This is a genomic window from Dechloromonas sp. A34 (assembly GCF_026261605.1).
In the GTDB taxonomy this organism is placed as follows: Bacteria; Pseudomonadota; Gammaproteobacteria; order Burkholderiales; family Rhodocyclaceae; genus Azonexus.
Map to the genome: position 1 here is coordinate 1 of NZ_CP102486.1, position 223,047 is coordinate 223,047.

Genomic DNA, 223,047 nt, shown 5'->3' on the forward strand with positions numbered 1-223,047 from the left:
ATGGCCGGTTTCTGGGAATCCTGTTTGCTGCGTTTTGAGGAGGAATTGCCCGCGCAGCAGTTCAATACCTGGATCAAACCCTTGCGGCTTGAAGGTGAAAATGCCGCCCTTGAAGAAGGGTTGCGTCTGATTGCACCCAACGGCTTCATCCTGAAATGGGTTCGCGACCGTTATCTCTCACGCATCGAGGACTACAGCCGGGCCTTTTTCGAGGCCCCGGTGACGATCGCGCTGGTCATCGGTAGCGGCCGGTCATCGCCCAGCCGCAGCGAAGCGGGGGCGGACAGTACGGCCAAGGCCACGCCGCCCAAGGAAGTGCCGGCACCAGACAGATCCCGGGCCAAGGGTGGAAATTACGAGAAATCGCGCCTCTTCCATTCCTTTACCTTCGACAACCTGGTGGTCGGCAAGGCCAACGATCTGGCGCGGGCGGCGGCGATTCAAGTGGCCAACAACCCGGGCGGCGCCTACAACCCGTTGTTCATTTACGGTGGCGCCGGTCTCGGCAAGACCCACCTGATTCACGCCATCGGCAACACCATCCTCGCCGAGAACCCGGAAAAGGTCGTCCGCTACGTTCATGCCGAAGACTATTACTCGGACGTGGTGCGCGCCTATCAGCAAAAATCCTTCGACAGCTTCAAGCGCCTCTATCGCTCGCTCGATGTGCTGTTGCTCGACGACGTCCAGTTCTTCAACGGCAAGAACCGCTCGCAGGAAGAATTTTTCTTCCTGTTCAATGCGCTGATCGAGGCCCGCAAACAGATCATCATCACCTGCGATACCTATCCCAAGGATATCAACGGCCTCGATGATCGTCTGGTGACCCGTTTCGACTGGGGTCTGACCGTCCAGATCGAACCGCCCGAACTGGAAATGCGCGTCGCCATCCTGAAGAAGAAGGCCGAAGCCGAGGGCATGCAGCTCGACGACGAAGTCGCCTTCTTCATCGCCAAGCATCTGCGCTCCAATGTCCGCGAGCTGGAAGGCGCCCTGAAGAAGGTGCTGGCCTATTCCTCGTTCCACGGTCGGGTGATCGCCCTCGATCTGGCCAAGGAAGCGCTCAAGGACCTGATCGGTTCGGTGCGCAACGTCGGCATGGACAATATCCAGAAGACCGTCGCCGACTATTACAAGATCAAGGTCGCCGACCTGTTCTCGAAAAAGCGCACCCGTGCCATCGCCCGGCCGCGTCAATTGGCCATGTGGCTATGCCGAGAAGTCACGTCGCACAGTTTTCCGGAAATCGGAGATGCCTTCGGCGGCCGCGATCACACCACGGTCATCCATGCCGTGAAGACGATCGATTCCCTGCGCCTGAAAGAGAACGAACTCAATCACGACCTGCATGTTCTGCTGCAGGTGTTGAAAGGATGAGGCCTGTCGATAACGCTGTGGATACCCTGTCCATGCTTTGTGGATCATCAGGGGGTTTCCACTTTGTGGGAAAATTGTCCAGATTTCATCCACAAGCAATTCAGAGGCTTTCCAAGAGCAAAATTGCTAGTCCAACACCATGAAAATAAAAGAAATTAGCCAGTTATCAACAGAATTGTTCCCGATATAGTCTTTAAAGGAATTTTATTTATGGTTCTTATCAAAAGCCAAAGAGACACGCTTCTGACCCCTTTGCAGTCGGTTTCGGGAATCGTTGAACGTCGTCATACCCTACCCATCCTTTCCAACGTCTTGCTGGAAAAGAAGGGCGACCGCCTGACCCTGCTCGCGACCGACATCGAAATCCAGATCACCACGGCGACCGAAGGTGCCGGCGGTGACGGCGATGGCGCAGTAACGGTCGGTGCCCGCAAGCTGCAGGAAATCCTGCGTTCGCTGCCGGATACTGCCGAAGTCAGCCTGCTGCTCGAAGACAAGCGTCTGCAAGTGCGCGCCGGCAAAAGCCGTTTCAGCCTGCAAACGCTGCCGGCCGACGATTTTCCGCGGATGACCCTGACCGAAGGCGAAACCAAGCAGTTCTCGATTTCGCAAAAGGCCTTCCGCCAGCTGCTGAGCAAGACCCAATACAGCATGGCTGCCCAGGACGTCCGCTATTACCTGAACGGCCTGCTGCTATTGGTCGAAGGCAAGGAACTGCGTGCCGTGGCGACCGACGGCCACCGTTTGGCTTTCGCCAGCGTTGAAATCGATACCGATCTGCCGCGCCAGGAATTGATCCTGCCGCGCAAGACCGTGCTCGAACTGAACCGCCTGCTGCTCGACAACGACGAGCCGCTGAACATCACGCTGGCCTCGAATCAGGTGCGCTTCGCCTTTGGTTCCGTCGTGCTGGTCTCCAAGCTGATCGACGGCAAGTTCCCGGATTACGAGCGCGTCGTGCCGGCAACCCTGAAGAATCACATGTCGGTCAGCCGGCTGACCCTGATTCAGGCCTTGAACCGTGCCGCCATTCTGACCAACGAAAAGTTCCGCGGCATCCGCGTCGTGCTCGGCGAAAATAGCTTGAAACTGATTGCTGCCAACGCCGAGCAGGAAGAGGCGCAGGAAGAAATTGAAGTTCAATACACGGGCGACGCCATCGATGTCGGCTTCAATGTCAGCTACCTGCTCGATGTATTGAATAACGTGCATGTCGAAGAAATCCAGTGGAGCTTCAACGATGCCAATTCGAGCGCACTGATTTCCGTGCCGGGCAACGACCGCTTCAAGTACGTCATCATGCCGATGCGGATCTGAACGCCGGATAGCGAATTCATCAAACCCAAGTTTCACGTGGAACACAAGCAATGAGCGAAGAAAACACGCCGATGGGCAGCCCGCAGGACAATTCGCCAGCCTATGGCGAATCCAGCATCCAGATCCTCGAAGGCCTGGAGGCGGTCCGCAAGCGCCCGGGCATGTACATCGGCGATACGTCCGACGGTACCGGCTTGCACCACCTGGTGTTCGAGGTCGTCGACAACTCCATTGACGAAGCCTTGGCCGGGCACTGTGACGACATCGTCGTTACCATCCACACCGACAATTCGATCAGCGTCACCGACAACGGCCGGGGCATCCCGGTCGGCGTCAAGATGGACGACAAGCACGAGCCCAAGCGTTCGGCCGCTGAAATCGCGCTCACCGAACTGCACGCCGGCGGCAAGTTCAACCAGAACTCCTACAAGGTGTCCGGTGGCCTGCACGGCGTTGGCGTCTCATGCGTCAATGCGCTATCCAAGTGGCTGCGTCTGACCATCCGCCGCGACGGCAAGAAGCACTCGATGGAGTTTTGCCGTGGCCACGCCGTCGATCGCATCGTCGAGCTGCGCGATGGTGTTGAAGTGTCGCCGCTAAAGGTGATCGGCGAAACCGAGAAGCGCGGCACGGAAGTCCACTTCCTGGCCGACGAGGAAATCTTCGAACACATCGAGTTCCACTACGAAATTCTCGCCAAGCGCCTGCGCGAACTGTCGTTCCTGAACAACGGGGTAAAGATTCGGCTGATCGACCAGCGTACTGGCAAGGAAGAAGATTTCGCCTTCGCCGGCGGGGTCAAGAGCTTCGTCGAATACATCAACCGCAGCAAAACCATCCTCCACCCGACCATTTTCTATTCGTCGGGCGAAGCCAAGGTCGGTGATACCGGTGTCACCATCGGTGTCGAAGTCGCGATGCAGTGGAACGACTCCTATCAGGAGCAGGTGCTCTGCTACACCAACAACATCCCGCAATCCGACGGCGGTACCCATCTGACTGGCCTGCGCGCCGCGATGACCCGGGTCATCAACAAATACATCGATGAAAACGAGATCGCCAAGAAAGCCAAGGTCGAAATCGCCGGTGACGACATGCGCGAAGGCCTGGCCTGCGTGCTGTCGGTCAAGATGCCCGACCCGAAGTTCGCCTCGCAGACCAAGATGAAGCTGGTCTCGTCGGAAGCCCGTCCGGCCGTCGAAGAAGTCGTGGCCCAGAAACTGGCCGACTTCCTGCTCGAACGCCCGGTCGATGCCAAGATGATTACCGGCAAGATCGTCGAAGCCTCGCGCGCCCGTGAAGCAGCCCGCCGCGCCCGCGAAATGACGCGGCGCAAGGGCGTGCTCGACGGTGTCGGCCTACCCGGTAAGTTGGCCGACTGTCAGGAAAAGGATCCGGCCCTCTGCGAAGTCTACGTGGTCGAGGGCGACTCCGCCGGAGGCTCCGCCAAGCAGGGCCGCGACCGTAAATTCCAGGCCATCTTGCCGTTGCGCGGCAAGGTGCTCAACGTCGAGAAAGCGCGTTTCGACAAGCTGATTTCCTCCGAGCAGATCGTCACCCTGATCACCGCGCTCGGCACCGGCATCGGCAAGGACGAATTCAAGATCGAGAAGCTGCGCTATCACCGCATCATCATCATGACCGACGCGGACGTCGATGGCGCCCACATTCGTACCCTGCTGCTGACGCTGCTTTACCGCCAGATGCCGGAACTGATCGAGCGCGGCTACGTCTATATCGCCCAGCCACCGCTCTACAAGGTCAAGCACGGCAAGACCGAGCGCTACCTGAAGGACGATCAGGAATACCACCAGTTCCTGCTGCGTATGGCGATGGACGAAGCCAGCCTGACGCCGCGGGCAGGCGCCGAGCCGGTTGCCGGCCCGGCACTGGAAGAACTGGCCCGTTCCTGGCTGCTTACCGAAGCCGTCATCGAGCGCGTCTCGCACCTGGTCGATCCCATCGTGCTCAAGGCGCTGGTCCAGCACAACCTCAAGCTCGACCTGGCCTCGGCCGAGAGCGCGCAGGCCAGTGCCGACCTGCTGGCCAAGCATTTGCCGCTCGGTATCCGCACGCTGCCCAAATTCGACGACATCCAGGAACGCTGGACCCTGCGCGTCGAAAAGATGCACCACGGCAACCTCAAGGTCGGCCTGATCGATGACGATCTACTGCTGTCAGGCGATTTCATGCAACTGCGCCGCACTGCCGAAACACTGGCCGACCTTTTCGGACCGGGTGCCTACATGGCACGCGGCGAGAAGAAGCAGGTCGTCACCAACTTCGGCGATGCCATGAAGTGGCTGCTGGCCGATGTCGAACGTGGCATCAGCAAGCAGCGCTACAAAGGTCTGGGCGAAATGAACCCCGAGCAGTTGTGGGAAACCACGATGGACCCGAAGGTTCGCCGCCTGCTGCGCGTGCAGATCGACGACGCGATTGCCGCCGACGAGATTTTCACCACGCTGATGGGTGAACTGGTCGAGCCGCGAAGAGCGTTCATCGAAACCAATGCGCTGAACGCGCGGATCGACATTTAATCCGGTAATTTTTGTCGGATTAAGCTTCAAAAGGCTCCGCAAGGAGCCTTTTGTCATTTCGGAGTAAGAAGCTCATGCGAGTCGTTATTCAGCGTGTTCAAGAGGCTTCGGTTGCGGTAGATGGCCGGGTTTGCGGCGAAATCGGCCGCGGTCTGCTAGTGTTGGCCGGTTTCGAGGAGGCCGACAGCGAAGCCGATCTCGACTGGATGGCCGGCAAGCTCGTCCGTCTGCGCCTGTTTGCCGATGAGGCGGGGGTGATGAACCGCAGCGTTCAGGAGAGCGGCGGGGAGATTCTGGCGGTTTCGCAGTTCACGCTCTACGCCTCGGTGAAGAAGGGCAATCGTCCCTCGTGGAGCCGGGCGGCACGCGGCGATGTCTCGCAGCCATTATTTGCGCGTTTCGTCGAGCGTCTCTCGGCCGAGTTGGGGCGACCGGTGCCGACCGGGGTCTTCGGGGCCGACATGCAGGTAAGCCTGATCAACGATGGTCCGGTAACCATCAGCATCGATTCGCGGGCGCCGGAGTAGGGGTGTCAGCGTTCGGCGACGGCGGCAAGGAGGCGGGAAATTCCCTCGGCTCCGCCCAGCGCCAAGCCGATGCTTTGCGCCGGATCGGGAACTTCCGGCGCGCCGGGGTTGATCCGGATCAGCTTGCCGCCGCAGCTTTCGGAGAAATGGCGGATGGTTGGGATCTGCGTGCCGGCCCCGATTTCGACACAGACCAGACGGTCGACGCCGGCCAGCCAGTGCTGTAGGCGCTGCTCTTGCCCGGCGGTTCGGCGCTCGATCCAGCCCGCATCACCGAACATCAGGATATTCGGCCGGGCGAGCCCGCCGCAGCGCGGGCAATGCGGCAGTTCGCCGAGCAGCCGGCAGTTTTCGCTATCGACGGCGGGCTGAAAGGACTCGGCGGCCCAGATGTTGTCGCCGCAGGCGGCCGAGCATTGCAGGTGGTGAATGGAGCCGTGGACTTCGCAGACGCGATCGGCGGGAAAGCCGGCTTTCTGGAACTGGCCGTCGACATTACTGGTGACCGCCCAGACCCCGTGTTTCATTCGACTGCCCAGGTCGAGCAGCAGGCTGAAGCCGGCATGCGGGGTAGTCTGCCGATAGCGTTCGAGGCGGTGTCCGTAGAAGCCCCAGGCCAGCCGCGGATCGTGGGCGAAGGCGGCCGGGTTGGCGATCGTTTCGAAGGCGATGCGCGCCTTGCCCAAGGCTGGATAAACCGCCCAGAAGCCACCGGGACCGCGAAAATCGGGAAGGCCGGAGTCGATGCCCATGCCGGCGCCGGCGCTGACCAGCAGTGCATCGGCTTGCGCCAGCCAGGTGGCGGCCCGGGTCAGGCTTTCCGGCAAGGGCATTAGCGGCGGCTGCAGGTCAGTCGTCGTTCTGCTCGTCGTTGAGTTCCTGAATCTTGAACTCGAGATCGGTTAGGGCGCCGTATTCGTCGGCGTAGATGTCCTTGATGCGGAAGATTTCCGGTAGCGCCTGTTTGAAGGCAACCATCAATTCCGGATCGAAATGGCGGCCAATCTGGGTTTCCATCAGCGCCAGCGACTGTTCGGCCGAGTAGGCCGGCTTGTACGGACGCACCGAGAGCAGGGCATCGAAGACGTCGGCGATGGCGACAATGCGCCCGGCCAGTGGAATGTCCTCGCCTTTCAGGCCGCTCGGATAGCCGCTGCCGTCCCATTTTTCGTGGTGGGAGAGGGCGATGACGCGGGCGGTTTCGAGCAGCTCGTTTTCGTGGGCGCCGATGATTTCCGCACCCATGATCGGGTGCTGGTGCATGACTTTCCATTCGTCGGCATTGAGCTTGCCGGGCTTGAGCAGGATGCTGTCGGGGATGCCGATCTTGCCGATATCGTGCATCGGGGCCGTGCTGAACAGAACGTTCGAGGCTTCCTCGCCGAGACCGTGGCTCTGGGCGATCAGGCGGGTGTAGTGACTCATGCGCAGGACGTGGTTGCCGGTTTCGTTGTCCTTGAACTCGGCAGCGCGGCCGAGGCGGCGAATGATCTGCTGGCGGGTCGTGACCAACTCATGGGTGCGCTGATGGACCATGCGTTCCAGTTCGCGCGACTGATCGTAGAGGGCGAGATGGGTGCGCACCCGCGCCTTGACGATGGGCGGGCTGATCGGCTTGGTGATGTAATCGACGGCACCGATTTCCAGTCCGCGCTGCTCGTCCTCGATGCTGGTCATGGCGGTGACGAAGATGATCGGAATCCGCCGGCGGTCGGGATTGGCCTTGATCCGCCGGCAGATTTCCAGGCCGCTGAGGCCGGGCATCATGATGTCGAGCAGCACGAGGTCGGGTGGTTCGTCGGAATAGACGATCTTCAGCGCCTTTTCGCCCGTGGTGGCGGCCCGGATGCGGTAGTCATCGGACAGAGTCTTGCTCAGCAGGTCGATGTTTTCCGGCAGGTCGTCGACCACCAGAATGCTTTGTTTGGAGAGCAGCTTGGACATCGGGTCTCGGATCCTGTCAGGTAATCGGTTCGCTTCGGTGGTCTGGCCGTGCCACAGGAATGCGTATGGCGTGAATCAGTGCGACGTATACGACTCGCCGCGGGTAGTGTCAAGCTACCGTTGGATCAAGGGACGACGCTCAGGGCGGGGGACTGGCCGATGAACTGGAGACGCTGATGCAATGCCGCGGTGACTTCTATCCGGCCGTCCTGGTCGACGCGCAGGACCTGAGCGGTCTCCAGTTTTTGCGCCATCTCCCGCCAATGGCCAGGGCCGGCGACGAAGATCGGCTTGGACAGGGCATCGGAGCGGGTGCCGGCTTTTGGCCCAGCCGGGATCAAGATGGTGACGGCCTGGGTATGGGCGGCCGGGTAGCCAGTGCGGGGATCGAGCAGGTGGGGATAACGTTTGCCCTCGATCTCGAAGAAGCGCTGATAGTCGCCAGAGGTTCCGATCGCTTCGCCGTCGTCAAGTTCGACTGTGGCCATCGGGCCGGGCTGGCGTGGATGCTGGATGCCGACCCGCCACTTGCGGCCTTCCTTGCTGCCTAGCGCCATGACGTTGCCGCCGATGTTGATCAGCGCGTTCTGGATCCCCTGACCGCGCAAGATGGCTGCGGCACGGTCGAGGGCGACGCCTTTCAGGTAGCCGCCGAAGTCGAGGGCGACCTGGCGATTGCGGCTGCTGACGGTGGTGCCGCTGACCGCGATGTCGGCGATCGACGGTTTCCTGGCGAGCCAAGCCTTGATCTCGGCTTCCGGCGGCAACTCGGCCTTGAACTCGTCGGCCTGGAAGCCCCACAACTTGATCAGCTGGCCGATGCCGGGGTCGAACAGGTAATCGCCCTGGCGGCTGAGTTGCTGCGCTTCGCCGACCAGTTCGGCAAGTTCGGGTGCAACCTCGAGCGCCCGCCCTTCGCCGATGGCCCGGTTGAGATCGGTCAGTTCGGAGGATTGCCATGCGTGGTAGGCCCGGTGCAGGCGGTCGAATTCGCGCAGCACGGCGGCGATCGCCTGGCGGCCCTGGTCCGGCGCGGCGCTAACGACGATGACTTCGACCCGGGTCCCGAAGACATAGGCTTGCTGCTCCTGCAGTGGCGTGCGACCACAGGCCGCCAGCCACAGCGTGGCGAGCAGGATCAGGCAATACCGCATGCGTGCTCGATTGCGGTGATGAAGGCGCCGGCGGCGTCGAAGCCGGTCTGCTGGCGGATTTCGACCATGCAGGTCGGGCTGGTGACGTTGATCTCGGTCAGGCAGCTGCCGATGACATCAATGCCGACCAGCATCAGGCCGCGCTTGAGCAGGATCGGAGCGAGTGTGTCGGCGATTTCGCGGTCACGCGGTGAGAGTTCCTGGGCGATGCCGGTACCGCCCACCGCCAGGTTGCCGCGCGTCTCGCCGGCCTTGGGGATGCGCGCCAGGCTGTAAGGGACGACTTTGCCGCCGATGAGCAGGATGCGCTTGTCGCCCTGGCTGATCTCGGGCAGGTAGCGCTGCGCCATGACCGTCCGGTTGCCCTCATGGGTCAGCGTTTCGATGATCACGTTGCGGTTGGGGTCATTGCGGTGGATGCGGAAGATCTGGCTGCCACCCATGCCGTCGAGCGGCTTCAAAATGACGTCGCGCTGCTCCTCAACGAAATGCTGCAACTGGTGCATGTCGCGGGCGACCAGGGTGGGCGGCGTGAATTGGTCGAATTCGGCGATCGCCAGCTTTTCCGAGTGGTCGCGCAGGGCGCGCGGCCGATTGAAAACCTTGACGCCGCTGGCCTCGGCCCGTTCGAGCAGCCAGGTGGCAGTGACGTATTCAAAGTCGAAGGGCGGATCCTTGCGCATGATGACTGCGTCAAACGCCTTGAGCGGCGTCCATTCGCGGCCGGTTTCACGATACCAGTCGTGGTCGTCGGGGCGCAGGTGGAGATGCACGACCTCGCCGTAGACGCCGCCGGGATGGCCGTTTTCGGGACGACGCCAGGCCAGCGTCGCGCAGTCGATGGCGAAGACGTCGTGGCCGTGCTTTTCGGCGGCCCGCATCATCGCCACCGTCGAATCCTTGTAGGCCTTGAGGTGGGGCAGGGGGTCGAGGACAAAAGCCAGGCGCAGCGACTGGCTGCTGCCGCCGAGCAGGTGCTTTTCGAACTGGAGTTGCTGGGCCACCGGCTTATTCAGTCGTTTCGGGCGCCGAGCGCTCGAGTTCGACCGCCGCCGCCAGACAGGCCAGGCGGCCGACCACGCCATAGGCGTAGAAGCGGTTGGGCGGCGAATCTGGGTTGTTGCAGCCGTAGTCGGGCAGATTGCAGCCGGTGTCGAAGGCCAGTGGTTCGAAGTGCATGCCCGGCGCGTTGAGGTTTTCGTCCTTGCCGCGCCCGGTATGGACGCGGTAGAAGCCGCCGACGACGTAGCGGTCGATCATGTAGATCACTGGCTCGGCGACCGCCTCGTTCAGTGTCTCGAAGGAATGAACGCCTTCCTGAATGAGGACTTCCGAAACCTCCAGGCCTTCCTTGCCGACGCTCATTTTGTTGCGCTGCTTGCGGTTCAGGGCGATCACCTCGTCGGCGTCGCGCACCGTCATCACACCCATGCCGTAGGTGCCGGCGTCGGCCTTGACGACGACGTAGGGGGTCTCGTCGATGCCGTATTCCTTGTACTTCTCGCGCACGATGTCGAGCACCGCGGCGACGTTGGCGGCCAGGCATTCCTCGCCCTGGCGCTCGTGGAAATTGACGCTGCGGCAGACCGAGAAGGCGGGGTTGATGCGCCACGGATCGATGCCGATTTCCTTGGCGAATTCGTTGGCCACCTGGTCGTAGGCGGCGAAATGGTTGGACTTGCGGCGCACCGCCCACCCGGCGTGGAGCGGCGGCAGCACGAACTGCTCGTGGAGGTTCTGCAGGATGGCCGGGATGCCGGCCGAGAGGTCGTTGTTGAGCAGGATGGCGCAGGGGTCGAAGCCCTCCAGGCCGAGGCGGTAGTCGGTGCGGACCAGCGGTTCGAGCAGCAGGCTTTGGCCGTTGGGCAGTTCGATCGTGGTCGGCTTGTCGATTTCCGGCAGCATCGTGCCGAGGCGGACGTTGAGCCCGGTCTGCTTGAGGATGGCGGCGATCTGCGCGACGTTCTGCAGGTAGAACTGGTTGCGCGTGTGGTTTTCCGGAATTAGCAGCAGGTTGCGCGCTTCCGGGCAGATCTTTTCGATGGCGACCATCGCCGCCTGCACGCAGAGCGGCAGGAAGGCCGGATTCAGGTTGTTGAAGCCGCCGGGAAAGAGGTTGGTATCGACCGGCGCCAGCTTGAAGCCGGAATTGCGCAGGTCGCACGACGAGTAGAAGGGCGGCGTGTGTTCCAGCCACTGGCCGCGCAGCCATTGTTCGATCTGCGTGCTGTTGGCGAGGAAACTCCGCTCAAGTTCGAGCAGGGGGCCGGTCAGGGCCGTGGTGAGGTGGGGAACCATGTGCTGCCTCTCAATCCAGTGGGCTTTTATTGTGGCTGCAAATCTTACACCGCAGTGCACAAATTTGGCTCGCGGCAGCGCGGTCAACCCTTTGAAAGAAGGTAAAATTCTGCCCTTCGTTTTACCGCTTTCAGCAGATCGGAATCGCCGTGCTTGTCGCCGCCAATATCACCATGCAGTTTGGGGCCAAACCCCTGTTCGAGAACGTCAACGTCAAGTTCGGCGAAGGCTATCGCTATGGCCTGATCGGTGCCAACGGGGCGGGCAAATCCACCTTCATGAAGATCCTCTGCGGCGCGCTCGACCCGTCGGCCGGCAACGTCTCGAAAGACAAGCACGAGCGCATGGCCTACCTGAAACAGGACCAGTTCGCCTACGAAGACATGCGCGTCCTCGACGTCGTGCTCATGGGCCACGAGGAAATGTGGGCCTGCATGAGCGAACGCGACGCCATCTACGCCAATCCGGAAGCGACCGAAGACGACTACATGAAGGCCGCCGACCTCGAACACCAGTTCGCCGAGTACGACGGCTACACTGCCGAATCCCGCGCTGGCGAACTGCTGCTCGGCGTCGGCATCCCGACCGAACAGCACAACGGCCCGATGAGCCAGGTCGCTCCCGGCTGGAAGCTGCGCGTGCTGCTCTGCCAGGCGCTGTTCGCCAACCCGGACATCCTGCTGCTCGACGAGCCGACCAACAACCTCGACATCAACACCATTCGCTGGCTCGAGGACATGCTGAACAATCGCGAGTCGACGATGATCATCATCTCGCACGATCGCCACTTCCTGAACCAGGTCTGTACCCACATGGCCGACTTGGACTACGGCAAGATCACGACCTACGCCGGCAACTACGACGACTTCATGGAGGCCGCCCAGCAGGCTCGCGAGCGCCAGTCGAACGCCAATGCCAAGGCCAAGGAACGGATCGCCGAACTGCAGACCTTCGTCCGTCGTTTCTCGGCCAATGCCTCCAAGGCCAAGCAGGCGACCAGCCGCGTCAAATTGATTGAAAAGCTGAAGCCGGAAGACGTCAAGCCGTCCTCCCGCCAGTACCCGTGGATTCGCTTCGATTACGACGAGAAGGCCAAGCTGCACCGCCAGGCGGTGGAGATCGAGAATCTCTCCTTCACCTACGAAGGCGGCGAGCGCAAGATCTTCAACAACCTGACGCTGACCATCAACGCTGGCGAGAAGATCGCCGTGATCGGCGAGAACGGCGTCGGCAAGACGACCTTCCTGAAGCTGCTGATGGGCGAACTGCAACCGCAATTCGGGACGCTGAAGTGGGCCGAAAAGGCCAATCCCGGCTACTACGCGCAGGACCACAGCGCACAGTTCGCCGGCGAGCAGAGCCTGACCGAGTGGATCGCCGGCTACGCCCGGGCCACGATCGACGAAGGCGGCGACCTGGAAACCCTGATTCGCGGCACGCTCGGCCGCCTGCTGTTCTCCGGCGACGAGGTCAAGAAGCCGGTCAACGTCATTTCCGGCGGCGAACAGGGCCGCATGCTGTTCGGCAAGCTGATGCTCTCCAAGCACAACGTGCTGATCATGGACGAACCGACCAACCACCTGGACATGGAATCGATCGAGGCGCTGAACAGCGGCCTGGAGAAATTCCCCGGCACGCTGGTCTTCGTCTCACATGACCGGGAATTCGTTTCCTCGCTGTCGACCCGCGTTTTGGAAGTCAAAAACGATGGCCGGATCATCGATTACCTCGGCGGCTACGAGGACTACCTGGCCAGCCAGGGCGTCGACTAACTCGTCACACCCTCCCTTTCAAGGGGAGGGTTGGTGGGGATGGGTTACTGAACTTCCCCGCCGGCGGCGAGCGTGCGGATGATCCGCACGCAATCGACGTCGGACTGGTGATAGGCCGACTTGACGTACTCGATATAGGCCCGCTCTTCCGAGTTCGGGTTGGTGGCCAGCGTGGTCTGGTAGGCGAAGCGCAGGAACAGGAAGGTCGGTTCCGGCTCCTCGATGCTGATCGTCAGGCTGCCGCCGGCATGGGTCTCGGACGGCACGATGTCGAAGCGCACCCAGTGGGCTTCGGTCAGCGTCACCCGGTCCTGGATCGCAGCCGGGCCGAAATCCAGTTCGCGCAGCAGCTCATTAGCCTGGCGTTCGAGGATGGTGCAGGATTCCAGCCCTGGCAAAAAGGGAATGGGATTTTCGACGCGGTGCAGCAAGCCTTGCCAGAGCTGGTCGCGGGTCAGGGAGTCGACCAGCGGGTTTTCCGGGTCGTTGATCTGGATGAGATGTTCGAAATTCATGGCCGAATGTTAGCATTCCCACCATGCAACTCGAACGCCTCCTCCAAAAGCACGGATTCGGTACCCGCAAGGGTTGCCGGTCACTCATCCGGAACGAACGCGTCGCGGTCAATGGTCAGATCTGCGACGATCCCTTTGCTGAAATCGATACTACCGGGCTGATTTTCACGGTCGACGGCGTCGACTGGCCCTATGCCGAATTTGCCAGCCTGCTGCTCTACAAGCCGGCCGGTTACGAGTGTTCGCGCAAGCCGGTGCATCATCCCAGCGTTTTGACGCTGCTCCCGGTGCAACTGCGCGAACGCGACGTGCAGCCGATCGGCCGCCTCGACGAAGACACCACCGGCCTGCTGCTGATCACCGACGATGGGCAACTGAATCATGTGCTGTCGTCGGCCAAGCGCAAGGTTCCGAAGGTCTATCTTGCGACCACCAAGCACCCGGTCGACCAGGCGCTGATCGATCAACTGCTGGCCGGCGTGCTGCTCACCGACGAACCCGAGCCGATCGCCGCCGCGGCCGCCGAAAAGGCCGGCGACAATCTGCTGCGGCTGACGCTGACCAGCGGCAAATATCATCAGGTCAAACGCATGGTGGCCGCCGCCGGCAATCGGGTCGAAGCGCTGCACCGCGAAGCGGTTGGCGATCTGAGCCTGTCGGCCGATCTGAAGCCGGGCGAGTGGCGCTGGCTGACGGCCGATGACCTGCAAAAACTGGGCTATTCGGCATGACCCTGACCGAAATGCGCTACATCGTGGCCCTGGCCCGCGAGCGCCATTTCGGCAAGGCGGCGGAAGCCTGCCATGTCAGCCAGCCGACGCTGTCGGTGGCCCTGAAGAAGGTCGAAGGCCAGCTCGGCGCGGCGCTCTTCGAGCGCACCGCTTCCGACGTGCGGATCACGGCGCTCGGCGAACGCATCGTCGTGCAGGCCAAACGGGTGCTCGACGAGGCGGTCCGCCTGGAAGAAATCGCCGGCACCGTTGGCGACCCGATGAGCGGCCCGCTGCGCGTCGGGGTCATCTACACCATCGCGCCTTACCTGCTGCCGCAGTTGATTCCGGCCCTGCACCAGCATGCGCCGGCGATGCCGCTGTTCCTCAAGGAAGACTTCACCGCCAACCTGATCCCGGCGCTCAAGGCCGGCGAACTGGACGTCATCGTTATCGCGCTGCCTTTCGCCGAGCCCGGTCTGGTCGCGCAGGCGGTGTACGAAGAGCCGTTCCGGGTGGTCGTACCGGCCGCCCATCCCTGGGTCAATCGGACGGATATCGAGGCCGATGAACTGGACGGCCAGGACCTGTTGCTGCTCGGTCAGGGCAACTGTTTTCGCGATCAGGTGCTGGAGTCCTGTCCTCAACTCGGCGCGCCCGACGCGCTGGCCCATTCGCTGGAAGGCAGTTCGCTGGAAACCATCCGCTACATGGTGGCGAGCGGCGCCGGCGTGGCGGTGATGCCGAGTACGGCGGCCGACCCGCTGATCGGCAAGGAAGCGCTGGTCAGGGTGCTGCCGTTTGCCGGCGTTCAGCCGAAGCGGACGGTCGGCCTGGTCTGGCGGGTGACCTTTCCGCGGCCGCAGGCGATCGATGCCGTGCGGGCGGCGGTGCTGTCCTGCCAGTTGCCGGGAGCCACGGCGACGCGCTGAGGTTTCACGTGAAACCCCGGCGCGATCGGTGAATCAGGCTTCGGCTTTCTTCTTCGGCGCCGCCTTGGGCTTGGCGACTTTCTTTTCGAACTCGAAGCCGACCTTGCCGTCCTGGGCGACCAGATAGGCCGAGAATTTCCGCCGCGTGCGGTTGGAGACGAACTCCTTGAGCAGGTCGGTCTTGCCGCCGGTGAGCAGCTTTTTCATTTGCTCGCCATCGATCGGCTGCTGCAGGATGACCTTGCCTGAGCGGAAGTCGCAGGTCTTTTCCGGGCCGACTGATTTTTCGCAGACGTAGGCGTTGCCATGCTCGTAGACGTTGGCCTTGCATTTCGGGCAGTTGCCGAGGCTTTGCTGGGCGGAAAAGTCCACCGGTTCGGCTGACTCGGAATCCGCCTTGTCCTGGCCGAAATCGAACTCCGGTTCCATCTTGTCGTTGAGCTTGATGGCGGCAGCGAAGGTGCGGCCCATCTTGTTGCGGAAGCCAGTCAGCGGCCCGATCTGCTTTTCGTTGATCAGGGTGTCGATTTCGGCCGGTTCGAACTGGCGGCCGGCGACGATCTTCCACAGCGAGTAGTCGCAGCCACCGCACTGGAATTTCTTGTAGGTTTCGCGAATCTGGCCGCCGCAGCGCGGGCAGGGCGCCGTCAAAACGCCAAAATCGCCGGGGATCGTGTCGCTGTCGAAGGTCTTGGCGCGCTCGACGATGTGGCGCGTCATCTCGGCGATTTCACGCATGAATTCGTCGCGAGTGAATTCACCTTTTTCGATGCGCCCGAGTTTCCATTCCCAGTCGCCGGTCAGTTCCGGCTGGGTCAGTTCGGTGATGCCGAGGCCGTTGAGCAGCGTCATCAGTGAGAAGGCCTTGGCGGTGGGCACCAGGTCGCGGCCTTCGCGCAGCATGTACTGCTCGCCGATCAGGTTTTCGATGATCTGAGCCCGGGTCGCCGGGGTGCCGAGGCCGCGGCCGGCCATCGCCGCCTTCAGTTCCTCGTCGTCGACCATCTTGCCGGCGCCTTCCATGGCGGAGAGCAGGGTGGCTTCCGAGTAGCGCGGCGGCGGCTTGGTTTCGTTGGCCTTGACGATGACGTCCTCGGCCTTGACCTTCTCGTCTTTAGCGACGGCGACCAGGTTGCCTTCGGTGCCTTCCTGGCCTTCCTTGCCATGCACGGCCAGCCAGCCCGGATTGACCAGCACCTTGCCCTCGGTTTTGAAGGGATGGCCTTCGACGCGGGTGATGCGGGTGGTCACCAGATATTCGGCGGCCGGGAAGAAGACGGAGAGGAAACGGCGGACGACGAAGTCGTAGAGCTTCTGTTCTAGCTCGTTGAGGTTCTTCGGGGCCTGCGGCGTCGGGATGATCGCGAAGTGATCGCTGATCTTTGCATTGTTGAAGATGCGCTTGTTTGGCAGCACCCAGTTGCGCGCCAGGATCTGATGGGCGAAGGGTGAGTAGCGGGCGAGCAGGACTTCGTCGTGGCCCTTGCCGGCGCCTTCGCCGGTCAGGATGGTCAGGGTTTCCTTGACCGTCGGCAGATAGTCTTCCGGCAGGCAGCGCGAGTCGGTTCGCGGGTAGGTCAGGACCTTGTGTTTTTCGTACAGCGACTGGGCCAGCGACAGCGTGGTCTTGGCTGAAAAGCCGAAACGGCTGTTGGCTTCGCGTTGCAGGCTGGTCAGGTCGAAGAGCAGCGGCGAGAGGCGGGTTTCGGGCTTGGCCTCTTCGCTGACGATGCCCGGCTTGCCGTGCGTGGCAGCGCGGATGGCGTCAGCCTTGGCTTGTTCCCAGAGGCGGTCGGCGCGGGCATGCTCGTCGTCTTCCTTGCCCTTGTAGCCTTCATCGAACCACTTGCCGGTGTAATTGCCGGCCTTGGCGGCGAAATCGGCTTCGACCTCCCAGTAGGAGCGCGGCTTGAATTCGCGGATTTTCTTTTCACGTTCGACGACGATGGCCAACGTTGGCGTCTGGACGCGGCCGACGGTGGTCAGGTGGAAACCACCTGTTTTCGAGTTGAAGGCGGTCATCGCCCGCGTGCCGTTGATGCCGACCAGCCAGTCGGATTCGGAGCGGCAGACGGCGGCATCGCCCAGACCCTGCATTTCCTGGCCATTGCGCAGGCGGGTGAAGCCGTCGCGGATCGCACCCTGGGTCATCGACTGCAGCCACAGGCGCTGTACCGGCTTGCCGGACTTGGTGTGCTGGGCAATGTAATTGAAGATCAGTTCACCCTCGCGCCCCGCGTCACAGGCATTGATCAGGCCGCTGACATCCTTGCGCTTGATCAGCTTGGCGAGCACCTTGAGACGGGATTCGGTCTTTTCGATTGGCGACAGCGCGAAGTGCGGCGGGATCACCGGGAGGTGAGCGAAAGACCATTTGCCGCGCTTGACTTCGAATTCTTCCGGACAGGACAACTCCAGCAGATGGCCGACGGCTGACGAGAGAACGTGCGTTTCGCTTTCGAAGTAGTCGTCGTGCTTGGTAAAGCCTCCCAGCGCCTTGGCGATGTCGGCGGCGACGGAAGGTTTTTCAGCGATTATCAGCTTTTTTGTCATGGGTTCTGCCTGTTAGGTGCCGGGGCATGATAAGTGCCCGGCGAGCGGCTTGGCAAGCCATCTCTATATATGGGAGTGATTCAGGCGAGGCGCTGGTAGCGGTTGCCCGGCAGCGTGGCTATTTGGCCGGCGAGTTCGAGCGTCAGCAGTTCGCCGAGCAGGTGATCGGCGGCAAATCCGGTCCGCTCGGCGAGGTCGTCGAGGCCACATGGGCCGTGGCCGAGCGCGCCGAGCAGGGCGCTTTCCTGGCTGGTTGGCGGCGGCGCGGTGGCGGCCACCGTTTCGTCATAATTGCCGAGTTCTTCCAGAATGTCCTGAGCGGTCTCGACCAGTTTTGCCCCTTGCTTGATCAGCTTGTGACAACCGCGGGCGACCACCGAATGAATCGAGCCGGGAATCGCGAAAACTTCGCGGCCCTGTTCGGCGGCAAGCCGGGCGGTGATCAGCGAGCCGCTTTCGGGGGCCGCTTCGACGACCAGTACGCCCCGCGACAGGCCCGAAATGATGCGGTTGCGGCGCGGAAAGTTGGAGGCAATGGCTGGCGTGCCGAGCGGAAATTCGGAAACGATGGCACCATGTTCGGCAATCGCCAGGGCGAGCTCCCGGTTGCGGGCCGGGTAAAGCCGGTCGGCGCCGGTACCGATGATTGCGATCGTTTCGCCGCTGGCGGCTAGCGCACCGCGGTGGGCTGCGGCGTCGATGCCGAGGGCAAGGCCGCTGATGATGCCGAACCCCTTGGCGGCAATGGCACGGGCAAAGCTTTCGGCGGTTTGCACGCCTTGCGGCGTCGCGTTGCGACTGCCGACCACGGCCAGTCCGCGCTTTTGCAACAGCGCCGGATTGCCGCGCACATAAAGCACGCAAGGCGGATCGGGGATTTCGAGAAGAGCTGCGGGATAAGCCGCGTCGGCCAGGGTGATGACGGATTGCCCGGGCTGGCTGGCCCAGGCCAGGCTACGGTCGATTGTTTCAGAGGGGTCGAAATCGAAGAGGGGATCGGCCCGATCGCCGATGACACCGCGTACCGCTAGCCGTCCGGCCGCGAAAATGGCTTCGGGTAAACCGAAAGCGGCGAGAAGCTTTCGTTGCGTCTCGCCGCCGATACCGGGGATCAGGGTCAGCCGCAACCAGGCGGCCAACCCGTCGGTGTCGTTCACGGATTTCGTGCCGAATCGCCGACAATGACCGACTTGGAGGATTCGACGACCAGCGCGTAGGCAATGCCGTCAAAAACCCGGAATACGAAGGCCAAGGCGTAACGCTCTTCCGGGATCGGCGTCGAGGTGCGGCGGCCATCGAAATCCACATTGACCGAGGCCCGATTGCGGAACAGGGCCAACACATGGCCGATTTCCAGGCCATTGTTCTTGCCACGATTGAGGGCAACGACCGAGTTGGCACCGCCTTCGTTTACGCCGCCATAGATCGAGACGACCCTGGCGCTGACTTCCTGTTCCGGGCGATGCGGGACGTAGGAAATGATTTCAGGTGCCGGGGCGGGCAGCAGGCGATCTCCGCGCCCGATTTCCTGCTTGGCCTGGACGATCCTGATGCTGGCCGGTTCGCCGGGTTTGACCAGCCGGGCCGAGCCGAGGAAAAACGCTTCATGGGCGATAACGGCACCCGTCTCGGGATCCTTCAGCGGCTTGCCGGGACGGAAGACGTTCCATTTTTCGATGCTGGCATCGGGAATGCCGGTGACGAAGGCTTCGTCACCATTGCCGACCACCATACGGTCTTCCTGGGTGGCGACGATGCGCGGCTGGCCGTCATGGGCGCCGGGTTCGATGACCAGCGGCTTCGATATGAAGGGATCGATGACGTTCGGCGGAATGCTCGGGATGACCTGCTGGACCGCTTCGCTGTATACCTGCGGTTGCAGCTTGCCACTGCCACCTCTGCCGACTCCCTTGCCGAGGCGCAGGCGCGGACTGCCGTCGGAGGTGTCGAGGAGGACGACATCGCCGGGATAGATGAGATGCGGGTTCTTGATCTGGTCGCGGTTCATGCGCCAGATTTCCGGCCAGCGCCACGGCTGCTTGAGGAATTTTCCGGATATGCCCCACAGTGTGTCACCGCGCACGACGATGTGCCGGTCAGGCGGATTGTCCACAAGCTTGAGGGGCTCGGCGGCGAATGCGCAGGTGGCCGTCACGGCCAGGATGAGCGCGGATATAATGCGAACCATAGTCGTAACCTCACGTGCCGGTGGAACGCGGTGCGTTTGTGATTGTCTCAGCGACAGCCAACAAATCCGCTTCCATATCTCGAGAATTGCTTTAGATTCTGCACGTAATAACCTAAGCGAGCAAGCTTTTATTCCGGTCCACCCATGGCACTGCTACCCATTTTGCGTTTCCCCGATACCCGCCTGAAAAAAGTGGCGGCCCCCGTTGTCAATGTCGATGACAGCATCCGAAAACTGGTCGCCGACATGGCGGAAACGATGTATGAAGCGCCGGGCATTGGCTTGGCTGCAACCCAGGTCGATGTGCACAAGCGCGTGGTGGTGATCGACACCTCGGAAGATAAGAACGATTTGCGCGTGTTCATCAACCCGACTCTGGAAAGCTGCGATGGATCGCAGATCGGTGAGGAAGGCTGCCTGTCGGTGCCCGGCATCTATGACAGGGTCGAAAGAGCCGAGCGCGTCACCGTGCGTTACCTCGATCTGGCAGGTAAGAAGCAATCGCTGACTACCGATGGGCTGCTTGCCGTGTGCATTCAGCACGAAATCGACCATCTGAACGGCACAGTATTCGTCGATCACCTGTCACAACTGAAACAGACCCGAATCCGCTCGAAGCTGGCCAAGCAGGCCCGGGTAACCGCATGAAGGTGATTTTTGCAGGGACACCGGAGTTCGCCGCGCAGGCGCTCAAGGCGATTGTCGAGGCCGGTCACGAAGTGCCGCTTGTACTGACCCAGCCGGATCGGCCGAGCGGTCGGGGCATGGCCCTGCAGCCTTCGGCAGTCAAGAAACTGGCCCTGGAAAAAGGGATCGAGGTCTTCCAGCCGCTGAGTCTGAAGGACGTCGCAGCACAGCAGAAGATTGCGGCGTTGGGCGCCGAGGTCATGGTGGTCGCCGCCTATGGTCTGATCCTGCCGCAGGCCGTACTCGACCTGCCGCGCTTTGGCTGTCTCAATATTCACGCTTCGTTGTTGCCGCGCTGGCGCGGGGCGGCACCGATCCAGCGGGCTTTGCTTGCCGGCGACGCGGAAACTGGCGTGTGTATCATGCAGATGGAGGCTGGACTCGATACCGGGCCGGTGTTGTTGCGTGGCGCTTTCCCGATCGTGGAGGAGGACACTACGGCCAGCCTGCATGACCGTCTGGCCGAACTCGGGGCGCAGCTGATCGTTGAGGCGCTGGGCAAGTTGCCGCTGAAGGCCAGCGTTCAGCCAGATGCCGGCGTGACTTATGCCCACAAGATCGAGAAGGCCGAAGCCGTCATCGACTGGCGCCGCAGCGCAGTGGAACTCGATCGGCACATCCGCGCCTTCAACCCCTTCCCCGGGGCGCAGGCGCTGTTGGGCGGGCAAACCGTCAAATTGTGGCAGGCGATGCCGGTGGCGGGAGCGGTGAGGTCGGGCAGATTCTGGCGGTCGACCGTAAAAGCCTGCTCGTCGCTTGCGGCGAGGGCGCCCTGGCGATCAGCGAATTGCAGAAGGCCGGCGGCAAGCGCCTGCCGGTGCAGCAATTCCTGGCCGGTAATCCGTTGAAAGTGGGCGATCGATTCGATCCGCCGGCTTGAAATAGGGGCGGCCCGGCATCATCTTGGTACTCGAGCGATAGCCACGAGGAGGTCATGATGTTCAACTGGGTCAAGACAGCCATGCTGATGGCGGCCATCATGGCGCTGTTCGGCATCGTCGGCGGCATGATCGGCGGCCAGTCCGGCATGTTGCTGGCGCTGGTCTTTGGCGGTGCGATGAACCTGTTCTCGTACTGGTTCTCCGACGGCATGGTGTTGAAGATGTACAACGCCCAGCCGGTCGATGAATTCAGCGCTCCGCAGTTCTACGCCATGATCCGCGATCTGGCGCAGCGCGCCGATCTGCCGATGCCCAAGGTGTACATCATCAACGAGGCCCAGCCGAATGCCTTTGCTACCGGGCGCAACCCCGAGCATGCGGCGGTGGCGGCGACCACCGGCATCATCCAGCTGCTCTCGGCGCGCGAACTGCGAGGCGTGATGGCCCATGAATTGGCTCATGTCAGGAACCGCGACATCCTGATTTCGACCGTCTCGGCGACGATGGCCGGGGCGATTTCGGCACTCGCCAATTTCGCGATGTTCTTCGGCGGTCGCGACGAGAATGGACGTTCGGTCAATCCGCTGGTCGGCATCCTGGTGGCGATTTTGGCCCCTCTGGCGGCCAGCCTGATCCAGATGGCGATCTCCCGGGCCCGCGAGTTCGAGGCCGACGCCGGCGGTGCGGCGATCAGCGGCGAACCGCAGGCGCTGGCCGATGCCCTGGGCAAGATCCAGATGTATGCCGAAGGGCGCATTCCGATGGCGCCGGCCGAGGCGCACCCGGAAACGGCCCAGATGATGATCCTCAATCCCTTGTCCGGCGGCGGCATTCGGGGCCTGTTCTCGACCCATCCGCCGACCGAGGAGCGCATTGCCCGCTTGCGGGCGATGGGACGTTAGGCGCCCTGCAGCAAACCGAGGTGGCCGCGCGCCACCTCTTGTTTTTCCAGCCTGGCCGGGGCGAAGGCGGCGACGATTTCGGCGAATAAGGTATGGGCCCGCCGGCTGTTGTCACCGCTGAAATTGCAGACATAGACGTCGAGCGTGACGCTGCCGATTTCCGGCCAGGTGTGCACGGCGAGGTGCGATTCGGCCAGTACCACCGTGCCGGTGACACCGGCTGGCTCGCCGGTCGCGTCGCGGAAGGCATGAAACAGCCGGCCGACCACGGTCAGGCCATGGCGGGTGCAGGCGTCTACACAAAAGGCTTCCAGCCTGATGGCATCGAGCAGGAAGCTCGGCTGGCAACGGCAGTCGTGCAGATCGGCAATCAGGTGCAGGCCATTCATGGGTGGATTTTAGGGCGTTTCACGTGAAACGCGGGTCTGGTAAATCGTCTCGAGCAGTCGCCCCAGACGGTAACCAGCCTCGACAAGGCGCCGGTTGGCGATCGCTCTGCTCTGTTGATGGAATTCTTCGCTGATCATGGGCAGCAGGCTGCCCTCGGTTTTCGGGTAGGCGCGGGCGAGCAGGCGATGGCTTTCGTCGCGCCACAGCACCACATCGCCTTGCTGCGGAGCCGGGAAATCTGCCATTAGGCGCTGCGCATTTTTCTCCAGCCGCTTGCCGCGCAGCCAGGGCGGGCCGGGCAGGTCGTCCCAGTACGTATGCAGGCTGGAGAAGGGCAGGCGTTTGTTGAACGGGTTCTCGATTTCGAAATCGTTGCCGCCTTCGTCCCCGTGGCGGCCGACATGCAAGGGTTGGTGGATGTCGGCGACGAGGTGCAACAGCCAGGGCAGGGCGGAGGTGAGCTGGTCATTCTGGCGCGCCGTAACCAGCAAGCGGCTCAATTCCTCGATCCGGCCGTCAAGTTCGCCGGCCTGCACTTTGCCGTTGCGGTCAAGGTCCATGTAATGCCAGCGCTTGTGGCGGGCAGTGTCGGCCAGTCCGGGCAGCGAGGGTGTCGGCGGTTCGCGACCGGGGTCGTAGAAGCGCGGGTCATGACGGATGTCGTCCGGCCAGGTCGCGGCTTCGGCAAAGATATCGGCGGCTTCGGCGGAATGCCCTTTCTTGACCCAGCGCTCGTGATCAGGATGACGCCCCAGAACTTCGGCAAAGAATTTCTGGCCGGCCGGTGACAGTTGCTGCCAGGCAATGACCGCCACCAGGCGGTGGCCGGCGGCATTCCAAGCGTGCGCCAGAATGGGGAAGGAGCAGAAACAGAAGGCAATCAGGAATCGGCGCATTGCGCCATTATGCCGCGTGCGATAATCGCGGCCTATGTCCAGATTACCGCTCGATTCACTGGCTTTTTCCCTGCTCCAGGCGGCGCGCATCGATGCCGCCATTTTTGCCGGGCAAAGCCTGGCCGATGGCCTGCTCGCCCGGGTTGATTCCGCTGCCCGGCCGGCGGTGCAGGATCTCGTCTATGGTAGCTTGCGCGCCTACGGGCGGGGCGATTTCTTCTTGAGCCGGCTACTCACCAAGCCGCTGGCCGACGAGGAAGTTCGGGCCTTGTTGCTGGTTGCGATCTATCGCCTGGAAACCCGGCCCGATGCCGAGCATACGGTGGTCGATCAGGCTGTTGTGGCGGCAGGGGAATTGGCTGAAGGGCGGTTTCGCGGCCTGGTCAACGGTGTGCTGCGCAACTTCTTGCGCCAGCGCGACACCTTGAGTGCGGCGCTGGCCGACGATGCCGTCGCCCGTGCCCAGCATCCGGACTGGTGGCTGGCGCATCTGCAGGCCGCCTACCCGCAGGATTGGCCAGCGATCGTGACGGCCGGCAACGAACCGCCGCCGATGGCCCTGCGGGTCAATCTACGCCGGTGCTCGCGCGACGCGTATCAGGCCCGGCTGGTCGCCGCCGGCATTCCGGCAACGACGGTCGGCGAGGCCGGGCTGGCCCTGGCCAAACCGCTGCCGGTGGAACGGTTGCCCGATTTTGCCGCGGGGCTGGTCTCGGTGCAGGACCCCGGTGCCCAATTGGCCGCCAGCCTGCTCGATCCGGCCGCCGGCAGCCGGGTCCTCGACGCCTGTGCCGCGCCGGGCGGCAAGACGGCGCATCTGCTGGAACGGGCCGACCTCGATTTGCTGGCGCTCGATCTCAAGCCGTCGCGCTGTCGGCGGGTTAGCGAAAACCTCGAACGCCTGGGGCTCACGGCCGAGGTGCGGAGTGCCGACTGCGCCAAATTGAATACCTGGTGGGACGGTCAGCCCTTCGATGCCGTGCTCGCCGACGTTCCGTGCACGGCCAGCGGCGTGGTGCGGCGCAATCCGGACGCTAAATGGCTGCGCCGCGAGACCGACATCGCCAGTTTTGCCGCGGCCCAATCGCGCATTCTCGAAGCCTTGTGGCAGGTCGTTCGGCCCGGCGGTAAACTGCTGTATGTCACCTGCTCGGTGTTCCCGGCTGAGAATGGCGAGCAGATCGATGCTTTTCTGGCGCGCCAGCCACAGGCCCGACGTTGTCATGAGGAACAGCTTCTTCCGACTGCCGAACATGATGGCTTTTTCTACTGTCTTCTCGAAAAGCATGCCTGAACGCCTGCGCCATTGGCTGTTGTTGCTGCTATTCATCCCGGTGCTGGGATGGACAGCCGAAATCGACGTCGCCAATGTCCAGCTTTCGCCCGGCGATGACGGCTACGTGCTGTCAGCCGATTTCCGCTTCGAGCTGAACCCGCGCCTCGAGGAAGCGGTAAGCAAGGGGGTGGTGCTCTATTTTGTGCTTGATTACGAAATGAGCAAGGCACGTTGGTATTGGCTCGATGAGAAACTGGTCAGCCGCAGTCTGACCTACAGCCTTTCTTACCACGCATTGACCCGGCAGTACCGCCTGTCCACGGGGATGGGTGGCCTGCACCAATCATTCCCGACGCTGACCGAGGCCTTGGCAGTTCTTGCGCGCCTGCGCAACTGGGTGGTGATTGAGAAGGGCGACAAGACGGTGCGGACCGGCGAGCTCTACCTGGCAGCCCTGCGCCTGCGCCTCGACATTACCCAGTTGCCGCGCCCCTTCCAGATCAGCGCGCTCGGTAACAAGGATTGGAGCCTGGCCTCCGACTGGAAGACCTGGCAGGCCGCCTTGCCGGCGCTACCATCGCCGACGGCTTCGGCGGAGGTCAAGTGAAGCGTTTTCTCGCCGCAGGCGGGGCGTTTGCAGCAGCGGTCGGGGGCATCCTGTGGTTTCTGCTGCTCATGTCGACGGCCGCCGACACGGTCATCTTTTCCCGTAACTATCCGCTGCTGATTGGTCTTAATGTCGTGCTCGCCCTCAGCATGCTTGGGCTGGTCGGCTGGCAACTGCGCTCGCTGTGGCGCGACTACCAGGCTCAGGTTTTCGGTGCCCGCCTCAAGCTGCGTCTGATGCTGATGTTCGGCTTCATCGCCGTATTGCCCGGGGCGCTTGTATACGGGGTTTCGGTGCAATTCGTGACGCGCTCGATCGAAAGCTGGTTCGACGTCCGGGTCGAGAAGGCGCTGGAGTCCGGACTCCATCTCGGCCGCTCGGCCCTCGATTCCCTGCTCGTCGATCTCGGCGACAAAGCGCGCAGCATGGCGACTGAATTGTCCGACATCCAGGAAGTCTCGCGCCGCTCCGCGCTGCTTCGTTTGCGCGAGGAAAAAGGGGTGCAGTCGGCAGCCCTGTTCTCGGTCGGTGGCCAGCTGTTGTCGAGCGCGACGACCGAGTTGGCCAGCGTCCTGCCTGATCTACCCAGCCAAGCCCAGCTCAAGCAGGCGCGCAACACGCGCGCCGTCAGTACGGTGGAGGCCGGCGAGGGCCAGCTCTACCTGCGCGTCCTGGTCCCGGTCTCGGCGCGTGATGTCTTCGAGGAGCCGCGCATCCTGCAACTGACCAATCCGGTTCCCGAGGGTCTGGCCTACGATGCCGAGGCGGTGCAGGGGGTCTATCGTGATTACCAGGAATTGCAGCTGGCGCGCGAGGGGTTGACCCGGATCTATGCCTTGACCCTGACCCTGACCATGTTGGTCGCCCTGTTCGGCGCCTTTGCGCTGGCCTACCTGATGGCGCGCCGGCTGGCGGCACCGCTCTACATCCTGGCCGAGGGCACCCAGGCCGTGGCGCAGGGCGACTTCTCGCCGCGCCAGGCGATCTACAGCGGCGACGAACTCGGCGTGCTGACCCAGTCCTTCAACCAGATGACCCGCCAGCTCGACGAGGCGCGCCGTGAAACCGAGCGCCACCGGGCCGAGCTAGAGTCGGCGCGCGGCTATCTGGAATCGATCCTGGCCAATCTGTCGGCCGGGTGCTGGTTTTCGACCGGCGCTATGTGCTGCGCACTGTCAATGAAGGCGCGCTGACCATTTTGAATGACGACTTCAACGGCCTGATCGGTGTCGCCGTCGACCGCTGGCCGCGCCAGCATGTGCTCGGCGAGTTCATCCGTCAGCATTTTGTGTCGAATGACGAGTCGGAATGGCAGACCCAGCTCGAACTGGAGCGCCCCAACGGCATGCCGCAGGTCCTGCTCTTGCGCGGCTCGCGACTGCCGGAGGCGAGCGGCGGTGGCGACGTCGTCGTCTTCGACGATGTGACGCGGATCATCGCCGCCCAGCGCAGCGCGGCCTGGGGCGAAGTCGCCCGTCGCCTGGCCCACGAAATCAAGAATCCGCTGACCCCGATCCAGCTCTCCGCCGAGCGCCTGCAGTTCAAGCTCGCCGACAAGCTCGGCAACGGCGATGCCGACATGCTGGCGCGCGGCACCCAGACCATCATCAACCAGGTGCAGTCGATGAAGCGCATGGTCGACGATTTCCGCGACTATGCCCGCCTGCCGGCGCCGGAGGTGGCGCCGCTCGAACTCAACGACCTGATCGGCGAAGTGCTGGGCCTTTACGAGAGTTCGTCGGCGACATTCGAAACCCGGCTGGCCGAGGATCTGCCGCCGGTGCTGGGCGATGCGACCCAGCTCCGGCAGATTATCCACAACCTGCTGCGCAATGCCGAAGATGCCCTGGAAGGCCGGCCCGCCGGTCGGATCCGCATCGTCACCGAAGTCGCCGGACGCAATGCCCGCCTGATGATCGGCGACAATGGCCCGGGCTTTCCCGCCGAGTTGCTGCCCCGCATCTTCGAACCCTATGTCACCACCAAGGCGCGCGGCACCGGCCTTGGCCTGCCCATCGTCAAGAAAATTGTCGAGGAACACCTGGGCACCATCGAAATCAGCAATGCACCGGAGGGTGGTGCGCGGATCGATATCCGTCTACCCCTGGTGAAGGAGGAGGAAGCCAAGCATGGCAATCATTCTGGTCGTTGACGACGAGGTCGGTATCCGCGAGTTGCTCTCGGAAATCCTGATCGATGAAGGCTACGACGTTCGCCTGGCCGAAAATGCCGGGGCGGCGCGTCGTATCCGCCAGGAGCTGCGCCCGGATCTGGTGCTGCTCGACATCTGGATGCCCGACATGGACGGCATCTCGCTCTTGAAGGAATGGCATGCGGCCGGGCATCTCAGCATGCCGGTGGTGATGATGTCGGGCCACGGCACGATCGACACGGCGGTCGAGGCGACTCGCTTTGGCGCCTTCGATTTCCTCGAAAAGCCGATTGCCCTGCAGAAACTGCTATCGACGGTGCAAAAGGCGCTCAAGCACGATACGCCCCCGCCGCGCCCGCCCTTGACGCTGGACGCCTTCGGACGCTCGGTCTTCATCAAGGAGTTCAAGCGGCGTCTCGAGCAGGCCGCTGCCAAGGCGGCGGTGGTACTGCTGCGCGGGGCCACCGGTGGCATGGCGGAAATTTGCGCCCGCACGCTGCTGCCTCCGCGCGCGCCCTGGCTCGACCTGTCCGGGGTAAGCAGTGCGCTGACCCAGGAAATGCTCGAAAAGCTCACTGGCGGCATTCTGTTCGTGCCCGATCTGGCGGCACTCGGCAAGATGCAGCAGATGAACCTGGCGTTTGCCGTCGAGCGTCTGGAGAAACTCCATCTGCAATTGGTGGCGGCGACCGTCGCGCCACTGGGGGCGCTTGGCGAAGCGGGCTGGGATAGCAAGCTGCTGGCCCGCCTCGGCGAGGTTTGGGTGGCGATGCCGTCGCTCGCCGGCCACGCCGACGAACTGCCCGAGATCGCCGGGTTGCTGCTGACCAATTTTGTCGAACGGGGCGAGGTCCAGCCCCGGCGGTTTTCCACCGGCGCACTGAATGCGCTGCGCACCTTGCCCTGGAAAAACCTGCCGGAAGCGAGCTGGACCGATCTCTATGTACTGGTCCGCAATCTGGCGCTGACTGCGCTCGATGAGGAGATCTCCGCCGACGACGTGATGCGCGTGTTGCCGCAGGAAGAGGGGGGCAACCGCGAGCTCGACTCCCTGTTGCCGATGCTCGACCAGCCGCTGCGCGAAGCGCGCGATGCTTTCGAGAAACTCTATTTCGAACATCACCTGCGGTTGGAGGGGGGCAACATGACCAAGCTGGCTGAGCGCTCCGGGTTGGAGCGCACCCACCTCTACCGCAAGCTGAAACAGCTCGACGTCAAGCTAGGCAAGCGCGGCGAAGAATAAGCCGGCAGTCAATCGGGGGTTATATGAAAGTGATCATTCTGGGGGCCGGCCAGGTCGGTGCCAGCGTTGCCGAAGGCCTGGTTTCCGAAGAAAACGACATCACGGTGGTCGACTATGACGCCGTGCGCCTCGCCCAGTTGCAGGATCGCCTGGATCTACGGACGGTGGTCGGCAACGCGGCGACGCCCTCGGTGTTGCGCGAGGCGGGGGCCGACGACGCCGACATGGTGATCGCCGTGACCCAGAGCGATCAGTCGAATCTGGTGGCCTGTAAACTGGCGCACGGCGTCTTCAACGTCCCGAAGCGGATTGCCCGCCTGCGCTCGCGCGACTTTCTCGAAGACGCCAGCTTGTTGTCGACCGACAACTTTGCCGTCGATTTCGCGCTCTGCCCGGAACAGGTGATCACCGAATACATCCGGCGCCTGATCGAATTTCCTGAAGCGCTGCAGGTATTGAATTTTGCGCGCAACCGGGTCAGCCTGGTTGCAGTCCGTGCCTACGAGGGCGGCTTGCTCGTCGGCAAGCAGATCAAGGAGATGCGGGACTTGCTGCCGCCCGAAATGGATGCCCGGATCGCCGCCATTTTCCGTGGCGACCAACCGGTATTTCCCGAGGGCGAAACGGTCGTTCAGGCCGGTGACGAGGTATTCCTGCTGGCTGCTGCCGAGCACATCCGTCCGGTGTTGCGCCAATTGCGCCGGATGATGAATCCGGTCCAGCGGATCATGATCGCGGGGGGCGGCAATATCGGTTTGCGGCTCGCCAAGAGCCTGGAAAAGCGTTACGAGATCAAACTCCTCGAAGGGCGCAAGGATCGCGCTGAACTCCTGGCCGGCGAGCTCGACAATACGCTGGTACTGCTCGGCGATGCTACCGACGAGGAACTGCTAGAGCGGGAAAATATCGCCGAGATGGATCTTTTTCTGGCGATGACCAATGACGACGAGGACAACATCATGTCCGGCAGCCTGGCCAAACGCTTGGGTTGCAAGCGGGTCGTCGCGCTGATCAACCGCCGTGCCTATGCCGAAATGATCGAGGGCGGACCGATCGATATCGGTATCTCGCCGGCTCACGTCTCGATCGGCACCTTGCTGGCCCATGTCCGGCAGGGCGATGTGGCGGAAGTCCATTCCCTGCGCCGGGGGGCGGCCGAAGCGCTGGAGATCGTCGCCCACGGCGATGCCGCGACTTCCAAGGTAATCGGCAAGCGGATCGATCAGATCGACTGGCCGCATGGGGTAACGGTCGCCGCCATCGTCCGCCATTTCGACCGGGCCATCGTGATCGGCCAAACTGACGACTGGACGGCGATCACCCGCCACGGCGAGGTGGTGATCGCGCACCACGACACGGTCATCGAGGCGGACGATCACGTGATCGTCTTCTGTACGCGCAAGAAGGTAGTCCGCAAGGTCGAGAAGCTGTTCCAGGTCGGCTTCCACTTCTTCTAAAGGGCCGCCATGACACGTTTCGCTCCGGTCTACCGTGCCCTGGGCATGATCATCATGCTTTTCGGCCTGACCATGCTGGCTCCGCTGGTCGTCTCCTATGTCACCAATGACGGTGCCCAGTCGGCCTACGACGAGGCCTTCCTGCTGACCATGTTGAGCGGTGCCTTCCTCTGGTATCGCTACCGCAATTGCAAACGCGACCTGAATATCCGGGACGGCTTCCTGATGGTCGTGCTGGTCTGGTCGGTCTTGCCGGCCTTTGCCGCCGTTCCGCTGATGATCCATCTCGGCATCAGCCATACCGATGCCTATTTCGAGACGGTGTCCGGCCTGACCACCACCGGTTCGACCGTGCTCAGCAATATCGACCGCCTGCCGATGTCGATCAACCTCTGGCGCCATCAGCTGGTCTGGGTCGGCGGCATGGGCCTGATCGTGCTGGCCATCGCCATTCTCCCATTGCTCGGGATCGGCGGTCGGCAGATGTTCAAGGCGGAGACACCGGGGCCGATGAAGGACGCGAAGATGACCCCGCGCATCGCCGAGACGGCGAAGGGCCTGTGGTTGGTCTATCTCGGCGTTTCCGTCGCCTGCATTCTCGCTTTCCGCTGGGCCGGCATGAGCTGGTTCGATGCGGTTTGCCATGGCTTCTCAACCATGGGTCTCGGCGGTTTTTCAACCCACGATGCCAGCTTCGGTTTCTTTGATTCGCCGGCCATCGAGGCCGTCGCCATCGGTTTCATGCTGATGGCCGGGATGAATTTCGGCACGCTGTTCCTCGCGGTCAACGGGCGTTCGCTGCGTCCGTATCTGCGGGATCCCGAGGCCGGCTGGTTCCTCGGCGTGACGCTGCTCAGCGTCCTGGTCGTGGCGATGTACATCTGGAAGGATGGGGTTTATCACGACTTCGACACCGCACTCCGCCATTCGGCGTTCAACCTGGTGTCGATCGCCACGACCACCGGCTACGCCAGCGTCGATTTCGCCTTGTGGCCGATCTTCGCGCCCCTCTGGATGTTGTTTCTCTCCAGTTTCGTGACCAGTGCGGGCTCGACTGGCGGCGGCATCAAGATGATGCGGGCGCTCCTGCTCTACAAGCAGGTCTATCGGGAACTGCTGCGTGCCATGCATCCGAGTGCGGTCTATAACGTCCGGATCGGTGGCCAGGTGGCGCCGCAATCCATCCTCTTCGCCGTGCTGGCCTTTGCCTTCATGTACATGGTCTGCATCGTCTCCCTGACATTGGTCATGGCCTTTACCGGGCTGGATATCGTCTCGGCGTTTACGGCGGTGGTGGCCAGCATCAACAATACTGGCCCGGGCCTGGGGGTGGTCGGCCCCGCGACGACTTACGAGGTTCTGGAAGACTTCCAGACCTGGATCTGCATCTTCGCCATGCTGCTCGGCCGTCTCGAAATCTTTACCTTGCTGGTCGTGCTGACCCCCGCCTTCTGGCGGAAGTGACCTGCGGCCCGGAAAGGCGGATAATCCCGCCTTTCCGATTTTCTGGCGGAGTCCCCCGTGAGCCGACCCAAGAACGACAATTTCCTGCGCGCCCTTCTCAAAGAGCCGACCGATTACACCCCGCTCTGGCTGATGCGCCAGGCCGGCCGCTATCTGCCGGAATACTGCGAAACGCGCAAACGCGCCGGCAACTTCCTGAACCTGTGCAAGACGCCGTCGCTGGCCTGCGAAGTCACGCTGCAGCCGCTGGCGCGTTATGACCTCGACGCAGCCATCCTGTTCTCCGACATCCTGACGGTGCCGGATGCGATGGGGCTCGGCCTCTATTTCGCGGAGGGCGAGGGCCCGAAGTTCGAGCGGCCGCTGCGCGAGGAATGGGCGATCAACGACCTGACGGCGCCCGATCCTTACGATCATCTGCGCTACGTGATGGATGCCGTGGTCGAGATCCGCCGCGCCCTGGACAATTCTGTGCCGCTGATCGGCTTCTCCGGCAGCCCGTACACGCTCGCCTGCTACATGGTCGAAGGGCAGGGCTCGAGCGATTTCCGCCATATCAAGGGCATGATGTACAACCGCCCGGATCTGCTGCACCGCATCCTGTCGGTGACCACCGACTCGGTGATTTCCTACCTCAACGCCCAGATCGACAGCGGCGCCCAGGCAGTGATGATTTTCGATACCTGGGGCGGTTCGCTCTCTGCCGCCGCCTACCCGGAATTCTCCCTGCAGTACATGCAGCGCATCGTCGCCGGACTGAAGAAGGAAAAGGACGGCCAGCGCATTCCGAGTATCGTCTTCACCAAGAATGGCGGCCTCTGGCTTGAACAGATTGCCGGCATCGGCTGTGACGCAGTGGGCCTCGACTGGACCATCGACATCGGGGAAGCTCGCCGTCGCGTTGGCGACAAGGTGGCGCTGCAGGGCAACCTCGATCCGAATGTGCTCTTCGCCCAGCCGGAAATCGTCGCTGCCGAAGCGAAGAAGGTGCTCGACAGCTACGGTCCTGGTAACACCGGCCATGTTTTCAATCTCGGCCACGGTATCTCCCAATTCACGCCGCCGGACAGCGTGACGGCCTTGGTCGAGGCGGTGCACTCGCACAGTCGCCAATCGCGTAAGTAGTATCCATAAACCGGGGGCAGAGCTTGACTTATACACAGAGTTTTGCCCTCCGGAAAAAATAAATGGCGAAATTGGCTTGACAGCGGCGATCCTGCATAAGCTGTTGAAATATAAGCAAACTTTGTTTTTCATGATATTTCGGAAAAAAGACAAAATCCTTTAATCACCGCTACTTAGCGTAACTTCCCCAGAAAAATCCACAAAGTTATCCACAGGTTTTGTGGTGGGTGAAATTCTCCGTTTTAATCGCGCCGCTCGCTGAATTTTGGAGAAACGACGGCCCCTGCCGGCAAAACCATGCCCGTCTTACGCGTCGCTCTCGATTTGCCGCTCCACCGTCTGTTCGACTATATCGCCCCGTCGGCCACGCTTGCGGACGCCGGCCTGCGGGTGCGCGTGCCGTTCGGCCGGGGCGAGAAAATCGGCGTCATCGTCGAAGTGGTCGACACCAGCGACTGGCCGCTGGAGCAACTGAAGCCGGCCGGCGAAATCCTCCGCGATCTCTTGCCTTTGCCCGCCGATTTCTTTGCCCTCTGTGAGTTTGCCAGCACTTACTATCAGGCTGCGTTCGGCGAAGTGGTGATGCAGGCCTTGCCGGCCGGTTTGAAACGGATCGCGCCACCGAGTCGCCGCAAGGCGCGCACGGTGGCTCCTGTCGCGGCGGTCGCACCGCCGGCCCTGACCGCGGAACAGTCGGTGGCAGTTGCCGCGGTCGCCAGCGATGGCGGTTTTTCCGCCTACTTGTTGCATGGCGTTACCGGCAGCGGCAAGACCGAGGTCTATCTGCGCTTGATCGAGCGCACGCTGGCTGCCGGAAAGCAGGTATTGCTGCTGGTCCCGGAAATCAACCTGACGCCGCAGCTCGAGGGCCGGGTGCGGGCCCGCTTTCCGGCGGCCGGCATCGTCTCGCTGCACAGCGAGCTGGCCGAGGCGGCCCGCGAGCGCAACTGGCTGGCGGCCAGCGCCGGCGAAGCCGAGATCGTGCTCGGCACCCGGCTGGCCATCTTCACCCCGCTGCCGGCCCTCGGTTTGATCGTCATCGACGAGGAACACGACCCGTCCTTCAAGCAGCAGGATGGCATGCGCTACTCGGCCCGCGATGTCGGCGTCTTCCGGGCTCACCAACTGGGCATCCCGATCCTGCTCGGGTCGGCCACGCCCTCGCTCGAATCGTGGGCCAACGCGCAGAACGGGCGTTATGGCTTGATCAACTTGCGTCAGCGGGCCAATCCGCAGGCGACCCTGCCCAGGGTCAAAATGATCGATACCCGGCGGATCGTCCTCAAGGAAGGCGTCAGTGAGCCGCTGATCGCGGCGATCAAGCAACGCCTGGAGCGCGGCGAGCAGAGTCTGGTTTTTCTTAACCGCCGCGGTTACGCGCCGGTGCTGGCCTGTCCGGCCTGCGGCTGGGTGTCGCGCTGCACGCGCTGCGCCGCCAACATGGTGCTGCACCTGGCCGACCGCCGCTTGCGCTGCCACCACTGCGGTCTCGAACACCGCGTGCCGAAGGCCTGTCCGACTTGCGGCAACCAGGATATCCATCCCTTCGGTCGCGGCACGCAGCGCCTCGAAGGCTGGCTCCAGGAGCAGTTTCCCGAGGCCCGCGTCGTGCGCGTCGACCGCGATTCGGTGAAGAGCCGCAAGCAGTGGGAAGCCATGCTCGAACGGATTCATGGCGGCGACGCCGATATTCTGGTCGGGACGCAGATGCTGGCCAAGGGCCACGATTTCCCGAATCTGACCCTGGTCGGCGCGTTGGGTGCGGATTCCGCGCTGTTCGCTGCCGACTGGCGGGCGCCGGAGCGGCTGTTCGCCCAGCTGATGCAGGTTGCCGGGCGGGCCGGGCGGGCCGAACTGAAAGGCGAGGTGCTGATCCAGACCGAGTATCCGGATCATCCCTTGTACGCGGCGCTGGTCGCCCACGACTATCCCGGCTTTGCCGCCTCCATGCTCAAGGAACGCGAACAGGCCGGCTTCCCGCCTTATGCCTTCCAGGCGATGTTGCGCGCCGAGGCACCGGAGATGGCCGATGCCATCGCCTTCCTGAAGGCCGCCGCCGCCTTGCCGGAGGTGGCGGAGCACGACAACGTGATGATCTACGATCCGGTGCCGATGAAGATGTCGCGCCTGGCCAACCTGGAACGCGGCCAGTTGCTGGCCGAATCCTTCTCGCGCCCGGCCCTGCAGGCCTTTCTGCCGCACTGGCGCGAGGCGGTCGACGGCCTCAAGGCGCCGTCGAAACTGCGCTGGCATCTCGAGGTCGATCCTTTCGAATTCTGACGGGCATGGCCCTTGCAGTGAGGTGAGTCCAAACACCGTACGGAGGTTGTCATGAAAATCCAGGATTCGTCGGTTCAACTGTCGGCCAGCCATGAAGCGAGCCGCAGCCAGACTGTGGAAATCACCCACGAGCAGGGCTTTCGCAAGCTATTCGACAGCCTCGCCGCTCCGCGCAGCGACGAGCAGAGCGAAGCCCGCCAGCGCGTCCAGAAGCTCTTGCAGTCGCTGATCGACGCCATCCTGGCGGCCATGGACGGCAAGAAATGCGAGGCAGACTTTGCCGCCTGCGATGCCGCCCCGCCGCTCGCCGAAGCGCCGCCCGGCCGACCGGAAATTGCCTGGCAACGGACGACGACCGAAAGGCTCAGCGAATCGGAAAAGACCACCGTTTGCGGCAAGGGGCAGGTCAATACCTGTGACGGCCGGCAGATTGACTTCGATTTCTCGATGGCCATGGCGCGTGACTTTACCAGCACGAAAATAACCGACGAGAGCGGTACCGTCGCCTTGCGCGATCCGCTAATCCTCAGTTTCGACGGCAAGGCCTGCGAATTGACGGAAGAGGGCATCGCCTTCGACCTCAATGCCGATGGCAGCGCCGAGCAGATTCCCGGCCTCGGTAGCGGCAGCGCCTTCCTAGTCTTCGACCGCAACGGCAACGGCAAGGCCGACAACGGCAGCGAACTGTTCGGGGTCGCCAGTGGCAACGGCTTTGCCGACCTTGCCCAGCTCGACGGCGATCACAATGGCTGGATCGACGAGGCGGACCCGGCCTTCAAGCAACTCGCCGTATGGTCCGGTAGTGATTTCGCCTCCCTGACCGAGCGCGGGGTCGGGGCGCTGTACACCGGTTCGGTCGATGCCCCGTTCTCACTGAAAACCGGGGCCAACGAACTGCTCGGCCAGATCCGGGCGGCCGGGGTCTATCTGACCGAGGCCGGCGAGGTCGGCCATATGCAGCAGGTCGACCTCGCGGTTTCAGCCTCGCCGGGCGGAGACAAACAGCCAGCCGAGGGCCAGCAGCTGGCCGCCTAGCAGGGTAAAGAAGGCGGCGCGGAAGGCGGCGTCGGTCGCCCAGCCGGCCGCCTGCAGCGCATCAACCAGTCCGCCGATACCCCATTGCAAGCCGAAGGCGCCGGCAAAGACCAGCAGGTTGAGGGCGGTGTTGGCGCGTCCCGAAAGGTTGCTGGGAAAGGCCTGGGAGACCAGCGAATAGGAAATGTTGGACAGCGAGAAGCAGATGCCGAGGACCGGCCACAGCAGGTTGCCGGCAAAGGTCGGTCGGCTGCTGATCAAGGCGAGCAGGGCGATAGCGACGACCATGGCCCCGAGGTAGACGCGTTCTAGCTTGATCCCGCGGTGGACCAGCTTGGTGGCGAAGAAGCCCATGAACAGGAAACCGGCGAGCATGGCGCCGCTCAGCCAGGTCAGGCGGATGGCGATGGCGGCGCCGTCCATGCCTTCGAGGACGGTCATCCAGCGCGAGGCCCACAGGCCCTGGACGGCCATGAAGCCGCCGGTGAACCAGAAACCCATTGGTGCATAGCGCCAGAAATGGCGGCTCGAGAAGACGGTCTTGACGCCGGCCAGTTGCGCCGCGATGCCGGTACCTTTTTCCTCGCTCTCCTTGTCGGGGGCGAGGAAGCCGATCAGCGCGGCGACTGCCAGCGTCGCCACGGCCAGGCCGAGGGCGATTTCGCGCCAGCTGGCGAAGCCGAGCGCCAGTTCCAGCGGCTTGGAGGCGGCCAGCGCGCCGAGTCCGCCGGAAGCCATGATCCAGCCGGTCAAGGACGCCTGGCGTTCGGGCGGAAACCATTGGGCGAAGGCCTTGAACGACGCCATCAGGCAGGCCGAGACGCCAAGGCCGATCAAGGCGCGGCCGAGCGCCAGGCCGCCCAGGCCGTCGGCCAGGCCGAAGCTGGCAGCGCCAGCAGCCGCGATCAGCAGCAGTCCGGCTTCGACCCGGCGCGGCCCGAAGCGGTCGAGCAGCATGCCCAGCGGCAACTGGGCGGCACCGAAGGCGAGGAAATAGGTGCTGGTCAGCAGGCCGAGCGCGTTGTCGCCGAGATCCAGCTCGCGAGCGAGGACCGGGCCGATCACGGCATTGGCGGTGCGATAGAGGTAGGATAGGAAATAGCCGGCCGCAAACGGCAGGAAGAGCCTGATCCACAGGCTGCGGGCATCGGGGTAAGTCACGGGTTCTCCGGTTTCACGTGGAACGGCTGGTCGGGCCGGCGGTTATTGTTGGGCTTGTTGAGCGAGCCATCTGACCCGGTTCTCGATCTTTTGTTTCCACTGGCCGGCGATACCGGGTAACGCAGCCAGTTTTTCGAGATCGGCCAGCGGCGGGCGATGGGCCTGCCAGAGCAGCATCGCTTCGGCCAGCGAGCAGGCAGCGGCTGCTTGTTCCAGCAGCAGCGGGTCGCCGGGGGCGACCTGGCCGGGCGTCAGAACCCGCCAGTACCAGCCGGTCAGCCGCTCCTCGGCGATGAAGGCGGCCATGCCATCGCAGGCGAAACGTTCGTCGATTTTCCAGCACGGGCTGCGTGGCTGGCAGACCTGCAGGCGGGCGCCGCCGAGTTGCCAGATGTCGCCGATCCGGACGTCGCTTTCGTCGAGATCGGGGGTCGAGATGTTTTCGCCCATGCTGCCGGGGACGAGTTGCGGCGCAGCCTCGGGGAAGCGGGCGGCGAGCCGAGCGAAATGGCCGGCGGGGTAGAGATGGACGGCCTTTTCCGGACCGCCATGGACACGGCGGTCGGCCTGCTGGTCGCCGGCCAGACCGTCGACGCCGATGGTCAGCGCCTGGTGGACCGCTTGCTTGTAGATGCCGCTCGGGCGGCCGGATTCAGGGAGCGGCCGGATGCCGCCGATAAACAGGGAGATATGTGCCATGGTCGCGAAATTGTGCCATCAATCCCACAGCCACGCCGCGCCGCGTACTCCCGATGAGTCGCCATGGCTCGGCGGCACGATACGGGTTAGGCAGGTATCCGAAAAAACGTACGGCCAACAGGCGGCCGGCAGGTTGCTATAGAGGCGCTGCAGGTTGGACAGGCCGCCGCCGAGCACGATGACCTGCGGGTCGAGCAGGTTGATGACGCCGGCCAGCGCTTTTCCCAGGCGCGCTTCGTAGCGTTGCAGCGACGCTTCACAGGCTGCATCGCCGCTGGCAGCGTGGGCGGCGATGGCCACGGCATCGAGCGATTGTCCCGTCCGCACCCAATGGTCGACGGCCAGTGCCGGGCCGCTGAGATAGGTTTCGATGCAGCCTTGCCGGCCGCAGTAGCACGGCGGTAGCGGCAAATCGTCGGGCCCGGGCAGAGGCAGGGGGTTGTGCCCCCATTCGCCGGAAATGGCGTTGGCGCCGCTCAGCACCTGCCGGTTGACGACGATGCCGCCGCCAACCCCGGTGCCGAGGATGACGCCGAAGATGACCTCCGCATCGTGCCCGCTGCCGTCGACGGCTTCGGAGAGCGCAAAGCAGTTGGCGTCGTTGGCCAGACGGACCGGGCGCTGCAGAACGGCCTGCAAATCCCGGCGCAGGGGCTTGCCGATCAGGCAGGTCGAGTTTGCATTCTTGATCAGGCCGCTGGCCGGTGACTCGGCTCCCGGGATGGCGATGCCGACCGAGCCGCGCCGACCAAGTTCGTTCTCGACCGTTTCGACCAGCCCGGCCACGGCCATCAGCGTTGCCATGTATTCGCCCTGTGGCGTTGGGATGCGGCGGCGCAGCAAGGCCTGGCCGTCATCGGCCAGCGCGACGACTTCTATCTTCGTTCCCCCAAGATCGATCCCGATACGTAACATATTGAAATAAAACAAATATTAATAATTTCGTTATTAATTAGCTACGCAATTGGCTACAATAATACTTTAGCGTGCAACCGAGACATAGTGTTGACTGTGAGGTGATTGCAAGCGATTTCAATTTTATAGCTGGAGAAAGGCGAGTTGTCCTTGTTTTTCATTGACGGGCTCGATTGAGAACAAAACCTATTGCAGTAAAAAGATTGGTGGCTATAAAAAGATAGTTGCCCCTCTTTCATTAAAGCTTCTGAAGTTCTGCAAGTTCCCGTTTAAGTTCTTCGAGTTTAAGTCGTTGGTTCAAATACTTGTTGTCATAAGCGGTTTTTGCAGATGCTCGTGCTCTGCCGCACACTAGCAGTTCTGGCATTGGAATATTATCGGCTCTGCATTCTGGCGCTGGACGATAGATTGCATCAAAGTCCGGGATCTTTTTGGCCAAGGAATCAATGTCGGCAATCAATGCAGCTCGCCTTTCGAGTCGATCTAATCTAATTTCATTACGAACCCGTTCGTTTTGCCGTCGAATTTCTTCCCCTTTCGCTAAAGCAATAGCAACCTCAGTATCGTGTATGCGCTTATTTACATCTTCAAGGCTAGTTTTCGTTCTCAGAACCTTTTCTACAATGCTCGTAAAACCAAATATTGGCTCCACACAGTATTTGCAGTTGGCCTCTATATTCAATATATTGTTATTGGTGAGTATTATTCTGTCTTGATTTGTAGTCGTGTTAACGTACAGCATCCAGCGATATTTTTCTTCTCCGCCAAAAAAAACAAGTCTGTTTGTTTGAGCGCTAACGATATAGCTTCCAGGAGGGAGCTTGATTGAAAAATTACCGTTTGAATCGGTTACACTGGATGCAATCGGTTTTAAAAGTGTTTCTGCTTTATATTCGTAGGGATTCTCTAAGTAGGTTTTGTAAAACTTAATTAACGAAATCAATTCATCTCTGTATTCATACAGGGATAGCAAATCTGCTGATTTGACTCTCTGCTGAAGTGTTTCCTCCTCCGCTATTGCTGATGAGCGCTGCCGTCGGATTAAATATTCCATTTCGTTAGCTGAGTACGCATTCACCTCAACGGCACCAAGTCTAATGTTCTCGCGACCTCTTGTTGAAACGAAAATCTCGCCTTTAATTGACGCGGGCGATTGGCTATTTTCATAGAGTACTACTGCGAAAACAAAAACTATCAGAGTAATAACGAAGGCAGTGACTTTAAGCTTGGATAGTTGACGAAAATATAAAGATAGCTTGGTATAAAGTCCAATTTCGTCGGAAATGTCCAGAGATATTAAATCGTTCTCGGATGATTTATCTGCGGTGCTGCCATATGGTTTTGACGGAATGCAGGGAGCTACGGCTTTGCTATAGATTACCCCGCAGTGTGGGCACTCTTCGTTAGCCGCGCTGTCTCTCTCTTGCCGTTCATAGCCACATTTGACGCAAACCTTGTCCATATCACGCTTTATCCATCGTCAATAAGTTAGAACTATAGCATGTTGAGCGGAGCTTGATTTTTGGGGGCGTGGATTAGTGGGTGGCAGATTAGTTAGTGTTAAGGGGTGACCAGAAGCGTCGTTAGTAGATCGCTTAGGTGGTCCTCCCTAGCGCATGTAACGGCAAGCCTTAGCGGTGTAAAACATGAATTATTGCTAGTGGGGCGCCGTAGCTTCCAGCCTGGTCTCTATGGTTGGCGAGCTATTAGATGGCTCTTCAAAAAATCCTTGTGGGGCGATTATTTAGTCATGTTAACGATAAAAAGCTGTTGCGCCACCTTTAAGAATTTGACACAAATCTCCACGGTCGATTTTTTGTGGGAATTATCTTAAATTCTCATAAGGTGACGATTTGGTTCGCTTCTGTGTTTAATGTTGGTTTAGCTATTTAACTGGTAGACGCGATCAATTGAATCGCCCCGGTTTCCGTGGAGGCCGGTTGGTTTAAGTCAGGCCACGATGGCGGCCTGATCGGCGAGTTGCCTGTAGTAGTTTGCCTCAGCTTCTGCGGGGGGATATAGCCAATCGGTTCAAGCAGCCTGTGGTGGTTAAACCAAGACACCCATTCCAGAGTTGCCAGCTCCACGGATTCCCTGGTTTTCCAAGGGGCGCGCCGGTGGATCATCTCCGCCTTGTACAAGCCATTAATCGTCTCGGCTAGCGCGTTGTCGTAGCTGTCGCCCTTGCTGCCGACTGATGGCTCAATCCCGGCTTCGGCCAGTCGCTCGCTGTAGCGGATCGAGACGTACTGCGAGCCCCTGTCCGAGTGGTGGATCAAGGCCTCGTCGGGACTCGGCTGACGGGCGTACAGCGCCTGTTCCAGCGCATCGAGCACGAAGTCCGTATGCATGGAACTGCTCACTCGCCAACCCACGATACGGCGGGCAAAAACGTCGATGACAAAAGCCACATATAACCAGCCTTGCCAGGTCGAGACATAGGTGAAGTCCGAGACCCACAACTGATTGGGACGGTCGGCCTTGAACTGTCGATTGACCCGATCCAGCGGGCAAGCCGCTTTGCTGTCGCTGATCGTGGTGCGCACCACCTTGCCGCGCATGACTCCGCGCAAACCTTGACGCCGCATGAGTCGCTCGACCGTACAACGGGCCACCGCGATGCCTTCGCGGTTCAGTTGCCGCCAGACCTTGTCGGCACCATAGACCTGCAGGTTGGCCTGCCAGACGCGCTTGATCTCGGGCACTAACACCTCGTCACGCCGCACTCTCTGACTGCGCTGTTCAGGATTGCGCCGCCGAGCGACATGACGCCGGTAGCCCGACGGGGCAATCTGCAATTGCCTGCAGATCGGCTCGACCCCGAAGGCAGCACGATGCTCGTCGACGAAAGACCTCAAGACTTGAATCGGCGGTCGAGCTCCGCCTGGGCGAAAAACGCGCTGGCAAGCTTGAGGATCTCGTTGGCTTTGCGCAGCTCTTTGACCTCGCGCTCCAGTTCCTTGACACGCTTCTGGTCCGCCGTGGTCGGCCCTTCGCGCTGGCCGGCATCTCGTTCGTGCTGACGCACCCAGGTCAGCAGCGTCTGCGGCGTGCAACCGATCTTGACCGCAATGGATTCAACGGCTGACCACAGCGACGGATGATCGGCACGGCTTTCGGCAACCATGCGCACGGCGCGCTCACGAAATTCGGGGGAGAACTTAACTGACTTCTTCATGGCTCTATCTTCTCAAGAGTTAGAGCCTCCACCAAACCCGGGGCGATTCAATGCTGGTCAGTTGGCATAGGCGAAGCTCTCTATAAGTAGGGGTGCGGTTTAGTCTTCGCCTTGCTTCCACGCGCAAATACGGGCCTCGCCGCAAATGTTTCTGCTGATCCCAATCGGCTTGTCTTTTGTCGTACAAGCAAAATGAGCAGGGCCGTCCTAGCCGACCATCATTAAGAACAATGGTTCTTGAATTTCCGTTGTGGGAGGTATACAAAACTTCAGTCATTAGCGGGTTGTACGTGTCTATCGTATTGACATCAATGCCATAGAAATCAGCTGCAAACTCTACTTTATTAACGTACGCATCTTCCAATAGGGAAGAGTATCCCCCGTTAGGGACTAGATCACCGATTACTTGATGAAAGCGTTCGCACGCAATAGGGTTGGTAATTAGTTGCTGAGCGTTGTAGGCAAACTTTGCATACGGATGCAATGCCCCTTTCCTATCTCTTGCTATTCCAGTTTCTACTATGAGGTTCAGCTTTCTTTTGGTGAGTAAGGGAAACCGGGTTATAAATGAAGGGTTGCGATTGTTTGGGTAATGGTTTGCTCCAGCGTTAAATGCCTCCTTCGAATCTTTATACATTTTAATAATGTCGTTGATGATTTGCAGTGAAACAAAATTATTTTTTCCGTAACGTAGACTTACTTCGATTCTGTCCACTTTTAGATCTCTTCTAATGATTTCATTTGCCATGACGTTACCCACCGTAAACCTAGTAACGACAATGATTTCAATGTTATCTATCTATTAATCCTATAACTTGTTAGATGAGATTTTGAAATCGATTTCAAAACAATATTGGTTGCACTGTCGGCGTGCCAGTCCTAAAAATTTCGGATTTGCTGCCGAAAATCTTAGAGTAATGTGATTCTCTAGGGGGTCCCTAGTAGCACGCCTAAACGAGTGCTAACTTAATTCGTTACGCTTTGAGAGTGTTTGTCGATGATAGGAATGCACGAATGGTTTGTGTATTCCAATAATTCATCTTTCCATCCCTGCCATCCGGGGGAGGGAAGTTGCCTGCTTTCAACCGGGAGTAAAGAGTTGAATGGGCTATGCCACATAGCGCTAATACGTGCGCAGTCCTCAATCGACCGGGACCGGATAGATCAATTAAAGGGCGTTGTGGAGATACATGAGAAGATCGCCTAACCCTGTTAGGTACTTCATCTTTTGAGCGATCCCGAGTTCGACGGATCCGGTTTAACTGTAGCATAGCTATTTCTCCTTGGTTTGGAATCAATAAGCCACGCCCAATGTGGGATCGCGATTTATCCTATTGGTTGATAGGATTTGATTATTATATCCAGTTAAATCTATATGTCAACCGATTGATATTTTTGAATCCAGGTGAGTGAATATTTATTAAGTTGATGATGGTTTCGCATAACGCTAACTAATATCCGACATTTATTACAACGATTATCCTTAATGCCGAATTATGCAATGCCGTGTAACGAGATAACATTGGACCTGTCAGATTTTTCCCCTGTTTCGCAATCTTGCAGAAAAGTTGCCCATGTCTCCAATGCACGGCGGCGTTCATCGAGGTAGTCGTGTTTGTCGTAGATTGATATTAGGTTTCCTAAGTCATGATTGAGGCAGCGCTCGGCTACTATGATGTTTACCCCCATCGCAGCTAAGTGGCTTCGCGCGGTTGAGCGCAGGTCGTGCGGTGAAAATTCCCTTACGCCAAGTTGTATTCGATCAAGGGCGGCGTTAAGTGTGCTTGTGGAAATCGTATCGCGCTTTTTTCCATAACCATTTTTTCGTGCGGGCAACACAAATTTGCTGTTTTCCGCGAAGGTGCGCAATTCATCAAACCAACCAGAGACGGTAGGGGCAAGAGGTATTACAAACGCTTTCTTGTTCTTTGCGTTTTCTGCTGGGATGGTCCAAAGGCCATTGTCGATATCTTGCCACCTTGCTTTTATTAGCTCACTTTTGCGAGTACATGTCGCTAACAATATTTTGATAGCTAGCGCATTTTCCTTGCCGAGTTCCTGTGCCATTGGAAGGATGATTCGAAGCTCTTCTTCGCTTAGATTTACGCGTGGCCGTCTTGGCTTTGCTTCCCCAATAATTGCAGCCACCTTGAGGTCGGCGCATGGGTTTCTTGGCACTGCGTACCGTGCAACGCCAAATGAGAAGATGACTGATAGGGTTTCAAAGGTGCGCCGGGCCACTGAATGGGAACGTTTGGCAACTTGCTCGACAACATAGACGATTTCCCTAGCCGTAATTTCCGCTGCTGGAGTTTTTCCGATTCGGGGAAGGATGTCTTTATCAATATAGCGAGCGACTTCTTTCTTGGTGCTTTCCTTTAGCTTTGGGCCTGCAAGTTCCAGATATTGCAGGGCAAGGTTTTCAACGCTTTGCGCTGTACGCTGCGCTAACTTCTCTTTGCGCTTCTCTGAAGCAACGTCAATTCCGCGATCAACTTTGGCGCGTAGCAATGCGGCTTCGCTTCTCGCTTCACTGATCCCCAAATCTGGGTAGTTCCCAATGGTGCATTCCTTGGCCTTGCCACCATAGCGGTAACGAAGAACCCATGAGTTTGTACCAGCTTCGGAGCGGGTGAAGGTGAGGCCGTCGCCGTCACTTTTTCCGGCTATTGGCTTTTCAGCCCTAATCCAAGCCTTGATCTGTAGATCAGTTAGTTTTCCCATACCCCTCCCGATGTGTGGCTAGATAGCGACTACAGAACTAAGGCTACATATCTAGCTACGTAAATTTACCGGGTTGTTATGGATAGATCAAGATCGATGTGAATAAATAAACCAATAAATACATGCAGTTGCTATATGGTCGTGGGTTGTGTCGGATTGATATGGATTTGGTTTTATCTTTGTACCACCGAGATCAACGCCGATCCGCAAGTTCAGACCCGGACGCCGACGCCCTTGACGTTGCCGTAGGTGGTGGTCAGCGTGCGTAGCACGCTGGCGCCGGCTTCGAGCAACAGCATGAAGAGGTTGCGTTCGGTATAGAGGCAGACCGGGCCATCGATGGCGTATTTTTTCGCGAGCGGTGGCGCCAGCCGGGAAAAACGCTGATCGACGGGCTGGATATGGTCGGCGTAGCCTTCGCCCAGTTCGGAATGCAGGCCGAGGATGGAGACGTACATCTTGCCACCGATCTTGAGCCTGAGCAGCAGGCTGCGGATCACGATGCGGGCTTCCTCGTAGGGCATGTTGCACAACCCGCGACGGACGAAGATGATGTCGTAGGGCTCGTCCGGCAGATCTTCCGGCAGTTCGCTCAGGGTGGCGGCGGCGAAACCGATGTCGTCGGAAAAGCCCGCGGCCAGAACGCGGCCGGTGATATCGCGGTGCAGGGCAGCCGCGTCGGCCGCCGTCACATGCGCGCCGAGACGAGCGAATTTGACGGCGATTTCGCAGTGTCCGGCGGGGATGACCAGCACCGAAACCCGACGGTCAAGACGCTGGCGTTTGACGCATTCTTCAAGGGCCTGCCGCTCATTCTCGTCATTCCCCACCTCGAGCGGATTGGCGGTAGTATCTTTTTTCATAGGGTGTCTCCTGCTGCGCTCCATTCTGCATGAATGCCGTGCACTATGACAACCCGAAACGACGAAGCCAAAGGAGGATTCCATGCTGGTGACATTTACTTCAAGCGAGACCGGCGAGATCCTGATGTTTGCCGAAGCGGCGCGCCCCCTGTTGCAGGCGATGGGCAAGGCGACGACGGCGCGTGGGACCTTTACCCGGGATGAAATGGCGGCCGCGGCGGAGCGCTTGCGCCAGGCCGTCAAAGGCCATGAAACGCCGCCGCCGGACCGCGAAAACGCCGATGGCACCAAGGAACCGGTCGTCGTCCTCGGTCAGCGGGCCTGGCCGCTGATCGACATGCTCGAGCGCACGGCCCGTGGTGGCCCGAAGGCCAATATCGTCTGGAAGGCGGCGGCTGATTTCTGAGGCGCCGGCTTCACCAGTCGCCTAGCACCACAAAAGCAAAGGCTGGCGCTAGAAGAGTTCGATGTCGTCGGTCCTGACCTTCTTGTCGGCCATGAACTTGCCGATAGCCTGATGCACCGGGACGCCCTGCATGACCGCCTCGAACATGGCGACCTCATCCGCGGTGGAGTACTTGGCCTTGATCCGCTGTTGCAGGGCTACCCATTCATTGGGGTTGAACAGACGGCGACCGTCGGCAACCAGATCGCTCAGTTCACCCAGGCTGAGTCCGACGTGCGACAGCCGCTGGACCAGCTTGTCGTAAAACTGGAAGGCGATGATCGCCTGCTGCATCATGCCCGACACGTCGTCGGAAACGCCGCTCAGACGTTGCTTGGCGGCGCCGACTTCGCCTTGGTCGGGCAAGGTTTTGACCGTTTCGGAGATCATCTGCATGAAGCCGGCCATGGTCGTGAATGAATGGGCCAGGACGTCGACCGAAGCATTGCTGTCGGTCATCGCCGTTTCGATCTGTACCGCCGCCAGCTCGAGCATCAGCACCGTTTCGCGGACCTGACTCCAGTTCAGGTCGGGCTGATGGGCCGTGGTGCCGCGGACAATTTCTGGTTCCATTTTTATCTCCTCGGGGGCCGCAAACTATAGCGCAAATCCCGCTGCGGTCAGTCTCGAGGCTGGCGCCGGGCATTGGCCTTGCGGCGCCAGCGTGCGATGTCGGCCGCCGTGGGCTCGACAAATTTTCCGCCGCCGGCGTTGGCCATGTAGATCACCCCGCGCGCCACTTCGAGGTCGCTCAAGGCCGGATTGCCGCCTTTTGCCGGCATTTTGCGGAGGCCACCGAGCGCTGCCGGAACCAGATCGTCGAGGCCTTCCCGAACCAGCTTGCGCCAGACCTTGGCATCGCCGTAGCGGGGCGCATGGTGTTTGCCGCTGGCGTGGCATTCGTGACAGGTCGATGCGTAAACTTCGGCACCGGATTGGTCATCGGCGCTGGCCGGTAGGCAAAACATCAAGAACAGCAAGGGCAGGAGGCGCATGGGAAATTCTGAGGGGGCGAGGGTGTCGGGCATCTTAAATTGCCGCGATAATTTGCGCATGGTTTTAATCCGAACAATGACCCTCGCGGTCCTCCTGGCGGCCAGCGCGGCCAGCGCGGCATGCGCCGGTGCGCCGACAGTGGCGGTGGATGTCGGCCACGGCCTGAAAGATGGCGGCGCCAGCAGTGCCCGTGGGCGTTCCGAGTTTGCCTTCAATCAGGCGCTGGCCGTTCGTCTGGCCGAGGCATTGCAAGGGCGCGGGCTGGGGGTGCGCGCCGTGAATTTTGCCGGCGCCATTTCGAGTCTCGCCGAACGCCCGCAGCAGGCGGCGGGCAGCGATTTTTTCATTTCCATCCATCACGACTCGATCAGCCAGTCCCATCTCCAGTTCTGGGACTGGGATGGCAGCGAAGCGAGCTATACCGAGGTCAAGCGTGGCTTCGGAATTTTCGTTTCGGCCCGGAACCCCGATCTGGCCACCAGCTTGCGCTGCGCCTCGAGCGTCGGCGCCGTGCTACGCCGGGTCGGCTTCGTGCCGACACCGTGGCATGGCCGCAAGCATCTGGCGGCCGATGCCGAAAACGGCGTCTGGTATTACGACAATCTCGTCGTGCTTTACCGGACCACGCTGCCGGCGCTGCTGTTCGAGGCCGGGGTGATCAAGCATCGCGACGAGGAGCTGGAACTGCTTGATCCGGCGCGCCAGGAACGCATGGCCGATGCCCTGGCCACCGGCCTGGCCGCCTGCCTGTTCGTTACAGAAAAATCGGTTCGGGAGTGAGATTGACGTCGAAGCGCGCCTTGACTGCAGCCTGAACCGCCGCCATGGTGCGCCGGACATCGGCGCCGGTGGCGCCGCCATGATTGACCAGGACCAGCGCCTGCTTTTCGTACATGCCGACCGGGCCGAGTTTTTTGCCTTTCCAGCCGGCTTGCTCGATCAGCCAGCCGGCGGCCAGTTTGACCCGGCCATCGGGCTGCGGGTAGCTCGGCAGCCCAGGGTGTTTGGCGACCAGAGTGGCGGCCCTATCGCTATCGAGCAGCGGATTGTGGAAGAAGCTGCCGGCATTGGGGATGCTTGCCGGGTCCGGCAGCTTGCGCTGGCGCACGGCCACGATGGCATTGGCGACATCTTGCGGGCTGGGGGTTGCGATCTGCTGCGCTGCCAGTTCATTGGCCACATCCGCATAGCGGCAGTTGGCTACCCAGGCCTTGGGCAAACGGAAAATGACTGAGGTAATCGCCATGCGCCCGCTCAAATGCCAGCCTTGCTGCTTGAATAGGCTGTCGCGGTAGGCAAAGCGGCATTGGTCGGCATCCAGGGCGATGAATTCCCGTTTTTCGAAATCCCAGGCGTTGAGGCTGTGCAGCCTTTCGCAAACCTCCAGGCCGTAGGCGCCGATATTCTGGATCGGCGCGGCACCGACCATCCCGGGAATCAGGCTGAGATTTTCCAGCCCGGGCCAGCCCTGTTGCAAAGTCCATTGCACGAAGTCGTGCCAGTCCTCGCCGGCGCCAGCTTCGATGTACCAGGCCGTGTTGTCCTCTTTGACCAGGCGTTTGCCGGGGATGGCCATGTGGAGGACCAGGCCGGCGAAGTTGCCGGTCAGGACGAGGTTGCTGCCGCCACCGAGGATAAAGCGCTTGTCGTTGGACAGTTCCGGTTCAGTTAACTGCTCGGGGGCGGTGATTTTTTGGTAGCGGGCGGCCTGGACGGGGAGAGCCAGCGTGTTGAAGGGGGTCAGGTCGACGTTTTGTTCGGTGTTCATGGTCTTGATTTTCGTCGATTTTTGGGTGGTTTGCATGGTTTGAGCTTGTTTTCCGCCCTTGCGGGGCGGCTTACTTTCTTTTGCTTCGCCAAAAGAAAGTAAGCAAAGAAAAGGCGACCCTGGGTCGGTGCCGGCTACGCCGGTTCCCTGCGCTACTCGGTGGGCCGGGCGGCTTGCTAAACTCGCCTGCGGCTCAGACAACGCAAGCCGAAGGCCCCCGGCCCGCCTGCGTTGCTCAGCACCTCTCAAGGGGCCCGGAGAAACGATCCGGTTTGAAGCAGTGATGCGACTGCAAGTATGTTCGTGGGAATGAAGGCTGGAGTCTGGCTCGGTGTTGATTCTCGGGTCCCTGTGTGCAGCGCCGAGCAACGGAGCTGCTGGCGGATAAAGGGCGAGGACTGTCTGAGGCCCACATGGCCGAGTTCCGCAGCCCCCCCCAGTAGCGAGTAGCGCAGGGAAGTCGGCAACGCCGACCGCGCAACCGGGGCCGCCTCTTCTTTGGCTAATTTCTTTTGGCGAAGCAAAAGAAAGTAAGCCCGCCAACAAGGCGGAACCCCAAGCTCAAACAATCACTAAAGCCAATTACAGCAACGGCGCCAGCCAGTACTCCGCATCCTTCACCGACATCCCCTTGCGCTTCGCCCAATCCTCCAGTTGATCCCGTCCAATTTTCGGAATCGCGAAGTAGGAAGCGCCTGGATGCCCGATGTAGAAGCCCGAGACGGCTGCCGCCGGCGTCATGGCGCAGGATTCGGTGAGGTGCATGCCGGCGTTGGCCGGGGCGTCGAGCAGGGCGAACAGTTCGCGCTTGGCGGTGTGGTCCGGGCAGGCCGGGTAGCCGGGGGCGGGGCGGATGCCCTTGTACTGTTCATTGATCAGCGCATCGTTGTCGAGCTTCTCGTCGCTGGCGTAGCCCCAGTAGTCGGTGCGCACGCGCAGGTGCAGCCATTCAGCGGCAGCTTCGGCAAGGCGGTCGGCCAGCGATTTGAGCATGATCGCCGAGTAGTCGTCGTTGGCCGCCTCGAATTCGGCGACCCGGGTTTCGATGCCGAGGCCGGCGGTGACCGCGAAGGCGCCGACGTAATCGCGCTGGCCGACGAAATCGGCGAGGGCCAGGTTGAAGCGTCCGGCGGGTTGCTTGTGCTGCTGGCGCAGGCCGACCCAGCGGGTCAGCTCGGTCGTCCGGCTTTCGTCGCTGTAGATGATGATGTCTTCGTTTTCGCTGCTCGCCGGGTAGAGGCCGAACACAGCACGAGCCCTGAGCCAGTTTTCGCCGACGATCTTGGTCAACATTTCCTTGGCGTCGGCGAACAGTTGGCGGGCGGTTTCGCCGACCGTTTCGTTCTCGAGGATGGCCGGATAGCGGCCGGCCAGATCCCAGCTCTGGAAGAAGGGCGACCAGTCGATGAGCAGCGCCAGGTCGACCAGGTCGAGGTTGATGGCGTGCAGTCCGGGCTGGTTGGGCACGGTCGGCGCGAAGCTGTCGTTCCACGTGAAACGGTTGGCCCGGGCTTCTTCCAGGCTGACCATGGTGGCACCCTTGCGGCCGGCGTGTTCGCTGCGGACAGCGGCGTATTCGCTGACGATTTCCGCCATGTAGCCGTCGCGTTGGTCGGCGGAAAGCAGCTTGGTGGCGACGCCGACGGCGCGCGAGGCATCCGGCACGTAGACGACGGCGCCTTCGGTATTGGGCGCGATCTTGATCGCGGTGTGGGCGCGGCTGGTCGTTGCACCGCCGATCAGCAGCGGCTGCTTCATGCCCTGGCGCTGCATTTCGCCGGCAACGTGGGCCATTTCCTCGAGCGACGGGGTGATCAGGCCGGACAGGCCGATGATGTCCACCTTGTGCTCGTGGGCGGCCTTCAAGATGTTGTCGCAGGAGACCATGACGCCGAGGTCGATGACATCGTAGCCGTTGCAGCCGAGGACGACGCCGACGATGTTCTTGCCGATGTCGTGCACATCGCCCTTGACCGTGGCCATCAGGATCTTGCCCTTGCTGCCCAGGCCGGTGCGGGTCTTCTCGGCTTCGATGTAGGGCAGCAGGTGGGCCACCGCCTGTTTCATGACGCGGGCCGACTTGACGACCTGGGGCAGGAACATCTTGCCGGCGCCGAAGAGGTCGCCGACGTGGTTCATGCCGGCCATCAGCGGGCCTTCGATGACTGCGAGCGGCGGTTTGCCTGCGGCGGCCAGTTGGGCGCGGACTTCTTCGGTGTCGGCGACGACGAAGTCGGTGATGCCCTTGATCAGCGCGTGTTCGAGGCGTTTCTCGACCGATTGCTCACGCCAGGAAAGATCGGGACCGGTATCCTTGGCCTTGCCTTCCTTGACGGTCTGGGCGAAGTCGACCAGCGCTTCGCCGGCATCCGGGTTGCGGTTGAGCACGACATCCTCGACTTTCTGGCGCAACGTCGGTTCCAGGTCGTCGTAGATGCCGAGCATGCCGGCATTGACGATGCCCATGGTCATGCCGGCCTGGATGGCGTGGTAGAGGAAGACGGTGTGGATCGCTTCGCGCACGGCGTCGTTACCGCGGAAGCTGAACGAGACATTGGAAACGCCACCGGAAATGTGGGCATGCGGCAGGTTCTGCTTGATCCAGCGCACCGCTTCGATGAAATCGACGGCGTAGTTGTCGTGTTCCGGGATGCCGGTGGCGATCGCGAAAATGTTGGGGTCGAAAATGATGTCTTCGGCCGGGAAATTGGCTCCGCCTTGCTCCGGCGATGCTGTCAGCAGGTCGTAGGCGCGCTTGCAGATTTCGGTCTTGCGGGCATAGGTATCGGCCTGGCCCTTCTCGTCGAAGGCCATGACGATGACCGCCGCGCCGTAGCGACGGGCGAGCCTGGCCTGCTCGATGAACTTGGCTTCGCCTTCCTTCATCGAGATCGAATTGACGATGCCCTTGCCCTGGATGCACTTGAGGCCGGCTTCGATGACTTCCCATTTCGACGAGTCGATCATGATCGGCACGCGGGAAATATCCGGCTCGGAGGCGATCAGCTTCAGGAAACGGTCCATGGCGGCGATCGAGTCGAGCATCGCCTCGTCCATGTTGATGTCGATGACCTGGGCACCGTTCTCGACCTGCTGACGGGCGACGGCCAGCGCGTCGTCGAAGCGGCCTTCGAGGATCATGCGGGCGAAGGCTTTCGAGCCGGTGACGTTGGTCCGCTCGCCGACATTGACGTACAGCGAATCGGCGCCGACATTGAAGGGCTCCAGGCCGGAGAGACGCAGCTTCTTTTCGACTTCAGGGAAAGCGCGCGGCGTGACGGTGGCAACCCGCTCGGCGATGGCGTTGATGTGTTCCGGCGAGGTGCCGCAGCAGCCGCCGACGATATTGACGATGCCGGACTTGGCCCAGCTCTCGATTTCGTCGGCCAGCATTTCGGCCGTTTCGTCGTAGCCGCCGAAGGCGTTGGGCAGGCCGGCGTTGGGGTGGGCCGAGACGTAGCAGTCGCAGACGCGCGACAGCTCTTCGACATACTGGCGCAGTTCCTTGGCGCCGAGTGCGCAGTTCAGGCCGAAGCTCAAGGGTTTGATGTGGTTAAGCGAATTCCAGAAGGCTTCGGCGGTCTGGCCGGACAATGTGCGGCCAGAAGCGTCGGTGATGGTGCCCGAGATCATCACCGGCCAGCGGCGGCCGGCGCGCTCGAAGAAGGTCTCGATGGCGAACAGCGCGGCCTTGGCGTTGAGAGTGTCGAACACGGTTTCGACCAACAGGATGTCGGCGCCGCCGTCGACCAGGCCCTGGATCGCGGCGAGATAGTCGGTGACCAGTTCGTCGAAAGTGACATTGCGGTAGCCCGGATCGTTCACATCCGGCGAAATCGAGGCGGTGCGGCTGGTCGGGCCGAGCACGCCAGCGACGAAACGCGGCTTGGCCGGGTTGGCGGCGGTGAATTCGTCGCACAGTTCGCGGGCCAGGCGGGCGCCCTCGAAATTCAGTTCATGGACCAGTGCTTCGAGTTTGTAGTCGGCCTGCGAGACGGCGGTCGAGTTGAAGGTGCAGGTTTCGAGGATATCGGCACCAGCCTCGAGGTAGGCCCGGTGGATGCCGCCGATGATGGTGGGCCGGGTCAGGACCAGCAGGTCGTTGTTGCCCTTGAGGTCGTGCGGGTGATCCTTAAGGCGCTCGCCGCGATAGTCCGCTTCCTGCAGGCCGTGGCGCTGGATCATGGTGCCCATCGCGCCGTCGAGGACGAGCAGGCGCTGTTGAAGGAGGGCGGAGAGTTCGGCGGAACGGTCAGGTTGCATCATGATCACCTCGGCAAAGCGGGAATACCGGGGACGCCGCAAAAACAAACGGCGCCACAAACCGGCTTATGGTTTGCGAGCGCCGTTGATCATTGCCGAGCCTGGCCCCATCGCAGGGTCGCAGCGCTCCTCGGCAGAGGCTGTAGTTTACCGGCCATGGTCCCGACTGCCAAGCGCCTTGATTTATCTAGCCTTTCGTCGCTACCCGCTGCGAGGTCTTCTTGACGCCGCCGTGGGTCGTGTCGAAATGGACCATGAAGTAGGTTTCCTCGATCGGGGGAACGCCTTCGACCCGCCATTCCCAGATTTCTTCCTGCAGGTTGTCGAAAACCACTTTGGAGCCGGGGGCGCCGAGCAGGCGGCGGACATCATCCTTGGCCATGCCGTCGCGGACGCGGGCAAAATTGGCCGCATTCAGGACCTGTTCGACCTTGCTGACGACCTGCTGGCGGTCGAAGCTGATCATGTAGCAATGGACGCCGCTCGGCTGTCGGCTGTATTCCCAGGTTGCCGTGCCGTCATCGTTCCAGTGTTGAAACCCGGGCTCGCCCATGCGGGTACGGACTTCGGCGGCAGTCGTCAGGCCGGGTTTTATTTCCCGGAGATTGACGACATCGCAGGCCGGCAACAGGGCGGTGACGATGGCGGCAGCAGTGGTGGCGATCCTGACAGGAAGTTTCATCATGGCTCCGGGATTGATTATGACGAGAGTTTACGTCGAGCTCGGCTTACTTTCATAATATCGCCAGACTCTAATTTACGGACTGTCCCATGCACCACCTCGATCCCGGCGCCGCCCATGCCCTGCTCCAGAAAAACCCGCAGGCGGTGCTGGTCGATTGCCGGACGGAAATCGAACACATGTATGTCGGCCACCCGATCGGAGCCGAACATGTCGCCTGGCAGGAGGGGCCGGATTGGGAGGTCGATCCCGAATTCGTCGACAAGGTGAAACGCCTGGTCAAGCGCGACCTGAGCTGCCCGGTGCTGCTGATCTGCCGCAGCGGCCATCGCTCGTTGTATGCCGGCGAGGCGCTGGAGGCGGCGGGGTTCAGTGCGGTGATCAATGTGCTGGGAGGCTTCGAGGGACCGCTCGACGAGAATTTCCACCGCGGCACCCTCGGCGGCTGGCGCCAACGCGGCCTACCCTGGCAGCAGTCGTGATTTCTGGTGGGCGAGGGCAGCGCAACCGCCCACGGCCATCAGGCCGGCCATGCCGAGGGCCAGACTGAGTGTCGATCCCCACAGCGCCGGCGCGATCAGGGCGGCAGCCAGGCTGTTGAAGCCGGACTGGAAGAAGGTCTGACAGGAGGCGGCCAGACCACGCTGGGCCGGAAAGGGATCGAGGGCCAGAATGGTCAGGCAGGGCATGGCCAGGGACATCCCGCTGGTGTAGATGAATAGCGGCATGACGCTCCACGGCAAGGCGGGCGGCAGGGCGAAGTTGAGGCCGAGGTTGATGGTCGCCGCACTGCCCATCACCAGATAGCCGAGGGCGATGGTGCGGCCCAGTGAAATCCTGCCGGCCAGGCGACCGGAGAGCCAGGCGCCGGTCATCAGGCCGCCCATGGCCGGACCGAACAGCCAGAGAAAGCCGGTTTCCGGGACGCCGAGGTGCTGCATCAGGAAAACCGGGGCCGACAATACATAGATGAAAAAGCCGGCAAAATTCAGCGACAGCGCGGCGCAGGCGAACAGGAAAGCGGGCGAGGTCATCACCTTCCAGTAGCTGCGGCCGAGGTAGGCGGGGCGCAGGGACTGGCGCTTTTCCGGCGGCAGGGTCTCGGGCAGCAGTTTCCAGCAGGCCAGCCAGAGGGCGACGGTGGCCAGCACCAGAAAGACAAACACCGAGCGCCAGCCGAAGAAGGTCTGCAGCCAGCCGCCGATGACCGGTGCGATGGCCGGGGCCAGGGCGAACATCATCGTGATTTGCGACATCAGGCGCTGGGCCGAAGCGCCGTCGAAGAGGTCGCGGACGATGGCGCGGCTGATGACGATGCCGGCGCCGGCGGTGATGCCCTGCATCGCCCGCCAGAACCACAGGTGTTCGATGCGGGTAGCGAAGGCGCAACCGGCCGAAGCCACTCCGAACAGGGCGAGGGCGATCAGAATGACGCGACGGCGCCCGAAACGGTCCGATATTGCGCCGTGCCACAGGGTCATCACGGCAAAGGCGAGCAGGTAGGCGGACAGCGTCTGCTGCACCTCGAGTTGGCTGGCACCGAGCTTTTCGGCGATGTCGTGAAAGGACGGCAGGTAGGCGTCGATCGAAAACGGGCCGAGCGCCGACAGTGCAGCCAGCAGCAGCGCGATGCCGCGCGTGCTGGTCCGAGCTTCCGGCTCAGCCACGGGCGAACCGGCGATACTGGATGGCTTCGCCGACGTGCGCGGCGCGAACGCTGTCGCTGCCGGCTAAGTCGGCGATGGTGCGGGCAACTTTGAGGATGCGGTGCCAGGCTCGGGCCGAGAGATCGAGCTGGCTGGTCGCCTGTTTGAGCAGTTTGCTGCCGGCTTCGTCCGGGGTGCAACAGGCATCGACTTCGGCAGCACTCAGCCGGGCATTGGGTTTTTGCTGACGGGCCCGTTGCCGGCCCTGGGCGATTTCCACCCGGGCGCGGACAGTGGCCGAGGCTTCGCCCTCCGGCTTGCCGGCCAAGGCATCGGCAGGTAAGGCCGGGACTTCGATCAGTAGGTCAATGCGGTCGAGGAAAGGCCCTGACAGCTTGCCGCGATATCGGGCAATCTGATCCGGCGTGCACCGGCATTTGCCGTTCCCGTGACCCATGAAGCCACAACTGCAGGGATTCATCGCGGCAACCAGTTGAAACTCGGCAGGAAATTCAGCCTGGCGGGCGGCGCGGGCGATATGGATCCGCCCGGTCTCAAGCGGTTCGCGCAGGGTTTCGAGCACCTTGCGGTCGAACTCGGTCAGCTCATCGAGAAAAAGCACCCCTTGGTGGGCCAGACTGATCTCGCCTGGTCGCGGCGGGTTGCCGCCGCCGACCAGGGCTACCGCTGAGGCAGTATGGTGTGGCTGGCGATAGGGACGAATTCCGAAACATTCCGGTCGGAACTGGCCGACCAGCGAGAGGACCGCAGCCGAAGACTTGGCGGCGTCACCGTCGAGTGCTGGCATCAGGCCGGGCAGGCGGGCGGCAAGCATCGATTTGCCCGAACCGGGTGGGCCGACCATGAGGAGCGAGTGAGATCCGGCGGCGGCAATCTCCAGTGCCCGTTTGGCTTGAGCTTGCCCGCGTACTTCGGCGAGGTCCGGGAAGCCCAGGGTTTCTGGGCTGGCGACTGCGGTTGCCGGCGCTAGTGTGCTCCGGCCCGCCAGATGGGCGCAGACCTCAAGCAGTGATTTGGCGCCAAGGATTTCGCCGGAACCAGTCAGAGCGGCTTCCCGGGCGCTGGCTTCGGGCAGGATGAACGCCTTGCCGTTGCCCGCCGTTTGCAGCGCCATGGCGAGCGCACCGCGGACCGGCCGCAACTCGCCGGAAAGCGAGAGTTCGCCGGCAAATTCGTAATCGGCCAGGGCCTTGGTGGGGGTCTGGTTGCTGGCGGCGAGAATGCCGAGGGCGATCGGCAGGTCGAAACGACCGGATTCCTTGGGCAGATCGGCTGGGGCCAGGTTGACCGTAATGCGCTTGCTGGGAAATTCGAAACCGGAATTGACAATCGCCGCCCGCACCCGGTCACGCGCTTCCTTGACTTCGGTGTCGGGCAGGCCGACCAGGGTGAAGCTGGGCAGGCCGCTGGCGAGATGGACTTCGACCAGGACCGGCGGCGCGTTCAGGCCATCCAGCCCGCGGCTGTGAGCGATGGCCAGCGCCATGCCGGGTTACTGGCCCGCGCGGGCTTTTTCCAGCGCGTCGACGCGGGCTTCCAGTCCCTTGAGTTTTTCGCGGGTGCGGGCCAGTACTTCGGCTTGCACATCGAATTCCTCGCGGGTGATCAAATCGAGTTTGGAAAATACGCCGCTCATCACTGCCTTGGCATTCTTTTCAATGTCTTTGGCCGGCGAGTTGGCCAGCAGGGCGCTCATCTTGGCACCGAATTCTTCCAGGATTTTGGGATCAAGCATGGGGTTCCTCCGTGATATGACCAGTGTATCACAGGGAGAAATTTCGCCTTTCTGAGCGCTGCTCGCGTCTGGTGCGTAACATTATGTAACCGCACAGCTTTGGTGCGCGAACTTGGTGCATTACCAGCGATGCGAAACAAAAGCCTTTGATTGTTATCAAGAAAACAAGCTGGCACAGCTCATGCTATCGCTGTATTGCACAATTCAATTTTTTGCATTCGCATCATTCAACAGGAGAGAAACCATGAAGAAATCCCTTATCGCCTTGGCCCTCGTCGGCGCTTTCGCCGCTCCCGCCTTTGCCCAGACGGCCGCCCCGGCTGCTGCCGAAGCCAGTCCGCACACGCTGACTGCCAACGTTGGCTTGTTCAGCGAATACCGTTTCCGCGGCATCGCCCAGACGGCTTCCCACCCGGCCATCCAGGGCGGCTTCGATTACAGCCACTCCAGCGGCCTCTATGTCGGTAACTGGAACTCCAACGTCGATTCTTCCGCCGGCTTCCCCGACGGCAACATCGAAATGGACCTCTACGGTGGTTACAAGGCTGCGTTCGGCGACTTCGGCCTGGATGTCGGCGGTATCTTCTATTACTACCCGGGCAGCAGCGTTAACGGTGGCAAGAACAACGGCGACACCGTCACCAACAAGGAACTTTACCTGGGTGCTTCCTGGAAGTTCATTTCCGCCAAGGTTTACTACTCGGTGGACGACTATTTCTCGATGCGCGGCTTTGATAACACCGGTACCGCCACCTCCAAGGGTACGCGTGGCTCGATGTACGGTGACCTGTCAGCCAACTTCGACCTGGGTAGCGGCTGGGGCATCAACGGCCATGTCGGTTACATGGACGTCAAGAATCAGGCCAATGCTGACTACACCGACTGGAAGCTCGGCGTGACCAAGGACATCAACGGCTGGGTGATCGGGGCCGCCTACATCGGTACCGATGCCAAGGGTAGCAAGAACGCCTCTTCCTACCAGCCCTACCTGTTCACCAAGGCCAGCGGCTACCAGTACGACTCTGGCAAGGACACCGTTGTGGTTTCCGTTTCCCGCACTTTCTAATCATCTTTAGACCTTCCCCCGCAGGCGTACCGGCCGGAGCCGGCGGGGGAACGAAAATTTCAATCCTTTGAGGAACTCTCATCATGAAATTCGTTACCGCCATCATCAAGCCGTTCAAGCTTGACGAAGTGCGTGAAGCCTTGTCCGCCATTGGCGTGCAAGGGATCACGGTCACTGAAGTGAAGGGTTTCGGCCGGCAAAAAGGGCATACCGAGCTGTATCGGGGTGCCGAATATGTCGTCGACTTCCTTCCCAAGGTGAAGATCGAAGCTGCCGTCAAATCCGAGCAGATCGACCAGATCATCGAAGCCATCGAAAAATCCGCCAGCACCGGCAAGATCGGCGACGGCAAGATTTTCGTCTTCGACCTCGAACAAGTTGTTCGTATCCGGACCGGTGAAACCGGTACCGATGCCCTGTAAGGAGCGACCCATGAAACGCCTATTTGCCTTGCTCGCTCTGGTCGGCGCCGTCAGTTTCGGCGCCCCGGCCTGGGCTGAAGAAAAAGTTGCCGAGCCGGTAGTGGCCGCGGCAGTTGCCGCCGCTCCTGCTGCGGCTGAAGCGGCCGCTCCGGCTGCCGCTCCTGCACCCGTTGTCAACAAGGGCGACAACGCCTGGGTCATGGTTTGCGCCGCGCTGGTCATCCTGATGTCCATCCCCGGTCTGGCCCTGTTCTACGGCGGCCTCGTCCGCACCAAGAACATGCTCTCGGTGCTGATGCAGGTCTTCGTCACCTTCTCGCTGATTTCGGTGCTCTGGGTTATCTACGGATACTCGGCGGCCTTCACCGAAGGCAACGAGTTCTTCGGGGTTCTCGACAAGCTCTTCCTGAAGGGCGTGACGGTCGAATCGGTTGGTGCCACCTTCTCCAAGGGCGTGGTCATCTCCGAACTGGCCTTCGTAATCTTCCAGGGCGCTTTCGCGGCCATCACCTGCGGCCTGATCGTCGGTGCCTTCGCCGAACGCGCCAAGTTCGCCGCCGTCCTGGTCTTCATGGTGATCTGGTTCACGCTCTCCTACATCCCGATGGCCCACATGGTCTGGTACTGGGCAGGTCCTGATGCCTACATCGATGCCGCCGCTGGCGAAGCTGCCGGCAAGACCGCTGGCTTCCTGTTCCAGAAGGGCGCTCTCGACTTCGCAGGCGGTACCGTGGTGCATATCAATGCCGCGATCGCCGGCCTGGTCGGTGCCTACATGATCGGCAAGCGGACCGGTCTGGGCAACGTCTCGATGGCCCCGCACTCGCTGACCTTCACGATGATCGGTGCTTCCCTGCTGTGGTTCGGCTGGTTCGGCTTCAACGCTGGCTCCGCTCTCGAAGCCTCCGGCGGTGCTGCTTTGGCCATGGTCAACACTTGGGTTGCGACGTCCTGCGCCGCGCTGTCCTGGATGTTTGCGGAATGGATCCTTAAGGGCAAGCCTTCCATGCTGGGTGCTGCTTCCGGTGCGGTTGCCGGTCTGGTGGCGATTACCCCGGCTGCCGGCTTCGTCGGTGTCATGGGCGCCATCATCATCGGCCTGCTGGCTGGCGTGATCTGCCTGTGGGGCGTCAATGGTCTGAAGAAGATGCTCGGTGCCGATGACTCCCTTGACGTCTTCGGCGTCCATGGCGTCGGCGGCATCCTCGGTGCCATGCTGACCGGTGTCTTCGCCGACCCGGCGCTGGGTGGCACGGGTGTCTATGACTACGTCGCCAACGCCGTCGGTGCCTACGACATGACCGCTCAGGTCATCTCCCAGGCTTGGGGCGTGGGCACCGTGATCGTCTGGTCCGGTGTGGTCTCGGTAGTCGCCTTCAAGCTGGTGGATATCGTGATCGGCCTACGGGTGCCGGAAGAGGAAGAGCGCGAAGGCCTCGACCTTACCTCGCACGGCGAAACCGCCTATCACCACTAAGACCTTGGGCGCAGAGGCTGGTCCAGCTACCAGCCTCTGGCTCAACGGTACTTAGCAGAGGACTTAGTCTCTCTCCCTTCGGGCACCTTCGGGTGCCCGTTTTTTATTCGCCGCCGAATTGCGGATGAATGCAGTTTCGTCCCGCCGCCTTGGCCATGTAGAGCGCTGCATCAGCGCGTTTGGTCACCTCGTCCAGGCTTTCGTCGCCCGGCAGGCAGGAGCAGATGCCGGCGCTGATCGTCAGGGTCGTGCTGCCGCGTGGGCTGTCGATCGCTAGCTGGCTGACCGCGCTACGGATGCGTTCGGCGACCAGCGCGGCGCCCGCCGTTTGGGTTCCGGGCAGCAGGATGCGGAATTCGTCGCCGCCGGCCCGGGCAAAGATGTCTTGGTCCCGCAGGTTTTCCTTGACCGCCCTGACCAGTTGACGCAATGCCTCGTCACCGATGGCATGCCCGAAGTTGTCGTTGATTTCCTTGAAATAATCGAGATCGATCACGATCAGCGACAGGCTGCCGCCATTGCGAACGAAACGCTTGAATTCGTGGCTCGCCAGATCGTAGAAGGTTCGCAGATTGTAGATGCCGGTCAGGAAATCGGTTGATGCGGCGACCGCCAACTGCTGCTCCAGGCGTTTGCGCTCGCTGATGTCCAGCATGGTGCCGGAAATGCCATCAACTTCCCCGGCGGCGTTCCGGAAAACCGATTTGTGGAAGATGACGTCGTGATGCGTGCCGTCGGCATAGCACACGTTGGCTTCGTAAGATTGGGTGCCACCGGTCTGCATCAGCTCCTGGTCGGCCTTTTCATAGACCTGGGCCAGTTCGTGCGGGGCAACGTCATAGACCGTGCGGCCGATGATCTGCGCGCGCGCGAGGCCGAGGTAAGCCTCGAAGGCCTTGTTGCAGCCTATGTAGCGGCCTTCGCGGTTCTTGATGAAGATTGGGCTGGGCAGCGTGTCGAGGGTGGTCTGCAGGCGGAAAGACAAAGCCAGCTCGTCGGTTTCCGGATCGCCGCGTGCATTTTCCCGGGATTGCCGTTTGAGGCGCGCGACAATCAAGGCCATGCGTTCGAGATCCTCGAGCGCACAGCAGTCGGCGGCATCGTCGTTCAGCGCCCGGCGCGCCAGATCCGGACAATAGGGATCGAGCAGGACGACATGCGGAAAGGCATCCGGGCACATCGGATGAAAGCGTTGCCGCCAGTCCTGATAGGCAGCATCGCCGTCGACCGCGACGAAAACTGCCAGTGCGGCCTTGGCGGCCTGACATTCGCCGTTCGCCGATGGATTGACCGGTTCCAGGCCAGGGAGTCCGGGCTGCGCGAGTCGCTTACTGCTGCGCAGATCGAGAAACAGAAGGCGGGATGGTCTGGAAGTGGGCAACCGCGAACCTCACCTGGGATGGGGGCGACCGGAGGGGTCCGGACGATGGGCTGGCAGCGATGCTAACAGATTATTCCGCGGGTTGCCGGCCCCCCGGTGATCCTACTTGATCAGCGGGAGAACGCTGCGGAACTCGTCGGTTCCCGCTTTTTCCAGCCACTCGAAAAGTACCATTTCGCTGGTCACGATGCGGGCGCCGCCGGCCCGCATCCGCTCGATTGCTGCCGAGCGATTCTCCGGCGAACGCGACGAAGCGGCGTCGGCCACCAGGAAAACGGTAAAGCCGGCGTCGATCAGCCCGAAGGCGGTTTGTAGGACGCAGACATGGGCTTCCATGCCGGTCAGGACGATCTGCCGACGGCCGGTGGCGCGCAGCATGTCGACCACCCCGGGTTCGCCGGTACAGGAGAAATGCATTTTCTCGAAGAAACGGGCCGTGCTTCCGGCGCTACGGATTTCTGGCAGGCTCGAACCGAGGCCGCGTACGTACTGTTCCGAGGCGAAACTCGGAACGCCGAGCAGACCTGCCGCGGTTAGCAGGCGGACAGTGTTGGCCACCGCCGCTTCTCGCTCGAAGATGGCCGGCGCCAGCTTGGCCTGGACATCGACCACTAGCAACAGCGACTCGTTACGGCGGATCAGCATGGCTTAGCGGAAAACCACGGTCTTGTTGCCATGGACCAGCACCCGGTCTTCCAGGTGGTAGCGCAGGCCGCGGGCGAGCACGGTCTTCTCGATGTCCTTGCCGTAGCGCACCATGTCTTCCGGCGAGTCCGAATGGTCGATGCGGATCACGTCCTGCTCGATGATCGGCCCGGCATCGAGCTCGCTGGTCACATAGTGGCAGGTCGCACCGATCAGCTTGACGCCGCGCGTGTAGGCCTGGTGGTAAGGCTTGGCGCCGGCGAAGCTGGGCAGGAAAGAATGGTGGATATTGATGATCTTGCCGGCCAGCGCGTCGCACAGCGCCGGCGACAGCACCTGCATGTAGCGGGCGAGCACCATCGAATCGCCGCGCACGTCGTCGAAAATGCGCTGGATCTCGGCGTAGGCCCCGGCCTTGTTGTCGGCAGTAACCGGCACATGGTGGAAGGGGATGCCGTGCCACTCGACGAAACCGCGGAAGGTGTCGTGGTTGGAAATGACGCAGGGAATCTCGATGTCGAGTTCCCTGGCCTGCCAGCGCGCCAGCAGGTCGTAGAGGCAGTGCTCCTGCTTGGATACCAGCACCACGACGCGCTTCTTGACCGCGCTGTCGTTGATCTGCCAGGTCATCGACAGCGGCTCGGCGACTTCCGTGCGGAAGCGTTCGCGGAATTCGGCGAGCAGGAAAGGTAGCGAATCGGCCTTGATCTCGATGCGCATGAAATAGCGACTGGTCAGCACGTCCGAATGGAAACTCGATTCGAGAATCCAGCCGCCATTGCCGGCAATGAAACCGGATACCTTGGCAATGATCCCGACCTGATCGGGACAGGAGGCTGAGAGCGTGTAGAAACGGTCGCTATGCATGGGCTTTGACTCAGGCGGCCTTGACGAATGCCTTGTCGATCTCGCTGCGCAGGTCGTCGTAATTGAGCACGACCGGATACTGCGGGAATTCGCGGATGACGTTTTCCGGCGGGTGGAACAGGATGCCGCCATGCGCTTCGCCGAGCATCGCGGTATCGTTGTACGAATCGCCGGCGGCGACGATCTTGAAATTCAGTTCCTTGAAGCGCTTGACCGCCTCGCGCTTCTGGTCCGGCATGCGCAGGTGGTAGGCGACCAGCATGCCCTCGGCGTCGTCCTCCAGCGAATGGCAGAACAGTGTCGGCCAGCCGAGCTGGCGCATCAGCGGGTGGGCGAATTCGTAGAAGGTGTCGGACAGGATGATCACCTGATAATCCTCGCGCAGCTTGTCGAGGAAGGCGCGGGCGCCTGGCATCGGACCCATCTCGCCAATCACCTTCTGGATGTCCGGCAGGCCGAGCTTGTGCTGGCGCAGGATGTCCAGGCGATAAGTCATCAGCTTGTCGTAATCCGGTTCATCGCGCGTCGTGCGCATCAGCTCGGGAATACCCGTGCGCTTGGAGAATTCGATCCAGATTTCGGGGACGAGGACCCCTTCGAGGTCAAGGCAGACGATTTGCACGGTTGGGCTCCAGCGGGCGTGTTCGGAAAAAAGGGATTTTACCTGATGCGGGGTGGGGTTCGGCTGAGCGGAATGGCCAGATGTCTAGCGTTTGTTTTTCTTGGCCTCGATCGCTTGTTGTCGAGCGGCCTTTTTCTGCTGGCGTTGTTCTTCTTTTCGCGCCTGCTTTTCACGCTCCAATCGGTTGTGCTCGTCGATCAGCGCTTTGAACCTGAGCGCCATGCGGATGAACCAGCGTGCCAGATCGATCGGCCGTAGCTTGTCGGGTTGCGGACTGGCATGGATCGCCAGGCTGCCGAAAAAGCGCTCATCGAGAAGATTGCTGACATGGAGGGGAAGCTCCGCGTCCGTGCTCATTTTCAGTTTTCGGCTGGCGAGGCGGGTGCTGCCGTCCGGATTGGTGATGATGAAGTTCTTGCTGCAAATGGGCAGCTGAATGCTGGCCGCGTGTTTCGGGATGTTTTGCTCGTGAAGGTCGTAATGGCATTCGCAGAGGATTTCGCCGGTATCTTTGCGCACGCCCTTGATCCGGTCGATGATCTGCAAATAGAGCTGACCGACGATGGTTTCGATGGCGATGACATCGCCGCGCTTGATGTCCGAGATGCCGACCCGGGACAATGGGTCGGTAACTTCAAAGCCCTCAAGCGAGTGTTTGAAGGTCACCACCTGCAGCCGTATTTTCCTTTGTTCCGCCGTCAACGGGGGGCTGGCCGGGCCGCTGGCCGCAGCATGGGCATGGGTATCATCCACATGGCCGCCGGGGAGCGCGCCATCCATATCAATGGTTTCAACTTCGCCATCGGCAAGTGCCGCCCGGTGGCGGGCCATCGACGCTATGTCGGATTCCTTGAATTTCAGCGCTGCAGCGTCAGTTGCTCGCCGGAGCGCACTTGAATCCGGAGTCTGGTTCGGAGCGTCTGAGGTCATGAAGAGGACGGGGGAAGGTGGCACATCGGCAAGTGTTTCCGGAGTGGCGGTTCGAGGTCAACCGATGGAAAATACAAAGGGAGTGGCCCGGCGGTCAGCGATGCGGGAAATGGCCTGGCCGGTAGCCAGCAATCAGTCTGCGGCCGGCAACGCTTCCAGCGCCTCATGTACTTCCAACCAGCGCATCTCCGCCTCATCGATCTGCTCGCCGAGCAGCCCGGCCTGACGATGCAGTTCCTCGCTCTTCATCCGGTCAACCGTCGTGTAGAACTCCGGATCGGCGAACAAAGCATCCAAAGCCGCCTTTTCCTCATTCCACTTGGCCAGCTTGCGTTCCAACTGCTCGATTTCCTTGACCAGCGGCCGGCGTTGCGCCAACAAAGCCTGCCGGTTGGCCTTGGCATCGGCGCGTTGTTGCAGACGTTCGGTCTTTTCGGCCGCGACTTCCGGTTCGGCCGCTTTCTCGGCATTGCGCTGGCTGGCCAGCCAGGCGGCGTAGTCGTCGAGGTCGCCGTCGAATTCGCTGGCCTTGCCGTCGGCCACCAGCAGCAGTTCGTCGGCGCAGGTGCGTAGCAGGTGGCGGTCGTGCGAGACGAAGACCATGCCGCCTTCGAAATCCTGCATGGCGAAGGTCAGGGCTTCGCGCATTTCGAGGTCGAGGTGGTTGGTTGGCTCGTCGAGCAGCAGCAGGTTGGGCTTGGTACGGATCAGCAGGGCCAGGGCCAGGCGCGATTTCTCGCCGCCGGAGAAGGGTTCGATGGCGCGCGTCGCCATGTCGCCGCGGAAGTCGAAGCCGCCGATATAGTCGCGCAATTCCTGTTCCGGTGTGGTCGGTTCGAGGCGGACCAGATGCTGCAGCGGCGATTCGTCCGGGCGCAGCTGTTCGAGCTGGTGCTGGGCGAAATAGCCGATATTCAGCGCCTTGGCTTCCTTGCGCTCGCCGCCTTGCTGGGCGATGGTGCCGGCCAGCAACTTGATCAGCGTCGATTTGCCGGCGCCGTTGCGGCCGAGCAGGCCGATGCGGCAGCCGGGTCGCAGGGTCAGCGAGACATTGTCGAGAATCTTGCGGTCGGCATAGCCGGCCGAGGCTCTTTCGATGCTCAGCAGCGGATCGGGCAGGGCGTTTGGCTGGCGGAAGCTGAAATGGAAAGGTGAATCGACGTGGGCGGCGGCGACCATTTCCATGCGCTCCAGCGTCTTGATCCGGCTTTGCGCCTGGCGGGCCTTGGTGGCCTTGGCGCGGAAGCGTTCGACGAAGCTGTTGAGGTGGGCAATTTCGCGCTGCTGGGCTTCGAAGGCCGACTGCTGGTTGGCCAGGCGGGCGGCGCGGGCTCGTTCGTAGTCGGAATAGCCGCCACTGGTCAGGGACAGGCGCTGGAGGTCGATCGAGATGATCTGGCCGACCACGGCATCGAGAAAGTCGCGGTCGTGCGAAATCAGCAGCAGGGTCGCCGGCGTGTTCTTGAGCCAGCTTTCCAGCCAGAAGACGGCGTCGAGGTCGAGGTGGTTGGTCGGCTCGTCGAGCAGCAGCAGGTCGGCACGGCATGACAGGGCGCGGGCCAGGTTGAGGCGGACCCGCCAGCCGCCGGAGAAGTCGGCGACCGGACGGGCGAAATCGGCATCCTTGAAGCCGAGGCCGTGTAGGACTTCGGCGGCGCGGGCCTTGGCCGAATAACCTTCGATTTCGCCGTAGCGGGCATGCAGATGACCGATCGCGACGCCGTCGCCACGTGCTTCGGCAGCGGCCAATTCGCGTTCGACCCGGCGCAGCTCGACGTCGCCGTCGAGTACGAACTCCAGCGCGGCATCGGGCAGGGCCGGCGTTTCCTGGGTGACGCGGGCGATGTGCCAGCTGGCCGGGATTTCGACATCGCCGGATTCGGCGTGCAATTCGTTGGCGAGCAGGGCGAACAGGCTGGACTTGCCGCAGCCGTTGGCGCCGACGACACCGACCTTCCAGCCGGGGTGCAGTTGAACGGAGGCGTCGATGACCAGGGGGCGGCCGGCGCGGGCGAAGGTGACTTGGCGGAGGGCGATCATGAGGGCTCGGATTATAGCGGTCGTGATGCGCTAGAATCGGTCAAATTCGCCACGCATAGTCGCCATGATCAAGCAGATTCGCACCGACCAGCTCAAGCCGGGCATGTACATCCATGATCTGAATTGCGGCTGGATGGATCACCCCTTCATCTACAACGCCTTCCGCGTGCGGGATCAGGCGACTGTCGACAAGATTGTCAGTATTGGCATTCGCGAGTTGTATATCGACACCGCCAAGGGGGCCGATGTCCGCGAGGCGCCGACTGAGCGCGAGGTTAATGCCGATCTCGAGCGCCGGCTACAGGACATTGCCCGCAAGCAGCCGGAAAAGCCGGTCGTCAGCGAGTTAAAGGACGAAGCAGCTCGTGCGCGCCGGCTGCATGGCGAAGCCAACAAGATCGTCCGCCATATGATGGACGATATCCGGCTCGGTCAGCAGATCGAGATCGATCGTGTCGAACCGCTGGTCGAGCACATGGTCGACTCCATCTTCCGCAACCAGGATGCGCTGCTGCCGCTGGCTCGTTTGAAGAACCACGACGATTACACCTTCGAGCATTCGGTCAGTGTCTGTGCGCTGTTGGTCGCCTTCGGCCGGGCATGAAGCTGCCCCGGGAAGTCATCAAGGAGATTGCCCTCGGTGGGTTGCTGCACGATGTCGGCAAGGCGCGGGTGGCCGATGCCATCCTCAACAAGCCGGCCAAGCTCAGCGACGACGAATTCGAACACATAAAGTCGCACGTCGCGCAGGGCGTCGCCCTGCTGCGCCAGACGCCTGGCGTCGGCGAAACGGCCATGCAGGTCACCAGCGAGCACCACGAACGTTTCGACGGCACCGGCTATCCGGGCAAGCTGGCCGGGGCGGGATTTCGCTCTACGGACAGATGGCTGCCATCGTCGATGTCTACGATGCCATTTCCTCGGACCGGGTCTATCACAAGGGAATGTCGCCGACTCAGGCGCTGAAGAAGCTGCTCGAATGGAGCAGCCACCACTTCGATCCGCAACTGGTCCAGGCCTTCATCCGTGCGGTCGGCATCTACCCAACCGGCACCCTGGTCCAGCTCGATAGCAAGCGGATTGGCGTCGTGATCGAACAAAACGAAAAAAGCCTGCTCGAACCGATGGTGCGCATTTTCTATCATGCCGGCAAACTGCATTACATTCCGCCGGAGATCGTCGATCTCTCCAAGGTGCAGGACCGCATCGCCAGCTTCGAGAATTACGAAAAATGGAAAATCGATCCCTATCAATGGTTGCCCGCCTGATCGCCATGCTCGTCATCAGTTGCTCGGTACTGGCAGCGGATGGCGGAAGCAGTCCCGATCAGCAAGCCGATTGGCAGCAGCGGCTGGATGACGCGGCAGCGCTCCAGGCCGAGGCCCGGGGACGCCAGGTCGAAGCCGACGAACGGCTGGACCAGAAGAAGTCCGGATGTTTCAAGAAATTTCGCGTCAACGCCTGTCTGGACGAGGCACGCAGCGAACACATGGCCGCGATGCGCGAGGTGAGGCGCCTCGAAAATCAGGGCAAGGCGCAGGAGCGTGAGGTCAGGAAGGAGCAGTTGGCCGAGAAGGACAAGCGCCGGGCCGAGGCGGAGCGCCAGCACGAAGCCGATCTTCAGGTGAGAGAAACCGAAACGGCTACGGCACTCCAGGCGGGGGCGGCCGAAGAAGCTGCGGCCCGCGCCGCCAAGGCGACCAAGGCCGAAGAAGGTGTCCGGCGCAAGGCCGCCGAAGAAGAAAAGCAGCGCAAGAAGCAGGCCGATCACGCGGCTCGGGTCGCCGAAAAGATGCGCAAGGCCGAGCGGCCCGCCGCGGACGCTGCGGGAAAGTAGCCCAGGAGCGCCCGGGTGATCCGCAAGATTTCCATCCACCAATTGATTCCCGGCATGTATGTCGTGGATCTGCACAAGCACTGGCTGGAGCATTCGATCTGGCGGCAGAAATTTGCGGTCCGGGATGACACCCAGGTCAGCCGGCTGCTCGAGGAAGGGATCGTCGAAGTCAGCATTGACACCGAGAAGGGGCTTGATTTGCCGCCGGCGCCGCCCGCACCGTTGGCCCCGGTCATCGAGCCTGAACGCAAGTACGTTTCGCTGGCCGAGCGGCTCAAGGCCAAGCCGCTGACCGTCTCGCTCGGCGAGGAAAGGCGGCGTTCCGGGCGCCTGATCGTCGAGGCCAATGGCACGGTCACCGACCTGATGCTGGCGGCGCGCAGCGGCCGTAGTGTCGATGCCGCCCGTCTTGAACCGGTCGTCGCGAAGATGATCGAATCGGTGATCCGCAATCCGGACGCGCTGGCCCCGCTGGCCCGTCTCAAGCAGGCCGAGAGCTACGCCACCGAACACGCCGTGGCGACGGCGGCGCTGATCATCGCTTTCGGCCAGCAGCAGGGGATGGCGTTGCCGGAACTGGAAAAGATGGCGCTCGGCACCATGGTCAAGGACATTGGCCAGTCGGCGCTCGATGCCAAGCTGATCACCAAGCCGGGGATGCTCTCCCAGGCCGAATACTCGGTTGTGCAGAGCCATGTCGAGGAAGGACTGGCGGTGCTCGAGGCGACCGCCCGGCTTCCCGAAACTTCGATCGCCGTCGTCCTCGAGCATCACGAGCGCTATAACGGCTGCGGCTATCCCTACCGGATGGCCGGCGATGCGATCTCAGTGGTCGGCCGGATGGCGGCGATCGTCGATACCTACGATGCGATGACGTCCGACCGCCCCTACCGGCCGGCCATCTCGCCGGCGCTCGCCCTGCGTCAGCTTTACGATCAGGGCGGGACCCAGTTCGACCCGGCGCTGATCGCCGCCTTCGTCCGCACCATCGGCATCTACCCGGTCGGGACGCTGGTCCTGCTTGAAAGCGGACATCTGGCGGTGGTCGAGGAGGTGCATCACGACGACCTTCTGCGCCCGGTGGTACGGGTGATCTTCCATGCTGGCCGTCGTCAGTATGTCACCCCGATCGAAGTGGACCTGGCGCGGAAAGTCGGCAATCACTACGGGCAGATCGTCCGCGCCGAGACCTTCGAGCGCTGGGGCCTCAATCCCTTGAGTTGGCAACCTGCCTGATCAGTTTCCTGATCGGCGCCGGTACGCCGGCATCGGCGGCCCGCTCCAGTGCTATCCATTCCAGACCCGGTTCGCCGACCGTGAGCGACCTTTCCACTTCGCACAGCACGGGGTGCAGGGTCAGCCGAAAATGCGTGAAAGCATGTTTCAAGGGCGGTAGTGGGCGCTGAGCAATTAAATTCAGGCCGAGGCGCTGCAGAGTCCCTTCGACTTCGCCTTCCGGCGGCACCAGCAAGCCGCCCCACAGTCCGCTCGGCGGCCGGCGTTCCAGCAGCAGGCGCCCATCGTCGACGATCAGGGCAAAGCTCGCCGTGCGCTCCGGCACGGCTGGCCGCGGGCGGGCCGTCGGCAACTCGCCCTGCCGCCCGTCGCGGCGGGCGATGCAGTCGGCCGCAACCGGACAGTCGGCGCACCGGGGCCGGCTCCGACCGCACAGCGTCGCACCGAGATCCATCAGGCCCTGAGTATAGGCTTCGATGTCACCGGCGGGCAGCAGGCGCTCGGCCAGTTCCCAGAGCTGGTTGTGGATGGCGGCCTGACCGGGGAAGCCTTCGACGCCAAACTGCCGGCAGAGTACGCGCTTGACGTTGCCGTCGAGGATCGCGGCGCGCTGACCAAAGGCGAAGGCGGCAATCGCCGCCGCGGTCGAGCGGCCGATGCCGGGCAGTTCGGCCAGTTGTTCGGCCGACTGCGGGAATTCGCCAGCGAACTCGGCAGCAACCCGTTGCGCGCAGCGATGCAGATTGCGGGCCCGGGCGTAATAGCCGAGGCCGGCCCAGTGCTCGATCACGGCTTCGATGGGGGCGGCAGCCAGGGCCTGCACATCGGGAAAGCTGGCCAGGAAGCGCTGGTAATACGGAATCACCGTGCTGACCTGCGTCTGCTGCAACATGATCTCGGAAAGCCAGATCCGGTAAGGGTCGCGGGTCTTCTGCCAGGGCAGGTCGTGGCGCCCGGCGCGCTTTTGCCAGGCAATCAGACGATTGGTGAAGGTGAGGGGCATTGCCAAATTCTGCCTCGACGCGGGCTGCGGGAGCACGGATAATACGGCCTTTTTCCGCCGGCCCCAGCCCAATCGCCACCGATGACCCAACCTCAAATCGACAGCCGCGCTTTCCGCAATGCCCTTGGCCGCTTCGCCACCGGCATCGCCATCGTCACGGCCATCGATCCGGACGGGAACCCGATCGGCCTGACCGTCAATGCCTTCTCTGCCGTCTCGCTCGAGCCGGCCCTAGTTCTCTGGTGCCTCGACAACGGTTCGCACAACCTCGAAGCCTTCCGCCACGCCAGCCATCACGCAATCAACATCCTTTCGGTTGAGCAGAAGGATCTCTCCAACCGTTTCGCCACCTGGCCGACCGACCGCTTTGCCGGTCTGCCCTGGCAAAAGGGGATTGGTGGCGCCCCAGTCTTCCCCAATTGCTGCGCCACCTTCGAAGTCGCCAATGAAGCGGCGCACGCTGGTGGTGATCACACCATTTTTATCGGTCGGGTCGAGAATTTCACCGAAACCGTGGCCCTGGCGCCGCTGCTTTTCCACGCCGGCCAATACCGGAAGCTGGCTGACGTTCAGGAAGATTGAACCCGGCGCCGAGTGCGCTTAGAATGGCAGCCTTCTTGCCCAGAGCGGGCGTCGTATAATGGTAATACCCTAGCTTCCCAAGCTAGAGCCGTGAGTTCGATTCTCATCGCCCGCTCCACTCTCCCTCTACGGGACGCCAGTCGAGTAAAGCCTGCCAATTTGTTGGCAGGCTTTTTCTTTGGGCGCTTGCCGGACTATGGGACGGATTGCCAAATGCTATTGGATTGATTGGTGGCCAATACCTACACTGGACCGTACAGGCAATCACCAACAGGCAGAGGAGATAAACATGTCTACCGAATCAAAGTGCCCGTTCGCGGGCGATGTTCGCAAACACGCGGTAGCCGGCGCCCCGTCGAACGCCGACTGGTGGCCCAATCAACTGAAGTTGAACATTTTGCACCAGCACTCGGCCAAGTCCGACCCGATGGGTGAGGCGTTCAATTACGCCGAGGAGTTCAAGAGCCTCGATCTGGATGCCGTCGTCAAAGACCTCCAGGCCTTGATGACTGATTCGCAGGACTGGTGGCCCGCCGACTTCGGTCACTACGGACCGTTTTTCATTCGCATGGCCTGGCACAGCGCTGGCACCTACCGCATCAGCGACGGTCGCGGCGGCGCCGGGACCGGCAATCAGCGCTTTGCTCCGCTCAACAGCTGGCCGGACAACTGTAATCTCGATAAGGCACGCCGGCTGCTGTGGCCGATCAAGCAGAAGTATGGCCGCAAAATATCCTGGGCCGACCTGATGATCCTCACTGGCAATGTCGCGCTGGAATCGATGGGCTTCAAGACCTTCGGTTTCGCCGGCGGGCGCCAGGACACTTGGGAGCCGGACGAAGACATCTACTGGGGTTCCGAGAGCAAATGGCTGGATGACCAGCGCTACAGCGGCGACCGCGATCTCGAAAATCCGCTCGGTGCCGTGCAGATGGGCCTGATTTACGTCAATCCGGAAGGTCCCAATGGCAACCCGGACCCGCTGGCGGCGGCGCGGGATATTCGCGAGACCTTCGCCCGCATGGCGATGAACGACGAAGAGACGGTGGCCCTTATTGCCGGCGGCCACACCTTCGGCAAGACCCATGGCGCTGGCGATGCGAAACATGTCGGGGTCGAGCCGGAAGCGGCCGGCATCGAGGAACAGGGCCTGGGCTGGACGAGCAGCTTTGGCACCGGCAAGGGCGGGGACACGATCACCAGCGGCCTGGAAGTGACCTGGACCACGACTCCGACGAAGTGGAGCAACAACTTCTTCTGGAACCTGTTCGGCTACGAATGGGAACTGACGAAGAGCCCGGCAGGGGCGCACCAGTGGACGCCGAAGCATGGCATGGGCGCAGGTACGGTGCCGGATGCCCACGATCCGTCGAAGCGTCACGCACCGTCGATGCTGACCACCGACCTGGCCCTGCGTTTTGACCCGGACTACGAAAAGATTGCCCGGCGCTTTCACGAGAATCCTGATCAGTTCGCGGATGCCTTCGCCCGCGCCTGGTTCAAGCTGACGCATCGCGACATGGGCCCGCTGTCGCGTTATCTCGGCCCGCTCGTTCCAGCCGAACCATTGATATGGCAGGACCCGGTTCCGGCGGCCGATCACGCCTTGGTCGATGAGCCGGACATCGCCGCCTTGAAGGCACAGATACTCGCCTCCGGTCTGTCCATTGCCCAGCTGGTGACCACTGCCTGGGCATCGGCATCCACCTTCCGCGGCAGCGACAAGCGCGGCGGGGCCAATGGTGCGCGTATTCGCCTGGCGCCGCAGAAGGATTGGCTAGTCAACCAGCCGGCCGAACTGGCCACGGTTCTTCAGAAGCTGGAAGCAATCCAGAAGGACTTCAACGGCGTTCAGGTTGGCGGCAAGAAGATTTCGCTGGCCGACCTGATCGTTCTGGCTGGCTGCGCTGCCGTCGAGGCAGCCGCCAGGAAGGCCGGGCACGGCGTGACGGTTCCTTTTGCGCCGGGGCGCACGGATGCTTCGCAGGAGCAGACCGATGTGAATTCGTTCGCCGTGCTCGAGCCTGCCGCCGATGGGTTCCGCAACTACGTCCGCCCGGGGCTGGAGGGAGAGGTGGCCGAGTTGTTGGTGGACCAGGCTCAGTTGCTGACGCTGACCGCGCCCGAGATGACAGTGCTGATCGGTGGCCTGCGCGCCCTGAATGCAAACTTCGATCATTCCGCCCACGGCGTGTTCACCAAGTGCCCGGAGACGCTGACCAATGATTTCTTCGTGAATCTCCTTGAAATGAACACCAAGTGGCAGAAGTCGGCCACCTCGGAAGGTGTTTTCGAAGGGCGGGATCGGACAACCGGTGAAATCAAGTGGACCGGCAGCAAGGTTGATCTCACCTTTGGTTCGAACTCCCAACTCCGAGCTGTGGCTGAGGTTTATGCCTGTAGCGACGCGCAGCCGATGTTTGTGCGTGACTTCGTGGCGGCTTGGAACAAGGTGATGAACCTTGATCGCTTCGACCTTACCTGATCTTCGCGGACAGGTTTCAAGAGTCCTCTAGCGCGCAGTCTCTACCTGGGATCGGGTTGTCCCGGGCCAGGTGGAGTTTGTGCGATTCTTGATGGCGGCTGGCTGGGACTGGATATGTTTGGTATTGAAACAGTACTCTGACGGACCCGCCAATTGAGCGGTGCAATTCGCGCCACCAGTCGTGAAACTTTTGCCAGGCATTGTCGGTCTCTACTTTTGAATATCAACCATAAGGAGACAGCCATGCTCAATCGAGCCGTAATCAAGGTTATAGAGAAACGCGAATTTCTGACCTCAACCCCGGAAAAGAGCGTTCGCGCCGTGGCCGCGCACATGAAGGAAATGCACCTCGGTGCCGTACTGGTGGTCGATCAGCCAGGTGGCAAGCTGGTCGGTATTTGCACCGAACGCGATCTCGCCTTCAAGGTCCTGGCCGAAGGTCTGGACGCCAATACGACGACAGTCGGCTCGGTAATGACGGCCGATCCGCAGGCGATCGGTCCGGACAAGCTGTTTGGTCATGCCCTGCATCTGATGTTTGAAGGCGGCTTCCGGCATCTGCCGGTGCTTGATCCGAGCGGCCGGCCGATCGGCGTAATTTCTTCGCGTGATGCGCTCGGGCTGGAATTGGCCGATTTCGGCCACGAACTTGAGCAGCGCGAGACGCTGACTGAAATTCTCTGATGTTCTAGGTGGGGCCGGTACGCCGGCCCCGCCTCAGCCGAGCAGTTTCCGCTGGTCGAGGAACTTTTCCAGCAGTTCCAGCCGGGCCAGCGGGTCTTCCAGTTCCAGCAGCTTCTGCTTGGCCAGATTCTGGATGGGCAGGACTTCGGTGATCCGGTAGCCGACCCATTCCGCATCGTCGTAGCGATGCGGTTCGGGGATGCGTTCGCTACCCAGGTCACCAACGATGCGCCGGAGCAGCGGCAGGAGGCGCTCGCGTTCGGCCGGCAGGGCTGCAGATAGGGTTTCGGGGAGCAGTTCCACGGTGCCTTCGCGCAGATTGTCCGGGCCGATCGCCGAATCGATGATGCGGAAGCGCCGCCCGCCCTGGGCGGTGATCATCAATATGCCCAGTTGTTCCATTTCCCAGTTGGCGATGGTGGCCAGCGTGCCGAGCGGGTGCGGTTCGGCGGCGCTGCCGGTTTCGTTGCCGCTGGCGATCAGGCAGATGCCGAAAGGGGTGTTTTCCTTCATGCAGGCGGCAGCCATGTCGAGATAGCGCTGCTCGAAAATCTTCAGAGGCAACAGGCCACCGGGAAAGAGCACTGCATTGAGCGGAAAGATCGGGATGCGCAGCGTATCGACAGTGGCGCCGGCCGGCGAGCGGACGAAATCGAACCAACCCATTATTCCCCCCAGCGCTGCATCAGCGTGTGTTCGACCCCGATCTGGTCGAGCACCCGGGCGACGACGAAATCGACGATGTCCTGCACCGTCTGCGGGTGATGATAGAAACCCGGGCTGGGCGGCAGGATCACGGCGCCGGCCCTTGAGAGGCGCAGCATGTTTTCCAGGTGGATGGCCGAAAACGGCGTTTCACGTGGAACCAGCACCAGCTTGCGGCCTTCCTTGAGCACGACATCGGCGGCACGTTCGATCAGGTTGTCGGCCAGGCCCTGGGCGATCGCGGCCAGGGTGCCCATCGAGCACGGGCAGACGATCATCGCATCGGGCGGGTTGGAACCCGAGGCGACCGGCGCAAACCACTCCTCGCGGCCGAACACCGTCAGATTTTCCGGCGTCGCCGACGGCAGGCGGGCGAGCAGGGCAGCTTTGGCCTCGGCCGGCCGCGACGGCAGTTCGAGGCCCATCTCTTGCCGCGCCACAACCTGTGAGGCCTGCGAGTAGAGCAACTGCACCCGACAGCCCGCAGCGAGCAGGCATTCCAGCAGGCGCAGGCCGTAGGGCATGCCGGAAGCACCGGTAAGGGCGAGGCAGATCGTCTTATGCATGGGGCGTATCCGATGACACGGGTTCAGCCAGCAGTTTAGCCGCGATCAGGCCGTTGATGGTGCCGAAGACCAGGGCTGCTCCGGCGAAGACCGGAATCAGCAGGAAGACGCCGTTATGCGGGATCAGCCAGACTCGGGCGAGCAGGATCTGCCCGCCGATATGGGCGAAGGCGGCGAGGATGGAGAGGCTGACCGGGCCGAACCAGCGGGCTGGCAGATGGCGGGCCAGCCCGAGGGTGAGCAGGCTGAGCGTGGTCCCGGTCAGTGATAGGAAGAAGCCGGGGGCGAGGAAGAAGCCGAGCAGCAGGCTGCCGGCCAGCACGCGCAAGACGCTGACCCAGACCGCCGTGCCCCAGCCGTAACGGGTCAGGACGACCAGGGTGACGATATTGGCCAGCCCCGGCTTGACGCCGGGCAGCGGCGAAGGAATCGCCGCGTCGACCAGCGACAGCCCGACGGCGGCGGTCGCCAGCCAGGCGACACGACGGTCTTCGGCGGTGACCGTGAGTTCAGTAACTGATTGAGTCATAGACCCGGGTGCGTCCGGTGATCTGGACGCTGACGCGATTCGGCGCGCAGATGGCGATTTCGCCGGGGCGCATCAGCCAGCCCTGGCGCACGCAATACTGGCGTGGACCGGGGTCGCTGACCACCCGGGCGCGGCCGGGCTCGACGGCGATTAGCGTGGTGCCGAGCGGCCCGCTGACTTCGAATTTCTGTTTGGTGCGCAAATCGACTTCGGCGAACACCTTCCCCTCCTGGCGGATGATGGCGCGGTCGGCCATGCCACCCTGCCAGAATAGTGGCACGCTGACGCCGACCAGGGCGGCAGAAGCGAGAATGACCAGCCAGTCACCGGGCCGGAGCAGGGCCAGCCAGTGCATCAGCCGCCGGCCAGCGTCCGGTGGCGAACCAGGACGCGCGCCCGGTCGGCGAATTCGCGGGCCAGCCATTCGGCCAGGTAGACCGAGCGATGCTGGCCACCGGTACAACCGATGGCGACGGTCAGGTAATTGCGGTTGTCGCGGATATAGCAGGGCAGCCAGTTCGCCACGAAACGGCTGATGTCGTCGCGCATCCGGAGGACTTCGGCTTCCGCCTCGAGAAAGGCGATCACCGGCTGGTCCTTGCCGGTCAGCGGCCGCAGCTCAGTATCGTAGTGCGGGTTGGGCAGGCAGCGGACGTCGAAGACCAGGTCGGCATCGAGCGGCAGGCCGTGCTTGAAGCCGAAGGACTCGAACATCAGGGTCAGACCCTGGCCGGGTTCGGCCTCGATGAACTGGCGCACCCATTCGCGCAGCGCGTTGGCCTTCATGCCGCTGGTGTCGATGCGGTGGCCGAGGCCGGAGATCGGTTCGAGCAGCTCCCGTTCGCTGCGGATCGCCTCTTCCAGCGATTGCCCAGGCTTGGTCAGCGGATGGCGGCGGCGCGATTCGGAATAGCGCTTGAGCAGCGTTTCCTCATGGGAGTGGAGGAACAGGAAGGTCGGGCGGACCCCGTCTGCGGTCAGCTTGGTCAGCTTGTCCGGCAGCAGTTCGATGCCGTGCCCGGAGCGGGCGTCGATGGCAACCGCCACCTTGCGGGTATCTTCCTCCTTGAGCATGCGGACGAGCACGGTCAGCATCACCACCGGCAGATTGTCGACACAATAATATCCGGCGTCCTCAAGTAGGTTGAGGGCGACCGATTTGCCCGAGCCGGAGAGGCCGCTGATCAGGATGAGTTCCATGCGGTGCAGCATAATCAAGGCGGCGCCCCCCGGCAAGCCGCGGCATAATGGAAACAAACAAGGAGACGACCATGCCCCCGACCCTTCCCCTGCTTGATTTGCCTTTTCTCGCCGAATTGACCGCGCAACGTCGCGACATTCATGCCCACCCGGAACTGGCCTTCGATGAGAACCGCACGGCCGAAACGGTAGCCCGCGAACTCGAGGCCTATGGTCTGGAAGTTCATCGCGGTATTGCCAAGACCGGCGTCGTCGGGGTGCTGCGCGCTGGCACTTCGCAAAAGATGATCGGCCTGCGCGCCGATATGGATGCCTTGCCGCTAGCCGAAATGAACGAGTTTCCACATCACTCGCGCTACACCGGCAAGATGCACGCCTGCGGTCACGACGGCCACACCGCCATGCTGCTTGGCGCGGCGCGCTATCTGGCGAGCAATCCCGATTTCGACGGCACCGCCGTCTTCATTTTCCAGCCGGCCGAGGAGTCGGAAGGCGGCGCCGCGGTGATGATCGAGGATGGGTTGTTCGACCGTTTCCCGGTCGAGGCCGTGTTCGGTCTGCACAACTGGCCGGGCATTCCGGTCGGCGAAATGGCGGTCATGCCGGGGCCGGTGATGGCCGGTACCTGCGCCTTCGAAATCTTCGTGCGCGGCCATGGTTGTCATGCCGCGATGCCTCACCAGGGCGTCGATTCGATCGTCGCCGGGGCGCAACTGGTGCAGGCGCTACAGACGGTGGTCAGCCGCACGCTGCACCCCTGCGAGTCGGCGGTGGTCAGCGTCACCCAGTTCCATGCCGGCGAGGCCTGGAACATCATTCCCGAGGAAGTTGTACTGCGCGGCACGATCCGCAGCTTCAAGCCGGAAGTCCAGGAAGGCGTCGAGCGGGCCATCGAACGCCTGTGCAGCGGCATTGCGGCGGCCAACGGGGCGCAGATCAGCGTTCATTTCGACCATCGCTATCCGCCGACCGTCAACAGCGCAGCCGAGGCGGCTTTTTGCCAAAGCGTTGCCGAATCGGTATTTGGGAGTGAGCGAGTGCTTACTGACATTCTGCCGTCGATGGGCGCCGAGGACTTCGCCTACATGCTCAAGGAAAAACCCGGCTGCTACGTCTGGCTTGGCAACGGACCGGGCACCGGCGGCTGTACGCTGCATAACCCGCACTACGATTTCAACGACGAACTGCTACCTCTGGGCGTCAGCTATTGGGTACGGTTAGTGCAGCGGGCGTTGCCCAAGGGCTGAGATTACCCGGCAGCCTGGCCGACGACGGTGAGCACCGGCCGCTCACCGACGCCTTTCTTCAGGGTCAGGTAGCGCAGGCAGGAGACGCGCAGGAAGGAGGCGAAATTGTCGATTTCGCCGCGATACTCGAGCAGCTCGTCGTAGAGCTTGGCGATCACTTGATTGGTCGTGTAGCCATCGGCCGCCGCCAGTTCGGCCAGGATGTCCCAGAACAGGTTTTCCAGGCGAATCTTGGTGACGCAGCCGTGGATGCGCAGCGAGCGCGAACGCGACTCGTAGAGGATGGGGTCGGCCTTGACGTAAATTTCGCACATGGATTTCTCCCAGGGGTGGGGGGGCGGCAGTGGCCCGCCGCCCAGATCCGACATCAGGCTTCGATGCGGGTTCCCAAGACCTTCAGGAACTTGGCCAGCCAGTCCGGATGCGCCGGCCAGGCAGGGGCAGTGACCAGATTGCCGTCGACATGGGCCTGGTCGACCGGGATTTCCGCATAGCGGCCACCGGCGGCGGTGACTTCCGGGCCGCAGGCCGGGTAAGCGCTGCACGAGCGGCTGCGCAGCACGCCGGCGGCGCTCAGGATCTGGGCGCCATGGCAGATGGCGGCAATCGGTTTGTTGGTGCTGACGAAGTGCTGCACCGCCGCGATCACCTTGGGGTTGAGGCGCAGATACTCGGGGGCGCGACCGCCGGGGATGACCAGGGCGTCATAGGACGAGACCTCGATGTCGTCGAAACTCGCATTCAGCGTGAAATTGTGGCCGGGCTTTTCCGAATAGGTCTGGTCGCCCTCGAAATCATGGATTGCCGTGCGTACTTGCTCGCCGGCCTTCTTGCCGGGGCAGACGGCATGCACCGTATGGCCGACCATGAGCAGCGCCTGGAAGGGCACCATGGTCTCGTAGTCCTCGGTGTAGTCGCCGGTCAGCATCAGAATCTTCTTGGCAGCCATCTTGGTCTCCTCGCGTATGGGTGTGGAGAGCTCATTCTGGTCGCATCGCCGGGCGAGCGGGTAGCAGCCCGGTGCTACGCCAAAGCGTTTGCAACACCGGGCGGTTTGCGCCTTACAGCTTGAAACGGGCGATCGCCTGGGTCAGCGCCGCCGAGGTCGAATTGAGGCGGCCGGCCGAGCCGATGACATCCTGCATGGCCCGATCATTGTGCTCGATCAGATTGCGGACCTCCTCGACATGGGACTGGATGGCGCGCTCGTTGGCGTTCTCGATACTGATCGCTTGGGCAATCTGCTGTACCACCTGGTTGACCTGCAGCGAGCTGTCATTCATCCGGTTGAAGGCGTCGCGCGCCTGATTCGACAGGGCGACGCTTTCGCTGACTTGACGCAATCCCGACTCCATGCCGGCGACGGCACGCTGGGTGCCGGACTGGATGCTTTCGACCATAGCCGAAATTTCGGCGGTCGATTGGCTCGTCCGTTCGGCCAGCTTGCGCACTTCGTCGGCGACCACGGCAAAGCCGCGGCCCTGTTCGCCCGCCCGGGCGGCTTCGATCGCGGCGTTGAGCGCCAGCAGGTTGGTTTGCCCGGCGATGTCGGAAATGACTCCGAGAATGGAATTGATCTGCGCCGACTGCGTCCCGAGTTGCTGAATATGGCTGGCGGTCGTCCGTACCGAGCCGGCCATCGCCTCGGTCTCGGCGGCGGCCTTGCTGGCCAGCGCGGCGCCGTTGCCCGAGAGGCAGCTCGAGTCCTCGACGATCCGTGTGGCTTCGCTGACTGACGTCATCACATCGCGCAAACTGGCGGCCAGACCGTGCACGTTGCCGACCATATCGTCCGCACGTGCCAGTTGCTGGCGACTGCCCGTGGCGACCTGGTCCGTTGCCGCGGCGACCTGATGCGCTGTCTGTTCGACATCGCGGGCATGGCCGGCTAGGGTGCTGACCAATTGTCGCAACTGCTCCTGCATGGTCGCCAGCGCGGCGAGCAGGCTGCTGCTATCGCCCCGGCCCAGCGTGATCGGCTGAGTCAGGTCGCCGATCGCCACGGCATTGGCCACCTGGCGGGCGTAGGCCGGTTCGCCGCCGAGCTCGCGGCGAACGTAGCCGAGCGTGGTCGCCGCACTGGCGATGCCGATCAGGACGGCGAGCACGGCCAGTGCCAGGATGATGCCCTGCAGTTCTTCGACCTGGCTGGACACTGCGCTGCGTTGGGTGTCGGTAATTTTGTGCAGGGCGGCAAGATCGTCGAGCAGGGCTTGCTTCAAGGCACGCCAGGCCGGCGTTTCGCTTTTGTTGATCAGCGCCTTGGCCTCGTCGAGCTGGCCCGCCTTGAGGGCAGCCATCACCGCGCTCTGAGCCTCGGCCTGAGCCGCGGCCAGCGTTTTCAGGCGACCGGTCGTGCTGGTGAAGCCTTCCACCCGGGCGCTCGTGGCGACGGCTGCATCGTGGGCCGCGGTGAAGTCCTGGCGGGCCTTGTCGAGGTTCTGGTAAGCCTTGGGATTGGCCGGGTCGAGCACGATGTTGCGCAGGGCCTGGCCCATCTGCAGGCCTTGGGCGTACATGTCGCCATAGTTATTGTTGAGGGCGCCAACCCCGTCGAGGAAGGCGCCGAATTGCGCTGAGGTGGCGCGTAGACCGCTATAGGAAACGCCGATGGCGGCGATGAAGGCGGCCATGATCAGAGCCATCCCGACGAGTAGCCGATTGCGGAAACTCATGATGAAACTCCCCGGTAAATTAGAGTTTCATTGTACGGCTGCGATTGGCGCGAAGCCAGCGGGATTCAGGCGGCGACGATGTCGTTTCCCTCGCGGCGCAAGGCATTGACCAGCAGCAGGTCGCGTTCGACGCGGGCGGCCAGCGTCTCTGGATCGAGCGCCAGGTAGCGGCTGTTCACATCGTTGGCGAAAGGCAGACTGATCACGAAGGCGCGGAATTCGCTGGCCGGGATGCGCCGCCGTTCGAGCATGGCGAAGGAAACGATGACCTTGATCGCGTGCCAGGCCAGCTTGTCGATTTCGTTGGTAAACATGTCGAGGCGCCGGAAGGCACGCTCGAAGGCCGCATCAACCGTGGCAAACGGGCTGCCGTGGCCGGGGATGACGATATCGATCGGCAGGCGGGCCAGCATTTCCAGTGTCGCCCGCGTGCTGGCCAGGCCGTCGGCCTCGCCCAGAAGCTCGGGGAAGATGACGCCGAAGCCATTCTCCCACAGCGCATCGCCGGAAATCAGCAGGCGTTTTTCCGGGTTGTAGTATCCGAGCGCTTCCATGTCGTGGCCGGGGACGGCCAGTGCCTGCCAGTTCAGGCCGCCCATCGCGATCTCGTTGCCGGCGCCGATCAGGCTGTCGTGCTGGAAGCGCGCTGCCTGCTGGCCGAGCGGCGAGAGCAGCAGGGCATCTACATCCCAGTCAGCAATTACGGCATGGAGGCCGGCCGGCACGATGATTTCGCAACCGAAGGCCGCCTGCAACGCCGCATTGCCGCCGATGTGGTCGGAGTGCGAGTGGGTGTTGATCAGCCGGCTCAGTTGTCGACCATCCAGCGCGTGGCGGACCAGATCGACGGTCTGGCTGGCGTGGGTGACGTAGCCGCTATCGACCAGCGTCGCCTGGTCGCCATCGAGGCAGAGGATGTTGTTGGCCGACAGCCACCCGCGTTCGAGAACGACCAGCGAGGCAGGAAGTTGGGCGGTCATTCCGGGGTGTCCGGATCGGCGCTGGTGTTGGGCGGTTCGGCGGAGGGATAGGCGGCTTCGGCGACGATCTGCGGCGTGCCGAGCGGCGGCCGGCCGCAGCCCAGGCAGTAGCCGGAGTCGGGGTCGGCCATGCAGATGCCGACGCAGAGGTATTGGTCTTCTTGCTGATTTTCCATGATCGGCCTAAGGCTTGTCGCCGCGCAGTTCTCCTGCCAGCGGCGCAGTCTCCGCGCGGCGCTCGGCGACGGCGGCCAGGATGCGGGTGCGATGGACGTCATCGGTTCTCGACCAGACGGTGATTTCATCAAGGGTGCGGAAGCAGCCGAGACACAGGCCGCTGTCCGCATCCATCTTGCAGACATTGATACAGGGTGAGGGGAGCATCTGGTGCCAGCTTTTGAATTCGTGGGTTTAGATAAGCATGAAACGGTGTTGTTGATCGCGCACCATCTCGACGGCTTCGCGGGCTTCATCGCGGCTGATCCGGGCCAGCATGGCCAGATGAAGACGCTTGTCGCGGGCGGTTAGTTCCGGGAAGTTGAGGGTGTGCACGCTGATGTCGTCGGTCAGCTCCTCCTGGACGACGCCCAGGCGGTCGACGGTAATGCTGCACGGCGACAGGCGCAGCGCCTGTTCCGGCGCCTTGAGAAACTCGGCCAGGGAGTCGAGCAGTTGTTTGGGGAGCAGGGAGTCCGCGGTTTCGCGCAGGCGGCTGTCGAGTTCGGCCAGGTGGCGGGTGTGCACCTCGAATTCGCGGCCGGGCGTTGCGCCGTGCAACACGGTCAGGTGAGCCCGCTCGACCGAGACATCGGAACGCAATCCCTCGCGCTCGTGGCGCAGGGTCGTCACGTGGTCGCGGAAGGTGCGCAGCAGGCTGTCCAGGGCCGTGCAGCGCAATTTCTGGCGCATCAGGTCCAAATGGCAGCACGGTTCGATCAGTGTATGGTCGCAAAAATAGAGGATCTTCTGCGGCACATCGTTCTGGATCACGTCGCCGCGCTGGATCATGCCGAATTGCCGCTTCTGCTGGCGGCGGGCGGCGAACATGGCGTAGAAGTGATCGCTCTCCCAGCATTCCGGGCGGGCCAGAAAGTCGCGCACCGCCTGGCTGCGGCCGAGCATCTGCTCGATATCGCCGGCCGTGGCGAACAGGGCGTGGACCAGCGGGTCGCTGACGAAGGCCTGGCGGTTGATATCGATCGGTCCGGGCAGCGCGCTGATCAAGCCATCGCAATAGCCCAGCGCGTACTGGACCGGTGCGGCCAGATGCTTGTCGAAATCGGGCGCCAGCTTGAGGACTGGATCGGCCAGTTCGGCCACCCGGTGCAGCGCCTTGGCCACCGTCGGGTCAAGGGGGGGAGCAGGTTTCAGTAAATCGGCAACAGCAGAAAAAAGGCTCACGCGCTCGCTTTGGCACACAGTGCCCGGCCGGCCTTGGCGCCGTTCGGGCGATTGATGGCGCTGGAAATCCAGTCGCCGACTAGTGCCAGTTTAGCCAGATCGATGCCGGTTTCAATGCCTAATCCATGCAACAGATAAACCACATCCTCGGTCGCCACGTTGCCGGAAGCGCCCAAGGCGTAAGGGCAACCACCCAGGCCGGCGATCGAGCTGTCGAAAACTGCCATCCCGAGTTGCAACGAGGCGTGGATGTTGGCGATCGCCATCCCGTAGGTGTCGTGGTAATGGCCGGCCAACTTGGCGATTGGTACGACGTCGGCGCAGGCCTCGATCATGCGCTGGATCGAGGCCGGATTGCCGACGCCGATGGTGTCGCCGAGCGAAACCTCGTAGCAGCCCATGTCGAACAGCGTCCTGGCAACGCTGGCCGCCTGCTCCGGGGCGATCGCCCCTTCGTAGGGGCAGCCGACGACGCAGGAGACGTAGCCGCGGACCGGGATTTCCAGCGCGCTGGCCGCCGAAACCACGGGTTCGAAGCGCTTCAGGCTCTCGGCAATCGAGCAATTGATGTTCTTGCGCGAAAAAGACTCGGAAGCGGCCCCGAAAATGGCGACTTCGGTGGCGCCGGCCTGCACGGCGGCATCGAAACCCTGCAAATTGGGCGTCAGCACCGGGTAGATCGTCCACGGATGGCGCTTGATGCCCTGCATCACCGCCGTGTTGTCCCCCATCTGCGGCACCCATTTCGGCGACACGAAGGAAGTCGCCTCGATGACGCGCAGCCCGGCCTCGGCCAACCGTTCGATCAGTTCGATCTTGGTAGCGGTCGGCACGACCTGCTTTTCATTCTGCAAGCCGTCGCGCGGGCCGACTTCGACGATTTTTACTTTGGCGGGTAAGGACATGGGCTAGGGCTCGACAGTGAAAATAGATGGATTGGGGGACGGCTAATAAGAAGTGGGAAAGTCAGAGAATGCTTTGATAGTGGGCTGCCAACTTACAGCGATAGTTCATAGAATTTGCTGTCAACGGCCATTACAGGAAAGCTCTCCGGCAAGGACTCGCGGGCAATCTCGCGGAAACCATTCTTCTCGTAGAAGCGGTGCGCTGCCAGGAACTTGGCCGTGGTTCCAAGGAAGACACTGCGCAGCCCTCGTGCGTGACACCAGGCGAGAAGTGTACGGAGTAGTTCCCTGGCCACACCATGCTCTGGCCCGCGGTGCGAACTGGCTACGAACATCTTGCGAAGTGCTGCCTGGTGGTTGCCGATGTCGAGCAGGGCCAGCGTACCGATCACTTGGCCAGCTTCCAAGGCGACCCAGAAGTTCCCATCGCCACGCTGATAGAAGCCAGGAATGTCTTTCAGATCTGGTTGCGCGTCGAGGGTGATTGGGATTTCAAACTCAATCTGCTGAATCGGCAGGATGACGGAAACGACACCCGCAGCGTGTTCGGGGGCGAAGGGCGAGATCTGAACCATGGACTCTATTCTGACGCCTAACGTGAAGCTAACCGGCCGCCGGAGCGCGAAGCGCGGAGGGAAACCAACAGCGTAGCTGTTGGGCGGTCAGCGTTGAGCGAAGGGTTAGGCGTCAACTATCGTCCTCACTGGTAGGTTTGACCTGCATGCTTTAGCCAGCCTGCTTGATGGCGACCGACTGGGTCATGGTGGGTCCAGTGAACAACGCCCCCCTTTATATTCCACTCGTACACGCCATTGAAGGCAACGGAGTCCCCTGATTTCAGCGTCGCGATTCGGGGAGCTAAATCGATGTTGTGCGCAATGAGAATGGTTTGGCCGGAAGAAAGTGCGAGGATGAAGCGTTGATGACGACTTCCGTCATTGTCGTCGGCTAGGAGCTTTGAAACTACACCTTTGCCTTGAACTTGTACGCCACTCTTCTGTTCATTGAATGCCGCCTGGACTGCGTTGGAGGAACTGGAGTACTCGGTGCTCGTTTGTGTTGCTGGTGACGTTGTGAGCTGGCGAAACCCGTTGGTCTTTCCATACCCTACGTAGAAGGCTGCTGCCACAAAGGCGATGAGTAGTATTTTTTTCATTGATTCTTTGTGAGTTATCAGATGCCAGGAAGTAGATCGTTGGTTCTTTGATGCTTAACTAGTAGTAGACGAAAAAGTGCCACCTAATCCGGCAGAGTGTCCAATAACCTGGCTCACTCGACAGCCGGATTGGCTTGTGTCACGGCATTCTTGAGCAGATGTCCGCATATATTTCATCATGCGCCGGTGATAAACCCGACACTACGCTTCGCCCTCGAACTCGACTAGCGCCGCGCCGTCGCCGACCTGTTCGCCGGCCGCATAGCAGAAGGCCTTGACGGTGCCGGTGGCAGGGGCGGTGATGGTGTGTTCCATTTTCATGGCTTCGAGGATCAGCAACGGCGTACCTTTCTCGACCTTCTGGCCAACTTGGGCGAGCAGGGCGACGACCTTGCCGGGCATCGGAGCGGTCAGACCGCCGCCCTGGGCGCCGCCGGCTTCGACCAGGTGTAGCGGGTCGTCGCGGAGCAGCGTGTAGGTGGCGCCATTGAGGAAGATGCTGCGCTTGTCGTCCACCGCCACAACGCTGGCGATCAGCCGGCGGTCGTCGAGTTCGACGGCGAAGCGGTCGCCTTCGAGCTTCTTGCCGCGGGCTAGCGTCGTTTCGCCGTTGATGGTGATCTGCCACTGGTCGCGCTGATAGCGGACCTTGGCCTCGATCAGGCACTCGCCATCGCGGAAGCCGATCATGCGGGCGGCCGAGAGGTTCATCCGCCAGCCGTCGCGGGCATGCCAGGGCGACCACGGGTCGCCGCTGGTCTGGGCGGCCTGTTTCGCGGCGCGTTGCTCCCAGAGCAGTTCGCCGACCGTGGCGACCAGTTGGGCGTCGCGCGGCACGGCCTGGGCGGCCGGGAAGAGGAAATCCTTCTGGCGTTCGATCAGGCCGGTATCGAGGTCGGCGCCGGCGAAAGCCGGGCAGGCGACCAGTCGCGACAGGAAATCGATATTGGTGGTGACGCCCGCTACCTGATAGTCGGCCAGCGCCTTGCGCATGCGGGCCAGCGCGGCGTCGCGGTGTTCGTCCCAAACGATCAACTTGGCGATCATCGGGTCGTAGAAGGGGGTTATCTCGTCACCTTCCTCGACGCCGGTATCGACCCGGACATTGAGGCTCTCGGCCGGCGGCGAGAGGCGGATCAGCTTGCCGGTCGAGGGCAGGAAGCCCTTGTTGGCATCCTCGGCGTAGATCCGCGCTTCCAACGCGTGGCCGCGAATCTGCAACTGCTCCTGGGCGAGCGGCAGCGGCTGGCCGGCGGCGACGCGCAACTGCCATTCGACGAGGTCCTGGCCGGTGATCATTTCGGTGACCGGGTGTTCGACCTGCAGGCGGGTGTTCATTTCCATGAAATAGAACGAGCCGTCCTGATTGGCGATGAACTCGACCGTGCCGGCGCCGACATAACCGACGGCCTGGGCGGCGGCGACGGCGGCTTCGCCCATCTGGCGGCGGCGCTCAAGCGTCATGCCTGGGGCGGGGGCCTCTTCGAGTACTTTCTGGTGGCGGCGCTGCACCGAGCAGTCGCGCTCGAACAGGTAAACACAGTTGCCGAGGCTGTCGGCGAAGACCTGGATTTCGATGTGGCGCGGCCGGGTGATGTATTTCTCGATCAACACGTGCTCGTTGCCGAAACTCGATGCCGCTTCGCGCTTGCAGGAGGCGAGGGCATCGGGGAAGTCTTCGCTCTTTTCAACGAGGCGCATGCCCTTGCCGCCACCACCGGCGGCCGCCTTGATCAGCACCGGGTAGCCGATCTGATCGGCCTCTTTGTGCAGCAATTCGGGCGTCTGATCGTCGCCGTGGTAACCCGGGGTCAGCGGCACGGCGGCTTTGCCCATCAGTTTCTTGGCTTCGGATTTGGAACCCATGGCGCGGATCGCCGAGGCCGGTGGGCCGATGAAGGCGATGCCGTTGGCGGCCAGCGCATCGGCGAATTCGGCATTCTCGGAGAGGAAGCCGTAGCCGGGATGGACAGCCTGGGCGCCGGTGCGCTTGCAGGCATCGACGATCTTCTCGGCGACCAGGTAGGACTCGCGGGCGGCGGCCGGGCCGAGCAGCACGGCCTCGTCGGCCAGCCGCACGTGGCGGGCGTTGGCATCGGCCTCGGAATAGACGGCGACGGTGCGGATGCCCATGCGGCGGGCGGTCTTGATGACCCGGCAGGCGATTTCGCCGCGGTTGGCGATCAGGATTTTGTTGAACATGGCTTATTCCCCAATCCAGGCGGGTGAACGTTTGTCGAGGAAGGCGGCGATGCCGTCCCGGGCTTCCGGTGTGGCGCGCAGGTGGGCGATGCGGTGGGCGGTGTCTTCGACCAGGGTGTGGTTGATCGGCTGGTTATCGACGGCACGAATCAGTTCCTTGGCCGCGGCCTGGGCCAGCGGGCCGCCCTGGATCAGCGCGTCGACGATTTCCTGGACTTTGGCGTCGAGCTGTTCCGGCTCGACGACTTCATGGACGAGGCCGAGTTCGCGGGCGCGGGCGGCATCGATGCGTTCGGCCGACTGGAAGTAACGGTAGGCCTGGCGGGCGCCGATGGCGCGCAGGACATAGGGGCTGATCGCCGACGGGATGATCCCGAACTTGACTTCGGAGGTGGCAAAGAAGGCCTTGCTCGAGGCGACGGCGATGTCGCAGGCGGCGGTGAGGCCGGTGCCGCCACCCAGGGCGGCGCCCTGGACGCGGGCGATGGTCGGCTTCTTCATCTCGGCCAGCGTGCGCAGCATGCCGGCCAGGGCGCGGGCATCGTTGAGATTGTCGTCGAGGCCGTTGTTGGCGGCGCGCTTCATCCAGTTGAGGTCGGCGCCGGCGGAGAAGCTTTTTCCCCGGCCGGCGAGGATGACGACGCGGACGTCCTGATCCTCGTCGAGGGCGATGCAGGCGGCGGTCAGCTCGGCGATGAGGATTTCGTCGAAGGCATTGTGGAGGTCGGGGTGGTTCATCCAGATCGTGGCGACCGGGCCGCTTAGTTCGATTTGTAGGGCTTGGAAGGGCATTTTGATTTGTCTCCGGTTTTGTTTTTAGTTGGTTGTTGTCGGGGGATTGGCTTGGGGGTTCGAATGAGCTTGGGGTTCCGCCTTGTTGGCGGGCGTACTTTCTTTTGTGTGGCCAAAAGAAAGTAGCCAAAGAAAAGGCCACCCCTGGGTCGGTGCCCGGCAGAGCCGGGTACCCTGCGCTACTCGAAACGCCAGGCGGCTGCGCAACTCGGGGCTACGCCCCTCAAACAGTGCTCGCCGACTGCCCCCGGCATTTCTGCGTTGCTCGGCACCTCTCAAGGGGCCCGGAAGAACGACCCGGGCTGAAACAGATGGAGCGTCGAAATAACGGTGGAAGCGGGATGTTTTTGACTTCAGGTCCCCGTGTGCAGCGCCGAGCAACGGAGCTGCTGGGGGAAAAAGGGCGAGGACTGTTTGAGGCCCGCAGGGCCGAGTTCCGCAGCCCCCGCCAGTAGCGAGTAGCGCAGGGGAGTCGGCGCAGCCGACCGCGTAACCCGGGGTCGCCTTCTTTTTGGCTACTTTTTCTTGGCGAAGCAAGAAAAAGTACGCCCGCCCACAAGGCGGAACCCCAAGCTTGTTCAAGGGAAAGCCCATCATCACATCCGAAAGATGCCGAACTTCGTCTCTTCCGCCGGCGCATTCATCGAAGCCGACAACCCCAATCCCAATACCCGCCGCGTATCCGCCGGATCAATAATCCCGTCATCCCACAGCCGCGCCGAGGCGTAGTAAGGATGCCCCTGCGTCTCATACTGCTCGCGGATCGGTGCCTTGAACGCCGCTTCCTCTTCGGCCGACCAACTCTTGCCCGTCGCTTCCATGCCGTCGCGCTTGACGGTGGCCAGCACGCCAGCCGCCTGCTCACCCCCCATCACCGATATCCGGGCATTCGGCCACATCCACAGGAAGCGTGGCGAGTAGGCCCGGCCGCACATGCCGTAGTTGCCGGCGCCGAAGCTGCCGCCGATAACGACGGTGAATTTCGGCACCTTGGCGGTGGCCACGGCCGTGACCATCTTGGCGCCGTCGCGGGCGATGCCGCCGTTTTCATATTTGCGGCCGACCATGAAGCCGGTGATGTTCTGCAGGAAAACCAGCGGAATGCCGCGCTGGGCGCAGAGTTCGATGAAGTGAGCGCCTTTGAGCGCCGATTCCGAGAACAGAATGCCGTTGTTGGCGACGATACCGACCGGGTAGCCGTAGATGCGGGCAAAGCCGCAGACCAGCGTCGTGCCGTAACGGGCCTTGAATTCGTCGAAGTCGGAATCATCGACGATGCGGGCGATGATTTCGCGGACGTCGAAGGGCTTCTTGCTGTCGGTCGGGATGACGCCGTAAAGCTCGCCGGTCGGGTAGCGCGGCTCGCTGGGAGCGGTCAGGGTGACCGGCGGCGCTTTTTTCCAGTTCAGATCCTTGATGATGCGGCGGGCGATGGCCAGGGCGTGGGCATCGTTCTCCGCAAGATGATCGACGACGCCGGAAATGCGCGTATGGACATCGGCGCCGCCGAGGTCTTCGGCCGAGACGACTTCACCGGTCGCCGCCTTGACCAGCGGCGGGCCGCCGAGAAAGATGGTGCCCTGGTTCTTGACGATGATCGACTCGTCGCACATGGCCGGCACGTAGGCGCCGCCGGCGGTGCAGGAGCCGAGCACGGCGGCGATCTGCGGGATGCCCTGGGCCGAAAGGTTGGCCTGGTTGAAGAAGATGCGGCCGAAGTGTTCTTTGTCCGGGAAAACCTCGTCCTGCATGGGCAGGAAGGCGCCGCCGGAATCGACCAGATAGACGCAGGGCAGACGGTTTTCCAGGGCGATTTCCTGGGCTCGCAGGTGTTTCTTGACGGTCAGCGGGTAGTAGGTGCCGCCCTTCACGGTGGCGTCGTTGGCGACGACCATGCATTCGATGCCATGGACGCGGCCGATGCCGGCGATCACCGAAGCCGCCGGTACATCGCCGCCGTACATGCCATAGGCCGCGAACTGGCCGATTTCGAGGAAGGGCGTACCGGGATCGAGCAGGCCGTTGACCCGCTCGCGGGGGAGCAGCTTGCCGCGGGCCAGATGCTTCTGGCGCGCCGCTTCCGGTCCGCCGAGGGCGATCTTCTCGACTTTTTCGTGGAGGTCGGCGACCACCGACTGCATGGCGGCTGTGTTGGCCTGAAAGTCGGCCGAACGCGGGTTGAGTTGGGTTTTCAGGGTAGTCATGTCTCGTCCTGGTTATTCGTCGTTAGTTATTAGTTGTTAGCGGTTGGGCATGTGGTCTTGCTAGTGACTAATGACTAGCAACTCACAACTGTCTTTCTTCTTTCAGCCACTTGCTGACCGGCTCCGGGCGGTAGGCAGCCATCGCTTCGAGCAGGCGGACCATGTCGTCGTCGGCCAGCGCCATCGCCCGGTTCTGTTCACGCAGGAAGCCTTCGCCGACCGCATGGTCGAACAGCGCCAGCAGCGGGTCGTAGAAGCCATTGACGTTGAGCAGGCCCATCGGTTTTACGTGGAACCCGAGCTGGCCCCAGGTCAGGATTTCGCAGAACTCCTCGAAGGTGCCGAAGCCGCCGGGCAGGGCGATGAAGCCGTCGGCCAGTTCGGCCATCCGCGCCTTGCGGGTATGCATCGAATCGACTACTTCGAGCCGGGTCAGCGCCCGGTGGTCGACGTGGCGGCCAGCGACCTCCTTGCCGAGCAGGGTTTCGGGAATGACCCCGATCACCGTGCCGCCGGCGGCCAGGCAGGCATCGGCGACGGCGCCCATGAGTCCGACGTTGCCGCCGCCATAGACCAGTTCGATGCCGCGCGCCGCGAGCAGGCGGCCGAGGGCTTCGGCCTCGGCGCGGTAGCGCGCATCGTGGCCGGCATTGGAACCGCAAAAGACGCAGATTCTTTTCATGATTTTTCCTTGCCATTCAGACGCAGAATGACGTACTCGGGCGGGCAGTTGAAGCGGACCGGCAGGATGCTGGTGCCGATTCCCGAAGTGACATAGGTCGGTGCCGGCATATCGGGAATCCAGCCGTAGGCATGCTGGCGCGGTGCGCGACCCGGGGTGATCAGCGCGCCATACAGCGGCAGGCGAACCTGGCCGCCGTGCGTATGGCCGGCGAAGGCGACCGCGGTTTGTCGGGGCAGGGCGGGGGCGTTGGCCGGGTCGTGCATCATCACGATCAGGCGGGCATCGGCTGGAATATTGGCGAAGGCCTGCGCAGGCTGGGCGTGTTCGGTCATGTCGTCGCCGATGCCCGCCAGCCACAGTGGGATTCCATTGGCCGACAGCGGGATGGCTGCATTCTCGATGACCGTTATCCCGGCGGCTTCGAGTGCCTTGCGGACTCGGGCGCCGTCGAACCACCAGTCGTGATTGCCCAGCGTGGCATAGACGCCGAGTGGGGCTTGCAGCAAGCGGAGTTCCTCGGCAATGGCTTCCGGGATGACTTGTTCGCCGCCAACGACGCCCTGGATCACGAAGTCGCCGGGAAGCAGGATGAGGTCCGGTTTGGCTGCGTTGATACCGGCGACGACCCGGCGCACGGTCTCCAGCCCCGCATGCGGGGCACCGACATGGAAATCGGAGGCGACCGCGATGGTCAGCGCCGAGCCGCTCCAGTTCGTCGATTCGAGCGCCAATTGCCGCTGCTGCAGCCAGCCCGGTTCGAAGCCGAAGCTCCAGCCGGCCATGAGCAGCAGGACAAGGTAGGCGAGCAGCCGCGATTTCACGTTCAGAAACCGCCGGTGGCCAGCCACTTTTCGATCTGCGGCAGGCGGTCGGCGCCGAAGAAGCCCTCGCCGTCGATGATCACGTAGGGCGAACCGAAGACGCCGACCTGCATTGCCTGGTCGACCTCGTACTTCAGGTGGGCTTTGAGTTCCGGGCTTTGCAGGGCGGTCGCCAGTTGCTCGCGGTCCACGCCCAGGCCGGCGGCGATGTCGAGCACGGTTTCCGGCGACGAAATATCGCGGTCATCGACGTACAGGGCGCGGAATGCGGCATGGGCAAAGCGGCGGGCTAGCGCGCAGTCCTGGCTGTGCAGCCAGTAATAGCTGCGGGCGGCGGCCTGGGTGGCGAGCGGGAACTGGCTCGGGTGCCGGTAGGGGATGCCCATGAAGCGCGCTGAACGCGCAAAGTCGGCCAGCGAATAGGCCGCCTTGGCAGGATTCTGCAAGGTCAGCGGCGCGCTGCCGGTGGCCTTGAAAACGATGCCGAGCAGGATCGGATGCCAGTGCACCTTGCGCTCGTAGCGGGCAGCCAGTTCGTCGATGCGTTCGCTGAGCAGGTAGGCGTAGGGGCTGGAAAAATCGAAATAGAAGTCGATCGGGTCGGCCATGTTTGTCTCCTCGGTGAGGCGGTCGCGGGCTTTGTTGTTTTGTGCCCGTCGACCGCGGTGTGAGTCTTTATTCGCTGGCGATGCTGCGCCCGATCACCAGGCGCTGGATATCGTTGGCGCCTTCGTAGATCTGGCAGATGCGGACATCGCGGTAGATGCGCTCGACCGGGAAGTCGCTGGTGTAGCCGACGCCGCCGTGGATCTGGATGGCGTCCGAGGCGATCTTCTCGGCGGCTTCGGAGGCAAACATCTTGGCCATCGAGGCTTCCTTGAGACAGGGCTTGCCGGCATCCTTGAGCGTCGCAGCGCGCCAGACCATGAGGCGGGCGGCGTCGAGCAGGGTGTTCATGTCGGCCAGGCGGAAATTGACGGCCTGGTGCTCGATGATCGGCTGACCGAAAGTGACACGTTCCTTGGCGTAGCGCACGGCGGCTTCGAAGGCGGCACGGGCCATGCCGATGCTCTGGGCGGCGATGCCGATGCGGCCGGCTTCGAGGTTGGAAAGGGCGATCCGGTAGCCTTCGCCTTCCTTGCCGAGCAGCGCCGAGGCCGGCACGCGGCAGTTTTCGAGGATGATCTGCACGGTGTCGGAGGCATGCTGGCCCATCTTCTCCTCGGTGCGGCCGACGATGAAGCCCGGCGTCGCGGTCGGCACCAGGAAGCAGGAAATGCCCTTCTTGCCGGCCGCCTTGTCGGTGACGGCGAAGACGATAGCCATCTGGGCGTGCTTGCCGGTGGTGATGAATTGCTTGACGCCGTTGAGCACGAAATGGTCGCCGTCGCGGTCGGCGCGGGTGGTGATCGCCGCGGCGTCCGACCCGGTGTGCGGCTCGGTCAGGCAGAAACAGCCGAGCTTCTCGCCGCGGGCCAGCGGCTTCAGCCATTCTTCCTTCTGGTTGTCGGTGCCGTACTTCATGGTGATGCCGCAGGCCAGCGAGTTCTGCACCGAGACGATGGTCGAGGTGGCGCCGTCGCCGGCGGCGATTTCTTCCAGGGTCAGCACCAGGCTCATGTAATCCATGCCGGCGCCGTCCCATTCCTCGGGCACGACCATGCCCAGGGCGCCGAGTTCGCCGAGTTCTTTCAGGGCCTGGGCCGGGAAGGTGTGGTTCTTGTCCCATTCGGCGGCGAAGGGGGCGAGGCGCTCCTGCGCAAAGCTGCGCATGGTGTCGCGGATCATTTCCTGTTCTTGCGTGAGAATCATGTTGTTCTTTCCTTTTGATAACTGGTCAGCCAGACGCCGGCGATGACCAGCAGGCCACCGGCCAGCACGGCGAGGCCGAGGCGTTCATTGAGCAGGACCGCGGCTTGCAGCACGGCGAACACCGGGACCAGATTGACGAAAATCGAGGCGCGGGCGGCGCCCAGGCGTTTGACGCCGTCGGCGAACCAGGTGAAGGCCAGCGCCGTGCCGCCGATGCCGAGAAAAACCACGCTGGCCCAGACCCGCCACGACCAGGCGGCGAGATCGGTGCCGCCCTGGAGCAGCGCGGTGGCGCCGAGCAGCAGGGCGCCGATCAGGCTGGCGTAGAGCGTTGCAGCCAGCGGCGACAGGGTTTTCGTGGCTTGCCGGCCGATGAAGGTGTAAGCCGTCCAGCACAGCGCGCAGCCGAGGATCAGCCATTCGCCGATGCCGACCGCACCATGCAGCAGGGCCAGCGGGTCGCCGTTGCCGATCACCGACAGGCAGCCGAGCAGGGCGATGATCACCCCCGCCGTCTTGCGTGGCGTCATCCTTTCCTGGCCGAGAAACCAGGCGGCGATGGCGACCACCACCGGATTCAGGGCGACGACCAGCGCGCCGCGGCCGGCCGTGATGTGTTTCAGGCCATAGAAGAAGCACAGGGCGTAGACGAAGATCCCCGTCATCGCCAGGCCGGTCACGACGCCCCATTCGCTGCCCGTCTGCGGGCGCGGGATGCGACCTTCAGTGGCCAGCGCGAAGCCGGCCAGGGCCAGTCCGGCGAGCAGGAAACGCAGGGCGGGGGCGGCCAGCGGCGCAGTCAGTTCCTGCGCCACGACGCGGCCCGCGATCCAGGTTCCACCCCACATGAACATGGCGCCGATCAGCTTGAGGTAGGTCGTTGCCCCGGCCCCTTGTGGCACTTAGAGCAGTTCCACCGCCAGGGCCGTGGCTTCGCCGCCGCCGATGCAGAGCGAGGCGACGCCGCGCTTCAGGCCGTACTTCTTCAGGGCGCCGAGCAGGGTGACGACGATGCGGGCGCCGGAAGCGCCGATCGGATGACCCAAGGCACAGGCGCCGCCGTGGATATTGACCTTGGCCGGGTCGAGCTTGAGGTCGTGCAGGGCAGCCATGGTGACCACGGCGAAAGCTTCGTTGATCTCGTACAGATCGACCGATTCGGCGGTCCACCCGGTCTTGGCGAACAGCTTCTGCATGGCACCGACCGGGGCCGACGGGAACAGCGCCGGGACGCCGGCATTGGTGGTGTGGCCGACGATGCGGGCGATCGGCTGGAGACCGAGCTTGGCAGCTTGCGAAGCGCGCATCAGGACCATGGCGGCAGCGCCGTCGGAAATCGAAGAAGAGTTGGCGGCGGTGACCGTGCCATCCTTCTTGAAGGCCGGTTTCAGGGTCGGGATCTTCTCGACATTGACGGCGAACGGGCCTTCGTCCTTGTCGATGACGACATCGCCCTTGCGGCCGGCGACGGTGGTCGGGGCGATTTCCCAGGCGAAGCTGCCGTTGTTGCTGGCTTCAATGGCGCGGGTGGTCGAGCGGACGGCAAATTCGTCCTGGGCTTCGCGGCTGAAGCCGTAGCTACTGGCACACTCTTCGGCGAAGGTGCCCATCAGGCGGCCGCGGTTTTCCTTGGAGTAGGCGTCTTCGAGGCCGTCCATAAACATGTGGTCGATGACCTGGCCGTGGCCGAGGCGATAGCCGCCGCGGGCCTTGGGCAGCAGGTAGGGGGCATTGGTCATCGACTCCATGCCGCCGACCACGGCCGCACCGTAGGAACCAGCGAGGATGCCGTCGTGGCCGAGCATGGTGGCCTTCATCGCCGAGCCGCAGACCTTGTGGATGGTGGCGCAACCGGCGGTGATCGGCAGGCCGGCCTGGAGCGCGGCCTGGCGGGCCGGGGCCTGGCCCTGGCCGGCTTGCAGCACGCAGCCCATCAGCACTTCGTCGATCAGGTCGGCGGTGATGCCGGCGCGCTCGACGGCGGCTTTGATGGCAACGGCGCCGAGATTGGCCGCGGTCAGGCCGGCGAAGCCGCCCTGAAACGTGCCCATGGCGGTGCGGGCAGCGGAAACGATAACGATCGGGTCATTCATGCTGATTTCTCCTGAGTGTTGCGGTAACTAGGCGTCCAACGCTTTCAGTGCGGCGTCGTAACGGGTGGGTAAATCTTCTGGGCAATCGATGGTGATGCCGAGGTCGTGCATCAAGCCGTCCTTGAGGCCGTAAATCCAGCCGTGGATGGTCAGTTTCTGGCCGCGCGCCCAGGCATCGCGGACGACCGGGTTGTGCGAGACATTGACCACCTGTTCGAGCACGTTCAATTCGCACAGGCGGTCGTGGCGCTGTTCGACCGGCAGGTTGTCGACGGCGGCCAGGTGCTTGTTGTGCACATCCTGGACATGGCGCAGCCAGAGATCGACAACACCCACCCGCGCCTTGTTCAGCGCTGCCTGGACACCGCCGCAGCCGTAGTGGCCGACGACCATGATGTGCTTGACCTGCAGGACGTCGACCGCGTACTGAATCACCGACAGGCAGTTGAGGTCGGTATGCACCACGACATTGGCGACGTTGCGATGGACGAAGACCTCGCCCGGCAGCAGGCCGACGATCTGGTTGGCCGGCACCCGCGAATCGGAGCAGCCAATCCACAGGAATTCCGGCGTCTGCAATTTGGCCAGCTTGTCGAAATAGCTCGGGTCGACTTCCTGCATGCGCTGCGCCCAGGCGCGATTGAAGTCGAAGAGGTGGGAGAGGTTTTCGCTGCGGATTTCCTCTTCCGACCAGTTCTCGAGATCGAGGGCGAGGAACATCGTGCCTTCGACCGGCGTCTGGTAATAGTTCGGCGCTTCGGTAAAGCCCAGTTCGCGGTAGAGCTTCACGGCCATCCGCATGTTGGGCAGGGTGTCGATCATCAGCTTGCGGTAGCCGATTTCCTTGGCCGCCTTGATCGCGGCCAGCGCCAGCGTCGCGCCGATGCCCTGGCCGCGCTGCTCGGGATCGACATAGAGGCGCTTCATCTCGCAGACGCCGTCGCTGTCGGACAGCGGGCGCACGCCGACGCAGCCGGCTGGTCGGCCATCGACTTCGGCAAAGAACAGGCGTCCTTCCGGGGTCGAGTAGGCGCCGGGAAGGGAAGCCATTTCCTGATCGAAATGCTGGTAGGACAGGTCAACGCCCAGCCAGGCCGCGTAGGTGCGGAAATACTGGCGAACCTGTTCCAGTGCTTCGGTATCGTCGGTGGTGAGGGTGCGCAGGGTAACGGTCATGCTATTCGGCTCCTTGATGCGGCGCCCCCGTTCCGGAGGCGCCGGCGGGAGCTTGTTAGGTGGTTTCGGCGAAAAGTTCGCGACCAATCAGCATTCTACGGATTTCGGAGGTGCCTGCCCCGATCTCATAGAGCTTGGCGTCGCGCCACAAACGGCCAGTCGGATACTCGTTGGTATAGCCAACACCACCCAGGGTCTGGATCGCCTCACCGGCCATCCAGGTTGCCTTTTCAGCGGAGTAGAGAATGGCGCCGGCGGCATCCTTCCTCAGCGTGCGCGAGTGGTCGCTCGCATCGCAGGCACGGCCGACGGCATAGACGTAGGCGCGGGTCGCCTGCCAGGTCGAATACATGTCGGCAACCTTGCCCTGCATCAGCTGGAATTCGCCGATCGCTTGGCCGAACTGCTTGCGCTCGTGCAGGAAGGGGACGACGACGTCCATGCAGGCGGCCATGATGCCCAACGGGCCGCCGCAGAGCACGGCGCGCTCGTAGTCGAGGCCGGACATCAATACCCTGGTGCCTTGGCCGACGCCACCGAGGACGTTTTCCTCGGGCACTTCGCAATCGTCGAAGAACAGCGGGAAGGTGTTGGAGCCGCGCATGCCCAGCTTGTCGAGGTGGGTGCCGTGCGAGAAGCCCTTCATGTCCTTCTCGACGATGAAGGCGGTCATCCCCTTGGCGCCGGCGGTGGGATCGGTCTTAGCGTAGACGACCAGGGTGTCGGCATCACCGCCGTTGGTGATCCACATCTTGGAACCGTTCAGGACGTAGCGGTCGCCCTTCTTCTCGGCCTTGAGCTTCATCGAGACGACGTCGGAACCGGCATTCGGCTCGGACATCGCCAGCGCCCCGACGTGCTCGCCGGAGATCAGTTTGGGCAGATACTTCTGGCGCTGCGCTTCCGTGCCGTTGCGGCGAATCTGATTGACGCAGAGATTCGAGTGGGCACCGTAGGAGAGGCCGACCGAGGCCGAGGCGCGCGAGATTTCCTCGAGGGCGACGATGTGGGCCAGATAGCCCATGCCAGTGCCGCCGTACTCTTCTCCGGCGGTCATGCCGAGCAGACCCATGTCGCCGAATTTCTTCCAGAGATCGGCCGGAAATTCGTTGACGCGGTCGATTTCCGCGGCGCGCGGCGCGATTTCGGCGTCGGCGAAAACCTTCACCGCATCGCGCAGCATATTGATGTCTTCGCCGAGGCCGAAGTCGAGGCTGGGAATGTTCATGTGGTTTGTCTCCGTTTTAAGTTTATTTTTCCGTCTTGCCGTGCATGACCATGATGGTCTGCTGCATCAGCGCGCACAAGGTTTCCCGGCCGTCTTTCACGGCGAAGACTTCGGCCTGGGTGATGATCAGCGTGCGCCCGGGCCGCACGACCTTGCCGCGGGCGATTAGTTGTTCGCCGTCGGCCGGGGACATCAGATTCATCTTGAATTCGACGGTCAGTACCGAGGCGCTGGCCGGCACCATAGTCATCGCCGCATAGCCGGCCGCCGAGTCGGCAATCATGCCGACCACGCCGCCATGCACGAAGCCGTGCTGCTGCTCGACCCCCGACCAGTGCGGCAGGTGGATTTCCGTCCGGCCATGCTCGATCAGCGGCATGGTTGCCTGGATCAGGGCCATGGCGTTCTGCAGCTCGAAACTGGCACGGACACGTTCGGCGAAATGGTGGTCTGAGATATGGGTCATGGCGTGATTGTATTGACGTTGACGTTAACGTCAACTGCTAGATTGAAAAAATTCACTTCTCGTCCCGACGAGCCAGCTCCAGTTGGCATTGCTGTTCGAACTGGGTGATTTCGGTGAGCATGGCCTCGATGTCCTCACGCTGCTGTTCCAGCGCTTCGCGGCGTTTCGACATGACACGCAGGCATTCGAGCAGTTGCGGCGTTTCATCCTCGGTCGACGCGTACATGCCGATCAGGTCCTTGATCTCGGCCAGGCTCAAACCGAGGCGCTTGCCGCGCAGGGCCATCTTCAGGCGGGCGCGGTCGCGGCGGGTGAAGACGCGCTTGCTACCTTCGCGCTCCGGGGCCAGGATGCCCTGGTCTTCCCAGAAGCGGATGGTGCGCGGCGTAATGCCGAACTCGCGGGCGAGGTCGGAAATGGCGAAGATGGTGGCCGGCTGGTTCACTGGGCGATTCCTGAAAAAGTGGGTCAAGTAAATCAGAAGGATGGGGTTTTTTCAATCCGCTACCGTATGGTAACTTGCTCTTCCCCAACCCAAGGTTTTCCTATGTCCCTGCATTTTCCGCATCCTGTTCCGCCGGCCGCCGGCGAACGGATCGAAGTTGCGCTCGGCGTCTTCTGGCTGCGCATGCCGCTGCCTTTCCAGCTCGACCACATCAATCTCTGGTTGCTGCGCGACGGCGATGGCTGGACCATCGTCGATACTGGTTTTCCCGATGATGGCGTGCGCGCCACCTGGTTGCGGGTGATCGAGCAACTGGACGGACCGGTCAAGCGCCTGATCGTCACCCACTTTCATCCCGATCATCTCGGCCTGGCCAGTTGGTTGATGGAAACCACCGGTGCGCCGCTGTCGATGACCAGCGGCGAGTTCCTGACCGCGCATGTGGTCTGGAACGAAATCGGCGGCCATGGGGCACGTTTCATGGTCGAGCAGTTCCGCCAGCACGGCCTGGATGAAGAGCGTCTGGCGAAATTCGAGAAGCGGGGATCGGGTTATCGCAAGGCGGTGCCGGCCTTGCCCGACTATTACGATCGTCTGAAGGCGGGCGATACGACAACGATTGACGGCAGAAGCTGGCAAATTCTGATCGGTCACGGCCATGCTCCGGAACATATGGCGCTTTACTGCGTCGAACTCGGCGTGTTAATTTCAGGTGACATGCTTTTGCCGAAAATTTCCACAAATATCAGTGTCTTCGCGGCGACGCCGGATGCCGATGCCTTGCGCTGGTTTCTCGAGTCGCTAGACGAACTGGCCAGTGGAATACCGGACAATACCCTGGTCCTGCCTTCACATGGTCTGCCCTTTGTCGGGGTTCAGCCCCGCATCGCGGCCTTGAAGGCGCACCACGAGGATCGTCTGCGGGCATTGGAGGAAAGCTGTGAACGCGCGCCGAAGAGCGCGGCCGAGTTGCTCGACGTGCTTTTTCAGCGGGCGCTCGATACGCACCAAACGATGTTCGCGATGGGTGAAGCAATTGCCCATCTGAACTATCTTGAACAAGCTGGACGGTTGTCGCGCAGCACGGGCACCGACGGGGTAATTCGATACTTGCGGTTGCAGCAGCAATCGACCGCGCACTGACAGAGGGAGTTTCAAGTATGGCGCAGCAAACCGAAGATAAGGGCGCGGATATGCCCAACCCGGCTGAAATGGCCAAGACCTACGCCGAAGTTGCCCAGCGCGCTTCGCGCCTGATTACGCATTTTGTCGAGAAGAAGGCCAAGGATGGCGTCAACGCACCATCCGACGAGTTGGGCGTGGCCAAGGCATTCATGGACATGTCGGCGCGATTGATGGCCAATCCGTACAAGATGGCCCAGACCCAGATGAACATGATGTGGGATTACTTCTCGTTGTGGCAAAACACTTCGATGAAGATGATGGGGGTGCCGGTCCATGCCCCGATCGCGGCGCCCAAGAAGGGCGACAATCGCTTCAAGGACGAAGAGTGGGAGGAACATTTCCTGTTCGACTTCGTCAAGCAGTCCTACCTGATCACCGCCCGCCACCTGCATGACACCGTCGCCGGTACCGAAGGTCTCGACGACGCGACCCAACAGAAGGTCAACTTCTTTACCCGTCAGTACATTGATGCGCTGTCGCCGTCCAATTTTGCGATGACTAACCCGGAAGTTTTCCGCGAAACGGTCAAGAGCCATGGCCAGAACCTGATCAAAGGCCTGAACAACCTGCTGCACGACGTCGAGTCCGGCGATGGCCAGTTGCGCATCCGGATGACCGACACCTCCGCCTTCGAAATGGGCAAGAACGTTGCGACGACACCGGGCAAGGTGATCTTCCAGAACGAACTGTTCCAGCTCATCCAGTACAACCCGACGACCCCGGAACAGAACAAGAAACCCTTCCTGATCGTGCCGCCGTGGATCAACAAGTACTACATCCTCGATCTGCGCGAGAAGAATTCGTTGGTTAAGTGGGCAACCGATCAGGGCCATACGACCTTCATCATGTCCTGGATCAACCCGGACGAGAAACTGGCCAAGAAGTCCTTCGAAAATTACCTGCTCGAAGGCTCGCTCGAAGCCATCAACCAGGTCTGCGCGCACACCGGCGAAGACAGCGTCAACCTGGCCGGCTACTGCCTGGGCGGCACGCTGACCATGACCACGCTGGCCTACATGGCCGCCAAGAAGGACAAGCGCGCTGCCTCCGCGACCTTCTTCACGACCATGCTCGACTTCGCCGAGCCGGGCGAGCTGGGCATCTTCCTTGACGAGGGCGCGGTCAGCGGCCTCGAGAAGAAGATGGCTGAACGCGGCTTCCTCGAAGGTTCGGAAATGGCCGGCACTTTCAACATGCTGCGCGCCAACGACCTGATCTGGTCCTTCGTGGTCAACAACTACCTGATGGGCAAGGATCCGTTCCCCTTCGACCTGCTCTACTGGAACTCGGACTCGACCCGGATGCCGGCCGCGATGCACAGTTTCTATCTGCGCAACATGTATCTCGGCAACCTGCTCAAGGAACCGGGTGGCATCACGCTGGGTGGCGTCAAGATCGACATCAGCAAGGTCAAGACCCCGTGCTACTTCATCTCGACCATCGAAGACCACATCGCCCCGTGGAAGAGCACCTATGCCGGTGCCCGTCTGCCCTCCGGCAATACCAAGTTCGTGCTTGGCGGTTCCGGCCACATCGCCGGCATCGTCAATCCGCCGGTCGCCAACAAGTACGGTTTCTGGACCAATGACGCGACCGATGGCAATCTGCCGGAAAGCCCCGAAGACTTCCTGGCCGGCGCGACCCAGAATGCCGGTTCGTGGTGGACGCACTGGAACCAGTGGGTAACCAGCCTGCCGGGCGGCAGTGCCAAGGTCAAGGCGCGCAAGCCGGAAGACGGCAGCCTGAAGGTGATCGAGGATGCGCCGGGCAGTTACGTCAAGTTCCGTCTGGATGCCCAGAAGAAGGACTGAATGGCGCTATCCGCACCATGAAAACGGGAGGCCGCGGCCTCCCGTTTTTTTCGAACTCCGCTTCCCGTGGGCTGTCTGACTGATACCACCCATCAGGAGGTCAATCATGCTCACTGAATCGCCCGTTGTTACGGTTCATATTCCTGCTGCCTTGCGCCCGTATGTCGGCGGTCATGAAGAAGTCATGGCCAGCGGTGAAACCGTCGGCGAAGTTCTCGAAGCCATTGGCCGCGAGTATCCGTGCTTTCGCTCGAGTCTGATGCACGGCGACGGCCGTCTGGTCGACGGGCTGGCCATCTATCTCGGGGCAACCAGCGTGCGCGATCTGCAAGGATTGGCAACGCCGGTTCAGCTCGAGGAATTGGTCAGTATCGTGCCGACCGGCGAACTGCTGGCCGTATCAGCGGCTGGGCAGGGGCAGGCTCGGCCACTCGATGGCGTCGAGCATGTTCTTGACGATCAATCCCAACTCGGTGTCGCCGGTGATCTCAAGCTCGCGATTGAAGAACAGCGTGTCGGGGTCCTCCTGGCGGGCAAGCAGTTGCAGGTAGGCGGAGAGATTGGCGGCAAATGCCAGGTCCGGGGCGCGGTCGGGCCGGAAAACGGGGCGGAACATGCCGTCTCGATAGGTGTATGACGCCTCGCCACCGGTGTCGTTGATCCGTACGCGGAACAGCTTGCCTTCGAGGCGGTCCAGTTCGTCTTCCGGCAATAGCTTCATTTTGTGCGCGGCATTCAGCCCGGCAACCAGGACCAGCGCATGCGGCCATTGCGGCAATTTTTGACCGAGGCTGGCGACGAAGGCCGGCAGGCGAAACTTGGGAATGGTGAAACCCGGATTCATGCTCATGCTCCCAGTTGTGCGATGGCTTGCGTGTGTCGCTGGACAATGCCGGCGTCGCCGAACCAGTAGCCGTCGACCAGGCCGCTGGCGTTCCAGCCGGCGCTGTTGATGCTCACCGATTGGCCTTTTCGCGCCGCGTCGAAGGCGGCGATGATGGCGTCGATGTGATCCTTTTGCGGGCTGATGCGGATGATGTCGATCCCCATGGTCAGCATGTCCGGAACTTCATGCAGCAGATTGTAGCTCTGCGCCGACATGGTCTGGATGCCGTTGATGGTCAGGAAGTCCTGTCCGTCACGGGTTTTAAGGGTCAGCCCCTCGGCATGGTCGAGGCACTTGAACTGGCAGTCGTCCTTGTTCAGGTCATAGTGGCGGGCTGTGAAGCAGCGCGCCGAAAAGGCCAGCGGAATCTTGCCGAAGACGAAAACCTCGGTCTCGACGCCGGCCGGTTTACTCTTGTGCAGAGTGTCGACCAGCGTGCGCGTGGCTTCCAGCGGCGGAACCCAGCGCTTCAGGCCATAGCGTGCATAGGTGGCGAGCGTCGTTTCGTTGTAAACATTGAGGTGCGGACCGGCTACGAAATCCTGGCCCTGAACCAGATTGACCGCGCCCAGATCGTTGGCTTCGACCATGCAGCCGGCTTCGTCAATCAGGCGGCGCAGCGCCTTGAGGTCGCTTTCCGATTCGAGCAGGGCCTGGGCCGAAACGACGACCTGTTTGCCGGCATCGGTCAGATCGCGGGCCAGGCCGATCCAGTCGGCGGTGCGCAGCTGCTGACGGCGCGAACAGACGACTTCGCCAACGTAGATGATATCGAGGGCGGGGTTCTGCGCCATTTCGGCATAGAACTCCATGACCTCGGCCTTGGGCCAGAAATAGAGCAGGGGGCCTAAAGAAAGACGCATGTGTTTATCTCCAGGGCCGGTTGTAGGCGCCCAGGGTGGCCTGGCTACCTTCGGATACTTTGGACAGTTCGGCCTGCCAGGCCGGCTTGACGTGGAAGCGCTCGCTGCCGCTGGTCAGCGAGTCGAGGGCGGCGCGCAGGGTGCGGGTGACCTGGGTGACGTAGGCCGGGCTGCGCTGGCGGCCTTCGACCTTGATCGCCCTGACGCCGATCTTCAGGATCTCGGGCAGGATTTCGAGGACGTTCAGGCTGGTCGGCTCTTCCAGGGCGTAATAGGTCTCGCCCTGAACCTCGAAACGGCCCTTGCACAGGGTCGGGTAACCGGCCGGCTCGTCATCGCCGAAACGGTCGATCAGCACGCCGTTGAGGCGGGTCTCCATGCCCCCCGGCTGCTTGTCCCACTTGACGTACTTGGCCGGCGAACAAGCGCCGACGGTGTTCGGCGACTCGCCGCAGGCATAGGACGACAGCCAGCAACGGCCCTCGTTCATGACGCACAGGCTGCCGAAGCCGAAGACTTCGATTTCGACGGTGGTGTTCTTGATTACATGTTCGACCTGGGCCAGGGTCAGGACGCGCGGCAGTACGGCACGGCGGACGCCGAATTCGCGCTGGCAGAAGTTGATCGCTTCGTAGCTGGTGGCCGAGCCCTGTACGGAAAGATGCAGGCGCTGTTGCGGATGGCGATTGCGGGCATAGTCGAGCAGACCGACGTCGGCCAGGATGATCGCATCGACCCCCTGATCGACTGCGGCATCGACTGCCTTGTGCCAGTCGCCGACCCGGCCGGCCTGGGGAAAGGTATTGATGGCGAGCAGTACTTCGCGACCTTTGGCGTGGGCATAGCGAATGCCGTCGGCCATGGTCTTCTGGTCGAAATTGAGGCCGGCGAAATTACGGGCGTTGGTGTCGTTCTTGTAGCCGAGATAGACGGCGTCGGCGCCGTTATCTACCGCAGCCTTGAGGGCCGGCAGGCTGCCGGCCGGGCAGATGAGTTCCGGTAACGAGCTCATGGGATCATCCTGAAAGTCAAGCCGGGCAGTATAGCCGTCCCTCCCGGGACGCCATTGATCCTGGTCAAAGGGAATGGATCAGCGGCTGACGACGGTCGGTTTGTAACCTAGCGCGGTGCGGATTTTCTCGGCGACGCGGTCGGCTTCGCCGCGGCTGGCGTAAGGGCCGAGATGCAGGCGGTGGATGCCGGCGCCGGGCTGGACGCGCATCGGTTCGGCCAGCCAGTCGAGTTCGCGGGTCAGGTGATTTTTCAGGTTTTCGGCGTTGTCGGCATTGGCGAAGGCGCCGAGCTGCAGGTAGATCCCGCTCGCCGGCGTGCCATTGCTCACTACGTTCTGCGCCGTCCGTTCTTCGAGCGCCATCCGGGCCGAAAGGCGGGTGATTTCATCGACCTCGGCCGGTGACCGCGCCGGAGGCGCCGTCTGGGCGTAGGTGGTGCTCGCCGGTTCGCCCGGAATGATCGCCTCGACCTCGACCTGGCCGCTGCCGCCGTTGATCAGGCCAAGCTTGTAGGCGGCAGTATAGGAAAGATCGATCACCCGGTCGGCGTGGAACGGGCCGCGATCGGTGACCCTGACGACGACTGATTTGCCGGTCTGCAGGCTGGTGACACGGACATAGGACGGCAGGGCCAGCGTGGTGTGGGCGGCGGTCATCGCGAACATGTCGTAGGGTTCGCCGATCGAAGTCTTCTGGCCGTGGAACTTCTTGCCATACCAGCTGGCGATGCCGCGTGCCTTGTACGGGCGAACGCTGCCGTTCGGGGTGTATTCCTTGCCCAGCACGACGTAGGGCTTGGTTGCCGGCTTGTGCAAAGGCTCCCATTTCGGCTCTGCGTCGGGAATGTCGTCGAGGCCGTCGGGGATGTCGTCGGCTGGGCCGTCGTCCTTGTAGAAACCGCCCCCCCTTTTCAGGGTGACATTCGGCTTTCGGGTCGGGGTCTTGGCTGTTGGTGTCCGGGCGCCATCGACCGTGGTCTCCGTTGGCAGCGGCGGCGTACCGCCGCAGGCCGCCAGCAATAGCGTAGCCAAGGCGCCGAGAGCGAGGCGCAAGCTCATTTTTTGACCAGCATCCGGTGAGTGTGGATCGACATCAGCATGCCGATGCCTAAAAACAGGGTGACCAGGGCGGTGCCGCCGTAGCTCATGAAGGGCAGCGGGACGCCGACCACCGGCAGGATGCCGCTGACCATGCCCATGTTGATGAAGGCGTAAGTGAAGAGGTTTAGCGAGATGGCGCCGGCCAGCAGGCGCGAGAACAGGGTTGGTGCGGCCGAGGCGATCATCATGCCGCGTGCGACGAGCAGCGTGTAGAGGAAAAGCAGCAGCAGGTTGCCAAGCAGGCCCCATTCCTCGGAATAGACGGCGAAGATGAAATCGGTGTGCTTTTCCGGGATGAACTCGAGATGGGTCTGGGTACCGTTCAGGTAGCCTTTGCCGACAAGCCCGCCGGAGCCGATGGCGATGGTCGACTGGATGATGTGGTAGCCGGAACCCAGGGGATCGGTGGTCGGGTCAATCAGGGTCAGAATGCGCTTCTGTTGATAATCGTGCAGGGCGTGCCAGAGTAGCGGCGCGGCCGCCGCGCCGGCGGCACCGAGGCCGATAATGACTTTCCAGGGCAGGCCGGCAAAGAAAATCACGAAAAAGCCGGCACCGCCGACCAGTAATGCGGTACCCAGGTCGGGCTGCTTGGCGATCAGGCCGAAAGGCACGACCAGCAGCAGGGCGGCGATCGCATAGTGCTTCAGTTTCAACGTCGCCTCGTATTTCTGGAAATACCAGGCCAGCATCAGGGGCATCGCGATCTTGAGAATTTCGGAGGGTTGGATGCGGGTGATGCCGATCGACAACCAGCGCCGGGCGCCATTGACCTTGATGCCAAAGAGGAAAACCGCAATTAGCAGGATGACACCCAGGATGTATAGGGGAACGGCGAAGTTCATCAATTTCTGCGGCGGCATGCGGGAAACCAACCACATGATGACCAGAGCGAAACCCATGTTGCCGGCTTGCGACAGCATGCGGTGCGCGCTGTCGATGGTTGCCGAATTGACGGTGGCGAGACCGATCAACATGATCGCCGCGGTAATCAGCAGCAGCGGGAAGTCGATGTGGGCGATGGCATTGAGCCACCAACGTTTCAGGGTGCTGGTAATGTCCATCACTCCTCCGGATCTTCCTCGACCGCTTCGCTATCTTCGGGAGCAGCTCCGGCCGGCAATTTGCCGAGCAGATAATAATCGAGCACCATGCGGGCAATCGGCGCTGCTGACTGGGCGCCGAAACCACCATTTTCCACCAGTACGGCGAGGGCGATGGTCGGCTTGTCGATCGGTGCGTAGGCGATGAACAAGGCATGGTCCCGCAAGTGTTGTTTGACCGCGGAGGCTTTGTACTCGGCGCCTTTTAGCGAATAGACCTGAGCCGTTCCGGTTTTGCCGCCAGCCAGGTAGGGAGCGCCGGCAAAGGCCCGGTTGCCGGTGCCTTCCTTGATGACGCCGAGCATCGAACGGTGGATCACTTCGAGATTTTTCTCTTTCCATTGCAGGTCGCGGATCGGCTTGGGCTCAATCGCCCGTTTCTCGCTCGTCCGGGTATCGACAATATGGCGTACCAGATGTGGTCGGAACATCACGCCGTTATTGGCCAGCGTCGCCGTTGCCTGAGCCAGTTGGATCGGCGTGTAGGCGTTATAGCCCTGACCGATGCCGATCGAAATGGTTTCACCGGCATACCATTTTTGCTGCTCGGGTTTCTTGAAGCGCTGTTTCTTCCACTCCTGAGAAGGCAAAACGCCCTTTGATTCGCTGAACTCGTCCTTGCCCAGGTCGACGCCGGTGCGCTGCCCGAAGCCCAGCTGCCCCATGAATTTCGAAATGTTGTCGATGCCCATGTCGTTGGCCAACATGTAGTAGTAGGTGTCGCAGGAATGGACGATGGACTTGTACATGTCCACGCTGCCGTGTCCGCCCTTCTTGTCATCGCGGAAGGTGTGATTACCGAAGGTGAAAAATCCCGGATCGCTGATCGCTTGTTGCGCCGTGCGTTTGCCGCTTTCCAGCGCGGCCAGGGCCATGAAAGGCTTGAAGGTCGAGCCCGGTGGATAAGCGCCGTTGATGGCGCGGTTGACCATCGGCTTGTCGGGATGATCGTTCAGTTCCTTCCAGTTTTCCGGCGAGATGCCGTCCACGAAAAGATTCGGATCGTAGGTCGGATTGGAGACCAGGGCGAGAATGCCGCCGGTGGCCGGATCGATCGCGACCAGCGAGCCTTTGCGTTCGCCAAAGGCCTTTTCGGTGATCTCCTGTAGCTTGATGTCGAGGGTCAGCTGGAGATTGTTGCCGGATACCGGCGGAATGCGTTTCAGGCTGCGTAGCGCACGACCGCCGGCATCGATCTCGACCTGTTCGTAACCGGTCTCGCCATGAAGCTCGAATTCATAATGCTGCTCCAGGCCGTTCTTGCCGATATGGTCGGTGCCCTTGTAGTTGGCCTGTTTTTCCGCTTCCTCGATCCATTTCAGGTCGCGGTCGGTGATCCGCCCGATGTAGCCGAGGGCATGTGAAGCAACTTTGCCCATCGGGTATTGGCGGAACAGCCGGGCCTTGACCTCGACGCCGGGAAAACGGAAACGCTGGGCGGCGAAGATGGCGACTTCGGCATCCGAGAGGCGGGTTCGAATGGGAATCGACTCGAAATTCTTTGCCTCGTCGAGCAGTCGCTTGAAGCGCTTGCGATCCTTGGCCTGGATGTCGATGATCTCGGCCAGCGCGTCGATCGTGGCTTCCAGATTCCCGGTTTGCGACGGGGTGATTTCCAGCGTGAAAGCGGAATAGTTGTGGGCGAGGACGATTCCGTGGCGGTCGGTGATGACGCCGCGGTTGGGGACGATGGGGATCAGGGCGATCCGGTTGTCCTCGGCGCGGGTCTGGTAAAAATCATGCTGGATCACCTGCAGCCAGACGAAACGTCCCAACAGCAGTCCGAAGGCGAGCAGTACGACAACTGCCGCAAAACCGATTCGGAAGCGGAAACGGTCGACATCGCCTTCCGGATTGTGAAAATCACCCACGGGCGGCCCGCCTTAAATCGGTCGGTTTGGATCCTGATCGACCGGTCGGTATTGCGGCAGAAGCAGGATGAAGGTGAGGGGGATCCAGAGCAAGGTGGCGATCAAGGGGGAGATGAAGTAGCCCCAGCCGGGAAAGTCGGCACCCACAGCGAGGCGCATCAGAGCCTGCACGACCTGGGCGGCGAGCAGCAGCGGCATCACCTGCAAGGCCTGCTGGGCGAGCGGGAACCACAGCAGGCGGCGGGAAAGCGAGGCCGCGACGTAGGCGAGCAGGACATAGGCGAAACAGTGCTGGCCGAGGACAGCGCCGTCGGCGACATCCATCACCAAGCCAAGGACGAAGGCCCAGCCCATGCCGACCCGGCGGAATTCGCGGACGCTCCAGAAGCACAGGACCAAAGCCACCCAGTCGGGCATGCCTGGCCAGTGAGCGGTGGGCAGGAAATTCAGGGCGGTGGCGGCGAACAGGCTGAAAAATATGAACCAGGGTCGGACCGGCTGCAGGATGCGGGAGGAGGAAAAAGTCGGTTGCATCAGTTGTCCTTCGCTGCCCGCCGCCGCTTCATGCTGTTGCGCTCATTGCCTGTCGTGCCGCGACTGGCGGCTTCCGGGGGGCTGGCGGAAGTGCCTGGCGGGGGTCGAGGACCATGATTTCGCCGAAGTTTTCGACGCCGGCCACCGGTACGCAGAAGATCCGGGCGAAGGAATAGGCGCTGTCGCGTTCGATATTGACCACCTTGGCGACCGGGAAGCCGGGCAGGTAGACGCCGTCCAGCCCGGAAGTAACCAGCAGGTCGTCGACCTGGATGTCGGCATTGGCCGGCATGTAGCGCAGTTCGAGCTGGCCGTTGCCGAGGCCGAACACGACCGAACGCTGACCGCTACGCACAACCTGGATCGGCACCGCCTGATCCTTGTCGGTAATCAGCGTGATTTCGGCCGAGAAAGGAAAGACCCGGGTAACCTGGCCAACGACGCCGGCTTCGTCGATCGCCGGCTGGCCGGCAACGATGCCCGATTGCTGCCCCTTGTCTACAATCACCTTGCGCGAGAAAGGGTCGCGGGCGGTGTAAAGAATCTGGGCGACCTGGCCCTTGGCCTTTTCACGCTCCTTGACGGCAAGCAGCTTGCGTAGCCGCTCGTTCTCGACTTCAAGCTGGGCGAGGCGCTCAAGATCGGGTGCAGTGGTCAGTTTGGCGTGCTTCAGTTCATTGTTGTCATTTTGCAGGGCCTGCATGCCCTGCAGATAGCCGGCGGCATAGTCGACCAGACTACCCGGGGTCTGGGCAACACGTTGGACCGGGTCGACAATCAGCGCAATGCTCTGGCGCAATAGTTCCAGGCTGCGGAAACGCAGGTCGACGACGAAGATCGCCAGTGAAATGGCGATGTAGAAAGTCAGGAGGGCCAGCGGTGCTGGCCCTCTTTTGAAGAACGGTGGGGGTGCGTGGTCGATGCCGGCCATCGCGATCAGCCCTGACTGTGCGGCAAGAAATTAGTCCGAAGCGAAAATGCTGCCTAGCTTGTCCATCTTTTCCAGCGCCATGCCGCAGCCGCGGGCGACACAGGTCAATGGTTCGTCAGCAACGATCACGGGCAGACCGGTTTCTTCCATGAGCAGACGGTCGAGGTCGCGCAACAGGGCGCCACCGCCGGTCAGGACCATGCCCTTTTCGGCAATATCGGCACCGAGTTCGGGCGGCGTCTTTTCCAGCGCCGACTTGACGGCGGAAACGATCTGGTTGAGCGGGTCGGTCAGCGCTTCGAGGATTTCGTTGGAGGAAATCGTGAACTTGCGCGGAATGCCCTCGGCCTTGTTGATGCCGGAGACTTCCATCTCCTTGACCTCGGCGCCCGGGAAGGCGGAACCGATGTTCTTCTTGATGTTCTCGGCGGTATTCTCGCCGATCATCATGCCGTAGTTGCGGCTGATGTAATTGATGATTGCTTCGTCGAGCTTGTCGCCACCGACGCGCACGGAACCGGCGTAGACCATGCCGCCGAGCGAGATGACGCCGACTTCGGTGGTGCCGCCGCCGATGTCGACGACCATGGAACCGGTCGCTTCGGAAACCGGCAGTCCGGCGCCGATGGCAGCCGCCATCGGTTCCTCGATCAGGTAAACCTGGCTGGCGCCGGCACCGATCGCGGATTCGCGGATGGCGCGACGCTCGACCTGGGTCGATCCGGAAGGCACGCAGATGATGATGCGCGGACTCGGGCTGAACAGCTTGGAGTCATGCACCTTCTTGATGAACTGCTTAAGCATCTGCTCGGTGACCGTGAAGTCGGCGATCACGCCGTCTTTCATCGGACGGATGACGGTAATGCTGCCGGGGGCCTTGCCAAGCATTTCCTTGGCTTCCTTGCCCACGGCCTGAATGGTTTTTTTGGCGTTGGGGCCGCCTTCGAGGCGGATGGCGACGACCGACGGTTCGTCGAGAACGATGGAGCGACCGCGCACGTAAATCAGCGTATTCGCTGTGCCAAGGTCGATGGCCAGATCATTGGAAAAATATTTGCTGAGGAAACCGAACATCTGCTGTGACTCCGCTGGGGGGGGTGCGGTAGGGAAAACTTTTATGATACCTTATAACGCTTTCCATTTTAAGACTTTGTGCACTGCAATAAAGTCTTTTCGGTACCATGTCGCTCACACTTGAACAGGTTCAGCGTATCGCTCATCTCGCCCGTATCGAGGTCAGCGAATCCGAGGCTCTCAGCACCCAGGGCCATCTCAACGGCATTTTCCAGCTGATCGAACAGATGCAGGCGGTGGATACGCGCGGCGTCGAGCCCATGGCGCATGCCCAGGACGTCAGCCAGCGCCTGCGTGAAGATGTGGTCAGCGAAGTCGATCGCCGCGCCGCCTACCAGGCCGTGGCGCCCGAAACCGAAGCCGGTCTTTACCTTGTGCCGAAGGTGATCGAATGATCAACGCCGGCCTCAAGCAATTGTCGCAGGCGCTAGCCGCGAAGCAGATTTCCAGTGTCGAACTCACTCAGCTTTTCCTCGACCGGATTAACCGCCTCAATCCGACGCTCAACGCCTTCGTCACGGTCGATGCCGAGAAAAGCCTGGCTGCCGCCCGTGCCGCCGACGCCCGGATCGCTGCCGGGTCGGCCGGTCAGCTGACCGGCATCCCGATCGCCCAGAAAGACATTTTCTGCGCCGAAGGCTGGCGGACGACCTGCGGTTCGAAGATGCTGGCCAATTTCGTCTCGCCCTACGACGCGACGGTGATCCGCAAGATGGAAGCCGAGGCCGGCATGGTCTCGCTCGGCAAGACCAACATGGACGAATTCGCCATGGGGTCGTCGAACGAAACCTCGTTCTTCGGCCCGGTGCGCAACCCCTGGGACCGGGAACGCGTGCCCGGCGGTTCGTCCGGCGGTTCCGCCGCCGCAGTGGCCGCCCGCCTGGCGCCAGTGGCGACCGGGACCGATACCGGCGGCTCGATCCGCCAGCCGGCGGCGCTGTGCAACCTGACCGGCCTCAAGCCGACCTATGGTGTCGTCTCCCGCTACGGCATGATCGCCTTCGCCTCCTCGCTCGACCAGGCGGGCCCGATGGCGGCCAGTGCCGAAGACTGTGCCCTGCTGCTCAATACCATGGCCGGTTTCGACGAGCGTGACTCGACCTCGCTGGACCGTCCGCTCGAAGACTACGCCCGCGATCTGGACAAGCCACTGAACGGTCTGCGCATTGGCCTGCCCAAGGAGTTTTTCGGTGAAGGCTGCGATGCCGAGGTGATGGCTGCCGTGCGTGCCGCCATCGCCGAGTACGAAAAGCTCGGGGCGACCACGGTCGACGTCTCGCTGCCCAACTCGCATCTGTCGGTGCCGGCCTATTACGTGATCGCGCCTGCCGAGGCCAGTTCCAACCTGTCGCGTTTCGATGGTGTCCGTTACGGCTATCGGGCGCCGGAATACGACAACCTCGACGATATGTACATGAAGAGCCGGGCCCAGGGCTTCGGGGCCGAGGTCAAGCGCCGCATCATGATCGGCGCCTACGTGTTGTCGCACGGCTACTACGATGCCTACTACCTGCAGGCCCAGCGCATCCGCCGGCTGATCGCCAACGATTTTGTCGAGGCTTTCAAGTCCTGTGACGTGATCATGGGGCCGACCTCGCCGACCACTGCCTTCAAGCTCGGCGAAAAGGCGGCCGATCCGGTGCAGATGTACCTTTCAGACATCTACACTATCGCCGTCAACCTGGCCGGCCTGCCCGGCATGTCGGTGCCCTGCGGTTTTGTCGGCGGCTTGCCGGTCGGTTTGCAGTTGATCGGCAATTATTTTGCCGAAGCCCGACTGCTCAACGTCGCGCATCGCTACCAGCAGGCGACCGACTGGCATCAGTGGCGTCCGGTCGGCCTCGAGTAAGCATGCGTCAGGTTTGGCTACTTCTGGCGGCATTGTTGGCAGCGGGATGTGCTGAGGTCGAGAAACAGCCGGAAACCAAGTCAGTTGACGAAGTGCCTGCCGAAAAACCTGCCCCGGAAGTCAGCGAGCCAAAATTCAAGAACTCGACGCTGAAATACCTGGCCGGCCGTAATCTGAAACCGCAGCCGACCCGGCCGCTCAATGTCAAATCGCGCTGCTCGCATCGCGATGCAATCGGGACAACGACCAAGCTCGACTTGCTGGTCAAGGAAGCGGTCGTCAAGACCTTCGATGCGCAGGTGACAATGAAGGGGTACGGCACCTGCCGCTTCAACCTGAATGACTTCGAACAGGCGGAGAAGCTGCCGCAGGCCTTGCTCAAGCACAAGCGGGATTCGGGTTGCCTGGTGCGCATGTGGGAACAGGGTCCCAAGGTGACGGTAGCCTTCAACAGCTGCGCCAAGTCCTGCGAGGGGAAAGCTTTCGATTATCTGTGGCCCATCGTCGTCGAGGCGAAGAGCGGGCGTTGCTATTGAACGGATGAAATCATGAATCAATGGGAAGTAGTAATCGGCATCGAGACGCACGCGCAGTTGGCGACCGTCACGAAAATTTTTTCGGGCGCTTCGACGGCCTTTGGTGCAGAACCCAATACGCAAGCCTGCGCTGTCGACCTGGCGCTGCCTGGGGTCTTGCCGGTGCTCAACCGGAAGGCGGTTGATTGCGCCATCCGCTTCGGTCTGGCGATCGGTGCTGAAGTCGCCCAGAAGTCGGTGTTCGCGCGCAAGAATTATTTCTACCCGGACTTGCCCAAGGGCTACCAGATCAGCCAGATGGATTTGCCGGTCGTCGTCGGCGGCAACATTGCCTTGCAGGTCGGCCAGGGCGACAAGGCCTACGAAAAAGTGGTCCGCCTGACCAGGGCCCACCTTGAAGAGGATGCCGGCAAGTCGCTGCACGAAGATTTCCATGGCAAGTCGGGCATCGACCTCAACCGCGCCGGCACCCCGCTACTCGAAATCGTTTCCGAGCCCGATATGCGCTCATCCGACGAGGCGGTTGCCTATGCCAAGTCGTTGCACGCGCTGGTGCAATGGATCGGTATTTGCGATGGCAACATGCAGGAAGGCTCCTTCCGCTGTGATGCCAACGTTTCCGTGCGCCCCAAGGGCCAGGCCGAGTTTGGCACACGTCGCGAGATAAAGAACCTGAATTCCTTCCGGTTCCTGAAAGAAGCAATCGACTACGAAGTCCAGTGGCAGATCAACGAGATCGAGGAGGGCCGCAAGATCCAGCAGGCTACCGTGCTCTTTGATCCCGACAAGGGCGAGACACGGATGATGCGGAGCAAGGAAGACGCCCACGATTACCGCTACTTCCCGGATCCCGACCTGCTGCCGCTGATCATTCCTGCCGATTGGATCGCCCGCGTCAAGGGCGAATTGCCGGAATTGCCGGGCCAGATGCGCGAACGCTTCGTCAACGATCTCGGCTTGTCCGCCTATGATGCGACGACGCTGACCGCCAGCCAGGACATGGCCGACTATTTCGAGGCTGTCGTGGCCATTGCCGGCAAGATCAACGCCAAACCCTGTGCCAACTGGGTGATGGTCGATCTGGCGGCGCGCCTGAACAAGGACGGCCTGGAACTCGGCGCCTCACCCGTTAGCGCTGCCCAGCTTGCCGGCCTGATCTTGCGCATTGCCGACAACACCATCTCCAACAACATCGCCAAGAAGGTCTTCGAGGCCTTGTGGAATGGTGAGGGGGCGACGGCCGACGGGATCATCGAGCAGCAGGGGCTGAAGCAGATCACCGACAGCGGTGCCATCGAGGCACTGGTCGACGAGGTGCTGGCCGTCAATGCTGCCAATGTCGCCGAATTCAAGGCGGGCAAGGAAAAGGCTTTCAATGCCCTGGTCGGTCAGGTAATGAAGGCCGCCAAGGGCAAGGCCAATCCGCAGCAGGTCAACGACTTGCTACGCGCCAAACTGGCAGGCTGATTAGCGCTGGCTGGCCGGGCTTGCTGCCGGCCTGGGTTTGGGCGTACGGCCGGTCAGCTCGCCGTAGCGCTTGCGATCGGCGTCGTACTTGGCTTTGATGACGTCGAATTCGCGTTTCTTGACGTCCTGCAGTTCCCGCTGGACCTTGATCTCGTGTTCCAGTGCGTGCAATTGTTTGGCGAGTTCGGCCGGCATCTCCTTCTTCTTGTAGAACTCCGCCTCGTCCTCGAATTTCTTGCGTTTCTTTTGAGCCACCGCAATGCGATCCTGAGCGGCCTGGATCGCCAGATTGAGATCGGCTTCCGCTTTGCTCTGGGCGAGGTCGATGTCCTCCGGCGCCGCATAGGTGTCGAGTAGCGCCTGGTCCTTGCGCCGTTGCTCACGGCTCGCTTCTTCGAGCAGCTTCTTGCGCTTGGTTTCCTGGGCCAGTTCAGCCTTCTGTTCTAGGGTGAGCGGCGGTCCGACTTCCTTGACCACATTCCCCCCGCTATCGAGAACTCGGTAGGCACGACCGCGGCACTGCTCGGGCAGGGTGTCGCCACAGACCCGGCGACCGGTAGTCGGGTCCTGGCAGCAATAGAATTCACCGGCCGCGCTAGCCGAAGCGGATAGCGACAAGAGGATGAGGCAGGCGAAAAAGCGTTTAGGCATCGACGCCGTATTGCTCGCGGTAAGTCGCTACCGCGGTGCGGTGGGCGGCAAATTCGGAATGATGCTCAAGGTAGGCCATCAGGTCGGCCAGTCCGACGACGGCAATGACCGGAATGCCGTAGTCGCGCCGCACTTCCTGGACTGCGGAAAGTTCCCCCTGGCCTCGCTCCTGGCGGTCGAGGGCAATCAGCACGCCCGCCGGGGTGGCGCCCGCGGCACGAATTAGTTCGACGGATTCGCGCACCGAGGTACCGGCCGAGATGACATCATCGACAATCAACACGCGACCCTTGAGCGGGGCGCCAACGATGCTGCCGCCTTCGCCGTGGTCCTTGGCTTCCTTGCGGTTATAGGCAAAGGGAAAGTTCCGACCGCGCTGGGCTAATGCCATTGCAATCGTGGCAACCAGCGGGATGCCCTTGTACGCCGGGCCGAACAGCATGTCGAACTGAACGTCGCCGGCCTCGGCGGCTTTGGCGTAGAATCCGGCGAGACGACCCAGCGAATTGCCGTCGTTGAACAGTCCGGCATTGAAGAAGTAGGGCGAAAGCCGACCGGCCTTGGTCTTGAACTCGCCAAAGCGCAGCACCTGGCAGGCGAGCGCGAATTCGATGAAATCCTGACGAAAATCCATATTATTCCAATTTCAAGGCCGGAAAACCCCGGCTGAGACTCGCTCAATGTTACGCATCATCTCCCTGAATCTCAATGGTATCCGCTCGGCCTGGAGCAAAAATGTATTGCCCTGGGCGGCGGTACAGAATGCCGACATCGTCTGTCTGCAGGAATTGAAAGCGCAGTTGCCGGATATGACTCCGGAAATGCTCTCGCCCGACGGTATGCACGCCTTTTATCACTGTGCCGAAAAGAAGGGCTACAGCGGCGTCGGTATCTGGAGCCGGCTCCCGCCTGATCGCGTCATCGAAGGCTTCGACGGCGGTGAGTTCGATAGCGAAGGGCGCTATATCCGTGCCGATTTCGGCAAACTGTCTGTCATTTCACTCTATCTTCCATCGGGATCTTCTTCACCCGAACGGCAGGAGGCCAAGTTTCGCTTTCTCGACTGCTTCTTCCCTCAGATGCTGGCATTGCGCGCTGAAGGACGGGAAATCGTGCTGTGTGGCGACTGGAATATTGCGCACCAGGAAATCGATCTGAAAAACTGGAAATCGAATCAGAAAAATTCGGGCTTCCTGCCGGAGGAGCGCGCCTGGTTGAGCCGGGTCTTCGACGAGTTGGGCTGGGTCGATGTCTATCGCCGCCTGCATCCGGAAGTAACCGGTGAGGCCTACACTTGGTGGAGTAATCGCGGTCAGGCCTGGGCGAAGAATGTCGGTTGGCGGATCGACTATCAGATTGCCACCCCGGGGCTTGCGGCAAGTGCGCAGCGCGCCGAAGTCTACAAGGCAGAACGCTTCTCGGACCATGCGCCACTGACGATCGATTATGAATTCGCCAAAATGCCGGATGCGAATTGATTTCGCGGACTGGACGGGCTAACCTGTAATCCCTGCTTAACTCTCAACAACGAGGTTGAAAATGTCAGAACAATTCACCACTGCTAACAAAGACAAGCTGGTTTCCGATCTCAAGGTCGTGATTTCCGATACCGAAGAGTTGTTGCGTGCGACCGCTGGTGCGGCCGGTGAAAAGGTAGGTGACCTGCGCGAACGCCTCAGTGTTCGCTTGCGTGATGCCAAGGAGCGCTTGGTCGATCTCGAAGTTGCCGTCATTGACAAGACCAAGGCCGCAGCTCGGGCGACCGATGATTTCGTGCATGAAGAGCCCTGGAAGGCCGTTGGCGTTGCTGCCGCTCTGGGGCTCGCCCTCGGTGTTCTGATCGGGCGTCGCTAAACGCATGTCACAACAAGCAGGCGGTGAAGAGAGCCGGGCAGGCCTCTTTTCCGCCTTGAAAAGCATGATCGCGACCCTGATCGCGATCGGCAAGACGCGTGCCGAACTGCTGGTGACCGAGCTTGAGGAGGAGAAGCTTCGCCTCTTGTCGCTCTGGTCGAAAGCCATCGGCGCCGCTTTCATGCTCGCCGTCGGTGTCGTCATGGCGGTTTTCTGCCTGGCCCTGGCCTTCTGGGAGCAGCGCGTGCTGGTGTTCGGCATTTTTGCCGCGCTCTTCATTGGTGGCGGACTATTCCTGATTGGCTCGCTGAAGCAGCAGGCCAGGCAGCCGAGCAAATTGTTCCGGGCCAGTCTCAACGAGCTCGAAACCGACCTGGCGCAGTTGCGCCGTTACCCCCGCAAGCCGGAATGAATTCCCGACTGCTGGAACTGGCGACTCGCCACGGTGCTCTCAAGGCTCGTATCGATGAGCAACGGCGTACGCTGGTGCAACAGTCGGTGCCGTTGGAAAATGCCTTGGCGCGCGGCGACGTAGCGCTCGAGGGCGTCGACTGGCTGAAGCATCATCCGGTGGCCGTTGCCCTGGCAGTGTCCGCCATTGTCATCGCCCGGCCGCGCCGCGCCTGGCGTTGGGCCAAGCGTGGGTTCTTCGTCTGGCGTGGCTGGCAGGCCATTCGGCAATCGCTTTCCGGGGTGCGGTGATCGTGGCTGACAATGAAAGCTTGGCGGCTGCGGTACCCGGGTGGTGGCAGCAGGTGCTGACCACCCAGCGCCGGGAAGCTCGTCGCGTGCTGGCCGAATTGCTGGCAACACGCGGCATGATGCCATTGCTAATGAAGGCGCGTAATGGTGGACAGTGGACGCCGGCCGAGAAAGAAGAAGTTCTCGGTCACCTGCGCCGTATGGCGCATCTGTCGCCCTATCTGGTCGCGCTGGTCATGCCGGGCTCAGTGCTGTTGCTGCCGGCCTACGCGTGGTGGCTGGACCGTCGTCGCCTCAGGCGGGACGACTAGCCTCGTCGGCGCGTTCGTGCCAGGGGGCCACTTTCAGCAACAGGATCATGCCCGGGACGGCCAGTCCGGCGCATAACCAGTAGAAATTGAACCAGCCCAGTGTTTCGACCAGCCAGCCGGCTGAGGCATTGATGAAAGTGCGCGGTACGGCCGCCAGGCTGGTGAACAGGGCCAACTGGGTAGCCGTGTAGGCGGGATGCGTCGATCGGGCGATGAAGGCGACGAAGGCTGCCGTACCCAAGCCGACGCCAAGGGCTTCAAGACCAATGACAAAGGCCAGGGCCAGACGTTCGCTGGCGCCGATGCTGTCGTAATGGCCCTGGGCAGCCAGCCAGGCAAAGCCGAAGATCGATACCAACTGGACTACCCCGAACAGCCAGAGGGCGCGATTGATACCCAACCGGACCATCCACAGCCCGCCGAGCAGGGCGCCGATCACTGCCGGCCAGAGCCCGGCATGCTTGGCGATCAGCCCAATGTCGGTCTTGGTGAAGCCCATGTCGAGGTAGAACGGCGTGGCGAGAGCCGTGCACAGGCTGTCGCCGAGCTTGTAGAGAAAGATGAAGCCGAGCACCATGGCTGCCCCGCGCCAGCCCTGGCGGCCTACGAATTCGTGGAAAGGCTCGGTGACCGCCTGGCGCAGCGTCTTCGGCGCACCCTTGACGAGCGGCTCGCTGACCAGCCAGGCCATGGCCATACCTGGAATCATGAAGGCGCTGGTAATCCAGAACACTTCGTTCCACGGCAGGCGATCGGCGAGAATCAGTGACAGCGAGCCGGGAATCAGGCCGGCAATGCGGTAGGCATTGACGTGCACGGCGTTGCCGAGACCGAGTTCCTGGTCGGTCAGAATCTCCCGGCGAAAGGCGTCAATCGCGATATCCTGGGTTCCCGAGAGGAGGGCCAGCAGCGTGGCCAGCCAGAGGATAGGCCAGATATTTTGTTGAGGGTTGAGGCCACCCATAAAGCCGATGGTGAATAGTAAACCGATCTGAGTCAGCAGCATCCAGCCGCGCCGGCGGCCGAAACCGGGTACGCTGAAACGGTCCAGCAAGGGGGACCAGAGGAACTTCCAAGTGTAGGGGAACTGGATCAGCGCGAAGAAGCCGATGGTCTTGAGATCGACTCCTTCGCTGCGCAGCCAGGCCGGCAGCAGATTGAGCAGCAGATAGAGCGGCAGCCCCGAACTGAAGCCGGTGAAGATGCAGATCAGCATCTTCCTGGTTAGCAGGGCGGCGAGCCAGGCCGGCATCAACGGGCGCGGGTCAAGCGATAGACGGCCAGACTGCCGAGGAAATTGACATCTTTCTCAACCGGATTGCCCTGCTCGTCGAGGACGCTGCGCTCGCGGATGATCAGCTCCATCTGCTCGCACAGCGCCTCGAAATCGAGCAGCGTGAAGAAGCGAACGTTGGGCGAGTCGTACCACTGGTAGGGCAGGTCCTCCGAAACCGGCATCCGGCCTTCGAGTACGGAGCGCAGGTTTTTCCAGTAGGCGAAGTTCGGGAAGGAGACTACCGCTTCGCGCCCGACGCGCAGCATTTCGCGCAGGATGCCTTCGGTGTGGCGGACGGTTTGCAGGGTGCGCGAGAGGACGACATGGTCGAAGGCCTGATCGGCGAATTCATCGAGTCCCTTTTCCAGGTTGCCCTGGATCACGTTGATGCCATTCTTGATCGCGGCAAGGATGTTGGCGTCGTCGATTTCGACGCCCCAGCCTTGTACGCCGCGGGTATCGATCAGGTGTTTGAGAAGTGTGCCGTCGCCGCAACCGAGGTCGAGGACGCGATGGCCAGGCTCGATCCAGGCGGCAATCAGGTCGAAGTCCGGGCGGCCCAAGGTATGTGTCATAGCTTGATGTTTCGCAGGTAGGCGTCGACCACGCCGTGATAATGCGCGTCGTCCATCAGGAAGGAGTCGTGGCCGAAATTGAGGTCGATTTCCGCGTAGGAGACGTTGCGGCCGTTGGCGAGCAGGGCGGCGACGATTTCCTTGGAACGGGCCGGCGTGAAGCGCCAGTCGGTGGTGAAGGAGACGATCAGGAAATTGGCTTTTGTCCGCGCCATGGTTGCCTTGAGGTCGCCATTGTCTTCGCGAGACGGATCGAAATAATCGAGCGCCTTGGTCATCAGCAGATAGGTATTGGCGTCGAAATAGCCGGCAAACTTGTCGCCCTGGTAGCGCAGGTAGGACTCGACCTCGAATTCGACATCGAAGTCGAAGGCGAACGATCCGTTGCGTAGTTCGCGGCCAAATTTTTCGCCCATTTGGTCATCGGACAGATAGGTAATGTGGCCGAGCATGCGGGCCAGGCGCAGGCCACGCATCGGCCGCGTATTGTGTTCGTAGTAATGGCCGCCGTGGAAGTCCGGGTCAGTCAGGATGGCCTGACGGGCAACGTCGTTGAAGGCGATGTTTTGGGCCGAGAGTTTGGGTGCGGCGGCGATCACGATCGCGTTGCGGACCCGTTCCGGGTAGGTGATGGACCAGCGCAGTGCTTGCATGCCGCCGAGGCTGCCTCCCATGACGGTGGCCCAGCTGTCGATGCCGAGCAAGTCGGCAAGGCGGGCTTGGGCATGTACCCAGTCGTTGACTGCGACGATCGGGAAATCGGCGCCCCAGGGTTTGCCGGTAGCCGGATTCGGTGATGAGGGACCGGTCGAGCCATGGCAGCCACCCAAGTTGTTCAGGCCGACGATGAAAAAGCGATCGGTATCGAGCGGTCGGCCGGGGCCGATGATGTTGTCCCACCAGCCGATGTTGTCCGGCTGGTCGGCATAATGTCCGGCCACGTGGTGGTGGCCGGACAGCGCGTGACAGACGAGGATGGCGTTCGATTTGGCCGCATTGAGCGTGCCGTAGGTCTCATAGACCAGATCGTAAGCCGGCAGAACACCGCCGCTGCGCAAATGCAGTGGCTGGTCGAAATGAGCGCGCTGTGACTGGACGGCGCCGACGGATTGTCCTGGCATGCTATTCCTGAAAACAAAAAACCCAGTTGGCCGAAAACGCGAACTGGGTGGTTCCCGTTTTAGCAGTATTTGTGTCGCGCCCGCAATCGGAGCTCAAATCGGCGCGGCTGGCATAAATCCAGCGTGTGGAAGACAATACCGAGCGGCTGACGAAAAGTCAATGTAAGGGGGCAGCTATGGCGATCATGGTCAGATTGTGAAGTTTTGTTAAACTGCCGAAAAAGACAATTTTCCATGAAGGGCTTGGGCGACCATGCTGGATCAACGACGGCATCAGCGCATTCGTTTTGCCTCGCCACCGAAGGTGAAGATAGGCTACGGTGGTTCGCTTGGCGGAGGGGGGATCGAGAATCTATCTCTTTCGGGGTTGATGGTACGCACCAGTCTCGCCCTTGAGGTTGGCCATTCGGCCGGTTGCGAGTTTTCCCTGTTCGGATCGCCGGTGATCGATGTGCCGGTGACGGTAGTGAGCCGGATTGGCGACGTTTTCGGGGGACGCTTCCAGACCGGGCCGATCAACCAAGTATTGATCGAAGATGCGATCAACGGCGCCCTAATCAAGGGGCAGGCCTCAATCCTTTCAGTAAATGAAGTCGGCGGGCGAAAAATCATGCGGATTACCGGTGGCCTGAATGGCTCATTGCGCAGTGATTTCATGCATGCGCTGACCCGCGTCGGGGTCGATGAAATCAACCTTGAAGCAGTGACTGCCGTAGATCAGGGCGGTCTTGCGCTTTGTTTGGTAGCGACTAATCGTTATAGCATTGGAATCGGCACGCAGTCAGAGTGTTTTGCCCTGGCGTGGAAACAAGCTTTGTCGGTTCCCGGTGCGCTGGAAGGTATTTGATGGGTAAGCAGATGGAACAGAGTTGTCGTGCACGGTGCAAATCGCTGGTGGTGGCATTGGCCGGTGCATGGCTGGCCGGAAGCGCAAATGCTTCGGATGAAAGTCTTTATTTTAGCGACCTGCCTGTCGTTGCTTCGGTGAGCCGTTTGCCGCAGCGTCTGGCTGATGCCCCGACAGCCGTAACAGTAATTGATCGAGATATGATCAAGGCCTCTGGGGCCCGTGATCTCAATGACATTTTTCGGCTAGTCCCGGGCTTTCAGACTTATCCCAACAATACCGATGCGGCGCGGGTGACCTATCATGGCCTAACCGATGAGGATTATTCACCCCGTGTTCAAGTGTTGATCGATGGTCGTTCCCAGTACTCCCCCTTGTTTCGGAACGGGGTGAACTGGGCGACATTGCCGGTGGCGCTTGAAGACATTGAACGCATCGAGGTGGTGCGCGGCTCGAATTCGGCCTCCTACGGATCCAATGCCTTTCTTGGGGTGATCAATATCATTACGGTCGACCCTGCACTGGTGGAGGGCTTTTCGGTATCAAGCAACCACGGTAGCCAGGGCGTTAGGGACTACACCGTGCGTAACGGGGGAAAGTTGGGAGAAGCGGGGGACTTCCGCTTTACCTATCAGCAACGGGATGACGATGGGTTTTCCAATCAGTTTGACTGGATAGATTCGTTCCGCTCAAAACTGGTCGATTTTCGCGCCGATTTGGCTCCAACCGATCATGATGTGCTGCAATTTAGTGCCGGACATATCGAGGCGATCACCCAGCGTGGCCGGCTGGCGAAGAGCGGCAACGTGCTGACCGGGGGCAATGATCCGGGCTGGCCGATTCATGACTACTCCCAATCAAACAGTTATCTCCAACTCCTGTGGCGCCGGGCCTTGTCGCCGGATTCGGATTTTCAGATTCGCTACGCCTATGTCGCGGATTGGGCATCTGATCGCTATGCCGCCAAGGACAGCGGATTTCTCTATAGCGTCGATGAATTTGGGGACCGCGGGGTTCGTCATGAGATCGAGGCGCAGCATAATTTTTCACCATTTGACCACACGCGTGTCGTATGGGGAGGCGGTTGGCGAAACGATTCCCTGCGGTCCGAAACCATGTTTTTCGGGAATCCGACCGTTAAACGGGATGTCGGACGTCTCTTCGGCAATCTTGAGTGGAAACCATCCCATTGGTTTACTGGAAATCTCGGTGCTTCCACAGAACACGATTCATTGGCCGGAACGCATACCTCGCCGCGGCTCAGCGGCAGCTTTCATCTGACACCGGAAAACACGGTCCGTCTTGGCTATGCACGCGCCTATAGGACGGGCAGCACCGCCGATTATCGAGGCAATAGCTGGGCAGTTCCTTATGCCAGAGCGGATGGTTTGCCGCTGGCACCCGGGGTAGGGGTCGCTAATCAGTTCACTGGTGATCCTGATATGCCGGCGGAGAAGCTTGATTCTTGGGAGCTTGGTTATCTTGGCGACTGGAAACGCTGGAAAATGAGCCTTGATGTCCGTGCTTTCGTGGAAAAAGTGCCGAATCGTCTGATGGTGATCGATCAGAATCGGAACAGCGATCTAATCGGTGATGCCACCGTGGCTGTGCAGAAGGTTCGCATCCAGGGAATTGAATACCAGTGGAAATGGCAGCCGTTCGAGGCGACCCGCTTGATGCTGAATCAGGCGTTTATCCGCGTCTACGCCGATTTCCTCGATGACGCCCTGGCGAACACCAACAACACCCTGAGCAATCTCAAGGATCGAAGCAATATCGACATGCACGCTGATCGATCCGCTCCCCGACATACGACGGCTGCGATGCTAATGCAGAAGCTGCTACTCGGGCTTGAGTTTTCGCTGGCCGGTTATTGGGTCGACCGGATGAAATGGACGCGTAATAGCGAGGTGAATGGCTACACGCGGGTTGATGGCCGGCTCGGCTATCCCTTCCGTTGGGTAGGGGGTGGTGGTGAAGTGGCGTATACGGTTCAATCGCTTAACGGCGCTCACGGCGAGTTCAAGTCCTCAGGACTGGTGAGCGATCGCGTGGTCGACCGTCGCCAGTGGGTTAGCCTGCGCCTCGACTTCTAGGCGCTTAAGAAGTTCGGAAGACCGCCCCCTCCAGCCACACCTCGAAAGGTTCGCTGGGGGCGAGGGCATTCCCCTGGGCATAACTGATGCCGAGTGATCTCAGTTGCTCGGCGGCGCCGTTCTGCTCAATACCGTCGGCAATCGAATAGATATCCTGGTCGGCGGTGATTTCCTGAATGGCGCGCAACAGCGCGGTAGATGCCCGGTTGCCACCGAGGTCGCGGGTCAGGCTACGACTGAGCTTGACGCAGCTCGGCGCAATGCTGCGTAGATGGCTGAACGATGATAAACCGCCGCCGAAATCATTGAGGCCGATGTGGCAGCCCAGGGCGCGGGCCTGCCGAGAAAACTCGATGGCCTGGCTGGTCTGGTGAGTCGAGACGTCTTCAGAAAAAATCAGGTACAGGCCGTTCCCAGAAATATTGTGACTGGACAGCTTGTGGGCGATGGCGTCGATGACTTCCCGGCAGCCGAGCGAAGCTCCGGAAAGCGGCACCAGGCAATGCAGTTTTTTGGTCCGGCGCTGGGCGCTGGCCAGGGCATTGACCGCTGTTTCGATAAAGTATTGGTCGATGCTCGGGGCCAGGTCGTAGCGCTCTGCTGCATCCATCAGCGCCGATAGCGCGACTGGCGTTTGTCCCGGCTCGTTGAGGCGGGCGGTCAGCTCGACGAAATGTCCGTCGAGCCTGTCCTTCTGCAAGGCGATTAACGGCATGGCCTCGATCTGCAGGCGGTTTTCGGCTAGGGCGGAGGCGATCCGGGTTGCCCAGCCGTTGGTTTCCTGGCGCCGTTCCTGGGTGTTGAGGGCCTCCTGTTCGCAGACCTGGTTGCGTCCGCTCTCTTTGGCACGATAGCAGGCGGTGTCGCCGGCGGCGAGAATCTCGGTAATGTTGCGGACGCGCCGGTTGATTGGGGTCAGGCCGATGCTGGCCCCGATTGCGAAGACTTTGTCCTGCCAGATGAAACGGTAAGCCGCCGCGAGGCCGCAAATGTCTTCGGCGACCTGGCGGGCCCGGGCGCCGCTGCAATTGGCCAGAATGACCCCGAACTCGTCGCCGCCGAGACGGGCCAGCGTGTCGTCCTCACGCAGCCGCCCCTGGAAGAGCAGCGATATCTGGCGCAGCAATTCGTCGCCGGCCAGGTGGCCGCAGGTGTCATTGACCGGCTTGAAACGGTCGAGATCGATAAACAGCACGCTGCATTCGTCGCCGCCGGCCTGTACGCTGGTCAGCATTTTTTCCAGCCGGTGTTCGAACTCGCGGCGGTTGAGCAGACCGGTCAGTGCATCGTGGCGGGCCTGGAAGGCGAGCTGGGCCGTGGCTTCCTCGATCCGCGCCTGCATCGAGTAATGGGCTTCCTCGATGTGCTGGGCCATTTCGTTGAAGCCTTGTTCGAGGACGCCGATTTCGCCGCTCGACAGCGCGGGAACCCGGCTGTCGAGCCGGCCGGATGACATTTCGCGAACGGCATGGACCAGGCGCATCACCGGTTTGGCCATGTTGTCAGCCATCGCGATGGCCAGGATGGCGAGCAGGAAGAGCCCAAGAAGAACGATGAGCAGTCCGCGGACGAGCAGTTCGCGCTGCCGGCTGGCCAGTTCGCTCTTGTCAAATTCGACGAAGACGTGCCCGATGACTTCGGGGGCCTGAGCTTGCTTGAGTGGCGTGGCCGGTTCAAACAGCGAGTCGGTTTCGTTGAGCGAGCGCCGTACCGGGGCAGCGAAAGCCATCCAGCGCTCGGTTTCGGCGACCATGGTCGGTTTATCCAAACTCAGGCGCAGGGTCTCGCTGGCCAGCGAAACCCTGCCGCTGACGGCAATCGCCCGGCCCTTCTGATTGACGACCAGGGCGGCCTTGACCCCGGATTCCTGGACCGTGGCCTGGGCCAGTGCGTGCAGCGTCTCGATCTGGCCGGCGATGATGCCGTACTCGCTGATCGGCGCCAGGTAGCGAACGGTAGCCATGCCTTTGGCGCGCAGTTCGCCTTCCAGCGTGCGGATGCCGCTGACGGTGAAATAGACGACAAGGGCGATGGCGATCAGCGTGCTGGGCAGCAGGGCAGCAGCAACAGATGATGGCGGAGATTGAGCCGGTTCATCGTGCCTCCCGATCGGCGAGCATGGCCCGCCGGATAGTGGTTTCATCGGGCACGGTCAGCCCGAGTGCCTGGACCACGTTCTGATTGATGGCGACGGCGAACAGGCTGGGTGCCATCGGCCCGGGCAGATTCGTCCCGGAACCGACGATCAGATCAGCTGTCTGGCGCGCGATCTGGGCCGGTGTTGTGAATAGCGCGGCCAGCGCCCGGCATTGACGAAGGCGGCCGAAAAGGCGACCACCGGGCGCTGGTGCCGGTAGGAGGTGATCAGTAGCGCCTTGATGTTCTCGCGCCGGTAAATTGTGCTGTCCGGAATGGCCAGCAGGACGCCGACTCGTGGCAGCAGCGCATTGGCGGCGGGTAACAGCGTTTTTTCGGCATCGCTGTCTTCACTGTCGAGTGTCAGGCCGGCATTGGCGAAGGTTTGTCGATAGTGACCGATCTGGGGCCGAGTTTCGTTGCTGACCAGCATACCGATTCGTTTCTGGCTCGGTAACAACTGCCGCAAGAAAACCGCTTGACGCGCCGGCGGCTGATCGAGATAAATGGCGGTAACGCGAGCGCGGACCCGGCCGGCGTCGGACAGTATGCGGTCGTAGCTCTGGCGGGGGAGCAGGGTGGCGAGAACCGGAGTTGTGCCGCCGCGCGCCAGGGCCAGCCGGAACGCTTCGCTGCCGGCGGTCACCAATAGATCCGGCCGCGTGGCCGGTGACTCGGTGCCATCGGACTTGCCGGTCGCAGTGACTTTCCAATTGGTTCCGGCCAGCGCTTCGTCCAGCGCCTTGGAAAATTCCGCGTAGGGGCCGCTGTTGTCGCTGAGTGTCAACGCGATGTTTCCCGCCCAGGCGAGCGGGGAGACAAAGGTTAGCAAAATGAAGGCATGCAGGGCAAAGCGAAGCATTCCCGGATATTGCCTCAGCAGCTATGCCTGTGCAATGAGTGTTTTTGCCCTCAGGGACGCCTTACAAATTCCCCGATCTGCCTGGCGAGTTCGGCCACTGGCGTGGCAAAGGCGAATTTTTTTATGAATTGGCCATCGGGGCCAAGCAGGATCATGCCCGCCGAGTGGTCGACGGCATAGTGCTCCGGCTGGCTGCCCGGTTCGCGAACCTTGGCGTAGCGAATCTTGAAGTTATCCGCGGCCCGTCGGACCAGGGCCGGTGAGCCGGTCAGGCCGATGATCCGGGAGTCGAAGAATTCGGTGTAGGTTTTCAGTATCGACCCGTTGTCGCGCTCCGGGTCCACCGTGATGAAGAGCGCCTGGAGCCGTTCGGCGTCTGCACCGAGTTCCTTGAGAACGGTCGCCATTTCGACCAACGTGGTCGGACAGATGTCCGGGCAGTAGGTGTAGCCGAAAGCGATCAGCTGGAAACGGCCACGAAAGTCATCGCTGCTCACCGCGCGCCCGTTCGGATCCTGCAACAGGTAACGCGGGATGATGCCGACGCTTTCCTCGGGCGCCATTGGCGGCGCCGAGTGGGCGGTAAGTGGGCCGCCCAGGAAGAGCATCAAGCCAAGGACCAGCCAGCGGCTCATTGCCCAGGCTTGAATGCCGCCTGCAAGCGGCTTTCGGCTTCGCTCAGGCGCTTGGTCAGGGTCGGCGCATCGGGACAGGGAAGACCTTTGCCCTGCTCGAGGTAGGCGGCATTGGTGGCATTCTCGAAGGCCTCACCGTAAGCGCGGGTCTTGGGTGCGGTGGTCTGCACGGCGTTGCGGGCCCGGCTGACGATGGCAGGTTGCTGGCAGGCGAGGGCCAGGCCGTTGATCTTGCCGACTTCCTCGACGGCTGCCGTGCCTTGATCGGCGGCGATGCCGGTGAAGCTCAGGCTGGCCAGTGCCAGGGCGACGATGGGGGCTGCAAGTTTCATGATCGGTTTCCTCCGGGTTGGGGTCGATTATAGGCAGGCGCCTGCCGGAGACCTTTTCACAGATCAAAGATTTCCAGCAATTGCGGCAGGCCTTCGCTGATCGCGACCGGTCCCGGGGTCAGGATGATCGCCGACTTGATTTCGTGCAGCCGGCCGCTGCGCACGGCGCTGACCTCGGTCCAGCCCGGCCGGGCGGCGATGTGCTCGGGGCGGAAATGCTTGCCGCACCACGAACCGATGATGATTTCGGGGTCGCGGCGGACGACTTCCAGCGGGTCGGCCAGGATGCGGTCGCGGGCCAGCGGTTTGACGGCGAGGTCGGCAAAGACATGCTCGCCGCCGGCGATCTCGATCAGTTCGGAAACCCAGCGCACGGCAGTGATGTTGGGCTCGTCCCATTCCTCGAAATAGACGCGCGGCCGGTGGCCGGTTTTGGCGAAACGTTGGGCGGCGACGGCGCGGGCCTGTTCGACCTGCGTTTCGAGCCCGGCGACCAGCGTGGCCGCCTTCGTCTCGGCGCCGACCAGCCGGCCGAGGGTCTCGACCATGCCGAGGATGTCCTCGATGCTACGCGTGTTGAAGGCATAAACCGGCACGCCGGCCTTGATCAGGTCGCGGGCAATGTCGGCCTGGAGGTCGGAGAAGGTCAGCACCAGATCGGGCTGGACGGCGAGGATCTTGTCGATGTCGCCGCTGGTAAAGGCATAGACCTTGGGTTTTTCCTTGCGCGCCTCGGGCGGGCGCACCGTGTAGCCGGAAATGCCGACGATACGGTCGGCTTCGCCCAGGGCGTAGAGGACTTCGACGGTTTCGGTGGTCAGGCAGACGATGCGTTGCGGCAGGCGGCTCATGTAGTTCTCACTTGGGACGATGGCTGCGTGCGACATCGAGATGGGTGCAGAGTTTCTCGGCGCCGTCGAGAATGCGCGGCGTGTGGCGCTGCATGATGTCGGGATTGATGTGGAACAGGTTGTCGCGCTTGACGGCGGTCAGCCGGGTCCATTTGTCCCAGTCGTGCAGCCACTCCGGCTTGGCGTCGCCCATGCCGGTGGCGACGACGACCTCGGGGTCGGCCTCGAGCACGGATTCGACACTGACCGTCGGCGCCATCTGCTTGAGGTGGCCGAAGACGTTGGTGCCGCCACAGAGCGTGATCGCATCGCTGATGATCTGCGGGCCGCCGACTGTCATCAGCGGCGATTTCCATATCTGGTAGAAGACGCGGACTTTCGGCTTGTTGGCGTTGGCGGCGCGCAGCCCGGCCAGCCGTTTGCGGAAACTGGCGGCGGCGGCGTTGGCGGCGGCTTCGGTGCCGGCCAGCTGGCCCATGCGCTCGAGCTGGTCGGCGACGTTTTCCATCTTGTTGGGTTGCGAGACATAGACGGTCAGGCCGAGCGCCCGCAGTTTCTCGACCTGCGTCATGTTGTTGCCGCTTTCCCAGGCCAGGACCAGGTCGGGCTTGAGGGCGGCGACGGCTTCGAGGTCGATCCGTGAATAGCCGCCGACGCGCTGTACCTTTTTGGCTTCCGGCGGGTAGTCGCTGTAATCGACGGTGCCGACCAGCCTGTCGCCGGCGCCGGCGGCGTAGAGACTTTCGGCGGCATGCGGGGCAAGGGTAATGATGCGCCTGGCCGGGCCCTTGAGGCGGATTTCATAGCCGGTATCGTCCTTGACGACGAGATCGGCCCGGGCGGGGGGAGCAGGGCGAAGATAGCGGCCAGCGCCCAGAGATGGCGGTTTTTCATGCGGGTTTCCAGTTGGCCAGGGCGCTGCCCAGGCGCTGCCATTCCGCCTCGTTGCCCGGCAGGCCGAAGCGAAGCAGCGGCTGCTGTTCGAAATGGCGGGTCAGGATGCCCTGACGGGCCAGGCTTTCATGCAGTTCGGGCGTATGCGGCGAGGTCAGCGTGGCGAACAGAGAGGTCGATTTGATTTCGCCGAGCGGGGCGAGCAATTGGTGCAGGCGCTCGCTGGCGGCCAGCAACCGGCTGCGCGCGGCGCTCTGCCAGACCGTGTCCTGCAAGGCGAGGCGGGCGGCTTCGCGGGCCGGGCCGCTGATCGTCCACGGCCCCATCGCTTCCTGCATCCGTTCGCGGATGTCGGCGGCCGCGAAAACGAAGCCGACGCGGGCGCCGGCCAGCCCGAAGAACTTGCCGATCGAGCGCAGCACGATCAGGTTCGGGGCATCGGTGGTGCCGGCCAGCGGCGTCAGGCTGTATTCCGGGGTCGGGTCCATGAAGGCTTCGTCGACGATCAGCCAGCCGCCGCGCTTCTTGAGCTGGTGGGCGGCATCGAGGGCGATGTCGTGCGGGTGGCGGTCGGCGGTCGGGTTGTTCGGGTTGCAGAGCAGCACGTAGGGTGTCGCCGCGGCCAGGGCGCGGGGCAGCATGGCGTTCTGCAGGAAACGCAGACGGTGGCCGGCGCGTTGCCAGGCTTGCGGATGCTCGCTGTAGATCGGCGAAATGCAGGCGACGACGGCGGTTTGCATCAGGGTCGGCAGCAACTGGATGGCCGCCTGCGAACCGGCGACCGGCAACAGGTTGGCGTTGCCGTAATAGGCGGCGGCGGCCGCTTCCAGCCCGTCGCCGTTTTCCGGCAGGCGGTGCCAGCAGGCGGCGGGGATAGTCGGCACCGGCCAGGGGTCGGGATTGATGCCGGTCGACAGATCCAGCCAGTTGGCCAGCGGAATGTTGTATTGCGTCGCCGCTTCGCGCAGGCGGCCACCGTGTTCAAGCATTGAGAATTCCCATCACGAAAAGGACAGCCAGCCACAACCACAGGCTGTGGCGGATCAGGGCAATCGCCCGCCCGAGGTCGGCGGCGACCGGTGCCGGGCCGGACCCGAGCGGCGGGCGGATTTCTTCCTGGCCATGATAGACCGCCGCGCCGCCCAGCTGCACGCCGAGGCTGCCGGCGCCGGCCGCCATCACCGGCCCAGCGTTCGGGCTGTCCCAGCCCGGTGCCTGGGCGCGCCAGCAGGCCAAGGCATTACGGGTCTGGCCGAGCAGGGCATAGGTCAGCGCGGTCAGCCGGGCCGGCAGCCAGTTCAGGCCATCGTCGATGCGTGCTGCGGCGCGGCCGAACAGGTTGTAGCGTTCGGTGCGGTAGCCCCACATCGCATCCAGCGTATTGGCCAGCCGGAAGAGCAGAGCACCGGGGCCGCCGAGCAGGGCGAACCAGAACAGGGCGCCGAAGATCGCATCGTTGCCGTTTTCGAGCACCGATTCGACGCCGGCCTTGGCGACGCCGGATTCATCGAGCTCGGCGGTCTCGCGCGAAACGATCCAGCCGACGCGCCGGCGGGCTTCGTCGAGCCGGCCTTCGCGCAGCGGCCGGGCGACAGCTTCGGCGTGCTCGGCCAGGCTGTGGGCGCCGAGGGCGAAGTAGAGCAGGGCGACGTCGACGGCGAAGGGCGCGTAGGGTCGCAGCTGCAGGGCGAGCGCCACGGGCGGCAGTACGACCAGGGCCCAGGCCAGGATGCCGGCGAGCTGAGTCCGCCGATTCAGGCGTTTCTCGACGGCGGCGGCCAGCTTGCCGAAGCCGACCAGCGGGTGCCAGCGGCCCGGTTCGCCGAGCAGGCGGTCGAGCAGCACGGCGCTCAGCGCGGCCAGGGGCATCGCGTACGGGGCCAGGGCTGCCAGACTCCAATTCATTTCGGGAAGACGCCCTTGTGTTGGATATCCGCCTGCATCTCGCGCAGAACTGCAGCCAGCGGGGCTTCGGCCGCGTTCTGCGCGCCCCACTGTTCATGGAACACCAGTTCCTCGACCGGCAGGCGCGGCAGCCAGCCGGCTTTTTCCAGTTCGGGCTTGTCCTTGAAATGGCTGACGTAGCCGATGCACAGGTAGGCGATCGGCACGATGTGATGCGGAATACCCAGCGCGTCTTGCAGGGCCTTCTCGTGGAAGATGCTGACCCAGCCGACGCCCAGACCTTCGGCGCGGGCCGCCAGCCAGAGGTTCTGCACGGCGCAGACGCTGCTGTAGAGGTCCATGGTCGGGATATGGGTGCGGCCGATGACCACCGGGCCGCTGCGCGAGCGGTCGCAGGTGATGCAGAGGTTGATCGGCGCTTCGAGAATGCCCTGCAGTTTCAGGCCGCTGTAGATTTCGCGCTTTTCGTCCGGGAACATCCGCGCCGCTTCATCGTTGGCCTGGGCGAACACGTCGTGGACGCGCTGCTTGACCTCGGGCGAACGGACCAGCAGGAAGTTCCACGGCTGCATGAAACCGACCGAGGGCGCATGGTGGGCCGCCATCAGCAGGCGGCTGAGCAGGTCGTCCGGCACCGGCGTCGGCAGAAACTGGCCGCGCACATCGCGGCGGTTGAAAATGGCTTGATACACCGCTGCCCGGTCGGCAGCGGAAAAAGCGTGCGCCTGAGGCGCGGATGGGTTTTCCATGGATTCCCCTTCTGGAAAAGCGGCGGTTGCCTGGCCGGGCAACCTTGTTTCGTCTCCCGGCCGGTCTTCTGACTCGGATTCAACCGCACGATGCGCCTTCCCGACCGTGGTCAGTGGCTCGCTGCATCGCCCGTCATCCTTACAGCGCTGGGCACGTGGCGGACTTGCACCGCCTTCCCGATTCTCCGTTCAGTACTGCTGAACGGCACCTGGAGACACCTGCCCAAAGCAAAATTGAGCGGGGCCGATGGTGCCATAATTACGGACTTTTTTCACACCTCCCGCCATATGTCCTGTTCTACCCTGATGGTCCAAGGCACTACCTCCGATGCCGGAAAAACGACCCTGGTCGCCGCGCTATGCCGCATTCTGAAGCGGCGCGGTGTGCGCGTCGCGCCGTTCAAGCCGCAGAACATGGCGCTCAATTCGGCGGTGACCAGCGATGGCGGCGAAATCGGCCGGGCGCAGGCGCTGCAGGCGCTGGCCTGCGGCCTCGAGCCGCATACCGATTTCAACCCGGTGCTGTTGAAGCCGACGACGGACAAGAAGGCGCAGGTCATCATCCACGGCAAGGTGGCGACCGATCTCGACGCCAAGGCCTACCACGCCTACAAGCCACGGGCGATGGGGGCCGTGCTTGAGTCCTGGGGGCGGCTGACCGCTGCCTACGATTGCGTGCTGGTCGAAGGTGCCGGCTCGCCGGCCGAAATCAACCTGCGCGACCGCGACATCGCCAATATGGGCTTTGCCGAAGCTGTGGACTGCCCGGTGATCCTCGTTGCCGACATCGACCGCGGCGGCGTCTTCGCCCATCTGGTCGGCACCCTGGACCTGCTCTCCCCCTCGGAGCAGAACCGGGTCAAGGGCTTCGTGATCAACCGTTTTCGCGGCGACATCGGCCTGCTCGAACCCGGCCTGACATGGCTCGAAGAACGGACCGGCAAGCCGGTGCTCGGCGTGCTGCCCTACCTGCATGGCCTGATGCTCGATGCCGAGGATGCCATCGCCACCGCCGCGCTGGCCAAGGGCGAGGCTAGGCTGAAGGTGGTGGCGCCGGCCTATCCGCGCGTTTCCAACCACAACGACCTCGACCCGCTGCGCCTGCATCCGGAAGTCGATTTCCGCTGGATCGGTCCGGGTGAGGCGCCGCCGGCGGCTGACCTGATCGTGCTGCCGGGGTCGAAGGCGGTCCGTGCCGACCTCGACTGGCTGCGCGAGAAGGGCTGGGCCGACGCCATCCGGAAGCATCTGCGCTACGGCGGCAAGGTGGTCGGCCTGTGCGGCGGCTACCAGATGCTGGGTGCGATGATCCACGACCCACAGGGACTGGAAGGCCAGCCCGGCAGCACGCCGGGCCTGGGGGTGCTCGATGTCGAAACGACGCTCGAAGCCGAAAAGCAGCTACGGAATGTGAGCGGTCACTTGGCGCTGCCGGGCCGGCCGGCGATGACCGGTTACGAAATCCATCTCGGCGTGACGCGTGGCGCGGGCCTGGCGCAGAGCGCCGTGCAGTTCGCGGATGGCCATCGCGATGGCGCCATTTCGGCCGACGGTCAGGTCTTTGCAACCTACTGCCACGGCGTTTTTGACCATCCGGCGGCGTTGACTGCATTGCTCGCCTGGGCCGGCATGACGGAGAGCGCGCCGGTCGATTTCGCCGCCCGCCGCGAAGCCGATCTCGAGCGCCTGGCTGATTCGGTCGAGGCGGCGCTCGACTGGGACAAGCTGGCCGGCTATCTGCCCAGGGGTCAGGCCGAAGAACGCAAGGTATAAGCCAAACAAAGACGCAGCGGGATGTCGGCGGCCGTAAACAGGTCGGTCAGGTCATTGGCGCTCAGCGGGGCGGGCGCGACCACGACGCGGCCGGCCCCCGCCTCGAAAACCGGGGTTTCGAGCAAGGCCAGGCGTGCCGCTTCGAGTCCGGAAATCGTTTCATCGTCGAGATTCGTGGTCGACAGCACCAGAAAATGAATGACCGGGGCCGGGGTGTGCATCTTGGTGTCGTCTCCCGGCAGGCGGGGGAGCGGTGAGTTGCGGACCCGGGCATCCTCTTCCAGGCGCCATGGCCAGACGAAGAGACCGGGGGTGTCGTCCGGGCGGCCGATCCGGATGGGTACTGTGGTGTGCGTTGCAAGCGTCTGGCACAAGGTGGTCAGGCGGGTGAAAAGGGGCATGGTGTCCTCCTGAGAAATGCCGGATCGATCCTCAGGTTAGCACACGGGCTGCCGCCTCAGTCTTTGCAAGGCGATTTGAGGCTCAGCGGCAGGCCGGCGGCAACCAGCGTCACCTGCTCGCACACCGCGGCAACGCGCTGGTTGAGCCGTCCCTGCTCGTCGGCAAACAGCCGCGATACCGGATGCATGGGTACGATGCCCCAGCCGACTTCATTGGAGACCAGGATGATGTGGCCGGGCAGTTGCGGCAACAACTCGATCAGGGCCGTCGTCTCGCCGTCGAACAGCGGGCAGGCGATCGCTTCGCCGGCCTCGGCCTGGCGGGCCGCCTGGCCGGCAAATAACAGGTTGGACAGCCAGAGGGTCAGGCAATCGACCAGGATGCAGGTCTCCGGTGTCGCGAGTTGGCGCAGTCTGGCCGCTAGATGCAGCGTTTCCTCGGTGCAGCCCCATTCGGCCGGGCGGCGGGCGCGGTGATGGGCGATGCGGTGGGCCATCTCGCCGTCGCGAGCTTCGGCGGTGGCCAGGTAAATGACCTGCTGGCCGGACTCCGCGGCCCGTTTTTCGGCCAGCAGGCTCTTGCCCGAACGCGCACCGCCAAGGATCAGTTCTTTCATGGCAGGCATTGTGGGCGAATGTCGGCGTGGACGGCAACCGGTATAATTCGCCCCGATTCGATAAAACGGAACACGGTGCAAATCCGTGGCGGGCCCGCCGCTGTAATCGGGGACGGATGTCGCGACATGCCACTGCTCAGGGGAAACAGACCCGGCGGGAAGGTGCGACAGACCGGCTGATCCGAGAGCCAGAAGACCTGTCGAATCGTTTGGGCTGGAGCCTGTGGACAGGGCTTCGCGGTGGCGTTGCAAGGCGCTGCTGCGAGGCCCTTTTGTTTATTTGGACAGGAAGAATCGGATGCATTCAAAATTCAAGATCGTCGCCCCGGACCAGGGGTTGGCCGCTGCGCTGCAGCACAAGATCGACCAGAAAACCAAGCCGCTCGGCGCCCTCGGGCAGCTGGAGGGGGTTGCCAAACGGCTGGGCCTGATCCAGCAGCGTCTCGACCCGCAGTTGAGCCAGCCGCAGATGCTGGTCTTCGCCGGCGATCACGGCGCGGCCAAGGCCGGCGTCTCTGCTTTTCCGCAGGATGTGACCTGGCAGATGGTCGAGAACTTCCTGGCCGGCGGCGCCGCGATCAATGTCTTTGCCCGCCAGAACGGCATGGAACTGGCCGTGATCGACGCCGGCGTGGCGCATGATTTCGGCAAGCGCGATGGGCTGATCGACGCCAAGGTCGCCCGGGGTACCGCCAATTACCTCGAACAGCCGGCAATGAGCAGCGAGCAGTGCGCCGTCGCCATGAGTCGCGGCGCCGAAATCATCCGCTGGCTGGCCGCCAAGGGGGTCAATGTCGTCGGCTTCGGCGAAATGGGCATCGGCAACACCGCCGCCGCTTCGCTGATCACCCATTGCCTGACCGGCACGCCGCTTGCCGACTGCATTGGGCGCGGCACCGGGCTCGACGACGCCGGCTTGGTCCGCAAGCAGGGATTGCTGGAAAAGGCCCTCGCCCGCTATCGCGCGGCCGGTGGCAAGGATGAACCAATGGCCGTGCTCGCCGAATTCGGCGGTTTCGAGATCGCGATGATGGCCGGGGCCATGCTGGCCGCGGCCGAAGCCCGGATGGTCCTGCTGATCGACGGCTTCATCGTCGGCTCGGCGGCCTTGACCGCCGCCCGGCTGGTGCCGGCGCTGGCTGAGTATTGCATCTTCTGCCACCGCTCGGCCGAGCCCGGCCACGCGGCGCAATTGGCGGCACTCGGCGCCGACCCATTGCTCGACCTTGGCCTGCGGCTGGGCGAAGGCACCGGCGCAGCGCTGGCTTATCCGCTGGTCAAGGCGGCAGCCAATTTCCTCAAGGAAATGGCCAGCTTCGAATCGGCCGGAGTCGCCGAAAAAAGCTGATGTTGCGCCGCGAGCTCGAATATTTCTTCGGTGCCGTCCGCTTCTTCACGCGGCTGCCGGTGCCGGCCTGGGTCGGGCATTCGGCCGAGGCGCTGAACCGCTCGGCGCGCTATTTCCCGGCCGTCGGCCTGCTGATCGGCGGCATCGGGGTGGTGGTCTATCTCGGCGCCGCGCTGCTCTGGTCGCAGCCGGTCGCCGTGCTGCTGTCGATGGCGGCGACTCTTTATGCGACCGGCGCCTTCCACGAGGATGGCTTGTCGGATACCGCCGATGGCCTGGGCGGCGGCTGGGAAAAGCTGCGCATCCTGGAGATCATGAAAGACTCGCGGGTCGGCAGCTATGGCGTGGTCGCCATGGTGCTGGCCCTGCTCGGCAAATTCACGCTGCTCGCCGCCCTCGACGGCGCCCTGGTGCCGTGGGTGCTGCTTGCCGGTCATGCCCTGTCGCGCTTCTGCGCGACGATGCTGCTGGCGACCATGGACTACGTGCGGGAAGACCTGCTGGCCAAGGCCAAGCCGTTGGCCACCAGGCTGTCGGCTGGCCAGATGCTGTTCGCGCTGGCCTTCGTCGTAGCGGCGCTGGCCCTGTTGCCGCTGGAAAAGGCCGTCGCCGGCTGTCTGCTCGCCGCCCTGTCCACGCTCTGGCTGGCCGCCAAGTTCCGGCGCTGGCTGGGGGGTTATACCGGCGATTGCCTGGGCGCGACGCAGCAGCTCAGCGAGATTGCCTTCTATCTCGGCGTACTGGCAAACTGGCCGCATTGAGCCAGCGGAGATTGCCGTGGAAAAGCCGAACGCCCCATCCTGCGAGCGGAACCGCGAACCCATCCTGGAAGTCCTGAAAGCGCATTTTGCCGATCGCCGGGAGGTGCTGGAGATCGGCAGCGGTACCGGCCAGCACGCGATATTTTTTGCGGCGGCCCTGCCGCACCTGAACTGGCAGACCTCGGACCGCTGCGAGAATCTGCCGGGAATCGCCGCCTGGCTGGACGACGCCGCGCTGTCCAACACGCCGCCGCCACTCGAATTCGATGTTGTCGAAGCCGGGCCGGGACGGCGCTTCGACGCGATTTTCAGCGCCAATACGCTGCACATCATGCCCTGGGCGGCCGTCGAAAGCTTCTTTGCCGGCCTGCCGGACTTGCTGGCCGAAGGCGCAAAGGTCGTCATCTATGGCCCGTTCAATTACGGCGGCCGATTCACCAGCGACAGCAACGCCAGCTTTGACCGCTGGCTCAAGGAGCAGGCAGCGCATCAGGGGATCCGGGATTTTGAAAGGGTCAATGAAATGGCCGAACGGGCGGGCCTGCGCCTGGTCGAAGATCGAGCCATGCCGTCCAATAACCGGTGCCTGGTCTGGCAGGTACCGTCGAATCGGCGCTGACGCTTCCCGTCGGCACTTGCTTGAAGTCCGCACTGCCAGGTGTTCGACGCTTAACCAAAATCTGTGAGAGGTCCCGACCATGCGCTCCATCCTGCTTCTGCTGCATCTTTCCGGTGTCATCGTCTGGATTGGCGGCATGTTCTTCGCGCAATTCTGCCTGCGTCCGGTGGCGGCGTCGCAGTTGCCGCCACCCCAGCGCCTGCCCTTGCTGGCCGCGGTGCTCGGACGCTTCTTCACTGCGGTCGCGCTGAGCATCGTGGCCATTCTCGGCTCGGGGTTCGCGAGCATGGCAGCCACGGGTTTGCCCAGGCGCCGCTGCATTGGCATGTGATGTCCGGCCTCGGCGTGCTGATGGCGGCGATCTTCGGCGTGATTTATTTTTTGCATTACCCGCGCCTCAAGGCGGGCGTCGCCGCTCAGGACTGGCCTGGCGCCGGGGCAGCGATGAACCGCATTCGTCTTCTGGTGGCAAGCAATCTAGGGCTGGGTGCGCTGACGGTGGTCGTCGCCACGCTCGGTGCCCATTTCGTTCGGTGAGAGCGGGATTCCAAGGAGCGTTTTTGGCGATCGGCGCTGCCCAATGATCCTTCATCTGATCCGCCATCCACCGCCAGTGGTCGAGCCGGGGACCTGTTACGGTCGGCTTGACGTTGCTGCGGAAAATGTTCGGGCGGTGGCCGATCGACTGCGTGGCGAACTGCCGCCCGGCTTGCCGGTGTGGAGCAGCCCGCTGCGGCGTTGCCGCATGCTGGCCGAACTGCTGCACCCGGCGCCACAGATTGATGACTTGCTGGTCGAAATGGACTTCGGTAGTTGGGAAGGCTTGCGCTGGGACGATGTGCCGCGTGCCGAGCTCGATGCCTGGGCGGCCGATGTCGCCGCTTATGCGCCGCCGGGCGGCGAGTCGCCGCTGATGTTGCAGCGCCGCGCGCTGGCTTTTGTGGCCGGACTGGCGGTGCCGGAAGCGGTGATCGTCACTCATGCCGGCGTGATCCGCACCTTGCTGGCTCATTGGCGCGGGGTGCCGCCGGACGAATGGACGCAACTGGTTTTTGCCTGCGGATCGCGGACGACGGTCGAAGTCCCTCGCTGACGCGGCAACGCCAGCGGCGGGCACTGGACTAAAATGGCGGCCATGGAAAATTTCAATCCTCTGCGCGACGCAGTCCCTGTTGGCGAAATCAAGCGGGCGCTGGTCATCAAGCTGCGCCATCACGGCGATGTGCTGGTCAGTTCGCCGGTCTTTTCGGTGCTCAAGGCGCATGCCCCGCAGGTCGAGATCGATGCCCTGGTCTATGCCGATACGGCCGAGATGCTGACATTTCACCCGGCGATCACTACTGTTCACACCATCGACCGCAAGTGGAAGCAGCTCGGCGTCGTCGGCCAGTTGCAGGCCGAGCTGGCGCTCTACAACAGCCTGAAGGCGCGCGGCTACGACCTGATCATCCACCTTACCGAGCACTGGCGCGGCGCCTGGCTGTGCCGGCTGCTCCAGCCGCGCTGGTCGGTCGGGCCGGCGGTCGGCGGGCGCAGCAAGCGCTGGAAGAGGAGTTTCACGCATCTCCAGAGCTTTCCGCGCAATGCCTTGCGCCACATGGTCGAGACCAATCTCGACGCGCTGCGCCGGATCGGCATCCAGCCGGCGCCGGCCGAGCGGCGCATGCGGCTCGTGCCGGGGGCGGCGGCTGAAACCAGCGTCGCGGCGTATCTGCAGGGTTTTGGGCTCGCGGGGCGGGATTTCATCCATATCCACCCGGCGTCGCGCTGGTTCTTCAAGTGCTGGCCGGTCGAGCAGATGGCGGCGCTGGTCGGGCGCCTGCAAGCCGAAGGCCACGCCGTGGTGCTCACCGCCGCCCCGAGCGCGGATGAAAAAGCCATGCTGACGGCGATCCAGTCTCGTTTGACACAGCCGGCCTTCAGCCTCTCCGGCCAGTTGTCGCTCAAGGAGCTGGCGGCACTGACCCAGGCCGCCAAACTGTTCATCGGCGTCGATTCGGCCCCGATGCACATCGCGGCGGCGGTCGGTACGCCAACCGTGGCGCTGTTCGGACCCTCCGGCGACAAGCAGTGGGGGCCGTGGGGCGTGCCGTTCCGCGTCGTCAGCAGCCAGCAGCATCCCTGCCGGCCCTGCGGTATCGACGGTTGCGGCGGCGGCAAGGTCAGCGATTGCCTGACCTCGCTGGGCGTCGATGAGGTGCTGACCGCCGCCCACGAACTGCTCGCGCCGTGAAGATCGCCATCGTCCGCCAGCGCTACAACCCCTACGGTGGGGCCGAGCGCTTCGTCGAGCGGGCGCTTGGCGCCCTGGCCGCCGAAGGCGCCGAGGTCAGCCTGATCACCCGCAGTTGGGACGGCGCGCCACGCGAGGGTTTCCGACAGATTACCTGCGACCCGAAGTATTCCCGACTGCTCGGCGGACGGGCGGCGCGCGACCGCAGCTTCGCCGCTTGCGCCCAAGCCGAGATGAGCCAGGGCGGCTTCGACATCACGCAATCGCATGAACGGATTCCGGGGTGCATGATCTTTCGTGCCGGCGACGGCGTCCATGCCGCCTGGCTGGCCCATCGGGCGCGGATTTTGACGCCACTTGAACGGCTGGCCCAGGCCCTTTCGCCCTATCACCGCTATGTGCTCGGCGCCGAGCGGGCGATGTTCGAGCATCCGGCGCTCAAGGCGGTGATCTGCAATTCGCAGATGGTGGCCGATGAGATTGGCCAGCATTACGGCGTCGCGCCCGGCAAGTTGCGGGTGATTTACAACGGCGTCGATACGGCCGTCTTCCATCCGCATCTGGCCGACGAATTCCGGCAAGCGACGCGGGCCCAGCTCGGAGTTTCGGAGCGGGTGCCGCTGCTGCTTTTCGTCGGCAGCGGTTTCGAGCGCAAGGGCGTGCCGCAGTTGCTGCGCGCCATGGCGAAAATGCGGCGGACCGAGACGCGGCTGGTCATCGTCGGCGCTGACCGCAAGCTGCGGACCATGCAGCTGCTGGCCGCCCGCCTCGGGCTGGACAAGCGTATCCACTTCACCGGCCCGCTCAAGGATGTCCGCCCTTGGTACGGGGCGGCTGACGGTTTCGTCCTGCCGACCCTCTACGACCCCTGCCCGAATGCGGCGCTCGAAGCGCTGGCCTGCGGCCTGCCGATCGTCACCTCGACAACCTGCGGCGCCCGGGAATGGGTGCGTCCGGGGGGCAACGGCTGGGTGGTCGATGCCCTTGATCTTGCCGAACTGGCCGACCGCCTCGACGATCTGGCCGCGCTGGCCGGCCACCCCACGCCGCGCGCCGGCGCACGGGCCAGCGTCGAAGCCTTGACCCTGCCGGCGATGGCCGACCGTCTGTTGGCGCTATACCGTTCGCTGAGCCCGGCCTGACACGCAGGTATAATCGCGAGTTCCATTTTTTCATCAAGGATTTGCATGGCCAGTGACATGACCAGCCGTGAGCTCTATCTCCGGCTGCTGACCTATGTCCGACCGTACTGGAAGGCTTTCGCCGCGGCGCTGGTGGCCATGGGCCTATCGGCACTGGCCGAGCCGGTCTTTCCGGCGATGATGAAGAAACTGCTCGACGACGGTTTCTCGGCGGCGGCCGGGCAGTGGGACTGGCTAATCTATCCGCTGGCCATCATGGCCATCTTCCTGGCCCGCGCCGTGTTCGGCTTCATCGGCGAATACGCCATGAGCTGGGTGTCGAACAATGTCGTCACCGAATTGCGGCAAGCGATGTTCGCCCGCATGGTGCGCCTGCCGACCCGCTATTACAGCGACAATCTTTCCGGCCGCCTGATGTCGCGCATCGCCTATGACGTGACCGGGGTCGCTGGCGCGGCGACCAATGCGCTGACCTCGCTGATCAAGGACTCGCTGGCCATCGTCGGTCTGATGGCCTGGCTGCTGTACCTGAACTGGCAACTGACCCTGATTACCCTGAGCGTGGTGCCTTTCATCGCCATCGTCGTGCGCACCTTCAGCAAGCGGCTGCGCGGCGTGGCCCGCGGCCAGCAAGAGTCGATGGGGCGGATTACCCAGGTCCTGCAGGAAACCATCGAGGGCCACAAGGTGGTCAAGATCTTCGGCGGCCAGACCTACGAAGAAGAGCGTTTCTACAAGTCGGTCCGCGAGCAGCGGCGGCTGGCGATGCGGGCGACCATGGCGGTGGCGGCGCAGAGCCCGATCGTCCAGTTCTTCGCCGCCACCGGCGTCGCCATCATCATGGGGGTGGCCTTGAAGCAGGCCTCCGGCGAGCAGGCGACGGTCGGCAGCTTCGTTTCCTTCATTACCGCGATGTTGATGATCCTGCCGCCGCTGCGCCGTATCACCGACGTCAATGCGCCGATCCAGCGCGGTCTGGCGGCGGCCGAGAGCGTCTTCTCGCTGATCGACGAGGCCTCCGAGGAAGACCTGGGCAAGGAAGAATTGGGCCGTGCCCAGGGCCTGGTCGAGTTCGACAAGGTATCCTTCACCTATCCCGGGGCCGAGCGTCCGGCGCTCGATGCCCTGTCGCTGACCATCCGCCCAGGCGAATGCGTCGCGCTGGTCGGTCCGTCGGGCAGCGGCAAGACGACGGCGGCCAACCTGCTGCCGCGTTTCTATGCGATCGACGGCGGCGAAATCCGGGTCGATGGCCATGCCCTCCCCAATATCCGCCTCGCCAGCCTGCGCGACAACATCGCGCTGGTCAGCCAGGATGTCGTGCTCTTCAATGACACGATTGCCGCCAACATCGCCTACGGCGGCAAGCGCGACGCGACGGCCGAGGAAATCCGGGCGGCCGCCAAGGCGGCGCATGCCCTGGAATTCATTGATGCGCAGCCCGAAGGCTTCGCCACGATGATCGGGGAAAACGGCGTCAAGCTCTCCGGCGGCCAGCGCCAGCGTCTGGCCATCGCCCGCGCCATCCTCAAGGATGCGCCGATCCTGATTCTCGACGAGGCGACCTCGGCACTCGACACCGAATCCGAACGCCATGTCCAGGCCGCCCTCGATGAGCTGATGCGCGGCCGCAGCACATTGGTCATCGCCCACCGCCTGTCCACCGTCGAACGGGCCGACCGCATCGTCGCCCTGGCTCATGGCCAGAAGCAGGAAGAGGGCTCGCATGCCGAACTGCTGGCCCACGACGGCCTCTATGCCCGCCTCTATAAGATGCAGAAGGCAGAAGAGGGCGTCGCCTGATGCGTATTCTGCATACTGAATCGTCCGTCGGCTGGGGGGGCAGGAGAACCGCACGCTGAACGAACTGATCGGCATGCGCGAACGCGGTCACGAGATGGCTGTGGTCAGCCGGCCCGGGGCGCGCATCCTCGAGCGCGCCCAGGAGGCCGGATTTACGACTTTTGCCATCGAGATGCGCGGCGCCATCGACCTGCCGGCCATGCTCCGCCTGCGCAGCGTAATCAAGCGTTTCCGGGCCGATATCGTCAACACCCACAGCGGCCGCGATACCCAGCTCGCCGGGATGGCGGCGCGCAGCATCATCGGCGGGCGCCCGCGTATCGTTCGCACCCGTCACCTGGCGCTGCCGATCACGTCGAAATTCAGCTACAGCGTGCTGCCGGATCATGTCGTCACGGTCAGCAAGTTTGTCGAGAATTATCTGGTCGAGGCCGGCGTGCCGCGCGAGCGGATCACCACGGTGTCGACCGGCGTCGATTTTGCCCGCTACGACCGGTCGACCATTGAAGGCGACCTGCGGGCGGAGCTTGGACTGCCGCCGGACGCCCTGTTGATCGGCACGGTGGCGATTCTGCGCAAGAAAAAGGGGCATGCCGAAACCATCGAGGCGGCAGCGCAGGTCATCGAGCGCTTCCCCGGAGCCCACTTCGTCTTTGCCGGCGACGGACCGCAGACGGCCAACCTCGAACGCCGCATCGCCGAACTCGGCCTCGGCCAACGGGTGCACATGCTCGGCTTGCGCCGCGATGTGGTCAATATCCTCAAATCACTCGACGTCTTTGTCCTGCCAACCCATCAGGAAGCCCTCGGTACCGCCTTTATCGAGGCGGGCGCCATGGGTTTGCCCGCTGTTGCGACCAATGTCGACGGTGTTCCGGAGGTCATTCAGGACGCTCGTACCGGCCTCCTTGTGCCGGTAGGCGATAGCCGGGCAATTGCCGAGGCGATTTGCCGGCTGCTCGATGATCCTGTTTGCCGTCAGGGTATGGGGGCCAATGCCGCCGAGTTCGTGCGCCGGAAATTTTCTCGTGAGGCGATGGCCCACGGGATGGAGGCGCTCTATCAGCGCCTGATCGATGCGGAGCGTCCGTGAGCGATATCGCCAGCGACTCGATTCGCGACATTCTGTTGATCGGCGTCGCCCGCATCGGCGACACCCTGCTGTTGACGCCGGCGATGCGGGCGCTGAAGCAGCGCTATCCGGCGGCCCGGCTGACCGTCCTGGCCCATCCGAAACGCTGCGAAGTCCTGGAGAACCTCGATTTCATCGACACGCTGGGCCCCATAACCAAAAACACCGCGTTGCTGAAGGGCTGGCTGCCTGGTCGACAATTCGATCTGGCCTTTGTCTATGGCCGTGACGCCGCATTGCTACGTTATGCCCTGCGTTGTTCGCAGCGGGTCTATTGCTTTGCCGACCAGGAACTTCCGGCGGCAGCCGACGGCCGCCTGTTCCCTGTCGAACGATCGCATGGTGTGCACGCTGTGCGAGAGAGACTGGCGCTCGTCGAAGCCGCCGGCGTACAGGCGAGTGACTGGCGTCTGGCCTATAGCGTGACGCCGGCAGAAAGGCAGGCTGCCGAACAGCTGCTTGCCGGGCGCGGCGCGCTCGGGCGGCGTCCCCGGGTCGGCCTGCAGGCCTTCAGCTTTCCGACCAAGGCTCACCGCGACTGGCCCCTGGAAAACTTTTCCCGGCTCATCGAGCGGGTTCTGGATGCGCATCCGGACGCCCTGTTCCTGATCCTCGGCGATGCCGGTGCGGCAGTTCGGGCCAAGCCGCTGGCCGAACGTTTTCCGGCGCATGTCGAGGTTGTCGCCGGCAACCAGTCGTTGCGCGCCAGCGCCGCCTTGATGAGCCTTCTCGATCTCTATGTCGGTGTCGATACCGGGCCCACCCATATCGCCGGAGCGCTCGGCGTGCCGATGGTGGCGATGTATCACCATCTCTATCCCGGCGCCAACCTCGCGCCCTTGCAGAATCCGCAGTGCACCATCGTCGAGCATCCCGCCACCGGTCACTCCGCTACTGCCGCGACGTCCGGCATGGAAGCGATCCCGGCCGATACCATTACCGCTCATGCGCTGGAACACCTGGCGTTGGCGGCTGCAATCGGCGAAAAGTCCTAAGCCATGTGCGGCATTCTCGGCTATCTCGATTCCGCCCGCAGGCCCGGTGCCTGGCGCCTCGATGCGGCGGTCGGCGCACTCCATCATCGCGGTCCGGACGACTCCGGTACCTGGCTGGGCGGCGGGGTCGGCCTTGGTTTCGTCCGCCTCTCCATCATCGACCTGTCGCCGGCCGGCCATCAGCCGATGCTCAGCCCGGACGGTCGCTACACCATCGTCTTCAACGGCGAGATCTACAACTTTCCGGAACTGCGTAGCCAACTCGAAGCGGCGGGCGAGCGCTTTGTCGGTCATTCCGATACCGAGGTCCTGCTCCGGCTCTTCCAGCGCCTCGGCCTCGAGGGCTGCGTCGCCCGTCTGCGCGGCATGTTCGCCTTTGCCGTTTGGGATAGCAGCGAGCACACGCTGTCCGTGGTCCGCGACCGCCTCGGCGTCAAGCCGCTGGTCTATGCCGAGACCGCCAACGGTTTCGCCTTCGCTTCCGAGATCGGCAGCCTGTTCGAACTGGTGCCGGATCTTTCGCGCCGGGTCGATCCGACCGCCATCGACCATTACCTGACCTACCAGTACGTGCCTTCGCCGCGCACCGGTTTTGCGGCGATCCGCAAGCTGCCGCCGGCGCACGCCATGGTTGTCCGCGACGGGCGCATCGAGCGCTGTTTCCGTTACTGGGACATCGATCCGACGCAGCGCAGCCAGCTTTCCTTCGCCGAGGCGGCCGAAGCGCTGCGCGAGCAGGTCCTCGAAGCCACGCGTCTGCGCATGGTGGCCGACGTGCCGCTCGGCGCTTTTCTTTCCGGCGGCGTCGATTCCAGCATCACGGTGGCCGCGATGGCCCGCCAGCGCGGCGATGCGATCAAGACCTATGCCATCGGTTTCGAAGACGAAGGCCTCGACGAGTCGCGCTATGCCCGCGAGGTCGCCCGTCATCTCGGCACCGACCACCATGAGGCGATCTGCCGTCCCGACGCCGTGGCGCTGCTGCCGCAGCTGATCGGACAGCTCGGCGAGCCTTTTGCCGACAACTCCATCCTGCCGACCTACTACGTCGCCGAATTCGCTCGCCGCGACGTCACCGTTGCCTTGACCGGCGATGGCGGCGACGAAGCTTTCGCCGGTTATCGCCGTCACCTCCATCTCGACCGCGTCGACCGGCTTGAGGGACGTGGCCTGCTGCCCGCCTGGCGCGGCCTGCGCCGGGCCACGGTGGCGCTCGAGAACGGCCTGCGGCGGGGCGGGCGCAAGCGCGCTTTCCCGCATGCGGTCGGCGACCAGATACTGACCCTGCCGCCGCTCGAACGCTTCCGCCATCTCGTCGCCTACTTCCCGGAAGCCGAGAAGGCCGGGCTGCTCGTGCCAGCCTTCCGCGCCGCCATCGAGGAAGACTCGCTGGCTTCGCTCCAGGCCGCCTGGGACCGCAGCGCCGGCCAGAGCGATCGGCTCAACCGCTGGCTCTACGTCGATAGCCAGACCTACCTGCCAGACGACATCCTGGCCAAGGTGGACATCGCCAGCATGGCCGTCTCGCTTGAATGCCGCTCGCCCTTCCTCGACCATCGCGTCGTCGAGTTCGCCGCCAGCCTGCCCGCCGCTTACAAGCTGGGGCCACGTGGACGGGGCAAACACCTGCTGAAGAGCGCTTTTGCCGACTGGTTTCCAGCGGGTTTCCTCGACCGCAAGAAAATGGGCTTTTCGGCGCCGACCGGGCGCTGGTTGCGCGAAGATCTGCAACCGATGTTGCGCCACAGCCTGCTCGGCTCCCCGGCCTTGCAAGGCTGGCTCCAGCCAGCCACGGTAAACCGGCTGGTCGATGATCACCTGAGCGGCCGCGCCTCGCACGCCAAGCGTCTCTGGTCGCTGCTCTGCCTGGCGCTGTGGGTCGAGCGTTTCGGAGTCGTTGGGTGAGCCGCGCCCTGCCGATCCTGATGTACCACCACGTCAGTCCGGCCCCGGGACTGGTCACGCTGTCGCCGGCCTGCTTTCGCGACCAGATCTCGGCGCTCGCCCGGGCCGGCTGGAAGAGCGTCGGCAGCGCCGAGCTCGAAGCCTTCCTGGCCGGCAAGCCCTTGCCTGAAAAGCGGGTCATGCTGAGCTTTGACGACGGCTACCTCGACAACTACCTGCATGCCCATCCGGTGCTCCAGGAGTTCGGCATGCGGGCCGTGCTCTTTGTGGTTACCGATTGGATTGGTGACGGGCCGGCCCGGGTGACCGGCGAAGCGCCCGACCACCGTGAATGCAAGCGTCGCATCGCGGCCGGCGAGGCCGACAGTGTCATGGTCCGCTGGTCGGAGATCGAGGCGATGCAGGCGGCCGGCAGCTTCGAGTTCCACTCGCACACCCACACGCACACCCGTTGGGATCAGCGCCTGCCCGACAATACAGCCCGCCTCGCGGCGCTCGAAGCTGACCTCGTTGCCTCGCGCGCCACGCTGAAACGCCGCCTGGGCATCGATGACCGGCACCTGTGCTGGCCGCAGGGCTATTTCCAAGACGATTACCTGCCGCTCGCCAATCGGCTCGGTTTCGATCATCTCTACACGACGCGCCCCGGCACCAACGGTCCGCGCCAGGATGCCAACAGGCTGCGCCGTATCGTGACCAAGGAAAAATCCGGCGCCTGGCTGACCCGCCGTCTCTGGCTCTACGCCACGACCGGACGCGCTGCCTGCTATGGCTGGCTGAAGGGGGAGCAATGAGCGCTCCGCGCCTGGCCTACATCGATCCCTACCCGGTGCCCGGTCCGACGCCGTCGGCGCTACAGATCCTGCAGATGGCCGATGCCTTCGCCCAGGCCGGCTGCGGGGTCGACCTGGTGACGCCGGCCACAGCTCTCGATCCAGCGGCGATCCTCGGTCGCGCGCCGCATTCCTTGCTGCGCTTCTCCCCATTGCCCGACTTCCGCAAGCGCTGGTTCTTTCCCTTCTCCTCGCATCGTCCGTTCTTCGTGCTGGCCCTGGCGTGGATCCGCCGCCACCGGCCGCAGACCCTGTTCGTCCGCAACGTCAAGCTGGCCGCCTGGCTGTTGCCGAGGATCGAAGGTATTCCCCTCTATTTCGAGACGCATGAGCTGTTCGCCCAGTCCTTTCTCGAAAACCAGCAGCGCCGGATGGGCTGGCAGGCGCGGCGCAAGCTGGCCTTGCTCGACCGCCGCGAGGCGGCGGTCTATCGTGGTGCCGCCGGCGTCTTCGCGCTGACCAGGGCACTGGCCGATGATCTGGTCGAGCGCTATGGCTTGCCCGTCGTGCCGACCGTCCTGCCCGACGGCGTCGATGCCCTGGCCCTGGCCGCTGCCCAGGCCACGCAGTCGGGCGTGCGGGCGGTCGATGCCGCGCCGCGGGTGCTTTACCTCGGCAGTCTGCATCCCTGGAAGGGCGTCGACATCTTGGTTCGCGCCATGGCACACCTGTCGGGCGTCGAACTGTGGATCGCCGGTGGCGAGCCGGTCCGCATCGCGGCCTTGCAGGGGCTGGCGGCGCAGCTTGGACTGACCAGCGTCAATTTCCTCGGCAAGGTACCGCCCGCGCAGCGCTTCGCGCTGATCGGCGAATGCGACCTGTGTGCCCTGCCCCTGGGTAGGACATCGATCGGCAGTCGCTATACCTCGCCGCTCAAGCTGTTCGAGTATATGGGCATGGGCAAGGCAGTCGTCGCGTCCGACCTGCCGTCCTTGCGCGAGGTCATTCGCCATGGCGAAAACGGCTGGCTGGTCGAACCGGAAAACCCGTCCGCCCTGGCCGACGGCATCCGAACCCTGCTCGCCGATCTCGAGCGCCGTGCGGCGATCGGCCGCCAAGCAGCCGCCGACGCCGCCGAACTCACCTGGTTGAGCCGGGCCCGGCGCGTCCTCGACTACATGGGGCAAAGTCCCGCAACGGAATCGCGCTGATGAAAATTGCTTTCGTCGATGTCACCGTCACCGTCACCTATGGCGGCATCCAGACCGCGGTCTGGGAACTGGCCAGAGCCCTGCACGATCTCGGCCACACGGTCAGCGTCTTCGGTGGTGATGGCACGATTCGTCCGGATCTCGGCGGCCGTGCCATCGAGGTCAGGACCTTCCCCTTCACCCCGCGCGAAAAGGCCCCCGACCTCGGCAACCGCTTCCGCCGGCTCTGGGAGCGCTGGACCTTCGCCCGCCATGCCAAGGCCGCAGTCATCGCCGGCGATTTCGACTGGGTGGTGATCACCAAGCCCTTCGACTTCTTCTGGCCGATGCTGATGCCGGCCGGCAGCAAGACCCGTTTCGCCTTGCGCAGCGGCGGCACCAGCTTCATCGCCGGCGACCGCTATCTGGCCCGCGGCATCGATGCCTTGTTCGCCAACAGCTATTTCAACGGCTGGCAGATCAAGAGCCGCTACGGCCGCTTCCCGACCATCATCTACAACGGCGTCGATCTCGACCGTTTCGGGCCGCAGCACCGCGCCCCCGCCCTGCGCGCCGGACTCGGCCTGCCCGACGATGCGCTGCTGTGCATCTTCGCCGGCCGCCTGGTCGGCTGGAAAGGGGTAGCCTACAGCCTGCGCGCCCTGGCCAGCGAACGCCTCGCCGGCTTGCCGCTGTACTTCGCGGTGATCGGCAGCGGACCAGAGGAAAAGAAACTCAAGGCCCTGGCCGAGAGTCTCGGGCTGGCCGATCGGGTCTTCTTCCTGGCCGGCAGGCCGCACGGCGAACTGCCCGCCTGGTGGGCGAGTGCGGACATCGGGCTGTTCGCCAGCGTCGGCGACGAGGGTTTCAGCAACAGCATGGCCGAGGCGCTGGCCAGCGGCCTGCCGGTAATCGCCACCGCCTTCAGCGGCAACCCGGAAACCGTCGGCAACGAAGGCAGTTGCGGCCTACTGGTCGCGCCCGAGAATGCCGATGCGCTGGCCGATGCGCTGTTTGTCCTGGCGACCGATGGCGAATGTCGCAAGCGGATGGGAGAGGCGGCCCGCCAGCGGATCGCCAGCCAGTTCACTTGGGACCGCGTCGCGCAGCGCCTGCTGGCGGGGCTGAAATGAATCGTCTGGCGCGGATCATGCACGTCCATTTCTGGGGCGATGTTCGCCTCCAGGCCGGTAGCGTGGACAAGGTGATCGCTGCTTTTGCCCGCATGGATGAGCCGGATTTCGACATTGCCGTCGCCTGTCCGGGTAGCGGTGGGATGGAGCGGAGCGCGGCGGCGACCTGGCACTTCTTTGCCGAGGATCGCCTGAAGAATCGCCTTGCCAACAAGCTGCTCGGCCTCAAGCTCTTCACCTACAGCGAACTGGCGGCACTGATCGAGCGCGAGCGGCCCGACCTGCTTCACATGCACAACCGCCATGCCCTGCTCGCTCCGCTGCTGGCCCGCCTGGACTATCGGCCGCGCGTGCTCTGCCACTACCACCGCAAGTTCGGGGAATTCGTGGTTCCTCCGCAAGCCGACGGCTTGATTGCGGTCAGCGACGCCGTGCGGGCCGCCCTCCAGGCCGCGGCATCGCCGACCATGCCGGTCACGGTCTTGCACAACCCGGTGCCGGAAGCGCTCGGCGTTTCCCTGCCCTACCAACCGGGCAACCGGCCGCGCCTGGTCTATGGCGGCGGACGTCAGCAGAACAAAGGTTTCTTCGAACTCGAGGCGGCGCTGGGCAACGGGCTGGCCGAGCAGTTCGACGTCGTCCTTTGCGGCCCGGGTTTCGACGGCTATCAGCCACCGTTCCCGGCAAGAGTCGCCGGGATGTTGCCTTCGGATGCCTTTCTGGCGGAACTGCGGGCCGCCGATGTCGTTGCCATGCCCTCGCACCATGAGGGCTTCAGCATTCCTGCCCTCGAAGCCCTCGGACTGGGCAAATTGCTGGTCGCCACCCAAGGGGGCGGACTGGGTGAGATCCTCGATGCCGACAACGCCCTGATCCATCCGGCGGGCGATCCGACCGCCCTCGCCGGCTGCCTGCGCCAAGCCCTGGCCCTGCTGAGCCCGCAAGGGGCAGCGGCCGGCAAGCGCCTGCGCGACGCCGCTTCGCGCACGGCTGCTCGCTTTTCGGTCGCCGCGATCAACCGGCAGCTGGCTGCGATCTATCGACAATATCTGGGAATGACGCCCACGGAGTCTGTGTGAATCTAAGCTGGATAACGGAAAATCGGCGCGCCCTGGCCTTCCTCTGGGGCGGCCTCGTCGCGCTGAGCATGATGCGGGTGTGGTCATCGCTATTCTTCACGCCGATCTATCTGATGACAGTCCTTGCCCTGTTCGACCGCGAGACCCGCGACGGCCTGTGGCAACTGGCCGGCCGCTTGCCGCTCACCCTCGGCTATTTTGCGTTGGCGGCGTGTTCCCTGCTCTGGGCTGCTTCTCCGCATCTCGTACTACAGGCCTTGCGGGCTGATATCTTGATTCCCTGCCTGGCCTTCGTCGCCTCCTTCCACGCCGCCCGTCGGCTGGATGCGCAACGGACGGCGGAGGCCTTGCTGCTCGGTGCCTGGTGCTGCTTCCTGCTGGGCGGCGCAATCGGCTATCTGGTCCTTGGTTCTGGCTGGTCTGAACGATTGTTCGACAGCGTTGGTTATTACTCGAGCTATGTGTTCATGCTTGCCGGCGCCTCGCTTCCCTTCCTGACGCGGAATCGTCGTCTGCTTTTCTACCCGCTGGTCGCTGTGTTGCTTTTCCTTTCCCAGCAAAGGGTGGCCTGGGTCGTGTTCCCCTTCATCGGCTTGGCCGATATTTTGCTGTGCCGCCGCCAGGGAGCGAGCCTCAAAGGCTTGTTCGTTTTTGGCTTGCTAATCGTTGTCGCATCGATCGGGATGCTGAAATGGGTCGCCGAACAGAAGCCAGTCGATGGCCTCAATCCGGGGGTTCAGGCGAGCAGCCTGCTCGATCGCCTGGCCAAGAACGAGCGTCTGCGTCCATGGCGGGAATGGTTCGAGCGCGGTCTGGAGTCTCCGATTATTGGCCATGGTTTCGGCCGCGACAACGTCAAGGAACATTTCGCGCGAGGCGCCGACTGGCCCGAGCGCAACCTGAATCACGGCCACAACATCCTGATTAACAACTTTCTGCAACTTGGCGCGCTTGGCGTTGCGGCTTACCTGATGGCGCAATTCCAGCTTGGCCGATTCCTGTTCCGGCAGCGCGAACCGCTGGCCTATGCCGCCTTGTGCATCCTGGGCCTGTTTTTCCTGCGCAACCTATTCGACGATTTTTCCTTCAAGCGCCTGCTGATTGTGTACGCCCTGCTGCTGGGCTGGAGCATCGGCGGACTCGGCAAGCGCAGCACCTCGCCTAACACAACTGATTGACAAGAATTCCCTGATGTCAGGAACTGCCCCATCCCCCTCGGCTGCCGGCGTGACCGCAAGCGCCTATCGTCCGGATATCGATGGGCTGCGTGCCGTCGCGGTGCTCGCCGTACTTTTCTTCCATTGCTTTCCCACCGTGCTTTCCGGCGGTTTCGTCGGGGTCGACGTCTTTTTTGTCATATCGGGATACCTGATCGGACGCTCCGGTTTCGACGAAATGGCGGCCGGTCGTTATTCGGCGCGAACCTACTTCGGTCGCCGTGCCCGGCGGATTTTCCCCGCCCTGCTGGTCGTCCTGCTCAGCGTGATCATGGCCGGCTGGTGGATGCTGCTGCCCATTGAGTACGAACTACTCGGCAAGCACGTCGCCGGGGCCTCGGTCTTCATTTCCAACTGGCAATTCTGGCGCGAGGTGGGGTATTTCAATACCGAAGCCACCCTCAAGCCTTTGCTGCATCTGTGGTCGCTGGCGGTTGAGGAGCAGTTTTACCTGATCCTGCCACTCTTTCTGCTCTATTCGCTGTGGCGCAGGAAAGCGCCGCTCGTCCCGCTGCTGCTCTTTACCGTGATCTGCTTCGCCAGCGCCGTCTGGCGCCTGCCGGACCACAAGGCCTGGGGATATTTCCACCTGCTCAGCCGCGGCTGGGAGCTGATGATCGGCGTTCTGCTCGCCTATGCCGAGCATCGTCGTGCCGCACAATCGGGTGATGCTTCCCTGGTCGGCAACTTCTGGCGCCCCGCTGTCGGCGGACTTGGCTTGGCATCGGTGATCGGCTCGGCATGGAGCTATTCGAGCGAAACCTTGTTTCCGGGGGCAGCCGCCCTGCTGCCGACGCTAGGCGCTGCGGCAATCATCGCCGCCGGCTCGGGCGCTCCCTTCAACCGCCTGCTAGGTCTACGTCCGTTGGTCTACATTGGCCTGATCAGCTATCCGCTTTACCTGTGGCACTGGCCGTTGCTGTCGATGCTGCGCATCGTGGATGGCAGCAACTTGGACCTGACCACCCGTCTCATGGTTTTTCTCGCTTCCTTTCCGCTCGCCGCATTCACTTATCACCTGGTCGAGCGGCAGCTGCGTGCCGCGACGGTGGTCCAGCGCCCCAATTTCGCACTGGTCCTCTGGGCGCTGCTTCTGGCCGTGGGCGGGGCTGGCTATGGGGTTTTGACCAAGCAGGGGGTGCCGGAGCGCTTCCCCGAGCTTGATACCAACCTGCAGCCGGCGACCGAGCGCCAGACGATGCCGCCCGCCGGTTTCTCCAGCGAGCACAAGGCCATTCTATTGGGCGACAGCAATGCCCTGATGTATTCCGCAGCATTGCGCAGCCACTTCTACCGGATTCATGGGCAGGAGTTGATCTACGGATTCCGGGCGGGCTGCAAGCCTTTTTACAATCTCGACAAGCATTCGCCGGGGGATTCGCCGCAGGGTTGCCCGCGGGGCGTCAATCCGGCGATCGACCAGGCGATCAATGATCCGCAGATCGACACCATCCTGGTGGTCAGTGCGCTTTATTCCTTCAATTACTATATCTATCCGGGATTCCCCAACAACCCGTCACCGGACCTCGAGCCGAACAACCAGATCATGAGTCGGGCGATGGACGAAACTTTCGCCATGCTGGCTGCCAGCGGCAAGAAGGTCGTCATCTTCTACTCGACTCCGCCTCTGGATTTCGTCGTTTCCGAATGTCAGAAGCGACCTTTCCGCTGGCGAACCGAAGCCCGTGCTGAGTGTTTCGTCACCGAGGAGCATTACCGCAACGTGCAGCAGTGGTCGCGCCGGAAGCTCGGCGAAGTCGCCGCCCGCCATGCCAATATCCGCCTCTTCGATCCGGCGCCTTCACTGTGCCGCAACGGGCGTTGCGAAGCGCGACTGGATGGCAAGCTGATCTATTCCGATGGAGCCCACCTCAATGCCTTCGGCGCCGAGCGGGTGGCCGAGCACTTCGATTTCTAGATCCGGATTCCCCATGAACTTTCGCAAAATTCTCATCATCCGCCGCGACAACATCGGCGACCTTATCCTGACGACCCCGTTGTTCGAGGCCATCCGCCAGCGTTATCCCGAAGCCTATGTGGCGGCGCTGGTGAATAGTTACAACGCGCCAGCAATTGCCGGCAACCCCCACCTCGATGCGATCTTTTCCTATACCAAGGGCAAGCATGCGGCAGGCGAGCCGGTATGGCAGGCCTACCTGCGACGGGCAAAGTTGCTGTGGCAGTTGCGCCGGATGCATTTCGATTGCATCGTCCTGCCCAACGGCGGACCGGTACCCCGCGCCTTAAAACTCGCCCGTTTGCTCAAGCCCCGCCATATCGTTGGATTCGTCGGCGATAGGGGGCGGGCAGCGGCTGTCGATCTGGCCGTGCATGGCGACGGCGGGAAGCTTCATGAAACCGAAGATATTTTTCGCCTGCTGGCACCGCTCGATGTGGCGGGGCCAATTCCCGGCCTGACGGTGGTGCCCGAGCCCGACCTGGCCCACAGGCTGCACAGCCGCCTCCCAGAGGCCGTAGCCAGCGGCAATGGCCCGCTGGTTGCGCTGCATATCAGTGCCCGCAAGGAAAAACAGCGCTGGCCGGTGGAGCGCTTTGCCGAGCTGGCCAAGCGTTTGCACGAGCAATATGCAGCGCGTTTCCTGCTCTTCTGGTCGCCAGGCGACGAAAATAATCCCTTTCATCCTGGTGATGATGCTAAGGCGGCTCGCCTGCTAACGGCACTAAAGGATTTGCCGATCGCGCCGGTAGCGACTGGCCAACTCTCCGAACTGATTGCCGGCCTCGCGCTGGCCGACTGTGCCGTGCTGTCCGATGGCGGCGCCATGCATGTCGCCGCCGGCCTCGGCAAACCGATCGTCTGCTTCTTCGGCAACTCGTCGGCCGAGCGCTGGCATCCCTGGGGTGTGCCTTATGAATTGCTGCAGAAACCTTCGCGTGATGCAGGAGACATCAGCGTGGTCGATGCTGCCGATGCTTTCGGGCGGTTGATGACGCGATACCTGCAGGAAACCTGATTCATTGTCCGTGATTGCCCACAATCCTCATCTCGCCTATCGGCCGGACATTGACGGCTTGCGCGCCATCGCCGTTGCCATGGTGGTGCTCTTTCACGGCTTTCCCACCGTGCTCGGAGCAGGCTTCATCGGCGTTGATCTGTTTTTTGTCATTTCCGGCTTCCTGATCAGCGGCATTATCGTCAAGGGGCTCGAGAACGGCCAATTCAGCCTTCGGGAGTTCTACGCCCGCCGTATCAAACGAATTTTCCCGGCACTGATTTTGGTCCTGCTGGCCAGCTTGGCGATCGGCTGGATGGTGCTTCGCTCTCCCGAGTACAAGGCGCTCGGTCGGCAGGCGCTCTGGGGGGCGGGCTTCGCGGGAAATCTGCTGATGAAGAAGGAAGCCGGCTATTTCGATTCGGCTGCCGAACTGAAACCGCTGCTCCATTTGTGGTCCCTGGGCATTGAAGAGCAGTTCTACCTGATCTGGCCTTTGCTCCTCATTCTGGTTTTCCGACTGCGTTTCAATCTGCTTTTCCCGATCGCCGGACTTCTGTTGCTCTCCTTCGGCATTAACCTGATGCAGGTCGGCGGCAACGCCAGTGCTGTCTTCTACAGTCCCCAGACGCGCTTCTGGGAACTCTGGATTGGTGCGCTGCTCGCCCATCTGAGCCGACATGGCCGAGCTCCGTTGAAAGCCTGGCTGGAGCGGGCATTTCCGGCGTGTGCACACAGTCTTCCGGTGGCCGATCTTCTGGCGTGGATTGGGCTCGGATTCCTGACCATGGCTCTGCTACTGATCGGGAAGGACAAGTCATTTCCCGGCGCGCTTGCCCTGCTGCCCACGCTGAGCGCCTTTTTCCTGATTGCCGCCGGGCCGCAGGCATGGTTCAACCGCCAGATCCTGGCCAGCCGTCCGCTGGTGGCCATCGGCATGATCAGCTATCCGCTATATCTATGGCACTGGCCCCTGCTTTCCTTTGCCAAAATCCTGGAACAGGGCAGACCGAGCACTGAAATCGTCGCGCTGGCGGTTGTTTTGAGTCTGCTTCTGGCCTGGGTAACCTATGCCGTGGTGGAAAAGCGCGTGCGTTTCAGAAGGCATTGGGCGACGACGGCGGGGCTGGCCGTGACGATGATCCTCCTGGCCCTGGCTGGCGACCAGATCACGCGCATGAAGGGCTTCCCGGAACGCATGACGGCGTACGAAGACAACCCGAAAATCGAGGACCTGAACACCTTCTTCCGGGAAATCACCAGCCTGTACCCACCTTGCATGCCTCAGGCGCTGCGTGACCAGGCATTGCGTCACAACGAGATCATCCGTTGCCGGCAGAGCCAGTCGGAGGACAGGGCGCAGACGGTCGCGCTGATCGGGGACAGTCATGCCGAACACTTTTTCCCAGGCCTGGCGAAGCATGGCTATCCCGGTGAAAATCTGGTTTATTTTTCGTATGGTTGCCCGCCGTTCTGGAACCTGACTGGCTATAAGGATTGCCCCAACGTCAGCGAGGTTCTGAACTACGTCGAGGCCAGCACCAGTATCCATACGGTCATTTTCGCCGCCGTCTGGCAGGGGCGATGGGCCTTTCCAAATATCAGGCTGGTCGGCAACGAAGGCTTGGCCGACCCGGTCACGATCTACAAGGAATCCCTGACCAATACCTTGCGACGGCTCGTCGAGGTCCGGAAAGATATCGTTTTCGTGTTCAACGTACCGTTGCTCGGCTTCCTGCCCGAATCCTGCCAGGGGCGCCCCTATACCTTACAGCACCAGGCGCGGACACCCTGCGCCGTTTCCCGGAGCGAGGTCGAGGCGCAACAGCGTGAGTATCGAGAACTGACCCGAGCGGTATTGCTGGACTTTCCCAACGTCAAGGTCTGGGATCCGCTGGACGTGCTCTGCGACGAGCACTGGTGTCGGGCTGCCGAGGATGGCGTGGCCCTTTATCGCGATGACAATCACCTGACTTCATTTGCGTCTTACCGGCTCGGGGCGCAATTCATCAAGGGCCTGAAACGGCCTTAGTGTGCCGCTTCCCAGTTCGGCCCGACCCCGACTTCGAGGACCAGCGGCACTTTCAGCTCTGCCACCTGACCCATCAGTCGGGGCAGATGGGTGCGGACTTCGATCAGTTCGCCGTCCGGCACTTCGAGCAGCAGTTCGTCGTGCACCTGGAGCACGAGCTGCGACTTCATCGCTGACTTTTCCAGCCAACTCTGAACGGCGATCATCGCCAGCTTGATGAGGTCGGCGGCGGTGCCCTGCATCGGGGCGTTGATCGCGGCGCGCTCTGCCCCCTGGCGGCGGTTGCCGTTGCTCGAACGAATCTCCGGGAACCACAGCCGGCGGCCGAAGGCGGTCTCGACGTAGCCGTGCTGGCGGGCCGCCTCGCGGGCCTCTTCCATGTAGCGGGCGACGCCGGGGTAGCGGGCGAAATAGCGGTCGATATAGGTCTGCGCCGCGCTGCGCTCGAGGCTGAGCTGGCGGGCCAAGCCGAAGGCGCTCATGCCGTAGATCAGGCCGAAGTTGATGCTCTTTGCGATGCGACGCTGGTCGGGGCCGACTTCGAGTGGCGTGACGCCGAAGATTTCGCCGGCCGTGGCGCGGTGCACGTCCTCGCCGTGGGCGAAGGCGTCGAGCAGGCGCTCGTCGCCGGAAAGGTGGGCCATGATGCGCAACTCGATCTGCGAATAGTCGGCCGAAACGATGCTGCTGCCTTCCGGCGCGATGAAGGCGGTGCGGATTTTCCGGCCTTCCTCGCTGCGCACCGGAATGTTCTGCAGGTTGGGGTCGCTGGAAGCCAGCCGCCCGGTGACCACGGCGGCCTGCGCGAAGCTGGTATGGACGCGGCCGGTGGTCGGATTGACCATGCGCGGCAGCTTGTCGGTGTAGGTGCCCTTGAGCTTGGACAGGCTGCGGTGTTCGAGCAGCAGCTTGGGCAAGGGGTAGTCGAGGGCGAGTTCGGAGAGTACTTCCTCGTCGGTCGACGGGCCGCCCGAGGGGGTTTTCTTCTTGACCGGCAGGCCGAGCTTCTCGAACAGGATGTCGGCCAGCTGCTTGGGCGAAGCGAGGTTGAACGGTTGCCCGGCCAGTTCGTAGGCCTGGGCTTCGAGGGCCATGATCTTCCGGCCCATTTCGTGGCTCTGGCGGGTCAGCACATTGCCGTCGACCAAGATGCCGTTGCGCTCGATCTGCCAGATCACCTGGCGGACCGGCATCTCGATTTCGTGATAGATGCGGGACAGCCCCGGTTCGTCGGCAAAGCGCGGATGCAGCGCCTGATGGACGCGCAGCGTGACGTCGGCGTCCTCGGCTGAATAGGTGGCGGCGCGCTCGATATCGACCTGGTCGAAGCCGATCTGCTTGGCGCCTTTGCCGCACAGCTCCTCGTAGGCGATGGTTTCCAACCCGAGATGGCGGCTGCACAACTGGCCGAGGTCGTGGCCCTTGTCGGACTCGATGACGTAGCTCTGCAGCATGGTGTCGTGGGCGATGCCGGCCAGCCGGATGCCGTGGTTGGCGAAGACATGCTGGTCGTACTTGGCGTTCTGCAGCACTTTCTTGCGCTCGGCGTTTTCCAGCCAGGGTTTGAGGCGGGCCAGCACTTCGGCGAGCGGCAACTGGTCGGCGACGCCGGGGGCGGTATGGGCTAGCGGGATGTAGCAGGCTTCGCCAACCTTGACCGAGAGCGAGATGCCGACGATACGGGCGGCGAAGGCGTCGAGGCTGGTCGTTTCGGTATCCAGCGCGGTCAGGTCGGCCGCCTCGATTTTCGCCAGCCAGGCGTCGAACTGTTCCCAGGTGAAAACGGTGTCGTAATCGACCGCGATCTTGCCGACCGGCGCGGCGCTGGTCGGCTCGGCCGAGACAGTCCGCGCCGGAACGGCAGCGGCCGCGTCCGGCCCGTCGATTTCGCCCAACCAGGTACGGAACTGGTAGCGGGTATAGAGTGCGCGCAGCGTTGCCGTGTCGCGCGGAGTAGTGGTCAGACTGGTCGGCGCCGGCAGGTTCGAGAGGTCGCAGGCGACGGTGACCAGCTTCCTGCCGAGCGGCAGGAAACCGAGGTGATCGCGCAGGTTTTGACCGACGACGCCGCCAATTTCGTCGGCATGGGCGACGATCTCGTCGAGCGAGCCGTACTGGGCCAGCCACTTCAGGGCGGTTTTCGGGCCGCACTTGGCGACGCCCGGTACGCCGTCCACGGTATCGCCGACCAGGGCCAGGTAATCGACGATCTGGCCCGGCGGCACGCCGAACTTGGCCTCGACGCCAGCCTCGTCGAGCAATTCGTTGCTCATCGTGTTGTACCAGCGGACATGCGAGCTGACCAGCTGGGTCAGGTCCTTGTCACCAGTCGAAATCAGGGTCTCGATGCCGGCCGCCGTGGCCTGGGTGGCCAGCGTGCCGATCACGTCGTCGGCCTCGACGCCGTCGATCATCAACAGCGGCCAGCCGGCAGCCTTGATCGCCGCGTGCAGCGGTTCGATCTGCTGCACCAGGTCGTCGGGCATCGGCGGCCGGTGGGCCTTGTATTCCGGGAACCAGTCGTCGCGAAAGGTCTTGCCCTTGGCATCGAAGACGACGGCCTTGTAGTCCGCCTTGTAGTCGCTTTCCAGCCGGCGTAGCATGTTCAGGACGCCATAGATGGCCCCCGTCGGTTCGCCTGCCTTGTTGCGCAGGTCGGGCAGGGCGTGGAAAGCGCGATAAAGGTAGGACGAACCGTCCACCAACAACAAGAGAGGCATACGAAGTGACGGAGAGTGAAAAACTGGTGATGGGTGTCGAATCCGAGGCCCTGTTGCAGTCGGCATCGGCCCGGGAGTCCTGGCGGATTTTCGGCATTATGTCAGAGTTCGTCGAGGCGACCGAACGCCTGGCCGCGATCCGGCCGGCGGTGACTATCTTCGGCAGCGCCCGGGTCAAGGAAGGCACAGCCTATTACGACCTGACCGAAAAGACGGCGCGCCTGCTGTCCGATTCCGGCTTCTCGGTGATCTCCGGCGGAGGTCCGGGGATCATGGAAGCCGCCAACAAGGGCGCCTTCTTTGGCAAGTCGCCGGCGGTCGGCCTCAACATCCAGCTGCCGCACGAACAGTCGTCCAATCCCTATCAGGACATCTCGCAGACCTTCCGCCACTTCTTCGCCCGCAAGTACATGTTCGTTCGCTTCGCCAGCGCCTATGTCGTGATGCCCGGCGGTTTCGGCACGCTGGACGAACTGATGGAAGCGCTGACCCTGATCCAGACCGGCAAGGCGCGCAAGATCCCGCTGATCCTGGTCTGCTCGGATTTCTGGAAAGGCATGATCGATTGGTTCAAGGAAACCCTGGTTGCCGAGGGCATGGTCGATCCCGAGGACATCAATCTGATCCAGTTGATTGACGAACCAGAACAGGTCGTCGAAGCCATTTTCAAGCACTACGAGTCGCGCCCCTTCGGTCCGCTACCCAACGAGCGCGAGCTGATGCTCAACCTGTAATAAAATTGGCATCAGACCAACGAGGAACAACCCATGCGCCGCCTTCTTCCCCTTCTGTTGCTTGCCGCCTTGCCCGCCTGGGCGCAGCAGGACTTGCAGCCGCTGCCTGCTGTCCCGCCGCCGCCGCCCGGCATGGAAGCCTTCGACGCGGCGCTCGAACCCCAGGTCACCATCGTCAAGACCGAGAAGGAGTCCCGCGAGGAATTCCGCATCAAGGGCAAGCTCTACATGGTCAAGGTCACCCCGGCCGTCGGTCCTGCCTACTACCTGGTCGACCGCCAGGGCGACGGCAACTTTGTCGAGGCCGACATCGCACCGAATCCGGTCAAGCCCCCGATGTGGATCATCCACAGCTGGTAAGCCTTGTCCGTCTATACCACGGTCGGGCATGACGAACTCGCTGCCTGGCTCCGACCGCTTGGCCTGGGTGAGTTGATCAGCCATGCCGGGATCGCCGCCGGCATGCAGAATTCCAATTATTTCGTGACGACGGCGGCCGGCCGTTATGTGCTGACTCTGTTCGAACGTATTGACCCGGCGGCGCTGGATTTCTATCTGGCCCTGATGGATCGCCTGGCCGGCCAGGGCATTCCCTGCCCGCAGCCATTGGGCGACGCGCAGGGGCAACACTGGCGCAGGCTGGCTGGCAAGCCGGCCGCACTGTTGTCCTGCCTGCCGGGTGCCGTGCTCGAAAGGCCCGGGCCCGCCCACTGCCGCATCCTCGGCGACATGCTGGCCCGCCTGCATCTGGCCGCCGCGGACATGCCCGACCCCTTGCCCAATCCCTGCGGGGCCGCCTGGCGACAATCCACTGCCGAAACCTTGCTGCCCCTGCTGTTGTCCACCGAGCGCACCCTGCTCAGCGACGAACTGGCCTTCCAGATGGCGCAGGATTTCTCCGCATTGCCGCGCGGTGTCATCCACGCCGACCTGTTTCGCGACAATGTCCTGTGGGATGACACTGGCCGCCTGTCCGGTGTGCTCGATTTCTATTTCGCTGGCGAAGACAGCCTGTTGTTCGATCTGGCGGTCGTCGCCAACGACTGGTGTTTCAACCACGCAACACTGGCCGAACTGCTCGCCGGTTATCAGGGGCGGCGCACCCTGAGTGCGGCCGAAGTGGCCGCCTGGCCGGCCATGCGGCGGGCCGCGGCACTGCGTTTCTGGCTCCTCCGCCTGGAAGTTCGGCACCGGCCGCGCGATGGCGAGGTGGTGACGATCAAGGATCCTGACCATTTTGCGCGCCTGCTGCAGCGTTTGCGCCTTGATCCCGAAGCGCTGCCCCGTTAGCATCCGCGGATGAACGAAACTACCGAATTTCCACTGGCTCCGGGATCTTTCAAAGGCGAAAGCCGCGAGGTCGATGCCGGCGCCTGCTTTGACTGGCTGCAACAGGGCTGGGCGATGTTCCTGGTCAATCCCGGCATCTGGATCGGCAGTACGGTGCTGCTACTGATCATCCTGATGGCCATTTCCATCGTGCCCTTTTTCGGCCAGATCGCCGCCCATTTGCTGGTGCCTCTGTTCGGGGCAGGCATGGTGCAGCTCTGCCGCCACATGTCCGGCGACGAGCCGCCACAGATCGGTGACCTGTTCGCCGGTTTTCGTCACAACGCCGGACCGTTGGTCATGGTCGGCGTCTTTTTTGCCGCCGGTGTCTTCGGGTTGGCCTTCATCGCCTTCCTGCTGATCAGCGGCGGCGTCTTCGGCGGGGCGGTGACCGGGCGCGTCGCCGGCTTCGGCATTGCGTTGGGCGGTGTCATGCTGGCCGGTCTGCTGGTCACGGTGCTTTCGGTGCCGATTATCATGGCCACCTGGTTCGCGCCGGCCCTGGTCTTCTTCCACGACATGAAGCCGGCTGCCGCGATGCGGGCGAGTTTCGATGCCGGGGCCAAGAACTGGTTGGCGATGGTGATTTTCGGGGTCTTCCTGGTGGTCGCCCTGTTCTTCGCAATGTTGCCGCTCGGTCTCGGGTTGTTGCTGTTGCTGCCGATTTTCTCGGGCGCGGTCTATGCGTCCTACCGCGACATTTTCGTGGGAGTCTGAGCATGCGCGCCCAGACCGTTCCCTCTGGTGCCGGCTGGCGCTGGATTGCCACCGGCTTCGTCATCTTCCGGCGTAATCCACCAATGCTGGCCATGCTGGTCGTCTCTTACTGGCTGACCGTGATTTTCCTCAACGTCTTGCCGATCGTCGGCGCGCTGGCCGCCTCGATGGTCATTCCCGGCCTCTCGGTCGGCCTGATGCAGGCGGCACGTAATCTCGAGCGCCGGCAGCCGATCGGCCTGCAAACGCTGTACGGCGGCCTCAAGGAAAACACCAAGACCCTGCTCGCGCTGGGTGGGCTGTACCTGTTCTGCACGCTGGCCATTCTCGGCGCCTCCACCGTGGTCGATGGTGGCGAACTGCTGCGCTACATGCTGGCTTCCAACCGTGTCGAGCGCGCGGCGGTCGAGGATTCGGACTTTACTTTGGCGGCCTTGGTCGTCATGACCCTGTTGGTGCCGGTCATGATGGCCTACTGGTTCGCGCCGGTACTGGCCGCCTGGCACCGCCTGTCGCTCGCCAAGTCGCTGTTTTTCAGCTTCGTCGCCTGCTGGATGAACTGGCGCGCCTTCCTCGCCTATTCGGTCGGCCTGCTGCTGGTCGCCGGTGTCCTGCCCGGCCTGCTGCTCGGTCTGTTGCTCATCCTCTTTCCCGGGGCGCAGGCCTTCATGACCGGCATCGTCATCGTGCCCATGGCGCTGATCGTGGCGCCGGCGATTTTTGCCAGTTTCTACGCCAGCTATCGCGACATCTTCGGCATTTCCGAAATTGTCTGAGCCGCTCGGCCTGTTCGGCGGGACTTTCGACCCCGTGCATTTTGGCCACCTGCGGCTGGCCGAAGAGGCAATCGGGCACCTCGGCCTCGGCGGTGTACGCTGGATTCCGGCCGGGCAGCCGCCACACCGCGGTACGCCGCAGGTGACCGGGGCGCAGCGTCTGGCCATGGTGCAGGGTGCGACTGCCGGTAATGCTTGCTTTTCGGTCGATGCCAGCGAAGTTGAAGCGCCCGCCCCGAGCTATACCGTGCATACGCTGGAACGCCTGCGCGTCGAGCTAGGCAGCGAACGATCGTTGGTCCTGCTGGTCGGGGCCGATGCCTTTGCCGGACTGACCACCTGGCACCGCTGGTCGGATATTTTCTCCCTGGCCCATGTCGCCGTTTCGCACCGCCCCGGTTTTCCCATCGAACCGGACAGCCTGCCGGCCGAGCTGAGCGGCATATTCAACGCGCGCCGGCTGGCTGACGCCAGCGGCCTGCAAACGGCACCAGGCGGCCGGATTGCGACTTTTGCCATGACCCAGCTGGCGATTTCGGCAACCCAGATCCGCCAGCTGCTGTCCAACGGCCGTTCGGCCCGCTATTTGCTGCCGGACAGCGTTCTCGACTATATTCAGACCCATCCCCTCTACAGAAACCCCTAATGGATATCCGCAAGCTGCAAAAAATCGTCGTCTCCGCCCTCGAAGACATCAAGGGCAAGGACATCGAAGTCATCAACACCGCCAAACTCACTTCGATGTTCGACCGCATCATCATTGCCACCGGTGATTCCAACCGCCAGGTCAAGGCGCTGGCCGGCAATGTTTCCGAGAAAGTCCGGGAAGCCGGCGGCGAAGTGCTGTCCACCGAAGGCGAAGATACCGGCGACTGGGTGCTGGTCGATCTGGGCGACATCGTCGTTCATGTCATGCAGCCGATGGTGCGTCAGTACTACAACCTGGAAGAACTCTGGCAGAGCACACCGGCCCAGCGCCGCAAGGCGGCGGAGCAGGCTGCCGCTGAATGAAACTGAGCGTGCTCGCTGTCGGCCATCGCCAACCCGGCTGGGTGAGCGAGGGCTGTGCCGAGTACCTCAAGCGCATGCCGCGCGAACTGCCGGCCAGCGTCACCCAAATCAAGCCCGAACCGCGCGGTTCCAAAACTCGCGAGCAGCTGCTGGCGGCTGAAAAAGGCCGCATCCGCGAGGCGCTGGCGACCGGTTCGCGTATCGTCGTGCTCGATGAAAAGGGCGACGACCTGACCACGCTGAAGCTCGCCCGCCGGCTCGAGACCTGGATGCAGGACGGCCGTGACGTGGCGCTGCTGATCGGTGGGGCCGACGGCCTCGACGAAGAATTCAAGCAGCAGGCCGACGACAAGCTGCGCCTGTCCAGCCTGACCCTGCCGCACGGCATGGCTCGGCTGCTGTTGTGCGAACAGCTTTACCGGGCAGTCAGTGTCTTGAAAAACCATCCATATCATCGGGAGGGATGATGCGTCTCTATCTCGCTTCGCGCAGTCCGCGCCGCCGTGAATTGCTGACCCAGATGGGGATCGCCTTCGATACCATCGTTTTCCGCGACGGGACACGGGCTGATTCGCAAACCGACGAAACGCCCCACCCGGGCGAAGACCCAGTCGCCTACGTCGAGCGCATCGCCCGGGCCAAGGCCGAACACGGCCTGAAAATCATCTATGAACGCAAGCTGCCGCTACGGCCGGTGCTTTCGGCCGACACGACACTCGAGCTGGAAGGCCAGATCATCGGCAAGCCGGTAGATATGGCTGATGCGGTGAGCATCCTGCGCCGGCTTTCCGGCAAGACGCACCGCGTGCTGACCGGCGTGGCGGTGACCCACATGGAGCGCACCGAGTACGTGCTGTCGTCCAGCGAGGTGACTTTCCGCGAGCTCGACATCGAGGAAATCCGCCACTACGTGATGAGCGGTGAACCGATGGATAAGGCTGGTGCCTATGGTATCCAGGGCCGGGCCGGGATGTTCGTCGAGCATCTGGCGGGCAGTTTCAGCGGTGTCATGGGCTTGCCGGTCTGTGAAACTGGCGAACTGCTCAAGCGTTTCGGCTGGCGTTTTTAAGCGGCTTCTGCCAAAGACCCAGCCTTGCCCAGGTGCTCTGCGATCCCCTGACGACAAGCGGATACTGGGTCGGAACTCGGTAGCAGCAGGCATATCGCCTTGCCGCCTCAAACCGTCGGACTATGATGAAAAGGCGGGTGCCGTCCAGCCGGGTTCCGCAAGCCCCCGTTGACTTGGCATCGATCGATGTCGTCGTCTTGGGCGTGATTTCCTAAAAGGCAGGGGAGGTGTGCATGCGCCGTACGATCTTTTTGCTATTGCTGGCTTGCTCGATGACCAGCCAGGCCGAGGTTTTCAAATGTCGCTCCCCATCCGGCGAAACGGTGTTCTCGGATGTGCCCTGCGATGAGGGCGAGAAATTTGAAAAGGTGCGGCCCAGCGAATCGGTTTCCGATCCTGTCGCAGCAAAACGGGAGCTGGAACGCCAGCGCGCCTATGCCGAGCGCGTCGCGGCGGAAAACGAAGCCGTGCGCTAGTCCAGGGAAGGGGCAAGCAGTCTGCCGGAGTATGTCAGCCCATCGCCCTCCTGGCCTTCTGAAACACCGCGCTCTCCGTCGACATCGCCTTCATCGGCTCCAGCGCCACAGCCCAGGGATTCGCCGCCCATGCCGTCGACCCTGCATCTGCCTCGATCATCGCCGCCGGTCAGCCGCTAGCTAGTCGGCGGTCGTACGTGCCGCCCTGATGTGGGCGGCGATGATGGCCGCCGCTGTTTCGACGCCTGACGGGGACGGCCGCGCGGTGGTGTGCTGACACCACAGATCGGCCAGGGCGGTGGCGAGATCGCCGCTCTGCAGTTGATGCGGGCTGATTTCCGCGCAGCAGGCATGGCCTTTCAGCCAGTCGATCAGGCAGTCCTGTTCCGGCCAGTCCTCGCGGCGCTGATAGAGGAGTGGCGTGCCGTTGCAGGCGGCCTCGGTGAAGGTGCCGTAACCCGGCTTGGTGACGACGGCATCGATCGAGCAAAGCAGGTCGGTGAAACTCAGACCGAATTGTTCAAAAGTGATGGCGTCGGGATGGGCGCATTGCCAGTCGGCGGCGACCAGCCAGCGGACGCCGGGTAGGCGCGGCCAGCGCTCGACGGGTAGGCGATGGGCGATGCCGCCCATGGCGACCAGCACCGCCCGGTCGTCGCCGAGGCCGAGATCGTGTTTGCGGCCGAGGGCGGCAATCGGGCCGACCGGCTCGACATTGCCCAAGGCCTCCATCGCCATGCCCGGCGTCACCCGCAGGAAGGCCCGGGCGCTGCGGTAGGCGGCCAGCATCTGCTGGTGAATCGGTGGCGCCCAGCTTTCGTGGCCGAAGAAATGGGCAAACAGATCGGCCCAGTTCAGCGAACAGAGGCTAAGCGCCGGAATGCCGGCCTGCACCGCTCCAGCCAGCGGCAGGTAGCTGACGTTGGTCAGCACGAGGTCCGCCTGCAGCCCGGCCAGGAACCTGGCCTCCGCAGCCACCCGGGCCGGCCAGTCGGCGTGGGCCTGGCGATAGGCTGCGGCACTGGCCGGCCGGTCGATGCGCGTGGCGTCGATCATCACGTAGCCGAAATCGGTGGCTGCCGCGATCAGCTCGAAGGGCGGCCGGATGCGTTGCCTCAACTTGGGTAGCGGCAGCCCGCTGCGCACGGTCAGCCGCAAGCCGGGGGCGATGGCGGCCAGGGCGTTGAGCACCGGGGCGGTAATCGCCAGGTGGCCGAAGCCATGGCTCGAAATGTCGACGAAGAGATGCAAGCTATCCTCGCTCGGCTTGCCGCGGCGCCTCCTCAGCGGTTCCTGAACGTCGGCTTGCGCTTCTCGGCGAAGGCGGCCATGCCTTCCTTCTGGTCTTCCAGCGCGAAAGCGGCGTGGAAGACGCGGCGTTCGAAGAGCAGGCCCTCGTTCAACGAAGACTCGAAGGCGCGATTGACCGATTCCTTGATCATCATCACCACGGGCAGCGAGAAGCCGGCGATGGTCTGGGCAGCCTTCAGGGTTTCTTCCAGCAGCTGATCGGCCGGGATGATGCGGGCGACCAGGCCGGCCTTCTCGGCCTCGGCGGCATCCATCATGCGGCCGGTCAGGCACATGTCCATGGCCTTGGCCTTGCTGACGGCGCGCGGCAGGCGTTGCGTGCCGCCGGCCCGGGCAGGGTGCCGAGCTTGATTTCGGGTTGGCCGAACTTGGCGGTATCGGCGGCATAGATCATGTCGCACATCATCGCCATCTCGCAGCCCCCGCCCAGGGCGAAACCGGCGACCGCCGCGATCACCGGCTTCCTTGTCGTCTTGATGCGCTCCCAGTTGCGGGTGATGAAATCCGTCTGATAGGCGTGCATGTAGTCGAAGTCCTTCATGAAGCCGATATCGGCTCCGGCGGCGAAGGCTTTCTCATTGCCGGTGATGACAATGCAGCCGATATTTTCGTCGGCTTCATAAGCATCGATCGCGGCGCCGATGCCGTCGACCACGTCGTTGTTCAGCGCATTCATCGCCTCCGGGCGGTTGATGCGGATCAGGCCGACCTTGCCGATGATTTCGGTCAGTACCACTTGTGTCATGTCTCTTCTCCAAAAAAATGGCCGCCGCGGGCGCACCCGGGCGGCCTGTCTGTTAACTGTGCTGCTTATTGGGCGACGGTCCAGTCGCCGTTCTTGACTTCCAGCATGCGGAAGGCGGAAAGGTCGAGGCCCATGTGATCGGTGGCGGACATATTAACCACGCCGCCGGTTCCGACATAGCCCTTGGTCGCCTCGATGGCGTCGCGCACCTTGGCCTTGTCGGTCGTGCCGGCGCGCTTGATGGCGTCGACGGCGAGCATCAGGCCGTCATAGGCATGGCCGCCGAAGGTCGACACGTCGGTTTTCCACTTCTCGGTGAAGGCCTTGGTGTAGGCGGTGACCACCGGCTTCTGCGGGTCCTTGGCGTCGAGCTTGCTGGCGACGAGCAGGGCAGCGGCCGGCAGACGCACGCCTTCGGCGGCCGGACCGGAGAGCTTGATGAACTCTTCGGAGGCAACCCCGTGGGCGTGGTAGAGCGGCAGCGTGATGCCCAGTTGCTTGTAGTTCTTGGTGGCGATCGCCGGGCCCTGGCCGAGACCGAAGATGAACACGGCCTGGACGCCCGGCGTCGTCTTGATCTTGGTCAGTTGCGGGCTCATGTCGGTATCTTTCGGACCGTAGGTTTCGTTGGCGACCAGGGTGATGCCGTACTTGCCGGCGACGCCCTCGGTTTCCTTTTTGCCGGATTGCCCGAAGCCGCTGGTTTCGGAGAGCAGGGCGACCTTGCTGATGCCGCGCTTCTTCATGTCCTCGAAGACTTTCTCGGCGGCCATGCGGTCGGTATGCGGGGTCTTGAAAATCCACTTCTTGACCGGTTCGACGATGACCACGGCGCCGGCCAGCGAAATGAAGGGAATGCCGGCCTTGTCGACCAGCGGTGCCATCGACATCGTGGCGCCGGTGGTCGTGCCGCCGACCAGGATGTCGACTTTGTCGTCGTCGATCAGGCGCTTGGTAAAGCCGTTGGCCTTGCTGGCGTCGCTGCCGTCGTCGTAATGCACCAGTTCGAGCGGGCGGCCGAGAACGCCGCCCTTCTTGTTGATGTCCTCGACATACATCTGGATGGTTTTCAGTTCCGGATCGCCGAGGAAGGCGGCGGGGCCGGTGACCGAGAGCACCGAACCGATCTTGATCGGATCGGCAGCCAGCGCATTGAAAGCGCCGAGGGCCAGGGCGGCACCGGCGACGAGTTTCTTGAGCGAATGATTCATGGATTTGTCTCCTCCGTTTGATTTTGTATTACGAATTGAGCAATGGATTCTATATAACAAGATAATGCTTGACTACACCTTATCAAAGACCAGGATGCCGTACCGGCAAACGCTGCGCCGAGCAACAGGCTACAAGCGATACAATATTTCAGTGTTAGTATTAATTTATGTAACACATTAAGCGGGCCGTCATGCGTACCCAACACTATCTGCATTCCCTGTTCTCGCCGCGCTCGATCGCCATCATCGGCGCTTCCGAGCGCGCGCAGTCGGTCGGCGCGGTGATCCTCGGAAACCTGCTGGCCGGCGGCTACAAGGGCCGGATTTTCCCGGTCAATCCACGCCACGCGGCGGTGCTCGGTCAGCCTTGCTGGCCATCGATCGAGGAAGTCGGGAGCCGGGTCGATCTGGCCATCATCGCGACGCCGGCCCGGAGCATCCCCGAGATCATGGCGCAATGCGGCCGGGCCGGGGTGCGCAACGCCATCATCGTCGCCACCGGCTTTTCCGAAACCGGCAACAGCGGCGCGGTGCTCGAACGCAAGGTGCGCGAGATCGCGCGCACCGGCAATGTCCGCATCCTCGGCCCGAACTGCATCGGTATCATGCGCCCGGACCAGAAGCTGAATGCCGCCTACACCCGCATTCCGGCGCAGGCTGGCGAACTGGCGCTCGTCTCGCAGTCGGGGGCGATGTGCTCGGCGGTGCTCGACTGGGCGGCGAGCAACCAAATCGGCTTTTCCTCGCTGATCTCGCTCGGACGCAGCACCGACGTCGATTTCGGCGAAATCCTCGATTACCTGATCTACGACGACAAGACCCGCCACATCCTGATCTACGTCGAGCAGATCCGGAATGCGCGGCAGTTCATGAGCGCTTTGCGCTCGGCGGCGCGCGTCAAGCCGGTCATCCTGCTCAAGGGCGGGCGGCATCCGGTCGATGGCGAAGGTTCGCCGACCGCCGACGCGGTCTTCGACGCCGCCATCCGGCGCGCCGGCGTCGTCCGTGTCCAGAACGTCGACCAGCTGTTCCACGCCGCCAAGTCGCTCTCCAGCGGCTTCCGGCCGCGCGGCCGGCAACTGGCCATCCTCACCAACGGCGGCGGGCCGGGCGTCATGGCCGCCGACCGTGCCGGCGACCTGGGCATCCCGCTGGCACGCCTGGCCAGCGATACCACCGAGAAACTCGATCGCCTGCTGCCGCGGGGCTGGTCGCATGGCGGCATGATCGACATCGGCGGCGATGCCACCCCGGAGCGCTACCGCGACGCGCTGCTCGCCGTTGCCGGCGACCCCAATGTGCACAGCACGCTGGTGCTGATGGCGCCGCACGCGATGGCCGAGCCCCTGGCGGTGGCCGAGGCGATCGCCGAAGCCGCAGGCAAGACGACGCAAACCATCTGCTGTTGCTGGATGGGCGGTGGCCAGGTCGCCGCGGCCCGGCAACTGCTCGAGAACGCCCGGCTGCCGGTCTTTCCGACCCCGGATACGGCGATCGAACTGTTCCACAATATCGCCAAGTACTACCGCAACCAGAAACTACTGGTCCAGACGCCGGGCCCGGCCGGCAAGACCACGGCGCCGCGCCCCGGCAATCCTCGCTTGCTGATCGAAACTCTGCTCGCCGAGCGGCGCAGCGTGCTGTCGGTGATGGAATCGAAGGCAGTGCTCAGCGCCTTCGGCATCGCCGTGTCGCAGACGGTGGTCGCCCACACTCCGACCGAGGCGATCTTCATCGCCCAGCAACTCGGCTTCCCGGTCGCCATGAAAATCGACTCTCCGGATCTGGCACAGAAATCCGAAGCCGGCGGCGTGCGCCTGAACATCGCGAGCACCGAATCGGTGCTCAACGCCTACCAGGACATCGTCGGCGCCGTCCGCCAGCGTCAGCCCGAGGCGCGCATCAACGGCGTCTCGATCGAGCCGCATCTGGCGCGCGCGAATGCCCGCGAAATCATGGTCGGTACCTTCCGCGACCCGCTGTTCGGCCCGGTCATCACCTTCGGCGCCGGCGGCGCCGACAACGACCTGTTCAGCGACCGGGCGCTGGCGCTGCCGCCGCTCAACGCCTTCCTCGCCCGCGACCTCATCGAGTCCACCCGGATCGGTCAGGCGCTGGGGCAGGCCGGCAACACGCCGGCGCTGGAGCGCACGCTGATCGAGAAGGTGCTGATCGCCATCTCCGAGCTGGTCTGCGAACTGCCCTGGGTCAGGGAACTCGAAATCAATCCGCTGATCGTCGATGAGAACGGTGCCATCGCCGCCGATGCCCGCATCGTCATCGACCATGCCCACAGCGCGGAGCATGGCGATTTCGGCCATCTGGCGATTTGCCCCTACCCCTCGCACCTGCTTCAGGAATGGCAGATCGATGGCACAAGCGTCTTCGTGCGCCCGGTGCGTCCGGAAGATGCGCCGCTCGAACAGGCCTTCGTGACCAGCATGTCGGAAGAGTCGCGCTTCTTCCGCTTCATGGATTCCATCCGCGAACTGCCGCCAACCTTGCTTGCCCGCTTCACGCAGATCGACTACGGCCGAGAAATGGCCCTGCTCGCCACGATCAACGACGACGGCAAGGAGCGCCTGGTGGGCAGCGCCCGCTACGCGCTGTCACCGGACGGCGAAGCGGTGGAGTTTGCCCTGGCAGTCGCCGACGACTGGCAAAAATGCGGCCTCGGCCGCCGCCTGATGGCCGCCCTGATCGACTGCGCCCGCCAAGCCGGCTATCGAACCATGGTCGGCGACGTGCTTTCGTCGAACGCCAAAATGCTGCGCCTGATGGAGAGTTTCGGCTTCTCGATCCTGCCGCATCCGGAGGACCGCAGCGCCAAGCGGATCGTCAAGACGCTGGGGGGGTGAGCTGGGAGCAATCGGAAGGGTTGGGGAATCGACTATCCGCCAACCGAAGCAGGCAACGTAAATGGCGGGTCAAGCTTTCGAACCAATCACTTTAATTGTCACATCTATAGCGGAAAATCATGCGGATTTGGCGCCAGCGTGAAAGCGAGCTATCCAGCGCTGCTTATTGAACGAACAGTCAGGTCATTGGGGCGTGGCGCAGCGTCAGTCACGGACAACATAGGCCCATTCATCGTCGTTTGCTTCAGCGGGGTACGGTTTACGGGGTTCCACCCCCACTTCGTACCCCACCAGATTCGCATTGTTCCTAATAACTTCTAGTACTGGTGCTCTTATTCGTTGGGTTTTACACCTTTGAGGTACTGAAACTTCACCGGCCAACCTTGACCGCCTGGCTGAACTACACCTTCAGTTTCCACCGTCTGAATAATATTGCCGTTCGCATCCTTCGTTACAGCGATTGATTTTGCGTAAGTTGTTGCTACGCAGCCAGATAGAGAAATAGCTGCGGTCAGGACCACGAAAACTGGTAGTTTTTTCATTAAATCGTCCTCGGAATGAGTTTTTGGTTTATCTGCATTGAAACTGAAATTGCAGGGGGATGGATTGTGCCTTAGAACCTGTTCACGATCTTTTGAGCAAAAGGGCGAGGAAGGCGAGGTGAATGAACTGTAGGCTGGTGTTGAGCTTGCGTTCGCAGTTTTTCCACAAACGGCGGTATTTTTCGATCCAGGCGAATGATCGCTCAACCACTCAGCGCTGAGGCATAACGGCAAAGGTGTGCAGTTCACTGCGTTTGGCGATTTGAACCTCAGCGCCGAGCAGTTCTTCAACGGCCTGGGCAAATGGCTGACCGACATATCCACCATCGGCCAAGATGCGCTGCACGGCTCGCAAATCAGCCGCCCAACGACCGAGAGCAAGCAATGCACCCTTGCGGTCTGTGACGTCGGCCGTCGTGACGGCGATCGCGTGGGGTAAGCCTTGGGTATCGACCGCAATGTGGCGCTTGATCCCCGATACCTTCTTGCCGGCGTCGTAGCCTTTCTCGCCCGCACTATCGGTATTCTTGACGCTCTGCGCGTCGACGATCAAAAAGCTCGTCGAGAATTTGCGCCCCTGTCTTGTACGAGCCTCGCCAACCACATTTTTTAAAGCCCGCTCCAGGACGCTGAAACCGTCTGGACCAGGCTCGCTCCACTTGGCGAAGTAGGCATGCACCGTTCGCCATTTCGGATATTCACTCGGCAACATCCGCCACTGGCAACCGCTTTTCAGCAAATACAGCACGCCGCAGAACACTTCATATAAATCAACCGTCCGCGGCTTGGTCTGTTTGCGCACGCTTTCCAGCAAGGGCCTGATCTCTTCGAATGCTTCCTTGCTGATATCGCTGGGGTATCTCTTTCTCATGCCCCAGTTTACGACATGCAAATGATTGTGAACATAGATGGTCGCCCCGGTTTGCCAAGCCCTCAATCAGTGACGTTCAACAGGTGGAGATTGCAGCCATAGATCCGGACTTTGATCGAGGCCAAGGCCTCTGTCCCTGATGGAATATGCAGATCGGTCGCTCAACAGCCCCCAGTACCCGAAGTACGAAGTTCACAGCAGCATTCACCGATCCCGGTCTAACCTATTTCGCCATCACGTCATGATTGCCTGTGCAATCGGTGGTTCTCCTTGATGTTTGCTGCCGTTGTATTGTTACCTTGCAGGGTTATCCATGGGGCCGATGGCCGAAGGTCCTTTTAGACCGTAGGGCAGCGGCACTGTGGATAACCCATATTCATGCCGCCGATCCGTAGCAGGGTTCGTAGTCTCGCTCGTGAGCCAGGAGTGCCCAAACAATTCGAGCGTTCTTGTTGGCCTGTGCCACTGCGGCCACGTTCTTGTGACGTCGTCCCATAACCTCCGCGAGCCAACTGCCGGCATAGGCAGCTTTGTGCTCGGCGATACGAACCACGGCTCGTGCTCCGTGGATTAGCAGGGTTCGCAGATAAGTGTCGCCTCGTTTGCTGATACCCAGCAGCGTTTGCTTGCCGCCGCTGGAGTTCTGGCGTGGTACCAGCCCTAACCAAGCTGCCAATTGGCGCCCATTCTCAAAGTTCCGCGCATTCCCGATCGATGCTACCAAGGCGCTTGCCGTGATCGGGCCAATGCCGGGAATCTGCGCTAACTTTCTACTCGCCACGCTCTCCCGGTGCCACGCTTGGATTTGTACTTCCAAGTCTTGGACCTGCCGATCCAACTCTTTGAGGTGGTCACCAAGGCGTGCAATCAGGTGGCGAAAAATGCCAGGCAAGCCGTTCTCAGCATCCTCCAGAATCTCGGGCAGTCGCTTACCGATGTACCCAATGCCTTGCGGGATGATGATGCCGTATTCAGCCAGCAGGCCACGAATCTGGTTGGCCTGAGCCGTTCTCGCCTTGACGAAGCCTTGGCGGGCTCGATGCAGTGCCAGAACTGCTTGCTGTTCGCCTGTCTTGATTGGCACAAAGCGCATGTTTGGTCGACTTACCGCCTCACAAATCGCCTCGGCATCGGCCACATCGTTCTTATTACTCTTCACATACGGCTTTACAAACTGCGGTGCCATCAGTTTCACCGTATGGCCCATCGCCTGCAGTTTGTTCGCCCAAAAATGAGCGCCACCACAGGCTTCCAGGCCGATCAGGCAGCACTGAAAATTGGCGAAAAACGGCAATACTTGATCGCGCTTCAGTTGCTTCTTGAGCACCGCCTTTCCTCGCTCATCAACACCATGAACCTGAAAGAGCTGTTTTGCCAGATCGATGCCAACTGTCGTAATCTTCATTTCGGTCGCTCCTCTCACTCAGTGGGATATTGCTATCGCCACTTTGGCACTTTGATGCCGTTTCTGGGAGGGGCGACCATCCCATTAGCCTCTTAGACCCATATGCATGCCAAATAACATTCCAAAGACTTCTGAGCACACTGAAAGTCCGGTTCAAATTGAGGGTTCTTGAATCATAGAAGGGCGGCTTCTGGCACAACTGAGGCCGTCCAGGCGACCCCATTTTCCATTCCGCCGTATCGCTGTATCGCATCCAAACATTACTGTTGAATATGGGCCTCGAATTTTCAAGATCCATGCGGTACTGTAATCATCGTCGGCGATCTCTCGCTCAAGGTCCTCTCATCTAAAGGAACCGTGCCATGGACACTTCATTGCAGTCGTTCGATCAGATCAGGGCTTCCGCCCTCGATATGGCCGTTCGTTTCGGCCCCAAAGTGATCGTCGCCATCCTCATCATGTGTGCCGGGTACGTAGTCGGGCGCTGGGTGGGGCGTGGCCTGGCGCGTCTCCTGATGCGCCTGAAGCTCGAGGCGCCGGTGCGTTCGCTGCTCGTCCGCATTGCCCAGATTTGCGTTCTGGCCATTTTCGCCATCATGGCGCTGCAGAATCTGGGGATCGAGCTATTGCCGCTGATAGCCGGGCTGGGCGTAGCCGGGGCTGGTGTTGCTCTGGCCATGCAGGGGATCCTCGGCAACATCGTGGCTGGTCTGAGCATCATTTTTACCCGGCCCTTTCATGTCGGCGACTACATCTCCATCGCCAAGGAGGAGGGGGAAGTCCTCGATATCAGCCTGTTCACCACCACGCTGGGCCATACTGATCTTTCACGGGTGGTGATTCCCAACCGCAAGATCGTTGGCGAGATTCTTCACAATTATGGACAGATCCGGCGCCCCAATATTTCGGTCGGCATTTCCTACCGCACCGATGTCAATGCCGCCCTCGAGCTGATCAACGGGATTCTGGGCACCAACCCCCGGGTTCTGAAGGATCCGGCGCCCATCGTCGGGGTGACCCGACTTTCCGAATCCGGCCTCACCATCAGCGTTTGCCCCTGGGTCAAGGTGCCGGATTACGACGGGGCGATCAGCGAGGTGAACAAGGCGATCCTCGAGACCTTCTTGGCGAGAAACATTGCCCTGGCCCTGCCGCAATACGAGGTCAGGATGCTGGGCGGCACCGCAGAATGACCGAACCGCAAGCGAACGCGATTTACCTGATCGAGTTGTGCAGCGGCGAGTGCCGGCGCTGGCGCTGCCTGGCGCAGCGGCCGGGCGACGCGACCCGCTGGTGGCGTGATCTGGAAAGCGGGCGCGACTTCAATGAAGCCAGCCTGATGTATGCCTGGCGCATCCTGTCCAAAGAGGACGAGCCCTTGCCTGACGAATCGAGGTTCCCATGAACGACAGCACGCAACCCGATATCGATCGCCTGATCACCGAACAGATGGCCGAGGCCTTGATCTATGCCGACACCGAAGGTGTCATCCGCCAGTGGAACGCCGCCGCCGAGGCGCTCTTCGGTTACCCGCGCCAGCAGGCGATCGGCCAGAGCCTCGACCTGATCATTCCGGAACGCTTGCGGGCGGCCCATTGGGCGGGTTTTCACCGGGCCATGGTGCAGGGCACGACCCGGCTTCACGGTCGGGCAACGGTGACCCGGGCGCTGACCAAGGACGGGAAGTCGATTTACGTCGAGATGAGCTTTGCCGTGGTGAGCGATGGCAATGCCAAGGCCATCGGTTCCGTGGCGGTGGCCCGGGATGCGACGCAACGCCATCTGGATGAGAGTGCCTTGCGCGCCCGACTGGCAGCACTGGCGGGTGACGCCTAGTTTTGCTGCGGCTCAATATGCAGTCAGGGCCGGCGAGGCGGGGCGACCAGTTGTTCCAGTGTTTGCAGCCGGAACAGGCCGCGATGGGCGGCCCGCAAGCTGCCGTCGCCGTCAATAATCAGGACATGCGGCAGGGTTGCCTCGGGAAACGGGCCGAGGTTGGTGACGCCGACGATGCTCAGTGGTAGGTCGAGTTTCCGCTCGCTGGCGAATTGCCGGAGTTGCGCCGCGTCGCCCTCGGTTGCTGCCGCGATGACGTTGATCTCGCCCGGCGGATGCCGGGCCGTGAAGCGCTGCAGTTCGCCAAGGCTCTTGCGCGAGGCCAGCGACTCGGGCGACCAGATGACGACGAGGGTGACGACGCCCCGACTGTCGCTTAGCGCCTGGCGGCTGCCGTCGAGCCGTTGTACTTCGAGTACCGGCAGGGCGTCGGCGTCCTCGCCGGCGGCAAGGAGCGGCAGCCCCGCCAGGATCAGCAGCAGGCTGGCGACGAGCCGGTTGCGCCAGGGGCTGGCCGCCTGGCGGGAGGGGGAATTGGGCTGGCTGGGCAGGTTCATGCGTTCATCCGGTGAGTTTTCATTAGGGGGCAAAGCGAGGCGGCCGCCGTCCTGGATGAGACTTTGCCAAGCCATAAAGGTTTGCGCTTTCCGCAGCGGCGGGCAGCGCAAACGCCTCACAGCCAGCTCGGCGGACGCTTGTCGAGGAAGGCGGCGATGCCGTCCTTGGCCTCTTCGGTGGCGCGCTGCCGGGCGATGCGCTGGGCGGTTTCCTCGCTGATCGCTGCGTCGATCGGTTTGCCGTTGACGGCTGCGATCAGGTCCTTGGCCGCTTTCTGAGCCTGCGGGCCGCCTTGCAGCAGGGCTTCTGCCAGTTGGCCGACGCAGGCATCGAGCGTCGAGAGTTCGACGACCTCGCCGACCAGGCCGATGGTCAGTGCCCGCTGGGCGGTGATCCGCTCGGCGCTCTGGAAGTAGCGCAGGGCGTGGCGCGGGCCGATGGCGCGCAGCACGTAGGGGCTGATCGCCGAGGGGATGATGCCGAACTTTACCTCCGAGGTCGAAAACACCGCGTCGCTGCTCGCCACCGCCATGTCGCAGGCCGCGGTCAGGCCGGTGCCGCCGCCCAGCGCGGCACCCTGGACGCGGGCGATGGTCGGCTTGCTCATGCCGGCCAAGGTGCGCAGCATGGCGGCGAACTTGCGGGCATCCTCGACATTCTGCACATGGGTGAAGCCGGCGGCGCGCTTCATCCAGTTGAGGTCGGCTCCGGCCGAGAAATGCTTGCCGCGCCCGCCGAGGACGACGATGCGCACGCCGGGGTCGGCGTCGAGTTCGGTGCAGGCGGCAGTCAGCTCGGCGATCAACTGTTCGTCGAAGGCATTGAAGACGGCCGGGCGGTTCATCCAGATCGTCGCGACCTTGCCGGCCCGTTCGATTTCCAGGGTCTGGTACATAGCGGGCCTCCTCAGCGGTTCTTGAAGCTTGGCTTGCGCTTCTCGGCGAAGGCGGCCATGCCTTCCTTCTGGTCTTCCAGCGCGAAGGCGGCGTGGAAGACGCGGCGCTCGAAGAGCAGGCCTTCGTTCAAGGACGACTCGAAGGCGCGATTGACCGATTCCTTGATCATCATGACCACCGGCAGCGAGAAGCCGGCGATGGTCTGGGCCGCCTTCAGGGTTTCTTCCAGCAGTTGATCGGCCGGGACGATGCGGGCGACCAGGCCGGCCTTCTCGGCCTCGGCGGCATCCATCATCCGCCCGGTCAGGCACATGTCCATGGCCTTGGCCTTGCCGACGGCGCGCGGCAGGCGTTGCGTGCCACCAGCGCCGGGCAGGGTACCGAGCTTGATCTCGGGCTGGCCGAACTTGGCGGTATCGGCGGCGTAGATCATGTCGCACATCATCGCCATCTCGCAGCCGCCGCCCAGGGCGAAGCCGGCGACCGCCGCGATCACCGGCTTGCGGGTTGTCTTGATGCGTTCCCAGTTGCGGGTGATGAAGTCCGTCTGATAGGCGTGCATGTAGTCGAAATCCTTCATGAAGCCGATATCGGCCCCGGCGGCGAAGGCTTTCTCATTGCCGGTGATGACGATGCAACCGATATTTTCGTCGGCTTCGTAAGCATCGATCGCGGCGCCGATGCCGTCGACCACGTCGTTGTTCAGCGCATTCATCGCCTCCGGGCGGTTGATGCGGATCAGGCCGACCTTGCCGATGATTTCAGTCAGTACGAGTTGGGACATGGAGGTCTCCAAAAAATGGCCGCCCCGGAGGGACCCGAGGGGCGGCCCAAGTGCAGTATTGGATAGGCGGAAATCAGCGCTCGTCGAAGCTGACCGTCAGTTGCTTGGTGGTGGCTCGGGCCTGGCAGCTCAGCACGTAGCCCTGCGCCATTTCGTCAGCTTCCAGGGTGTAGTTCTTGTCCATGACCACCTCGCCGCACATCACCTTGGCGCGGCAGGTGCAGCAGACGCCGGCCTTGCACGAGAAGGGCAGGTCGAGGCCGGCATCGAGCGCGGCGTCGAGCACATGTTCGTCGGCGCCGATCTGCAGCTCGTGTTCCTTGCCGTCGAGGACGATGGTCAGCGCGATGTCCTTGCTGGCCTTCTCGCGCAGCGGGGCGGCATCGGTGTCGGCCTGGATCTTGGCGGCCTGGGCCGGGCCGGAGGTGAAGCGCTCGGCGTAGACCCGGCTTTCCGGGACGCCGGCTTCGATCAGGGCCTTTTCGGTGGCCTCGATCATCGCTTCCGGGCCGCAGATGAAGACCTCGTCCATGCTGGCGGCCGGGAGCAGGGCCTTGATCACGGCGCGTACCTTGTCGCCGTCGATGCGGCCTTGCAGCAGGTCTACTTCCTGCGCCTGGCGGGAGAGGATGTGGATCAGCGTCAGGCGGTCCGGGTAGCGGTCCTTGAGGTCCTGCAGCGCCTCGTTGAACATCACGCTCGACATCCGGCGGTTGCCGTAGATCAGCGTGAATTTGGATTCCGGCTGCTCTTCCAGCGTGCTGGCGGCAATCGACAGGATGGGCGTGATCCCCGAGCCGGCCGCGAAGCCGACGCGGTGGATGGCACGCTGCTTCTTGACGACGAAGCGCCCGTCGGGTGGCATGACCTCGAGCTTGGCGCCGGCCTTGATGGTCTGTGCCGCCCAGTTCGAGAACAAGCCGTTTTCGACCGGGCGGATGCCGATCTCCAGTTCGCCGGCCTTGGCCAGCCGGCTGTGCGGGCTGCTGATCGAATAGGTGCGGCGAACGTCCTGGCCGTCGAGTTGGGTGCGCAGGGTCAGGAACTGCCCCGGCTGGAAGTTGAAGGTGTCCCGCACATTGGCGGGAATGTCGAAGGTGATCGCCACCGAGCCGGCGGCTTCGGGGTTAACACGCTTGACGGTGAGTTCGTGAAAGCGGAGGGCTGACATGGCTGGGGGCTCCGGTACTTTTTTAGTAAGGCTTGAAATAGTCGAACGGTTCCTGGCAATCCAGGCACTTGTACAGCGCCTTGCAGGCCGTCGATCCGAAATGCGAGGACTCGACCGTGTGGGCCGAGCCGCAATGCGGGCAGGGTACGGTCTCGGCCTTGGCCGGGCGGGCGATGAAGCGGACGACATTGCTGCCGGGCGGGGTCTGGTGCGGCGGCGCGATGCCGTAGGCGCGCAGTTTTTCCTTGCCGGCCTCGGTCATCCAGTCGGTGGTCCACGCCGGGGCGAGCTGGGTCACGACGCGGGCGACAATGCCCTTGGCGAGCAGGGCCGCCCGGACATCGTCCTCGATCTGGTCCATCGCCGGGCAGCCGCTGTAGGTGGGCGTGATGACGACTTCCAGTCCGTCCGCGCCCTGCCGGACATCACGCAGGATGCCGAGATCGCGCAGCGAGATGACCGGGATTTCCGGATCGGCCAGTTCGGCCAGCGCGCTCCAGGCGGCCTCGACGGTGGTCGTCATGGCTTTACCACACCCCTTGCGGATGGGCCCGGGCCAGGCTCTGCATCTCGGCGAGGAGGAAGCCGAGGTGCTCCGAATGCAGGCCGAGCTTGCCTTCCGGCACATAGCCGCCGACCGCCGGGCGCTTGAGCGTGGCTTCGGCGAGGGCGGTATCGACGATGCCATCCCAGTCGGCCTTCAGCGTTGCCAGGTCGACACCGATGCCGGCGGCGACGGCCGCCGTTTCGGCCGGGCTGCCGGCCCAGAATTCCTCGGTGTAGGGCAGCAGGTGGTCGACGGCGGCCTGGGTCCGGGCATGCGATTCGTCGGTGCCGTCGCCGAGACGGACTAGCCAGTCTCGGGAATGACGCAGGTGGTAGCGCACTTCCTTCTGCGACTTGGCGGCGATCGCAGCCAGATCGGCATCGGCCGACTTTTCCAGGGCTTCCCAGAGCAGCGCCATCAGGGCGCTGTAGAGGAAGTTGCGGACGATGGTCGTGGCGTAGTCCAGGCTGCCTTTGGCGTAGCCGGAGAGCGGGCCCGAATGCGGCAGTTCGAGCAGCGTGTAGTTGCGGAACTCGCCGCTGTCGCGGAAATAGGCCAGCTGGTCTTCGGTACAGTCGCCACCCTTGAGCCGGGCGGCCAGCTGGTAGAGCAGGCGGGCCTGGCCGATCAGGTCGAGGCTGACATTGGACAACGCGATGTCTTCCTCGAGGATGGGGCCGTGGCCGCACCACTCGGCATTGCGCTGGCCGAGGACCAGGGCGTTGTCGGCGAGGTGGAGGAGGTAGTCGAGGGCGCCGCTCATTACATGTGCCCCACTTCGTCCGGGATGTCGTAGAAGGTCGGATGGCGGTAGATCTTGTCGGCCGCCGGGTCGAACAATTCGCCCTTCTCATCGGGGTTGCTGGCGGTGATCGCGACCGAAGGCACGACCCAGATGCTGACGCCTTCCTGGCGGCGGGTATAGACATCGCGGGCCATGTCCAGCGCCTGGGCAGCGTCGGCGGCGTGCAGGCTGCCGCAGTGCTTGTGTTCGAGGCCCTGCTTGCTGCGGACGAAAACTTCCCAGAGTGGCCATTCTTTCAATGCGGTAGTCATGCTGCCTCCTTATGGGCGCGATCTTGCTGTTTGCGGGCGTGGGCCAGCGCGGCGTCGCGCACCCATTGCCCGTCGTTGTAGGCCTTGACGCGGGTCGCCAGGCGTTCCTTGTTGCACGGGCCGTTGCCGTTCACGGTGGCCCAGAATTCGTCCCAGTCGATCGTGCCGTAGTCGTGGTGCTGGCGTTCCTCGTTCCACTTGAGATCGGGGTCGGGCAGGGTGACGCCGAGCACCTTGGCCTGGGGCACGGTGGCATCGACGAATTTCTGGCGCAGCTCGTCGTTGGAGACGCGCTTGATGCCCCAGCGCATGCCTTGCGCGCTGTTCGGGCTGTCGGCGTCGGGCGGTCCGAACATCGCCAGGCACTTCCACCACCAGCGATTGACGGCGTCCTGGACCATCGCCTTCTGTTCTTCGGTGCCGGTCATCATGACGAGCAGGGCTTCGTAGCCCTGGCGCTGGTGGAAGGACTCCTCCTTGCAGACGCGCACCATGGCCCGGGCATAGGGGCCGTAGGAGCAGCGGCAGAGCGGGATCTGGTTCATGATCGCGGCGCCATCGACCAACCAGCCGATCACGCCGACGTCGGCCCAGGTCAGGGTCGGGTAGTTGAAGATCGAGCTGTACTTGGCGCGGCCGCTGTGCAGGCCGTCGAGCATCTGGTCGCGGCTGGTGCCCAGGGTTTCGGCGGCGGAATAGAGGTAGAGGCCGTGGCCGCCCTCGTCCTGGACCTTGGCGATCAGGATGGCCTTGCGCTTCAAGCTCGGGGCGCGCGAAATCCAGTTGCCTTCGGGCAGCATGCCGACGATTTCACTGTGGGCGTGCTGGCTGATCTGGCGGACCAGGGTCTTGCGATAGGCGTCGGGCATCCATTCCTGCGGTTCGATGCGGCCGTCGGCATCGATGCGGGCATCGAATGCGGCTTGCAGGGCAGGGTCTTCATGGGATGGAGCCAGGGCGACGGTCTTTGCACCGGGGGCGTCGGGTACATTGAAAGACTGTGTGTACATAGGGTTCTCCGTGGGGTTGGGCCGGTTCCGGAGGGGGCGCCGGAACCGGTTTGTCGTTATCGGGGCATCGGCTGCTCCGACGGCTTACTGGACCAGAGTCCAGTCGCCGTTCTTGACTTCGAGCATGCGGAAGGCCGAGAGGTCGAGGCCCATGTGGTCGGTCGGCGACATGTTGAAGGTGCCGCTGGTGGCGACGAAGCCCTTGGTCGCTTCGAGCGCGTCGCGGACCTTGGCCTTGTCGGTGGAACCGGCGCGCTTGATCGCGTCGACCGCGAGCATCAGGCCGTCGTAGGCATAGCCGCCGAAGGTCGATACATCCTGCTTGTAGGCAGCCTTGTAGGCCTTGTCATAGGCGGTGACGATCGGCTTCTGCGGGTCGTTGGCGGCCAGCTTTTCCGGAACCAGCTGGGCCGGCGAGGGCAGGCGGACGCCTTCGGCGGCCGGCCCGGCCAGCTTCAGGAATTCATCGGACGCGACGCCATGCGACTGGTAAAGCGGCAGCGTGATGCCCAGTTGCTTGTAGTTCTTGGTGACGATTGCCGGACCCTGGCCGAGGCCGAACACGAACACGGCCTGGACGCCGGCGCTGTTCTTGATCTTTGTCAGCTGCGGGCTGATGTCGGTATCTTTCGGGCCGTAGGTTTCGTTGGCGACCAGCGTGATGCCGTACTTGCCGGCAACGCCTTCAGTTTCCTTCTTGCCCGAACCGCCGAAGCCGGAGGTTTCGGAGAGCAGGGCAACCTTGGTCAGGCCACGCTTCTTCATATCCTCGAAGACTTTTTCGGCGGCCATGCGGTCGGTATGCGGGGTCTTGAAAACGAACTTCTTGACCGGTTCGACGATGACCACGGCGCCAGCCAGCGAGATGAACGGGATGCCGGCCTTCTCGACCAGCGGCACGGCCGACATGGTGGCGCCGGTGGTCGTGCCGCCGATCAGGATGTCGACCTTGTCGTCGTCGATCAGGCGCTTGGTGAAGCCGTTGGCCTTGCTGGCGTCGCTGCCGTCGTCGTAATGCACCAGTTGCAGCGGGCGACCGAGCACACCGCCCTTCTTGTTGATGTCTTCGACGTAGAGTTGCAGCGTCTTCAGTTCCGGATCGCCGAGGAAAGCGGCCGGGCCGGTGACTGACAGTACGGAGCCGATCTTGATCGGGTCGGCGGCGATGGCGCCGAAGGCGCCGAGGACCAGGGTGGCCCCGGCAACGAGTTTCTTAATGCTTTGTTTCATGGTTTGTCTTCTCCAGGGGTTGTTGTCAGACACGCTCGATGACCATGGCAATGCCTTGCCCGACCCCGATGCACATGGTGCACAGGGCGTAGCGGCCGCCACGACGTTTGAGTTCATAGGCGGCGGTGGTCACCAGCCGGGCACCGCTCATGCCGAGCGGGTGGCCCATGGCGATGGCGCCGCCGTTGGGATTGACGTGGGCGGCATCGTCGGCCAGGCCGAGGTCGCGGAGGACGGCAAGGCCCTGGGCGGCGAAGGCCTCGTTGAGTTCGATGACGTCCATCTGGGCCAGGCTCAGGCCGGTCTTGGCCAGCACCTTGCGCACCGCAGGTGCCGGGCCGAAACCCATGATCCGCGGCAGCACGCCGGCGGTTGCCATGCCGACGACGCGGGCCAGTGGTTTCAAACCGTATTGCTCGGCGGCGGTGCCGGAAGCGAGGAGCAGGGCGCAGGCGCCGTCATTGACGCCCGAGGCGTTGCCAGCGGTGACCGAGAGTTCAGGGCCATTGACGCCCTTGAGCTTGGCCAGCATCTCGAGCGTGGTTTCCGGACGCGGGTGCTCGTCGGTGTCGACGACCTTGGGCTCGCCCTTCTTCTGCGGGATGATGACCGGTACCAGTTCGTCGGCAAAGCGGCCGGCGGCGTGGGCGGCGGCCCAGCGCTGCTGCGAGCGGACGGCAAAGGCATCCTGGTCGGCGCGGTTGATGGCGAAGTCGGCGGCGACGTTGTCGGCCGTCTGCGGCATGGAGTGGGTTTCGTAGAGCTTCTTCATCGCCGGGTTGATGAAGCGCCAGCCGATGGTGGTGTCGAAGATTGCCGCGTTGCGCGAGAAGGCCGATTCGGCCTTGCCCATGACGAACGGGGCGCGCGACATGCTCTCGACGCCGCCGGCGATCATCAGCTCGGTTTCGCCGGACTTGATCGAGCGCGCGGCGAGGCCGATGGCGTCCATGCCCGAACCGCACAGGCGGTTGACCGTGGTCCCCGGCACGTCGACCGGCAGGCCGGCCAACAGGCCCGACATGCGGGCGACGTTGCGGTTGTCCTCGCCGGCCTGGTTGGCGCAGCCGTAGATGATGTCCTCGACGGCCGACCAGTCGACCTGCGGATTGCGTTCCATCAGCGCCTTGAGCGGGATGGCGCCGAGATCGTCGGCACGGACGCCGGCCAGGGCGCCGCCGTAGCGGCCGATCGGGGTGCGGATGGCGTCGCAGATAAAAGCTTCAGTCATGGTCATTTCCTCAGTCCTGCTTCGGGCGCTCGTCGAGCACGCGCTTGGCCTTGCCGACCTGGGTGCGGGGAATGGCGTCGAACTCCATGACCGTGATCTTGGTCGAGACGCCGATGATGGTCTTGATGCGGTGCTGCAGTTCCTTGCCGATGGTCTGGATCTCGGCCGGCGACAGCTTGCCGGACAGTTCGCGCTGGACTTCGCAGCGCACTTCGAGGTTGTCCATGTGCCCTTCGCGGGTGACCACGACCTGGTAATTGCCGGCCAGGCGCTGGTCGCGCAGGATCTGCTCCTCGATCTGGGTCGGGAAGACGTTCACGCCGCGGATGATCAGCATGTCGTCGGAACGGCCGGTGATCTTGTCGATGCGGCGGAAGGAACGGGCCGTCGGCGCCAGCAGGCGGGTCAGGTCGCGGGTGCGGTAGCGGATGACCGGGAAGGCTTCCTTGGTCAGCGAGGTGAAGACCAGTTCGCCTTCCTCGCCGTCGGGCAGCACTTCGCCGGTTTCCGGGTCGATGATCTCGGGGTAGAAATGGTCTTCCCAGATCACCGGGCCGTCCTTGGTCTCGATGCATTCGCAGGCGACGCCCGGGCCCATGACTTCAGTCAGGCCGTAGATGTCGATGGCGTCGATGCCGAGCTTGCGCTCGATTTCGTGGCGCATGCCCTGGCCCCAAGGTTCGGCGCCGAAAATGCCGACCTTCAGCGAGATTTCCTCGGGCTTGATGCCCAGGCGCTCGAATTCCTCGGCAATCACCAAAGAGTAGGACGGCGTGACCATGATGATCTCGGGCTTGAAGTCCATGATCTGCTGGACCTGCTTCTCGGTCTGGCCGCCGGACATCGGCACGGCGCAACAGCCGGCGCGTTCGACGCCGTAGTGGGCGCCGAGGCCGCCGGTGAACATGCCGTAGCCGTAGGCGACATGGACCATGTCACCGGCCCGGCCGCCGGCAGCGCGGATCGAGCGGGCGACGACGGTCGCCCAGTTGTCGATGTCGTTCTTGGTGTAGCCGACGACCACCGACTTGCCGGTGGTGCCCGACGAGGCATGCAGGCGGGCGAGCTTGGTGCGCGGCACGGCGAACAGGCCGAAGGGGTAGTTGTCGCGCAGGTCGAGCTTGGTCATGAACGGGAACTTGCTGAGGTCGCTCAGTGTTTTCAGGTCGTCCGGGTGTACGCCTTTGGCCTCGCACTTCTGGCGATAGGGCGCGACGTTGTCGTAGGTGTGGCGCACAGACCACTTCAGGCGTTCGAGTTGCAGCGCGGAAATCTCGTCGCGGCTGGCGGTTTCGATGGGGTCGAGATCGCCGGGCATTGGTTTCTTGACGGTCATGGTTGTCTCCTCTATTGGCTAAGGCTTAGGCAGCCTGTTGATCGGCTTGCTGCAATCCGGCGATGACTTCGCCGTTGATCCGGTAACTCTTGCCCCGGAACAGGGCGATGGTCCGTGCGCCGGCGCGCACAGTGATGTCGTAGACGCCGGTACGGCCCGAGGCGGAGCGTTCGACCGCTTCGGCTTCGAGCATCTCGCCTTCCTTGGCCGGGGCCAGGAAGTCGATGTGGCAGGCCGAAGCGACGGTGTTCTTGTTGTAGCTGTTGCAGGCGTAGGCGAAGGCAGTGTCGGCCAGGCTGAAGATCATGCCGCCGTGGCAGATGTGGTGGCCGTTGACCATGTCGGGACGGACCGCCATGGTGAGCAGCGCGGTGCCCGGGGCGACGCGGACGATCTTGATGCCCAGCGCCTGGGCGGCGCGGTCGCGCGCCCACATGGCTTCGGCGGTGGCTTCGGCCATGGCTTGCGCCTCGGCCGGGGTGAGTTTGTGTTCAGTCATGAATCTTCTTTCCGGCAAAAAACTGGCGCTGGATCAGCGGCGAAATCCGGTAGCGGTCTTCGCCGTAGCTGGCGCCGAGGTTGGCGAGTACGGTGCGGATGGTGGGCAGGCCGACCTGGTCGGCCCAGGCCAGCGGTCCCTGCGGGTAATTGACGCCGAGGCGCATCGCCGAATCGGCTGCCGTGGCCGAGCAGACGCCCTGGTTGACGGCATCGGCGGCCTCGTTGGCGAGCATGGCGACGGTGCGCATGACGGCCAGGCCGGGAATGTCGGCCAGGCGGCAGACGGTGAAGCCGGCGGCTTGCAGCAGGCCGATGGCGGCCTGGGCGGCTTCCGGCTCGCACTGTTCGGCGACGGCGACGGCCAGCCAGCCCGCCGTCGTGTAGTCGCGCGCCAGATCGATCAGCACCAGGTTGGCGACGCCGGTCTCAAAGGCCCGTTGCGTGGCGCTGCGGCCGTCGGTGACGGCGAGCACGGCGCGGCCGATCTCGGCGATCCGGCCATCATTGGCGGGCGCCCGGCTGAATGACAGGCTGCAGGTTTCCAGGCGCTCGGCCAGGGCTTCGGCAGCGCCTGACTCGCCATACACGGTGATCTTGCCGACCGGGGCTTGCGCTGCTTCGATGCGCGGTGTCGGGCGGACGGCGCCCTCGCGGTAATCGTAGAAGCCGCGCCCGCTCTTCTTGCCGTAGAAGCCGGCATCGACCAGTTCCTGCTGGATCAGCGAAGGCAGAAAGCGCTGGTCGTTATAGAAAGCGCGCCAGACCGAGTTGGTGACGGCGAAATTGACGTCGTGGCCGATCATGTCCATGAGTTCGAACGGCCCCATGCGAAAACCGCCAGCCTCGCGCATGACCGCATCGATGGTGGCGTAGTCGGCGGCACCTTCCTGGGCCAGGCGCAGGGCCTCGGCGTAGTAGGGGCGGGCGACGCGATTGACGATGAAGCCGGGCGTCGACTTGGCATGGACCGGGGTCTTGCCCCAGGCGGCAGCGGTCGCGAACAGGGTGTCGGCAATGGCCTGGTCGGTGGCCAGGCCGGAGACGATCTCGACCAGCGCCATCAAGGGGGCGGGGTTGAAGAAATGCAGACCGGCCAGGCGTTCCGGGCGTTTCAGCGCGGCGCCGATGGCGGTCACCGAAATCGACGAGGTGTTGGTGCCGAAGATGCAGTCGGGGCCGACGATGGCTTCGAGGTCGGCGTAGAGCTTCTGCTTGGCTTCTAGGTTCTCGACGATGGCTTCGGTGATCAGGCCGGCGTCGGCCAGATCGGCCAGTTGCTCGACCGGGATCAGCCGGGCGCCGGCAGCCTGGGCGGCTTCGGCGCTGATCTTGCCCTTCTCGGCGAGTTTGGCGAACTGGGCGCGAATGCCTTCGACCGCCTTTTCGGCAGCGCCCGGGCGGTTGTCGAGCAGCTTGACCGGATGGCCGGCGGCTGCCGCGACCTGGGCGATACCGGCGCCCATGGCGCCGGTACCGACCACCGCGATGACGGTTTGTTGGGGTAGGGGTGGGTGACTCACGCTTTCACTCTCCGGTGAAATTCGGGGCGCGCTTTTCCATGAAAGCCTTGACGCCCTCGGCGTAGTCCGGGCTCCAGCCCAGTTCGCGCATCATGCCGCCTTCGAAGGACAGTTGCTGCTCCAGCGTGTGACCGGGGGCGGCGTGCATGGCCTGGCGGGTACGGACCAGGGCCTTGGTCGGGGCGGTGGACAGTTGCTTGGCCAGGGCGTCGATGCGGGCGGCGAATTCGCCATCCTCGACGCATTCCCAGATCAGGCCCCAGGCGGCGGCCTTTTCGGCGGGCAGCTTCTCGGCGAGCAGGGCGAGGCCCATGGCGCGGGCCATGCCGACGCGTTGCGGCAGGAACCAGGTGCCGCCGGTATCCGGAATCAGGCCGATCTTGGAGAAGGCCTGGAGGAAGGAGGCGGACTGGGTGGCGATCACCAGGTCGCAGGCCAGCGCCACCGAGGCACCGGCACCGGCGGCGATGCCGTTGACGGCGGCAATGGTCGGCACGCGCAGGTTCTGCAGGCGCAGCACCAGTTGCTTGTAGTTCTTTTCGACGACATTGCCGATGTCCGGCATCTTGCCGTCGATCATCTGCATGTCCGGGTCGGCCAGGTCCTGGCCGGCGCAGAAGGCGCGGCCGGCACCGGTCAACACCAGAACGCGGATGGCTTTGTCGTTCTGGACATGGTCGAGCGCGGCGCGCAGTTCGGCATGCATGGCGCCGGTGAAGCTGTTCAGCTTGTCCGGGCGGTTCAGGGTCAGGCGGGCGATGCCGTCGGTGACTTCAAATTTGATGTTTTCGAAATTCATGCTTGATCCTCAGACGTGGTAGCGGCGCTGGACGACCCGGAAGCGGTTGGCGACGAAGGCGGAGTCGGCATAGGAGGCGTTGGCCGAGGGGTTGCCGCCGGTGCCGTGGTAGTCGGAGTAGGCCGCCGACTGGTTCACGAAGACGCCGCCGGTCAGGTTGATCGACAGCGCGACCTTGGAACGCCAGGTGGCGGCGGTCATCGCCTCGATGACTTCGGGCCTGGTCGAATAGACGCCAGCGGTCAGCGCGCCGTGGGTGCTGATGATGCGTTCCGACAAGGCGATGGCGGCGGCGGTGTCGGCGACCTTGACGATGAAGCTGATCGGGCCGAAGCGCTCTTCCATGTACTTGGCTTCGTCGCCCGCGTCGCAGGCGAGCAGCACCGGGGTGCGTACTTCGGCTTTCGGGAAGTCCGGGTTTTCCAGTCTGCTCGGGGCGAGGATGACCGTGCCCAGCTTGCCGGAGCCGGCTTCCTCGATGCGCTTCAGCGTATCGGCCGACTGGATGGCGCCGAGCACGGCATGGGCGACTTCCGGCTTGCTCAGGAAGCCGGTGACGGCCTGGGCGAGATCGGCGCAGACCTCGTCGTAGGACTTGTGGCCGTCTTCGGTATCGATGCCGCCGGCCGGGACCAGGATCGCCTGCGAGGTGGTGCACATCTGGCCGGAGTACAGGGACAGTGTGAAGGCCAGGTTGCCGAGCATCTTCTTGTAGCTGTCGGTCGAGTCGATGACGATGTTGTTGACGCCGGCCAGCTCGGCATAGACCTGGGCCTGGCGGCAGTTGTCGATCAGCCACTGGCCGAAGACGTTGCCGCCGGTGAAGTCGACCGACTTGACGGCCTTGTGGGTGACCAGCTTCTGGGTCGTTTCGCGTTTATCGGTGACGCACAGCGTGACCAGGTTGGGATCGATGCCGTTCTCGGCGAGCACGGCGCGGATCGTGCGGACGGTGATCGCGGCGGGCAGGATGGCGTTGCTGTGCGGCTTGACGATCACGGCATTGCCGGTAGCCAGCGCGGCGAACAGGCCGGGGTAGGTGTTCCAGGTCGGGAAGGTACCGCAGCCGACGACGACGCCGACGCCACGGCCGACGATCTGGAAGTGTTTCTTCATGACCAGCGGCGGGTTCTTGCCCTGCGGCTTTTCCCAGGTCGCTTCGCCGGGCACGAACTTCTGCTCGCGGTAGGCGTAGGCCACGGCTTCGAGGCCGCGGTCCTGGGCGTGCGGGGCGCCGGCCTGGAAGGCCATCATCCAGCCCTGGCCGGTGGTCATCATCACCGAATGGGCGAGCTCGAAGCTCTGCTGGTTCAGGCGGGTCAGGATTTCCAGACAGATGCCGGTGCGGCCATCGGCGCCGGCGGCCTGCCAGGCAACCATGGCCTTTTCGCCGGCGGCGATCAGGGCTTCGATGTCGCAAACTGGGTACTGGACATTGAGAACGACGCCGTAGGGCGACTGCTCGCCGCCGGTCCAGCCGGTTTCGCCCGGCTGGTTCAGCGCGAAGTGCTGGCCGAGATGGCTTTCGTAGGCTTTCTTGCCGTCATCCGGCGCCGTTTCGCCATAGACCTTGGGGCTCGGCATTTCATTGAAGGCTGACCAGTAGCCGCGGGTGTGGATGGCGTTCAGGGCGCCATCGAGCGTGGCGCGGTGCTTTTCGAGCAGTGGGTGGGACATGGGCTTCCTCCGGGATGGGGTGTTTTCGTCGGGCAGCGGCTTGTGCCAGCCGCGTTCTGATTGATACGTTACAAAGCAATGCCAATGTTGTCAAATAAATGTATCACGTTGCGAGGTGTGCTGAGTAGATTATAAATAACAGAATAGGTTCCGAGGCCAATGAAAAAATATCATTAAAACAACAAATGTTTCCTGATTTATAAGGGAAATTTAGCAAATATTTTTGTCGTTCTGCTGCTTTGTTAGCAACTATTTTTACTAAAGCGATACAAAAAACGTTGACACAGTGTGCGATGTTGTAACATGATTCAACCACGGCAGCCCAAAACGGGTTGGCCAGCACCCTCTGACGATCTGAACAAGGAGTGAGACATGGCAAGTAATAAAGAGCGTTTTGCAGACAAGATGGAATTTCCACCGGAAACCCCGCAGCCGAACATCTACCCGCTGTCCTGGAATTCCAAGACCAAGAAGTTGCAGGAAGTCTGGGAAGCCTCCCTGCGCGAAAACTGGGATCCGGAAAAGCTGCCCTGGGATACGCTGGATGTAGACAGCTACACTTGGGAAGAGCGCGAATCGATCGCCTACTGGTGGAGCCTGCTCTCCGTGTTCGACGCCTCGGCGCCGCCGGTGTTCGCCGAAGCGCTGATCAAGACCTACGAAGTGCATGAGGAAGATCCGGTCCGCAAGTGCTTCTTCTCGGTGACCCGCGACGAACAGAACCACGAAATCATGTGTGGCCTGGCCATCACCAAGCTGCTCGGCCATCCCGATCCGATCACCTACGAGCCGAAGACCGATCTCGGCCGTCGCCTGCAAAAGAACGTCAAGTGGCTGTACTTCAATGGCGGCCGCTACTGGACCGGTTACAAGCAGGCCGTGCCCAAGTACGACCTGGCCGTTCTGTTCAGCTCCTTCCTGATGGGCGAAATCGCTGCCGCCACCATCTTCAAGCAGATGTACGAAAATTCCCGCGAAGCCGTCTTCAAGGAAGGCTTCAAGAACATCGGCCGCGACGAAGGTCGTCACATGGCGATCTGCATGGCGGTCATGGAGCGCGATTACCCGGGTCTCGACGACGCCACCAAGGGCATTGTCACCAAGCAGATCCGCGCCGGCTACCTGTTCCTGTCGGCCGTGCTGTTCGAGCCGCCGATGGAATTCTGGGACCTGCCGTCCGACTTCATCGCCAACCAGCGTGAAGGCGAGGAAGTGGCCCGCGGCGCCGGTTTCGGCATCCCGAGCTACGAAGCCAAGCTGGAAAACTGGAAGAACGCGATGATCAACCTGAAGGGCGTTCTCGACCGCTACAACATCCCGTTCCCGGCGATTCCGGAAGTCGGCATCACCGGCCAGGAAGTCAGCGAAATCGACATGGAAGACATCATTCCGGTCTTCTAATATGTAGAAAACTTGCTGCAGGCCGGCGCCCCCGACGGGTGCCGGCTTTTCCGCGACAGAGAAACGCAACAACAGAGGGAAAAGAAAATGGCTCGCATCGTGATGCAACCTTCGGGCAAGGCGGTCGATTGCGCCTACGGCGATACGGTTTTGACGGCACTTGAAAAGGCCGGCTACGCCCTGCCCAACAACTGCCGGGCCGGCGCCTGCGGCGAATGCAAGGTCAAGGTCACGTCCGGCCAGTTCGACCAGGGCATGGTGCTCGACATGGCGCTCTCGCAGGAGGAGCGCAAGCAGGGCTACGGCCTGATGTGCATGGCCAAGCCGATTTCCGAGGAACTGGTCATCGAATGGGGCACCCTCGATGCCAAGCCCAAGCTTTTCCCGCCCCGCGAAGACGCGCTGTTCGTCGTCGTCGACAAAAAGGCGGTCGCCGCCCGCGTCGTCGAGCTGCGCCTGCGCCCGGTCGGCCAGCCGATCCGCTACTGGCCCGGCCAGTACGTCACGGTCGGCAACCCGCGCGCCGACATCCCGGCCCGCGCCTATTCGATTTCCAATGCCCCGCGCCCGGACGGCGAACTGGTGCTCCAGGTCGCCCGCGCCGACGACGGCAAGACCAGCAACTGGATTCACGACACGCTGGCCACCGGCGACAACGTCAAGATTTCCGGTGCCTACGGCACCTTCATCGGCGACCCCTCGGTCGATACCCCCGTGCTCTGCCTGGCGGCCGGCACCGGCCTCGCGCCCATCCTCGCCCTGGCCGAGGCGGCCCTGCGCCGCGGCTTCAAGAAACCGGTGACCATGGTCTTCTCGGCCCGTACCAAGGAAGATGTCTACAGCCAGGGCATGATGGCCTGGTGGCGGACCAAGCACCGCACCTTCGACTACAAGATCACCCTGACCCGCGAACAGGCCGAAGGCTATCTGGCTGGCCGGGTCGATGTCGTGCTGCCGCAGCTGTTCAAGGATCTGTCGAAGCACACCATCTTCGCCGCCGGCAGCCCGGAATTCGTCGATGCCTGTGTCGCGGTCGTCAAGCAACTGGGCGCCAAGGATGAACTGATCCATACCGAGGGCTTCTTCGCCCAGCAGCAACCGGTCACCGCCGACGCCGACCACCTGCTGCCGGCTTGATGCCGCCCAATTCGCGCTGTTCAGGGAGGGAGGGAATCGCTACCATGCGCAGATTCTCCGCTCTGCCTGACACCGTGATCCCATCCATCAAGGCCCGCCTCGACGATTTTCGGCAGCAACGCCGCGTCCAGGCGGGTTCGCTCATCATTTCCGTCTTCGGCGACGCCATCCTGCCGCGCGGCGGCCGGATCTGGCTGGGCAGCCTGATCCACCTGCTCGAACCCTTGGAACTTAACGAGCGCCTGGTTCGCACCTCGGTCTTCCGGCTCGCCAAGGAAGAGTGGCTGCGCACCGAAACCGTCGGCCGCCGCGCCGACTACGTGCTGACCAACTCCGGCCGTCGCCGTTTCGAAGAGGCCTCGCGCCATATCTACGCCGCCCACGCACCGCTCTGGGACCGCCGCTGGCGCCTGATCCTGGCGGTCGGCGAATTCGATCCCAAAGACCGCGAACGGCTGCGCCGTGCCCTGTTCTGGCAGGGCTTCGGCGTGCTCGGCGCCGATTGTTTCGTGCATCCCTCGGCCGACCTGACGGCGGCTTTCGATGCCCTGGTCGCCGAAGGTCTGGCCGACCATCTCGATCGCCTGATGCCGCTGCTCGCCGCCGATTCGCGGGCCGGCCTGTCGGCCAACGACGCCGACCTCGTGCGCCGGGCCTGGAATCTCGAGGAACTGGCCAAGGCCTACGCCGCCTTCGTCGCCACCTACCTGCCGATCCTTGCTGAACTGCGCAGCGACCGCCAGCTTGAAGTCGGCGCCGAAGACGCCTTCCTGCTGCGCACCCTGCTCATTCATGACTACCGCCGCCTGCTGCTGCGCGACCCGGAATTGCCCGATGTCCTGCTGCCGGTGGACTGGCCGGGCCAGAAGGCGCGCCTGCTCTGCATGGAACTCTACCGCCGGCTGCTCGCCGCCTCCGAGCGCCATCTCGACCAGGTCCTGACCCTCGCCGACGGCAGCAATCCGGCGCCCGATGCGGCCTACGCCGAACGCTTTCCGGCCAACGATCCGCTGCTCAGCGTCGCCCTCTAAGCATCCTGCCATCTGCCTCCGGGCCCGCCCGGCCGGCGCTTCGCGCGATTGACCGATCACCCTGAACGATGACAGGGGGAACCGGTCCAATTTGCGAAGGAGGCAACCCGATGCTCAAGGAAGCCACGAAACTCGACGAACTCGTCAGCCGCGAATACCGCCACGGGTTCCATACCGATCTCGAAACCGACACCGTTCCGGTCGGGCTGAGCGAAGCCGTGATCCGCCTGATCTCGGCCAAGAAAGACGAGCCGGAGTTCATGCTCGAGTGGCGGTTGCAGGCCTATCGCCACTGGCTGACGATGACCGAACCCGGCTGGTCGACGATCCACCATCCGCCCATCGACTACCAGGCGATTAGCTACTATTCGGCACCCAAATCACGCGGGGACGGACCGCAGAGCCTGGCCGAGGTCGATCCCGAACTGCTCCGCACCTACGAAAAACTCGGCGTGCCGCTGCAGGAACGCGAAATCCTGGCCGGCGTCGCGGTCGATGCGGTGTTCGACAGCGTTTCGGTGGCCACGACGTTCAAGGCCAAGCTCGGCGAGCTGGGCATCATCTTCTGCTCCTTCTCCGAGGCGGTGCGCGAGCATCCGGACCTGGTCCGCCAGTACCTGGGCTCGGTCGTGCCCTACACCGACAACTATTTCGCCAGCCTCAATTCGGCGGTGTTTTCCGACGGTTCGTTCTGCTACATCCCGCCCGGCGTGCGTTGCCCGATGGAGTTGTCCACCTATTTCCGGATCAACGCCATCAATACCGGGCAGTTCGAACGCACGTTGATCATCGCCGACCGCGATGCCTACGTCAGCTATCTCGAAGGCTGCACGGCGCCGATGCGCGACGAGAACCAGTTGCACGCCGCAGTCGTCGAGCTGATCGCCCTCGACAACGCCCAGATCCGCTACGCCACGGTGCAGAACTGGTACCCCGGCAACAAGGAAGGCAAGGGCGGCATCTACAACTTCGTCACCAAGCGCGGCGAATGCCGCGGCGACAACTCGCGGATTTCCTGGACCCAGGTCGAAACCGGCTCGGCGATCACCTGGAAATACCCGAGCGTGATCCTCAAGGGCGACAACTCGCACGGCGAATTCCATTCGGTGGCACTGACCAACAATTACCAGCAGGCCGATACCGGCACCAAGATGGTTCACCTCGGTAGGAATACCCGCAGCAACATCGTCTCCAAGGGCATTTCGGCCGGCCACGGCCACAACGCCTATCGCGGCCTGGTCAAGGTTGCCAAGAGCGCGGTCGGCGCCCGCAATTACAGCCAGTGCGACTCGCTGCTGCTCGGCGACAAGTGCGCCGCCCACACCTTTCCCTACATCGAGGTCAAGCATCCGTCGGCCCGCGTCGAGCACGAGGCGACCACCTCGCGGATCGGTGAAGACCAGCTGTTCTATTGCCAGAGCCGCGGCCTGTCCGCCGAGGATGCGGTATCGATGATCGTCAACGGCTTCTGCAAGGAAGTTTTCCAGGAACTGCCGATGGAGTTCGCCGTCGAAGCGCAAAAGCTGCTCGGGGTCAGTCTCGAAGGCAGCATCGGCTAAGGAGCACGACCATGCTCGAGATCCACAATCTGCACGTCAGTGTCGACGGCCAGCCCATCCTCAAGGGGCTCGACCTCAGCGTCAAGGCCGGCGAGGTTCACGCCATCATGGGCCCCAATGGCTCGGGCAAGAGCACGCTGGCCCATGTCCTGGCTGGCCGTGAAGGATATGTCGTGACCGGCGGCGAAGTGCTCTACCAGGGCGCCAATCTGCTCGAACTGACGGCCGAGGCGCGGGCCGGGCAGGGCATCTTTCTCGCCTTCCAGTATCCGGTGGAGATTCCGGGCGTCGCCAATGTCTATTTCCTGAAGGCCGCCCTCAATGCCCTGCGCCGCCACCGCGGCCTGCCCGAACTCGACGCCATCGATTTCCTGGCCCTGATCCGCGCCAAGCTGAAGCTCATGGACATGGACGAGAGCCTGCTCTACCGACCAGTCAATGAAGGCTTCTCGGGCGGCGAGAAGAAGCGCAACGAGATCCTGCAGATGGCGCTGCTCGAACCGAGCCTCGCCCTGCTCGACGAAAGCGATTCCGGCCTCGATATCGACGCCCTGAAAGTTGTCGCCGCCGGCATCAACGGGCTGCGCAGTCCGCAGCGGGCGATCGTCCTGGTCACCCATTACCAGCGCCTGCTCGACCATGTCGTGCCGGATCGCGTCCATGTCCTGGCCGACGGTCGCATTGCCCGCTCCGGCGGCCGGGAGCTGGCCATCGAACTGGAGCGTACCGGCTATGGCACGCCGGCCGAGGCCGTGTCATGAACGCCCGCCTGGTCGGTAGCGCCGACGATTACCAGGGCGCCTTCCGGCGCATCTGCCGCGACCTGCCGGGGCAGCACCTCGACTGGCTGCGCGAGGCCCGTGCCGAGGCGATCGGGCGCTTTGCCCAGCAAGGCTTTCCGACCCTGCGCGACGAGGACTGGAAATACACCAACGTGGTGGCCATCGAAAACGGTCGCTTCAACGTGTTGCCGTCGCCCGGCGGCGTGTCTCTGGCCGCGCTGGTCGATGCCCACGCTTTGCAGCACAGCCATCTGCTGGTTTTCGTCAATGGCCGGCTCGCTCCCGACCTGTGCCGCCCGGGCCGCCTGCCAGCCGGTGTCGTGCTCGGCAGCCTGGCGTACCACCTGGCGCAGGAGGCGGAGGATCTGGAGAAACATCTGGTCCTCTTCCATCCGGCCTCGCCCTTTGCCGACCTCAATCTCGCCTTCATGGCCGATGGCGCCTATCTGCACCTGCCGCCGGGCGTCACCGTCAAGGCGCCGATCCACTTGCTGTTCATCGCCAGCGAAGCGGCGCTGGCGATCCAGCCGCGCAACCTGATCGTCGCCGGGGAGGGTAGTTCGGCCGCCATCGTCGAGCACCATGTCGGGCTCGACGAGAGCAGTTACTTCACCAATGCGGTGAGCGACATCGTGCTCGGGGCGGGCGCCAGCATCGAACACCACAAGCTCCAGCAGGAGAGCCCGAGAGCTTTTCACATTGCGACGGTCAATGTGGCGCAGGCTGCCGACAGTCGCTTCGTTTCCGGCTCCTTCGCGTTCGGCGGGCGGCTCGCCCGTACCGGCATCACGGTCGGGCTGCAGGCTGCAGGGGCATCGTGCACGCTCGATGGCCTCTACCTTACCGACGGTCGCCAGCACATCGATCACCACACTCGCATCGATCACCGGCAAGCCCGCTGCACCAGCCGCCAGCTCTACAAGGGCGTCGTGAACGGTGCTTCGCGGGCCGTCTTCAGCGGCCGGGTGGTGGTTCATCCCGATGCCCAGGGCAGCGACGCCGTGCAGACCAACCACAACCTGCTGCTTTCGGAAAACGCCGAAATCGACACCAAACCGCAACTCGAAATCTGGGCCGACGACGTCAAGTGCAACCATGGCGCCACGGTCGGCCAGCTCGACGAAGCGCAGGTCTTCTACCTGCGTTCGCGCGGCATCGGCGAGGCCTCGGCCCGCGCCATGCTGACCCGGGCCTTCGCCATGGAAATCATCGAGCGGGTCCACGTGCACGCGTTGCAGGGGCGGCTCGACGAAGCGCTGCAGGTCAAACTGCCGCGCCAGTAAGGGAGGGACGATGCTGGGCAAGCTGATCGATTCGAAAGCCGGGGCTCCCGCCCTCGACGTCATTCGTCGGCGTCAGGACTTCCCCATCCTGCACCGCGAGGTCCACGGCCATCCGCTGGTCTATCTCGACAATGCCGCGACCAGCCAGAAGCCGTGGTCGGTGATCGAGGCCGAACGCCACTATTACGCCCACTACAACGCCAATATCCACCGCGGCGTGCACCACCTGAGCCAGGAGGCGACCGAGGCCTACGAGGCGGCGCGCGAGCGGGTGCGCGACTTCATCCAGGCGCCGGCCCGCGAGGAAATCGTCTTCACGCGCGGCGCCACCGAGGCGATCAACCTGGTGGCGAGCAGCTACGGCCAGCGCCTGCAGGCCGGCGACGAAATCCTGATCAGCGCAATGGAACACCACTCCAACATCGTGCCCTGGCAACTGCTCTGCCAGCGCAGCGGCGCCGTGCTGCGGGTGGCGCCGATCGACGACGCCGGACAGTTGATCGTCGACCAGTTCGCCGACCAGCTTGGCCCGCGCACCAAGCTGGTCGCGCTGACCCAGATGTCGAATGCCCTGGGCAGCATCAACCCGGTCAAGGCCATGATCGCCATGGCGCATCGGGCCGGCGCCGTGGTGCTGATCGACGGGGCGCAGGCGGTGGCCCACATGATGGTCGACGTGACCGACCTCGACTGCGATTTCTATGTCTTTTCCGGCCACAAGCTCTACGGCCCGACCGGCACCGGCGTGCTCTACGCCCGGCGCACCCTGCTCGAAGGCATGCCGCCTTACCAGGGGGGCGGCGACATGATCCGCGAAGTGCGTTTCGCCGGCTCGACCTGGAACGATCTGCCCTACAAGTTCGAGGCCGGTACCCCCAACATTGCTGGCGGCATCGGCCTCGGCGCCGCCATCGACTATGTGCGCAGCGTCGGTCTGGAAGCCATTGCCGCCCATGAAGCCGAGCTGCTCGCCTATGCCACGGCGCAGGCCCGCGAATTCCCCGGCCTGACGCTGATCGGCACCGCTGCCGACAAGGGCGCCATCCTCTCTTTCACGCTGGCCGGGATCCATCCCCACGACATCGGCACCATCCTCGATACCCAGGGCGTCGCGGTGCGCACCGGCCACCATTGCGCAATGCCGGTCATGGAGCGTTACGGCGTGCCGGCCACGGTGCGCGCGTCTTTTGCGCTGTACAACACGCGGCACGAGGTCGATACCCTGTTCCGTGGCCTGGCCAAGGTCCAGGAGGTGTTCGCATGAGCGGCGGCCTGCGCGATCTGTACCAGGAAGTGATCGTCGACCACGGCCGCCGGCCGCGCAATTTCGGCCCCTTGCCCGAGGCCAGCCACCAGGCTGAAGGCTTCAACCCGCTGTGCGGCGACCGCCTGACCCTGCGCCTGAAAGTAGTCGATGGCACGATCGCCGAGGCCCGCTTCGAAGGCGTCGGCTGCGCCATCTCGACGGCCTCCGCCTCGCTGATGACGGAAGCCCTGAAAGGCTTGGCGGTCGGCGACGCCGAAGCCTTATTCGCCGCTTTTCACGCCATGCTGACTGAAGACGGGCGCCTGCCCGCAGGCGGCCTGGGTAAGCTGGAGGTGCTGGCCGGAGTCCGCGAATTCCCGACCCGGATCAAGTGCGCGACGCTCGCCTGGCACACCCTGCAGGCCGCGCTGCATGCCGAACAGCGGCCGGTGTCCACGGAGTAGACGCCATGGGATTCCGTCAATGGCTGTCCAAAGCCGAACGCGCCGAAGCCGACCGCCTGCCGCCGAAAAGCGAGCCGAAGAGCGAGCTGGAAAGCGACATCATCTTCGTGCTGCGCACCATCTTCGACCCGGAAATTCCGGTCAATATCTACGACCTGGGGCTGATCTACGAACTCAAGGCCAACCCGGCGAACGGCCATGTCCATATCCGGATGACCCTGACTGCGCCGGGTTGCCCGGTCGCCCAGACCTTTCCCGAAACGGTGGCCGACGCGGTGCGCGAAGTGCCCGGGGTCGAGGAGGTCGAGCTGGAACTGGTCTGGGAGCCACCGTGGTCGAAAACGATGATGAGCGAGGCGGCCCGCCTGGAACTGGGCTTGCTGTAAAAAAGGGGAGTGGGATGAGCGAATGGACCGATGTCGATGCCGCGGCGGAATTTGTCCCCGGCACTTGTCGCTGCGTCGAGGTGGATGGCGTGGTGATCGCCGTTTTCAATGTCGATGGCCGCTACTACGCGATCGAGGATCTGTGCAGCCACGAGTCATCGACGCTGTCCAACGGCACGCTGAGCGGGCTGGAAATCACCTGTCCGCGCCATGCCGCGCGCTTTTCGCTGGTTACCGGCGCCGCCCTGTCGCCACCGGCCTACGAGCCGGTGCCGGTCTTTCCGGTGCGGGTCGAAGCTGGCCGGGTCGAGGTCAGGGATTCCCGTTTCGATTGATCCGCAGTCTGCCGCATCGGCGGCGGGGCGGTGCCCCAAGCGGCCGCGACGATCAGGCGTCGTCCATCCCCAGCCGGCGCATTTCCCAGCCGGCGAGCCAGCCGGCCAGTTCGTCGGCCGGCATCGGGCGGGCGATGAAATAGCCTTGCGCCATGTCGCAGCCGCAGGTGCGCAGGAATTCCCAGTCCTCCCGGTCTTCGACGCCTTCGGCCACGGTTTTCATGCCGAGTTGGCGGGCAACGTGGTGGCTGGCGTCGAAGATGGCGCGCAGGGTGTCGTTGTCGCTGGCGCCATGGACGAAACTGCGGTCGATCTTGAATTCGTCGAAGGGAATGTCGCGCAGTTGGGCCAGTGACGAGTGGCCGGTGCCGAAATCGTCGATCGACAGGCTGATGCGCTTGAGGCGCAGGCGGGTCAGGATGTCGAGCGAGGCCAGCGGGTCGTTCATCAGACGTGATTCGGTGACTTCCAGGATGAGGTCGGAGGGCGCGATACCGGCCTGGCGGATTTCGGCCAGCACCAGGTCGTAAAAATCGACATGGGCCAGATTGTCCATCGAGATATTGACCGCCATGCGCCAGGGCAGTCCGGCATCGCGCCAGGCCCGGACCTGGGTCACGGCGGCGGCGAGGACGGCGTGCGTCAGCTCGTCGATCAGCCCGTGCTCTTCGGCGACACCGATGAATTGGTCGGGGAAGACCATGCCGTGCTCGGGATGCCGCCAGCGTACCAGGCACTCGGCGCCGGCTACCGCCCCGGTCGCCAGTTCGACCTTGGGCTGGTAGTAATTGACCAGTTCGCCACCGGCAATCGCCCGGCGCAACTCGTCGGCACCAAAGCTCCGGGGGGCGGTGGCCTTGGGGGCGCGCGCCGTTCGGACAAGGTTCTTGTCCAGTATTTTCTTCAGACTTTCGGGCGCCACCGGCTTGTGCAGGATGCCGAGCACGTTCAGATGGTGGGCCCGGGCCAGGTTTTCCGCCGTCCTCAGGATGCGTTCGTCTTCGCCGCTGACCAGGACGAGATGGCCAAGGTAGGCGATGCGCGCCAGGTGGCGCACGAACTCGACGCCATCGAGTTCCGGCATCTGCAAATCGCAGAACACCAGATCGCAGGCAGCGACGTCCTTTTCCAGCGCGGCCAGGGCGTCATGGGCCCGGATGCAGCAGGTCACCTCGCTGAACCCGAGGTTGGCCAGCTGTAGCGTCAACAGGTTGAGCTGGAATAGTTCATCATCGACCAACAGGATTTTCATGATTTTCCTCCGAAGCGACGCTCAGGTCGCTTCGATCAAATCGGCAACGCAGGTATCGACTGCCGCCAGCGCAGCCATGAAATTTTCGCTGCCGGCGGTGATGGCAGCCTGGTCTCCGGCCCGACAGGCGTTTTCCAGCTCGGCGCAGAGATCGCCCAGTTCGAGGGCGCCGACCGAGCGCGACGATGCTTTCAGGCGGTGCGCAATGCCCCCGATTCCGCGCGCATCGTTCGTTGCCAGGGCAGGCAGAAGCTCTTCACAGGCGGAACGGATCGAGGTCAGGTAGATGCCGAGCAGCCGACGCAGGTTGGCCTTGTCATCGCCGACCAGCGCCGTCAGCACCGAGACATCGACCAGTCGTTTGCCGGCTGCCGGTTTGGCGACCGCTGGTGCGGGCAACTCCGGCCTGGCGGCCATCCCGGGCAGCCATTTATCCAGTGCGTTCTCGAGTTGGCCCAGTTGCACCGGTTTGGTCATGTACTCGTCCATGCCCGCGGCCCGGGCCCGGTTGGCCTCGCCGCGCAAGGCATTGGCGGTCAGGGCGAGAATCGGCATGCGCCGGGCGCCGGCCTCTTCGCGGCGGATGGTAGCGGCCAGGGTGTAACCGTCCATTTCCGGCATGTGCAGATCGGTCAGCAGCAGGGCGTAATTTCCCTCGCGCCACAAGCGCAGCGCCTCGCTGCCGGTGCCGGCGATTTCCGCCGCATAGCCGAGCAGGGCGAGCTGGCGCAGGATGACTTTCTGGTTGATCTCGTCGTCCTCGGCGACCAGGATTAGCCGCCCAGCAGCGCGGGCTTCGGCAATGCTCGGTGCCACGACCTCTTCGTCACGGAAGTCGTCGATGTCGTCCTGAACGACCTCCGGCGAAGCCTGGCCGGCGGCGATCGCCACGGCGCGCAGCAGGGACTGCCGGCGCATCCCGTCGCCATCCAGGCTGACGGCGTCCGGCGCCTCGAGGCGGGCCCGCCGCCCCTGGCCACGGGTCAGGATCAGGTAACGGACGCCGGGCTGGGTCGCAAAAGCCAGCCGTAACGCATCGAGCGGAGACCCATCATGCCCGGCGTCGTAGATGATCACCGGACTGTCCAGGGCGGCGGCGTGACAGGCAGCCTGTTCGAGGTCGCCGGCCACGACCACCTGTGCCCCGGCATGCGTTAGATGGGCGCTCAAATCTTGCGGGGCGAGATCATGGCCGGCGATGACCACACAGTGCACGCCATCGAGCCTGAGCAGGGAGCGTAACGGTTGCTGGTCGGCCAGCGCGAAAGGCAGCGTGACGGTGAAGGTGGAGCCACTGCCCGGCGTGCTGCTGACGACGATTTCGCCCTGCATCAGCGTCACCAGGCGCTGGCAGATGGCCAAGCCCAGACCGGTGCCGCCAAAGCGCCGGGTGGTCGATACCTCGGCCTGGGTAAAGGGCGTGAACAGGTGTTCGATGGCTTCCGGTGCGATGCCGATGCCGTTGTCGGAAATGCTGAACCGGAGTCGCAAGGGCGCCGTCGCGGCGACTTCGGCGCGGATCGCCACGCGGCCGCGGTAACCCGGCCGGCCGGCCGAAAACTTGATGGCATTGCCGATCAGGTTGTAGAGAATCTGGCGCAGCCGCACGTCGTCGGCCAATACGCGCTCGGGAATGTCCGGCGAAATGAACAGCAGCAGGTCCACGCCCCGGCGGAGGGCGACGGTGATCAGCGAATTGGCCAGACCTTCGACCAGGTTGGCGATGGAAACCGGTGCCTGCTCGACTTCGAGGCGGCCGGCCTCGATCTTGGAGAAGTCGAGGATGTCGTCGATCAGGCCGAGCAAGGTGGCGGCCGACTCGCTGATCGTCTGCAGCAGATCGGCCTGGTGCTCGGAGAGGCGGCTGTGGGTGAGCAACTCGACTATGCCGACGACGCCGTTCATCGGGGTCCGGATCTCATGGCTCATGGTTGCCAGGAAGGCCGATTTGGCACCATTGGCCTGCTCGGCATCGGCCCGCGCCCGGGTCAGTTCGGCGATGAAGCGCTTGCGTTCGCTGATGTCGCGCAGGGTGCCGATGAAGTAGTGTTCGCCGCGCACGGTGTATTCACTGACCGACAGTTCGAGTGGCACCGGCCGCCCGTCCTTGTGGCGGCCGACAACTTCGCGCGGCGTGCCAATCACGTGCGCCTCGCCGGTGCGCAGGTAGCGTTCCAGATAGCCAACATGCTGGCTGTTATGGGGCTCGGGCATCAGCAGGGATACATTGCGGCCGACCGCCTCGTCCACCGCGTAGCCCATGATCCGTTCGAGTGCCGGATTGGCGTTGCGCAAGATGCCCTGGCGGTCGATCGTGATGACGCAGTCGCTGAGGTTCTCGACAATGGCGCGGATTTCCTCTTCCTTGTTGTGCAGCGCTTCCAGTGCCGCGACGTGATCCCGCTCCCGGGCTTTGAGTTGCTCGTGCAGGCGCTCGAGGTCGATATTTTTCCGGTATTCGGCGCCATGCAGTTCGGCCAGCCTTGCATAGAGCACGCCGTTCTTGAGCAGCAACTTGACCAGCACGAAAGTCGCGGCCAGCAGCCCGAAAATTCGGCCGGCGTAGAAGCCGAGATCGAACCGCCCCTGATTGAGCACGGCGGACAGGGCGATATCGAACAGCCAGGCGCACATCACCACCATCAGCCAGAGGTCGAGCAGCGAATGCGGCCGCTTCCGCCACAGGACGAGCAGGGCAAGCAGGCTGAGCAGCCAGACTCCCGAAACGACGACAATCATGGCCGGCGTATAGCGATTGCCCTGCATGATCGGGGGCAGCAGGTCATGTCCTGCGGTCGCCAGGGCGGTCAGCCCGAGCACCAGGGCAGCAACCACGGCAAGGCTGGAGATGATCGCCGGAGCGGCAGCCAGAGGCCCCGGCATGGTCCGCTGCGGCGCATCCTTGTACCAGGCATAGGCGATTACGAACAGCGGAAAGCCGCCATGCCAGGCCATGTACAGCCAGGCGGTGCTCTGGGCGCCGGCGCCGAGCAGGCCGCCCGGAGCAAATAGCCCGGGGAAGCTCAGGGCGTGGGCGACGGTCATCAAGGCCGTGAACAGGTAGCCCGCCGCCAGGACCAGCAAGGCTTTCGAACGCAGCATGGCGAACTGGCCGAAGAGCAGGACCGCAGTGACCAGATCGTTGATGATCAGCACCGCTTCGTAAATCGGAATGAAGGCCCAGACCGGCGTCAGCGGCAGCTTGGCGAACGGGGCGATGACAACGAAACTGGCGACGGAAAGCAGAACGACGAACAGGGCCAGCTGCCGCTGCCCGCGGTCGGCCGCCAGTGTCGGCAGGAAAACCGAATCATCAGGCATCAATTCGTGAACCAATTTGCCCCCAATCTGCAGTATTGGCCGAACCTCGCCGGCGATGCTTGTCGGACAGGTGGGGTTTAGGGAAGTTGCCGGAAGATTCTAACAACATATGACGAGAGCCGGGGTAATCAAGTGCAATGGCATAACTTAGGGCGTGTTGTTATACCGGATGACTAGCCCGCGGCGCGGGCCAGCCGAACTTGCAGCTGGCGGAACCGGTCCAACCGGGTGTAAGTAATGAGGGCTGCGCGATGTCATGCGTTCTGCTGCTTCCATCCGAGGTACGTTCCGAACTGGTCGCCCAGGCCGATGTCGGCTATCCCGACGAGACCTGCGGCCTGCTGCTCGGTCTCAATGAGGCCGCAGGGTGCCGTGTCGTGCTCCAGCACACGGCGCGCAACGTCAATGTGGAGCGGGCCGGCGACCGTTTCGAACTCGACCCCCGCGACTACCTGGCGGCCGAGCAGGCGGCGGCGGCCATGGGCATCATGGTGGTTGGGGTCTGGCACAGCCACCCCGATCACCCGGCCAGGCCCAGCGAAACCGACCGGGCGCTGGCCTGGCCGGGCTGGTCGTACCTGATCATGTCGGTGACGCCTGGCGGTGTGGTCGATCTGCGCTCCTGGCGGCTCGCCGGGCACGATTTTTACGAAGAGGAGGTTCGCCATGGTTGAACATCTCAGCGACTTGGTCACCATCCGCATTCCCACCCCGTTGCGCGGCTATACCGACGGTGCCGACCAGGTTGCGGTGGAAGGGGCAACCGTCGGCGATGCCCTGGTCGCCCTCGGCGAAGCCCACCCTGGCATCCTCGAACGGGTCATGGCGGCAGATGGCAGCCTGCGCCAGTTCGTGAACATTTACGTCGGCCCCGACGACATCCGGGCTCTGAACGGGTTATTGACGCCGGTCACCCCTGGTGCCGTGCTCGCTATCGTTCCCGCGGTGGCCGGCGGGGCGGGTGGCAAGGAGCGCAGGCTGGCCGAATTGCGGGCCCGCATTCCCGAAGTGACGCCGGCCGAGGCCCTGGAGCTCCTGGCCAATGGGGCCGTCCTGATCGATGTCCGCGAGCCGGACGAGGTCGCCCAGGGCAGTCCGCCGGGTGCCCTGCGCATCAACCGTGGTTTCCTCGAACTGCGCGTCGAGTCGGCGCTGCCCGACTACGACCAGCCGCTGATCACCCTGTGCGGCGGCGGCGTGCGTTCGCTGTTCGCCGCCGAGGCCCTGCTCGATCTCGGCTACCGCCAGGTCGTCTCGGTGGTCGGCGGCTATGCCCGCTGGAAGGCAGAGGGGCTGCCCGGCGAGCTGCCGCAGACGCTGAGCCGCGACGACCGGGAGCGCTACAGTCGGCATCTGGCCATGCCCGAGGTCGGCGAAGCAGGGCAGACCAGATTGCTCGAGAGCAAGGTGCTGCTGGTCGGCGCCGGCGGTCTCGGCTGCCCGGTTGCGCTCTACCTGGCGGCAGCCGGCGTCGGCACCCTCGGCATCATCGACGACGACCGCGTCGAACACAGCAACCTGCAGCGCCAGGTGCTCCACACCCATGGCCGGATCGGGCAGCTCAAGGTCGATTCGGCGCGCGCCAGCCTGCTCGCGCTTAACCCGGGAATCCGCATCGAGACCTACGCGGAGCGCCTGACCAGCGCCAATGTCGAGCATATTTTCGCCGACTACGATCTGGTGGTGGATGGCTCCGACAATTTCCCGACCCGCTATCTGGTCAACGATGCCTGCGTCAAGCTGGAGATCCCCAATATCCACGGCTCGGTGTACCGCTTCGAGGGGCAGGTCACGGTCTTCTGGCCGGGCTATGCCGAGCGCCGCGGTCCCTGCTACCGCTGCCTCTACCCCGAACCGCCTCCGCCCGAACTCGCCCCATCCTGCGCCGAAGCCGGCGTGCTCGGCGTCCTGCCTGGTATCGTTGGGCTGCTCGAAGCGATCGAAGCCCTCAAGATCCTGCTCGGCCTGGGCGACCCTCTGGTCGGCCGCCTGTTGTGCTACGACGCCCTGCCCGGCCGCTTCACCGAATACGCCCTGCACCCCGACCCGCTCTGCCGCTACTGCGGCGACTACGGGGCCTTTCCCGGCTATGTCGATTACGCGGCGTTTTGTCAGGCGGCAGCATGAGCAGGAAGCAGGGGCCCCGCGCGAGCGGGGATGCGCCCGTCCGCGAATGCTGCCCACCGCCGACCGACAGCGGCCACGAGCCTTATGAGCGCCAAGGAGGCGGTGCGATGAGCGGGGGGGCTGACTCACACGCCAGCGAGAATGCCCTAGCATGAGTGCCGCCGCCCTGCTCGCCGCCGTCGGCCATACCCCGCTGGTAGAAATCCCGTTCGCTGGCGAGGTCGCGCCCGGCGTGCGCCTCTTCGCCAAGCTGGAGAGCGTCAACCCCGGCGGTTCGATCAAGGATCGGCCGGTCGCCCGGATGCTGCTCAGCGCCCGGGGCAGCGGCTGTTTTGCCGGCCAGCGCCGGCTGCTCGACTCTTCCTCGGGCAATGCCGGCATTTCCTACGCGATGTTCGGCGCCGCCCTCGGCATCCCGGTGACCCTGGTCGTGCCGGGCAATGCCAGCGCCGAGCGGCTGGCGCGGATTCAAGCCCATGGGGCCGAATTGGTGCTGACTGATCCGCTCGAGGGCTACGACCATGCCCTGCGCACCGCCCACCGGCTGGCCGAAGAGCAGCCGGAACGCTACTGGCTGTGCGACCAGTACGCCAATGAGGAGAACTGGCGGGCGCATTACGAGGGAACCGGCGAGGAGATTCTCGCCCAGCTGGCCGAGCGCGGCCTTGGACCGCCCGATGCGCTGGTTGTCGGGGTCGGCACCGGCGGCACCTTGACCGGCATCGGGCGCCGCCTGCGGCGCGACAAACCGGATGTGCTGATCGCGGCGGCGATCCCCGAAACCTTTCCCGGCATCGAGGGCCTGAAACCGCTTGGTCATCCCGGGGATATCGTGCCGCCGCTGCTCGACCAGCAATTGATCGACCGGCGCTATCCGGTCAGCCTCGAGCAGGCGGCGGCGATGTGCCGGCGCCTGGCCGAACTCGGCCTCTATGTCGGGCCGTCGTCCGGCGCCTATGTCGATGTTGCCTTGCGGCTGGCGGCCGAGGGTGACCGCCGGACGCTGGTTACCGTGCTCAGCGACACCGGGGAACGCTATGTTTCAACCGGGCTCTGGCAGTGAGGCTCGGGACCGGCATCGCCAGCGGAAAATCCCCCGGCGCTTGGGTAAGCGGCGGGGGCGGAGGAGTGCATCAAGGCCGGGCAAGGCCCGGCGGAGATGCGTCAATAAGCTTTTTTGGGTTCGCTTGATGAAGTCGCCGGCGCGGCGCTGTCGTCCAGGACTTTCGGCGGTGACATGGCGGGCGACGAGCTGTCGGGTGTGCTTGGCGCGCCGGCAGCCGGGGCCGATTTTTCCAGCATCCGGTCTTCGGCAGATGGCGTGTTCGCCTGCCTTTCAGCGCTCGGGTTGGCCGCGGTCGGCGACTGTTCGGCCCGGTCGCAGCCGAGCACAAGCAGCGGCAGGACGAGGCTGGCAGCGAGTAGGGATTTATTGCGCATGATGGAGACTCCTCTGTGGGGTTGGTGATTCGAAGCCCGGGCGCTGACGTGCTGCCCGGGCTCCACCGTCGTCGCCTCAGGCCGGTGACTTGGCCGTTTCAGGACGGCGATTCTTTTCCTGCAGGGCTTTCAGGAGGCCGGCAACGCCACCCTTGTCGACTTCGCTGGCAAAGCTGCCGCGATAGTTGGTGACCAGGCTGACGTTGGCGATCGCAACGTCGAAAACCTTCCAGCCGCCGTCAGTCCGGGTCAGGCTGTAGTTCAGCGAAATCGGCTGGCCGCCCGGCTGGTTGATCTGGCTGCGGACGGTGACCTCGTCGCCGCCGGCCGGCCGGGCCGGGAGCTTGAAACTCACCGTTTGGTCGCGGTAGGCGGTCAGCGAGTTGGCGTAGGTGCGGACCAGCAGGGTGCGGAATTCGCTGGTCAGCGCCTTGCGCTGGCTGGCGTCCGCCTGTTGCCAGGCGCGGCCGACTGCGAGACTGGTCATCCGGTCGAAGTCGAAATGGGGGGCGACCTTGTTCTCGATCAGGGTGATCGCCCGCTGGCGATTGCCCGACTGAATGTCCTTGTCTTCCCGCAGGATGGTCAATACGTCGGTCGTGACGTTCTTGACCAGGTCGTCGGCGCTGCCGGTTTCGGCCTGGGTCAGGCCCGGGGCCAGCCAGAAGACCGGCAACAGCCAGAACAGATGTTTGCGCAGCATGGTGTCCTCCTTGCAATCGATCAGCCGCCGGATGCGGGAAAAAATATCCCGCTGCCGCAGCGATGGCTTGTCCGGCGGCTTGATTTCATCCTAGATTCGCCCCGGCCAAAAACAGTCGGCGGCCGCTGATTGGCATGTAGGACGGTTCCGACAGCCGCCCAAGCCGACGACCGCGGGCTTTCAGACTGCTCGGTGCGCTCGTCTGAACTCTGACCGACAATCGCGGGTCAGATGCTTATGCCATTAAAAAGGGATTGCCTATGCTCCAGGTTGCCATCGTCGATGACCATGAGATCGTCAGGGCTGGATTGCGCGAGATGCTCTCGGAAGAAATCGGCATCGGCATCGCCTTCGAGGCCGGCTCCGGCGAGGAGGCGCTCGCCAGCCTGCACGAAACCGCTTGCGACGTCCTGCTCCTCGATCTTGCCCTGCCCGGGCAAAGCGGAGTCGATCTGCTGCGCACCCTGCGCCAGCGTCATGGCGACGTGCGGGTGCTGGTCTTGAGCGGTTATCCCGAAGAACGTTACGCCATGGCGATGATCCGCAACGGTGCTGACGGCTATCTGTGCAAGGAATGCGGCCGGGACGAACTGCTGCAGGCCGTGCGCACGGTTGCCCAGGGCCGCCGTTACCTGTCCTCGCGGATGGCGGAGTTGCTCGCCGACGAGGTGCTCGGCGGTGGCGCCCCGGCTCCTCATCAGCAGCTTTCCGAGCGCGAGTTGCAGGTTTTCCTGCGCCTCGCCCAGGGCCAGTCGGTCTCGGTGATCGGTGGGGCGCTCAACCTCAGCGTCAAGACGGTCAGCACCTATCGCTCCCGGCTGCTCGACAAGTTGGGGGTGGCGAGCAATGCCGAACTGGCCACCTACGCCGTGCGCAACGGGCTGCTGGCGGACTGAGCGAGAGAGCGATGAGCCGTCCTGATCCGAACGCGCCGCTGACGATCGTTCTGATCGAGGATTCCCTGCTCCTGCGCGAGACTGTGGGCGCCGTCCTCGGGGAACTGGCCGGGGTCAGGGTGGTGGGGGCGGCGGCTGACGAGACAACGGCCATCGAGTTGCTGCAAAGCCAGCAGCCCGACCTTGCCATCGTCGACCTGGAGTTGCGGGCGGGCAGCGGCCTGGGCGTCCTCCGGATGCTTTACGGCAACCCCGATCGTTTCGGCCGGCCACGCGCCGTGGTCTTTTCGAATCATAACCAGAGCCAGTTGCGCGAGCGCTGTATCGCCCTCGGCGCCGAGCGCTTCTTCGACAAATCGACCCAGATGGACGAACTGCTCGCTTATGTGCGGTTGGCCTTGGCGCACTGAGGGCCGCAGGGGTCGAGCTGGCCGGATTTGTGAGAATTGTCCTACAGAAAAATCAGCGGCTTCCGACACCGGTGCTTAAGCGACGGTCATATACTGGAGCCAAATCTCTTGAGGCTTGCCCAGGGATAGGGTGGCAGTTCGCGCTCGGCAACACTCCACCATAAGAGGCGAGGTCCGCCTCGCCGCCCCTTGATTCTCGGAACCCAGCATCCAGCGATGGCCGCACTCCGGCGGCCGGATGATGAAAACGAGGCTGAACGCCGTTCGTTTGGTGAGCAGCGCTCGAGGAGATATTGCTATGCCATGTGACAACGTCCAAGTAATGCGCCGGCGGCCCGCCGTGCGCTTGATGAAACCGCTGCCCGCATCGCCACTGCAGAATCACCTGCTGGCGTCACTGCCGCCGCTGGTTCTCGAACGACTGAAACCCGATCTCGAACTGATCTGGATCCCGCCCGGCAAGATCTTGCACGAGTCCGGAGACCATCTGCATCACGTCTATTTTCCGACAACCGCCATCGTTTCCCTGCACTACACCATGGAAAATGGCAGTTCGGCCGACCTGGCGGTGGTCGGCAACGACGGCATGGTCGGCATCGCCTTCTTCATGGGCGGCGGCAACATGCCGCATCGCGCGATGGCGCTGGGGGGCGGCCATCTCTATCAACTGCACTGCCAGTCTTTCAAAAATGAATTCGATCGCTCCGGTGGACGGCGCGGCGGTGCGCTCAATGACCTGATGCTGCGCTACACGCAGGTTCTGCTGACCCAGATGGCGCAAACGGCGGTTTGCAACCGGCACCATACGGTCGTCCAGCAACTCTGTCGCCTGCTGCTGCTCAGCATCGACCACGCGCGTTCGCCAGAACTGAAGATGACCCATGCCTTGATCGCCGACACGCTCGGCGTGCGCCGCGAGGGAGTCACGGAGGCAGCCGGAAAACTGCAAGCTGCCGGACTGATTCGTTATCGCCGCGGCCAGATCACCGTCCTCGACCGAGCCGGCCTCGAGGCGGGCACCTGTGAGTGCCACGAAGTGGTCAGGAATGAATACGATAGGCTGATTCCCGGCCGCCTCGCTGGGGCGCCACGCTGCCTGAATGCGGCCTAACTGTGTAAATCCGCCAGCTCGTTCAGTGCGCTAATGCGTGCTTGCCGGTCGCTCAGGCCGCGGCAGCAGGCGCCGGCACGGTAGCGCTCAGCGGCAGGTGGACAATGATCCGGGTTCCCGCCCCGGGCTGGCTGGTCAGCGTGAATTCCCCGGCGTACATCTGGACCCGGTGGCGCATCCCGGCCAGCCCGTGATGCCGGCCGCCGTCGCCGCCGCTCGGGAAGCCCTTGCCGTCGTCTTCAATCTCCAGTTCCAGCCATTCGGCCGTCACCCGCAGGGCGAGCTTCACCCGGCGGGCGTCAGCGTGCTTGCGGATATTGGTCAGGGCCTCCTGGGCGATACGGAAAAGCGCCAGCGCCGGTGCCGGGGCAATCTCGACATCGTCCTCCGGTAGCTCCATGGCCAGGGTTTCCCCGTCGCCCTGGGCGAACTCTTCGCCGAGGGCGCGCAAGGTGGCGACCAGGCCGAGCATTTCAAGCAGCGGCGGGCGCAGGCCGTCGATGATCCGGCGCTTCAGGGCGATACCGCCATCAAGCAGTTCGTCGAGCCGGGCCAGCCGCTCGCGGCAGGGCACGAGTCCGGTCGCATCGAGATGGCGGGCGATCCATCCCGACTCCATCTTGGCGGCGGTGAGCAAGGCGCCCAGTTCGTCGTGCAGTTCGCGCGCCAGCCGCGCCTTTTCGGCCTCGCGCGCATTGGTCAGGTAGCTCGCCAGGTCGCTCAGCTCGGCTGTCCTCTCCTGGACCTGCGCATCGAGGCGCTGGTTCTCGCGGTGCAGCAAGTAGGCGATCTGTTCGCGCAATTTGAATTGTCGTTTGAGGACGAAGTGCATGAGGACCATCAACGCCAGAGCACCGACGGCCAGGGTGGCGACCACCCAGCGCGTGCGCTCGACATGGCGCGTTGAGCGCGCGAAAGAATCGTCGCCCTCCACCGCCAGGCGCTTCTTCAGTCCGAGTATGCGGCCACGGATCCGGTCGGTGTAGCGCTTGCCCTCATTCAGCGTTTCTTCGCCCGCTACGCCGCGCTCGACCAGCTGGCCTAGGCTGCGCAACTTGATCGCGACCAGCCCGGCAAGGTCGGCCAGGGCATCGTCGTTGGTCGGCCCCGCCAGGTCCCGGCGGATATCATCGACCAGTGCGCTCGCCGTTGCCCGGCTGCTTTCGTAGGGCCCGAGGTGGGCACGATTGCCGCTCAGCAGATAGCCGCGAACGGCATTTTCGGCGTCCATCAGCTGGATCAGCAGGCTGTCCAGGTGTTCGACCCGTACCGCCTGCTGGCGCAGGTCGCCGAGCGCCTGCAGGCTGGCGGTGGCCTGCCAGTGACTCGATCCCAGCACCAGCAGCACGAAGGTGCCGCCCAGTGCGAGGAGCAGGTGGTGCCACTGGCGAAAGCGGCGGCCGCTGAGGAGGGTCCGCAGCGATTGAGGAACGGCTTGCATGGTATTGCCTCCTTCCCCGGACCGGGGTGCTGGACCGCGCGTGCAGGGCTCTTCCTACAGGCGATTCAGCCGGGTCTGACAGCCAGTTCGTGGTCCGGTTCGTATGCTGAAAATACCCCCGGCAGTTATGTCGCGGGCAAATCCGGAACATTTCATAACTACCGTTAAAGGACAAGTCATGACGATCAGTAAATCAGGATTGGCAGCACTGCTGCTGGTCGGGCTGCTGGCCGCTTGCGGTGGCAGTCCGAGCAAGGAAAGCACCGGCGAGTATATCGACGACACGGCGCTCACCGCCAAGGTCAAGGCTGCCTTCGTCAAGGATGACGAGGTCAAGGCCGCCAACATCAAGGTCGAGACCTTCAAGGGTACGGTTCAGCTTTCGGGCTTCGCCGATAGCCGCGCCGAGATCGACCGGGCGGTGCGGACGGCCAGCCAGGTGCCGGGCGTCAAGGCCGTGACCAACGATATCCGCCTCAAACAGTAGTCCATGCGCCGACCTCGCCGGAGCTTCCCCAGGCCTTCCTCCGGCGCGGCGAACGGTTGTCAGAAGGCCTGGTCCCAGCGAATCGAGCGGTGCACGGCGGTATTGGTCCGGCCGACCCTGCTCGAGGTCTGGACGAAATTGCCGTTCGCCGGGCTTCGGATCGTGTGCTCGGCCAGCCGGCCGAGGGCGGATCGGCAGTGTCAATTACCTGTTCTGTTTAGGCCGCTTCTTTCCTGGCGAGGTCGTGCGACAGGTCCTTGTCGACCTTGAGGATGTGGTTGACCAGCCAGTCCCGGATAAAGCCCATGAGCTCGATCGAGATGCCGGCATTGCCGCTGTCGAACTGTTGCTTGAACTTCGAGACGTCGGCGATCAGCTTTTTGTGTTCGGCGGCGTGCAGGTTGCGCCCGGCGTAGGCATGTTTCTCCATCAATTTTTCTTCGAAGTCGAAGTGGTTGAGCGTGTAGTTGACGAGCTCATTGAGGATGGGTCCGGCGATTTCGCGGCCGTGGCCGGCGTGCATGGCAGCGTTCAGGCGGTTGGCGATGGCGATCAGCACCTGGTGCTGGCGATCGATTTCGGCATGCCCGACCGCGAGCGCCGACGACCATTCCATCAATGCCACGGCTGGGCCATTGTCGGCTCGCTGCCTGGAGGCCACGGCGACCTCGCCGACGTTGAAGCGCTGCACCATCGAGAACATTTCATTGGCCGATTTTTCAAGTTCGCTCGAGGTTTGCTGCGACTGGCGAATAACGTTTTCGGTGCGTCCGGAGGCGTGCATGACTTCATCGACATTGCCGACGATTTCCGCGATCTGCCGCGTCTGGTCGTGCGTGGCTTCCGCCAGTTGCTGCATCTTGAGCAGGGTTTCCTTGGCCTGTTCCTCAATGGCGTGCAGGGTTTCGGCGGCCGAATTGGCCTGGGTCACCCCCTTGGCGATGACCGGAGCGGCGGCATCCATGCCCTTCACGGCACGTTCGGTATCGCCCTGGATACTGTGCAGGATTCGGCCGATCTCGCTGGTCGCCTTCGCAGTGCGTTCGGCCAGCTTGCGCACTTCGTCGGCAACGACCGCAAAGCCACGCCCCTGTTCGCCGGCGCGGGCCGCCTCGATGGCCGCATTGAGCGCGAGCAGGTTGGTCTGGTCGGCGATGTCCTTGATGACATTCGCCATCTTGTCGATCTCCTGCGTACTGGCGACCAGTCGCGAAACCTCGGCCGATGAGGCGGCCACGGTATCGGCAATGGCGTTCATCTCCTCGGCGACCTTGACCGCGACGTCAGCGCCGGCACGGGCGCGCCGGGCAACTTCCTGCGATCCCTGCTCGGTATCGCCGGCGAGCACATTGACGGTTTCGACGCTCAAGGAAATGTTGTTGATCGCCGAACGCGTCTGTTCGATGGCGTTTGCCTGCAACTGGGTTGCCAAGTTGATTTCGTTCGATTCCGCCGACAGGCGAACGATGCTCGATTCGACCTGGTGGGCATTGCTGAACACGGCGCGCAGCATGTCCTTGAGGTTGGCCTGCATGCGGGAAAGAACGAACAGCAGGCTGTCGCCGTCGCCGTTGCGCAGGCGGATCTCTTGGGTCAGATCGCCCTCGGCAATGCGACTGGTGATCCCGGCTGCAACTCGCGGTTCACCGCCGAATTCGCCGATGATGCTGCGCCGGACGACCCAGGCCGCACCGAGCAGGATCAGCGTGCCGCCGATGGCCAGTGCCAGGCTATGCGTTGCGTGTTGCCAGAAAATATTCTCTACGTCGTCGATGTAGATACCGGAGCCGACCACCCAGCCCCAGGGCTCGAATTTCTTGACATAGGACAGCTTGGTGAAGAGTTCGTCGGTGACGCCGCCGCCAGCTTTGGGTTTCGGCCAGAGATATTCGACGTAGCCTTGGCCGGCCTTGTCTGCCACCGTGACGAAGGCTGCGAACAAGTTGGTCTTGTCGGCTTTGACGCGCGGGCCATCGAGGCCAGCCTGGAGCATCGTCGCCCGATTGAATTTAGCATCGTCGAGAATCTTGCCGTCGAGCGCCGGGACGGTCGGGTGCATGATCATTTTGGGTGCCGGCTTGCCGAGGTCGTTGATCCAGAAGTATTCCTTCTCCTCGTAGCGCAGACCCTTGATGACCTTGATCGCACCGGCCTGCGCCTGCTCGGTGGTCATCGCGCCCGCCTGTTCACTCTCGTGGAACTGCTTTAGTACGCTGTAGGCGGTCTCGACCAGGTGTCGCGTCTTGACCTGGCGGTCCTCATAGACCAGTTCGTGGATCGTGTCGATCGCTTCCGACATGATCACGACCATGCATACGAATGCCAGTACCGCCGAAATCGACAGTCGGCTCATCAGCGTCAGCCTGCGCAGTCCGGTTGTCATCCTTTTCCCTCTTTTTGTCAGCCTGTTCGGCGGGCAGCCTGATGCCCGGTTTGTCCTGCTTGGCAAATGGTGCTTGGGTTGCACTCGCCATGCAGGGCGCGGCAGGTTCTGCGACGGCCGCAGTCCACTTTCTGGCGAGTGCGACTATTACTAAAGCAATAGTCGAGCCGGGTTGGGTTGGGCGCATCCGTGCTTGCTGGGTGTTACTGCAAGATATTGATCCAGATCAATTTATATCGGATCTGTAGGTATTGCGAATGTGATCGTTCAGCTTCTCATAACGCGGAAAGCAGCTTGGGCTTTCCCGCAATCGAGAAGCGTCGGCCCGTGGTTTCATGGGGGAAACGTCGGTGTCGGCAAGTTGTCCCATTTGCTACCGTGAGGGCAGGCTCGTCGCAGTTAGCCGGCTTTCCTTCGGGCTTGCCTTGCTTCCGGACTCGCCGCTGCCGACGCTTGCAGCGAGCAGGTATTGCCGATGCGGCGCCTTTGCTTTTGTGGTGCTAGTTGGCGGATTTGGCCAGGCGCTGCAATTCGAGCCAGGCCAGCCCCAGCCATTCGTGCAGGGCGTAATAGGAGGTCTGCAACGCCCGAGCCTGCGGTAGCCAGTCGAGTACCCTCCAGGGCTGCTCGCGCCGTTTCGCGAGTTCGGTCGGGGCCGGCACGACCTCGAGTCCCGCCGCTTCGAACAGGCGTTGCGCCCGCGGCATATGGAATGCTTGGGTGACCAGTACGACGCGCCGAATGCCTGCGTCGCGCAGTATCTTTGCCGAGAACGCGGCGTTGTCGGCAGTGTCTTCAGATTCGGTTTCCCGCCAACGCACCGCCACCTTGAATTCGCGCTCGAGTATGTCCCCGATCACCTCGGCCTCGGAGCGGCTGGCATTGAACGGCCGGCCGCCGGTGACCAGCACCGGCAGATGGTGTCGTTCGGCCAGTGTGGCGCCATAACGCAGGCGAATCAGGCTGCGGTCGGTGACCGTGTCGCCGCCGTACTCCTCGGCGTCGAGATTCAGGCCGCTGCCGAGGACGACGATGGCCCTGGCCCCCTGCGGATCGGTCATCGCCGGCCCGGCCCGCTGTTCCAGCGGGGCAATCAGCAGGCCGGCGACCGGCGGCAGGCTCTGGGCCAGCAGCAGGCCGCCGCCGATGATGGCCACGGCGAACGCCCAGCGCCGCCGACGGCAGATCGCGGCAAGGGCGAGAAAGAGCAGGCCGTTGGTCGGAGGTAGCAGCAGATTGCCGAGCAGGCTTTTCAGAAACAGGGCAGTGGACATGCGCTGAGAAAATGGGCCGGTGGTTTCGGGTTGCCGAGTTTGGCCCGACAAGCCGACAGCGTCAATTCAGCCTTGCCGTCGGCATTGATCCAGCTGGCCTGCGGCGATCGGTCGCGGCAATGTCAATTGCATATAACGGAGGGCTGTAATACCCTTTCGCCGGGGTGTTCAGTGCAGGCAGCCAGCCGGCGCCAAGTCTCGGCAGCCGCCCTCACGCCTTCCGCATCGGTGGAAGGTCTTCACAATCCGCAACATTTGCGAGAGGACATACGATGACTCTTATTACCTGGACTCAGGAGCAATTCGGTACCACGGTCGCCCAACATGACGAAGAGCACCGGCAGCTCTTCAAGCTGCTCAACGATCTGCACTACAAGGTCGGCAACAGCGGGCGCTATGCCATTGGCGCTTCACTCGACAACCTGATCGCCTTCGTCGCCGAGCATTTTTCGTCCGAAGAGCGGAACATGGCGGCAGCGGCTTACCCGGCGCTGGAGGATCACAAGCTGGAGCACGACAAGCTGGTGCAACTATGCCTCGACCTGCAGCACCGCTTTCACGCCGGCACGGTCGAGATCAACGAACAGACCACCGGTTTTCTGCGGGATTGGCTGATCGACCATATTCCCCGGGTCGATTTCCAATATGGCCCGACACTGGCTGGCAGCGACAGCAGGTAATTTCCAGCAAGCAAGCTGTTGGCGATGGTGTGAGCCGCTGCCGCCAACGTCAGCTGCAGATCCCTGCGAGCAATGAGCAGGCAGAAGGCCGGGTCGGCCCGGCCTTCTGCCTTCCTGCGGGGCTGGCGGCTTCCGTCAGGCTTCACTGCTCCGCTTCTTCATTTCCACCAGCGGAATCACCTCCGGCAGGTGAATGCGCTGGCGATCGGCCTCGATCGCGGTCAGCGGGGCGCATTCGGTCATGGTCGCCAGACTGCGCCGGGTTAAATCCTGATAGGTGCGCGTCCCTTCGCTTTTCCAGGCGATTTCCTCGTCGGAGAGCTGGCGGATGATCTTGGCCGGCATGCCGGCGGCCAGGCTGCGGGCGGGGATTTCGACTCCGGCCTTGACGAAGGCGCTGGCGGCGACGATGGTCGACTCGCCGATGATGGCGTTATCCATGATCACCGCGTTCATGCCGATCAGCGCATTCCTGCCCACCCGGCAGCCGTGCAGCACGGCACCGTGGCCGATATGGCCGTCTTCCTCGACCACGGTATCGGTGCCGGGGAAACCATGCATGACGCAGGTGTCCTGCAGATTGGCGCCGCGCTCGAGGATTAGCCGGCCGAAATCGCCACGCAAGCTGGCACAGGGGCCGACATAACAGCCCGGGCCGACGATCACGTCGCCAATCAATACCGCGCTGGGATGAACATAAGCCGTCGGGTCGACGACCGGAACGATGCCGTCGATGGCATAAACGCGCAGGGTGGTCACAAAAAAGCTCCTGACAAGGGGATGTGGAATTCTATAAAATAAAAGTCGTTTCGACATGTGTAATTTTTAAGGGGTGAATATGAGTGAAGAATCGGAAAGCCGGCCGAGTGAGGGCAAGCACGGCGTCCAATCGCTGGAGATCGGCATGGGCATCCTGCGCGCCATGGTCAATGGCCAGCGATCGATGATGCTCAAGGACATCGCGGCGGCGGCCGACATGCCGGCTTCGAAGGCCCATCGCTACCTGGTCAGCCTGATTCGCGCCGGCCTGGTCGAGCAGGATCCAATGAGCTCGCGCTACGACCTCGGGCCTTTCGCGCTCAATATCGGCCTCGTCGCCATCGACCGTCTCGACCGGATTCGCCTCGGCCTGTCGGCGATCTCCGAATTGCGCGACCAGATCAACGAAACCACCGCGCTCGCCGTGTGGGGCGACGGCGGCCCGATCATCGTGCGCTGGGAAAGGCCGCGGCGGCCGATCACCGTCAATGTTGTGACCGGCACCGCGCTCGACCCGCTGACTTCGGCCAGTGGTCGCGTGTTCACCGCCTGGCTGCCGAAGGAGACGGCCAACCGCCTGACCGATCGCTATTTCAAGGCCGGCAAGCTGGCTCCCGACCTCCAGACCCGGGCCGATGTCGAGGCCATGCTGGCCAAAGTCCGGACCGACGGCTATGCCAGCGTCACCGGCTATCACCTGATCGCCGGGGTGGAGGCGGTGGCGGCGCCGGTCTTCAACTTCAAGAGTGAAATTACCATCGCCATGCTGGTCGTCGGGGTCAGCGGCATGTTCGACATGTCGCCGGACGGACCGGTGGTCGGGCCGCTGAAAGCGGCGGCGACCGAGCTGTCGATGCGCCTTGGCTACACCCCGCCGAAGTGAGTCAGGCCGGACCAGGGTGGTGCACTCGGCCATGCGGTCGTCGTCTTGTCCCTGTATTGATGCAGGGGGCATGAGAAAAACCATAAATATCAGGCACCTGTCATTTGATACAAAAAATTTGATTGATGATTAAATTTGTATCATTTCTCTTGACAGAAGTTATTCCATATTTCAGAATCAATTACACAGAAAAGAATTGATGCATCCGTCAGCCGCGGCTGACACCCACAGGAGACGACATGACCAACCGACAGCTAGCCCCGTGCAGGGCCGCGCCCGATGAGAGAAGGGGCCTCTGATGCTTGCCCAGTTTCTACAATTCCTCTTTTCCGGCGTCACCGTCGGCGCCACCTATGCGTTGGCGGCGCTCGGCTTCACGCTGATCTACAACGCCAGCAACGTGATCAACTTCGCCCAGGGCGAGTTCATCATGTTGGGCGGCATGCTGGCCGTCTATTTCACCCAGGCCGGGCTGCCCTTGCCGGTGGCGCTGGTGCTCGCCATCCTGATCCCGGCCGTGGTCGGCATCGTGGTCGAGAAACTGGCCATCGAGCCGGTCAAGGGCGCCGAGACGGTGACCCTGATCATCATCACGATTGGCGCCTCGCTGGTCATCCGCGGCCTGATTCAGGTCTGGCTCGGCAAGAACACCTTCAGCCTGCCGGCCTTCTCGGGTGACGAGCCGATCCATATACTCGGTGCCACGCTGCTGCCGCAGAGCCTGTGGGTGCTCGGCGTCACGGCTCTGGTCGTGATCGCGCTCTGGTACTTCTTCAACCGTACCCTGCAGGGCAAGGCCATGCTCGCCACCTCCTACAACCGGGTGGCGGCCGAACTGGTCGGCATCAACACCAGCTGGGTGCTGTTCATGAGTTTCGCCATGTCGGCCGCACTCGGCGCGCTGGGTGGCATCCTGGTCACCCCGATCACCCTGACTTCCTACGACGTCGGGATCATGCTCGGTCTCAAGGGCTTCGTCGCCGCCGTCGTCGGCGGCCTCGGCAACGGCCTCGGTGCCGTGGTCGGCGGCCTGCTCGTCGGCATCCTCGAAGCCATGGGCGCCGGCTATATTTCTTCCAGCTACAAGGATGCGATTCCCTTCGTCCTCATCCTGCTGATCCTCTTCTTCATGCCGCGTGGCCTGTTCGGCGGCAAATCGACGGATCGGGTGTAAGCATGAAAAAGAATGCGTACTTCGGCCTCTATATCGTGATGGCCATCCTCGTCGTGCTGCCCTTTGTGCTGCCCAACAGCTTCTATGTCGATCTCGTGATCCGCATGGCGATCAACGCCGTGATTGTGCTCGGCCTCAACCTGCT

General features: G+C 62.9%; 217 protein-coding genes, 1 tRNA gene, 5 pseudogenes, 3 riboswitches and 1 other annotated feature (1 of these 227 only partly in view). Of the genes and pseudogenes, 106 read left to right on the top strand and 117 right to left on the bottom strand.

Annotated elements, in window-relative coordinates; translation table 11 throughout:
• The 4 genes from dnaA to dtd all read left to right on the top strand — a co-directional run bounded on the left by dnaA (position 1) and on the right by dtd (position 5,761).
• Positions 1–1,377: a chromosomal replication initiator protein DnaA gene (gene dnaA, locus NQE15_RS00005; protein WP_265945400.1), complete on the top strand. Its 1,377-nt coding sequence runs from the start codon at positions 1–3 to the stop codon at positions 1,375–1,377.
• Positions 1,378–1,587: 210 nt separating this feature from the next.
• The gene (dnaN, locus tag NQE15_RS00010; RefSeq protein ID WP_265945402.1) at positions 1,588–2,694 is read left to right on the top strand and encodes a DNA polymerase III subunit beta; all 1,107 of its coding nucleotides are present in this window, start codon (positions 1,588–1,590) and stop codon (positions 2,692–2,694) included.
• Positions 2,695–2,744: 50 nt separating this feature from the next.
• Entirely contained in the window at positions 2,745–5,234 is a 2,490-nt protein-coding gene (gene gyrB, locus NQE15_RS00015) for a DNA topoisomerase (ATP-hydrolyzing) subunit B (RefSeq protein WP_265945404.1), read from the top strand.
• Positions 5,235–5,308: 74 nt separating this feature from the next.
• A complete protein-coding gene (gene dtd / locus NQE15_RS00020; protein WP_265945406.1) occupies positions 5,309–5,761 on the top strand; it encodes a D-aminoacyl-tRNA deacylase in 453 nt (150 codons plus the stop codon).
• A gap of 5 nt (positions 5,762–5,766) precedes the next feature.
• Here dtd and NQE15_RS00025 read toward each other — a convergent pair whose 3' ends face one another.
• The 5 genes from NQE15_RS00025 to gshA form a co-directional block, all read right to left on the bottom strand.
• Entirely contained in the window at positions 5,767–6,594 is an 828-nt protein-coding gene (locus NQE15_RS00025) for an SIR2 family NAD-dependent protein deacylase (RefSeq protein WP_265945408.1), read from the bottom strand.
• 16 nt (positions 6,595–6,610) lie between these two features.
• The gene (locus tag NQE15_RS00030) at positions 6,611–7,705 is read right to left on the bottom strand and encodes a response regulator (protein WP_265945410.1); all 1,095 of its coding nucleotides are present in this window, start codon (positions 7,703–7,705) and stop codon (positions 6,611–6,613) included.
• Positions 7,706–7,830: 125 nt separating this feature from the next.
• Positions 7,831–8,859, bottom strand: coding sequence for an FAD:protein FMN transferase (locus NQE15_RS00035; protein ID WP_265945412.1), 1,029 nt, complete (start codon positions 8,857–8,859; stop codon positions 7,831–7,833).
• On the bottom strand, positions 8,844–9,863 hold the full coding sequence (gene gshB / locus NQE15_RS00040) for a glutathione synthase (protein WP_265945414.1): 1,020 nt from the start codon (positions 9,861–9,863) through the stop codon (positions 8,844–8,846). The genes NQE15_RS00035 and gshB overlap by 16 nt, the downstream gene beginning before the upstream one ends.
• Positions 9,864–9,867: 4 nt before the next feature.
• On the bottom strand, positions 9,868–11,157 hold the full coding sequence (gene gshA / locus NQE15_RS00045; RefSeq protein WP_265945416.1) for a glutamate--cysteine ligase: 1,290 nt from the start codon (positions 11,155–11,157) through the stop codon (positions 9,868–9,870).
• 149 nt (positions 11,158–11,306) lie between these two features.
• Between gshA and NQE15_RS00050 the strand changes: the two genes are divergently transcribed.
• Positions 11,307–12,929, top strand: a complete 1,623-nt coding sequence (locus NQE15_RS00050) for an ABC-F family ATPase (protein WP_265945418.1) — start codon at positions 11,307–11,309, stop codon at positions 12,927–12,929.
• Between the two features lie 44 nt (positions 12,930–12,973).
• On the opposite strand, the gene NQE15_RS00055 is transcribed toward NQE15_RS00050, so the two are convergent.
• On the bottom strand, positions 12,974–13,444 hold the full coding sequence (locus NQE15_RS00055; protein WP_265945420.1) for an SRPBCC family protein: 471 nt from the start codon (positions 13,442–13,444) through the stop codon (positions 12,974–12,976).
• A 23-nt stretch (positions 13,445–13,467) separates the two neighbouring features.
• On the opposite strand from NQE15_RS00055, the gene NQE15_RS00060 reads away from it, so the two are divergent.
• Positions 13,468–14,175 carry a pseudouridine synthase gene (locus NQE15_RS00060; RefSeq protein ID WP_265945422.1) on the top strand — a complete coding sequence of 236 codons (708 nt, stop codon included), beginning with the start codon at positions 13,468–13,470 and terminating at the stop codon, positions 14,173–14,175.
• The gene (locus NQE15_RS00065; protein WP_265945424.1) at positions 14,172–15,086 is read left to right on the top strand and encodes a LysR substrate-binding domain-containing protein; all 915 of its coding nucleotides are present in this window, start codon (positions 14,172–14,174) and stop codon (positions 15,084–15,086) included. Before NQE15_RS00060 ends, NQE15_RS00065 begins: the two co-directional genes overlap by 4 nt.
• A gap of 33 nt (positions 15,087–15,119) precedes the next feature.
• Here the strand turns inward: NQE15_RS00065 and NQE15_RS00070 are convergent, their stop codons facing one another.
• From NQE15_RS00070 to NQE15_RS00080, 3 genes are all read right to left on the bottom strand, one after another.
• The gene (locus NQE15_RS00070; protein WP_265945426.1) at positions 15,120–17,639 is read right to left on the bottom strand and encodes a DNA topoisomerase III; all 2,520 of its coding nucleotides are present in this window, start codon (positions 17,637–17,639) and stop codon (positions 15,120–15,122) included.
• An 80-nt stretch (positions 17,640–17,719) separates the two neighbouring features.
• Positions 17,720–18,796 (bottom strand): DNA-processing protein DprA, encoded by a 1,077-nt coding sequence (gene dprA, locus NQE15_RS00075; RefSeq protein ID WP_265945428.1) that lies wholly within the window; start codon positions 18,794–18,796, stop codon positions 17,720–17,722.
• Positions 18,793–19,827: a LysM peptidoglycan-binding domain-containing protein gene (locus NQE15_RS00080; protein ID WP_265945430.1), complete on the bottom strand. Its 1,035-nt coding sequence runs from the start codon at positions 19,825–19,827 to the stop codon at positions 18,793–18,795. The genes dprA and NQE15_RS00080 overlap by 4 nt, the downstream gene beginning before the upstream one ends.
• Positions 19,828–19,971: 144 nt before the next feature.
• Between NQE15_RS00080 and def the strand changes: the two genes are divergently transcribed.
• From def to htpX, 3 genes and pseudogenes are all read left to right on the top strand, one after another.
• Positions 19,972–20,475, top strand: coding sequence for a peptide deformylase (gene def, locus NQE15_RS00085; RefSeq protein ID WP_265945432.1), 504 nt, complete (start codon positions 19,972–19,974; stop codon positions 20,473–20,475).
• A pseudogene (gene fmt, locus NQE15_RS00090) lies at positions 20,472–21,394 on the top strand (methionyl-tRNA formyltransferase). Before def ends, fmt begins: the two are co-directional and overlap by 4 nt.
• Positions 21,395–21,448: 54 nt before the next feature.
• Positions 21,449–22,297 carry a zinc metalloprotease HtpX gene (gene htpX, locus NQE15_RS00095; protein ID WP_265945434.1) on the top strand — a complete coding sequence of 283 codons (849 nt, stop codon included), beginning with the start codon at positions 21,449–21,451 and terminating at the stop codon, positions 22,295–22,297.
• Here htpX and speD read toward each other — a convergent pair.
• Positions 22,294–22,686 (bottom strand): adenosylmethionine decarboxylase, encoded by a 393-nt coding sequence (gene speD, locus NQE15_RS00100; protein ID WP_265945436.1) that lies wholly within the window; start codon positions 22,684–22,686, stop codon positions 22,294–22,296. The genes htpX and speD overlap by 4 nt on opposite strands.
• Positions 22,687–22,695: 9 nt before the next feature.
• The gene (locus NQE15_RS00105) at positions 22,696–23,583 is read right to left on the bottom strand and encodes a S1/P1 nuclease (protein ID WP_265945438.1); all 888 of its coding nucleotides are present in this window, start codon (positions 23,581–23,583) and stop codon (positions 22,696–22,698) included.
• A gap of 34 nt (positions 23,584–23,617) precedes the next feature.
• Between NQE15_RS00105 and rsmB the strand changes: the two genes are divergently transcribed.
• The 10 genes from rsmB (at position 23,618) to NQE15_RS00150 (ending at position 36,222) form a co-directional block, all read left to right on the top strand.
• Positions 23,618–24,877: a 16S rRNA (cytosine(967)-C(5))-methyltransferase RsmB gene (rsmB, locus tag NQE15_RS00110; RefSeq protein WP_265945440.1), complete on the top strand. Its 1,260-nt coding sequence runs from the start codon at positions 23,618–23,620 to the stop codon at positions 24,875–24,877.
• The gene (locus tag NQE15_RS00115) at positions 24,870–25,466 is read left to right on the top strand and encodes a DUF4390 domain-containing protein (protein ID WP_265945441.1); all 597 of its coding nucleotides are present in this window, start codon (positions 24,870–24,872) and stop codon (positions 25,464–25,466) included. Before rsmB ends, NQE15_RS00115 begins: the two co-directional genes overlap by 8 nt.
• Positions 25,463–26,659 carry a HAMP domain-containing protein gene (locus NQE15_RS23720; protein ID WP_323054927.1) on the top strand — a complete coding sequence of 399 codons (1,197 nt, stop codon included), beginning with the start codon at positions 25,463–25,465 and terminating at the stop codon, positions 26,657–26,659. Before NQE15_RS00115 ends, NQE15_RS23720 begins: the two co-directional genes overlap by 4 nt.
• A complete protein-coding gene (locus tag NQE15_RS23725) occupies positions 26,605–27,618 on the top strand; it encodes a sensor histidine kinase (RefSeq protein ID WP_323054928.1) in 1,014 nt (337 codons plus the stop codon). Before NQE15_RS23720 ends, NQE15_RS23725 begins: the two co-directional genes overlap by 55 nt.
• On the top strand, positions 27,596–28,861 hold the full coding sequence (locus tag NQE15_RS00125) for a sigma-54-dependent transcriptional regulator (protein WP_265945443.1): 1,266 nt from the start codon (positions 27,596–27,598) through the stop codon (positions 28,859–28,861). The genes NQE15_RS23725 and NQE15_RS00125 overlap by 23 nt, the downstream gene beginning before the upstream one ends.
• Before the next feature lie 23 nt (positions 28,862–28,884).
• Positions 28,885–30,318, top strand: coding sequence for a Trk system potassium transporter TrkA (gene trkA, locus NQE15_RS00130; protein ID WP_265945445.1), 1,434 nt, complete (start codon positions 28,885–28,887; stop codon positions 30,316–30,318).
• A gap of 9 nt (positions 30,319–30,327) precedes the next feature.
• Positions 30,328–31,782: a TrkH family potassium uptake protein gene (locus NQE15_RS00135; RefSeq protein WP_265945447.1), complete on the top strand. Its 1,455-nt coding sequence runs from the start codon at positions 30,328–30,330 to the stop codon at positions 31,780–31,782.
• A gap of 57 nt (positions 31,783–31,839) precedes the next feature.
• A complete protein-coding gene (hemE, locus tag NQE15_RS00140; protein WP_265945449.1) occupies positions 31,840–32,907 on the top strand; it encodes a uroporphyrinogen decarboxylase in 1,068 nt (355 codons plus the stop codon).
• Between the two features lie 297 nt (positions 32,908–33,204).
• On the top strand, positions 33,205–35,187 hold the full coding sequence (locus tag NQE15_RS00145) for a primosomal protein N' (RefSeq protein ID WP_265945451.1): 1,983 nt from the start codon (positions 33,205–33,207) through the stop codon (positions 35,185–35,187).
• Between the two features lie 51 nt (positions 35,188–35,238).
• Positions 35,239–36,222 (top strand): hypothetical protein, encoded by a 984-nt coding sequence (locus NQE15_RS00150; RefSeq protein ID WP_265945453.1) that lies wholly within the window; start codon positions 35,239–35,241, stop codon positions 36,220–36,222.
• On the opposite strand, the gene NQE15_RS00155 is transcribed toward NQE15_RS00150, so the two are convergent.
• The 8 genes and pseudogenes from NQE15_RS00155 to NQE15_RS00190 form a co-directional block, all read right to left on the bottom strand.
• Positions 36,166–37,383, bottom strand: coding sequence for an MFS transporter (locus NQE15_RS00155; RefSeq protein WP_265945455.1), 1,218 nt, complete (start codon positions 37,381–37,383; stop codon positions 36,166–36,168). The two genes, NQE15_RS00150 and NQE15_RS00155, sit on opposite strands and share 57 nt — an antisense overlap.
• 42 nt (positions 37,384–37,425) lie before the next feature.
• On the bottom strand, positions 37,426–38,082 hold the full coding sequence (locus NQE15_RS00160; RefSeq protein ID WP_265945457.1) for an MOSC domain-containing protein: 657 nt from the start codon (positions 38,080–38,082) through the stop codon (positions 37,426–37,428).
• Positions 38,083–38,100: 18 nt separating this feature from the next.
• On the bottom strand, positions 38,101–38,997 hold the full coding sequence (locus NQE15_RS00165; protein WP_265950408.1) for an ROK family protein: 897 nt from the start codon (positions 38,995–38,997) through the stop codon (positions 38,101–38,103).
• Between the two features lie 238 nt (positions 38,998–39,235).
• The gene (locus tag NQE15_RS00170; protein ID WP_265945459.1) at positions 39,236–40,459 is read right to left on the bottom strand and encodes a hypothetical protein; all 1,224 of its coding nucleotides are present in this window, start codon (positions 40,457–40,459) and stop codon (positions 39,236–39,238) included.
• Between the two features lie 488 nt (positions 40,460–40,947).
• A pseudogene (locus NQE15_RS00175) lies at positions 40,948–42,175 on the bottom strand (IS3 family transposase).
• Positions 41,781–41,897: a sequence feature (AL1L pseudoknot), on the bottom strand. Its footprint overlaps the pseudogene before it by 117 nt.
• 19 nt (positions 42,176–42,194) lie before the next feature.
• Entirely contained in the window at positions 42,195–42,923 is a 729-nt protein-coding gene (locus NQE15_RS00180) for a hypothetical protein (protein ID WP_265945461.1), read from the bottom strand.
• 746 nt (positions 42,924–43,669) lie between these two features.
• Positions 43,670–44,899 carry a tyrosine-type recombinase/integrase gene (locus NQE15_RS00185; RefSeq protein WP_265945463.1) on the bottom strand — a complete coding sequence of 410 codons (1,230 nt, stop codon included), beginning with the start codon at positions 44,897–44,899 and terminating at the stop codon, positions 43,670–43,672.
• Positions 44,900–45,111: 212 nt separating this feature from the next.
• The gene (locus NQE15_RS00190; RefSeq protein ID WP_265945465.1) at positions 45,112–45,762 is read right to left on the bottom strand and encodes a hypothetical protein; all 651 of its coding nucleotides are present in this window, start codon (positions 45,760–45,762) and stop codon (positions 45,112–45,114) included.
• Positions 45,763–45,844: 82 nt separating this feature from the next.
• Here NQE15_RS00190 and NQE15_RS00195 point away from each other — a divergent pair, with 82 nt between their 5' ends.
• Complete coding sequence (locus NQE15_RS00195) at positions 45,845–46,168, top strand: DUF1840 domain-containing protein (protein ID WP_265945467.1); 324 nt, start codon at positions 45,845–45,847, stop codon at positions 46,166–46,168.
• Between the two features lie 48 nt (positions 46,169–46,216).
• Here NQE15_RS00195 and NQE15_RS00200 read toward each other — a convergent pair whose 3' ends face one another.
• Both NQE15_RS00200 and NQE15_RS00205 read right to left on the bottom strand, forming a co-directional pair.
• A complete protein-coding gene (locus tag NQE15_RS00200) occupies positions 46,217–46,780 on the bottom strand; it encodes a hypothetical protein (RefSeq protein ID WP_265945469.1) in 564 nt (187 codons plus the stop codon).
• A gap of 47 nt (positions 46,781–46,827) precedes the next feature.
• Positions 46,828–47,202 (bottom strand): c-type cytochrome, encoded by a 375-nt coding sequence (locus tag NQE15_RS00205; RefSeq protein ID WP_265945471.1) that lies wholly within the window; start codon positions 47,200–47,202, stop codon positions 46,828–46,830.
• Positions 47,203–47,278: 76 nt separating this feature from the next.
• On the opposite strand from NQE15_RS00205, the gene NQE15_RS00210 reads away from it, so the two are divergent.
• Entirely contained in the window at positions 47,279–47,983 is a 705-nt protein-coding gene (locus NQE15_RS00210) for an N-acetylmuramoyl-L-alanine amidase family protein (protein ID WP_265945473.1), read from the top strand.
• Here the strand turns inward: NQE15_RS00210 and murB are convergent.
• From murB to NQE15_RS00225, 3 genes are all read right to left on the bottom strand, one after another.
• Positions 47,958–48,971, bottom strand: a complete 1,014-nt coding sequence (gene murB / locus NQE15_RS00215; RefSeq protein WP_265945475.1) for a UDP-N-acetylmuramate dehydrogenase — start codon at positions 48,969–48,971, stop codon at positions 47,958–47,960. The two genes, NQE15_RS00210 and murB, sit on opposite strands and share 26 nt — an antisense overlap.
• A 582-nt stretch (positions 48,972–49,553) precedes the next feature.
• Positions 49,554–53,234 (bottom strand): methionine synthase, encoded by a 3,681-nt coding sequence (metH, locus tag NQE15_RS00220; protein ID WP_265950411.1) that lies wholly within the window; start codon positions 53,232–53,234, stop codon positions 49,554–49,556.
• Positions 53,235–53,304: 70 nt separating this feature from the next.
• Positions 53,305–53,372: riboswitch (S-adenosyl-L-homocysteine riboswitch) on the bottom strand.
• A 49-nt stretch (positions 53,373–53,421) separates the two neighbouring features.
• On the bottom strand, positions 53,422–53,916 hold the full coding sequence (locus tag NQE15_RS00225) for a hypothetical protein (RefSeq protein ID WP_265945477.1): 495 nt from the start codon (positions 53,914–53,916) through the stop codon (positions 53,422–53,424).
• A gap of 89 nt (positions 53,917–54,005) precedes the next feature.
• Between NQE15_RS00225 and NQE15_RS00230 the strand changes: the two genes are divergently transcribed.
• Complete coding sequence (locus tag NQE15_RS00230) at positions 54,006–54,398, top strand: rhodanese-like domain-containing protein (RefSeq protein WP_265945479.1); 393 nt, start codon at positions 54,006–54,008, stop codon at positions 54,396–54,398.
• On the opposite strand, the gene NQE15_RS00235 is transcribed toward NQE15_RS00230, so the two are convergent.
• From NQE15_RS00235 to NQE15_RS00245, 3 genes are read right to left on the bottom strand one after another with little or no spacing between them, the layout of a single operon-like run.
• Entirely contained in the window at positions 54,378–55,583 is a 1,206-nt protein-coding gene (locus NQE15_RS00235) for a multidrug effflux MFS transporter (RefSeq protein ID WP_265945481.1), read from the bottom strand. The two genes, NQE15_RS00230 and NQE15_RS00235, sit on opposite strands and share 21 nt — an antisense overlap.
• Positions 55,576–57,069 (bottom strand): YifB family Mg chelatase-like AAA ATPase, encoded by a 1,494-nt coding sequence (locus tag NQE15_RS00240; protein WP_265945483.1) that lies wholly within the window; start codon positions 57,067–57,069, stop codon positions 55,576–55,578. The genes NQE15_RS00235 and NQE15_RS00240 overlap by 8 nt, the downstream gene beginning before the upstream one ends.
• A 6-nt stretch (positions 57,070–57,075) precedes the next feature.
• Positions 57,076–57,318 (bottom strand): accessory factor UbiK family protein, encoded by a 243-nt coding sequence (locus NQE15_RS00245; protein ID WP_265945484.1) that lies wholly within the window; start codon positions 57,316–57,318, stop codon positions 57,076–57,078.
• Positions 57,319–57,562: 244 nt separating this feature from the next.
• Between NQE15_RS00245 and NQE15_RS00250 the strand changes: the two genes are divergently transcribed.
• From NQE15_RS00250 to NQE15_RS00260, 3 genes are all read left to right on the top strand, one after another.
• On the top strand, positions 57,563–58,384 hold the full coding sequence (locus tag NQE15_RS00250; protein WP_265945486.1) for a TorF family putative porin: 822 nt from the start codon (positions 57,563–57,565) through the stop codon (positions 58,382–58,384).
• 83 nt (positions 58,385–58,467) lie between these two features.
• Positions 58,468–58,806 carry a P-II family nitrogen regulator gene (glnK, locus tag NQE15_RS00255; protein ID WP_265945489.1) on the top strand — a complete coding sequence of 113 codons (339 nt, stop codon included), beginning with the start codon at positions 58,468–58,470 and terminating at the stop codon, positions 58,804–58,806.
• A 10-nt stretch (positions 58,807–58,816) separates the two neighbouring features.
• A complete protein-coding gene (locus NQE15_RS00260; protein ID WP_265945491.1) occupies positions 58,817–60,283 on the top strand; it encodes an ammonium transporter in 1,467 nt (488 codons plus the stop codon).
• Between the two features lie 103 nt (positions 60,284–60,386).
• On the opposite strand, the gene NQE15_RS00265 is transcribed toward NQE15_RS00260, so the two are convergent.
• From NQE15_RS00265 to NQE15_RS00290, 6 genes are all read right to left on the bottom strand, one after another.
• Complete coding sequence (locus NQE15_RS00265) at positions 60,387–61,664, bottom strand: diguanylate cyclase (RefSeq protein ID WP_265945493.1); 1,278 nt, start codon at positions 61,662–61,664, stop codon at positions 60,387–60,389.
• Between the two features lie 102 nt (positions 61,665–61,766).
• A complete protein-coding gene (locus NQE15_RS00270; protein WP_265945495.1) occupies positions 61,767–62,309 on the bottom strand; it encodes a hydrolase in 543 nt (180 codons plus the stop codon).
• Positions 62,310–62,312: 3 nt separating this feature from the next.
• Complete coding sequence (gene purU / locus NQE15_RS00275; RefSeq protein WP_265945497.1) at positions 62,313–63,176, bottom strand: formyltetrahydrofolate deformylase; 864 nt, start codon at positions 63,174–63,176, stop codon at positions 62,313–62,315.
• A gap of 10 nt (positions 63,177–63,186) precedes the next feature.
• Positions 63,187–63,798, bottom strand: a complete 612-nt coding sequence (gene thrH, locus NQE15_RS00280; protein WP_265945499.1) for a bifunctional phosphoserine phosphatase/homoserine phosphotransferase ThrH — start codon at positions 63,796–63,798, stop codon at positions 63,187–63,189.
• Positions 63,799–63,882: 84 nt separating this feature from the next.
• Positions 63,883–64,629: a hypothetical protein gene (locus NQE15_RS00285; RefSeq protein ID WP_265945501.1), complete on the bottom strand. Its 747-nt coding sequence runs from the start codon at positions 64,627–64,629 to the stop codon at positions 63,883–63,885.
• Positions 64,630–64,860: 231 nt separating this feature from the next.
• Complete coding sequence (locus NQE15_RS00290) at positions 64,861–66,768, bottom strand: ATP-binding cassette domain-containing protein (protein ID WP_265945503.1); 1,908 nt, start codon at positions 66,766–66,768, stop codon at positions 64,861–64,863.
• A 64-nt stretch (positions 66,769–66,832) separates the two neighbouring features.
• On the opposite strand from NQE15_RS00290, the gene NQE15_RS23730 reads away from it, so the two are divergent.
• Genes NQE15_RS23730 through NQE15_RS00305 form a run of 5 tightly spaced genes read left to right on the top strand, consistent with a single transcriptional unit; the run spans position 66,833 to position 69,841 of the window.
• Positions 66,833–67,372, top strand: a complete 540-nt coding sequence (locus NQE15_RS23730) for a DUF3391 domain-containing protein (RefSeq protein WP_323054929.1) — start codon at positions 66,833–66,835, stop codon at positions 67,370–67,372.
• A complete protein-coding gene (locus tag NQE15_RS23735) occupies positions 67,369–67,734 on the top strand; it encodes an HD-GYP domain-containing protein (RefSeq protein ID WP_323054930.1) in 366 nt (121 codons plus the stop codon). The genes NQE15_RS23730 and NQE15_RS23735 overlap by 4 nt, the downstream gene beginning before the upstream one ends.
• Positions 67,653–68,036, top strand: coding sequence for a hypothetical protein (locus tag NQE15_RS23740; protein WP_323054931.1), 384 nt, complete (start codon positions 67,653–67,655; stop codon positions 68,034–68,036). Before NQE15_RS23735 ends, NQE15_RS23740 begins: the two co-directional genes overlap by 82 nt.
• Positions 68,021–68,605: a hypothetical protein gene (locus tag NQE15_RS00300; protein WP_265945505.1), complete on the top strand. Its 585-nt coding sequence runs from the start codon at positions 68,021–68,023 to the stop codon at positions 68,603–68,605. Before NQE15_RS23740 ends, NQE15_RS00300 begins: the two co-directional genes overlap by 16 nt.
• 15 nt (positions 68,606–68,620) lie before the next feature.
• Positions 68,621–69,841 (top strand): HD-GYP domain-containing protein, encoded by a 1,221-nt coding sequence (locus tag NQE15_RS00305; protein ID WP_265945507.1) that lies wholly within the window; start codon positions 68,621–68,623, stop codon positions 69,839–69,841.
• Here NQE15_RS00305 and mutY read toward each other — a convergent pair.
• Complete coding sequence (mutY, locus tag NQE15_RS00310) at positions 69,813–70,844, bottom strand: A/G-specific adenine glycosylase (RefSeq protein ID WP_265945509.1); 1,032 nt, start codon at positions 70,842–70,844, stop codon at positions 69,813–69,815. The genes NQE15_RS00305 and mutY overlap by 29 nt on opposite strands.
• 81 nt (positions 70,845–70,925) lie before the next feature.
• Between mutY and NQE15_RS00315 the strand changes: the two genes are divergently transcribed.
• The 4 genes from NQE15_RS00315 to NQE15_RS00330 all read left to right on the top strand — a co-directional run bounded on the left by NQE15_RS00315 (position 70,926) and on the right by NQE15_RS00330 (position 74,595).
• Positions 70,926–71,426, top strand: a complete 501-nt coding sequence (locus NQE15_RS00315; RefSeq protein WP_265945511.1) for a flavin reductase family protein — start codon at positions 70,926–70,928, stop codon at positions 71,424–71,426.
• A 44-nt stretch (positions 71,427–71,470) separates the two neighbouring features.
• A tRNA-Gly gene (locus NQE15_RS00320) sits at positions 71,471–71,544 on the top strand.
• 171 nt (positions 71,545–71,715) lie between these two features.
• Positions 71,716–73,911 (top strand): catalase/peroxidase HPI, encoded by a 2,196-nt coding sequence (gene katG, locus NQE15_RS00325; RefSeq protein ID WP_265945513.1) that lies wholly within the window; start codon positions 71,716–71,718, stop codon positions 73,909–73,911.
• A 243-nt stretch (positions 73,912–74,154) separates the two neighbouring features.
• Positions 74,155–74,595, top strand: a complete 441-nt coding sequence (locus NQE15_RS00330; protein ID WP_265945515.1) for a cyclic nucleotide-binding/CBS domain-containing protein — start codon at positions 74,155–74,157, stop codon at positions 74,593–74,595.
• A gap of 33 nt (positions 74,596–74,628) precedes the next feature.
• Here NQE15_RS00330 and NQE15_RS00335 read toward each other — a convergent pair whose 3' ends face one another.
• Genes NQE15_RS00335 through rapZ form a run of 5 tightly spaced genes read right to left on the bottom strand, consistent with a single transcriptional unit; the run spans position 74,629 to position 77,595 of the window.
• Complete coding sequence (locus tag NQE15_RS00335) at positions 74,629–75,261, bottom strand: LON peptidase substrate-binding domain-containing protein (RefSeq protein ID WP_265945517.1); 633 nt, start codon at positions 75,259–75,261, stop codon at positions 74,629–74,631.
• A complete protein-coding gene (locus NQE15_RS00340) occupies positions 75,261–75,866 on the bottom strand; it encodes a flavin prenyltransferase UbiX (protein ID WP_265945519.1) in 606 nt (201 codons plus the stop codon). Before NQE15_RS00340 ends, NQE15_RS00335 begins: the two co-directional genes overlap by 1 nt.
• A complete protein-coding gene (locus NQE15_RS00345; protein WP_265945521.1) occupies positions 75,859–76,395 on the bottom strand; it encodes a Gx transporter family protein in 537 nt (178 codons plus the stop codon). The genes NQE15_RS00340 and NQE15_RS00345 overlap by 8 nt, the downstream gene beginning before the upstream one ends.
• Entirely contained in the window at positions 76,376–76,750 is a 375-nt protein-coding gene (locus NQE15_RS00350; protein ID WP_265945523.1) for a NusG domain II-containing protein, read from the bottom strand. The genes NQE15_RS00345 and NQE15_RS00350 overlap by 20 nt, the downstream gene beginning before the upstream one ends.
• Complete coding sequence (rapZ, locus tag NQE15_RS00355) at positions 76,750–77,595, bottom strand: RNase adapter RapZ (protein ID WP_265945525.1); 846 nt, start codon at positions 77,593–77,595, stop codon at positions 76,750–76,752. The genes NQE15_RS00350 and rapZ overlap by 1 nt, the downstream gene beginning before the upstream one ends.
• A 71-nt stretch (positions 77,596–77,666) precedes the next feature.
• Here rapZ and NQE15_RS00360 point away from each other — a divergent pair, with 71 nt between their 5' ends.
• Complete coding sequence (locus tag NQE15_RS00360; RefSeq protein ID WP_265945527.1) at positions 77,667–78,842, top strand: M20 aminoacylase family protein; 1,176 nt, start codon at positions 77,667–77,669, stop codon at positions 78,840–78,842.
• A 2-nt stretch (positions 78,843–78,844) separates the two neighbouring features.
• On the opposite strand, the gene NQE15_RS00365 is transcribed toward NQE15_RS00360, so the two are convergent.
• The 23 genes from NQE15_RS00365 to NQE15_RS00475 form a co-directional block, all read right to left on the bottom strand.
• Positions 78,845–79,156: a ribbon-helix-helix domain-containing protein gene (locus NQE15_RS00365; protein WP_265945529.1), complete on the bottom strand. Its 312-nt coding sequence runs from the start codon at positions 79,154–79,156 to the stop codon at positions 78,845–78,847.
• A gap of 53 nt (positions 79,157–79,209) precedes the next feature.
• Positions 79,210–79,791 carry a DJ-1/PfpI family protein gene (locus NQE15_RS00370; RefSeq protein WP_265945531.1) on the bottom strand — a complete coding sequence of 194 codons (582 nt, stop codon included), beginning with the start codon at positions 79,789–79,791 and terminating at the stop codon, positions 79,210–79,212.
• A 112-nt stretch (positions 79,792–79,903) separates the two neighbouring features.
• Positions 79,904–81,517, bottom strand: coding sequence for a methyl-accepting chemotaxis protein (locus NQE15_RS00375; protein WP_265945533.1), 1,614 nt, complete (start codon positions 81,515–81,517; stop codon positions 79,904–79,906).
• 65 nt (positions 81,518–81,582) lie between these two features.
• Positions 81,583–82,497 carry an MBL fold metallo-hydrolase gene (locus tag NQE15_RS00380; RefSeq protein WP_265945535.1) on the bottom strand — a complete coding sequence of 305 codons (915 nt, stop codon included), beginning with the start codon at positions 82,495–82,497 and terminating at the stop codon, positions 81,583–81,585.
• Entirely contained in the window at positions 82,494–82,673 is a 180-nt protein-coding gene (locus tag NQE15_RS00385) for a DUF1289 domain-containing protein (RefSeq protein WP_265945537.1), read from the bottom strand. Before NQE15_RS00385 ends, NQE15_RS00380 begins: the two co-directional genes overlap by 4 nt.
• A gap of 7 nt (positions 82,674–82,680) precedes the next feature.
• A complete protein-coding gene (locus NQE15_RS00390) occupies positions 82,681–82,881 on the bottom strand; it encodes a DUF1289 domain-containing protein (protein ID WP_265945539.1) in 201 nt (66 codons plus the stop codon).
• Positions 82,882–82,908: 27 nt separating this feature from the next.
• A complete protein-coding gene (locus tag NQE15_RS00395; RefSeq protein WP_265945541.1) occupies positions 82,909–83,898 on the bottom strand; it encodes a hypothetical protein in 990 nt (329 codons plus the stop codon).
• Entirely contained in the window at positions 83,895–84,803 is a 909-nt protein-coding gene (locus NQE15_RS00400; RefSeq protein ID WP_265945543.1) for a hydroxymethylglutaryl-CoA lyase, read from the bottom strand. The genes NQE15_RS00395 and NQE15_RS00400 overlap by 4 nt, the downstream gene beginning before the upstream one ends.
• 92 nt (positions 84,804–84,895) lie before the next feature.
• The gene (locus NQE15_RS00405) at positions 84,896–85,378 is read right to left on the bottom strand and encodes a GNAT family N-acetyltransferase (RefSeq protein WP_265945545.1); all 483 of its coding nucleotides are present in this window, start codon (positions 85,376–85,378) and stop codon (positions 84,896–84,898) included.
• A 125-nt stretch (positions 85,379–85,503) separates the two neighbouring features.
• Positions 85,504–85,959, bottom strand: a complete 456-nt coding sequence (locus NQE15_RS00410) for a DUF3465 domain-containing protein (protein WP_265945547.1) — start codon at positions 85,957–85,959, stop codon at positions 85,504–85,506.
• 201 nt (positions 85,960–86,160) lie between these two features.
• A complete protein-coding gene (locus NQE15_RS00415) occupies positions 86,161–88,161 on the bottom strand; it encodes an acetyl/propionyl/methylcrotonyl-CoA carboxylase subunit alpha (RefSeq protein ID WP_265945549.1) in 2,001 nt (666 codons plus the stop codon).
• A 3-nt stretch (positions 88,162–88,164) separates the two neighbouring features.
• Entirely contained in the window at positions 88,165–88,953 is a 789-nt protein-coding gene (locus NQE15_RS00420; RefSeq protein ID WP_265945551.1) for an enoyl-CoA hydratase/isomerase family protein, read from the bottom strand.
• A gap of 596 nt (positions 88,954–89,549) precedes the next feature.
• Positions 89,550–91,157, bottom strand: a complete 1,608-nt coding sequence (locus tag NQE15_RS00425) for a carboxyl transferase domain-containing protein (RefSeq protein WP_265945553.1) — start codon at positions 91,155–91,157, stop codon at positions 89,550–89,552.
• Positions 91,158–91,239: 82 nt separating this feature from the next.
• Entirely contained in the window at positions 91,240–91,839 is a 600-nt protein-coding gene (locus tag NQE15_RS00430; protein WP_265945555.1) for a TIGR00730 family Rossman fold protein, read from the bottom strand.
• On the bottom strand, positions 91,836–92,663 hold the full coding sequence (locus NQE15_RS00435; RefSeq protein WP_265945557.1) for a metallophosphoesterase: 828 nt from the start codon (positions 92,661–92,663) through the stop codon (positions 91,836–91,838). The genes NQE15_RS00430 and NQE15_RS00435 overlap by 4 nt, the downstream gene beginning before the upstream one ends.
• A 2-nt stretch (positions 92,664–92,665) precedes the next feature.
• Positions 92,666–93,271 carry a 2-hydroxychromene-2-carboxylate isomerase gene (locus NQE15_RS00440; protein ID WP_265945559.1) on the bottom strand — a complete coding sequence of 202 codons (606 nt, stop codon included), beginning with the start codon at positions 93,269–93,271 and terminating at the stop codon, positions 92,666–92,668.
• A gap of 67 nt (positions 93,272–93,338) precedes the next feature.
• Positions 93,339–94,475, bottom strand: a complete 1,137-nt coding sequence (locus tag NQE15_RS00445) for an acyl-CoA dehydrogenase (RefSeq protein WP_265945562.1) — start codon at positions 94,473–94,475, stop codon at positions 93,339–93,341.
• A complete protein-coding gene (locus tag NQE15_RS00450) occupies positions 94,472–95,377 on the bottom strand; it encodes a DMT family transporter (protein WP_265945564.1) in 906 nt (301 codons plus the stop codon). Before NQE15_RS00450 ends, NQE15_RS00445 begins: the two co-directional genes overlap by 4 nt.
• A complete protein-coding gene (locus tag NQE15_RS00455; RefSeq protein ID WP_265945566.1) occupies positions 95,378–96,568 on the bottom strand; it encodes an acetyl-CoA C-acyltransferase in 1,191 nt (396 codons plus the stop codon).
• Positions 96,569–96,595: 27 nt separating this feature from the next.
• On the bottom strand, positions 96,596–97,744 hold the full coding sequence (can, locus tag NQE15_RS00460) for a carbonate dehydratase (protein WP_265945568.1): 1,149 nt from the start codon (positions 97,742–97,744) through the stop codon (positions 96,596–96,598).
• 55 nt (positions 97,745–97,799) lie between these two features.
• Positions 97,800–98,972, bottom strand: coding sequence for an isovaleryl-CoA dehydrogenase (locus tag NQE15_RS00465; protein ID WP_265945570.1), 1,173 nt, complete (start codon positions 98,970–98,972; stop codon positions 97,800–97,802).
• A gap of 22 nt (positions 98,973–98,994) precedes the next feature.
• Entirely contained in the window at positions 98,995–99,438 is a 444-nt protein-coding gene (locus NQE15_RS00470) for a PaaI family thioesterase (RefSeq protein WP_265945572.1), read from the bottom strand.
• Between the two features lie 52 nt (positions 99,439–99,490).
• Entirely contained in the window at positions 99,491–99,883 is a 393-nt protein-coding gene (locus NQE15_RS00475) for a MerR family transcriptional regulator (RefSeq protein WP_265945574.1), read from the bottom strand.
• Between the two features lie 102 nt (positions 99,884–99,985).
• Between NQE15_RS00475 and NQE15_RS00480 the strand changes: the two genes are divergently transcribed.
• The 3 genes and pseudogenes from NQE15_RS00480 to NQE15_RS23980 all read left to right on the top strand — a co-directional run.
• Positions 99,986–101,026 (top strand): MBL fold metallo-hydrolase, encoded by a 1,041-nt coding sequence (locus NQE15_RS00480; RefSeq protein ID WP_265945576.1) that lies wholly within the window; start codon positions 99,986–99,988, stop codon positions 101,024–101,026.
• A gap of 17 nt (positions 101,027–101,043) precedes the next feature.
• On the top strand, positions 101,044–102,879 hold the full coding sequence (locus NQE15_RS00485) for a PHA/PHB synthase family protein (RefSeq protein ID WP_265945578.1): 1,836 nt from the start codon (positions 101,044–101,046) through the stop codon (positions 102,877–102,879).
• A 184-nt stretch (positions 102,880–103,063) separates the two neighbouring features.
• Positions 103,064–103,198, top strand: a pseudogene (locus NQE15_RS23980) (hypothetical protein); the annotation flags it as partial.
• A gap of 81 nt (positions 103,199–103,279) precedes the next feature.
• Here the strand turns inward: NQE15_RS23980 and ubiT are convergent.
• The 9 genes from ubiT to NQE15_RS00535 form a co-directional block, all read right to left on the bottom strand.
• Positions 103,280–103,723, bottom strand: a complete 444-nt coding sequence (ubiT, locus tag NQE15_RS00495; protein ID WP_265945582.1) for a ubiquinone anaerobic biosynthesis accessory factor UbiT — start codon at positions 103,721–103,723, stop codon at positions 103,280–103,282.
• 2 nt (positions 103,724–103,725) lie between these two features.
• Positions 103,726–104,628 carry a U32 family peptidase gene (locus NQE15_RS00500; protein ID WP_265945584.1) on the bottom strand — a complete coding sequence of 301 codons (903 nt, stop codon included), beginning with the start codon at positions 104,626–104,628 and terminating at the stop codon, positions 103,726–103,728.
• Between the two features lie 4 nt (positions 104,629–104,632).
• The gene (ubiU, locus tag NQE15_RS00505; protein WP_265945586.1) at positions 104,633–105,640 is read right to left on the bottom strand and encodes a ubiquinone anaerobic biosynthesis protein UbiU; all 1,008 of its coding nucleotides are present in this window, start codon (positions 105,638–105,640) and stop codon (positions 104,633–104,635) included.
• A gap of 78 nt (positions 105,641–105,718) precedes the next feature.
• Positions 105,719–106,699 (bottom strand): septal ring lytic transglycosylase RlpA family protein, encoded by a 981-nt coding sequence (locus NQE15_RS00510; protein ID WP_265945588.1) that lies wholly within the window; start codon positions 106,697–106,699, stop codon positions 105,719–105,721.
• On the bottom strand, positions 106,696–107,805 hold the full coding sequence (gene rodA, locus NQE15_RS00515; protein ID WP_265945589.1) for a rod shape-determining protein RodA: 1,110 nt from the start codon (positions 107,803–107,805) through the stop codon (positions 106,696–106,698). Before rodA ends, NQE15_RS00510 begins: the two co-directional genes overlap by 4 nt.
• Entirely contained in the window at positions 107,805–109,715 is a 1,911-nt protein-coding gene (mrdA, locus tag NQE15_RS00520; protein WP_265945591.1) for a penicillin-binding protein 2, read from the bottom strand. Before mrdA ends, rodA begins: the two co-directional genes overlap by 1 nt.
• 12 nt (positions 109,716–109,727) lie before the next feature.
• On the bottom strand, positions 109,728–110,249 hold the full coding sequence (gene mreD / locus NQE15_RS00525) for a rod shape-determining protein MreD (RefSeq protein WP_265945593.1): 522 nt from the start codon (positions 110,247–110,249) through the stop codon (positions 109,728–109,730).
• Positions 110,250–110,277: 28 nt separating this feature from the next.
• Positions 110,278–111,180, bottom strand: coding sequence for a rod shape-determining protein MreC (gene mreC, locus NQE15_RS00530; RefSeq protein ID WP_265945595.1), 903 nt, complete (start codon positions 111,178–111,180; stop codon positions 110,278–110,280).
• Between the two features lie 30 nt (positions 111,181–111,210).
• Entirely contained in the window at positions 111,211–112,254 is a 1,044-nt protein-coding gene (locus NQE15_RS00535; protein ID WP_265945597.1) for a rod shape-determining protein, read from the bottom strand.
• Positions 112,255–112,361: 107 nt separating this feature from the next.
• Between NQE15_RS00535 and gatC the strand changes: the two genes are divergently transcribed.
• From gatC to gatB, 4 genes are read left to right on the top strand one after another with little or no spacing between them, the layout of a single operon-like run.
• The gene (gatC, locus tag NQE15_RS00540) at positions 112,362–112,649 is read left to right on the top strand and encodes an Asp-tRNA(Asn)/Glu-tRNA(Gln) amidotransferase subunit GatC (RefSeq protein WP_265945599.1); all 288 of its coding nucleotides are present in this window, start codon (positions 112,362–112,364) and stop codon (positions 112,647–112,649) included.
• Entirely contained in the window at positions 112,646–114,103 is a 1,458-nt protein-coding gene (gatA, locus tag NQE15_RS00545) for an Asp-tRNA(Asn)/Glu-tRNA(Gln) amidotransferase subunit GatA (protein WP_265945601.1), read from the top strand. Before gatC ends, gatA begins: the two co-directional genes overlap by 4 nt.
• Before the next feature lie 2 nt (positions 114,104–114,105).
• Positions 114,106–114,639, top strand: coding sequence for a hypothetical protein (locus NQE15_RS00550; RefSeq protein WP_265945603.1), 534 nt, complete (start codon positions 114,106–114,108; stop codon positions 114,637–114,639).
• Positions 114,640–114,651: 12 nt separating this feature from the next.
• Positions 114,652–116,106, top strand: coding sequence for an Asp-tRNA(Asn)/Glu-tRNA(Gln) amidotransferase subunit GatB (gene gatB / locus NQE15_RS00555; protein ID WP_265945605.1), 1,455 nt, complete (start codon positions 114,652–114,654; stop codon positions 116,104–116,106).
• Here the strand turns inward: gatB and NQE15_RS00560 are convergent, their stop codons facing one another.
• Both NQE15_RS00560 and pyrE read right to left on the bottom strand, forming a co-directional pair.
• Entirely contained in the window at positions 116,107–116,757 is a 651-nt protein-coding gene (locus NQE15_RS00560) for a hypothetical protein (RefSeq protein ID WP_265945607.1), read from the bottom strand.
• A complete protein-coding gene (pyrE, locus tag NQE15_RS00565; protein WP_265945609.1) occupies positions 116,750–117,391 on the bottom strand; it encodes an orotate phosphoribosyltransferase in 642 nt (213 codons plus the stop codon). The genes NQE15_RS00560 and pyrE overlap by 8 nt, the downstream gene beginning before the upstream one ends.
• A 46-nt stretch (positions 117,392–117,437) precedes the next feature.
• Between pyrE and NQE15_RS00570 the strand changes: the two genes are divergently transcribed.
• The 5 genes from NQE15_RS00570 (at position 117,438) to NQE15_RS00590 (ending at position 119,624) form a co-directional block, all read left to right on the top strand.
• Positions 117,438–118,235, top strand: coding sequence for an exodeoxyribonuclease III (locus NQE15_RS00570; RefSeq protein WP_265945611.1), 798 nt, complete (start codon positions 117,438–117,440; stop codon positions 118,233–118,235).
• 61 nt (positions 118,236–118,296) lie between these two features.
• On the top strand, positions 118,297–118,611 hold the full coding sequence (locus tag NQE15_RS00575) for a DUF883 family protein (RefSeq protein WP_265945612.1): 315 nt from the start codon (positions 118,297–118,299) through the stop codon (positions 118,609–118,611).
• Positions 118,612–118,615: 4 nt separating this feature from the next.
• Positions 118,616–119,023: a phage holin family protein gene (locus NQE15_RS00580; protein WP_265945613.1), complete on the top strand. Its 408-nt coding sequence runs from the start codon at positions 118,616–118,618 to the stop codon at positions 119,021–119,023.
• Entirely contained in the window at positions 119,020–119,313 is a 294-nt protein-coding gene (locus NQE15_RS00585) for a YqjK-like family protein (protein WP_265945614.1), read from the top strand. Before NQE15_RS00580 ends, NQE15_RS00585 begins: the two co-directional genes overlap by 4 nt.
• 2 nt (positions 119,314–119,315) lie before the next feature.
• Positions 119,316–119,624, top strand: coding sequence for a hypothetical protein (locus NQE15_RS00590; protein ID WP_265945615.1), 309 nt, complete (start codon positions 119,316–119,318; stop codon positions 119,622–119,624).
• Here NQE15_RS00590 and NQE15_RS00595 read toward each other — a convergent pair.
• From NQE15_RS00595 to metX, 3 genes are read right to left on the bottom strand one after another with little or no spacing between them, the layout of a single operon-like run.
• Positions 119,608–120,876, bottom strand: coding sequence for an AmpG family muropeptide MFS transporter (locus NQE15_RS00595; RefSeq protein ID WP_265945617.1), 1,269 nt, complete (start codon positions 120,874–120,876; stop codon positions 119,608–119,610). The genes NQE15_RS00590 and NQE15_RS00595 overlap by 17 nt on opposite strands.
• A complete protein-coding gene (gene metW, locus NQE15_RS00600) occupies positions 120,876–121,475 on the bottom strand; it encodes a methionine biosynthesis protein MetW (RefSeq protein WP_265945619.1) in 600 nt (199 codons plus the stop codon). The genes NQE15_RS00595 and metW overlap by 1 nt, the downstream gene beginning before the upstream one ends.
• Positions 121,472–122,596 (bottom strand): homoserine O-succinyltransferase MetX, encoded by a 1,125-nt coding sequence (gene metX / locus NQE15_RS00605; protein ID WP_265945621.1) that lies wholly within the window; start codon positions 122,594–122,596, stop codon positions 121,472–121,474. Before metX ends, metW begins: the two co-directional genes overlap by 4 nt.
• Before the next feature lie 253 nt (positions 122,597–122,849).
• Here metX and NQE15_RS00610 point away from each other — a divergent pair, with 253 nt between their 5' ends.
• Entirely contained in the window at positions 122,850–123,443 is a 594-nt protein-coding gene (locus tag NQE15_RS00610; RefSeq protein ID WP_265945622.1) for a PilZ domain-containing protein, read from the top strand.
• The gene (locus NQE15_RS00615; protein ID WP_265945624.1) at positions 123,443–125,539 is read left to right on the top strand and encodes a TonB-dependent receptor plug domain-containing protein; all 2,097 of its coding nucleotides are present in this window, start codon (positions 123,443–123,445) and stop codon (positions 125,537–125,539) included. The genes NQE15_RS00610 and NQE15_RS00615 overlap by 1 nt, the downstream gene beginning before the upstream one ends.
• Positions 125,540–125,543: 4 nt before the next feature.
• Here the strand turns inward: NQE15_RS00615 and NQE15_RS00620 are convergent, their stop codons facing one another.
• From NQE15_RS00620 to bluB, 9 genes are all read right to left on the bottom strand, one after another.
• Positions 125,544–127,682 carry a diguanylate cyclase gene (locus NQE15_RS00620; RefSeq protein ID WP_265945626.1) on the bottom strand — a complete coding sequence of 713 codons (2,139 nt, stop codon included), beginning with the start codon at positions 127,680–127,682 and terminating at the stop codon, positions 125,544–125,546.
• A 102-nt stretch (positions 127,683–127,784) separates the two neighbouring features.
• Positions 127,785–128,537, bottom strand: a complete 753-nt coding sequence (locus tag NQE15_RS00625; RefSeq protein WP_265945628.1) for an ABC transporter substrate-binding protein — start codon at positions 128,535–128,537, stop codon at positions 127,785–127,787.
• 50 nt (positions 128,538–128,587) lie between these two features.
• A complete protein-coding gene (locus NQE15_RS00630; protein WP_265945629.1) occupies positions 128,588–129,172 on the bottom strand; it encodes an SCO family protein in 585 nt (194 codons plus the stop codon).
• Positions 129,169–129,504: a hypothetical protein gene (locus tag NQE15_RS00635; RefSeq protein WP_265945631.1), complete on the bottom strand. Its 336-nt coding sequence runs from the start codon at positions 129,502–129,504 to the stop codon at positions 129,169–129,171. Before NQE15_RS00635 ends, NQE15_RS00630 begins: the two co-directional genes overlap by 4 nt.
• 56 nt (positions 129,505–129,560) lie before the next feature.
• Positions 129,561–130,355 carry a cobalamin-binding protein gene (locus tag NQE15_RS00640; protein WP_265945632.1) on the bottom strand — a complete coding sequence of 265 codons (795 nt, stop codon included), beginning with the start codon at positions 130,353–130,355 and terminating at the stop codon, positions 129,561–129,563.
• Positions 130,356–130,362: 7 nt separating this feature from the next.
• Positions 130,363–131,343 carry a cobalamin-binding protein gene (locus tag NQE15_RS00645; RefSeq protein WP_323055003.1) on the bottom strand — a complete coding sequence of 327 codons (981 nt, stop codon included), beginning with the start codon at positions 131,341–131,343 and terminating at the stop codon, positions 130,363–130,365.
• Positions 131,246–132,238 carry a threonine-phosphate decarboxylase CobD gene (cobD, locus tag NQE15_RS00650; RefSeq protein ID WP_265945634.1) on the bottom strand — a complete coding sequence of 331 codons (993 nt, stop codon included), beginning with the start codon at positions 132,236–132,238 and terminating at the stop codon, positions 131,246–131,248. The genes NQE15_RS00645 and cobD overlap by 98 nt, the downstream gene beginning before the upstream one ends.
• Positions 132,231–133,154 carry an adenosylcobinamide-phosphate synthase CbiB gene (gene cbiB / locus NQE15_RS00655; protein ID WP_265945636.1) on the bottom strand — a complete coding sequence of 308 codons (924 nt, stop codon included), beginning with the start codon at positions 133,152–133,154 and terminating at the stop codon, positions 132,231–132,233. Before cbiB ends, cobD begins: the two co-directional genes overlap by 8 nt.
• On the bottom strand, positions 133,151–133,903 hold the full coding sequence (gene bluB / locus NQE15_RS00660) for a 5,6-dimethylbenzimidazole synthase (RefSeq protein WP_265945638.1): 753 nt from the start codon (positions 133,901–133,903) through the stop codon (positions 133,151–133,153). The genes cbiB and bluB overlap by 4 nt, the downstream gene beginning before the upstream one ends.
• Positions 133,904–133,943: 40 nt before the next feature.
• Positions 133,944–134,131: riboswitch (cobalamin riboswitch) on the bottom strand.
• Positions 134,132–134,191: 60 nt separating this feature from the next.
• Here bluB and NQE15_RS00665 point away from each other — a divergent pair.
• Positions 134,192–135,676 carry a cobyric acid synthase gene (locus NQE15_RS00665; protein WP_265945640.1) on the top strand — a complete coding sequence of 495 codons (1,485 nt, stop codon included), beginning with the start codon at positions 134,192–134,194 and terminating at the stop codon, positions 135,674–135,676.
• On the opposite strand, the gene NQE15_RS00670 is transcribed toward NQE15_RS00665, so the two are convergent.
• Positions 135,652–136,077: a Pvc16 family protein gene (locus NQE15_RS00670; RefSeq protein WP_265945642.1), complete on the bottom strand. Its 426-nt coding sequence runs from the start codon at positions 136,075–136,077 to the stop codon at positions 135,652–135,654. The genes NQE15_RS00665 and NQE15_RS00670 overlap by 25 nt on opposite strands.
• Before the next feature lie 56 nt (positions 136,078–136,133).
• The gene (gene cobU, locus NQE15_RS00675; protein WP_265945644.1) at positions 136,134–136,703 is read right to left on the bottom strand and encodes a bifunctional adenosylcobinamide kinase/adenosylcobinamide-phosphate guanylyltransferase; all 570 of its coding nucleotides are present in this window, start codon (positions 136,701–136,703) and stop codon (positions 136,134–136,136) included.
• A 17-nt stretch (positions 136,704–136,720) separates the two neighbouring features.
• A riboswitch (cobalamin riboswitch) is annotated at positions 136,721–136,914 on the top strand.
• Positions 136,915–136,992: 78 nt separating this feature from the next.
• On the opposite strand from cobU, the gene cobT reads away from it, so the two are divergent.
• The 20 genes from cobT (at position 136,993) to NQE15_RS00775 (ending at position 159,010) form a co-directional block, all read left to right on the top strand.
• Positions 136,993–138,042 carry a nicotinate-nucleotide--dimethylbenzimidazole phosphoribosyltransferase gene (gene cobT / locus NQE15_RS00680; RefSeq protein ID WP_265945646.1) on the top strand — a complete coding sequence of 350 codons (1,050 nt, stop codon included), beginning with the start codon at positions 136,993–136,995 and terminating at the stop codon, positions 138,040–138,042.
• On the top strand, positions 138,042–138,803 hold the full coding sequence (locus NQE15_RS00685; protein ID WP_265945648.1) for an adenosylcobinamide-GDP ribazoletransferase: 762 nt from the start codon (positions 138,042–138,044) through the stop codon (positions 138,801–138,803). The genes cobT and NQE15_RS00685 overlap by 1 nt, the downstream gene beginning before the upstream one ends.
• A 16-nt stretch (positions 138,804–138,819) precedes the next feature.
• Entirely contained in the window at positions 138,820–139,422 is a 603-nt protein-coding gene (locus NQE15_RS00690; RefSeq protein ID WP_265945651.1) for a DUF938 domain-containing protein, read from the top strand.
• Positions 139,423–139,501: 79 nt separating this feature from the next.
• Positions 139,502–139,753, top strand: coding sequence for a hypothetical protein (locus NQE15_RS00695; protein ID WP_265945652.1), 252 nt, complete (start codon positions 139,502–139,504; stop codon positions 139,751–139,753).
• Positions 139,753–139,959: a hypothetical protein gene (locus NQE15_RS00700; RefSeq protein WP_265945654.1), complete on the top strand. Its 207-nt coding sequence runs from the start codon at positions 139,753–139,755 to the stop codon at positions 139,957–139,959. The genes NQE15_RS00695 and NQE15_RS00700 overlap by 1 nt, the downstream gene beginning before the upstream one ends.
• 43 nt (positions 139,960–140,002) lie before the next feature.
• Positions 140,003–140,515 carry a histidine phosphatase family protein gene (locus tag NQE15_RS00705; RefSeq protein WP_265945656.1) on the top strand — a complete coding sequence of 171 codons (513 nt, stop codon included), beginning with the start codon at positions 140,003–140,005 and terminating at the stop codon, positions 140,513–140,515.
• A 42-nt stretch (positions 140,516–140,557) separates the two neighbouring features.
• Positions 140,558–141,655, top strand: coding sequence for a putative lipopolysaccharide heptosyltransferase III (gene rfaQ / locus NQE15_RS00710; RefSeq protein WP_265945658.1), 1,098 nt, complete (start codon positions 140,558–140,560; stop codon positions 141,653–141,655).
• Positions 141,652–142,797 carry a glycosyltransferase family 4 protein gene (locus tag NQE15_RS00715; RefSeq protein ID WP_265945660.1) on the top strand — a complete coding sequence of 382 codons (1,146 nt, stop codon included), beginning with the start codon at positions 141,652–141,654 and terminating at the stop codon, positions 142,795–142,797. The genes rfaQ and NQE15_RS00715 overlap by 4 nt, the downstream gene beginning before the upstream one ends.
• A gap of 57 nt (positions 142,798–142,854) precedes the next feature.
• Positions 142,855–144,600 (top strand): lipid A export permease/ATP-binding protein MsbA, encoded by a 1,746-nt coding sequence (gene msbA / locus NQE15_RS00720; RefSeq protein ID WP_265945662.1) that lies wholly within the window; start codon positions 142,855–142,857, stop codon positions 144,598–144,600.
• Between the two features lie 73 nt (positions 144,601–144,673).
• Positions 144,674–145,693 (top strand): glycosyltransferase, encoded by a 1,020-nt coding sequence (locus NQE15_RS00725; protein WP_265945664.1) that lies wholly within the window; start codon positions 144,674–144,676, stop codon positions 145,691–145,693.
• Positions 145,690–146,727, top strand: a complete 1,038-nt coding sequence (locus NQE15_RS00730; protein WP_265945666.1) for a glycosyltransferase family 9 protein — start codon at positions 145,690–145,692, stop codon at positions 146,725–146,727. The genes NQE15_RS00725 and NQE15_RS00730 overlap by 4 nt, the downstream gene beginning before the upstream one ends.
• Positions 146,728–146,730: 3 nt before the next feature.
• Positions 146,731–148,632: an asparagine synthase (glutamine-hydrolyzing) gene (gene asnB / locus NQE15_RS00735; RefSeq protein ID WP_265945668.1), complete on the top strand. Its 1,902-nt coding sequence runs from the start codon at positions 146,731–146,733 to the stop codon at positions 148,630–148,632.
• Positions 148,629–149,426: a polysaccharide deacetylase family protein gene (locus NQE15_RS00740; RefSeq protein WP_265945670.1), complete on the top strand. Its 798-nt coding sequence runs from the start codon at positions 148,629–148,631 to the stop codon at positions 149,424–149,426. The genes asnB and NQE15_RS00740 overlap by 4 nt, the downstream gene beginning before the upstream one ends.
• Positions 149,423–150,616: a glycosyltransferase family 4 protein gene (locus tag NQE15_RS00745; RefSeq protein ID WP_265945672.1), complete on the top strand. Its 1,194-nt coding sequence runs from the start codon at positions 149,423–149,425 to the stop codon at positions 150,614–150,616. The genes NQE15_RS00740 and NQE15_RS00745 overlap by 4 nt, the downstream gene beginning before the upstream one ends.
• Positions 150,616–151,728 carry a glycosyltransferase family 4 protein gene (locus NQE15_RS00750; protein WP_265945674.1) on the top strand — a complete coding sequence of 371 codons (1,113 nt, stop codon included), beginning with the start codon at positions 150,616–150,618 and terminating at the stop codon, positions 151,726–151,728. The genes NQE15_RS00745 and NQE15_RS00750 overlap by 1 nt, the downstream gene beginning before the upstream one ends.
• Positions 151,725–152,807 (top strand): glycosyltransferase family 4 protein, encoded by a 1,083-nt coding sequence (locus tag NQE15_RS00755; protein ID WP_265945676.1) that lies wholly within the window; start codon positions 151,725–151,727, stop codon positions 152,805–152,807. Before NQE15_RS00750 ends, NQE15_RS00755 begins: the two co-directional genes overlap by 4 nt.
• Positions 152,804–153,985, top strand: coding sequence for an O-antigen ligase family protein (locus NQE15_RS00760; RefSeq protein ID WP_265945678.1), 1,182 nt, complete (start codon positions 152,804–152,806; stop codon positions 153,983–153,985). Before NQE15_RS00755 ends, NQE15_RS00760 begins: the two co-directional genes overlap by 4 nt.
• A gap of 13 nt (positions 153,986–153,998) precedes the next feature.
• Positions 153,999–155,942, top strand: coding sequence for an acyltransferase family protein (locus NQE15_RS00765; protein WP_265945680.1), 1,944 nt, complete (start codon positions 153,999–154,001; stop codon positions 155,940–155,942).
• On the top strand, positions 155,899–156,999 hold the full coding sequence (locus tag NQE15_RS00770; RefSeq protein WP_265945682.1) for a glycosyltransferase family 9 protein: 1,101 nt from the start codon (positions 155,899–155,901) through the stop codon (positions 156,997–156,999). The genes NQE15_RS00765 and NQE15_RS00770 overlap by 44 nt, the downstream gene beginning before the upstream one ends.
• 10 nt (positions 157,000–157,009) lie before the next feature.
• Complete coding sequence (locus NQE15_RS00775) at positions 157,010–159,010, top strand: acyltransferase family protein (RefSeq protein WP_265950067.1); 2,001 nt, start codon at positions 157,010–157,012, stop codon at positions 159,008–159,010.
• Here the strand turns inward: NQE15_RS00775 and polA are convergent.
• The gene (gene polA, locus NQE15_RS00780) at positions 159,007–161,730 is read right to left on the bottom strand and encodes a DNA polymerase I (protein ID WP_265945684.1); all 2,724 of its coding nucleotides are present in this window, start codon (positions 161,728–161,730) and stop codon (positions 159,007–159,009) included. The genes NQE15_RS00775 and polA overlap by 4 nt on opposite strands.
• Positions 161,731–161,759: 29 nt before the next feature.
• Here polA and NQE15_RS00785 point away from each other — a divergent pair, with 29 nt between their 5' ends.
• The 10 genes from NQE15_RS00785 (at position 161,760) to NQE15_RS00830 (ending at position 167,842) form a co-directional block, all read left to right on the top strand.
• Positions 161,760–162,464, top strand: coding sequence for a TIGR00730 family Rossman fold protein (locus tag NQE15_RS00785; RefSeq protein ID WP_265950070.1), 705 nt, complete (start codon positions 161,760–161,762; stop codon positions 162,462–162,464).
• A gap of 33 nt (positions 162,465–162,497) precedes the next feature.
• Positions 162,498–162,824: a DUF2782 domain-containing protein gene (locus NQE15_RS00790; protein WP_265945686.1), complete on the top strand. Its 327-nt coding sequence runs from the start codon at positions 162,498–162,500 to the stop codon at positions 162,822–162,824.
• 3 nt (positions 162,825–162,827) lie between these two features.
• Complete coding sequence (locus NQE15_RS00795) at positions 162,828–163,754, top strand: homoserine kinase (protein WP_265945688.1); 927 nt, start codon at positions 162,828–162,830, stop codon at positions 163,752–163,754.
• A gap of 9 nt (positions 163,755–163,763) precedes the next feature.
• On the top strand, positions 163,764–164,510 hold the full coding sequence (locus tag NQE15_RS00800) for a BPSS1780 family membrane protein (protein WP_265945691.1): 747 nt from the start codon (positions 163,764–163,766) through the stop codon (positions 164,508–164,510).
• A gap of 2 nt (positions 164,511–164,512) precedes the next feature.
• Positions 164,513–165,286, top strand: coding sequence for a BPSS1780 family membrane protein (locus NQE15_RS00805; RefSeq protein ID WP_265945692.1), 774 nt, complete (start codon positions 164,513–164,515; stop codon positions 165,284–165,286).
• Positions 165,279–165,932, top strand: a complete 654-nt coding sequence (gene nadD, locus NQE15_RS00810) for a nicotinate-nucleotide adenylyltransferase (RefSeq protein WP_265945694.1) — start codon at positions 165,279–165,281, stop codon at positions 165,930–165,932. Before NQE15_RS00805 ends, nadD begins: the two co-directional genes overlap by 8 nt.
• Entirely contained in the window at positions 165,932–166,297 is a 366-nt protein-coding gene (gene rsfS, locus NQE15_RS00815) for a ribosome silencing factor (protein ID WP_265945696.1), read from the top strand. The genes nadD and rsfS overlap by 1 nt, the downstream gene beginning before the upstream one ends.
• The gene (gene rlmH, locus NQE15_RS00820) at positions 166,294–166,764 is read left to right on the top strand and encodes a 23S rRNA (pseudouridine(1915)-N(3))-methyltransferase RlmH (protein WP_265945699.1); all 471 of its coding nucleotides are present in this window, start codon (positions 166,294–166,296) and stop codon (positions 166,762–166,764) included. The genes rsfS and rlmH overlap by 4 nt, the downstream gene beginning before the upstream one ends.
• Complete coding sequence (locus NQE15_RS00825; protein ID WP_265945701.1) at positions 166,764–167,366, top strand: Maf family protein; 603 nt, start codon at positions 166,764–166,766, stop codon at positions 167,364–167,366. The genes rlmH and NQE15_RS00825 overlap by 1 nt, the downstream gene beginning before the upstream one ends.
• 272 nt (positions 167,367–167,638) lie before the next feature.
• The gene (locus NQE15_RS00830; RefSeq protein ID WP_416336494.1) at positions 167,639–167,842 is read left to right on the top strand and encodes a DUF4124 domain-containing protein; all 204 of its coding nucleotides are present in this window, start codon (positions 167,639–167,641) and stop codon (positions 167,840–167,842) included.
• 180 nt (positions 167,843–168,022) lie between these two features.
• On the opposite strand, the gene NQE15_RS00835 is transcribed toward NQE15_RS00830, so the two are convergent.
• The 3 genes and pseudogenes from NQE15_RS00835 to NQE15_RS00845 all read right to left on the bottom strand — a co-directional run bounded on the left by NQE15_RS00835 (position 168,023) and on the right by NQE15_RS00845 (position 171,109).
• Positions 168,023–169,093, bottom strand: coding sequence for a hypothetical protein (locus tag NQE15_RS00835; RefSeq protein ID WP_265945705.1), 1,071 nt, complete (start codon positions 169,091–169,093; stop codon positions 168,023–168,025).
• Positions 169,094–169,125: 32 nt separating this feature from the next.
• Positions 169,126–169,898, bottom strand: a pseudogene (locus tag NQE15_RS00840) (enoyl-CoA hydratase).
• 65 nt (positions 169,899–169,963) lie between these two features.
• Complete coding sequence (locus NQE15_RS00845) at positions 169,964–171,109, bottom strand: ABC transporter substrate-binding protein (protein WP_265945707.1); 1,146 nt, start codon at positions 171,107–171,109, stop codon at positions 169,964–169,966.
• 191 nt (positions 171,110–171,300) lie between these two features.
• Between NQE15_RS00845 and NQE15_RS00850 the strand changes: the two genes are divergently transcribed.
• Positions 171,301–173,967, top strand: a complete 2,667-nt coding sequence (locus NQE15_RS00850; protein ID WP_265945709.1) for a bifunctional acetyl coenzyme A synthetase (ADP forming), alpha domain/GNAT family N-acetyltransferase — start codon at positions 171,301–171,303, stop codon at positions 173,965–173,967.
• A gap of 332 nt (positions 173,968–174,299) precedes the next feature.
• On the opposite strand, the gene NQE15_RS00855 is transcribed toward NQE15_RS00850, so the two are convergent.
• The 3 genes and pseudogenes from NQE15_RS00855 to NQE15_RS00865 all read right to left on the bottom strand — a co-directional run bounded on the left by NQE15_RS00855 (position 174,300) and on the right by NQE15_RS00865 (position 176,785).
• Positions 174,300–174,509 (bottom strand): hypothetical protein, encoded by a 210-nt coding sequence (locus tag NQE15_RS00855; protein ID WP_265945711.1) that lies wholly within the window; start codon positions 174,507–174,509, stop codon positions 174,300–174,302.
• A gap of 82 nt (positions 174,510–174,591) precedes the next feature.
• Positions 174,592–175,380, bottom strand: a pseudogene (locus NQE15_RS00860) (IS5 family transposase).
• A gap of 376 nt (positions 175,381–175,756) precedes the next feature.
• Entirely contained in the window at positions 175,757–176,785 is a 1,029-nt protein-coding gene (locus tag NQE15_RS00865) for an IS110 family transposase (RefSeq protein WP_265943648.1), read from the bottom strand.
• A 362-nt stretch (positions 176,786–177,147) separates the two neighbouring features.
• On the opposite strand from NQE15_RS00865, the gene NQE15_RS00870 reads away from it, so the two are divergent.
• Genes NQE15_RS00870 through NQE15_RS00880 form a run of 3 tightly spaced genes read left to right on the top strand, consistent with a single transcriptional unit; the run spans position 177,148 to position 178,621 of the window.
• Entirely contained in the window at positions 177,148–177,978 is an 831-nt protein-coding gene (locus NQE15_RS00870; protein WP_265945713.1) for a mechanosensitive ion channel family protein, read from the top strand.
• Entirely contained in the window at positions 177,975–178,190 is a 216-nt protein-coding gene (locus tag NQE15_RS00875) for a hypothetical protein (RefSeq protein ID WP_265945715.1), read from the top strand. The genes NQE15_RS00870 and NQE15_RS00875 overlap by 4 nt, the downstream gene beginning before the upstream one ends.
• Positions 178,187–178,621, top strand: a complete 435-nt coding sequence (locus NQE15_RS00880) for a PAS domain S-box protein (protein WP_265945717.1) — start codon at positions 178,187–178,189, stop codon at positions 178,619–178,621. The genes NQE15_RS00875 and NQE15_RS00880 overlap by 4 nt, the downstream gene beginning before the upstream one ends.
• A gap of 23 nt (positions 178,622–178,644) precedes the next feature.
• Here NQE15_RS00880 and NQE15_RS00885 read toward each other — a convergent pair whose 3' ends face one another.
• The 15 genes from NQE15_RS00885 to paaN all read right to left on the bottom strand — a co-directional run bounded on the left by NQE15_RS00885 (position 178,645) and on the right by paaN (position 192,937).
• On the bottom strand, positions 178,645–179,178 hold the full coding sequence (locus NQE15_RS00885; RefSeq protein ID WP_265945718.1) for a TlpA family protein disulfide reductase: 534 nt from the start codon (positions 179,176–179,178) through the stop codon (positions 178,645–178,647).
• A gap of 116 nt (positions 179,179–179,294) precedes the next feature.
• Positions 179,295–180,074 carry an enoyl-CoA hydratase/isomerase family protein gene (locus NQE15_RS00890; RefSeq protein WP_265945720.1) on the bottom strand — a complete coding sequence of 260 codons (780 nt, stop codon included), beginning with the start codon at positions 180,072–180,074 and terminating at the stop codon, positions 179,295–179,297.
• An 11-nt stretch (positions 180,075–180,085) separates the two neighbouring features.
• On the bottom strand, positions 180,086–180,859 hold the full coding sequence (locus NQE15_RS00895; RefSeq protein ID WP_265945722.1) for an enoyl-CoA hydratase: 774 nt from the start codon (positions 180,857–180,859) through the stop codon (positions 180,086–180,088).
• Positions 180,860–180,932: 73 nt separating this feature from the next.
• Positions 180,933–182,030, bottom strand: coding sequence for a 2Fe-2S iron-sulfur cluster-binding protein (locus NQE15_RS00900; RefSeq protein WP_265945724.1), 1,098 nt, complete (start codon positions 182,028–182,030; stop codon positions 180,933–180,935).
• A 22-nt stretch (positions 182,031–182,052) separates the two neighbouring features.
• The gene (gene paaD / locus NQE15_RS00905) at positions 182,053–182,553 is read right to left on the bottom strand and encodes a 1,2-phenylacetyl-CoA epoxidase subunit PaaD (protein WP_265945725.1); all 501 of its coding nucleotides are present in this window, start codon (positions 182,551–182,553) and stop codon (positions 182,053–182,055) included.
• A 4-nt stretch (positions 182,554–182,557) separates the two neighbouring features.
• Entirely contained in the window at positions 182,558–183,340 is a 783-nt protein-coding gene (gene paaC / locus NQE15_RS00910) for a 1,2-phenylacetyl-CoA epoxidase subunit PaaC (RefSeq protein WP_265945727.1), read from the bottom strand.
• Positions 183,340–183,633: a 1,2-phenylacetyl-CoA epoxidase subunit PaaB gene (paaB, locus tag NQE15_RS00915; protein WP_265945729.1), complete on the bottom strand. Its 294-nt coding sequence runs from the start codon at positions 183,631–183,633 to the stop codon at positions 183,340–183,342. The genes paaC and paaB overlap by 1 nt, the downstream gene beginning before the upstream one ends.
• The gene (gene paaA, locus NQE15_RS00920) at positions 183,630–184,643 is read right to left on the bottom strand and encodes a 1,2-phenylacetyl-CoA epoxidase subunit PaaA (protein WP_265945731.1); all 1,014 of its coding nucleotides are present in this window, start codon (positions 184,641–184,643) and stop codon (positions 183,630–183,632) included. Before paaA ends, paaB begins: the two co-directional genes overlap by 4 nt.
• An 84-nt stretch (positions 184,644–184,727) precedes the next feature.
• Positions 184,728–185,873 (bottom strand): ABC transporter substrate-binding protein, encoded by a 1,146-nt coding sequence (locus NQE15_RS00925; protein ID WP_265945733.1) that lies wholly within the window; start codon positions 185,871–185,873, stop codon positions 184,728–184,730.
• A 25-nt stretch (positions 185,874–185,898) separates the two neighbouring features.
• A complete protein-coding gene (pcaF, locus tag NQE15_RS00930) occupies positions 185,899–187,104 on the bottom strand; it encodes a 3-oxoadipyl-CoA thiolase (protein WP_265945735.1) in 1,206 nt (401 codons plus the stop codon).
• A gap of 10 nt (positions 187,105–187,114) precedes the next feature.
• Positions 187,115–188,440, bottom strand: coding sequence for a phenylacetate--CoA ligase PaaK (paaK, locus tag NQE15_RS00935; RefSeq protein ID WP_265945737.1), 1,326 nt, complete (start codon positions 188,438–188,440; stop codon positions 187,115–187,117).
• A gap of 25 nt (positions 188,441–188,465) precedes the next feature.
• Entirely contained in the window at positions 188,466–188,939 is a 474-nt protein-coding gene (gene paaI / locus NQE15_RS00940; RefSeq protein WP_265945739.1) for a hydroxyphenylacetyl-CoA thioesterase PaaI, read from the bottom strand.
• Positions 188,932–190,404 (bottom strand): 3-hydroxyacyl-CoA dehydrogenase PaaH, encoded by a 1,473-nt coding sequence (gene paaH / locus NQE15_RS00945; RefSeq protein ID WP_416336522.1) that lies wholly within the window; start codon positions 190,402–190,404, stop codon positions 188,932–188,934. Before paaH ends, paaI begins: the two co-directional genes overlap by 8 nt.
• 61 nt (positions 190,405–190,465) lie before the next feature.
• Entirely contained in the window at positions 190,466–191,260 is a 795-nt protein-coding gene (gene paaG, locus NQE15_RS00950) for a 2-(1,2-epoxy-1,2-dihydrophenyl)acetyl-CoA isomerase PaaG (protein WP_265945744.1), read from the bottom strand.
• A gap of 9 nt (positions 191,261–191,269) precedes the next feature.
• Positions 191,270–192,937 (bottom strand): phenylacetic acid degradation protein PaaN, encoded by a 1,668-nt coding sequence (gene paaN / locus NQE15_RS00955; RefSeq protein WP_265945746.1) that lies wholly within the window; start codon positions 192,935–192,937, stop codon positions 191,270–191,272.
• A 372-nt stretch (positions 192,938–193,309) separates the two neighbouring features.
• On the opposite strand from paaN, the gene NQE15_RS00960 reads away from it, so the two are divergent.
• The 10 genes from NQE15_RS00960 (at position 193,310) to NQE15_RS01005 (ending at position 202,561) form a co-directional block, all read left to right on the top strand.
• Positions 193,310–194,338: a hypothetical protein gene (locus NQE15_RS00960; RefSeq protein WP_265945748.1), complete on the top strand. Its 1,029-nt coding sequence runs from the start codon at positions 193,310–193,312 to the stop codon at positions 194,336–194,338.
• A gap of 87 nt (positions 194,339–194,425) precedes the next feature.
• Entirely contained in the window at positions 194,426–195,475 is a 1,050-nt protein-coding gene (locus NQE15_RS00965; RefSeq protein ID WP_265945750.1) for a 2Fe-2S iron-sulfur cluster-binding protein, read from the top strand.
• 44 nt (positions 195,476–195,519) lie between these two features.
• Positions 195,520–196,506: a phenylacetic acid degradation operon negative regulatory protein PaaX gene (paaX, locus tag NQE15_RS00970; protein ID WP_265945752.1), complete on the top strand. Its 987-nt coding sequence runs from the start codon at positions 195,520–195,522 to the stop codon at positions 196,504–196,506.
• Positions 196,507–196,616: 110 nt separating this feature from the next.
• The gene (gene sufB, locus NQE15_RS00975) at positions 196,617–198,065 is read left to right on the top strand and encodes a Fe-S cluster assembly protein SufB (RefSeq protein WP_265945754.1); all 1,449 of its coding nucleotides are present in this window, start codon (positions 196,617–196,619) and stop codon (positions 198,063–198,065) included.
• An 11-nt stretch (positions 198,066–198,076) separates the two neighbouring features.
• Positions 198,077–198,826, top strand: coding sequence for a Fe-S cluster assembly ATPase SufC (sufC, locus tag NQE15_RS00980; protein ID WP_265945756.1), 750 nt, complete (start codon positions 198,077–198,079; stop codon positions 198,824–198,826).
• Entirely contained in the window at positions 198,823–200,130 is a 1,308-nt protein-coding gene (gene sufD / locus NQE15_RS00985) for a Fe-S cluster assembly protein SufD (protein ID WP_265945758.1), read from the top strand. The genes sufC and sufD overlap by 4 nt, the downstream gene beginning before the upstream one ends.
• Positions 200,131–200,140: 10 nt before the next feature.
• On the top strand, positions 200,141–201,394 hold the full coding sequence (locus NQE15_RS00990; protein ID WP_265945760.1) for a cysteine desulfurase: 1,254 nt from the start codon (positions 200,141–200,143) through the stop codon (positions 201,392–201,394).
• Positions 201,391–201,840: a Fe-S cluster assembly sulfur transfer protein SufU gene (sufU, locus tag NQE15_RS00995; RefSeq protein WP_265945762.1), complete on the top strand. Its 450-nt coding sequence runs from the start codon at positions 201,391–201,393 to the stop codon at positions 201,838–201,840. The genes NQE15_RS00990 and sufU overlap by 4 nt, the downstream gene beginning before the upstream one ends.
• A 5-nt stretch (positions 201,841–201,845) precedes the next feature.
• Positions 201,846–202,226, top strand: coding sequence for an SUF system Fe-S cluster assembly protein (locus NQE15_RS01000; protein ID WP_265945764.1), 381 nt, complete (start codon positions 201,846–201,848; stop codon positions 202,224–202,226).
• A gap of 14 nt (positions 202,227–202,240) precedes the next feature.
• A complete protein-coding gene (locus tag NQE15_RS01005) occupies positions 202,241–202,561 on the top strand; it encodes a non-heme iron oxygenase ferredoxin subunit (protein WP_265945767.1) in 321 nt (106 codons plus the stop codon).
• A gap of 52 nt (positions 202,562–202,613) precedes the next feature.
• Here NQE15_RS01005 and NQE15_RS01010 read toward each other — a convergent pair whose 3' ends face one another.
• Complete coding sequence (locus NQE15_RS01010) at positions 202,614–203,813, bottom strand: EAL domain-containing protein (protein WP_265945769.1); 1,200 nt, start codon at positions 203,811–203,813, stop codon at positions 202,614–202,616.
• 21 nt (positions 203,814–203,834) lie between these two features.
• Complete coding sequence (locus NQE15_RS01015) at positions 203,835–207,134, bottom strand: ATP-binding protein (protein WP_265945771.1); 3,300 nt, start codon at positions 207,132–207,134, stop codon at positions 203,835–203,837.
• Between the two features lie 251 nt (positions 207,135–207,385).
• Here NQE15_RS01015 and NQE15_RS01020 point away from each other — a divergent pair, with 251 nt between their 5' ends.
• From NQE15_RS01020 to NQE15_RS01030, 3 genes are all read left to right on the top strand, one after another.
• Positions 207,386–207,808 (top strand): M67 family metallopeptidase, encoded by a 423-nt coding sequence (locus NQE15_RS01020; RefSeq protein ID WP_265945773.1) that lies wholly within the window; start codon positions 207,386–207,388, stop codon positions 207,806–207,808.
• Positions 207,801–209,261 (top strand): molybdopterin-synthase adenylyltransferase MoeB, encoded by a 1,461-nt coding sequence (gene moeB / locus NQE15_RS01025; RefSeq protein ID WP_265945775.1) that lies wholly within the window; start codon positions 207,801–207,803, stop codon positions 209,259–209,261. Before NQE15_RS01020 ends, moeB begins: the two co-directional genes overlap by 8 nt.
• Before the next feature lie 151 nt (positions 209,262–209,412).
• Positions 209,413–210,324: a PLP-dependent cysteine synthase family protein gene (locus NQE15_RS01030; RefSeq protein WP_265945777.1), complete on the top strand. Its 912-nt coding sequence runs from the start codon at positions 209,413–209,415 to the stop codon at positions 210,322–210,324.
• Between the two features lie 101 nt (positions 210,325–210,425).
• On the opposite strand, the gene NQE15_RS01035 is transcribed toward NQE15_RS01030, so the two are convergent.
• Both NQE15_RS01035 and NQE15_RS01040 read right to left on the bottom strand, forming a co-directional pair.
• Positions 210,426–210,701: a hypothetical protein gene (locus NQE15_RS01035; RefSeq protein ID WP_265945779.1), complete on the bottom strand. Its 276-nt coding sequence runs from the start codon at positions 210,699–210,701 to the stop codon at positions 210,426–210,428.
• A gap of 76 nt (positions 210,702–210,777) precedes the next feature.
• The gene (locus NQE15_RS01040; protein WP_265945781.1) at positions 210,778–211,404 is read right to left on the bottom strand and encodes an MlaC/ttg2D family ABC transporter substrate-binding protein; all 627 of its coding nucleotides are present in this window, start codon (positions 211,402–211,404) and stop codon (positions 210,778–210,780) included.
• A 260-nt stretch (positions 211,405–211,664) separates the two neighbouring features.
• Here NQE15_RS01040 and NQE15_RS01045 point away from each other — a divergent pair, with 260 nt between their 5' ends.
• From NQE15_RS01045 to NQE15_RS01055, 3 genes are all read left to right on the top strand, one after another.
• On the top strand, positions 211,665–212,300 hold the full coding sequence (locus NQE15_RS01045) for a response regulator transcription factor (RefSeq protein WP_265945783.1): 636 nt from the start codon (positions 211,665–211,667) through the stop codon (positions 212,298–212,300).
• A gap of 11 nt (positions 212,301–212,311) precedes the next feature.
• Positions 212,312–212,710 carry a response regulator gene (locus NQE15_RS01050; RefSeq protein WP_265945785.1) on the top strand — a complete coding sequence of 133 codons (399 nt, stop codon included), beginning with the start codon at positions 212,312–212,314 and terminating at the stop codon, positions 212,708–212,710.
• Between the two features lie 349 nt (positions 212,711–213,059).
• A complete protein-coding gene (locus NQE15_RS01055) occupies positions 213,060–213,821 on the top strand; it encodes a Crp/Fnr family transcriptional regulator (protein WP_265945787.1) in 762 nt (253 codons plus the stop codon).
• A gap of 52 nt (positions 213,822–213,873) precedes the next feature.
• Here NQE15_RS01055 and NQE15_RS01060 read toward each other — a convergent pair whose 3' ends face one another.
• Positions 213,874–215,262: a CHASE3 domain-containing protein gene (locus NQE15_RS01060; protein WP_265945789.1), complete on the bottom strand. Its 1,389-nt coding sequence runs from the start codon at positions 215,260–215,262 to the stop codon at positions 213,874–213,876.
• A 178-nt stretch (positions 215,263–215,440) separates the two neighbouring features.
• Here NQE15_RS01060 and NQE15_RS01065 point away from each other — a divergent pair, with 178 nt between their 5' ends.
• Entirely contained in the window at positions 215,441–215,749 is a 309-nt protein-coding gene (locus tag NQE15_RS01065; RefSeq protein WP_265945791.1) for a BON domain-containing protein, read from the top strand.
• Between the two features lie 217 nt (positions 215,750–215,966).
• Here the strand turns inward: NQE15_RS01065 and NQE15_RS01070 are convergent, their stop codons facing one another.
• The gene (locus NQE15_RS01070; RefSeq protein WP_265945793.1) at positions 215,967–218,132 is read right to left on the bottom strand and encodes a bacteriohemerythrin; all 2,166 of its coding nucleotides are present in this window, start codon (positions 218,130–218,132) and stop codon (positions 215,967–215,969) included.
• A gap of 500 nt (positions 218,133–218,632) precedes the next feature.
• Positions 218,633–219,406 (bottom strand): YdcF family protein, encoded by a 774-nt coding sequence (locus NQE15_RS01075; RefSeq protein ID WP_265945795.1) that lies wholly within the window; start codon positions 219,404–219,406, stop codon positions 218,633–218,635.
• A 272-nt stretch (positions 219,407–219,678) separates the two neighbouring features.
• On the opposite strand from NQE15_RS01075, the gene NQE15_RS01080 reads away from it, so the two are divergent.
• Positions 219,679–220,086, top strand: coding sequence for a bacteriohemerythrin (locus NQE15_RS01080; protein ID WP_265945797.1), 408 nt, complete (start codon positions 219,679–219,681; stop codon positions 220,084–220,086).
• Between the two features lie 135 nt (positions 220,087–220,221).
• Here the strand turns inward: NQE15_RS01080 and paaY are convergent, their stop codons facing one another.
• Positions 220,222–220,845 (bottom strand): phenylacetic acid degradation protein PaaY, encoded by a 624-nt coding sequence (gene paaY / locus NQE15_RS01085; RefSeq protein WP_265945799.1) that lies wholly within the window; start codon positions 220,843–220,845, stop codon positions 220,222–220,224.
• A gap of 79 nt (positions 220,846–220,924) precedes the next feature.
• Here paaY and NQE15_RS01090 point away from each other — a divergent pair, with 79 nt between their 5' ends.
• The 3 genes from NQE15_RS01090 to NQE15_RS01100 form a co-directional block, all read left to right on the top strand.
• Entirely contained in the window at positions 220,925–221,728 is an 804-nt protein-coding gene (locus tag NQE15_RS01090; RefSeq protein ID WP_265945801.1) for an IclR family transcriptional regulator, read from the top strand.
• 298 nt (positions 221,729–222,026) lie between these two features.
• The gene (locus tag NQE15_RS01095) at positions 222,027–222,902 is read left to right on the top strand and encodes a branched-chain amino acid ABC transporter permease (RefSeq protein ID WP_265945802.1); all 876 of its coding nucleotides are present in this window, start codon (positions 222,027–222,029) and stop codon (positions 222,900–222,902) included.
• Positions 222,903–222,904: 2 nt separating this feature from the next.
• Positions 222,905–223,047: the 5' portion of a branched-chain amino acid ABC transporter permease gene (locus NQE15_RS01100; RefSeq protein WP_265945804.1), read on the top strand. 790 nt of this gene lie beyond the right edge of the window; 143 of the gene's 933 nt are visible here — the first part of the coding sequence; its start codon is at positions 222,905–222,907; the stop codon falls past the right edge of the window.

Coding starts and splice junctions, on each gene's coding strand:
- dnaA (WP_265945400.1), top strand. CDS start 1: ATGGCCGGTTTCTGGGAATCCTGTTTGCTGCGTTTTGAGGAGGAATTG.
- NQE15_RS00670 (WP_265945642.1), bottom strand. CDS start 136,077: ATGCCCCTTTTCACCCGCCTGACCACCTTGTGCCAGACGCTTGCAACG.
- NQE15_RS00365 (WP_265945529.1), bottom strand. CDS start 79,156: ATGTGCGAAATTTACGTCAAGGCCGACCCCATCCTCTACGAGTCGCGT.
- NQE15_RS00415 (WP_265945549.1), bottom strand. CDS start 88,161: ATGTTCAACAAAATCCTGATCGCCAACCGCGGCGAAATCGCCTGCCGG.
- NQE15_RS01010 (WP_265945769.1), bottom strand. CDS start 203,813: ATGAAAATCCTGTTGGTCGATGATGAACTATTCCAGCTCAACCTGTTG.
- bluB (WP_265945638.1), bottom strand. CDS start 133,903: ATGGAAAACCCATCCGCGCCTCAGGCGCACGCTTTTTCCGCTGCCGAC.
- NQE15_RS00270 (WP_265945495.1), bottom strand. CDS start 62,309: ATGCTGATCCGCCGTAACGAGTCGCTGTTGCTAGTGGTCGATGTCCAG.
- NQE15_RS01095 (WP_265945802.1), top strand. CDS start 222,027: ATGCTTGCCCAGTTTCTACAATTCCTCTTTTCCGGCGTCACCGTCGGC.
- pcaF (WP_265945735.1), bottom strand. CDS start 187,104: ATGACTGAAGCTTTTATCTGCGACGCCATCCGCACCCCGATCGGCCGC.
- NQE15_RS00420 (WP_265945551.1), bottom strand. CDS start 88,953: ATGCCCTTCCAAGCCCTACAAATCGAACTAAGCGGCCCGGTCGCCACG.
- NQE15_RS00345 (WP_265945521.1), bottom strand. CDS start 76,395: ATGACTCAATCAGTTACTGAACTCACGGTCACCGCCGAAGACCGTCGT.
- NQE15_RS00725 (WP_265945664.1), top strand. CDS start 144,674: ATGCGCGAACGCGGTCACGAGATGGCTGTGGTCAGCCGGCCCGGGGCG.
- NQE15_RS00825 (WP_265945701.1), top strand. CDS start 166,764: ATGCGTCTCTATCTCGCTTCGCGCAGTCCGCGCCGCCGTGAATTGCTG.
- NQE15_RS01090 (WP_265945801.1), top strand. CDS start 220,925: ATGAGTGAAGAATCGGAAAGCCGGCCGAGTGAGGGCAAGCACGGCGTC.
- NQE15_RS23735 (WP_323054930.1), top strand. CDS start 67,369: ATGAAGCTGCCCCGGGAAGTCATCAAGGAGATTGCCCTCGGTGGGTTG.
- NQE15_RS00585 (WP_265945614.1), top strand. CDS start 119,020: ATGAATTCCCGACTGCTGGAACTGGCGACTCGCCACGGTGCTCTCAAG.
- moeB (WP_265945775.1), top strand. CDS start 207,801: ATGGTTGAACATCTCAGCGACTTGGTCACCATCCGCATTCCCACCCCG.
- NQE15_RS00510 (WP_265945588.1), bottom strand. CDS start 106,699: ATGAGCTTGCGCCTCGCTCTCGGCGCCTTGGCTACGCTATTGCTGGCG.
- NQE15_RS00575 (WP_265945612.1), top strand. CDS start 118,297: ATGTCAGAACAATTCACCACTGCTAACAAAGACAAGCTGGTTTCCGAT.
- metH (WP_265950411.1), bottom strand. CDS start 53,234: ATGCAACCTGACCGTTCCGCCGAACTCTCCGCCCTCCTTCAACAGCGC.
- NQE15_RS01070 (WP_265945793.1), bottom strand. CDS start 218,132: ATGACAACCGGACTGCGCAGGCTGACGCTGATGAGCCGACTGTCGATT.
- sufD (WP_265945758.1), top strand. CDS start 198,823: ATGAACGCCCGCCTGGTCGGTAGCGCCGACGATTACCAGGGCGCCTTC.
- NQE15_RS00200 (WP_265945469.1), bottom strand. CDS start 46,780: ATGGAACCAGAAATTGTCCGCGGCACCACGGCCCATCAGCCCGACCTG.
- NQE15_RS00380 (WP_265945535.1), bottom strand. CDS start 82,497: ATGACCGCCCAACTTCCTGCCTCGCTGGTCGTTCTCGAACGCGGGTGG.
- gshA (WP_265945416.1), bottom strand. CDS start 11,157: ATGGTTCCCCACCTCACCACGGCCCTGACCGGCCCCCTGCTCGAACTT.
- NQE15_RS00390 (WP_265945539.1), bottom strand. CDS start 82,881: ATGCTCCCCTCACCCTGTATCAATGTCTGCAAGATGGATGCGGACAGC.
- NQE15_RS00610 (WP_265945622.1), top strand. CDS start 122,850: ATGCTGGATCAACGACGGCATCAGCGCATTCGTTTTGCCTCGCCACCG.
- paaK (WP_265945737.1), bottom strand. CDS start 188,440: ATGACCGTCAAGAAACCAATGCCCGGCGATCTCGACCCCATCGAAACC.
- NQE15_RS01080 (WP_265945797.1), top strand. CDS start 219,679: ATGACTCTTATTACCTGGACTCAGGAGCAATTCGGTACCACGGTCGCC.
- NQE15_RS00350 (WP_265945523.1), bottom strand. CDS start 76,750: ATGCACTGGCTGGCCCTGCTCCGGCCCGGTGACTGGCTGGTCATTCTC.
- NQE15_RS00230 (WP_265945479.1), top strand. CDS start 54,006: ATGCACCACCTCGATCCCGGCGCCGCCCATGCCCTGCTCCAGAAAAAC.
- paaX (WP_265945752.1), top strand. CDS start 195,520: ATGCGCAGATTCTCCGCTCTGCCTGACACCGTGATCCCATCCATCAAG.
- NQE15_RS00160 (WP_265945457.1), bottom strand. CDS start 38,082: ATGGCACATATCTCCCTGTTTATCGGCGGCATCCGGCCGCTCCCTGAA.
- paaG (WP_265945744.1), bottom strand. CDS start 191,260: ATGAATTTCGAAAACATCAAATTTGAAGTCACCGACGGCATCGCCCGC.
- NQE15_RS00790 (WP_265945686.1), top strand. CDS start 162,498: ATGCGCCGCCTTCTTCCCCTTCTGTTGCTTGCCGCCTTGCCCGCCTGG.
- NQE15_RS00300 (WP_265945505.1), top strand. CDS start 68,021: ATGGTTGCCCGCCTGATCGCCATGCTCGTCATCAGTTGCTCGGTACTG.
- NQE15_RS00865 (WP_265943648.1), bottom strand. CDS start 176,785: ATGAAGATTACGACAGTTGGCATCGATCTGGCAAAACAGCTCTTTCAG.
- NQE15_RS00180 (WP_265945461.1), bottom strand. CDS start 42,923: ATGGCAAATGAAATCATTAGAAGAGATCTAAAAGTGGACAGAATCGAA.
- NQE15_RS00890 (WP_265945720.1), bottom strand. CDS start 180,074: ATGTACCAGACCCTGGAAATCGAACGGGCCGGCAAGGTCGCGACGATC.
- sufU (WP_265945762.1), top strand. CDS start 201,391: ATGAGCGGCGGCCTGCGCGATCTGTACCAGGAAGTGATCGTCGACCAC.
- NQE15_RS01035 (WP_265945779.1), bottom strand. CDS start 210,701: ATGCGCAATAAATCCCTACTCGCTGCCAGCCTCGTCCTGCCGCTGCTT.
- NQE15_RS00615 (WP_265945624.1), top strand. CDS start 123,443: ATGGGTAAGCAGATGGAACAGAGTTGTCGTGCACGGTGCAAATCGCTG.
- NQE15_RS00070 (WP_265945426.1), bottom strand. CDS start 17,639: ATGACAAAAAAGCTGATAATCGCTGAAAAACCTTCCGTCGCCGCCGAC.
- NQE15_RS00105 (WP_265945438.1), bottom strand. CDS start 23,583: ATGCGCCGATTCCTGATTGCCTTCTGTTTCTGCTCCTTCCCCATTCTG.
- NQE15_RS00080 (WP_265945430.1), bottom strand. CDS start 19,827: ATGGTTCGCATTATATCCGCGCTCATCCTGGCCGTGACGGCCACCTGC.
- NQE15_RS00145 (WP_265945451.1), top strand. CDS start 33,205: ATGCCCGTCTTACGCGTCGCTCTCGATTTGCCGCTCCACCGTCTGTTC.
- NQE15_RS23730 (WP_323054929.1), top strand. CDS start 66,833: ATGATCAAGCAGATTCGCACCGACCAGCTCAAGCCGGGCATGTACATC.
- NQE15_RS00340 (WP_265945519.1), bottom strand. CDS start 75,866: ATGCATAAGACGATCTGCCTCGCCCTTACCGGTGCTTCCGGCATGCCC.
- NQE15_RS00470 (WP_265945572.1), bottom strand. CDS start 99,438: ATGACCCATATCTCAGACCACCATTTCGCCGAACGTGTCCGTGCCAGT.
- NQE15_RS00635 (WP_265945631.1), bottom strand. CDS start 129,504: ATGAAACTTGCAGCCCCCATCGTCGCCCTGGCACTGGCCAGCCTGAGC.
- NQE15_RS23740 (WP_323054931.1), top strand. CDS start 67,653: ATGGCTGCCATCGTCGATGTCTACGATGCCATTTCCTCGGACCGGGTC.
- NQE15_RS00750 (WP_265945674.1), top strand. CDS start 150,616: ATGAAAATTGCTTTCGTCGATGTCACCGTCACCGTCACCTATGGCGGC.
- gatA (WP_265945601.1), top strand. CDS start 112,646: ATGATCAACGCCGGCCTCAAGCAATTGTCGCAGGCGCTAGCCGCGAAG.
- NQE15_RS00805 (WP_265945692.1), top strand. CDS start 164,513: ATGCGCGCCCAGACCGTTCCCTCTGGTGCCGGCTGGCGCTGGATTGCC.
- asnB (WP_265945668.1), top strand. CDS start 146,731: ATGTGCGGCATTCTCGGCTATCTCGATTCCGCCCGCAGGCCCGGTGCC.
- NQE15_RS00065 (WP_265945424.1), top strand. CDS start 14,172: ATGACCCTGACCGAAATGCGCTACATCGTGGCCCTGGCCCGCGAGCGC.
- NQE15_RS00640 (WP_265945632.1), bottom strand. CDS start 130,355: ATGAGCCGCCTGCCGCAACGCATCGTCTGCCTGACCACCGAAACCGTC.
- NQE15_RS00115 (WP_265945441.1), top strand. CDS start 24,870: ATGCCTGAACGCCTGCGCCATTGGCTGTTGTTGCTGCTATTCATCCCG.
- cobT (WP_265945646.1), top strand. CDS start 136,993: ATGCATTCAAAATTCAAGATCGTCGCCCCGGACCAGGGGTTGGCCGCT.
- NQE15_RS00625 (WP_265945628.1), bottom strand. CDS start 128,537: ATGCTTCGCTTTGCCCTGCATGCCTTCATTTTGCTAACCTTTGTCTCC.
- NQE15_RS01015 (WP_265945771.1), bottom strand. CDS start 207,134: ATGCCTGATGATTCGGTTTTCCTGCCGACACTGGCGGCCGACCGCGGG.
- NQE15_RS00480 (WP_265945576.1), top strand. CDS start 99,986: ATGTCCCTGCATTTTCCGCATCCTGTTCCGCCGGCCGCCGGCGAACGG.
- NQE15_RS00755 (WP_265945676.1), top strand. CDS start 151,725: ATGAATCGTCTGGCGCGGATCATGCACGTCCATTTCTGGGGCGATGTT.
- NQE15_RS00845 (WP_265945707.1), bottom strand. CDS start 171,109: ATGAATCATTCGCTCAAGAAACTCGTCGCCGGTGCCGCCCTGGCCCTC.
- NQE15_RS00125 (WP_265945443.1), top strand. CDS start 27,596: ATGGCAATCATTCTGGTCGTTGACGACGAGGTCGGTATCCGCGAGTTG.
- NQE15_RS00245 (WP_265945484.1), bottom strand. CDS start 57,318: ATGCTTGATCCCAAAATCCTGGAAGAATTCGGTGCCAAGATGAGCGCC.
- NQE15_RS00875 (WP_265945715.1), top strand. CDS start 177,975: ATGACCGAACCGCAAGCGAACGCGATTTACCTGATCGAGTTGTGCAGC.
- NQE15_RS00580 (WP_265945613.1), top strand. CDS start 118,616: ATGTCACAACAAGCAGGCGGTGAAGAGAGCCGGGCAGGCCTCTTTTCC.
- NQE15_RS01005 (WP_265945767.1), top strand. CDS start 202,241: ATGAGCGAATGGACCGATGTCGATGCCGCGGCGGAATTTGTCCCCGGC.
- def (WP_265945432.1), top strand. CDS start 19,972: ATGGCACTGCTACCCATTTTGCGTTTCCCCGATACCCGCCTGAAAAAA.
- NQE15_RS00695 (WP_265945652.1), top strand. CDS start 139,502: ATGCGCTCCATCCTGCTTCTGCTGCATCTTTCCGGTGTCATCGTCTGG.
- NQE15_RS00400 (WP_265945543.1), bottom strand. CDS start 84,803: ATGTCCTTACCCGCCAAAGTAAAAATCGTCGAAGTCGGCCCGCGCGAC.
- NQE15_RS00285 (WP_265945501.1), bottom strand. CDS start 64,629: ATGGCCCGCCACCGGGCGGCACTTGCCGATGGCGAAGTTGAAACCATT.
- NQE15_RS00035 (WP_265945412.1), bottom strand. CDS start 8,859: ATGCGGTATTGCCTGATCCTGCTCGCCACGCTGTGGCTGGCGGCCTGT.
- NQE15_RS00705 (WP_265945656.1), top strand. CDS start 140,003: ATGATCCTTCATCTGATCCGCCATCCACCGCCAGTGGTCGAGCCGGGG.
- NQE15_RS00685 (WP_265945648.1), top strand. CDS start 138,042: ATGTTGCGCCGCGAGCTCGAATATTTCTTCGGTGCCGTCCGCTTCTTC.
- NQE15_RS00250 (WP_265945486.1), top strand. CDS start 57,563: ATGAAGAAATCCCTTATCGCCTTGGCCCTCGTCGGCGCTTTCGCCGCT.
- NQE15_RS00185 (WP_265945463.1), bottom strand. CDS start 44,899: ATGGGAAAACTAACTGATCTACAGATCAAGGCTTGGATTAGGGCTGAA.
- NQE15_RS01060 (WP_265945789.1), bottom strand. CDS start 215,262: ATGCAAGCCGTTCCTCAATCGCTGCGGACCCTCCTCAGCGGCCGCCGC.
- NQE15_RS00055 (WP_265945420.1), bottom strand. CDS start 13,444: ATGAATTTCGAACATCTCATCCAGATCAACGACCCGGAAAACCCGCTG.
- NQE15_RS00500 (WP_265945584.1), bottom strand. CDS start 104,628: ATGCGTCTTTCTTTAGGCCCCCTGCTCTATTTCTGGCCCAAGGCCGAG.
- glnK (WP_265945489.1), top strand. CDS start 58,468: ATGAAATTCGTTACCGCCATCATCAAGCCGTTCAAGCTTGACGAAGTG.
- rodA (WP_265945589.1), bottom strand. CDS start 107,805: ATGGACATTACCAGCACCCTGAAACGTTGGTGGCTCAATGCCATCGCC.
- NQE15_RS00785 (WP_265950070.1), top strand. CDS start 161,760: ATGGGTGTCGAATCCGAGGCCCTGTTGCAGTCGGCATCGGCCCGGGAG.
- cbiB (WP_265945636.1), bottom strand. CDS start 133,154: ATGAATTGGAGTCTGGCAGCCCTGGCCCCGTACGCGATGCCCCTGGCC.
- NQE15_RS00850 (WP_265945709.1), top strand. CDS start 171,301: ATGCGTACCCAACACTATCTGCATTCCCTGTTCTCGCCGCGCTCGATC.
- NQE15_RS00430 (WP_265945555.1), bottom strand. CDS start 91,839: ATGAAAAGAATCTGCGTCTTTTGCGGTTCCAATGCCGGCCACGATGCG.
- NQE15_RS00135 (WP_265945447.1), top strand. CDS start 30,328: ATGACACGTTTCGCTCCGGTCTACCGTGCCCTGGGCATGATCATCATG.
- NQE15_RS00225 (WP_265945477.1), bottom strand. CDS start 53,916: ATGAAACTTCCTGTCAGGATCGCCACCACTGCTGCCGCCATCGTCACC.
- dtd (WP_265945406.1), top strand. CDS start 5,309: ATGCGAGTCGTTATTCAGCGTGTTCAAGAGGCTTCGGTTGCGGTAGAT.
- ubiT (WP_265945582.1), bottom strand. CDS start 103,723: ATGAATCCGGGTTTCACCATTCCCAAGTTTCGCCTGCCGGCCTTCGTC.
- NQE15_RS00700 (WP_265945654.1), top strand. CDS start 139,753: ATGTCCGGCCTCGGCGTGCTGATGGCGGCGATCTTCGGCGTGATTTAT.
- NQE15_RS00330 (WP_265945515.1), top strand. CDS start 74,155: ATGCTCAATCGAGCCGTAATCAAGGTTATAGAGAAACGCGAATTTCTG.
- katG (WP_265945513.1), top strand. CDS start 71,716: ATGTCTACCGAATCAAAGTGCCCGTTCGCGGGCGATGTTCGCAAACAC.
- NQE15_RS00425 (WP_265945553.1), bottom strand. CDS start 91,157: ATGACTACCCTGAAAACCCAACTCAACCCGCGTTCGGCCGACTTTCAG.
- rapZ (WP_265945525.1), bottom strand. CDS start 77,595: ATGGAACTCATCCTGATCAGCGGCCTCTCCGGCTCGGGCAAATCGGTC.
- dnaN (WP_265945402.1), top strand. CDS start 1,588: ATGGTTCTTATCAAAAGCCAAAGAGACACGCTTCTGACCCCTTTGCAG.
- NQE15_RS00205 (WP_265945471.1), bottom strand. CDS start 47,202: ATGCGCCTCCTGCCCTTGCTGTTCTTGATGTTTTGCCTACCGGCCAGC.
- gyrB (WP_265945404.1), top strand. CDS start 2,745: ATGAGCGAAGAAAACACGCCGATGGGCAGCCCGCAGGACAATTCGCCA.
- rsmB (WP_265945440.1), top strand. CDS start 23,618: ATGTCCAGATTACCGCTCGATTCACTGGCTTTTTCCCTGCTCCAGGCG.
- NQE15_RS00765 (WP_265945680.1), top strand. CDS start 153,999: ATGTCAGGAACTGCCCCATCCCCCTCGGCTGCCGGCGTGACCGCAAGC.
- NQE15_RS01045 (WP_265945783.1), top strand. CDS start 211,665: ATGCTCCAGGTTGCCATCGTCGATGACCATGAGATCGTCAGGGCTGGA.
- sufB (WP_265945754.1), top strand. CDS start 196,617: ATGCTCAAGGAAGCCACGAAACTCGACGAACTCGTCAGCCGCGAATAC.
- NQE15_RS00770 (WP_265945682.1), top strand. CDS start 155,899: ATGCCTTCGGCGCCGAGCGGGTGGCCGAGCACTTCGATTTCTAGATCC.
- NQE15_RS00535 (WP_265945597.1), bottom strand. CDS start 112,254: ATGTTCGGTTTCCTCAGCAAATATTTTTCCAATGATCTGGCCATCGAC.
- NQE15_RS00210 (WP_265945473.1), top strand. CDS start 47,279: ATGACCCTCGCGGTCCTCCTGGCGGCCAGCGCGGCCAGCGCGGCATGC.
- NQE15_RS00485 (WP_265945578.1), top strand. CDS start 101,044: ATGGCGCAGCAAACCGAAGATAAGGGCGCGGATATGCCCAACCCGGCT.
- cobU (WP_265945644.1), bottom strand. CDS start 136,703: ATGCCTGCCATGAAAGAACTGATCCTTGGCGGTGCGCGTTCGGGCAAG.
- NQE15_RS00965 (WP_265945750.1), top strand. CDS start 194,426: ATGGCTCGCATCGTGATGCAACCTTCGGGCAAGGCGGTCGATTGCGCC.
- NQE15_RS01030 (WP_265945777.1), top strand. CDS start 209,413: ATGAGTGCCGCCGCCCTGCTCGCCGCCGTCGGCCATACCCCGCTGGTA.
- NQE15_RS00960 (WP_265945748.1), top strand. CDS start 193,310: ATGGCAAGTAATAAAGAGCGTTTTGCAGACAAGATGGAATTTCCACCG.
- paaB (WP_265945729.1), bottom strand. CDS start 183,633: ATGACTACCGCATTGAAAGAATGGCCACTCTGGGAAGTTTTCGTCCGC.
- NQE15_RS01040 (WP_265945781.1), bottom strand. CDS start 211,404: ATGCTGCGCAAACATCTGTTCTGGCTGTTGCCGGTCTTCTGGCTGGCC.
- gatB (WP_265945605.1), top strand. CDS start 114,652: ATGAATCAATGGGAAGTAGTAATCGGCATCGAGACGCACGCGCAGTTG.
- NQE15_RS00360 (WP_265945527.1), top strand. CDS start 77,667: ATGCCCCCGACCCTTCCCCTGCTTGATTTGCCTTTTCTCGCCGAATTG.
- metX (WP_265945621.1), bottom strand. CDS start 122,596: ATGCCAGGACAATCCGTCGGCGCCGTCCAGTCACAGCGCGCTCATTTC.
- paaA (WP_265945731.1), bottom strand. CDS start 184,643: ATGTACACACAGTCTTTCAATGTACCCGACGCCCCCGGTGCAAAGACC.
- pyrE (WP_265945609.1), bottom strand. CDS start 117,391: ATGGATTTTCGTCAGGATTTCATCGAATTCGCGCTCGCCTGCCAGGTG.
- trkA (WP_265945445.1), top strand. CDS start 28,885: ATGAAAGTGATCATTCTGGGGGCCGGCCAGGTCGGTGCCAGCGTTGCC.
- NQE15_RS00550 (WP_265945603.1), top strand. CDS start 114,106: ATGCGTCAGGTTTGGCTACTTCTGGCGGCATTGTTGGCAGCGGGATGT.
- NQE15_RS00405 (WP_265945545.1), bottom strand. CDS start 85,378: ATGGTTCAGATCTCGCCCTTCGCCCCCGAACACGCTGCGGGTGTCGTT.
- NQE15_RS00260 (WP_265945491.1), top strand. CDS start 58,817: ATGAAACGCCTATTTGCCTTGCTCGCTCTGGTCGGCGCCGTCAGTTTC.
- mutY (WP_265945509.1), bottom strand. CDS start 70,844: ATGCCCCTCACCTTCACCAATCGTCTGATTGCCTGGCAAAAGCGCGCC.
- mreC (WP_265945595.1), bottom strand. CDS start 111,180: ATGGCCGGCATCGACCACGCACCCCCACCGTTCTTCAAAAGAGGGCCA.
- NQE15_RS00870 (WP_265945713.1), top strand. CDS start 177,148: ATGGACACTTCATTGCAGTCGTTCGATCAGATCAGGGCTTCCGCCCTC.
- NQE15_RS01050 (WP_265945785.1), top strand. CDS start 212,312: ATGAGCCGTCCTGATCCGAACGCGCCGCTGACGATCGTTCTGATCGAG.
- NQE15_RS00455 (WP_265945566.1), bottom strand. CDS start 96,568: ATGAATGACCCGATCGTTATCGTTTCCGCTGCCCGCACCGCCATGGGC.
- NQE15_RS00925 (WP_265945733.1), bottom strand. CDS start 185,873: ATGAAACAAAGCATTAAGAAACTCGTTGCCGGGGCCACCCTGGTCCTC.
- NQE15_RS00445 (WP_265945562.1), bottom strand. CDS start 94,475: ATGATTCTCACGCAAGAACAGGAAATGATCCGCGACACCATGCGCAGC.
- NQE15_RS01075 (WP_265945795.1), bottom strand. CDS start 219,406: ATGTCCACTGCCCTGTTTCTGAAAAGCCTGCTCGGCAATCTGCTGCTA.
- paaH (WP_416336522.1), bottom strand. CDS start 190,404: ATGGGCGCCGGTATCGCCCAGGTCGCGGCAGCCGCCGGCCATCCGGTC.
- NQE15_RS00335 (WP_265945517.1), bottom strand. CDS start 75,261: ATGGGTTGGTTCGATTTCGTCCGCTCGCCGGCCGGCGCCACTGTCGAT.
- NQE15_RS01065 (WP_265945791.1), top strand. CDS start 215,441: ATGACGATCAGTAAATCAGGATTGGCAGCACTGCTGCTGGTCGGGCTG.
- paaI (WP_265945739.1), bottom strand. CDS start 188,939: ATGACTGAACACAAACTCACCCCGGCCGAGGCGCAAGCCATGGCCGAA.
- htpX (WP_265945434.1), top strand. CDS start 21,449: ATGATGTTCAACTGGGTCAAGACAGCCATGCTGATGGCGGCCATCATG.
- NQE15_RS00885 (WP_265945718.1), bottom strand. CDS start 179,178: ATGAACCTGCCCAGCCAGCCCAATTCCCCCTCCCGCCAGGCGGCCAGC.
- paaC (WP_265945727.1), bottom strand. CDS start 183,340: ATGAGCGGCGCCCTCGACTACCTCCTCCACCTCGCCGACAACGCCCTG.
- murB (WP_265945475.1), bottom strand. CDS start 48,971: ATGAACACCGAACAAAACGTCGACCTGACCCCCTTCAACACGCTGGCT.
- NQE15_RS00240 (WP_265945483.1), bottom strand. CDS start 57,069: ATGGCGCTGGCCATCGCTCACAGCCGCGGGCTGGATGGCCTGAACGCG.
- gatC (WP_265945599.1), top strand. CDS start 112,362: ATGTCGCTCACACTTGAACAGGTTCAGCGTATCGCTCATCTCGCCCGT.
- rfaQ (WP_265945658.1), top strand. CDS start 140,558: ATGGAAAATTTCAATCCTCTGCGCGACGCAGTCCCTGTTGGCGAAATC.
- NQE15_RS00800 (WP_265945691.1), top strand. CDS start 163,764: ATGAACGAAACTACCGAATTTCCACTGGCTCCGGGATCTTTCAAAGGC.
- NQE15_RS01020 (WP_265945773.1), top strand. CDS start 207,386: ATGTCATGCGTTCTGCTGCTTCCATCCGAGGTACGTTCCGAACTGGTC.
- NQE15_RS01000 (WP_265945764.1), top strand. CDS start 201,846: ATGGGATTCCGTCAATGGCTGTCCAAAGCCGAACGCGCCGAAGCCGAC.
- NQE15_RS00195 (WP_265945467.1), top strand. CDS start 45,845: ATGCTGGTGACATTTACTTCAAGCGAGACCGGCGAGATCCTGATGTTT.
- NQE15_RS00440 (WP_265945559.1), bottom strand. CDS start 93,271: ATGGCCGACCCGATCGACTTCTATTTCGATTTTTCCAGCCCCTACGCC.
- speD (WP_265945436.1), bottom strand. CDS start 22,686: ATGAATGGCCTGCACCTGATTGCCGATCTGCACGACTGCCGTTGCCAG.
- NQE15_RS00570 (WP_265945611.1), top strand. CDS start 117,438: ATGTTACGCATCATCTCCCTGAATCTCAATGGTATCCGCTCGGCCTGG.
- NQE15_RS00560 (WP_265945607.1), bottom strand. CDS start 116,757: ATGCCTAAACGCTTTTTCGCCTGCCTCATCCTCTTGTCGCTATCCGCT.
- NQE15_RS00620 (WP_265945626.1), bottom strand. CDS start 127,682: ATGAAACCACTATCCGGCGGGCCATGCTCGCCGATCGGGAGGCACGAT.
- paaN (WP_265945746.1), bottom strand. CDS start 192,937: ATGTCCCACCCACTGCTCGAAAAGCACCGCGCCACGCTCGATGGCGCC.
- NQE15_RS00165 (WP_265950408.1), bottom strand. CDS start 38,997: ATGTTACGTATCGGGATCGATCTTGGGGGAACGAAGATAGAAGTCGTC.
- NQE15_RS00665 (WP_265945640.1), top strand. CDS start 134,192: ATGTCCTGTTCTACCCTGATGGTCCAAGGCACTACCTCCGATGCCGGA.
- NQE15_RS00630 (WP_265945629.1), bottom strand. CDS start 129,172: ATGAGCCGCTGGCTGGTCCTTGGCTTGATGCTCTTCCTGGGCGGCCCA.
- sufC (WP_265945756.1), top strand. CDS start 198,077: ATGCTCGAGATCCACAATCTGCACGTCAGTGTCGACGGCCAGCCCATC.
- NQE15_RS00150 (WP_265945453.1), top strand. CDS start 35,239: ATGAAAATCCAGGATTCGTCGGTTCAACTGTCGGCCAGCCATGAAGCG.
- NQE15_RS00375 (WP_265945533.1), bottom strand. CDS start 81,517: ATGAGTTTCCGCAATCGGCTACTCGTCGGGATGGCTCTGATCATGGCC.
- NQE15_RS00410 (WP_265945547.1), bottom strand. CDS start 85,959: ATGAAAAAAATACTACTCATCGCCTTTGTGGCAGCAGCCTTCTACGTA.
- NQE15_RS00290 (WP_265945503.1), bottom strand. CDS start 66,768: ATGATCGCCCTCCGCCAAGTCACCTTCGCCCGCGCCGGCCGCCCCCTG.
- NQE15_RS00025 (WP_265945408.1), bottom strand. CDS start 6,594: ATGCCCTTGCCGGAAAGCCTGACCCGGGCCGCCACCTGGCTGGCGCAA.
- NQE15_RS00595 (WP_265945617.1), bottom strand. CDS start 120,876: ATGCCGGCCTGGCTCGCCGCCCTGCTAACCAGGAAGATGCTGATCTGC.
- msbA (WP_265945662.1), top strand. CDS start 142,855: ATGACCAGCCGTGAGCTCTATCTCCGGCTGCTGACCTATGTCCGACCG.
- NQE15_RS00745 (WP_265945672.1), top strand. CDS start 149,423: ATGAGCGCTCCGCGCCTGGCCTACATCGATCCCTACCCGGTGCCCGGT.
- metW (WP_265945619.1), bottom strand. CDS start 121,475: ATGACACATACCTTGGGCCGCCCGGACTTCGACCTGATTGCCGCCTGG.
- purU (WP_265945497.1), bottom strand. CDS start 63,176: ATGCATAGCGACCGTTTCTACACGCTCTCAGCCTCCTGTCCCGATCAG.
- NQE15_RS00990 (WP_265945760.1), top strand. CDS start 200,141: ATGCTGGGCAAGCTGATCGATTCGAAAGCCGGGGCTCCCGCCCTCGAC.
- NQE15_RS00030 (WP_265945410.1), bottom strand. CDS start 7,705: ATGTCCAAGCTGCTCTCCAAACAAAGCATTCTGGTGGTCGACGACCTG.
- NQE15_RS00060 (WP_265945422.1), top strand. CDS start 13,468: ATGCAACTCGAACGCCTCCTCCAAAAGCACGGATTCGGTACCCGCAAG.
- rsfS (WP_265945696.1), top strand. CDS start 165,932: ATGGATATCCGCAAGCTGCAAAAAATCGTCGTCTCCGCCCTCGAAGAC.
- NQE15_RS00880 (WP_265945717.1), top strand. CDS start 178,187: ATGAACGACAGCACGCAACCCGATATCGATCGCCTGATCACCGAACAG.
- NQE15_RS00170 (WP_265945459.1), bottom strand. CDS start 40,459: ATGGACAAGGTTTGCGTCAAATGTGGCTATGAACGGCAAGAGAGAGAC.
- NQE15_RS00830 (WP_416336494.1), top strand. CDS start 167,639: ATGACCAGCCAGGCCGAGGTTTTCAAATGTCGCTCCCCATCCGGCGAA.
- polA (WP_265945684.1), bottom strand. CDS start 161,730: ATGCCTCTCTTGTTGTTGGTGGACGGTTCGTCCTACCTTTATCGCGCT.
- paaD (WP_265945725.1), bottom strand. CDS start 182,553: ATGACGACCACCGTCGAGGCCGCCTGGAGCGCGCTGGCCGAACTGGCC.
- NQE15_RS00315 (WP_265945511.1), top strand. CDS start 70,926: ATGACCCAACCTCAAATCGACAGCCGCGCTTTCCGCAATGCCCTTGGC.
- cobD (WP_265945634.1), bottom strand. CDS start 132,238: ATGCTTGAACACGGTGGCCGCCTGCGCGAAGCGGCGACGCAATACAAC.
- mreD (WP_265945593.1), bottom strand. CDS start 110,249: ATGCAACCGACTTTTTCCTCCTCCCGCATCCTGCAGCCGGTCCGACCC.
- NQE15_RS00855 (WP_265945711.1), bottom strand. CDS start 174,509: ATGAAAAAACTACCAGTTTTCGTGGTCCTGACCGCAGCTATTTCTCTA.
- can (WP_265945568.1), bottom strand. CDS start 97,744: ATGACCGTTACCCTGCGCACCCTCACCACCGACGATACCGAAGCACTG.
- NQE15_RS00895 (WP_265945722.1), bottom strand. CDS start 180,859: ATGTCCCAACTCGTACTGACTGAAATCATCGGCAAGGTCGGCCTGATC.
- rlmH (WP_265945699.1), top strand. CDS start 166,294: ATGAAACTGAGCGTGCTCGCTGTCGGCCATCGCCAACCCGGCTGGGTG.
- NQE15_RS00465 (WP_265945570.1), bottom strand. CDS start 98,972: ATGAACATTCCCAGCCTCGACTTCGGCCTCGGCGAAGACATCAATATG.
- NQE15_RS01055 (WP_265945787.1), top strand. CDS start 213,060: ATGAAACCGCTGCCCGCATCGCCACTGCAGAATCACCTGCTGGCGTCA.
- NQE15_RS00900 (WP_265945724.1), bottom strand. CDS start 182,030: ATGTCAGCCCTCCGCTTTCACGAACTCACCGTCAAGCGTGTTAACCCC.
- ubiU (WP_265945586.1), bottom strand. CDS start 105,640: ATGAGCTCGTTACCGGAACTCATCTGCCCGGCCGGCAGCCTGCCGGCC.
- NQE15_RS00370 (WP_265945531.1), bottom strand. CDS start 79,791: ATGGCTGCCAAGAAGATTCTGATGCTGACCGGCGACTACACCGAGGAC.
- NQE15_RS00190 (WP_265945465.1), bottom strand. CDS start 45,762: ATGAAAAAAGATACTACCGCCAATCCGCTCGAGGTGGGGAATGACGAG.
- NQE15_RS00385 (WP_265945537.1), bottom strand. CDS start 82,673: ATGGAAAATCAGCAAGAAGACCAATACCTCTGCGTCGGCATCTGCATG.